Source organism: Bacteroidia bacterium (assembly GCA_041391665.1).
Taxonomy (GTDB): Bacteria; Bacteroidota; Bacteroidia; order J057; family J057; genus JAGQVA01.
The window spans coordinates 1326443-1557128 of sequence record JAWKNO010000003.1 but is presented as its reverse complement, the minus strand read 5'-3'; the positions used below and the strand labels follow the sequence as shown (position 1 = coordinate 1557128).

Here is a 230686-nt window from a genome sequence, read left to right as displayed (position 1 = left end):
CTGTTTCAGCTGCAGGTAGAATATTCTGCCGACAGAACCAAAACAAATCCTGCTCCTTTGAGAAAAATGCAAATATCTGGTATGATGCGGCAGGAACCCGTTATTCCCTTATAAACTCAAGGCATAACTTGTAGATGATTAGAACATAGTACCCATAATTGTTTATTACCATGTCTCAATCAACTACCCCACTCACTGTTCCGGATATTTCCCGTATCCCCTTCCTCAACGAACAGGCCCGGAAAATCTTCCACAAACGGATAGATTCTATCAGGGATTTTTCTCAACTCAAAACCCTCCACCTCGGCGATAACCTGAACAATTATCGCAAGCAGACAGATCGCTTTGACTATCCGGTAAATATCAAACAGCTATGGCAGCATTTTACTCAGCGAAAACCGCATGAGATCTGGTCTGGTTCTCTTACTCCTTACCTCTTTTCCTATTCAAAAATAACCCGGCACTTCTATTACTCCGGCGACCCCCGAACGGTGCCTATCCACACCGGGATGCAGTTTTTTTGTATGATCAATATCTGGACACCTGTTGGTATCGTGGGTATGGAAGTTATGGAGATAGACCCGGAAAAGTACTCGATTGAGTTTGCCTATATTGAAGGGGGGTACTACCGCGGCGTACAGCGGCTGGAGTTTATTGAGCAGTTGAATGGCAGAACCCGGATCATTCACCACAGCTACTTCCAGCCTGAAAATTTATTAGGAAGACTCATTCCCTATAAATTTTTCCATAGAAAGATTATCAATCAATTCCACCTCGGAATGAAAAATATGCTTTTCAACCATTAACCTTCCATGATATGAACGCCCCAAAAAATCAACAAACCGTATTCGTGACAGGCGCCGACGGCATGCTGGGTAGTAATGTAGTGAGAGAATTGCTACAACAGGGATACCTGGTAAAAGCAATGGTCCAGCCCGGTCGCGACCCCCACACAATTTCCGGACTCAAGGGGGTAAAAATTGTATTTGGCGATCTTCTGGAGCCGGAAAGAATGTTTGACCTGATGGAAGGCTGCGAAGCGGTCATTCATATTGCCGCTTACGCTGCTTCATGGCCCTCCCGGTCGCCCCGGTTTTTTGATATAAATGTGACGGGTACACAAAATGTCATCGATGCCGCGCTTCATAATCGGGTCAAGCGTTTTGTCCATATCTCCAGTTCCAACACTCAGGGCTTTTCCGAATCAAAGGAGTCGCCCGGCACTGAAAACAGCCCATGGCGCGGGGATCAGGGGATGGATTATGCGCTCTCAAAAAAAATGGCCCACGAACTGGTCGAAAAAGCAATCGCCGAAAAAAATCTTCCCGCTGTATTTATCTGCCCGGGATTTATGTTTGGCCCTTATGACTCCGGCCCGACTTCCGGTCAACTATTGATCAGCGCGTGGAACGGCGATTTGAAATTTTGTACCTCCGGCGGCAAAAACTTTGTGTCAGCTATTGATGTTGCCAAAGCTACAGTGAATGCATTGTCGATATCCCCGGTTGGAGAATCCTACATCTGCGGCAGCCAGAATCTGGAATTTAAGGAGCTTTTTCAAATGATTGAAGATGTTACCGGTATTCCTCAGCCCCGGCGGGTGATACCCGGTTTTCTGGCAGAAATGGCCGGACTTCTTATGGATCTTTTTGGGAAAATAACGGGTAAAAAACCTCCAATCAGTTTTGCTATGGCCAAAAATGCCAATCTCCGGATGTACTACCGGGCGGATAAAGCTGTGAAAAAACTGAAAATGCCCCAGACTGATCTTTACAAAGCCATAAGAGATACTTATCAGTGGTTTGGTAAAAACGGATACCTCAAAAATTATGACCAACGCGTCGTTCAATAAAAAAGTAGTCCTGATTACAGGCTCCACTCAGGGAATCGGTAAAACTACCGCTTTCCACATGCTCAAAGCCGGAGCCTGTGTGGTAATCAATGGGCGGGACAAACAGCGCCTTCAGGAGGCGTACGAAGAATTAAGCCCTTATGGAGAATTGCTGGCTGTGAGCGGTGATATGAGCCAATGGCAGGATGTTCAGGCGCTTGTCTCAAAAACGCTAAGCAGATTCGGGCAAATAGACGCCCTCATTTGTAATGCAGGGATAAAGTTTGAAGATTCTTTTAGAAGAACCAGCCCTGAAACCCTGCAAAAGATTTTGAATGTAAACTTTCTGGGCAAAATCCTGCCCATTAAGGCGGCACTTGAATCTTTGATCCAAACGAGCGGAAGTGTGATCCTTATCGGTAGTCTGGCAGGACTATATGGCCTTCCCGGAGCGGGAATTTACTCAGCAAGTAAAATGGCACTCACGGCTATCAGCCAGACACTTGGTGCAGAACTCGCCCAACATCATGTACACGTGGGACTGATTTATGTAGGATTAACCGACAATGACAGCAGTTCCAGTATTATGAATGGTGCCGGTGAGAAACTGGATTTCCCTGACAGAAATCTTCCCCGCCAATCACAGGCAGTGGTGGCAAATGCGATTATGCGCATGATCCAAAAACGCATCCGGCGAAAAGTAATGACGCGGCTAGGTATTGCGCTGGATATACTAACCCACATTTCGCCACGACTGCTGCGATGGGTTTTTACAAAACGTGCCAGGGAAATGAAAGAAATTGTATAAATCAAAGGCCGTCAGTTACCAGCGCCAGTTTACTCCGATGACACTGTAGAAGAAGAGCAAATTGGGCCTGCCTGCACTGCTGATTGACGGTCCCATTTTCATATTGATGCCCAGATGCTCAAATTCATATCCACCCTGTAGCCCGATCCGCATATTTCCGCCATTTCCCTTATACCAGCCGTTCTGTACTTCGGGGTAAATCTCCATATAGGCGGGCTGATGGGTCAGCCGGGTGCTTAGCGACTGATCGAAAACCGCTTCTGCCGCGATGTGCCATTTCGGTCGGTAAATGCCGGTAGTAATTTCCACTTCTCCCCCCAGGTTCTGCATATTTACATAGGGGTTTTGGGTTACCCGATGAATCAATCCGATGCCGGTATTGATTCTGTAACTGCCATTTTGAAATACGGTAGTTGCAAGACTGATCTCTTCCAGGTGGTCGTCAAATAAGTCCTTTCCGGAAGGAATTTCAAATCGTGCACCTGCCCATACAGGATGATTTTTTATCAGAAATGACTGGAAATAACCGACTCCCCAGATGGTGCCATACTTCAGGCCGCCATAAACCTGAACCATTTGTGCCTGCTGATTTGCTTCCATGCTGGCAGGGTTGTACGACTGCGCAAAAGCAGAAACGGAAGCAAAAAGGATAATAAGGGCGAATATATTTTTCATGATAATATGAGTTGAAATTGAAGGTGGAGGAAGATTAACGGTGTTTGAGATAATCGGTAACGATAGGCAAAACGGAGTCAAATCCATTGACCATCAGGTCGTGCCCTACGTTGTCAATTCGATGTATGGTTATATTGGGATAGACTTCTGTCATTGTTTTCAGATGTTCCTGGTTATAACCGGGGTTAAGTTCACTGTAGAAAAACAAAACCGGGCTGGTGTATTGATCGAGCCGGGTTGTCCAGTCAAAATATGGGGTATTATTCCTCAAATGATATCCTACCATCGCCCCAAACCGCTGTACAGGGTAACCTCCTGTAGACTCCTTGTCGGAAAAAGATTGCTGAAGGGTGATGCCTGCTCCGATAAGATATTGGTAATCAAACAACTCATGATCCTCGGTACTAAACCACTTTGCAGAAGGAGACATGACTTGTTCCATCCAGACAAGATCGTTGGACCATTCCGGCGTCAGCGATATCGCTTGTGTGCGTTTGACATAATCGAGCATGCTGGTATTGGTGAAGCCGCCCGGCTCCGAAAGAATTAATCCTTTTACCCTTTCCGGATAGGTATTGACAAACATCGTAGCGTACATGGCGCCCCATGAATGCCCCAGAAGGATGACTTTCTCCTCCGGACTTTGAGTATAATAATCAATCAATTGTTTCAGGTCTTCCAGATACATAGATTCTGTCAGCACATCAGGATTGTGGCGGCGCGAAAGTCCGGCTGACCGCTGATCCCAGAACACGACTCTGTAACCGGAATCGGCCAACACCTCAAATTTTTGTAACTCCATATGATCTCCCCCCGGCCCTCCGTGCAGGGTAATAATAACCGGGTTACCGACTTCTCCCAAAGCCCATGCGTGTAACCGGGTTCCGTTAATTTCGATTGCTGGCAAATCCGGATTTTCATCTACTGTAAGCGGTACCAGATGGCCGGGATCAGTAATACTTTCCCGCTGACAGGCGGTCATGATAGTCGCCAGACATAGGAGTAAAAAGAGGAAAAAGGTTGAATGTGATTTTGACATTGCGATTGTTTTTAAGTTTAAATACAACCGCAAGGACTGGAAAAACCTGCCCTGGTGCGCCCAGGCGTACAGGTCTGGACGTCTGAAAGGTGCAGACTTATAAGTCCGGACTCATTTAGTCCTCGGGAGAATCTTTTTTCACCGATTTCAGATATTGCGAAGGTGTCAGTCCTGTGTTTTGTTTAAAAACAGCATTAAAAGTCGATTTGGAATTAAACCCGCATTCCATTGCCAGGCCCAAAAGACTGAGGTGCTGGTATTCAGGCTGGGTAACTCTTTGTTTGAATTCTTCCAGCCGGTAATCATTGATAAACTGATAGAAGTTTTTTCCCTCCTTTTCATTGATAAGCTGTGATAAGTGATTGGGAAGAATCTGAAAGACTTTTGCCAGTTCGGGAAGCGTAAGTCTGGGTTCAAGAAAAGGTTTTTTCTGTCGCATAAAATCATGGAGTCTGGGCAATAATTCACTGGCCTCTTCGGGCTTCAGGCCCGAATTCTGGTACAACGGTGTAGAAGGGGAAACCGGGATCATACTCTCTCGTGGAGCAGAATTCAAGTCTGCCACATTATCTGTGAAAATCGCCTTTTGCCGAATACCAAAAAAACCGGCAAAAAGAATCCATATAATGACGGAAGAAAAGATAACTACCTCTCTCGGTATGGGCATTTGTACATTGAGATATCCTTCAATCCCGATTCCAAGTGCTACTATTACACCGATTCCCAACAAACCCACGATCAGGTAACGCAACCAGTTGAGGCTGATTTGTTCCCGATATGCAAAATGACTTTCGATCTGGTGTTTGTGTTTTCTAAGAAGCCACAGACAATAGGCCGAATAAACCAGACCCGAAAACTGTGTCATAAAAATAAATGGTTGATAATACCAGGGGAAATCCATTTCCTGCACCTGCCGGAGAAAATTCAGCAACTGATCTGCCCCTCCCAGTAAATAGGGAGCCAGTGCCAGATACATGACCAATGCCGGGATAAAATGCAGGAAATGTTTCCATCTGAGCCTGAATCCTGCCTGCGTAAGGCTGCATACATAAAGCAAAAGGAAAGGCCCATGCATAAGGGGAAAAGGCTGATCCCAGCCAAGCAGATAAGGATTTTCCAGATACATACCCGACCAGAAAAAATAAAAAGCAGTCAGGTGAAGTCCGATCATAAAAAACCACCCTGCAAGCAGGTAATCGGAAATCCGCTTACTGCGTTTGGTTATGAGAAGGAAGTCCAGAAAAAAAGTCTGTCCGATTCCAAAAACAAAGAAAAACGCCATAGCTAAATTTATCAGATTAAATTCTCTTTGGGTTGGTCTGAGAATAATTATTTTGCACTCAGCCCCGGAATCTTTAAAAAATTAATTCTGTAGAATAGTACCTTTATCGCTGCTGAGCCACCCTATTCTACTATTTTTGAAATAGCAGACCCCGGAATAGCCCATACCCATAAAGTATTCCGTTAGGGAAGGTGGGATTTTTTTTGTAAATTGAAAAAGTCTTAGGAATCTAATTGGATTTGCATCACTTCCCGGTGATATCTCAAAATCCTTTTTCTTTCTACTCAAAGGTGTTCAAAGATTGACTGGTTTTGCCATCAGTTGCTCTTGTATGCTGTCTCAATTTTACGTGCCCTGTGCGGGGCAATCCGCATATTTCAAACATGATTGATCAATTTACAAAATCCGAAGAACTGCTAAGAAGGCGTAAAAATATTGTCGCCAACGGTGTGGGAGTATTTAATACGATCACGGTCAGGGAAGCCAAAGGTGCCATCATTATAGATGAAGATGGGCGCGAACTCATTGACTTTGCCGGGGGTATAGGCGTAGTCAATGCAGGTCATTGCCCGGAGCCAGTGGTTGAGGCCATTCGCGAACAAGCCTGCAAATTTCTACACACAAGTTTTAATGTGGTGACCTACGAGCCCTATATCAAACTTTGTGAAACATTGGCTGAAATCCTGCCTCATGGCGAAAAAACCAAGGTTATGCTGGTAAGTACTGGTGCAGAGGCAGTAGAAAATGCCATCAAAATTGCCCGCCAGGCTACCAAAAGACAAGCGGTGCTGTGTTATACAGGCGCATTTCACGGTCGTACCTTGATGGCCATGACCCTGACAAGCAAAATCAAATACAAAGAAGGCTGCGGGCCTTTTGCCCCGGAAGTGTATCGTTTGCCATTTCCAAATTTCTATCGATATGGCGAATCGATGTCATTGGAGGAGTTTGCGGATCAGGAATTAAAGCGCCTCAAAGAAAGTGCTTACAATGTGGTAGATCCGGCTAATCTGGCTGCAATAATTATAGAACCTGTACAAGGTGAGGGAGGATTTAATCCGGTACCCAAGAAGTATCTGGAAGGGCTGCGAACCTTTTGTGATGACCATGGCATTATGCTGATCATAGATGAAGTACAAAGTGGCTTTGGACGTACAGGCAGATGGGCATCGTGGCAGCATTACGATGTTGAGCCAGACATTAGTACATATGCTAAGTCGCTGGGATCTGGGATGCCGATCGCAGCGGTGATGGGACGTGCAGAAGTGATGGATGCTGCGGCGCCGGGCACGATAGGAGGTACGTATATTGGAAACCCGGTGAGTTGTGCCGCCGCATTGGCTACGATCCAATATTTTAAAGATTTTCGATTAAACGAGCGATCCATTGAAATTGGGAAAATTATTTCCAATCGATTTGAAAAACTAAAGAATGCACATCATGAGATTGGAGACGTTCGGGGTATTGGTGCGATGATGGGTATAGAACTCGTAAAAGACAATGACCCGAGGAAACCAGATGGGCATTTGTGTGAACAGGTTGTCATGGGTTGCGCAGCGCATGGTTTAGTGCTGCTAAATGCAGGAACATTTAAAAATATAATTCGCATTCTCTGTCCTTTGGTGATCACGGATGAGCAATTGATAAAAGGCCTGGACATTCTGGAAGAAGAAATTAAAAAAGCAATTAATAATAATATATGAAACCATTTGCGATAGCAGGAATTCAAATGAAGGTCTCCGCTATTTATTCCAATGTGGAAATGATGAAACTCAAGCTGGACATTGCCATGAACCTATATCCCTGGGTAGAAATGGTCGTGTTTAGTGAATTGTGTGCTTATGGTCCATTGTTGCACACTGCCCAGGAAGTACCTGGTGCGTTTGAGCAGGAAATGCAGGCTATGGCCCAAAAATACGGCATTTGGCTGCTTCCAGGATCAATTTTTGAGAAAAGTGGCGATAATATCTACAATACCGCTTCTGTCATTAATCCTCAGGGGGAGGTAGTCACCCGTTACCGAAAAATGTTTCCGTTTTATCCTTATGAAGTTGGCGTAACTCCCGGCCTGGAGTTTTGCTTGTTTGATGTACCTGACGTAGGGCGGTTTGGCATTTCCATTTGCTACGATATGTGGTTTCCCGAAACCATCAGAACGCTCGCCGTAATGGGGGCTGAGGTAATCCTTCACCCGACCATGACCGGAACGATTGACCGTGATATCGAGTTATCCATTGCCCGTGCCATGGCTACTGTCAATCAGTGTTTTTTCTTTGATGTCAACGGACTGGAAACTGGTGGCAGCGGTCGTTCTGTCATCTGTGGACCAGATGGTCGGGTGCTTTACCAGGCCGAAGGCAACGAAGAAATCATACCGATTGAACTAAATATCGAGCGGGTGAAGCGAAGCCGGGAACTGGGGGTACTTCGTTTAGGCCAACCATTAAAAAGTTTCCGGGATCATATCGGGCAGTTTAATATCTACCAGCCAGGTACAAAACTTCCCTATCTGGAATCACTGGGGCCGCTTATCAAACCTACCCGACTGGATAAATTGGCTCAGTTGAAAATAAAAGAAGATGAACTCGTGAACCCGGCAGGACCAATAAGCTACAAGGGATTCTAATAAACCGAATCTCGACCTGTATTACCTTCAAATAAATATATAGTGATAGTTAAAAAGACAAAGAGCGCTCCTTTCTACAATATCGGCCAACTTCGTACCCATTACTGGAATCATCTCAAGCGCGAAACCGCCGAATTGGCTCGCTGCCAGAGAGGATCCGCTGATGAAAAAAAACATAGTGATTCTACCGGTGAATTGCTCAATGAATTGCATGGTGTGGAGCGTTTCTTTGCTTTTCCGGGTATTCATCGTCTGGAAATTTTTAAACGGGCACTGCGCAGAAACGAGTATATGTCATTAGCTAATCAGGTTGCGGATACTACCCGCCAACTGATTAGCGACAGCTACCGAAGCCACTCTGAAGTTTCTGAAGACGAACAGAATCAGGAGGAAAGGGATGATCAGGAGTACAAGGATATCACCAGGAAAAGTAATTTCGAGGTTCTGTTTGTTGAGAATATGTCGGAAGACGAGGAAAAAACCTTAAGGGCCAAATTAAAAGAACTTCGAAGCCCAGGTGATAAATTCAGTTACAGTATCATTGTTCAAAAAACTTTTCAGGATGCACTGATCGCATTGTTATTTAACCACAACATACAAGCGGTTGTTGTCAGATATGCACCTGCTTTTTTCTCACAAAAAATTACGGAATTAATCAAACCCTATATCGATAGTGTGCTGAATGTGGATCTTAGCACAAAATCTGACGAAGAACTGGGGCCCCTTCTTGGACAATGGATCAAACAATTCAGACCTGAACTCGACACCTATTATGTAACTGATACTTCGCTTGGAGAGCTGAAAGACAGCACCATAAAAAGTTTCCGGCGCCTGTTTTACAGAAAGGAAGATGTCCAGGAATTGCATTTAATGATTCTCAGAGGCATAGCAGAACGTTATGAGACGCCTTTTTTCTCCGCATTAAAAGAATATAGCCAAAAGCCAACCGGAGTTTTTCATGCGATGCCTATCTCAAGAGGTAATTCTGTATTTAAATCAAGATGGATCAGAGATTTTGGCGATTTCTACGGCAGGAATATGTTTCTGGCAGAAACCTCGGCAACTACCGGCGGGCTCGATTCTTTACTTCAACCAACCGGCCCGTTAAAAAAGGCCCAGGAAATGGCCCGGGATGCCTATGGTTCACAACATACTTTCTTTGTGACTAATGGCACATCAACCGCAAACAAAATTGTGATGCAGTCCCTCATCCAGCCGGGTGATATCGTGCTGATTGACAGAGACTGCCATAAGTCTCACCACTATGGTCTGGTATTGGCAGGTGCCTACCCGGTATATCTGGATTCTTATCCTATCGAAAAATACTCCATGTATGGAGCAGTTCCGCTTAGCGAGATCAAGGAGAAACTTCTGCATTTGAAGGAATCCGGCCAACTGGATAAGGTGAAAATGCTGCTGCTGACCAATTGCACCTTTGATGGAATGGTCTATAATGTAGCCCGCGTAATGGAGGAAATACTGGCAATTAAACCTGATATGATCTTTCTGTGGGATGAGGCCTGGTTTGCTTTTGCAGGTTTTAATTATACCTACAAACAGCGGACGGGAATGTACACGGCACACAATCTCCACCAAAAATATCAGAGCGAAACATACAGAGAAAGTTACAATCAACATATTGCCGGACTTACAGAAGGGCAGATTCCTGCTTTACCAGACCCGGATCTGGTTCGCATTCGTGTCTATTCCACCCAAAGTACTCATAAGACTTTGAGCAGTTTTCGCCAGGGATCCATGATTCATATCTGGGATGAGGATTTCAGAAGAAAAAGCGAAAATACATTTATGGAGGCGTATATGACGCACACCTCTACCTCCACCAACTATCAAATGCTGGCTTCTCTCGATGTGGGAAGAAGACAGGTACAACTCGAAGGGTTTGAACTCGTGGAAAGAAGTATCGAAATGGCAATGGTGTTACGCGCAAAAATCACCAATACGCCACAGCTAAGTAAGTACTTTGATGTACTGACGGTCCATGACTTTATCCCGGATAAATACCGCAAAACCGGTTTGAAAGAATATTACGACAAAAGTAAGGGGTGGAGCAGAATGGAAGATGCCTGGGAAAAAGACGAGTTTGTGCTGGATCCTACCAAAGTAACGCTGCATATAGGCCGGACAGGCCTGGATGGAGATACTTTTAAGAATAAATACCTGATGGATAAATTCTATATCCAAATCAATAAAACCTCCCGCAATACTGTCCTTTTTCTGACCAATATAGGCACCACAAGAGGGAGCGTTACCTACCTGACCAACGCATTGCTCAAAATCGCAGATGAACTGGACGAAGAGGTTAATTCCTTAAGCCTGTTGGAAAGTAAAATTCGGGAAAACCGAATTAAGTCTCTTACCGTGGATGTACCGCCCTTACCTGACTTCAGTCACTTTCATCATTCATTTCAGGTTGTGTCCGGTGTACCCGGTGGCAATCTTCGGGCTGCTTTTTTCCTCGCCTACAATGAAGATAACTACGAATATATTCCTCTTCCGGAATGTTTGCCTGAAATTGAGAAAGGCCGGGAACTGGTGGCCTCGTCGTTTGTCATCCCATATCCCCCCGGCTTTCCCGTACTCGTACCTGGCCAGGTAATAAGTAAAGAAATTATTCAATTCCTGCTGGCACTCGATGTGTCGGAGATTCATGGATACCGGGCCGACCTGGGCGTCAGGGTATTCAAAGAAAAAATTCTGGAAAAGGATAGAAAATCCAGGTTGCCTGAAACTGTATCAAATGGCATACTTAATTAAACCAATCATCCATCAATTTTCAAAAAACCAAATATGACTGTTACTCCAACGATGACCAAAACCCTGAGCGGTGTATCTGATATCAGACGATTTTTCTACAAAAATGAGGTTCCCATCTATTTTATTAGTGCTACTAATTTCAACCTGTTAGGTGCCGACGAATGGATCAAAAATTTCAAGTTTATCACATATATCGAATGTTTTGACGGGCTTCACCCCAATGTGTTCTCTCCAAAAGAAGAAATTGCACATGAAGAATTTCAAAGCATTGAAGACATCAACAACTACTTACTGAAACATCCCGAAGTACATGAGTACCTGAATAAAAAGAAGAAAGGGGGCAAAACCGGGAAAGCCATGTTCCTGATGTTTGACGACGAAACTGAAAAACATGCAAAAAAACTTGGCCTCGAAATCATGTTTCCCACTGCCAAAATGCGGACTTTCATGGACAATAAAGTGAATACCAACCGTATTGCCGAAAAAGCAGGTGTAGCTTGTGTTCCCTATGTGCTTTCCCCGGTCAAAGACTACAAAAACCTGAAAACTGTTTCAAATAAGCTGGGCAATGACCTTGTGATTCAGACTCCCTTTGGCGATTCGGGCCACACAACTTTTTTTATCTCCAATGAAGCCGACTTCAAAAAGCATGAAAAAGAGATTGTAAAGGAAAAGGAAGTCAAAATCATGAAGCGTATCAATTGCCGGGGCTCTGCGGTAGAGGCTTGCGTAACCCGCCATGGTACCATTGTAGCACCACTCATGACTGAACTGGTGGGCTTCAAAGAATTAACTCCTTACAAAGGTGGCTGGTGTGGAAACGAAATATTCCCCGAAGCGTTTACCCCCGAACTTAGACAAAAGGCGCGGGAATATACCCAGCTGTTTGGCGACCAGCTGAGAAAAGAAGGGTACAAAGGGTATTTCGAACTCGACTTCCTGATCGATCAGGACAATGGAGAAATCTATCTTGGTGAACTGAACCCCAGGGTTACAGGAGCAAGCTCTATTACCAATCATGCAGTTTTTGCATTGGCTGACGCGCCCTTATTCATATTTCATATCTTGGAGTGGATGAACGAACCCTACGAACTGGATGTACAGGAAATGAATGACCGCTGGGCGCAACAGGAAAATATTGATGAATGGAGTCAGCTGATTATCAAACATACCCGCAATACCGTCGAATACGTCAATGAAGCTCCGCGTTCGGGTATCTGGAAAATGCTTGACGATGGCCAGATACAGTTTGACCGGATGGATACCCACAGACGTGCAGTTGAAAGTGATAGAGAAGCATTCTTTCTCCGCATTACCCGTAAAGGTGATTATCTTTACGAAGGTGCAGATATGGGCATTCTGGTTACGAGAGGCCGCATGATGACCGACAATTTTCAACTTACCAAACGTGCAAAAAGCTGGATTGACGCGATTCGTTCAAAATATTCTTCCCAAAATGTGGAAAATCAACCAGAACTTCCCGTACTCACAGGTAGTCTGACCAAATAATATTATAAATGGAGTTTCACAGTATCAATCCTTTTGATGGTAAGATTGTCGGTACTTACCAGGCACATACACAGCCGGAAGTCCTGAATATCCTCAATACTTCGGGTGCTGCTGCAAAATCCTGGTCCCGGGTTCCCCTTGATCAAAGGGCAGGGCTGATGATGAAAGCCGCGCAGGTGTTGAAGGAAAATGTTGAGCGATACGCGCAGATGATCACGCTGGAAATGGGAAAACCTGTCTCCGAATCCCGCGCTGAAATCAATAAATGTGCCTGGGTCTGTGAATATTATGCAGAAAATGCCGCCAGCTTTCTTGCCAATGAAATCATTCAGACCGACAGTCAGAAAAGTTTCGTCCGGCATGACCCTATCGGAACTGTGCTTGCCATCATGCCCTGGAATTTTCCCTTTTGGCAGGTGTTCCGGTTTGCTGCACCAACGCTGACCGCAGGCAATACCGGTGTATTAAAACACGCCCCCAATGTCTTTGGCTGCGCTACCCTGATCGGCGAAGTTTTTGAGAAAGCCGGATTTCCGGCAGGAGTTTTTCAGAATCTATTCATTCACCACGACCAGACTGAGTGGGTGATCGCGCACGAGGCTGTGAAAGCAGTGACTCTTACCGGCAGCGAACGGGCCGGAGCCGCAGTAGCAGAAATAGCGGGCCGAAATCTGAAAAAATCACTGCTCGAACTCGGTGGAAATAATGCGTTTATCGTCTGGAAGGATGCCGATATAGAGAAAGCTGTAAAAACTGCCATTACCGCCCGCATGCTCAATTGCGGACAAAGCTGTATTGCAGCCAAAAGGTTTATCCTGGTAGAAGAAATCTATGACGAGTTTGTGTCTGAGTTTACCAAAGCAGTCAGCCAGCTAAAGTCTGGCGACCCCATGGATGAGACAACGCAGGTTGGGCCCCTCGCCCGCAAAGACCTTGCAGACAATTTGTATCTGCAGGTAAAAAAATCTGTTGATCAGGGGGCAGAACTAATACTTGGCGGTGAAAAATCGGGCTGTTTCCATTCTCCCACCATTCTGGGAAATGTACGCCCCGGAATGCCTGCTTTTGATGAAGAAACATTTGGTCCGCTGGCTGCAATGATCAGGGCTAAAGACGAAGTGGAGGCATTTGCCCTCTCAGAAAATTCCAAATTTGGCCTCGGCGTAACCCTCTGTACGACTGACATTGAACGCGCATTATCTTACGCCGGTCAGGTAAGCGACGGCGCTTATTTTATCAACGAGTTGGTGAAATCTGATCCGCGCTTGCCGTTTGGTGGAAGCAAACGCTCCGGATATGGGAGGGAACTCGCCAAAGACGGAATGATGGAGTTTGTAAACCGAAAAACGGTTTATGTGGGAAACTGATTTCTGTAAAAAACTATGAATGGACATTCTCAGTGATGTCCTTTTTTTTCTTAAACAGGGCATTCCACAGGCTTGAAAAAAGCCCGATGATGACAAGCGCCAGTACCAGGCCGATGAAGGCGTAGATAATGCCCTCCCAGGTCAGCGGTACGTTCGGTTCAAATTGAATGGCGGCGTTTACTGATGGATCGTAGTATTTGATCAGGCGGAAAGGTTTATTCCACACCGAACTCTCAAGCAGCGCATTTAATGCCTCCGTATAGTTTCTGTACCGGTTGACCGCACTTTCCGAAGCTTCGGCATTTTCCTTTACAAGTACATCGGGGTTGGCTTTCAGGCGTTCAAGAAATTCGTCGATGGTAAGCTCGTATTTGGAAGCCCGCTCGACCAGATCTTCGTACAATTTCTGCGACTCCATTTGAGCGCCAGACAGCACATCAATATACTGGGCCATATATACAGGTGCCTGCGCAAAGACAATAGCAAACACAATACAGATAATTCTGTCTGTAATCGTACCCAGCGATCGGGTGATAGGAGAAAGAATAGACATATACAGAAGCTAGGAGTATAGGGTAAGGGCAAATGTACGTAGAAAAATGGTTTTTATTTAGGGAAACAATTGCAGGAATGCCTCCGGCTCTTCGAGAATATATCCCGGGCTATGAGATTGCAGTAGTTCGGCAGAATTGAACCCCCATGTCACTGCAATCGCATCAACCCCGGCTTTATGGGCTGCATCCACATCCCTGACCTCATCGCCGATCATCACAACTTCTTTTGCTTCCAGCTGAGTTTTTTTTATCACCCGGCGTATGACCCGCGCTTTTCCAAAAAGAGAGGCCGGAGAATAGACAAACTCGAATAGCTGTAACTCATGGTGGGAAAGAAATGTACTCACACTTTCAGGGGAGTTGGATGTGAGGATGCCCAGGCGGTAGCCGCGATTTTTCAGACTGCGGAGGATTTTCGGCATTCCGGCAATGGGTTGTACCTGATGAATATACTTTTTGAAGCCCAGCCGGGCTTTGTGGATAAACAATGGTACCTGTGTCCAGGAAAGCCCTGAGATTTTGAGTAGTTCGGGAATACTTTTGTGTTTCAGGTGGATAAACTCCTCCCTGCTCACCTTTGGAAGGTTAAATTCTGGTGCCAGTTCGTGCATAATCTGCTCTGCAATCACCAGTGTGTCAGCAATAGTCCCATCAAAATCGAATATGAGTAATTTTTTAGGCATGTGTTTTCCTAAAATAATATTCTCTAACTAAGCACATGACAAAAGCATCAGCCCGGATTTCAAATTAGGTTTATGGGCCATTTTCCCAATTTTGTCACGTACTGAGCAAAATAAGCGAAAATGTTGGCTAAGTGCTTGTTTTTCTCTACTATACTGTAGTTTCCCCCAAATTTCAGACAAAAGATTTAGGTGATAAAAAGTAAAGTATTACCTATGGGCTACAAGCAATTAATGCAGATTCTCCTCGTAAACCCCACCAAAACCTTCTGACTTACTGCACAGGTTTTTTCCGGTTCCTCACCAAACGAAAAATCTGGTAACCCAGTACAATCACCACAAATATTGCAAGGAAGGGGATTCCATAAATCATCACAAAAAACAGCACGCCGATCCACCTACCCGAATTGCCGCTGACATCAAAGGGGCTGCCAAATGAATTTGGAAGAAAGTCGCCCGGTTGCAGGTTTTCGGTGGCAAACTGATCAATAGCCCGGAAAAGTGCGGTCTCCTGAGTCACTACACTGGCGAAGTCAAAATCCTGGATGTTGGGTGTGTAAGCAATCACCAGGTTGTCATCACCGGTTGGAGACAGGTTTTGAAAATGTAACAACATGGTCCTGGCATCGGAGTGAAGCATCACCGCAGAGTCCGGAGAGACACCTTTTAAGTCGCCGGCGGTGAGATTATCCATCAGCCGGAGGCGTATTTCGCCCTGCACAATAGGCTGCTTCCAGGTAGCTCCGGTCTCAAGCAGATAGATAAATCCATTATTATGGTCCCGGTCGTATCCTTTGGAAATGGAGGTCTCATTGGTATTTACGATGAAATACACTTCAACAAGCGTGGTATCGCCGGGAGGAAACAACGTATTCCAGATATACCAGTTGTCATTGTATCCGGAATCGTCTGTACCATTGAGTGGCTGTGCAATGATAGGAGCAGGCTGGCCATTTATATAAGCCTTAAGGGCATACAAAGAATCAAACCGCACTTCTTCCCGATTGCTGGTATTTCCGTCAAATGAGGCATTCAGCGGATATCCCACCCGGAGGCTTACAGGTTCCTCCGTATCATTAAACATAAAATAAGACCCCTTTATGACGGCATATCCGCGATAAAGTTGAATAGAAACCTGCTCCTTAACCATCTGTATTTTTTTGTATGCAGCACTATCTTCCGGAAACAACAGAGAGAATGTTCCGGTCCCTCCCGCATTCCAGAATCCCGGTTGTGCGACATTTGCAAAGCCAGTAAGCGCCAAAAGTAGCAAGGGAAAAATCAGCAGTTTCTTCATAAGGGAAATAATTGGTTTAGAATACTAAACTACAACTTATTGCCAGCTTCTGAAAAATTCAGGAGAACAAAAAAACATCTGTTTTCCCCAAAAAAAGCAGGTAGCAGAGAGAATTTTGAACAAATTTGACCCCCAAAAAATTACGAGACTCCTCTCATCATATATTCCATAAAACATACAATTTTGACAGGTCACCCCTGAATTTTGATAGAAGCAGGCATTCTTTACGCTCCCTCAAAGCCTATAGAGCTATATTGAAAGTCTTTCACTGATAACAACAGCCGTTACCCAAAAATCATAACAAAAAAATGATTATATTTAAAGAATAGATTTCACAGATATAAATATCAGGGAAATCATCCATTTCAGGAAGGTATATATCCCCGGAGTTTTTTTGAGAAAATACGAAAGGCAATGGAATTACGTTATTTATCGTGAGGGAAAAATTACTATAAGACGAAATTTAAGTTGAGACAGAAATAACCCCTAGTATTATGAAGCAGGCTTTACTATCAGCACTTTTTATGTTAACGGTATCCATTTCCCTCGGCCAGGACACTTTTTACAGTGTCAACGACGGAAACTGGAACCTTACAACAACCTGGGCGATGAATGCAGCAGGCACCATTCCGGCAAGCAGTACGCCAACCTCCAATGATACCGTTTATATTCGCGACTCAGTCCATCTGACGGTAGCTAAAAACTATATTTACAGGGGAAATATATATGTTTCCGTTGATGGTATATTTGACATTTTTTCCGGCGCAGGGGTCAGTGATCCCTTTATTTTTGCGGGAGATTCTTTTGTCGTAGAAGGTATACTTCACACCAGCAGCGACCTCCATAACCAAAAAGAGTTTACCACAGGGAGTGATGGGGAAGGTGTAATGGTTTTTGGTATCTTAGCCATTATAAACATTGGCGATGACCTGATTGTCAACTCGAAGAGTTTTACGGTCATGAACAATGCGCTTTGCGGTGATGGCGGTTCTTTTGACGATATGTATTTCAAAGGTACCCAGGCGAAAATCTGTGGCAATGGTAAGTTTGTGATACCGGATGCCCTGAGGGCCTGGAATGACAACAATGTTGAACAAATCCCTCCTACCAACCAGTTGCTGAACCAGATCTGCCTTGGCTTCAACTTTTATGGTACAGTGGGTGATTGTCTGACAGAAACCAATCCGAAATTCACAGGCGGAGGTACTTTTCCTGTCGAACTATTGTCCTTCACCGCCAATTATCTGAATGATGCGGTAGCGCTTGAATGGACGACTGCTTCTGAAAGCAATAACCATTTTTTCACTGTCGAGCGGTCCTATGATGGAAATGAATTCTCTCTGCTCGAAAATATTCCCGGCGCAGGCAATAGCGACCGTGTTCTGACGTATAATACTACAGACCGCAGACCAGGAAGAGGAACCATCTGGTATAGATTGAAACAAACAGATTTTGACGGGCAACACAGCTACGCATCCATTGTGTCTGTTACGATCGATCAGGATGGCCCACAGATGTTTGTATATCCGAATCCGGCCAACGGTGGTCCGTTCTTTATCGAACTACATGGTTTACGCGCCGATACAGATATGGAAATCCGGATACTGGACATTGCCGGTAAAGAGGTTTATTTCTCCAAAGAAAGAGCCGGTCGCAATGGTTCATTTACTTCCGATATCTCACCAGCCCTGAGTTCAGGTGCCTATTTTATTCAGGTAAAACAGGCAGGAAGATCCCTGGTACAAAAACTGATTTTCTAAAAAAGGCCTCTGGCTTTGAATAATTTAGCGTCCTTCAAATCAGAACAACGAGTCAATGTTCTGTGTAGCGGTAGTGCCCGGTAAGTGTGCTACCGCTTTTTTTATACCTCCCGTTCAGACTTACAATTCCACAAGTGAAAGCCATTTCTTCCCCATTCGCTGGAAAGGGTGATCTATTTCCAATTTCATGCGTCATATTAGTATTGTATTTAATAACCCACACTACCTACACCCGAATACCAGACAGAACAAAGACACATGAAAAATCTATTACTGATCACCCTGCTATTTACTTTTTCTCTTTCTGTTATTTCCCAAAATACTTATTACACCACAGGTCTTGGTGAGGGCGAATGGTCTGATCCTCAATCATGGTCAACCGAAGAAAATGGCACAGAGCCTGCCGGTCCCCCCACCGCTTCCGATCACGTGGTCATCAGCCATTACCTTACACACCTGACAGAAGCCGGCTATACACATACAGGCAACGTTACGGTGCGCCCTTCCGGAACCTATGAAATCATCACCGGAATCGAAAATCCCGGCCCCTATGTATTCTCCGGTGAATCATTTGAAGTAGAAGGAACCCTGATTACGATCAGCGATTTCTACCAGTCCAATAATAATGCCGATAAAAACTCTTCCGTACATTTTATCAATGGATCTTTGATCTATATCAACGGAAACCTGGGTCTGTACGGCAATGCAGAAATCCTGTCTGACAATAAAACCTGTGGTTCGACTGAAATATCTGGCGACCTCTGGCTGAAAAGCACTGATGTAAGCGTTTGCGGTGATGGTTCTATTATCGTAAACAAGCGCGTACGTGCATGGGATGCAGAAGGAATGGAAGTAGAGCCAACACCCGCAGGTATCAACTATATCCAATCGCTGATCTGTAAAGGATTTTCTATCTATGCATCTGCCGAAGATTGCGAAAATCAGCTTCCCGCATTCACAGGAAATGGTCTTTTCAAAACTCCCGGAGTGGTTGCAACGCCCGAGCTGGCGCTTTTCCCCAATCCAATCTCCGGCAGCAATGTCTCAATCAAAGCAGATGGTTTCGAAGCTGACGAAAATGCCAGCCTGATCATCCGTAACCTGCTCGGCCAGCCAATCAGCACTTCTACGCTGCGCACAGACGCCGAAGGCAATATCTCCCAGACACTGACCCACAATCTTCAGCCAGGCACTTATGTCATGGTCATCACAACCAATGGCAAAAGCGTAGCCAAACAACTCCGGGTACTCTAAGATTCGGATTCCGCATACTGATAAGCAGCCATCATTCTCCCTGGATTTTTCTCGTATCTGACCATCCAATGCCTTTTTTGTCCTTTGTGCAGGACAGAACCGGTACTGTTTACCCAAAATTAACCCGATGAAAAGTCTGTTATTTTTCCTCTGCTTCTATCTGTTTTCTGCTTCAATTTTTTCTCAAAACACGTACTACTCGCTAAAAGACGGAAACTGGGCCGATCCAAATGTCTGGGCAACTTCCGCAATTGGCAATGGCCCTGCTGGTCCGCCGACCAGTAGTGACCACGTGATTATCAGAGATTCGGTCTGGCATTTTCCAGCGGCGGGATATATTCATACCGGCAATATTACAGTCGCAAAATACGCCTGGTATCAGATCAATAACAGTCCGGGTTCTGTCTACATTTTTGGCGGTGCATTGCTGGATATTTTCGGATGGGTTGTCTCAACAGGAGACCTTGCCAATCAGGTTCCGGGATCGGCAGGCAGCGGGCTGATTGTCGTCAACCCATGGGCAAAACTTCATGCAGGTCATGATATGATACTTAATGCATATGGCAGCCTGATCATAGATAATCCCAATTGCGGGGCTGCGCAGACTTGCGATGGCATTATCTTCAACGGAGATGGCAGCGGTGTCTGCGGCGAAGGTGCATTGCTGGTACCCGGCCTGGTGCACGTATACGACAACAGTGGAAACGAGATTACGCCATACCCCGCAGCGCTTGCGGCGGCAGCAAACCTTGTATGCCAAAACTTCCCATTCTATGGCAGCAAAGCTAATTGCAGCATCCAGTTGCCGATTCTTACCGGCACAAACAACAATTTTCCCGTAGAACTGATTTCTTTTCAGGCAGAACAGATATCCGATCACATCCAGATCAAATGGGAAACCGCTTCCGAGCTAAACAATGATTTTTTTACCGTAGAACGAGCCATAGGAGAATCACTATTTGAAGAAATCGCTACGATAAATGGGGCGGGAAACAGCGAGGAGGTGATGGCTTATGAATATTCAGACCGGAAGGAAATATCAGGCGTCGTGAGTTACCGGTTGCGGCAGACTGATTTTGACGGAAAAAGTACGTATTCGACTACCGTAGAGATTGTTGTAAAAAAATATGTGAGCGGGCTCAGCATTTTCCCAAATCCGGCTCTTTCAGGCCCATTGATCATCCAGTTAAATGAAACCGGGGCCTTACCGGTAAGAATTGAAATCAGAGACTGTCAGGGAAGATTAATCCTTTCAGAGATAAAAGAAACAGATACGGCGGGCAATATGTCCTTCCCGGTAGAATTACAGCTGCCATCGGGATATTATTTTGTTTCGGCTGTCACGCCGAAGCAAAAGTACACCACCCGGTTGCTGAAACGATAGTTTTCGTTCTTTTTCTACATCCTTAACATGCACCATTAACCGGCAAGCCCAAAAAGCTGCCGGTTTTTCGGGTAAATGGCTTTTACATCATTCGCAGATAAGCAACTTCACTCTCCGAGAGAATACGCCAGTTTCCGCGAGGGAGATTTTTTTTAGTCAGCGACCCCAATGCGGTGCGGTCCAGTTTTTCGACTTTATAGCCCATTGCTTCAAACATGCGCCTGACGATGCGATTTTTCCCACTGTGGATTTCCACGCCCACTTCGTTGCGTTCCTGTCCCATCGCGTAGTCGATTTTATCGACTTTTGCCTCACCATCTTCCAGGGTGATTCCATCGAGAAGTCGCTGCATATCTTCTTCCAAAACCGGCTTGTCGAGTGTTACATAATAGATTTTTCGCACCCTGTGGGAGGGGTGTGTCAGTTTTTTTGCGAGGTCTCCATCATTGGTCAGTAAGATCAGACCGGTAGTATTACGGTCGAGTCTTCCTACAGGGAATACACGCTCAGTGGTAGCTCCTTCGACCGCATCGATCACCGTTTTCCGTCCCTGCGGGTCACTGGTGGTGGTGATCATATTTTTCGGTTTATTGAGCAGAATGTAGACAAAATTTTGCGCCTTCAGCAGTTGCCCTTTATACTCAATTTTATCTTTTGCCGGATCGACCTTCAGCCCCAGTTCTGTTGCGATCTTACCATTGACTTTTACGTGGCCTTTGGCGATCAGATCGTCTGCTTCCCTGCGGGAACAGATACCAGCCTGAGCAATAAACCGGTTGAGTCTGATCGGTTCATTGACTTTTACAGACTTAACATTCGCCTTAGCAGCATTGGTTTTCGCAGCGTTGGGATCCTTGTCGCGGGGAGGCCGTGCACTAGGTTGTTTCTTCAGCGGTGTCTTTTCCAGACGCTTCTTCACCACCTTCTTCTTCTCCTCCATCATGTTCTTCCAGAAGGGTTCTTTCTTCGGGTTTCTCTCCGGTTTCTTTGCCATTGGGGTTTTCTATCTTATCGTCCATTTGCTGGCGAAACAATTCCTGATGCTCCTCTGCCAGTTCTTCAAATTCTTTTAGTTTGGGAAGGTCTCCCATATCAGAAAGGCCAAAATACTGCATAAAGAAGGGGCTGGTACTGTAAAGCAGCGGACGGCCCGGGCCTTCTGATCTTCCGGTGATATGCACAAGTTTTTTGTCCAGTAGTTTTTGTACAGCATAATCGCAGTTTACGCCGCGAATAAACTCCATTTCCGCTTTGGATATAGGCTGGCGATAGGCGATGATGGAAAGCGTTTCAAGTGCGGCGCGGGAAAGTCTTTTCTGATTTTTGTTTAGTGAAGCCTTCCGCACATAACGATGGAAAACAGGTTTGGTAAAAAACTGACATCCGCCACCGACTTTTCGCACTTCAAAAGGGTATTTGTCGCCGGCATATTTTTCCTGTAAAGTTTTGACAATTTCTTCCCAAAGATCTTCTGTCAGATCTTGCATAAGCGAAAATTCACCGGCGTCCCAGGGCTCATCCTCTGCGTCCTCTTCCTTACCGGCACCCGTTGCCTGGTGCTCGGATGATTTGGTCAGAAAAGTATCACGGATAAAGTCCAGTGTAACCGGCTGATCAGCGACAAATATAACCGCTTCTATGATCTGCGTGATTGTTGGTTCCATTCTCCTGAAAGATTTCCGTGCAAAGGTAATGAATTCACCGCTTACTTTACTTTTTTCGCTACTTCCTTGCGGTAAAAATCGACCAGGGTGCTGATGATTTTATCATTTTTCAACTCCCGCTTCCACAGCTCTTTGGCATGATGTCCGATAGTTGTAAGCATACTTTCTTTTTCAATCAGTACTGCGATGCAGTTGGCAAACTCTTCGGGCGTGTCTGCGAGCAGGATATCATATCCGTGTTTGACGCTGATTCCCTCTGCGGCAATTCTTGTAGCGACAATTGCTTTTCCATAAGCCAGGCCTTCGGCAATTTTTACCCGCATACCACTACCTGAGAGGATAGGAACTACCATGATGGATTTGGAGCGGATAAACTTGCCGGAGCTTTCCACTTCGCCTGCGATGACAATATTTTCCTCATCCAGTTTGATGTATTTTTCCGGCATACTGCGCCCTGCAAGGTGAAACTTCACTTTAGGATGCATTTTGGTGACCCTTGGCCATACATTTTTCAGAAACCACTCTATGCCTTCCAGGTTCGGTCCCCAGTCAAGTGAGCCGATATAGAAAATAGATTGAGGCGTTGTTTTTACCGGGGAGGTATCGAGATCTTCTTCTTCAATACCAGCCTGAGAAACCATTACAGGCGTTTTTACCCCCATATTTTTGAGTATGCCCGCATCTTTTCCTGTTATCGGTATTACGACGTCAAAAGGATTGGCGGCATAGGTATCTTCTTCATACCGTTTTATCCGGGCAGATGTTTCCCGAAAATAGTACTCTTTGATAGGGTTTTTTTCATTATCGGCCCTTCGGCTCCAGATTTCATACTCAATATTGTGGGTGCGGAGGGAAATAAGGGCCTTGGGTTTCATGGCGCGAATGACGGGAATATAAGGCGCCATGTACAGTGTCTCCAGCTGGACCACGTCATAATCATTTTTTTCCAGCAATCGTTCCAATTGGGCTTTAAATGCCTGGGACGTAAACCGAATGACATGATACGATTCCCGGCTGAAGATCAGATTGGAAAGAGCATCCAGGAATTGTACATCTGTATTTACATCCACCGCATAAAAACTGGCCATTCGCAGAATCTCATCAGGCAGCGAACGCAACAACACGTAATGTTTGCTGGTATTCATGGTCAATACCGTAACCTGATGCCCGGCTTTGGAAAACCCACGAATCATGCTATGCATAGCCATTGTGCCGCCATCTTTGGGCGGATAGGGAAATTTGGTGCAGAGCATGAGGATTTTAAGGGGAGCTTCATTTGCCATATGAGCAAATTAAGCGCACCGCAATCTGACTTCCAACAACCCGCTTAGTATTTTGTGTTGAGAAACCGTTTTCTTCTGCGGTAAGGAAAGACATCCACAATTTCTCCGTTGATCTGCTTCTGTTGCATATCGATCCAAAAACGGGGGTCAAAGAGGTCATCGTGCAGTTCAAAAAATATCGAACGAATCTCCTCTTTTCCAATAAGGAAATATTTAAATTCTTCGGGAAAGACATCATTGGCACCCACGGCAAACCAGGGCGTGGAGGCATATACTTCGTCAAGATCGCTGGGTTCGGGCAACCGACGAAAGGTATAGTCGGTCAGGAAACCAATTTCATCATAGTCATAAAACACCACCCGGCGGTGTCGGGTAACACCAAAATTTTTGAGGAGCATGTCGCCGGGAAAGATATTGGCGGCGGCGAGTTGTTTGATACAGTTGCCATATTCGTCCACGGCAGCGGCAATATCTCCGGCATCTGCATTTTCCAGAAAAATATTGAGTGGGATCATTTTTCGCTCGGTATACAGATGGTCAATGATCACCTGATCGCCCTCCACATGAACAATAGAAGGGGCAACCCTGAGCAGCTCTTCGAGCAACTCTTCCGAAAATCGGTTTTTGGGCAGTACAAAATGCTCAAATTCGTGTGTATCGGCCATTCGCCCTACCCGATCGTGCAGTGATACCAGTTTGTATTTAGACATCACCTGCGCTTTGCTCATGGACTTTGGCGGGTCAAATTTGTCTTTGATCAGTTTAAATACAATGTGATAGGAGGGAAGCGTAAATACAGCCATTACCATACCCCTGATTCCCGGAGCAACCACAAATTTATCCTCAGATTTGTCGAGGTGTACCAAAAAATGCCGGTAAAGCTCGGTTTTCCCATGTTTGTTGAAGCCGATAGAATTGTAGAGATCACTGTAAGGTTTTAGCGGAAGGATGGTTTTGATAAAGTGCACCAACTCCGAGGGAATTTCGACTTCTACCAGGAAATACGATCGTGTAAAACTAAACACAATACTCATATCATCCTGATCTGTAATTACCGTATCTGCAAATATGCCATTCTCTCCATGCAGCAATGGGACCAGGAAGGGAAATACTTTTCCTGCGCAATATATTCTTCCGACCAGATAGGCTCCTTTATTGCGATAAAACACCGAGTTGAGGACATCGAGGCGAGTTTCAACATCAGATTGATGCAGATTCAAAATATCATTTTCAATCTGTGCAGTAATATACTCGACATCCCGTTCAAGGTCTTCATAGGGAATGCTAAACTGACAATCGAGCAACAATTGCCGGATCACCTCATGAGTATCTTGATTGCCGGGGTAGCTACGGTAAATCGGCGCTTCCGAAGCATACTCCCTTTTGGTATGCTCGTCAGCCACAAACATCATATCCAGATCGGCACCGATTTCGCCGAGTACTTTGCGGCAAACGGAATTGAAAAAAGTCTCTGCAATTTCATATTCGAATTTTTTCAGGGAAACCCGGGCATATTCTTTTTTGATTTCTTTCCAGAGATCGATATCAGAAAAACTTTCTCCCAGATGAGTAGTCGTAATCCGGGCGTAGCGGGAAACCTGCCTTTTATAGAGATTCAGCCGGCGGCGGCTGTCTGCCTGAATGCCATGCCAGTCTCTATTTTCAAAACGTATTTTGGCGCGGCTGGTAATTTCTTTAAATTCCCTCAGATATCCATCGAATCCTTCAATGATCATCTGTGCCGTTGAAATTGCGTGCTCATTTTTCATAATCCGGATTTTTCTTTCAAATTTACCATATGACAATATCGGAGATTTTTATTTACCCAATCAAATCCCTTGGAGGAATTTCCCTTCAGAAGGTGAACATCACTGACCGTGGGCCTCAATATGACCGCCGCTGGATGCTGGTGGACAAACAAAATCGTTTCATCACCCAGCGAAAGTATCCGGAAATGGCGCTTTTGCAACCGGAAATCCAGGGTGACCAATTGATTATCAGCCACAAAACCCGAGATATTCCACCCCTGATGATCGGTATGCTGCCGGAGGCGGGTGAGGTCGTGCGTGCCACCGTTTGGGAGTATGAGTGCAATACGCTCGCTGTCAGCCACTATGCCGATGCATGGCTGAGCGAAGTGCTCAAAATCGATTGCCGGCTGGTATATATGCCCGATGCCAGTAAAATCCCCGTAGCGGAAAAACATCAGCGCGCAGGTGAAATCAACAGCCTTTCTGACGGACTTCCATTTTTGCTGGCAGGCCAGGCTTCTCTCGACAATCTCAACAGCCTGATGGAAAAACCGGTCTCTATGGATCGCTTCCGCACCAACTTTGTGTTTACCGGCGGGCAGCCCTACGAAGAAGACAAATGGAAAAAAATTCGTATTGGGGAAGTGATATTTTATCCTGTGACCCGACGTGGGCGGTGTGTAATGACCAACGTCAATCAGGCTACCGGGGAAAAAGAAAAAGAGCCATTTCACACACTCTCTATTTACCGAAATACGGGGGATAAGGTGATTTTTGGTATGGGAATGATTCATGAAGGAGGGGGCACCGTCAACGTGGGGGATACCCTTGAGGTGATTCACTGATTTTCACCTTCCTCTTCCCGCATGCTAATCTATATTACACGTTTATCCTGAATTCCCTTACATCAGGCAACTCCGACCGCACTTTTTTGTCTGTTAATACGTCTAATTCTCATAGACATACCTGTTCAGACAAAATAGTAAATCATATGAACCTCATCGCTAAACAAACAATCAAAAAGCTCTCCCTTTCCCTGATGATGCTTTTTATCCTGGGACTTGGGATTTCTCCATCTGCTTCAGCACAAAAACTGAAATTTGGGCCACGGGTAGGGATTAGTTCTGCCGGAGTAGAACTCAATGACCTGATCATCAAAGATGCCAACGACGTACAGCAGTTGAAGCTCACACTTCAAAACTCTACCCCTGAGTACCAGATGGGTGTATTCGCCCGGGTGCAACTGCTTGGGCTGTATGTGCAGCCAGAGTTGCTTTTCACGACGGCGGCCTCTACCTATGAAGTAACTGATGCTCAGACCGGCGATGTTTCAGAGCGTACCGAAAGGTATTACAATGTAGAAATCCCGGTCATCGGTGGACTGAAACTCGGCCCGCTGCGTGCACAGGGTGGTCCGGTATTCCGTACTCAGCTGGGCAATAAGTCAGACCTGGCAAATATCGACAATTACGGAAGGAAATTCAGTGAGTCAACGGTAGGATTTCAGGCTGGCGTGGGAATTGACCTCGGTAAAAAGATCGTCCTTGACCTCAAATATGAGCCTAACCTGGGCAGGTTCAGAGACGACGTTACCATTATGGGCAATACCTACGCAATCTCAGACCGAAAATCTCAGCTGATTTTTGCAGCCGGTTATTCCTTCTGATAATCAAATCGTAGCTGGATCATCTTCGTAGGCCGTACCGATCTCACAAAGATGATCCAGCACTTCTGTAAATAAATCATACAAATCGTGCAGCCGGACAATATCTTTGATCACTCCGTGAACCTGAAAGTAAAGCTCATTGATGCCTTCCGGGAATTTCGGCTGAAACCAACCCTCATCGTCCTTAAGTTGAAGATGAATCGCGGGCTGATAACTGATCAGTTCGCGAATTTTGGGGTTTGAAAACATCATCTTAAGTTTGCGCTCGTCATTTCCCTGGATGATAAAGGCATCGTCAAATTCCGGATATCCTACCACGACATCTTTTAGTCCAAAAAACTTGCCGATGTTGGTAAAGAAGTTTTCCCGGTAAATGGTAAACAGAAAATCATCCCGGTTGACATAAGGGGCGCGGATACGGGTTAAGGTTTGAGAAGTTTTACCGTTGGAGACAACATACGTGTCAAGTGTGATCACCCAGTTGCGGTGGTAGGCTACAACCTTATCTTTTCGCCGAAACCCTCCTGCCACAAAATCTGCATCCAGTTCCTGTGCAAGTTGTTTCCAGATTTCTTGTTTGCTGGGGCCAAATATGCCAAATTTATCGCTCATTCCTTCTTCTTTAGTTCCTTAAAGATGGGAGATTTTGAGGAAGGTCCAAAAAAAAACCGACCCAAAGGATCGGTTTTTTTATTTTCATGTAAGTTGTTTTTTATTCGAATATCACCTTACGGGTGGTCATTCCTTTGTTTGCGCGAATCTGAAGGATATATACACCTGAAGGAATATTACCACGTGAGATCGTAACTTCAGAGGTACGCAGACCACTATTGTACTGCAAGGTTCTGCCGGAAACATCCATCAATCTCACTTCACTGATCAGGTTGGAAGCATTTTCGTTGCGGATGGTCAGCAGGTTTTGAGCCGGGTTAGGGAATACTGTTAGGGCGCGGTCAAACAGTTCATTTTCAATAGAAGTTGTGTAAAGGCTCATCGCAATGACCATACGGGGAGCGAGATAGCCCATCACGGAGTCAATGTAGGTACGGCCTTTTGCAGCGGACATGTCAGGGTTACCGGCGCGGGCGTTACAGTTCATAACGGCACCGGAGTAGGGATTACCACCGGTAAAAGCATCCCAGTCAGCGATAAATGCTTCCTGATCCCACCAATCCCATGGGCTGCCTTCAGGTACTTTGGGAACCTGCACGCCGCCAAAACCGCAATCATAAGTATCAGGGGTAAACGGTCTGTCAAAAGGCATAAGGCCTTCAAGGTTCATAGCCAGAGTAGAGTCGTAGTTGTGGGAATTAGCTGCCAGGGTAAAGGGATCGGTCAGACCGGCATCGATGAAAAGTTGATGGTTGCCATATTGATTCTGCCGGTGGGCGATGGTATAGCTGCCGGAAAAAAATTGGATAATTGAAGGATGGGGGAAAGGCCAGATTATTCCCTGATTATTGTAAGATATTACAGGATCCTGAGGGGTTTGGAAACAAACTACCGGAACCGCACCAGAATCTATCCAGCTTGAATCCACCAACCCGCCGCCGAGGTTAAATGCAAGTCTGATTTCTGAAGCGTAGCCTGTATGATTGGGCATGTTCTGGGGAGTCTGGTTCGTTCCCCAGACATTGCCATGAATGGTAGTATCAATATAGGGTGCCCCGGTGCTGAGGTCAGTAAACATGGGCAATTTGATTTTTTCATATTTGTCGAGAAAGGCAGTTCCCAGAGAAATAAATCCACCTGTCCCCAGACCGCCAATGGTAATTTTATCGGGATTGATGCCATAGGTATTTCCGTTTTCAGCGACATCTTTGCAGAAAAATCGCACGAGGGTGCGGGCATCCTGTATTCCACGGTAAATAGCCTGAAGCAGAGTTGCATTCTGGACTTCCTGATTGGGGTTGACAAATTCATATCCCTGGCGGTAGAAAAAACATGCCACTACATATCCTCTTTTTGCAAGACGGGTGGCAATCTCCACAACTGCACTGTCTTTGATTGTACCATTAGGGCTACCGTTGATCGGCCTTGGAAGGAAGTAGCCTGTACAGGCAAGCAACACGAGTGCGCGGCTGGTGTCGTTGTCGTTGGCTGGGTAATAGACATCCATAATCAGGTCTTTGAGACCGGCAGGTGGGAAGACTGAGAAATTGGTCGCATAGATTATACTGTCCAGTCTGACCACATCTGTGAAAACCTCATCCAGATACCGATTCTGGGCATTGGCCTGGCAGTAGAAGAGCAGGCAAAATGTGGATAATAGTAATGTATTTGCCTTTTTCACAATCAACAGGTGAAGGGTATGGAGCAGGTTGCGAAGAAAGTACTAATAAGTTATGCAGTAATCGTAGGATTTCCAAGCAAAAACAGATCGACCCTACCATTTTGCTGGCAAAAACCGCCGGAAATTTTCCCCTAAGAGAGCAAAAAAAAAACCGACCCAAAGGATCGGTTTTTTTATTTTCATGTAAGTTGTTTTTTATTCGAATATCACCTTACGGGTGGTCATTCCTTTGTTTGCGCGAATCTGAAGGATATATACACCTGAAGGAATATTACCACGTGAGATCGTAACTTCAGAGGTACGCAGACCACTATTGTACTGCAAGGTTCTGCCGGAAACATCCATCAATCTCACTTCACTGATCAGGTTGGAAGCATTTTCATTGCGGATGGTGAGCAGATTTTGGGCCGGGTTGGGGAACACCGTAACTGCGCGGTCAAACAGCTCATTTTCAATAGAGGTTGTATAGAGGCTCATCGCAATCACCATACGCGGAGCGAGGTATCCCATGACGGAGTCGATATAAGTACGGCCTTTGGTCGCAGACATATCGGGGTTGCTGGCGAGGGAGTTACAGTTCATCACAACACCGGGGAAGGGGTTGCCACCGGTGGCCAAATCCCAGTCACTGATAAAAGCTCCCTGATCCCACCAATCCCATGGGCTGCCTTCAGGCACTTTGGGAACCTGTACACCGCCAAAACCACAATCATACGCACCAGGTGTAAACGGCTTGTCGAAAGGCATCAGGCCTTCAAGGTTCATTGCGAGGTCTGCATCGTAGTTGTTGGTATTTGCAGCAACAGTAAACGGATCGGTAAGACCTGCATCGATAAAAATCTGGTGATTGCCATATTTATTTTGAAGTTTGGCTACGGCATAACTTCCTGCAGCTTCATCAATTACCGTGTTTCCTGTTGTAGGCACAATAACTACCCCAATATCATAAGGTGCATTGGGATCCTGAGGCGTATGGAAGGATACTACAGGTGCATCTCCGGGATCAACCCAGCTGGAGTCTCCCAGCGCACCGCCGAGATTGAAGGCAAACTGTATTTCGGAGGAATAACCCAGGTGGTTGGGTACGTTTTGCTGGGTTTGGTTTGTGCCCCAGATATTGCCGTGAACGGTAGTATCTACAAATGGAATACCGGTAGTAAAATCGGTAAACTTGGGAAGTTTGACTTTTTCATAATCATCGAGGAATACTGCTCCCATAGAGATATATCCACCGGTTCCTACCCCACCGATAGCAATTTTGTCGGGGTTGATTCCATAAGTATTGCCATATTCTGCAACATCTTCACGGAAAAATCTGGCAACCGTACGTGCGTCCTGAATACCGCGATAAGCAGCCTGAAGCAGGGTAGCTGTCTGAATATCCTGACTGGGGTTGGTAAAACTCCATCCCTGACGGTAAAAGAAAGAAGCGACTACGTATCCTCTTTTTGCTAATCTTTGCGCCAGTTCTACGACTGTACTGTCTTTAATCGTTCCATTTGCACCACCGTTGATCGGGCGGGGGAGGAAGTTGCCGGTACAAGCCAGCAGTACAAGTGCACGGTTGGTATCCTGGTCGCCAGCAGGATAGTACACATCCATGATAAGATCTTTCAAACCCGCAGGAGGAAAAACAGATATATTAGAGCCGTAAACGATACTGTCAATTCGCACGACATCTGTAAACATCTCATCCAGATATCGCTGTTGTGCATCAACCTTGCCGGCAAACAGGCAGCAAAAGCCGATTAGGAGTAGCGTAAGTGTTTTTCTCATTTTTAATTGCATTAAAGGTTAAGGTAATTTTTGTTTAATTTTAAATAGTATCCAGTTCGGTAAGAATGGTAAAATACCCCATACGACCGACTCTCGGTCCGCCGTATAGTTGATATACTTTATTGTTGAGTACGTTTGAAGCCCCTAATTTAAACGTAGTTTTGATTTTGGGAACTCTTTTGTTTACCTGTAAGTCCAGCAAATCATAAGTGGGGATTTGTCCGGTAAATTGGGGCGAACCTTCAAATACAAATCCCTGAATCCATTTGTAATTGACGCTAAACCCAACGTCTTTGATCTTCAGGATCGTGGCATTACGGGCAGATACACCGATATTGAACTTATGTTCTGGTGTATTATAAGCCGGAATGATCGGATCATCAGACTGAGAGGAAAGGCGGTTCCAGGAATAATTCCCATTTACAGAGTAGATTGGACTGATAAAATAGCTAAGCCCCAGCGATGCGCCCTGAGTAAAAACCACATCTGTAGCATTGGCCGCAACGCGGTAAGGCTGGGCAGCGATCAGGATATCGGGGAAAGTAGGAGAAAACCGCACATCTACCCCAATATTGTACCCCAGAAAATCTTTGTACCGGCTGAAATAATAACTGGCATCGACATATAATTTATTAAACCACATCGACCGGTAGCCCACCTCAATGGTCTGTACTTTTTCCGGCTGAACAGGTTTGATATTAAAATATTTGACCAGGCTGGCATCCTGTGGGGAAGTTTCGAAATACTGACGCAGCGAGCTGGTATCAGCGAGGTTATTAAATCCATTCAGATTCCCTACCAGAATCGCTCTGCCCACATCGTAATACAGGTACTGGTCAGCCAGCGTTGGGTTTCGAATAGCGGAAGAAAGCGCGATACGAATAACATCTCTTTCATTCAGATTATACACGGCTGATACCGCATAGGAAGGTACAAAGTTGAAGTTCTGATTTTTGTCTACCCGAAGCGTTGCGTTCAGCGTCAGGTTTCCGTCTGCAAATTTTTTCTGAATCCCGGTGTAGGCACCCACTTCCCAGTTGATGATCTGGTTAAATGAGGAGTCAACTTTTACCCGGGTTCCATCGGGTTGTGTCTGCCAGACATAGGAGAGGGTATCACTGAAAATCGAACCTTCTGAAATAGGCGCATAGATTCGAGTATTGGCACCAACGGTGACTTCGGCCCATTTTGGCTGAAATTTATATTCTCCATGGAGGTGATACAGGGAAGATCTGTCCACCAGACGGGTTCCTCCCCTGCTGATAGGTGTGGAAGTGATTTCATCAAATGCCTGCTGAAACTCAGGCGTACCGGGAACCAGCCTGGGAAACTGATAGTTGTCCGCATAATTGCGCGCGAGAGCATGCCATGCCGTGAGAGAATCGATATTTCCCGCCAGCACACTATTGGCTACATCAAATTGATAGGGAATCGACTGTTTGGGGAAATTTTCCAATGCCATCACTCTTCCCCGCATACCTCCTCTGAGGCCGTTGACACCTTGTGTGGGGGGTACGTAAAATTGGTTGGAGGTAGAAAGTCCCGCCCAATAGTTGCGATAGTCCGTACTCCAGGTGATATCATCCTTTACTCTTTCCTGAAGGCGGAAAGCTGTAAATACGGCATCATACGAGTTCCCGGCATTTTCATTGGTTGCATAGGCACGCAGGAAAAATTTATTTTCTTTACGAATCTCCAGGCGGTTCTGGAAAAACAGAATATCTTTCAGACTATACCTGTTGTCGCCCTGCATGACGGTGGTTCCATTACCAAAATTACTGGCCGCAATCAGCTCCACATCTTTTGCTACTTTATAGTGAACCGCTGCTGAAAGTTTGAGGTTTCGTGTATTGTAATCTACCAGATCCAGCTCCTGATAGCCGGTGCGATGCCATCTGCCCAGGCCGGGGTTAATCACCTGATCATTGACGCTGGTGCCATTATTGATACCACCATTCAGGTTTTCGTCGCCATAGCGGTTAACGGCATCATAGTTGCCCGGATTATATGCCTGAACTTTGGAATCGTCCACAGGGTCGAGATTGTCAGCCTCCCAGTCGTCAGCCCTGAGATAATAGATATTCACCTTAAAAGCCAATTTATCTATGCCCTCTTTATTGGCAAAAGCTCGGGCATAGCGCATGGAAAATTCGCCCAGATTCCGTTCTCCTACTCGCGCCATGACCGAAAGCCCTCTGTGCTGAAAAGGGTTTTTGGTACCCATGCTGATCACCCCGTTAAATGCGTTGGGGCCGTAGAATGCAGAACTTGCCCCTACGATCAAATCTACTTTTTCGACATCCAATTCTGAAGCACCCAAAAAATTGCCAAGAGAAAAGTTAAGTCCCGGTGCCTGATTGTCCACACCGTCAATAATCTGAAGGGAACGAACAGGCGCAGAACTATTAAAACCACGGGTGTTGATCACTTTAAAGCCAATACTGGCAGAAGTGAGATCTACGCCTTTAAGAGAGCCCAGCGCATCGTAAAAGTTGGCAGAAGGCGTCTCTTTGATACCATTGATCGAAATAGACTCAATCGAAAGGGGGGATTGTTTTTGTCTTTCGACATACGCACTGGTAAAAATATTTACCTCATCCAGTGTAACTGCGCCACGTTCCAGCGCAACCTTTACTTTCTGCTCCGGACCGGTTACGATATAAGTAAGAGTATCATATCCGATATAGCTTACAAACAGGGGAATGGGAAAAGGCTTATTGGTTTTTAGGGAGAATTTTCCATTTTCATTGGAGTAAGCGCCATTGGTGGTTCCTTTAACCAAAATCGTAGCTCCTACAAGTGCCGAGCCATCGTCAGAACTCATCACCTCTCCTTCTATGGTAACCTGTGCGGAAACCAGAATTATCCCAAAACCAAGAATAAATACCAGCAGGTACCGTTTTAAATCAAAAGATAAAGATCGGACTTTACCGACGGAGTAGTAGTAGTTTTTGGCCATACAAAGCGTGTTTAGCGAGTGCTGATTATAAACCGTTTAGCTAATATATCAAAAATCAACGAATTAGTTTTATTTTTACTTTTCTCAGCTTGTGTAATCCCCAATAATTCCTCTGATGAAGCGTATTTTACTTTTTTTAACTATTGTGGGTCTTCCTTTTGGTCTTTTTAGTCAATTTGCCCTTAACGGCTCGGCTGTACCCAATGGTCCTACGTGTTATACCCTTACCCCTGCGCTCGGCTCACAAGCCGGCTCCGTTTGGTATACAAACTTAATTGACCTGAGTCAAAATTTTGAGTTCTATGCGCAAATTTTTTTAGGATGCAGTGATGGCGGGGCTGATGGGGTGGTTTTTGCTTTTCAATCTGTAAGTACAAGTGTAGGAAGCCTGGGGGGAGGAATGGGTTTTGCTGGTATTAGCCCATCTATTGGAGTAGAGTTTGACACCTACCAGAACAGCAACTGGGGCGACCCGGTGGCCGATCATATGGCGATTATTTCCAACGGAAATGTGAGCCACCTGGCGCCTACCAACCTCGCCGGGCCTGTAAGTATGCTTCCAACCAACGGTAATGTGGAAGACTGCCAGTATCACGACCTGCGCGTAAGCTGGAATCCTTTTACTGACAGCCTGAATATTTATTTTGATTGTAACCTTCGCCTCACTTACGCTGGCAATATTATCAATACCATATTTGGCGGAAACCCTAACGTGTACTGGGGATTTACGGCCGGCACGGGTGCCTTGAGCAATCAGCAGGGGTTTTGTGTCGATTATCTCTCATTTGGGCTCGATACGCTGGTCTGCCAGGGCGATACGCTTCAACTGGGGGTTGGGAGTGGGGTTTCTTACAACTGGACCCCAGCCGCAGGGCTTAGCAATCCCAATATTGCCACCCCTCTTGCTTTCCCCGATAGCACAACCACATATATCGCTGCAATCACCGACAACTGTGGGTTTGTCCGCACCGAGACTTTTACCATTAATATAGAACACGACTCCTCCCTCAATATTGATCTGGGAAATGATACAATTCTCTGTCCGGGGCAATCTATCCTATTGGATGTATTCAGGCCGGGTCCCACTTACCTTTGGCAGGATGGCTCCACGGGTTCCACCTTTAATATTACGACTCCCGGGCTTTACTGGGTAGAACTGGAAAATATCTGTGGCACAAAACGCGACTCCATTGTAGTTACGGCACAAATACCTCCGACTGTGAATCTGGGAAATGATACTACCTTATGCGCAGGCACAACCCTTGCGCTGGATGTAACCTTTCCCAATGCCATTTATGAATGGCAAAATGGATCCGGATCAGCACAACAGACCATTTCAACCCCGGGCACTTACTGGGTTGTTGTCAGCAATCACTGCGGATTTGACAGGGATTCGATTGTCGTTTCATACGAATCGCCTCCCGTACCTGTCAGCCTCGGAAACGATACGATCTTGTGCAACAATAGTATTCTGACACTGAATGTAACCCAACCATCGTCTACCTATCTCTGGCAGAACAACTCGACATCGCCTTCCTTTACCATTACCGGGCCGGGCCTCTATTGGGCGCAGGTAACCAACCTCTGTGGTGTGGATCGCGATTCTATCAATATTGTCTATGACCAAACACCAGTTGTCAATCTGGGAAATGATACGGCATTGTGCCAGGGAAGTATCCTGATCCTCAATGCAGCATGGACGCCGACATCGACTTATTTATGGAATAACGGCTCAACTGCATCCGGCCAGATTGTCAATGCACCAGGGGTTTATTCTGTGACCGTCAGCAACACCTGCGGTTCTGCTCAGGACGACAAACGAATCGAATATCTCACTCCCCCGCCTGCAGTAAATCTCGGAAGAGATACCTTGCTTTGTATGGGGCAAACGCTTCAACTGGCCACCGGCCAAACGGGAGTCAGCCACCTCTGGCAGGATGGTACTACCGGTGCCGGGTTTACGGTAAGAAATCCGGGAACTTACTGGGTGCGGGTTACCAATGAATGTGGCTTTGTGTCGGATACCATTAAAGTAACTTATACCACCGCGCCTATTTTCGATCTGGGTAAGGATACCGTATTGTGTGAGGGCGAAAGTGTCTCCTTTGATGTAACCTGGCCAGGGGCAAATTATCTGTGGGACGATCTGGTCATCAGCCCGACCCGTACCGTTACCACTTCAGGTGTGTACCACGTTACACTTTTCCATCAGTGTGGCGACAGAGAGGATGAAATCGCGGTGGAATTTATCGCAAAACCCTTGCCCGTAAATCTCGGCGATGACCTTACGCTTTGTACAGGGGATACGGTTTTCTTTGATGTAACACAGTCCAATGTGCGCTACCACTGGCAAAACGGATCTATTCTGCCTACCTATACCGTGCGCAGACAAGGAGAATATCAGATCCGCGTCTATAATCAATGTGGGGAGGAGACAGATGATCTGTTGGTGAAATATGTAACCCCGCCCTCCGTAACCTTCGGTCAGGACACCATCCTCTGCGAGGGTGATACCTTCGCGCTTGACGCTTCACAGGGGCAGGCGGTAACTTATCGATGGAACAATGGCAGCAGCGATTCTGTATTTCAGGTAACACAACCTGGTTTATATACAGTAAGCGTGGAAAATATATGCGGAGTGGATGGAGATTCTGTATTGGTCGGCGGACATTCTTGTTTTTGCGCTATTTATGCACCTACCGCTTTTTCGCCCAACAGCGACGGATTCAACGATTTCTTCCAGTTGTATTATGACTGTGATATTCTTGGAGGAACCCTCAAAGTTTTCAACCGGTGGGGGGAAGCCGTATTTGAGACAGACAATCCAGATGGTGTATGGGACGGGTATTTCCGCAGCCATATGGTGCCGGAAGGCGTATTTGTCTGGGTATTTGAATATGAATACCAGGACGCGGACAGAGTTCGCTCGATCTCTGAAACAGGAACGGTAACGGTGATCCGGTAAATTACTCCTTTATCAGTTTCTCTACCACTATACCGGAAGGTGTCTGAATTTTAATAATGCAGATACCTTCCGGCCATTCTTTTGTATTGATCCGCATCAAACCATTTGGCGGGCTATATTTTCCGGAGAAAAACTGCTGTCCGGAAATGGAAAATACATCAACCGTGACAGGCTCATTTACCAGCAACTTTACATGTAGTGATTCCCTGAAAGGATTAGGGTAAAGAAGGGAGACTGTACGAATATCTTCTTCTGTTCCTGTTGTAGCCAATGGCCGGGGATTAGGATGTTTGTGCTTTCGGAAGAAAGCCCAGATTTCCTGACTGGCGTCTATATCCTGATTTGTATTTTCATTGGGAAGCAGGAATACCGCACCCGGCCAGGTATGCCCACCATTATTTACTCTGAAAAGAATTACCTCCGCACTATCTGCGCATCCACCAAAATCAAAGCGAGTGACGGTTGATCCTTCATTGACCTTATCGGGCAGATGGGTGCTGTCAGTTGTCAGGCATTGATTATTTGCCTGCCAGAGACTTAATACACTATCTACTGGCCGGTAAAATAAATTTCCGCCATTGTATGGAACAACCTGATCAGCAGTACCATGAATATGAAGCACCGGCAGGGTCCGCCCCGGGTTACAGGTTCCTTCCACAAAAGCAGTCATTGTACCTGCTACAGAGGCTATGGCCGCAATTCTGTCTGAGAGTTCACAGCCCAGATAATGGCTCAAAAAACCGCCATTGGACATTCCCGTAGCAAACACTCTTGCCGGGTCTATGGCATACAAACTGCCCAGTTTATCAATTAAAGCAGAAACAAACCCGAGGTCATCCGTGCCGCCGATTACAAAACCCGCATTCCATGCATTCAGGATACCGTCAGGATATACAACAATAAAGCCGGCAGTATCAGCAATCAGACTAAATCGCGTGTAAAACTCCTCTTCGAATGCATTAGAGCCCAGTCCGTGAAAGTTGAAAATAAGCGGTACAGGAGATGTCGGAGAATAACCTGGCGGTACATGAAGACGGTAATATCGCCAGGTACTATCGTGAAATATTGAATCAATCTTCGTCTGCGCTTTGCCTGTCACCGAAAAAAAGGAGAACATTACACAGCAAATAAAGGTTATAGAATTATGCATCATTTCTCAAAAACCTTAGCAATGATATTCCTGGTGCTCTCCGGATGTCTAAACGCTAACTTAATTAACGAAAAAAATCCGCCGATAGAAAAAATAAAACTGCCAGCAGGTTTTAAAATTGAAATTTTTGCGGACAGTGTGTCCAATGCACGTTCCCTTGCTTTAGGTGAAAACGGGACCATATTTGTCGGTACACGATCAAAGGGAAATGTATATGCCGTGGTCGATGCCGACAAAGATCATAAAGCTGAAAAAATCTATACCATTGCCACGGGCCTGAATATGCCCAACGGGGTGGCATTTCGCAATGGTTCGCTCTACGTGGCCGAGGTGGACAAAATCTGGCGGTATGACCAGATTGAATCGCAATTGGAAAACCCGCCCGCCCCGGTGCTTGTCTTTGACCAGTTGCCCAATAATGCCTGGCATGGCTGGAAGTATATTGCATTTGGTCCTGACGACAAATTGTACATTCCGGTAGGTGCACCCTGTAATATCTGCCTTTCAGAGGAAGAAATTTACGCTTCGATCTCCCGTATCAACCCCGATGGCAGCGGGCACGAGATTTATGCCCATGGGGTTCGCAACTCGGTGGGCTTTGCCTGGCATCCCGAAAGTGGCGATTTGTGGTTTACCGACAATGGAAGAGACTTTCTGGGCGACGACCAGCCTGCGGACGAACTCGACCACGCCCCAAAGCCCGGAATGCATTTTGGTTATCCATTCTGTCATCAAGGCGATATTCCAGATCCCAAGTATGGCGAAAAAAGATCATGCGATGAATTTACCCCACCTGCACAAAAGCTAAATCCACACGGTGCTGCGCTGGGCATGAAGTTTTATACCGGAAGTATGTTTCCGGAATCCTACCACAACAGAATTTTCATTGCCGAACATGGTTCATGGAACCGTTCGGAGCCTATTGGTTACAGGATTTCTATGGTAACGCTGGAGGGAGACAAAGCCGTAGCTTTTGAGCCTTTTGCCGAAGGGTGGCTGGACAATGGAAAAGCCTGGGGCCGTCCGGTGGATGTACTGATACTGGAGGATGGCTCGATGCTGGTTTCTGACGATCATGCTGATCTGATTTATCGTATTTCCTATCAACAGTAGTGTTTCAGCTTTTCATTTCCATACTTCAGACTTATATTCGGCGTCCAAACAACAAACTATGAAACGAATTGGTGTATATACTTCCGGAGGAGACGCCCCCGGAATGAACGCGGCTATACGCGCAGTGGTCAGGGCTTCGATCTCCAACGGAATTGAACCTTTTGGGATCATGCGCGGATATGAGGGGATGATTGATGGAAATATCTTCGCCATGGATGCAAAGTCTGTAAGTAATATCATCCAGCGGGGTGGTACTATTCTTAAGACCTCCAGAAGCGAAAGATTCCGTACCGTAGAGGGGAGAGAACAAGCTTTTCAAAACCTGAGAAAACATGAAATAGACGGGCTGGTTGCCATTGGCGGAGATGGAACTTTTGCAGGTGCAAAAGCTTTTTCATCAGAGCACAACATTCCTGTTATCGGCGTGCCGGGCACGATAGATAACGACCTTTACGGCACAGATTTCACCATTGGTTATGATACAGCGCTCAATACCGCAATGGATGCGATCGACAAAATCCGTGACACAGCAGACTCCCATAACCGATTGTTTATCATAGAGGTAATGGGACGAGATGCGGGGTTTATTGCCCTGAATACTGGTATTGCAGCTGGTGCAGAGGCCGTACTGATCCCCGAAACCCCCACATTTATTAATGATATTATCTCAAAACTGGAGCAAGGCTGGCTACGAAGTAAGTCGTCCTCTATTATCGTGGTGGCAGAGGGAGACCAGGGCGGAGGGGCTTTTCAGGTAGCGGAGGAAATCAAGCAAAAATTCAACCATTACTCTATCCGGGTAGTGGTGCTGGGGCATATTCAACGTGGCGGTACCCCTAGCTGTGCCGACCGGGTACTGGCCAGCCGTCTGGGTGCAGCTGCTGTTGAAGGGCTGATGGAAGGATTGTCAAATTCTATGGCAGGTATTATTGGAGGCCAGGTGCAATACACGTCATTTATCAAGGCTTGCAAACAACATCAGTCGATCAATCCAAACCTCCTCAAGCTGGTGGAAATCCTTTCGGTCTAGTCACAAAAAAAATAGCGTAACAATTCCTGTCAGCATCAAATACTTCAGATAACGGCTCTGTCTGCCAAATGCGACGGGTTCTGTAGATTTGGAGAGATGAATCATCAGCCAGACGGAAGGAAGCTGGACGAGTACAAATGACAAAATCAGATACAACCAGTTGGTCTCTTCTCTGACCATCAGCAGGTACAAAAAAGGAAGATAACAGGAAATCAAAAATACCACATAAAGGATCATCAGAATCCTTTTCGTAGTAGCAATACCTACCTGAATGGGTAAAGTGCGTAAACCATAGGTTAGATCCCCTTCAATATCCTCCACATCTTTGGTAATTTCTCTGATAAAAGTAACCTCAAAGGCAAAAACAATGGTCCAGATCAACGCCATATTGAGGTCATCATACAAATAAGAAGCAAGAATGAGCACCAGGGCGATAAGGAAAGAGATCACCAGATTGCCTGCTACACTCACCCGCTTGAAATAGCTGGCGTAGAAGAAAAGTAAAAATACAGAAAGGAAATTGATAAATGTGACAACGTATTTCCCGTGGTAAAACCCCAGATAACCAAGCGAAAACAGTAACACAACGCCATTGATAATAAAATAAAAGGTCAATACTTTTTTGACAGAAAGAAAAGCGTTGACAACTGTTTGCCCCGGCTTGTTGATTCTGTCTATACGAAAATCATACACATCATTGATCCAGTATCCGGTAGCGGCAATCACAGCAATGGTGAATGCCGTCGCCCAATACTTTGGATCAGATAGAAAATCCAGATGGCGATGATTGACCAGAAAACAGGATACAGAAAATGCCACCAGGGAGATGAGTACATTTACCGGGCGGGAAATAAGGATGAAATATTTAAAATCCCTCCACATCATGAGACGAATGTAATCAATTTTCTCTCTTTGATGACCTTTCACCCAACAATTCAGGAAAATGTTTGGTTGAATGAGGAAAGACTGATAATTTTAACCGACTTTATATTCAGGCAGCATATTCAGACAGAATGTATGGCAACGAAACAAGGCATTATCAAGGGTAGCAAAAAAGAGCGCAATCTCGATTTTATGGGAAAGTTGTATTTCCCTGAAATTTTCAAAGGCATGTGGTTCTCCTTCAAGCACATGTTTAAACCAACGGTTACGATCGAGTACCCGGAGAAAAAGCCTGTTCTTGGGGCTGAATTTCGGGGAAGACCCGTACTCGTAGCTGAGGAAGGCAAAGAGCGTTGTGTAGCCTGCGGGCTGTGTGCGCGTGCGTGCCCGCCTTTGGCAATCAGTATGCAGGCTGCAGAAATAACCGATGACAAAAAGGAACGATATCCCGAAACCTTTGAGATAGACATGCTCCGCTGCATCTTCTGTGGATATTGTGAAGAAGTATGCCCCGAAGAAGCGATTGTCATGAGCCCTGACTATGAGTTTAATTTCAGCTCCCGGGAGGATGCCGTTTATGGCAAAGACCGGCTGGTCATTGACAAAGAGCAGCTTGCCCCACGCCTGAAATTTCTCGAAGAGCGTCGTAACAAAAACTTTGGCGACGTTTTCAACTTCAAGAAAGACAACAACATCCATACCCTACGCAACCGGGAGTAAACAATAGAAATGCCCACAATTCACGCAACAACTGTTCTTGGCATTATCCACAACGGCCAGGTAGCCCTGGGTGCTGACGGACAGGCAACTATGGGCAATACCATAGCCAAAAGTAACGTCAAAAAAGTGCGTAAGATCGGCGATGGTAATATCATGGTAGGTTTTGCCGGCTCGACTTCTGACGCTTTTACGCTGGTGGAAAAATTTGAGGAAAAACTCAATATGCACCGGAACAATCTTCGCCGCTCGGCAATCGAGCTGGCCAAAGACTGGCGTACCGACCGTTACCTCCGAAAACTGGAAGCAATGCTGGTGGTAATGGATAAAGGAGAGGGGCTGATGATAAGCGGAACCGGAGATGTGATCAGTACAGATGAGGGAATCCTCGCCATCGGCTCGGGTGGAGTATATGCCCGCTCTGCGGCATTAGCCCTAAAAAAACACGCCCCGCATCTCAGTGCGGAAGAAATGGTGCGGGAAAGCCTGACCATTGCTGCGGATATCTGCATCTACACCAACCACAATCTGGAGATTTTGACTTTGTAGGGAAGAATTTCAGCGTACTATTTCTGACCGCTTTGTGTTTGCTCAAATAATACCACAGCCAGTTTTGCAAAAGATGGTAAGCCTCTGCTGATCGTTGCCTCAATAACCTCTCCGTTTCGAAATCGTCCGTATTTTGCAACATCATCATAGGTCCAGCGATTTGCAGCCATCATATTCTTAAAACGGGATGTCCAGTCTTTCCTGATCTTTTCTTCCATCACCGTCTTGTAATGTATCCAATGCGCTTCAGTTATCTCGCCTGGTTGGTAATACATTAGACGGACAAATTCCAATCGTATCTCCAGTTCGCTAAATTCCGGGTGCTGGGAGCGTATCCAGGAAAAGGTTTGATCTATACCCATATTAGCAAAATCAAGCGCTATTTGGAAACGCTTCTCAGGAGAAAAGGTATTGATGATCGCAACCTGACGTCTGGCAGCATCTTCGGTTACATTTATTTTTTTACCCCAGAAGTCCATGTGTAGGAAGCTTTAGTTTGGTTGTCCACAATTGGAGGTATTCCATATTAAGCGTTTCATCCAGCAGTAAAAAACGTAAGTCTTCCATTTGTTTCTCACTGTGGCTTAAATTATACCATTTCAGCTTTGAAATAATTAAATCCTCACGTGAGGACATATAACATGAAATTCCTAAAAAACTGACTTTTTGCCTGCGATTAAAAGCTGACCAATTATACTCAGTATCTTGAAATGTCATAAAATCATATCTGATTCCTGTGTCAAAATCAGTTATATTAAACAGCATTCCACTTTTTACATCTGCTTTAAAGGCATCTTCAAATCCTTGCCATGCTGGAAAGTATTTTAATATTTTATTTACATGATCAGGTAGAATTTGTAAGACCAAGTCAATATCATTGGTTGTCCTGGCACGGTTGTGATAACTTACTGCAAATCCACCTACAATCATGTAGTCTATTTGTTCCGCATCCAGGGCCTCTGATATTTTGCGCAATGCTATAGAAAAAATATTCTCCATACCCAAAATTAACAAATGTTAACCCAAATTCCTAGAACATATCTGCATCTACACCAACCACAATCTGGAGATTTTGACTTTGTAGGGGATACCCTCCACCCAAAATCACCCAAAAGGGTAATTGAGTCGCCAATCCTTTTTCAGGAGCTTGCAGGAGCTTTACAACAAAATCTCCTGACAAATGAAAAATCTTACTGAAATTCTCATCTTATGCCTGCTTTTAGGTGGTTTCGCCGCTTCCGCACAGAGTCCCATTCCTATCCGCGAAACGACCCGCTTCCCCGATAGCCTGCTTTACACGGCTTCAGCCGTACTCCCCGATGGCAAAGTGATCGTATGGGGAGGTCAAAAACAGGAATTCGCACCCAATACTAAAATATGGCTGAGCAAAAAGTCTTACATCTATGATCCTGCAACAGAAACCTGGGCAGAGGGACCAGACCTGAATGCCGAGGTCATAACCCCCACCGTTGTTACGCTTCCCAATGGCAATATCGTTTCAATGGACGGACAAGGTTATAAGTCTATTTTTACCCTTGACAGCATCATGCTGCGCACCCATGGGGTAGAAATGTACGACGTAACTACCCAGACCTGGGTCGAACTGGATACCGTACCTTTTGGAGATTCGCCTTACACCGGTACATCTGCGGTTGTCACGCCTGATAGCAATATATGGCTGACGTCAACCAACGGAGACTACGCCACCTTCAACACAAAAACAATGCTTTGGACTGACCAAAGCGGGCTTTTTGGGCCATTGGATGCCGGTGGCCGACCGATAGTTGTACTTGACAACGGAATTCTTTTTCATACAGGTGCAGGTGGCCAGTATTACAACATTTCAACCCAAAGCATCACTTATGCCGATCCCATTATTCCGATGTATCCCGGCAATGTAGTTAAACTTTCAGACGGAAGAATTCTGACCTGGGATGATGGTTTTTCTTTTAGTCAGGAAGCAATCATAGTGAATGCTACGGGCACAGGATCAACGATCACTGATAGTCTGGTAATTCCGGGACAGGCGACCGCCGGAGTTCTTATGCCTGATGGAAAAGTATGGGTTTTTGGCTTTGGAGAGTTTAATTTTGGCCCACATACCCTTCTTCAAATATTTGATCCTTCCACAGATACCTGGTCCTCTCCCGGTACCTATAGCTTTCATCCGGAAATTCTTGGGGGTTACCATATGCACCTGCTTCACGACTCTAGCCTGGTAGTCATTACCACGCTCAAGACTGCATCCTATCGCATCAATGCGGGCGAGGGCTCCACGGCGATCAAATCCCTGTTATCTCCAATGGAATGGAGGATCTTGTATGAGCCGCAGGCGAAGATGCTTTCGATTGAATCGCTGGAGGGTACGGGCAAAATGACGGTTGATTTCAGCCTGATGGATTTGCAGGGGAAAATCATTTTGCAACAGGCTTATATACCATCAGAAGTTTCTGTTTCCCTATCACATATATCACCGGGCATATATATTGCCCGTCTGTTGCGCGAGGATGGCGCCTGGATGGTGAAGAAAATCAAAGTGGACTAAAAAAATAAGGGTAATTCAATCTGTATTGCACACATTGAATTACCCTTTAAATATCTGTTAGTTATCTGCCTCAGCGGCTGACAATTTTATACTGGCTTCCCTTTTCCTGAACCTTAAAAGCTATATACCTGCTGTAGTCAAAACCCTTTTGTTTGGCCCATGTGCGCAGTTTGGGGGAAGTTCGAAAATAGTCATAAGGAAGGCGGCGCCCCATCGCAGCGCTTACATGCACGAATACCATTTCTCCTTCAGGCGTACTTTTGGCGAGTCTCACATCCTGAACCTGAAGTTTGCTGAAAACATTTTTAAAGAAGAAAAGCGTATCATTGAAAATATTTTTCGGCAGAGGAGCCGTAAGTTCACGGGAAATAAGCTCTCCATTAGCGGACTGTATAGTCTGGAAATGTTTAATGGTAAATGTTTTCATTGGACCTTTTACCCAAAGGAGAGAGTCATTGATCCATCTTTGTGCAGACACTGATGAAAAAGTGATGACAATCAGAATGATAAAAGCGGATAACGATTTCATTGTAAATCTGTGTTTAAGGTGATAAAAAGATTTACTATTTAGTTACGGTACACTTGCAAAACGTAACATTACGGGCAAATATTTCCTCACTTTTTTGTCCCGACCTTATAATCGACCGGCAGATCTACGATAAATGTGCTTCCGTTTCCCTGACTGGAGAAAACGCTGATTTCGCCTCCGTGGAGGTGTACGACTTTCTGGCAGATGGCCAAACCTATGCCTGTGCCGGGATATTCCTCCTGGGTATGGAGGCGCTGAAATGCTTTAAAAATCTTTTCCTGGTATTCCGGAGATATCCCAATGCCATTATCTTTTACCTCGAAACGGTTGTATTCATTTTGGCGGTAAAAGGAAACCATTACTTCCGGAATACGCCCTGAAGGCTGAAACTTCATGCCATTGCTTATCAGGTTTTGAAATAATTGTAAAAGCGCCGAGTAATTTCCCTTGATCGTGGGCATTTCTCCGAAAGAAATCCTGGCTTGCGTCTCTACAATCTGCTGATCGAGGTTTACTTTGACCGAACGCATCAGGTCGTTCATATTTACCTCCTGATCAAACGAATCAGTTTCGCCGACATTGGAGTAAACCAGAAGATCGGACAAGAGCGTATGCAATCTGAACACGCCTCCCCGGATAAATTCCACATATTCTTCGCCTTCTTCCCCCAACAGATTGCCGTATCGTTTTTGCAGAAGACCTGTATAGCTTCCTATTGTGCGAAGAGGTTGTTTCAAATCATGGGAAACCGCATGTGCAAAGTCTTCCAACTCCCGGTTCGACATTTCCAGTTCGTGATTTTTCGATTCAATTTCTTTTTTCTGGGCAGAGAGTTTCAGATTCGTTTGAGTTTGAATTCTGTAACGATAGTAGATCACAACAAGGATTACCAACAAAAAAACCCCGGCAGTAATTCCCAGCATAGAAAAATTACGCAGCCTGTTAATATTCTGGTTTTTTCGAAGTTCTTCAATCTCATGCTCTTTGGTTTCCAGTTCATGTCGCCCCTGAATGGCAGAAATAGACTCCGATTTATTCTGATTAAACAGGCTATCTTTTATCTGTGTGTAAAGGCCCTGGTAATGAAATGCCTGGCGGTAGTCTTTCTTTAGTTGATAATTTTGGGAAAGGCCCAGATAAGCATCCCGTATATTTTCCAGCGTACCGGTTTCCATTGAAAGCTGGAGTCCTTCTTCCAGAAGAGGCTGTGCTTTTTCGAAGTTTTTTTCCTGGATAAAAATTCTGGCAAGCCCAATATCGTTGAGAGAAATATCATATTTGCTTTGAAGCTGCTGGCTAATCGCCAGCCCATCTTCATAATGAGATCGGGAATTTTCAAACATATGCATTCGCCAGAACAGGTTGCCCATTTTTGCGTGAGAAAATGCCTGCCCTTTTTTGTCTTCAATCTTTTTGGCAAGAATCAGGGCATCAGCGAAAGAAGAAATTGCGGCCTCAAAGTCGTCTTGTTTTTCGTAAATCTCGCCTATGCTGATATAAGAATATACCATCCCCACAGAGTCCTTAATATTGGTTCTCAGATCCAGGGATTTTCGATAAAAGTCGAGCGCCTGCGCCAGGTTTCCCTGGATATCTGAAATCTGCCCGATATTGTTATAGGAGCGGGCAAGGCCAATTTCATCATTGATCCTTTTGCGAATCTCCAATGCCTTGAGAAAATGGTCGAGTGCTTCGTCATAATCTCCCTGATAGCGGTTGATAAGACCTATGGTATGATGGGCTTCTGCGCGGCCATGGTCATCGCCAATTTTACCTGACTGGTACAGGGATTCCCGGGCATAGAGCAGTGCCTTTTCCGGGTCATTTGTCTTTAACTCAAACGCGAGTTCTTTAAGCAAATCAATCCGTTCTTCTTGTGTTTCGGCTTCTTTCAGCCGATTTTCCAGGGCATCAATTGTCAATTCCTGTGAATACACAGGAGCACAGATCAGCAGCAAAATAAGCCATGCGAGTGTTTTGGAAACAGGCTTTATCATTAATTAACCTGAATAAAGTTACAATTAAACAAAATTTCGGGTCATTTTCTGAATGATTTTATATTCAATTGAACTTCTGTTTCGTGCTTTTTATGAAATATCCCGGGGGAGGGAAAAATAGAATGTGCTTCCATTGCCAGGAACAGAATCTACCCATATACGGCCTTTATGCCATGCCACGATCTTTTGTGCGATGGCCAGTCCTATGCCTGTGCCGGGAAACTCTTCACTTGTATGTAATCTTAGAAAGGCATGAAAGATTTTTTCCCGGTACTCTGGTGCTATCCCGACGCCATTATCTTTCACCGAAAAAACATGTTCTCCCTGGTCAAACACATATCCGATTTGGATTTCGGGAATGTCCTCAGAAACAAATTTTAAACCATTGGAAACGAGTTGGGTCAACAACTGCGTCAATCCTGAAATATTGCCGGAAACTGTGGGTAAGTCAGCGGCCACAATATGTGCCGATTTTTCTTTTATCTGATTTCGCAATGTATATTTCACCACAGAGACAACTTCGTTCATGTTGACTTGTTCAATCGAAGAAAGCTGCTGATTGATCTGTGAATAATCCAGTAAATCGGAAACCAGTTCATGGAGATTTCGGACGCCGTCAGAGACAAAATGCAGAAAAGACTTGCCATTACTGTCAAGTATATCTGAGAACTTCCGGTCCATCAGGGTAGAATAATTAGAAATCGTGCGCAGTGGCTGTTTCAGGTCGTGGGACACTACATGGGCAAACTGATCGAGTTCTATATTGGAAATAGCTAATTCTTTATTTTTTGCTTCAATCTCCTGCTTTTGCTGGGCGAGCATGACATTGGCCCGGATCTGAATCTGGTATCGGATATAGACCATTGAGAGAATACTCAGTATAATTATTCCCGCCATCCCAATCAGCATCCCATAGCGGGTCAGTTGATTGACTTCGCGCTGAAGATTTAATTCATGAATCTGATTCTCCTTTTCGATTAGTTCATATTCCATCTGGATATCACCTATTGTACGGGACTTTTCTTCCATGAATATGCTGTCCTTTATATGTTCATACTGAACATTATAATTAAATGCTTTTTCAAACTGATTATCATATGCGTAAAATCTGGCCAGGTCGCGATGAGCATCACGGATGATGGTCGCAGCGCCGATTTTACTGGCTATGAGAAGGCCCTGAAGCATGGCCTTTTCAGCGAGGTTTCGTTCGTTGGTAAGAAGATAGAGATTCCCAAGTTCAAGTTCAGAGTTTGCCTGGCCGATTTTGTCGCCGGTATCGATCTGTATTTTCCGGGCTTCCTGATAGTATTTGATTGCCTGTGGATAGTTTTTTATCGCCTTACTCACATGCCCTAAACCGAGAAGGTTGGAAGTAATGGCCTCGGTATTCCCCATATCGCGAAACAAAGCCAGAGACCTTGAGTAATAGTCTATCGCCTCATCATATAACAATTGAAGTTCTTTGATCTGCGCCACAGAATAGTAGGTATCCGCTTCTTCGACCCGGCTTTCGCTCCTGATTTTAATTTTCATTGCCTGCTGATAGTACATCAGCGCGTGGTTTAAGTCGCCTTGTTTCTGAAAAACATCTCCAATATTCCGGTAAGAAGCCATCATCCCTCGCTTATCTCCCAGCTCTTTTCTGATCTTCAGGGCCTTCAAATGATTTTCAAGAGATTTATTGTATTGCCCCTTCTCCATAAAAATAATACCCATATTATTTCGCACACTTGCGATCCCACCCAATTCTCCCAGAGATTCATATAACTGCAGTGCCTGTGTTTTGGCGTAAAGTGCGCTGTCAAACATTCCAAGTTTGCTATAGGTAATGCCTAAACTGGTGAGAGACCAGGCCTCAGACATTTTGTCATCAAGCGATTTCCTTATTTTCAGGGATTTTTTGTGATAATAGAGTGCAGAGTCCATATCTCCTTTCATCTCTGCAATATTGGCGAAGGTCTGATAAGTACTGGCAAGCCCGGATTCATCATCCAGAGACTGGAAAAGTTCATAAGACTCCTGGTTTGCCTGCGTGGCGCCATCGTAATCACCTATATGATACCATAGAAAAAATGCCTTATCGAGCGTAGCCCGGGCAAGCCCGTGGGAATATCCGATTTTTCGGGACAAAGTGATTGCCTCATCAAGATGTATAATCGCCGCGGTGGGGTCATCGGCCTCTACCACCTGCGACAATCGGGTAAGTAACTTCACCTTGTTGCTATCTTCCGGGGTATCTTCAAGTACTATAAGGAGACTGTCCAGTTCTGGCTGCTGGGCATGCGTATGAATGGGCAGACTAATTACCATCCAAAATCCAAACAAAAAACCGATCAGTTCCCGCACTGACATCATATCCCGGATATATTAAGCGATACTCCCCACGAAAACCAGTCATCACTCCATTTGTGCAAGAGCCTCTTCCACAGTGGATACCGGCAACTGGCAAACGCCTTCTTCACACACATACAACCATGTCCCTTCCTGAAATCTCCCTTCAAGCAAAGGCAGGTTTACCTCCTCTGCTGATCCCGCAAAAATCCGGCCGGGATGGTAATATCCTTGCATTTTTCTCCGAAAATCGTGTACTTTTTCTCCGGTAATTGCTATTTCGTAAAAGGGGAAAACCTCTTTCAGGGCCAGAAGCCCCCAATAGGCATGCCATGCAGACGATTCGATGAAGGATTCCTTCATATTTGCCGCCATCTGCTTCAATTGCCGAAGGTATTCCGGCTCGCCATACAACAGCCCCAAAGCATGAAGATTGTGGGCCATCACGGCATTCGAAGAAGGAATCACGTCGTCCTGGGTTTCTTTTTTACGTCTCACCAGCACTTCCTCTTCATCTGAAGTGTAAAAAAACATGGCGGTATGTCTGTCAAAAAAATGGGCGCTGACATAAGCCGTATGCAACTGCGCCTGAGACAGCCATTTCCCATCAAAAGTAACCTGATACAACGCGATATACGCTTCAATCACCAGTGCGTAGTCATCCAGAAAACCTGAAATGGTGCGTTTTCCCTCTTTATAATTTCGGTACAGCTTTCCGCCTTCGGTCATTTTATCAAAAATAAAATTGGCATTGCTTAGCGCAGCCTCAAGAAAACGTTCCTCCCCAAATACCCGGTAGGCATCGACATATCCTTTGAGCATCAGCGCATTCCAGGATGTGAGAATTTTGTCGTCAAGTCCGGGATGAACCCGCTTTTCTCTCACTGCCAATAGTTTTTGCCGGCACTCAGCCATTTTAGCTTTGAAAGCTTTTTCGTCCAACTTCCAACGAAAAGCAAACTGGCTCTCTGTTTCGAGGGTAAATAAAATATTTCGCCCCTCCCAGTTCCCCATAGGATTGGCGTTGTAGTAATCGGCAAACAGTTTGGTATCTTCGTCCAGGGCGTATTCAAATTCTTCGTAATCCCAGAGATAATATTTGCCTTCCACCCCTTCGCTGTCGGCATCAAGCGACGAATAAAATCCACCCTCTGGAGAAGTCAGCTCCCGCTGTACAAAGTCCAGGGTGCGATAGACTACCTCCCGGTACAGATCTTTGGGTTCCAACTGCCAGGCTTCGGCGTACAGCGACACGAGTTGTCCGTTGTCATAGAGCATTTTCTCAAAATGGGGCACTTTCCAGTAGGGGTCCACCGAATAGCGGGCAAAACCTCCCCCAATCTGATCAAAAATACCGCCAAAGGCCATTTTTTCCAGAGTTACGGTTACGGCCTCAGCAACCTTGGGGTGGCCGGTAAAATAAGCCGCGCGCAGTAGGAAGAGATTATTGGCCGGGAGGGGAAATTTATTGGCAGAGACTGCACGTCCACCCCATTTAAAGTCCACCTGAGCCATCCAGTCTTCGAGGACCTGATCGATTTCGTCTTCAGAAAGGCCAGAGGTATCGCGGGAGACCACCACCTGGTCCATTGAGTTCATGGCACCGACGAGGTTGTCGGCGACTTCAATCGCACGTTGTGGCTGGTTTTCATACAACTCCTGTACCTGTTGCAGGACGCTGATCCATTGGTCTTTGGGGAAATAGGTCCCTCCATAGATGGGGCGGCGGTCGGGGAGGGCAATGGCATTGAGGGGCCAGCCACCACGCTGGGTCATCAGCATGACCGCATCCATATAAATTTTATCTACATCGGGTCGCTCTTCGCGATCGACTTTGATGCATACAAAGTGCTCGTTCATCACCCGTGCAACCGCTTCATTTTCGAAGGATTCGCGTTCCATCACATGGCACCAGTGGCAGGCGGCGTAGCCGATGGATACAAGGATTAATTTATTTTCAATTCGGGCCTTCTCAAGCGCCTCCTCTCCCCAGGGATACCAGTTGACGGGGTTGTGGGCATGTTGAAGCAGATATGGTGAAGATTCGTTGATGAGCGCGTTGGGCATAGGAAATGGGGTAAAGATTTACGTTGTAATACTTCACCGCGAAGATAGGCAATTTTGAGGAGGGGAAACCACGAGAATCTTTGCTCTCTTTTTCTGAATACCCAAATCGACGCCAGACTTACAACGATCACTCTCTTCCCGTACGTTTCTTAAACTGCTGAAACCTTGTCTGATATTCTTTTACCTCCACGGTGTCCATATTTTGAATATATCGGGGTGGAAGATCTCCGAAAATGGGCATTCCCGCCGGCGTAAGGTCATAAAAGGTATTGGAACGATTTTTTTCCTTTACCAGGGTAAATGCATCATACAGTTCGCCCGTTACCGTAAACGCCTCATATTTCAGACTATCATTGCTGATATGCACGACCTGATATAGCTGAAGATTCACTGCTGCGTTGTCCATCCAGTCTTCAAATCCGGAGATATACATTTTGGGACCACTTACCGATACCACATATACAGGGCCTGATTTGGCTTTGACTCTTGCACCGTGGGTTTCGTTGCCTCCTCGGCCATAAGTATGATCATGTCCCTGCAGTACGAGGTCAACGCCGTATTTATCATACAACGGCTTAAAGGCCGCCCTCAGTTCCGGATTGTCGCGCCCAAATGCCGGGGAATAGATCGGATGGTGGTGCACTACAACGGTCCAGCGCATCGGGTTGTTTTTCAGTACGGTTTCCAGCCAGTCAATCTGGGACTTTTGGGCTTTCTCATTTTCAAAAAAAGCTTGTGTATCAAGAGAAATAAATCTTGTGCCTTGAAAGTCAGTATAATACACAGAACGCTCCAGCCCTTCAGGCCCGTTCTCAGGCAAAGTAAATAGTTTGTCCCAATGTGGGGTAAGTTCACGTGTGGTGGCTTCAGGGCTTCGTTTGCCGTATTCGTGGTTTCCGGGAACAGGCAGAGAAGGCAGCATCCCATAAATCCAGCCTCCGGCGTAAAACCATTCACCCCACTCGGCATCACTTCTTCCACGGTTGACCAAATCCCCTGCATGGATCATAAAATCGGCACCTGGTGCCTTTGTATAAGCCTCGCGGATGGCCCTTGACCAGAGCGACTTCAGATCATTTTGGGCGTCGCCAAAGTAAATAAAAGAAAATGGTCCGGGCTTTTCGGATGCGGTAGTAAAATGAAACCATTCACTCCAGGCAGAATCGTTGCCTACGCGGTAGGCGTATTTTGTCGAAGGCTGTAAGCCGCTAAAATTTACCGAATGGTAAAGCGCCACAAGCCCTTCTGCATTCAGGAAATCATCAGTCGCCGGAATTGTTATCGCGCTTTTGGGAAAATCAGGTGTCGCACTGGCTACGGCAATCTGCGCAGCAGACCCTGAGGCGTAGATACTCGTTCGCCAGGTAACCGCCTGCGAATGAGCGGGATCGTCTTTCCAGGTGAGGATCACCCTGTCAGGAACTGCCGAAGGCAAATAACGCTGTGCAAAAACAAAATGGGAGATAAAAAACATCCCCATAAGCATAATAAAGATTCCTTTTCGTGAATTCATTTTCCTTGATTAATATGTTTTTTTGCCGGTGGCTGAGATTCCGGTGGCTTCGGGAGCCTCAGCCACCCACCAGTTTTGTCCATCATTTTCTACTTCCTCAATCGCTATTTTTTACGCCTGTTCGCTCGGCCCATGCTGTCCATTTCCCGACTAATTCCTCCACCTTGTCGGGGTATTGATCTGCGAGATTGTGTGTTTCGGTCCGGTCGGTGGAAAGGTCGTAGAGTTCCCATTCTTTTACCAGTTTGTCCCATACGAGTTTCAAATCTCCCTGCTGCATGGCGCGGTTTCCGGTATATTCCCAATAGAGTTCGTCATGTCCTTCCCGTGTTTTGCCTTCGAGTACGGGCATCAGACTTTTGCCTTCTACAGGCAGAATTTCATGGTTGTGGTAGGTTGTGGGATAATTGACGGCTGCGATTTCTGCAAAAGTAGGGAGAATATCAATAATATGACCCGTTTCGCGGGTAATGGTATCAGCCGGAATATGCCCTGGCCACCAGGCGATAAAGGGCGTGGTAATTCCCCCTTCATGCATCCAGACTTTATAGCGGCGGAAAGGTGCATTTTGTGCCCAGCCCCAGGCCGGGCCAACCGCTACATAGTCGCTTCCGGGCCCGGGTGTGCGTTCTTCCGGATTGCGCCCCCCGGGTTCTTCGGCGCAGCCGCCATTGTCAGACAAAAACATAATCATCGTATTGCCGGCTTCGCCTGTCTCTTCCAGTGTTTGCAACAACCGACCGATATTCTGGTCCACCCGGTCTATCATGGCTGCATATACGGCCATTCGCAGATCTTCAAATTCCTGGTCTGCCGATTCCCAGTCATAGGCTTCTGAATCGGTACCTGAAAGGGGAAACGTAGTCGAATCGATCAACCCCATCGCCAACTGACGGGCATAGCGGTCTTTGCGGAGTTGTTCCCATCCCATCCGGTATTTTCCGACATATTTGGCAATATCTTCCGGCCATGCCTGAATGGGGTAATGGGGTGCATTGTAGGTGATATGAACAAAAAAGGGAGCTTCATTCTGACTATACCTTCGTATGGTCTCAATGGCATGATCGGTAAAGGCATCTGTTGTATAAAAATCGTCGGAAAACTCCGTGATCTGCTCCTCATTGTGGGCGAAATAGCGATACTTCGCGCCTTTATAATCAGGGTCCTGTGCAGCAGGGTTAAAAAAGTTACATGCGCCGTCGAGCAGCCCGTAATATTCGTCAAATCCCCGGTAATATGGGTGTTTGACCGAATCTCGTCCCAGATGCCATTTGCCGCTGAGTGAAGTCTGATATCCCGCCTCTTTCAGTAATTCTCCAAAGGTGATCATATTGGTGCGGAGCAACTCCTCGTCTTTCTGATCCCGGCGCGGATATAGTCCTGTGACAAGTGATGCACGGGTGGTGGTGCATTTGGCATTGTTGTAAAAACGGGTAAACCGCATCCCTTCGGCTGCCAGCCGGTTGAGATTGGGGGTATTCACTTCTCCGCCATAAGGCTGTATGTCTGACCAGCCCATATCGTCTACCATAATCAATATGATATTGGGTTTTGAAGGCGTTTTCGCAACCTGACCACTTTGCGTACAGGCGGTCAAAAAAGCTGTCAAAACAAAAATGACAGCCAGTTTCTGATTTTTTTTTTCGTAGTTCATTTGGACGAATGGATGATTTTTTCAAGTTCGGCTTTCATATCGGCGGCTACTTCCTGAACAGAAAATCCACCAGAGCCTGGTCAGGTGATGTACTTCCAGGTCCCTTTATTGTTTTTTCTGCGCATTGTGAACCAATTTTTTCCAGACTTTTCGCTGTTCGATCATGGCGGCGATTCTGTCGTCCGGAGAAGTACGGCATTCCAGCAATATCCATCCTTCGTAATCAATTCCCACAAAAAGATCCATGAGCTTCTGATAGGGATAGTCATTGAGGTTCATTTCCCGCACATGTACGGTATCGCCCAGCCGGTCTTTTACCAGATTAAAATTGTATTCCAGCCCCTGTCCGTTGAGGTCTTCGGGGTTACAATTCCAGCATACTTTTACATTGGGGTTATCGGCAACATCAAAGATGGCTTTCATCACAGGCAATTCCTGGGTTTCATTTCCATGTACTTCCACCCGTATAATCTGGCCCATATCACCGGCGTATTGCCCCACTTCGTTGAGCGACTTTCCGATTTGCTCTATGGTTTTTTCGTGAGAAACACCTGGAGGAAAGGCATTGGGTTTTACCTTTACTCCCGTACTGCCGATATCGTGGCTGAGTTTGATAAAGGCTTTGGTGCCTTCTATTTCGGCGCGGAGTCGTGCCTGATCTGTATAGTGGTAGGCCTGGTTTGTGCCGGGGCCCAGACATTTGATCGGGCTGTCTTCAAACATCCTGCGCACTTCTTCTCTTCTTTGGGCGGAAATGGAAGGTTCTACCCCATGTGCATGTTCTGTCCGGAGTTCTACTGCGCCAATCTTCGATTTGATACAATTGCCAATAAGGGTAGGCACATCCCAGTCCTGCCCCCAAAGGTAGGTTACGAGGCCTATTCGCATCAGACTGCCGGGTTTTGCCGTACCAGCCAGCGAAAATTGAGGTGCAGCCAACGCAAGGGAGGCCATCGTAGTAGATCTGAGGAAATTTCTTCGGGTAATGGTAGTCATAAGTATAGTCAGTAATTAGTTAATCGGAAATTCATCCACGGCTTCCTTTACAATCATTTTTCCATTTATAATCTCATATAAAACAGTACTCCCCGGAATCTGTGGGGTAATTGTTTTTCTTCCGGCCAGGATTGTTTTTTTTCCGAATGAGACAACTGCTGTCTCATCTGCTTTCCGGCATTCCAATGAAGGCATTTTCCCAGCATCCATTTCTGCTTCGATAGACCATTCGCCGATCTTCCACTTGCCTTCACCCTGCTTTACTGGCGAAAAAAAGGCTCTCTCATCATCCGTAGCCCTGACCTGAAAAATGGTAAGATAACGGGTAGCAGGGACTTTTTCTACAGGACGGGCGTAAATATGCCACTGATCTTTAAAATCGACGATATTCCCTTCTTCGTCGGTAATATTCCTGTAGTTTGATGGTTCGGGATCAAACTTTGTACTCAACTCCAGAGAAACCGGACCACTGCCAAAGATATTTACCTGCGCATGGGCAGTTGATGTTGTACAGGTCAGTTGTTGGATTTCTTTATCCATCTCTATTTCATCAGGACTGTGAAGCAACCATGTCCAGGCTGCGGCATGATCGGCATCCAGCTCATCATAAATTACGATGATATCGGGTCGCAACAATACCAAATGCCTGCGAAAACGGTTGAGTCCGGCCTTTTGCTTGATTTCTTTTTCATTGTCATAGGCCCTCGACGCATCGCCCAAACAATAAGTGATCTGTTCGCCGTGTACAAACCGGGGTATCCAGCCATAGGATTCTGCCGAACCCGTGGGTTGTCCTTTTCCATCAATCAATACGGTATTGTGCCCGATACTTGCCTTAAACCACTCTTCATAATGTGGCACACCCATGGAGGGGCGGTGGCCCGAGTTCCAGAACAGCTTCTGTCCGCCAAACTGAATATTCAACGAATTCTGATCTGCGTGTGCATGACTGGTTGAACCAAACGGACTGGCGCGCAGACTTACCATCAAATCTTTTGACGGATCTAAAAGGTTTGTATGAATATTGGCGGTTCCGGTAAGTGGAAATACTTTTGCCTGCGGAAGTTCAGGCGCAGGAATGTTTGACATAGATGCAGGAAGTTTCCACCTTAGTCTGTACCAACGAAACTCATCATCCTCTTCGATTTGCCTGCCCATCGCCGCGAGGTGCTGTTGTGCATACCAACCCGCCCGGGGATTGCCGGTAATCCGGCCAAGGGCATCCGCATACCCAACCATCGCCATCGACTGCCCAAACTGCCGCTCAGTGCCATTGCCAAAACCCTCACTGAATGATTTGGGTGGGAAGGAATAAATCAGCCAGTCGGGGTTATTTTGGTAAAATGCCGACCGAAGGAAATCCTGCCCGGTCAGACTTTGCAAAATGGCAGGTATTTCCAGCAGGGAAAGGGCATTAAGTTCCATGTAGTGGTTGCCATTCCACCAACCTCCGTCAGATGGGCCAAGCACGGGCGAACGAGCCTGCCAGACTTCATAGATAAAGGTCAGCCAGTCAGCCGCTTCAGGTATTTCTCCCACGGTAGCCAGGGCAGTTTTGAAGAGCCTTTCGAGCATATGTTGCCAGACGTGTGCTGAAAAAACTTTGCCTTCCAGCATGCTGATCCATTTCCCATAGAATCTATTCCCACGGGTTGTGATCGATGTTTTTAACAGGTTTTTCTGGGCATCGGTTAGCTGATCATAACACACATCAAACACCCATGCCATCGCCAGCATACAGTTGCTGTCTCCAAAATCGCTGATTGCAGAAACACCGGAAGCATCCCAGCCGGCGATTTCCATGGCCCATCGGATAGCGGCATCCGCATATTTTTGTTCTCCTGTAAGTAAATAAGCCTGACATAAAATTTCTGTCCCGTTCCGGGCATCTGAACCCAGTTTTTTGCTGGCATCTTTTTCAAGCTTTTCCTGTTCGGTTTTATCTGTACTGGTAACCGTTGCGATACCTTCTGACTCCCCGGGTGGATTTTTTGGGAGCAATGATCCGGCTTTTTCCAGAATGATGGTTGCATCCTTCGAGGTGCGGTTTCTATTCCGAAAACCCTGTATTTCGTCCTTATACAAAAAGGCACGGGGATGTAACGGAGAAATGTCAGCAATCAGGGCATCGGGATCGGGGGTGATAAATGGCAGGACATCGTCAGTAATAAAAAAAGACTGTGTCTCAGACCATTCATTCTCCCCGATCCGATATTGCCAGAACCATTTTCCCGTGGCCAGTTTTTCGTGCGGATTAAAAATAGCGAATGGTAAATCAATCGCTGTGCGGGTATTTTTTTCGGGAAAATTGCTGTCGGAAGACAAGCGGAAAGCATAAAGGTTCCGGCCTTTCTCCGGAACAGGGCAAAGCAAAACGGGCGGATTGACAGATGCGATATGACCATCCTGCGGATCGACCCATTCTCTGAACCGGGGGTGAATGACCCGCGTCTGCTGCTGGATAAAATAATTGTTGGCATCGAGGAAAGATGCACGAGACCAGAGCGCATTTTCCCGGGGCATAAAAGCCTGAAGTTCTGCTTTTAGTTTGTGGTAAGATTGATCTCCGGCGAGGTTGGTCCATTCGTTGGGGTCTGTGTGGTGGTCATACAATTCTTCCGAGCCATCTTCAAACCGGATATATCGATAGCGACTATCCCGAATGGCGAGATTATTCCGTCCATAAGCGGTAATAGCGGGAAATGGCCATTTAGCTTTAGGGTTTTTGAGCAGCGGTACCAGACTATGCCCTTCATTGTTGGGATTGGGCGGAAGGCTCAAAAGTTCCAGCAGGGTGGGATACATGTCCAGCAATTGTACCGGCTGACTGCTGGATTGGCTGGGAGGAATACCTGGCCCGGCAAATATCAGCGGTACATGGGTTGCCCTTTCCCAGAGAGAATGTTTGGCAAAACGATTTTTTTCCCCGGCATGATAGCCGTGATCAGACCAAAGGACTACGACGGTATTATTGGCATAGGGGCTGTTTTCCAGCGCATTCAACACTTCGCCTACATAGTGATCGGCAAAAGAAATACTGGCCAGATAAGCCTGAACCATATATTTCCACTGGTTATTTTCAATTGCCCATTCAGTAGTTGGCATGACAGGCATTTGTGCGATCCGACGGGAGATTTCGGGTAAATCGTCCTGATCATTCGGCAGATACGCAGGCGTCTCAATACGCTCAATCGGATACATATCCAGCCACTTTTGCGGCACATACCAGGGTACATGCGGGCGAAGAAATCCCACACCCAGAAAAAATGGCCGGTCATGTTGTTGATGGAGTCGATCGATCGCCCAGTTTGCAGATTGATAATCAGGCATAAGCGAGTCATGCTCGGGAAAGGCGCCCCAGTCGGTGTTAGTGCCCTGGTTTTGCCAGTGAAACCGCTCTTTGGGGTAGGGGCCAAATCCGCTCACTCTTCCACCAGACTCTTCGAATACCCCTTTGGGTGCGTGACCGTGGAAAAGTTTCCCTACACCCATGGTCTTGTAGCCAAGCGAAGCGAGGTACTCCGGCAAAAAGAGATTGCGGGAAAGCAAGGGATGCGCGCCCCGTATATCGGGGTCTTTAATTTGTCCGTAAACCCCGGTAGTGGTAGGCAATAGTCCGCTCATGATACTGACCCGGGACGGGCCGCAAATGGGAGCCTGGCAGTGTGCATTGGAAAAGTAAGTACCTGAAGCAGCGAGCCGGTCGAGATTGGGGGTGATTGCACGGGGAAAACCACCAGCGACGCCCGGCCAGTCGTTCAGGTCGTCGATCGCGATAAATAGAACATTGTATTTGCCTGCGACTTGTTTCCCAGCGGGTTTAAAACCCGAAAAACTGAGTAACAGACTCAGGCAGGACAGGAAAATCCAGTATTTCATTTTTTTACTTTTTTATAAGCACCTCGGAATCCACTTTCGAAAGATAGGCTATCAGGTTTTCATGGAGGCGGGCTACTTTTTCGGGATATTTTTGGGAAAGGTCAGTCAGTTCTCCCGGGTCGTTTTTCAGATCAAACAGCAACAACTCATTGGTTTTCCAGAGTTTGACCAGTTTGTCGTCGCCAATACGGATGGCCGATTGTTTTCGGCCTTCGCCAAACCTGTGAAAAACAAGCCCAAAATCTGTCCGGTGAATAGTTCCCTGATTCCCTTTTTCCAAAAGCGGGCGAATGCTTACCCCGTCGATATCTTCTGGCAACACAGGTGCGTAACCGGCAAGATCAGCCAGAGTCGGCAGAATATCCCAGCCGATGACAGGCTGGTCGCATTGTTGATTGGCCGGGATACCAGGCCCGGCGACCAGAAAAGGTACACGGATTCCCCCTTCGAAGACGGTCCATTTCCCGCCGCGAAGCGGAAAATTGCGCCCTGTTTGGGGATATTCGGAAGGGTGAACGAGATAGTCAGGGCCGGGCGGAACAAAAGGCACACCGCCATTGTCAGACATGAGGATGATATAGGTATTTTTGGAAATGCCGAGTGCTTCGACCTTGTCGAGTATTGCCCCGACACCTGTGTCGAGGTCTTCAAGCATACCGGCATAACCGGGGAGATAGTGAGCCTTTCCCGGAGGTTTATTTTCATATTTTGCCAGCGTTTCTTCGCGGGTTTGCATATCTACATGGGTGGCGTAGTGCGAGAGCTGGAGGTAAAAAGGGGTGCCGGAGCGAACCTGTCTTTCCATAAAATTGAGGCCACGAGCCGTGATGGATTCGATTTTTTTGGGGTCAGAACTGACAAAGACCTCTGTCCATTTTTCATCTTTCCCCTGAAAGATATTTCCGTTGCGGTTGCCGGTATTGCCGTCGCTTTCATCATACCCCAGGTCTTCGGGAAAAACTCCGGAGCGAAGGTCCCATTTGCCATAATGAGCTGTTTGATAAGAAGGATTTGCAGCCTTGAGCATGAGCGGAATGGTCAGTCGGGGAAAATTGACCGGGTTGTGGGTAGCGTTAAAGGCTTTCTCACCCTGCCGTGCAGGCGTTTGGCCAAACTGAATACTACGCCGGGTAGGCGAACAAAGCGGTGCAGGCGCATACCCATTGGAAAAACGCATCCCCATTTCCGCCAGCCTTTTCATTTGAGGGGTTTCAAAAAAATCACTGGCAGAACTGGCAATATTTCTATCCATCAGAAAAGAAGTACTGCTCCAGCCCTGATCGTCGGTCAGGATAAAAATGAAATTGGGGGGAGGAGTTGTTGCGGGCAGGATAGAACCATTGGTAAAGAATATGCCAGATAGTAAAATAAAAATCTGGATGAGGAAAGGTTGGAAAACCATAGCGCTGGGGGTTACAAATGAAGATGCCTTAAAAAGACAAACAAAGCCAGGATTAGCCTCTAATTAATATTCATACAGCATACACTTCCCATTTTGCTCATTATTTTGATTTTCCCCAAACAAAAGTTCGAATGAAGGACAAATTGTTTGCCCGGCAATATTTTTAGTCCACCAACTTCAGCGTAAATTTCCCGTCTTTCTTCTATATTTGCGCGCATGGAATTTCTATCAGTATTTACCACCACCGAAGGTCTTGTCAGTTTATTTACCCTGACCGCCATGGAGATTATCCTTGGTATAGACAATATCATTTTCATCTCTATTGTCGCAGGAAAACTGCCTGAGAGTCAGCAAGGGAGAGCCAGATTTTTAGGGCTTTCACTGGCGCTGGTTTTCCGGATTGCCTTGCTTTTATCCATCAGTTGGATTGTCCAGCTAAAAGATCCTATTGGTGTATTTGCCGGTCTTCCTCAGCCATTTGATCTGAGCTGGCGTGATTTTATTCTGGTAGTGGGCGGGCTTTTCCTGATGTACAAAACCATCACGGAAATGCACCATAAACTGGAAGGAAAAGACGATGATCAGAAAAATCCTGAAGCAAAATCCTTCAGTTCTGTGATTATTCAGATCAGCCTGCTGGATATAGTTTTTTCCTTTGATTCCATTCTTACAGCCGTAGGTCTTGCAGATCATGTGGAGATTATGATTGCCGCAGTTGTCATTTCACTGGGTATTATGTTGCTTTCGGCCAAATCCATCAGTGAATTTATCAACCGCAACCCTACTATGAAAATGCTGGCCCTATCCTTCCTCCTTTTGATCGGATTTATGCTTGTAGCAGAAGGATTTGACCAGCATGTGGACAAAGGTTATATCTATTTCGCGATGGCGTTTGCCTTTATCGTGGAGATTCTCAACAACCGCCTTCGCAAAAAGTCAGAAGGGGAACCTGTTGAACTCCGCGCCCGCATGCGGGAAGAAGATTAGTAGTTGCGGTAATATTCAGATACAAAACCTGTTACCTGATTAAAAATCGGTTTGGTAAACTCGATGAACAGATCTTGTGGCGGAGGATTGGGCGATTCCCGTTTCTTCCGGATGAAGTCTTTATCATCAGCAGCTAAAGCTCTTTCATCCCCGTTGTAAAATCCCCAACGGTCATACCAAATAAATGTGCCGGGAAATTTGCGCTGGGAAAGGATGGCATCTGTGCGTGCATCAATGATTCTGAAGTCTAGCAGCCCCCCGGAAGAAATTTCTTTCTGAAACTGATGCATCTCTGCTTTTACCGTTCCATACACTTTTGCCATTGAATCTTTGGCGATCTCAACTTCGCCCACCACTACGCTATCCCTGACACGCTGCAAAACGGTTTCTTTTACATACGCCTGTCCAACGACAAAGTCGTCAAAAATCATCACGATAACCTGATCTGGTTCGCGTTTGCGCATTTCTGCCTCGCGGGCAGAGAAGAAGCGAACAAAAGGGCTCAGTGGGGCACTGCGGATATATTCGGTCAGTTGATTTTCGAAAAACTCATTGCTGAGTGCGAGGGAGCGGGAATGCATGGGAATGGGCTGGATCTGAATATAAAGCGTAGCGAGATCCTGTGCTTCCAGCATTTTTTGTTCCGCATCGCGGTAGCCGGGTTTAAATTTCATCGCCTGCTGGAAATGCGAATATGCCTGTTTGGCAGCTTCCCGATCGCCGTTTTTGCCAGCTTCAATTCCTTTGATTCCAAGCGCATAGCGAACTTCTGCCGCTTTGAATTTGGCATCATTCAGATCGGTCTGCACATTGACCGGGCGGGAAATCGTACTACGGGCCGCAGGGATACGCTGAATTTCACCATAAGCGCGGTCGAGAATAGCGTAATAATCCACCACCTCTTCCCATCTAAGCGGATCACCACTGGTTTTCTGAGAATTTATCCTGTCCTGATAAAAATCCACCATATCAGGGTATGCCTGAGCAAGTGTCTGGCGAGCCTTTTTATTGTTGGGCGCTTTGCTGAGTTTATCGATTGAGTTAAATACAGCTTTTTCATAATCGCCCCTCACGTAAGCCTTTTTGGTAGCCTTACATGCTCCGAGAAGAAGCAGTACGATGGCCACTGATAATATAGGTAGTGTGTATCTCATAATGTATAGGTCTGAAAGGTAATAATTGCAAAATAGGTACAATAATTATTCACGGAAATTACGGACAGTAGTTTCATTAAAAATATACAAACTTAACAGTCGTGTATTCATTCAGAGTAGCCGTGTAAATATTTGGAAAGAACCTTCCAAACGATATCGGAGGATTTTTCCCATGAAAACTTTTCTGTCTGTATCAGACCCTTTGCGATCAGGTCATTTCGCACCGTTTCATTAAATGCCAGCAGGGTCATGGCATCTGAAATCGCTTCGGCAGAATCAGGCGGAACTTTCAACGCAGCGTCACCCGCAATTTCGGGTAAGGCGGTACGGTTGCTGCAAATGACCGGCGTACCGGCATGCATAGCTTCCACTACCGGAATACCAAATCCCTCCAACCAGGATACCAGGCAAAGACCTTCAGAAGCCGCATAGACAGGGCCGAGTTCTTCATCAGGAACAAAACCCGTAAATATCACATCGTCGCGGTATTCCATTGTTTCATATACCTTCGCCGCCTCGTGATAATTCCATCCTCTTTTACCTACGATCAACAGCTTCATCGGGTGGCCGGTTCGGATTTTAAACAAATCAAAACCCTGCAAGAGGTTTTCAATATTTTTCCGCGGTTGAATGGTGCCCACAAAGTGAAAATAGGGTACCCCTTCCGAATACTTTTTCCGGGTTTCAATCTTCTCGGCTTCGGGAATCGGCACAAACCGGGCATGTGCTGCGTTGTAGGCAATTGTAATTTTTTCCCTGTCTATCCCATACCGAATGGCTATATCTTCCCGGCAAAAATCAGAAACCGTCAGTACATGGGCGGCTCTCCGGGCATAGCGGGGAGTATATTTGAGTAAGTACCGGGACGCCCACCCGCTGACTTCGTCAGGGTTATGCTCAAACCCTATGTCGTGAATCACCGGCACCTGCGGAATCCGCTTGTGGTTGGTGAGATACAATTCCGGAGAAAAAAATACATCTGGCTTCAGCCGGGTGAGCAACTGGGGTACCATGACATGAAACCAAACATGCCACAATAAAGGATGGCGGGCGGGTGGAGGAACTACAATAGGTTTTACATTATCACCAACAATATAACCCGGATCAAATGGGCGATCAAAGATAAATGAAAACCGGACCTCCGGATGCGCGGCAACCATTCGTTTTAATATTTCAAACCCAAAGCGACTGATTCCCTCCAGTTTTCGGGGAAGGAGCAACCGTGTGTTGACCGCGATATGTGGTTTTTGATCTTTCACTGTGTAACCCGTAACACTCCGCGCATAAGTTGTGCATGCCCCGGAACGGTACATACATACATATAATCTCCGGGTTTTTCTGGTGCATAAAAATAAATGCTTTCTGTTGACCCGGGCTGCATCAATTGTGTGTGGAACAATATCTTCGAGCTTACGGGTATGTAGCCCATGTTGATGCCTTTCAACCCCAGTTGAATGGCCAGATCGCCCACAGCATCCACTTCTCCCGGTTTGACAATGACGCAATTGTGGGGCATGTCATCATTGTTGTTGAAGGTCCATTTTATCTTCGAACCCGCTTTCACCGTAATCAGTGTCCGGTCAAATTTCAAACCCGGATTTGTCCCCAACTGTACCGTTTGCTCCGGGCCTTTGGCCCAGTTGGCAGGCATTTTTAGTTGCCGTTTGGCGAGAGTTGCCGGTGTCGCAGCCGCAGTGTTAGGGGCATCAGCGGCAGGCGCAGCCGGCATATGGTTTTCTGCCGAATGATTCATCACAGGAGCGGCTGGTTTTTTCCTTTTGGGAATATTCAGTGCCTGCCCTTCGGGGAGGTTGTTTAGCGTATAGTATGCCGTGGGATGCAGCAGGCTATTTTGATCGTAATAAGATTTTACGCCGGTGAGGGTAATTTCGTGAATATAGTTTTCCCGCAGATTGTCAACGACAATCCGGGCTTTTAAGCCATCGCGTGAAACCTGTACCGCTTCGACAAAACAATCTTTGTCATTTACCACAGGGCTGCCATAGACAGGGTGATATTTGTAAATAAAGCCCGTAACCTTATAGTTGTCGGGATTGGATGCGGTGGTTTTATCAACGGGTTGGGTAAACTCAATCTCAAAGCCGTCGGGCATTGCGCGAACGGCCTTCATTTCGAATGGCATTTTGCCATTCCAGACCAGTCTTTGCAACCCGAAGGGTTTGGGCCCTGTCGATCCCCATCCGCGGTTGGTTTCCCCGACAAACATAGAACCTTCTTTTCCCCAGGTCATTCGCAGTACACCCGATTGAAATCCTTCCCTAAAGGCAAATGCTGCGCCCTGATATTCGCCGTTTACTTTTTCCAGAAATACTCTTACGATTTTACTTTGCCCTTCGTCCCCAATAAATACCTGGCCGTCAAACGGGCCAAAAGCACCACCGGTCTCATCGACAATCATCTGCGAAGTAGAAATCCCAAGCACACTGTGTGGCAGCCATACCGCAGGCGTTTTTATGGCTGGCAGTTTTTCCTCCGCTTCAAACAACGGAATGATCACACTGGAAGAATCGTCCTCGGGCTTGATCGCTTGTCCGGGAGGTGAAAACCGAGGGTCAATCACGGCGTATAGTTCTTCGGTTTTGAGTTTTACCGGGGACTCGGGAAGCTGGGACCAGCGCAGACCCGCAGGGTGGCCGGTAAAATCGCCCTTTTCAATATGTGTCAATCCTCCTGAACCCATCCAGTCTCCCTGATTGTCAGCGTAAAACAGATCCCCATTGATCAGTGCCAGTCCGCAAGGTGATCGCATTCCGGTCGCCCAGGGCTCCATTTTACCGTCGGGGGAGATCCGCATGATCCATCCGCGCCAGGGAACCCGGCTTTCGCCTCTCCACCATTCCTGATCGCCAAAAGCGACATTCCCCGACACAAACATATGCCCGTCGTCGGTGATAACCGGGCCATAAGAGTATTCGTGATAATGTCCTGATACCGGCCATGCATAGACCGATTCGTAAAAATCTGCAACCTGATCGCCATTCTTATCCCACAAACGGGTAAGTTCTCCTCGCTGGGAAAGATAAAAAGTACCATCCTGGAAAGCCAGTCCAAGCGCTTCATGCAGACCAGAGGCAAATTTCCGGAAATACGGACGGGTCTGGTTTTCCATATAAGGATTTTCGACAATCCAGACTTCCCCGTGACGGGTACTTGCGGCAATATTGCCATTGGGCAGAGTCGTAAGTCCGCCTACTTCCAGCACAATATCCTCCGGAATGGGCAGTGTGATAATCGGGTAATAATCATCTTCTGTCTGCGAATAAGCCAGAAAAGAAGAAAAAACCAGAAAGAGAGATATAATGAGGTTTTTCATGAGCCAGTCTGTTTCAGTTTGAACTTTCTAATATTGATTTACCCTTATTACCAGATTACCGAATATTGAATGACCGCACTTTTTCCATTGGCTGAAAAGGGTACAATCAGTTCCTGCATGTCGCCTGCGTAACGCACCATTGGCTTCAGTTGTTTATCTTCTATCCGAATATAAAAAACCTTGTCAATTGCATACAAACCTTCTCCCAGGTTTTCAATTTTACTTCCTCCGGCCAGTTTGAAATTCAGCGCGGTAGTCAGCCCTGATCCCACCGTTACCTCGCGTGTGAGATATTTTCCCTCATCGGCAGAGCTGATATTGTCTGTAATGGCAGCGTTTCCAAGGGTATAGGAGAATACAGGATTTCCATCTGCTCCGATGGCATAACCGCCAAATTTGTAAGGCAGGGCATTTGAAAAATCAGCGGGCCATGGCGCATTATCCTGCACCAACATGGCGATATTTACCTCATCTCCCAATGGCAGCACCGATCCCTTCGGTCTTGAACTTCCGTCTCCCCGGTCATTCCACATAGGTGTGGCGTCGAGAAATCCGCCTTTCCAGACCTGGATCAATGCGCCTTTGTCTGCGTCAAATGTAAAGGCGGGTCCGTCGGGATACCCTACAGAAACTGCATGCACAATGCGGCGGGAGGGTTTTCCATCGTTACCGGAATAATCGATAAAACAACGGGTAATCTCCGGATGATTTCCCGGGGTGATGGTGATCGGGTTGACCGGGCTGGAGATTGGCATAGAGCCCAATGCATGTAGGGGCTGAAACCGAACGCCCGGGCCGGAAATAAACAATCCTAGCCCACTGGCATACCAGGGATCCTGTTTGTGATATAAGATTTCGACAGGAATATCACCGGCAGGCAGATCGATAGAAGCATTTCGGTTGTGCCAGCCATAGGGAAGAATGGTATTTCCATTCACGCTTAGCTTGCCCATATACTGCGCCATGAGGGAAAAATTATATTTCCCCGCTTTACTTACAGGCAGGATACCGTTGATTTTCAGTACAAATTTTTCATTTTCGGCAACTACCTGCTGCGTGAGTTTGTCCATTTTTCCGGAATAAGCAGGTTTGAGCGTTTCGAGCTTCGGTTCGGAATTGGGCAAATTGGTATAAACCGCATAGGTCAGGTTTTTCAGGTTCAGCGAGCCCGGTTCATATAAAGTATAGCGAAAATTTCGGAAAGCTACAGGGCCGTGGTCTCCCTGAATCATAAATGGCGCTTTGGCAGCTTCTCCCGGAAAAGCCTGTCCGGCTGTGGGGCCGGTAAGTTCGAGGTTTTCGTGAATCGTCACCCCGTTGAGGTCTATGCGTATAATGCGCGCATTTTGTGTTTTATTTCCGGCGGCATCAAAGCGGGGAGCCTGAAATTCAATATGTATCTGCTGCCATAAGCCAGGTGCGCGGGCGACATTGATTCTGGGCGCATACCCTTCTACCCCTTTACCATCTACAGCGCGTTGATAAATACCGCCGACATCTCCATAACCGGGTACTTTTACCCCCCAACTGTCGAGCAACTGCACTTCGTACCGCCCCTGAAGGTATATACCCGAATTGGAGTGTTTGGCCATCATAAACTCCACATCCAGATCTATATCACCATGTTCAAGGACAGAGAATATATTGGATTTGTTTTTTTCTTCGGGAAGGTTTACCAGAATGCCCGAACCGGGTGAGATTTTCAGGGCTTCATTTTTTTTCAAATCTGCATTTACCTCGCCTGCAACCTGCCAGTTGGAGGCAGAAGCTTTAAAATTGGAGAGGTCATTCAGCGGAATATCCCCCTGGAAAGGAATATTCTGAGCTTGTGGGGAAAGCGGGAAGATGATTCCGGCCACAAGTAGTAGTAACAGCATTCGCATAACAGGTAGTTTTTAGTCAGAAGGGGAAAATTAAGGCGATAAATTCAAATTATTCGTCCTTAATGTAAAAAATCGCAGATAATTTCCCCCTTTTCTCTCTATTCACCTGTCAGCTACAGCATATTTTCCCTGCTTCGGGTTTATAAAAAGTTTCGCTTTCACCGTAGGTATAAAACATTTCCCACTCCACACCTTCGGGATCTTTGACCCAGCCTTTGGTGGATTGAGCATAACAACAGACGGTTTCGCCCTCTTCCCGCAATTCTCCTTCAGCTTTATCTACCCGCTGGTACAGTTCTTTGAGTTCGTCCACGGACTCTGCCTGAATGCCAAGATGTTCGATACCCGTACTGGCTGGTGCAAGGGTAATGGCAAAATTGATCCGCGGATCTTCGAGCATCCATTTGGCGTAATCAGGTTTTTGTACTGTGGGCGCGGAGTGAAACAGCGCCGAATAAAAGGAAATGGATTTTTCCAGATCGGCTACTTTGAGGTTTACATGAAATCTTTTCATTAATGGTTAATGGTTAATGGTTAATGGTTAATTGGTTATTGATAGTTCCATCTTGGGGCGATGGATACACTAAACAACCCAGGCCGTCAGGTATTTCTCAAAAAAACCTATGGATTTGGGACTTTTCTCCTGCGTGTTGATTTGGGATTGAGAGGACATATAAAAGTAGTTACATGAGTTGTTGGAATACAAAGTCGAGTTCTGCGGCGATCTGCCGGCTTCTTTGGGCATAAGTTTCAGCCTGAGCGGGCGTTCCATCAGATTTTTTGGGATCATCGAAGGGAAGGGAAATGCGAATTTCGGCACCAAATACTGCCGGGCAGGCCTCATCCGCTTCGCTGCAGGTCATGATGGCACAAAACCTACTCTGAGGATTGGCAGGGTCGGAATACACTTTTGACCAGACGGTCAGCGGAGGAATATTTTCTCCATAAGCTACCTCATACTGGGGATTGGGCGAATCGGATATTGCGCTGATCTCAAAGCCTGTCTTCCTGAGGGCAGTGATGGCATTGGGGTTGAATGCGGTAGCCTCGGTACCGCCCGAATAGGTTTTTACGCCTGACACACCGTAATAATCAGCCAGCACCTGGGCCCATATCTGCCCGAAATGGCTGCGGCGCGAGTTGTGTGTACAGATAAATATCAGTGCGGCTTGTTCACCCTGAGCTTTTTTTCTTCGAATGAAATCCGATATTTCTGTGAGGCGGTTTTTTCGGTCTGTTTCCAGCCTTTCGTCTGATTTTTTCAGATCAGAGACAAATTGGCTGACCTTGGGGAGAAAATTTGCTGGCGAGTTTTCCATTGTAAAAATACGATAGTATGGGTTAAATTTTTTTAACAGCAGTTCATATTTGCGGTTTCATCAAATTCGGCCATAAAGTTGCCCAGCAGAGTTTTTGCCTGTTTCCAGCCTTCGGAGTTGATACAATAGCAACTGCGGTTGGGTGCAATTTCGCCCTGGATGAGTCCGGCATCTTTCAACACCTTGAGGTGTTGGGAAATCGTGGCCTGAGCCAGCGGTACCCGATCGACAATGTCGCCACAAATGCAGCTTTTTTCAGCGATCAAAACCTGCAAAATCGCGATCCGTGCCGGATGCCCCAAGGCTTTGGCGAGCGTTGCTATACGGTTTTGCAACTGGTCGAATGGTTCCGTTTTTGTTGTTGCCATAATTAAGTATCGTAAAAATACGATAATACTTTTAAAATAAAAAAAAATCCTTCCACAACACAGGCATTCACCCGGAAGCAGAAGGACTTTCCAAAGAACTATTAATATTTAGGCTGAAACGTTTAACATGTAACATTACCCCGGCTTCCTGCCTGTCAATAGCAGAACAGCGTTGATAAATGTTGAGTGGATTTTCAGGAAAACATGCCTCATTTGATGACACTATTTACCCGATTCCGGAAGAATCAACGATCATGCGGGGTTAGAGGAAAAATCACAAACGATACTGTTCGTGGAGAATGTAAATCGGAAGGTGGGAGTTCCGATTTAAGATAAGCTCTGTGAAAAACGCGAACTTGCGGAGAGCAGCTGCAGAAGAGTTGAGAAAAGGATTATTTCCAGATTGCGGGTCGCCAGCCAAATATTTTTGCTCTGCGGAGATCTCTGTGGTTTCTATTCCTAAAGAAAACACGACGCGCAATGGATGCCCATTACTTATGTGGAGTTGAGGAGAATAATTTCTGCAAGAATCAATTCCGCTTGCCCCTAAACCCAGAAGAACCAAACAAATCTGAAACATTATCAGATTTGTCAGGATGCCGCTCCAGAGTTCGTGCCTTACAATGAATTTATTCAAGAGGTTAAACAGTTGTCAAGTTTTCCAGAAACCGGGACTAATGTAAAGGGTTGAAATGAAAAAGCAAATTCTTTATGCGAATTATTACAAAGGATTATAAAAACTCCTTTCTCTGCCCCGGATTTACCATTTTATGCTAGGATTCTGTAATCCTTTCCAATCCTTTATTAAATTAACCGTCCAAACCGATTTTTATGAAAGAATTACAAAAAATAATTGAAGCAGCCTGGGAAGATCGTTCCCTCTTACATACACCGGAAACACAATCTGCCATTGCCAGTGTCGTCGAATTGCTGGACAAGGGACAACTTCGTTGTGCAGAACCCGGCGCTGACGGCTGGCAGGTCAACGATTGGGTAAAAAAAGCCGTGATTTTATACTTTCCTATTCGCCAGATGGAGGTAATAGAAGTACCACCTTTCGAATACCATGACAAGATGGCCCTGAAAAAAGACTATAAGTCCCAGGGCGTGCGGGTGGTACCTCCGGCTACGGCGCGATATGGTTCATTTATAGCTTCCGGCGTGATTTTGATGCCCTCATACGTCAATATCGGTGCATTTGTGGACAGCGGCACGATGGTGGATACGTGGGCGACGGTAGGATCCTGTGCCCAGATCGGGAAAAACGTACACCTGAGCGGAGGCGTAGGCATTGGCGGAGTATTGGAGCCAGTGCAGGCTGCGCCCGTCATCATCGAAGATGATGCATTTATTGGGAGCAGGTGTATTGTAGTAGAAGGAGTACGGGTAGGGAGAGAAGCGGTGTTGGGTGCCAATGTAGTACTCACAGCGTCCTCACGTATCGTTGACGTTTCGGGGCCAGAACCCGTAGAATACAAAGGCTATATTCCCGAAAGATCTGTGGTGATCCCCGGATCAATTCCCAAAGATTTCCCGGCAGGTACCTATCAGGTTTCCTGCGCTTTGATTATCGGCAAGCGCAAACCCGCTACAGACAAGAAAGTATCCCTCAATGATGCACTGAGAGAGTATGGCATCAGCGTCTGACCAACAATTAACAATTAACAATTAACCATTGACCATTAACAATTGCTACTATGACTAACCGCAGAACTTTCCTCAAAAATTCGGCCCTGGCTACGGCAGGGCTGGCACTTACAGCCCGAAGTTATGGGCGTATTCTGGGTGCCAATGACCGTGTCCAGGTGGGTGTTGTAGGTTTTTCCAACCGGGTACGAGGCTCACTCATCCCGGCTTTCCTCAAGCACAACAAGGAGCTAAACTTTGAATTTGTGGCTGTTTCTGACCTGTGGAATCGCCGCAGAGATGAAGGAGAAGCCTTCCTTTCCGAAAAGACCGGAAATAAAATCAAGACCTACCGAAACAACGAAGAACTCTACGAGAAAGAAAAACATCTCGATGCGGTTTTGATCAGTACCGCCGATTTTCAGCATGCGCTGCATCTTGTGGAGGCCGTACGAGCAGGTTGTGATGTTTACTGCGAAAAGCCCATGGCTGAGACTATGCAGGATGCCCGTGCGGCATTAAATGCAGTAAAAGAAACCGGGAAAATTGTACAAATCGGTTCTCAGCGCCGCAGTGGCCGCAATTATTGGGCAGCATACGACTACATCAAAAGTGGAAAGTTTGGCGATATCACCATGGTAGAAATGACCTGGAATGTCAATCAGCCGGGCCGCTGGCGTCTGCCAGATCTCACCAGTTCGATCAGGAAAGAAGATACAGATTGGGATCGGTATCAGATGAACCGTCCCAAAGCCGAGTGGGATCCACGCAAATACTGCGAATTCCGCTTATTTTGGCCCTACTCCTCGGGGATTCCCGGGCAGTGGATGTCGCACCAGATCGACACGGTGCATTGGTTTAGCGGATACAATCATCCCCGCAGCGTAGCCGCCAACGGCGGCATCTACATGTGGCGCGATGGTCGCAGCAATTTTGACACCATGACAGCGGTGTTTGATTACGGTCCGCTTGACGATATGAGCAAAGGTTTTCAGGTTGTCTATTCTTCCCGCATGCACAACAGTGCGGGTGGGACCAAAGAGATTTATTACTCCAATGGCGGAGAGCTTAACCTCGACACCAACGAAGTAACGCCCAATGGCGGGCTATCGGAGCGATATGCAAAAGCAATGGGTATGAAGGCCAATATGCTGGAAAAATTTTCACTCTCCGAAGCAGCGAAAGCAGAAACTGGTGCCGACACAGGTGTTGATGATATGACCTCTATGCATATGCGCAACTGGATGGAATGTGTGCGCAGCCGAAAAACGCCCAATGCCCCAGTCGAGGCCGGGTTTAACCATTCGACAGCCAATATTATGACTACCGCCGCATTACGAACCGGAAAACGCGTTACGTTTGACGAAAAAACCCAGGAAGTAATGGCCGGGGACCAAATCTTTATTTACTAAACCTCTATTTTCTAAACGCTATGAATACAAAAACTGCACTACTCTTTTTCGCCATCCTGTGGATGGCTATGGGAAGTTTCAAAGCCCAAACCCTTACGAAAGAACAAATCATCTATTATACCCAGGAATGGACAGGTGAGCGGTTCCCCGACGGAAGACCCAAAGTATCAGACGATATTTTGAAGAGGATGAAGGCTGTTTCACTGGAAGAGGCATGGGGGATTCTTCGCAACAAAGGGTATAACAACCAGTTTGAAGGCGGCTGGCAGATGGTACACAATGACGTACCCGTTGTAGGGCGCGCACTTACCGCTGTGTATATGCCCAAACGCCCCGAGTTTGAAAAACGCATGATTGACAAAGGCCATGCAGAAGGGCGGATTGGCGCGGCAAATTCGTGGCCGATTGATATGCTGAGTAAGGGAGATGTATATGTTGCCGATGGATTCGGTAAAATCATTGATGGAACATTGATCGGCGACAATCTGGGCAACTCGATCTATGCAAAATCGGGCAACGGCGTCGTATTTGATGCCGGTGTACGCGATCTTGCCGGGTTGTCACAAATTGAAGGATTTAATGCATTTGTGCGCGGGTTTGATCCATCTTACTTACAGGAATCGATGTTGATGGGGATTAATACCCCTATTCGCATAGGACGTGTAACGGTATTTCCCGGGGATGTGGTGCTGGCAAAACGCGAAGGAGTAGTATTCATCCCCGCCCATTTGGCGGAGGAGGTGTTGATCACCGCCGAATTTATTGCCTTACGGGATGCATTTGGCATTGAAGGTCTGAAGGCCGGCAAATACACCCCCGGTCAGATTGACGGGAAATGGAGTGAAGCCATCAAGTCAGATTTCCTCAAGTGGCTGGACAAAAATCCAGACAGGATCCCGATGAGCCGCAAGGAGCTCGACGAGTACATGAAAAACCGGACGTGGTGATGTCCATAAGGTAGGGCCGGATAATTATCTGGCCCTACCCCCCAAACCTCCTATCAAACGCGCGGCTGATGGCTCCCAGCTCTTCGGGAAGAATTCCATAGGCGAAGTCCAGTATTTCCTGTGGTATCTGACGATAATACGCCGCCGAGATGCCACCAGTGATACAGGCTAAAGTGTCGCTGTCTCCCCCCAACGATACCGCCAGCCGGATCGACTCCTCATAATCTGCGCTCTCCAAAAATGCCTGGATCGCCGGGGGCACCGTCAACTGACAGGTCTCGTCAAAATAATACCCCGGACGGATCTCGTCTATACTCCGGCTCAGGTCGTATCCGAATGTAGTGGTTACATATTCGGCAATTTCTTTTTTGCTGCTCCCCGTCCGCGCCAAAAACATAGCGCCCGCCGTCGCCTGTGCGCCTTTTATTCCCTCCGGGTGACTGTGGGTGGGCCAAGCGGTATGCGCCGCCATTTCCAGTGTTTCTGCAAGCGTGGTACAGGCAAACCCTACTGCACTCACCCGCATGGCAGACCCGTTGCCAAAACTTCCGTATGGCTGCGGATTGTCGGAAGCCAACCAGTGATAGAAATTGCCACCATAACCCCGCCCCGGCCATGCACGCCCGTAGGCGTGCATCAGGGGACCAAAGGGTTTATCCTCCAATATGCCTTCTGCCACGGCAAGGGTCATCACAGAGTCATCCGTAAAATCGCAGGCTGGATGAAGTAACTGAAAATCTGTTGTTTTGATCCGATCCCACTCAAAACGGGAACCGATGATGTCTCCGGCAATAGCGCCAATAATGGTTGGATAAGGCATATTATGTTGGATTAAAGATGTTTCCGAAATTTTGCGCTGCGTCTGATTTTTTTGTCCTTCATTCGCTGTCTTTTACACCTGCAATATTCATCTCCCCAGGGACAATCAGATGACTCATAGTCGCAGAATTCCAGATGGACCTGGCCAAAAGGAAGAACAGGAATGGGAGACTCGGCCCACTTGTGGACAAGCTGCTGATAGATTTTTTCAGCCGGTACGCCTTTGGGAAGATCTGCATAAATATTGAGACTTTCCCACAGCCCGAGAATGGCATCACTGATCTGCCGGATGTGTTCTGCGCTGAGTTTTTCAACCGGAGGGAATGCCTCAGGGCTGATTTCAAAAAGGTCGGCCATCTCATATTTCGGGCCAAATAAAAACATCATTGGCCCCTCCATAAAATCCGGAAAGTCGGAATAGGGGGAAATAGCGCGGATGTTGGGAAGTGTTGGAAACTTGCCGTGGTGACTGCGAAGGTCTTCGCAGAGTTGATTAACGTACGTGTTCATGGTTGAATAAATAAATTGGTACAAAAAATGTGTGAACTAATTTATTATATTTTCTATATATAGCGCAAGTTGTTTTTGATTTTTGAATATTTTTCCTACCCATAACATAAAACCAAGCCTCTATGCACCGGCTGATACCCTTCCTTTGCCTCCTGCTCGTGGCCTGCACTTCTGAGCCTGCCTCGCCTCCCCCGACGGAAGTCTGGGAACCGCTATTTAATGGTTCTAACTTTAAAGGATGGTTTCCCATTCCCGGTGGTACCTGGGAAGTAACCGATGGAATGATCCTGGGCAAAAGTCCTGCTTCAGAAAAACGCCACGGTCTGCTTGTTACCGAAAATCGCTATAAAGATTTCACCGTACGGCTGAAATACAAAGCAGTAAAAGGCAATAGCGGGCTTTATTTTCGGGTAGATACTGTAGCAGAGACTGTAGGTGTACACGGCTTTCAGGCGGAAATAGACCCGGAAAAAGACGCCGGAGGATTGTATGAAACAGGGGGCCGTGCCTGGGTGGTTCAGCCTGATTCCGCTTCCGTAGCTTCATGGTACAAACCCGGTGAATGGAACACAATGTCTGTTTCGGCTCGCGGACAGGACATCACCGTTGTAGTCAACGACTCTGTCACTGCCCGCCTTACCGGTGACTCCGGGCGTACCGAAGGATTTATCGCTCTCCAACTCCACGGGGGAATGGATATGGAGGTATGGTTTAAAGATATTGAAATTATGAAATGACCTTCTCGGTCTCGGTTTTGGTAACTTCTTTAAAAGCCATCCAAAAACCTACAAGCACCATTCCTGCCAAAGCTGCGGGGATATACCATACACTCGCCCAATGGTGCCCGCCTTCTGTCTGAAAACTACTCACCACCTGGGAAGATAGCCAGGTGCCGATGTATAATCCCAACCCGTAAGTAGCAAAAGTCAATAATCCCTGTGCAGAGCTTTTCAACCTGTCAGGTGTTGCCTTGTCGACATAGATCTGCCCCGCAACAAAGAAGAAGTCATAACAGACCCCATGCAGAAGGATACCAATAAATACCATCCAGAATATCATTGGGCTGGCCCCCAGGGCAAAAAATACGTAACGCAGTACCCAGGATCCCATTCCGATCAGCATGACATTTTTCATCCCCAGCCTGATAAATAGCAGCGGCATCAATATCAGAAATATCGTCTCCGAAGCCTGACCGAATGTCTGAAGCCTGGCAGTATTTTCAACGCCGATTTCGATCAGATACACATTCGTCCAGGCATAATAAAAGGCAAGCGGAATACATATCAGAAAAGAGGAAATCAATACAGTGGCAAATGAGCGATCCTTCATCAGTGCCAGGGCATCCAGGCCCAATATTTCCCTAATACCCGTATGTGTATCTTTTCCTTTTGGCGGTGTATGTGGCAGGGTAAAACAATAGATTCCCATCAAAACTGATACAACAGCCGCAATTTGCAAGGGTACGGCCGTAGTTTCTCCGCCCATTCCACTGATCACCCAGCCTGCAACAATCCATCCGATCGTACCGAATACCCGAATCCCGGGAAACTGCTTTTCCCTGTCGTCGATATGATAAAAACTAAGCGAATTGGTAAGCGGAATGGTAGGCATAAACACCAGATTGTATGCCAGCAACAGCATAAAAAACGGGGTAAACTCACGGGTAACAGAAAGTGCATACATTAATACCGCACCTACCAGATGTAATATCCCCAAAAGCCGTTCTGTCGAAAAAAAGCGGTCGGCTACCATCCCTACAAAAAACGGTGAAATCATTGCCGCAATAGCATAGGTACTAAATGCGAGCCCGGCCTGTGCATCTGAAAAGGCCAGCGTTTTTGTCATAAAGGTGATGATCGTAACAAACCAGAATCCCCAGATCAGGTAGTTGAGAAACATCATGGATGACAACTGCGTGCGTAATTTTACATTCATAATCTTTGAATTAGTCAGGGTAGTATGGGTTAAATGATTTTTTCGATAACAGTACCCGTTGATTTTTCGCGTAAGATAAGTTTCTTTCGCCCATCGGGCATTTTTTCTTCCTTCAGATACAGATATTGGGCGTCGTATTCTTTAAAGCCGATTTTTTCTACGGGCTTTTCTCCGCCCCGCCATACGGGCAAATGGACTTTTTCCCACTGCCGGGATTTTGCAGAGCGATAACAGGCATCCATGACACTGTTGACGACATATCCGTCATAAAAACTTTCCATTGGCGTTTTCCCTGCATCGAGTGATTCCAGCATATCCTCAAACATATGATTGTATCCGAGGGCATTCACCTCATCTCCTACCGGAAACATCCATCCTTTATCGCTTTCGACTTTTTCACCTACATAATCCCCCATTCCCACAGCGGTAAATACTTCATACCCGGTATGAGTAAAATGGTCAATACGCAAGGTGCCTTCTGTACCGGCGACTTCGTCGCGGAGATCCATCCCTCCGCGATAGGTCCAGCTCACTTCAAACTGAGCCACTGCCCCGCTTTCGTACTTTATCAGGCCGATGGCATTGTCCTCTGCATCAATGGGTTTGACCAGGGTGTCGGCCCAGCACATGACTTCCATCGGGCGATTATTTTTGCCCATAAAGTTGCGGCCGATTTCTATACAATGGCATCCCACATCGATGATCGCCCCGCCGCCCGATTGTTTGGCGTCCCAAAACCAGTCGCTGTGCGGGCCGGGATGGGCTTCACGCGAGCGGGTCCAGGTGATCTGCCCCAGGGCGCCTTTCCTTACGGCGTCCAGCGCTTTCAGCGTTTTGGGGGTATAGGCGAGGTCTTCGAGATACCCGTGAAAAATGCCTGCTTTTTCCACCGCCTCGAGGATTTCGAGGGCTTCCTGGCCGTTCATAGCCAGCGGCTTAGTGCAGAGAACCGCTTTACCGGCGGCTGCCGCAAGTAGAATGGCTTCTTTGTGCAGATTGTTGGGCAGCCCAATGACCACAACGTCTGTTTCTGGATCATTGATCGCATCGGCCATATTGGTTGACCACCGGGGGATGCCCCATTTTGCGGCAAATTCGCTTGCCCGGTCTTCCCGCCGGGAATATACATGCATAACCCGGTCTTTACCTCTTTGCTGGTGAAGGGAAAGCGTGTAAAACATGCCGATCAGCCCCGAACCCAGCATGGTAATTTTGTGCATAGGAGTAGTCATTAGTTTTAAAACCTGAGGTTTATTTCAGGTTGTCAAACCAATATAGAAAAAATCTTGTGGTTTTCTATCTGTCGCTACTTATGTGCAGTATTCAAACGATTTCAGTCAGGCTGACCATATAAAATCAGCTTGCCATAGCGGTTGACAAATTCGTATACTTCTGCTTTCCTGAAGGGTTTGCTGATGTAATCATCCATACCGGCAGCCAGGCATATTTCCCTGTCGCCCTGCATCGCGTTGGCTGTCATGGCGATGATGACTGGCTGCCGCAAAATTTCGGAACTCCTGCGTATTTCCCGGGTGGCCTGAAGCCCGTCCTTCTCCGGCATTTGCACATCCATAAAAATCAGATCATAAGATTGTTGATGTGCGGCTTCAACAGCGAGTTTTCCATTTTCTACCATATCTGGCTCATAACCTGCCTTTTTCAAAACGGTAAGAATCAACTTCTGATTTACCGGATTGTCTTCTGCTATCAGAATTTTTATCGGGTAAATGGTTTCTATTACTCCTGTCTCAGGAGCAGTGAGTGATTGTTGAATTTGCGGATGGAGGTTGAAAGTTTGTTCTATCACTTTCATCAGTTGGCGTTGCCTGATAGGTTTGGGCAAAATAGCTGCAAAAAGCCCTGTTTTTTTCAAAGTCACCAGGTCGCCGATAGAAGTAAACAGAACCACGGGGGGCATTTCATTACCCAGGCTTTCCCTGATTTTTTGTGTGAGTGCCACCCCATCCATACCGGGCATCTGCATATCTGAAATGATGAGTTCAGGCAGATAACCCTGCGCAATCATTTCCAGTGCGGCACAGCCGGAGTCTGACTCTGTGACCTCACAGCCAAACTTTTTCAGATAATGATGGATAATCCTTCGATTGAGCTCCGTGTCGTCAATGAGGAGAATTTTTCTGCCTTTCAGACATACTTTATCAGATGAGGGAACCGAGGCCATGGTCTGTGAAGCTGCTGCAGTTCGGATCGAGAAAGTAAATGTTGCACCTTTTCCTTCTTCACTTTCTACCTCCAGCTTTCCACCCATCAGATTGGCAAGCCGTGAAGAAATGGCAAGCCCAAGCCCCGTACCGCCATATTTTCGGGTAATGGTCGCATCTACCTGGGTGAAAGCTTCAAAAAGGGTTTCAAGCTTATCCCGGGGAATCCCTATTCCTGTGTCAATGACAGAAAATTTAAGTTCAAACGGGGCGCCTGAATGTATCGCCGGTATTTGCGCCTTGCGGACAAATATTCGAAGAAAAATCTCTCCTTCCAGGGTAAACTTCATCGCATTATTGATCAGGTTAATCAATATCTGTCTCACGCGAATTACATCTCCGGAAATACGTACAGGTACGTCATCCTCAATCAGATACATGAGGTCCAAATGTTTTTCAGCAGCCTTAGGGCTAAACAATTCGAGCACGTCTTCCACACATTCCCCCAGGTCAAACGGAATTTGCTCAATCTCCATTTTACCAGATTCGATTTTTGAGAAGTCAAGGATATCGTTGATAATGCGCAGCAGATTTTCACTACTTGAGCGGATCGTTGAAAGATATTCTGCCTGGTCCTTCTCCAACGGTGTCTCTGAAAGGAGGTCAGTCATACCGATTACGCCGTTCATTGGGGTGCGAATCTCATGACTCATATTTGCCAAAAATTCACTCTTCGCCTTATTTGCCTGAATCAACTCTATGGTACGCGCTTCGACCATCGCCTTCAACAGAACTTTGTCAGCCATAATTTTCCTCGAACGAAGGAAATTTACCAAAAGGATCAGCCCTATGATACCTATTGCCACGATAACCCGAAACCACCAGGTAGCCCAGAATGGCGGGGTGATAATCAGTTTCAGCGAGGCTCCTTCCTCATTCCACAAGCCATCATTATTGCATGCTTTTACCTCAAACGTGTAGGTTCCCGGGTCCAGGTTGGTATAGGTAGCGGTATTTCGTTTGTCTGCGATATTCCATTCTTTTTCAAATCCTTTCAAGCGGTAGGAGAATTGATTTTTGTGGGAAAGCGTGTAATTAAATGCCGCAAACTCAAAAGTGATGACAGAATATTTGTAAGAAAGCTGGATTTGCTGTGTACGCGATATTTCTGTGTCAAGTATCGCCAGCGCATCTTCATTTTGATCACTTTTTATGGTTACCAAATCATTGAAAATGCGAAGTCCAGTGATTTTTACGACGGGTATATGAGGGTTTTGGGCAATTTCTTCGGGAGAAAATACATTCATACCATTTGTTCCACCAAAAAATAAATCTCCAGCCTGGTTCTGAAAAACCGCATGACTATTAAACAGATTTCCCTGCAATCCATCTTCTATATTGTAATTGTTGATATGACCGGTAGCAGGATCAAAACAAGACAACCCCAGCCGGGTACTCAGCCAAATTTTCCCAAAATGATCCTGAGTGATACCCGAAATTTGAATATTGGCAATTCCGGTTTCGCTTCCATAGTTGGTAATGGTTTCTGTGTTGATATCAATGAGGTCAAATCCATTACCTGTTCCGACCCAGAGTCCATCCTTAGACGCGTAGATGCTGTAAATGGTATTATTACTTATCGACCCCTGGCCTGTATGTTGATGCGTATAACGTTTAAAAGAAATAGGCTTTCCCGGCTCTTCAATCAAACGATTTATCCCAAGCCCGTTTGTGCCTATCCAGATATTCCCATTGCGATCCTGGGTGATGTCGTTTACCTGATTGTGGCTAAGACTGGAGGAGTCGGCAGGGTCATGGCGGAAAAGCTGAAATTTACCTGAGGAAGGATCAAATAATGCCAGCCCCCGGTCTGTTCCCAACCAAAACCTTTGGTCTTTATCCTGAAATATGTCCCAGATATCGGTACCTTCCAGAATGGTTTTGTCTTCCGGTAAAAAGTAGTGGGTAAATTTATCCGCGTTCCGGTCATAGAGACTGAGTCCGTCATAAGTGCCTGCCCAGATATTGCCCGCGATATCTTCATAAAGTGACCATACGTAGTTGCTCTGAAGACTGGAGGGATCTTTTGACGAATGGGTAAATGATTGTTTTTCGCCAGTATTAATATTATACCTGATAAGTCCGGAACCATCTGTACCAATCCATATTTTACCAAACTGATCCGATAAGATTGCGCTCACATTATATCCGGGGTCAACTTCCGACATTTGAAGACAGGACGTAAATTTTCTTGCCAGCGGATCATATTTTGAAATACCGTTGAATGTGCTTATCCACATGGTACCCACCCGGTCGCGGTAAATATTGCGGATGTGATTTTGACTCAGACTTTCCGGGTCGGAGAAAACGGAAAAGAAATTGCGAAAGCGGAACCGGCTGCCTGTGATGGTAGATTTTTCCCCGGCAGCAGGTGGTATCAGCGGAAGGTCAGGATCAAGAATGCTCAACCCATTCATCGTACCAACCCATATATGCCCTTCAAGATCTTCATGGATTGACAATACGGTATTATCACAAAGGCTATTGTCCCGTTCCGGCTCATTTACAAACTGAAGAAAGCGGGGAGAAAACAATGGGTCATCTGCCTCATCAGAGTGAAGACTTCCGGGAAGGAGAAGATTTAAGCCACCACCAAAGGTTCCCACCCATAAGCGCCTGTTTTTATCTTCAAATATACTCCACACATTGTCACTGCTTATACTGGTCGGATCACTTATGTCATGGGTGAAATGACGAAAAGTGTACGACGCATTACCCTTTTCATCCTCACATGGCACTGCAAGGTTAAGGCCACCGTCCCAGGTTCCCAGCCACATACGGTGCAGATAGTCTTCAAATATACTCAGCACGGCAATTTCGCTGATAGAGGTGGGGTCTTGCGAATGGTATTTGTAAGTAGTAAATCTTTCGGTGTCGGGATCAAAAAGATTCAAGCCATTTTCTGTGCCTATCCACAAAATGCCCTTGTGGTCTTCAAACATGCACAGTACTTCGTTGTTGCTGATAGAAGCCGGATCGTCCGGATTGTGCATATATCGCTTAAATCGCATGTGTTCTGTGTCCAGACAGTTTACTCCCCCTCCTTGCGTGGCTATCCAGATTCTTCCCCGCCGGTCTTCCAGCATATATTTAATTACGTCGCTGCTAAGTGAGGCAGGGTTTTCTTTATCACTTTTGAATAAAATAAAACGAGCACCATCATACCGGTAGAGGCCTTTTCCCGTTCCGATCCAGATAAATCCGTAACTGTCTTCCAGGGTACAGTAAACCATACTGGCATCAAACCCTTCCCGGCTTCCCAGACGATCAAATTTCAGGCTGGTCATATGACCTGACAACCTTGAAAATACCAGAATACTACATACCAGGGTTACAATTGAGATGTAATTTTTTATCACAATTACAGGTACTCCTATTTCATGTGAAATTGAGTAATTTCTTCCGCAACAAATATTCAAATCCTTTCTATTTCTATCAGGAATGCATATTCTTGAAGTGGAATGTTAGCTTTCCAAAGAAATTAGCGGGCTTTGTGTGTTATTCTTTTTGGAGAACGAGTACCCAGTCATTGCCTCTGCCAGGCTCACCCGGAGGATCAAACCGACCTGTTTCCATCAATTCTCCATTAATCTCCAACCTGTCGGCAGTACGCGGGTCAAACCAATAGCCTTTAAAGGAAGAAGTTACTAAAAGGCTTTTGTCAAACTGGACGTCAGATCCATAAGGTGTATAGGCCATTGCCAAAGACTTATCTGTGGCCCATGCAGCGATCACTTTTCGCCCTCCGTTAGTAGTATCAGCAGCGATCAATTCTGGTGCGGGAACCAATTTGTACCAGGATATTTCCTCCAGTAGCTGTTTCATAAATCCCACCTGAGAAGAACCCGGATGGTGAATGGCTTGCTGCCACGGTGTGCGCGCCGCCGAAATCGGTTCTCTACCTTCCTGCCACATCTGCCAGATATTGTGGTCGCCATAAGTATGCCCGCAAGAGCCGGAAAGACCTCCCCACCAGGCGGCTTGTCGCACATCGGCAGCATCAAACCAGCCGTTTGCCGGTTTCCAGTTGATCGGGTGATCTTCATATCGGGGTTCACCGTCAAGGGTAGGTTTTATGGGAATAAGCGCATAGTTGGCGAGATTGACTTCGTAGTTGGGCTCGTTTACGCGGCCATGTCCTGACTGAAACATATTAAAGTCCAGCCAACTGTCATTGTGAAAAAACTGAGCAGAATTGCTTCCTCCCATGGGGTGATAGGTCATGAGGTGATTGCCATTGTCTCCGGCCTCCAGGCCTTGAGCCATACTGCGAACAATGGCGAGTTGTGTATCATTTTCCGGGTTGCGATCGCCGCCCAGTATCCAGATGATCGGTTTGTCTTTGTACCGGTTGCCCAAAAATTCTCCATAGGTCCGGGCATTTTCTGTTGTGAAAACCTCTGGACCTTTTCCCCATCGGATATTAAACTTATCGCCCCAGGTGGGCAGCATTCCGATAAACATTCCGAGGGATTCGGCCTTATTGACAATATAGTCGACATGGGCAAAATAGTCTTCAACGGGCTGGGTAGGGTCATTGTCAGTAAGGGGAAAATGCCCGTATGCGTTGGGCACGGTCAATCCTTCCAGCTCGGCAAGTACCACTGCCTGTATTACGGTAAAGCCTTTGGCCGCGCGGTCTTCCAGATAGAGATCAGCTTCTTCCCGGTTGAGGCGGTGAAACAATTCCCAGGCGGTATCGCCGAGGTAATAAAAAGGTTTGCCGTCGGCAAACGTCAGGTAACGATGATTATCGCTGACTTTGAGGCTGGGATTTGAAGGTGTGGAGGATTCAGACGAAGGATCGTTATTTTCACAGGCAGCCAGGCCCATTGCCCAAAGCAAAACCAGAAATATGCGGAAATTTTTCATATTGATATCAATAATACCGACCAATCATCGGATGCTCTACGATCGTTTTTTTAAGAATCAGCGGGTCGATAATTCCTTGTTGTGAATAGACAACTTTCCCGCCTGGCTCAACCAGCAAGGTATAGGGAAGTGCGCCATTCCAGTTGGGGTCAACGGCTTCTATCAGCGCATATTTATCGTCTGTGGCAAATGCGTAATTGGTAAGGGCGGACGCCTGTTTTTGGAGAAACTCCAGCGCTTTATCGTGATGTTCGGGGCTATCTGCCGTCAGAGAGATAAATTCAAAGTCTCTGCCTTTAAACATCCGGTGGATTTCCACAAATTCCGGGTATTCAAGGATACAAGGGCCACACCAGGTAGCCCAGATATTAATGAGGCGAAGTTTTTTTGAGTCATTGGCTACCAGATTTTTTACCCCAGCTTCATCAAGGGCAGAAAGAGAAACAGGTGCCGCTTTCCAATCTTTTTCGACTTTGAGGGTATATTCATTTTTCCATGCCCATTTGACTGAGCAACCAAAAGTTTTGGTTTCCGGTGTGGCCACCGGAGAGCCGGCGATGACAGCATCCAGTGCTGCGCGAAGATCTTCGGCATTAGCCGTACCCGGTTTTTCAGAAGCATCCAGGCGGCCTACGTACTGCAGTTTGCGGTTTTGGTCAAATACATAAGCATGGGGCGTTGCAACGGGGCCATATTTGATGGAGACTTCTTCATTATCTCCGTCATAGAGGTAGGGAAATGGAAAAGCCTTATCTGCAGCCCTGATTTTCATCTCTTCATAAGTATCGTGAAGATCGGTATATCCGCATTCCTCATGTAACAAAGCTGGCGGACTATTGGGGCTGATGGCCACCATTTGTACACCTTTATCCTTGTACTCATTGGCAATGGCAATCATGCGGTCTTCATAAGCCTGAGCAGTTGGGCAGTGATTGCAGGTAAAAATAATGGTGAGCACTTTGGCATCATCAAAATCGCTGAGCTGATAATACCGGTCATCGACACCGGGCAATTTAAAATCAGGTGCCTGTGCACCAACGGGAAGAGTTGTGATTTCCTGCGCCGCCACGATTTGCGGATTAGCCACAAAAAAAGGCGCTGCGATGGTTTCTGTTGTTTCTGCGTCGGAATCGCTCTCTCCGCAAGCCGGCAGGAAAAGCAGTATCGGTAGAATAGCAATAAGGGTGAGGAATGATTTCATAGGGGTCAATTTATAGGAAGTGAAAATTAAAAAAAATTACCCTAATGTGCATCATGGTGTTACATGATTGTATGGTTTACAATTGTGAAAGAAATATTACTTTTTTTTTGTAAAACATATATTACATTTACTTTTGTAGAAATAATAAATCTATGGGAAGATCATATCTGGGGGAATTTGAAGAGCTGGTTTTGCTCATGGTAGGCGTGCTGAATGAAGAAGCTTATGGCGTAGCGATTCAGGATGAAATCCAGGCCCGGGCCGACCGCAGTGTCAATATCAGTGCAGTACACACAGCGCTTCACCGGTTGGAAGAAAAAGGTTTTGTCAAATCGCAGATGGGCGGTGCCACCGCTGAAAGAGGCGGTCGCCGTAAGCGACTATTCTCCCTCACTTACAATGGGAAATATGCGCTCGACCAAACGCGGGAAATACGCAACGATCTCTGGCAGCAAATTCCTAACATCGCCTATTCATGAATCCTCAATTTCAACCGCCACGTTGGGCGCAGAAGTTTCTCCGGTGGTATTGTCATCCGGATCTGCTGGAAGAGATTGAAGGTGATCTCTTCGAATTGTTTTACCGTCGTGTAGAAGAGAAAGGCCCTGGCCATGCACGGCGGTTGTTTTCGTGGGAAGTTTTCAGATTTTTCAGACTTCGCATTTTGAGAAAATTTGCATTCATCATCTATACTGCCATGTGGAAAAACCATATCAAAATCGCCCTGCGCAACATGCAGCGGCAAAAAGCTTTTACCGCTATCAATATTCTGGGACTCACCGTCGGCATTACCACTGCGATGTTTATGCTGTTATGGGTTTCTGACGAATGGCGTTTTGACCGGTTTCACACAAACGCCGACAAGATTTACCGGGTTTACTGCAATATGACTTTCAGTGAAGGCGAAATTGTGACCTGGGGAACGGTGCCGCAACCGCTGGAAAAAGTATTGCGGGAAGAATATCCCGAAATTTCCCATGTTGTACTCATGGGAACAAGCCGGGCCGCCAATTTTGGGCTGGACGATAAAGTATTTAAAGAGGAGGGCCTTTATGGAGGGAAGGAAATGTTTGAGGTTTTTTCCTACGAACTGCTGGAAGGAAACCCTGAAGATGTGCTGAGTGACTTAAAGTCGCTGGTCATCTCTGAAGATCTTGCCCGCAAATACTTTGGAGAAAACTGGAAGGGCAACACTTTGGGGAAAACCATTCGAATCAATAATAACCGGGATGTAAAGGTAACCGGCGTTTTTGCTAATGTTCCAGACAATTCTTCCCTGAAGTTTGACTTTGTGCTCTCTGTCGAAGACCTCGTTGAAAATCAGCCATGGCAAAAAGAATGGGGGAATTTCAACTTCTGGATGTATGTCATGCTGAAAGAAAATACAGACGGGAAAGTTGCCAGTGCGAATATACAAGAAGCCATTAACCGGCATTACCCTGATGCTGAAGCGAGTTTGTTTTTACATCCATTGACAAAAGAACACCTGTATTCTCAATTTGAAAACGGGAAATCTTCGGGTGGAAAAATCAGCTATGTGCGCATTTTTTCAGTGGTAGCGTTGTTTTTGATTCTGATTGCCTGTATCAATTTTATGAACCTTGCGACGGCTCGTTCGGTCAAACGCGCCAAAGAAATTGGTGTACGTAAAGTCATTGGCGCAACCCGGTCTTCGCTGATCAGTCAGTTTATGAGCGAATCGATCCTTACTGTAATGATTTCCATGGTTGTGGTTGTTTTGTCAATGGAGTTATTGATGCCATTTTTTAATTCGCTCACAGGGAAAAATCTGTCGATTGACTATGCGAGTCCGCAGTATTGGCTGATATTTTTGGGCATTGCAGGATTTGCAGGAATATTATCAGGGAGTTATCCTTCCTTTTTCCTCTCATCATTTCAGGTAGTACAGATTTTGAAAGGGACGTTAAAATTTGGCAATAGCGCTGTGTGGATACGGATGGGGTTGGTGGTATTTCAGTTTTCACTTTCCATTTTGCTGATCATTGGTGCATTGGTGGTAAATCAGCAGGTAAATTTTCTCAAAAATCAAAATCTGGGTCTGGACAAAGAAAACATGATATTTTTTGGCCATTCGCAAAATATGAACAACAACTTTCCCGCGTTGAAAGAAAAAATGCTGTCGGTACCCGGCGTAACTTCGGTTTCTATTTCAGACCAGAATCCACTTATGGTTCAAAACTCAACCAGCAGCCCCGACTGGGAAGGCAAAGACCCCAATCTGGAAATGTACTTTCACGTACTGAAGGTCAATGAAGACTTTCTCGACAATATGCATATCGGCCTGGCTTCTGGTAGAAATTTCTCTACAGACTATTCCCTTGACTCAGCCAACTACCTGATCAATGAAACCTCGGCAAAGGCGATGGGGTTGACAGAGCCGCTCGACAAAGAGCTCGAAGTCTGGGGGAGAAAAGGCCGAATTATCGGTGTGATTAAAGATTTTCATATTACGTCTATGCACACCCCCATTGAGCCGGTCATTTTGACCCTGCGACCCGAAGACTGTGGGTTTATGTTTGCCCGGACAGCGCCCGGGCAGATCGAAACAGCCCTTGCCGGACTGACAACAATATACAAAGAATACAATGGAAACCTTCCGATGGACTATCGGTTTTTGGATGATACCTATCAACAGTACTACGAATCAGAAACGGTCATGGGCCAGCTGGCGCGTTATTTTGCAGGGATCGCCATATTCATTGCCTGCCTTGGGTTGCTGGGACTGGCTTCGTTTTCTGCTCAACAGCGTACGCGGGAAATAGGCATCAGGAAAGTGTTGGGTGCGTCAGTTCCGAATCTTGTCATGCTCATGTCGCGGTCATTTGTTCTGCTGGTTGGGCTAGCATTTGTTATCTCAACGATTGCCGGGTGGCTGTTGCTTAGCTATTGGTTGTCGGGATATGCGTATCGCACGGACATGGGAATAGGCGTATTTTTAGCAGCGGGAGGCATATCAGTTGCGGTCGCCTGGCTGACGATCCTGTTTCAGGCACTTCGCGCAGCGTCAGCCAATCCGGTGGAGGCGATACGGATGGAGTAAGCGGTAAACGCTTTTTTTCTTACAAAGGAAACCCTATTTTGCAGTAGTAAAACCCTCATTATTATCTCTACTACTATGAAGTTTCCTTTCCTCTTGCTGGCCTGTGTGGTCATACTCACAGCCTGTGATCCGAAGCCCTCTCCGGAAAAGGATGAGCAACCTTACCGCGAGTTGCCTTTCCGCCCGAATATCATCTGGCTGGTAGCTGAAGACCTGGGGCCTTATATTCCGTCATTTGGCGATTCGACGGTAGAAACTCCCACACTTAGCTGGCTTGCGGCTGAAGGCATCCGCTATACGCAGGTATATTCGCCTTCAGGAGTTTGCGCCCCCAGCCGGTCGGCCATTGCTACAGGGATGTATCCCTCGCATATTGGCAGCATGCACATGCGCACGGGCGGAAATCCCGCCTATTTTGCCCCGGGCCTTAAACCTTACGAAGCGGTTATTCCCCCGGAAGTGAGAATGCACGGCGAACACCTCCGAATGGCAGGTTACTACTGTACCAACAATGCAAAGGAAGATTACCAATGGAAAAAGCCAGTAACTGCATGGGACGAAAGCAGTAAAAATGCACATTGGCGCAACCGCGCACCGGGGCAGCCATTTTTTGCTATTTTCAACTTTGAGGTCACCCACGAATCGCGAATCTGGACTAAAGCGGAAGATTCTCTCTGGGTGGATGAAGATCTCGACGTCCCCGTGCCACCGTATCTTCCTGATAATGAGATCGGCAGAAAAGACATTCGCAGAATGTACTCCAACATAAAGGAAATGGATGCACAGGTAGGCGAAATCATCCGGCAACTGAAAGAAGATAATCTGCTGGACAGCACCATTATTTTCTGGTATGCAGACCATGGCGGGCCTTTACCGAGAATGAAAAGATTGTGTTATGATTCAGGATTACATTTACCCCTGATTATTCGATTTCCTGACCAAAGAAATGCAGGAGAAATCGATGATCAGCTCGTCAGTTTTGTAGATTTCAAACCTACCATCCTGTCTCTTGCTGGCATAGAACCGCCGGCTTATGTAGACGGGAGAGCTTTCCTCGGCAGATATGCCACCAGCCCCCAAAGAAAATATATTCATGGAGGCGGTGATCGATTTGACTCCGAATACGATATGATCCGCGCCGTACGCGACCATCAGTTCAAATATCTCCGCAACTATCGCCCCGAACAGGGTTATTACCTGAAAGTACGTTACCGCGAACAAATGCCCATCATGCAGGAATTGCTGCGAATGCGCGACGCGGGCGAACTAAACGAATATCAGGCTCAGTGGTTTAGGGATTCCAAACCCAAAGAAGAGCTATTTGACTGTATCAATGACCCGCACGAATTACACAACCTCGCAGAACTTCCCCAGTATCAGGAAAAACTCCTCGAACTCCGCGAAGAGTGCGACCGCTGGATGACGGCGATTCAGGACAGAGGCCTTTTGCCGGAGCCAGAATTTTTAGAAACCATTTGGCCGGGGCAGATTCAGCCGGAGACCGCAAAACCCGAATTTGTCGCAGCAGAGGGTAAGGTATCGATTACCTGTGCCACAGAAGGCGCATCCATCGGATATCAGATTCTTGGAGGTAATGCTGAACAAGGAGAGCATTGGATGGTTTATCAGGAACCCTTATCCCTGAGACCCGGAGAAAAACTGGTCGTTCAGGCACACAGAATCGGCTATAAACCCAGTGAGAACGTTACATACGAATAAACACAAACTACTTATTATGAAAAGTACTTTATTACTTGTTATACTTGTTGGTATTTCTTTTGGCCTTTGGGCGCAGGATTACGCTTTGGCTCAACTGGAAAAATCTCCCCGTCATCAGGAGTGGGTAGAGGTGAAATACGGAGATCGGATTGTTCAATGTTTTCTGGTATATCCGGAGGTATCTGAAAATGTTCCGGTAATCATTGTCATACATGAAAACCGCGGGTTGAATGAATGGGCAAGAAGTTTTGCAGATCAGATTGCAGAGGCAGGATATATTGCCATTGCTCCCGACATGCTATCAGGAGCAGGACCCGACGGGGGAAAGACCGATGACTTTGCCAATGCAGATGATGCCCGTAAGGCAATCTACGAGTTAAAGCCCGAGCAGGTAACTGCAGATCTTCAGGCAGTTGAACTATATGCGCGTTCGCTTTCGGCGGGGAATGGGAAAACAGCAACTATTGGTTTTTGCTGGGGAGGAAGCCAATGTTTCAGTTTTGCTACAAATAATGAAAACATCAAAGCGGCTCTGGTTTTTTACGGTACAGGCCCGCAGAATGCGGAAGACTACGCGCGGATCAAAGCGCCGGTTTATGGGTTTTATGGCGGCAATGACAACCGGGTAAATAGCACAATCGATCCGTCCAAAGAAAATATGAAAGCCGGATCAAAATTTTATGAGCCGGTGATTTATCCAGGTGCAGGCCACGCCTACATGCGTACAGGGGATGATCCTGCACTTAGCGAGGATGATTACAACAAGCTTGCCAGAAACGCTTCCTGGGAGCGGTTAAAAGCGATTCTGGCGGGGTTGTAACAACGTATGGAAGACACCTGGTTGGGAATCGACCGGGTGTCTACGATATTTTCCGGATGGAATCCCCAACGCGGATGATTCCAGGGGAAACCACCTTTACATAAATGCCCCGGAGATGCAGATGGCGGTTGGAGGGCGTATTGATAAATTTCAATGCTTCGGGTCCAAAGCGCTGGGAGAATTTTACACATCCTTTGTGTGGGACTTCCGTAACTTCCAGCACGACTTCCCCTGCCTGCAATTGTTGTCCAGCAACGAGATTTTCATCGCGCAGGTCAAAATCTGCGACAATATTGTCGCCAGCAAGCGCCATCCGGTCGGGGTCATTGCCCGCAATCAACTCCAGAATGCGGCTGTTCATCAGCGTAAGTTGATCTCCACGCTCCATATCATAGCTGTTTTTTCCTTTTGCCCAACGGTCTCCTTCCATTCCGCCCTCGGGGGAGAAAAAAACTTCCCTACGGATTTCCCTATGGTTGGAGGCTCTTCTGACAACCAGCATTTTGATTTCCCCATTGTCGGAGGGTGAATTCAAAATCTCCGGCAACCGGGATTCGATTTCTGCGGACGAAGTGTAGATAACGGTCATAGGTACAGATTTAAAAAATTATTCACTTTTCCTCACTGAGCGCGTGGTAAGGGTCATCGAGTGAGGTTTTTCATTTGTTTTGGGGGTAAAAGTGACTGTACGAGTTTCTCCGGGTAAAAGATCAAAATAGTTGTCGGAGAAGAAACCTTCCAGTTCTGTTACATCCAGATGAACGCCAAGGGCAAGTGCATTCGAAGTGACGGTTACGGTATAATTACCTTTCTCCCCGGAAACCGTTGTTTTGAGCGATGGTTCTGGCAAATCCAGGGACTTGGGGCGTGCAAAATACAGGATATTGTCTGACAGAACTGATTCATTTTCACGCAGGGTTGTTACCAGCATGAGGCGTTTTTCCATTCCCGGCTGTATCATTGATTCCAGCGGTTTTTCAAAAAAATACCGGCTGGAATTAGCATATACTTCCACGGGGATATTCTGAGAGAATAAAATTTTCCCATAAAAGTCCATCAGTTTAATTTCTATTTGCGCGGTTACGGGCGTCATTCGGTCAGAAACCACATAGACCCGTACCTTTCCATCATCAACTGTGGGAGAAACAATTACTTCTTCATACGATTTTTTTACTGCGTAATGACTGGCTTTCCACCTGCCGAAATAATCCATACTTGCCCAGGACATGGTCGGCCAGCAGTCATCAATCTGCCAATAGAGCGAGCCCATGGTATAAGGTTTATTTCGTCGGTGGGCTTCCGTGCCGGTTTTGAGCGCTTCTTTCTGGGTCAATTGGCTAAAGTAAACCAATTCGGAAAAATCTTTGGGATCGGGAAAATATTCACGCACATAATAGAGGATCATGTCATTTCCACTAAATCCGGGTGCGATGTAGGGCATGAAGGAACGCTGGCGGTGGCGCATCACCTCAGAGTCCATGTCCAGTTCGTCTTCTCTGGCAAATGCCCGGACGGTGCGCATATCAGGATAAGCCTGCAGGCCATATTCACTGACAAATCGCCCGGTTTTTTCTTTATAGGTATCGAAAGGTTTTTGCTGAAACCAAATCCGCCAGTCATGTTCATCGCCGGAGGTATGGTTGGCGAGTTCTTTGAATGCAGAAGAAGGGGAGGAAGGCCAGAAAAATCGGCCGGGGTCATAGGTTTGAATTGCTTCAGGCAGGATTTCATAGAATACACGCTCATAGCCATGCCAAAGTTCTGCCGAATCTTCTGGCGAAAGGTTGTGAGTCGTTTGCCAGTTCCAGTTGTGCCAGGCGGTAAGATTTTCATTATTTCCACAGTACATAGCCAGGCAGGGGTGATTACGGAGGCGTTTGATATTGTCAATGGCCTCCTGCTTCACACTTTCGAGAAAAGCCTCATTTGCGGGGTACATGGCACAGGCAAACATAAAATCTTGCCAGATGAGAATACCGTTTTCATCGCATAGGTTATAAAATTCGTCATTTTCGTAAATGGCGCCTCCCCAAACGCGGAGCATATTCATATGGGCATCCACTGCGGCCTGGATCACGCGTTGGTATTGTTCGGTTGTTACGGTAGGGTTAAGATTGTGAGGGGGAATATAGTTTGCCCCTTTCATAAATACAGGAATGCCATTTACCTCAAAATGAAAACTGGATCCGGCATCATCGGGAGTTTGTACCAACTTAACTTCTCTGACACCGATTCTTTCCTTATGGGAATGGACAACAGCCCCGCCAGTTGAAAGCCGGAAGGAAATATTATACAAAGGATGGTCTCCCAGGCCGTTTGGCCACCAAATCTCCGGGTTAGTAATATCAAAAGGAATTTCTACAGCTGTGGTTCCTGGTTTCGCCGAAATGGTTTTTGTGCTAATGGAAGCCGGATTATCATTAATAAAAACATCCAGTTTTACCTCCACAGAAGATACCGCAGAAATATTTACAAGAGCCAGATACTTTGCTTTTTCCGGAGAAATAGATTGTGTCTGGATACGCACATCTTCTATCCGGGCATGATTCCATGCGATCAGTTCGACCGGCCTCCATATCCCGCTGGTGACGAGACGCTGTCCCCAGTCCCAGCCAAAGTGATAGGGTGCTTTGCGGGTATGTACGCTGGTACGGCGGTCCTGAGGGGCGAGTTCATTGGTCGCGGGAATAAGGTAGGGGGTAGCATTAAACTTCTTCATTCCCTCCGAGATCGGAGAATGGAAATAAACCCGCAATTCGTTGTTTCCCTGCTTCAGAAAGGGTTTGACATCGACTTCCCATGTCCGAAACATATTGTCGGCAGTCAATAGGAGTGAGTCGTTGAGGAAAACATCTGCATAGGTATCCAACCCGTTAAATTTAAGGTGAATGGCGTCCATTGCAAGCAATTCGCTATTTGCGGAGAGTTCGGTTTTATATTCCCAATCCTCATCTTCGATCCACTGCACATCTTTTTCCTGAGTACGGTATTGCGGATCAGGGATTTTTCCATTGTTGAACAGGTCGCTATGAACTGTGCCAGGAACGGTGGCAGGCATCCAGGTATCTTGAGGAAGCTGGCGGAATTCCCAGTTAGAGCCAAGGGTTTGCCGGATAAATTGCATAGAGTTATCGTTACAGGAGGGCAGTAGAAAAAGGAGAAATAGAATCGATAAGGCATTCCAGATATACTTCATAAGCATAGAAATAAATTCGCCCCGAAAAGGAAAGCAATTATCGGCAAAATAATCGTTTTACTCCAATAGTGTTGAAAAAGGGATTTATATGGACGGGAATTAGGGGGGGAATGACAATTTGTTAAGCCTGTGGGAGGCGCTAACCCCCGTTAACGGGGGTTAATTTATGGATATTCTTCCAAATTATCAAACGCTATATTAACCATTTCCCCAACAAAATCCAATTCCCCTTTATCGTGAATGGCCCGCTCCTTTGCATTTTTTCCCTGCTACTTTAATTTATCCCATAAAGCCCGAATGACAGTATCTTTTTTACCGAAAATTTTTAATTTGAGCCTTACCTTTCACTGACCTCTAAATACTGTTTAACTCATGAATCTCAAGCGCCGTACCTTCCTCCAAAAAAGTGCTCTCGCAACCTCTGGATTAATCATCACTCCCTGGCTGCTCGAAAGCTGTCATTCTCCGGCCACTAACCAAACTAATGACACGGTAAAAGAAATGTTTTTTAAAATTTCACTGGCAGAATGGTCTCTCCACAAAACTTTGTTTGATGGCAAATTGACACATATGGAATTCCCGGGCGTAGCCAAAAATGAGTTTGGCGTTGATGGGGTAGAGTATGTCAATCAGTTTTTTAAGGACAAAGCAAAAGATACCGCATATCTCACCGAACTGAAAACCCGCGCCGATGATCTGGGACTTAAAACGCTTCTCATTATGATTGATGGAGAAGGAAGCCTGGGTGCGCCTGATGAAGCTGAACGCAAAATTGCTGTCGAAAACCACTACAAATGGGTGGAAGCTGCCAAATTTCTCGGCTGCCACTCCATCCGGGTAAATGCCCACGGGGTAGGAACTGCCGAAGAAGTGCATGCAGGCGCTGTGCAGGGGTTGGGTAGCCTCGCTACATTTGCCAAAGACTTCGGAATGAATGTAATCGTCGAAAATCATGGTGGTTATTCCTCCGACGGAAGCTGGCTCACTGGCGTAATGGCAGAAATCGCAATGGAAAACTGCGGAACGTTGCCCGACTTTGGTAACTTCTGTCTCAAACGCACTGAAAATGGCTGTGACGAAGAATATGACCGCTATACGGGTGTAACTGAAATGATGAAGTACGCCAAAGCGGTAAGCGCCAAAACCAACGACTTCGATGAGGCTGGCAATGAAATCCACACAGACTATAAACGCATGATGCAAATCGTCAAAGACGCTGGGTATCGCGGTTTTGTAGGAATTGAATATGAAGGCCGGGTTCTGGATGAATATGCAGGTATCCGCGCTTCCAAAGCTCTACTCGAAAAAGTAGGCGCAGAACTGTCCTGATCTTAAAGCCCCTTCATTTTTCCTGCAAATTCGCGGATAACACGGAGGGTGCTTTCATCTTTGTCATAGACAGAATACCAACCCTGATACTCATGTGGGGGATCTCCGATAAAGTCATCTCCCGCTTTCCATATGGCATGCGGTTCTCTCGGACGGCCTTCTCCGCCCCATGCCCAGAAATTTGCCCCAGCTACAGGTGTACCCTTTTCTGCCAGCTCAAATATTTGCTCAAACATAAAGCGGTAATACGCATCTCGTATTGTAGCCGGTGTACTCGCATCGTGGCTGTTGTTGTCACGGGAAATACCAAATTCTTCCAAAACAATCGGCTTATGGAGTTTTTTTGCCTGACTCACGTGTTTGAGTAAATATTTTTTTGCTTTGGCCTCCGCTTCAGGTAAACTCGCCTCTCCTTTTTCAGGATCAAACCAACCCCAGTTTTGCACCCAGATATGGATCGTTGTATAATCGATATTCGCGATCGCATGGTCTTTGTTGAAACGGGTTCCCGCAAATTTGCTGGAAGTTGCTCCTTCACTCCCTATCGTCACTAAATGGTTTTTGTCAAGGGTCTTGATAAAAGCTGCGCTCCGCTCTATCCAGGTGCGGTATGCCGCAATTTTAAGGATGCCACGTGGCTCATTTGCCAGCTGCCAGGCCATGATTGTGGGATCGTCGCGATAAGCCTTTCCCGTATAAGGATTTGTGCGCTGTATGATAAAAGCCATATGTTGTTCAAAGGCTTTCATCGCGGATTCATTGGTGTAAAAATCGGTGGTAAACAACTGATAGCTGCCCCAGTCCCCACCTTCGGCTGGCGGTGGATAGGGAATTCTTCCTCCTTTTTGCCATACAAGGTATTGGGTCATTCCGCCTGACCATGGCCAGAAATTGTTCAGACAAACTACACCAAACATCTTCCTCTTGCCCATTTCCGCCAAAAGAAAATCCAGCCCGTCGAGTACTTCCTGGTTATATTCTCCCTGACTGGGCTGCAATGCCGGCGACATTCGCCAGGGCTCTTCGTCAGGCCCTTCACTACCGGCCATAATTCGGAGGTTGGTAATGCCCATGCTCTCAAGCTGGTCCAACTCGCGAATCAGTCTCGATCGGTCACCGCCCGCACCTTTTGATCCCAGGTTGAGGCCATACCAGAAATTTGTACCCAGAAAATAATACGGCTTCCCCTCATAGTAAAATTGGGTGCCGTCAGTAGTAATAAAGGAGCCTTGGGCATTTACCATAACAAATACAGAAAGCAGGTAACAACAGGTCAGAAAGTGTTTTTTCATACGGCGATGAGTTGATTGAGTAAAAATAGGCATTATCCTACTCAATATACAACCACCTCCGGTCAAAAGTAATTCCGGTAAATATACCCAGCCCTCCAGAAATATTCGACTTAATCGTAGCAGGTTGCCCAAATGGATTATAATTGGCATCTGTAGCTGCGGAAGATGTCTCCAGATAGCGATAATAGTCTTCGGTAATATGGTAAACCGTGCGTATCAGCGTATCTCCTTTTTCGTATTCGAAAGCTGTCCCAAAACTAAATTCCTCGCCATTCGTGATTTCATCATTGACAAAAAAGTCCTGATCAGGATTGTCATTCAGGTTATGCCGCTGAAGTACCACACGATAAAAATTGGCTCTGTCAGGATCATCCTGAAACTTGGTCAGTACAAACGCTTTCTGGTCATCATTGTACTTGTAGGTCATCGTGTCAATTTTTACCGGAGGAAGAATCTGCGTAGTGGCAAACAATTTGTCTCCATTGGCACGGGTAATTTCCAGCGTGAAATCCTGATAATAATTCTCCGGAACCACATCAAAGGCAACATAGGTGTAGATTGTGTCCCCGATAATCGGTTTTAATACGCCCAGTTCATCCAACGAATCGGGTACAGCTACACCAAAACGATTTAAGGTAATAGTTTTGCCATTGTGGGCGATCGTTACCGTCGCATCCGTAACATATTTGATGCGGATATTGTCGTAATAGGGTACACTTTCGATGAGCGAAAGTATATAGGGCTGCCCGGGTTGAAGGTAACACTCAACCGCCATTTGTGATTCATACTCGGGAAGTTTCAGATCTACCTCTTTTTGCATATCGCAAGCGGCGACAACAGCGGCGAGAAGTACGAGGGTATATAAAGTTAACTTGCGCATGGTTGATTAAAACTTAAAGTTGTATGTGATAGAGGGGATGGCCGGAAATAAAGCAACCTGCTTGGCCTGTTGACCAATAATGGTTCCATTGGCATCCCGTACATTGTCAGGGTAAATGAAATAGGGATTGCGGCGGTTGTAAGCATTATAAACACTAAACGTGAGATCCGACTCGCCCCATTTAGGAAAAAATTTGCAGACAATACCAATATCTAGTTTGTGATAAGGTGGCATCCTGAAACTGTTTCGATCCACATAGACCGGGACAATATTGGGATCCGAAAAGTTTCCGTTGAAAAAACCCGGCCCAAAAGAGAAGTATCTGCCTACTGCAAGGGTTGTTGCATTTCCTGTTCGAAATTCCCATGAAGAACTAAAACTCCAACGTTTGGTGAGCTGGTAAATGGCAACTACCGACACATCGTGGCGTTTGTCATTGCGTGGGTGAAATGGCTGACCGCCATTGATAATATCTTCAGGAATGGTCTCTCCGCTTTTGTTTACCCCATCAAACTGACGCCACGCCCACGAAAGGGTATAACCTATCCAGCCCGTGAGTCTTCCGTTTTTCTTTTCAAGGTAAAATTCATTTCCATATCCCCACCCTTTCCCAAAAACAAATTCCCTGTCCAGGTTGTCGTTGACAAACAGGTTGGCCGCATCGCGAAAGTCGATCTGATTGTGCAGCCACTTATAATAAACTTCATTGCTGAGCAGCCAATTTTCACCGATTTGAATGGTAATTCCTGCCGCGATCTGATCAGAGCTTTGTGGCTTTACCCGACTATTGGATGGATACCAGATATCTGTAGGTAAAGATGCGCCACTACTTGCGACAAGATGCAGGTACTGCATCATACGGGCATAACTGGCTTTCAATGAGACCTTTTGGGAAAGGCTGTATTTGGCCGCAATCCTCGGCTCTACTCCGTAATAAAAACTGCTGTCACCGGCAAATCCTGAGATTCGAAGACCTGTATTGATCGTAAGTGCCTCATTCACATCAAAATCATCGGAAATGTAGGCGGCCAATTCGGTGCCATAATAATTATTCCCGGCATTAAACTGGAAACTACTGTCAGCAGCGCCTGCATCCAGGCGTCCTACAATAAAGCGGTGATAAATCCCTTTGGCTCCAAATTTTACAGTATGCTGGTCAGTAGGCAGCCAGGTAAAATCTGTACTCAGACTTCCGTCAGTAATGCGGGATGAAAGCTCAAACGAAAAAATATCAAACTGGTTGCTGATCTTATATTCGTAGTCGGAATAGCTGGCTGATGTATTGAGAAATAACCGGGGAGTAAAAATATGGTTCCACCGGAGGGTTGTATTGCTGTTCCCCCAATCGAAGTTGAAGTCAAAATCTCCATCATCAAACTTGAATCTGTCCCGGCCAAAATATCCGCTCAGAAACAACTGGTCTTTATCGCTGATTTCGTAATTGAGCTTGGCGTTAAAGTCGTAGAAAAAATAATCGGGGATCCGGTTGAAATCTTGATTGTCTTTTTGTGCTTCGTTGATCAGCCTGGTAAAAACATCCACATATGTACGACGACCAGAAATCATAAAAGAAGCTTTGTCCTTTACAATCGGCCCTTCCAGCGTCAAGCGGGAAGCGATAAGTCCAATACCTCCTGCACCGGAAAATTGTTTTTTATTTCCATCATTCATTTTGACATCAATGACGGAAGAAAGGCGACCGCCGTACTGGGCAGGAAAACCGCCTTTATACAGCTTGACGTCTTTCACCGCATCAGAGTTGAATGTGCTGAAAAAACCGAAAAGGTGGGAAGGATTGTAAAGAACGGTATTGTCCAGAAGAATGAGGTTCTGGTCAGGCCCGCCCCCCCGCACATAAATTCCCGAACTTCCTTCACTTCCTGAAGAGACCCCAGGCTTGAGCTGTAGCGTTTTGATAATGTCAACTTCTCCAAAAAGTGCCGGTAAAATTTTGGCTTCTGCCATACTGATCCGGCTTACACTCATTTCGGTGGAGTTGAGCTGTTCGTCAAAACCCTCTGCTTCAATCAGCACTTCGTCAAGGCTTTTCACTTCAAGCTCTATATCAATCCGCTGGTCTGTGTCCATACTGATTCGCTGCACCTGAGTGAGATATCCGGCAAATATATAGCGGATCGATACGGTGTCTTTGGATGCTGGAAGCGTAAGTGAATAAAAGCCGTACTCATTGGTATAAGTACCCTTCTGGAGTTCGGGGGCAACAATCGTAGCACCAATAAGGCTTTCACCTGATTCTGCTATTTTTACATAACCGCTGATCGTGTGTGAGGCAGATTGTGCGAAAATAAAAACCGGGAAAATAATCACTAAAATCCCTGTAGAAAAATATTTCATTGTTTGATGGTCTGAGTGAAACTGTTGGAGATATGTTCTGGTAAAGTTAAATTTCCTTCCAACCTAAAAACGACTTTTCAGGTACTTTGTTAGCCTTGTGTCATTATTTTATCTCACTCATTATTTTAAATGAAATAAAAAGCCCTCAGAGTTGTCAACTTCTGAGGGCTTTTCTTAAGAAAAAGAACTTATTATTCTTTAATAAACTTGCTATTCAGTACTTCTTCTACAGTATTTACGGTAATCAGATAAACACCGGCACTCAGGTTTGATACGTTGAGCCCGTTTTTGAGCTGCGCTGCATCTGCTTTCATGACGAGTTTACCCTCCATCGTATATACAGATACGGACACAATTTCGTCTGCTGCTGCTACATTGAGGTAGTCAGTGGCAGGCATTGGGTACAATTGAAGGTCGCCTTCAAAGTCTGTAGTAGTTGTAAAGCCGGCTGTTTCGTTAAGCCCTCCTACTTCTTCCAGTTCAAACCCAACCCCACTGGCAGAAGCTACGGCAGCAACTGCCGGGCTCGTGCCGGTAATGGTTACCTGGTCAATATAGATAAGGTCACTATTATCACTGGCATCACAACGGAAGCGGAACTGACCGCTGTTGTTGAATGTGTAAGTACCCGCATTGAGGGTGATCGTCGAATGATAGAAGGTATTGTTATTGATATTTACACCTCTTACATACGTGGCTACCGTTTGCCATCCTGACCCATCATTGTATTGTAACCAGAAATCTTCATTATTTTCCATGCTAACCACATAGAAGTAGAAATCCACCTCCACAGAAGCATATCCACTCAGGTTAAATGCATTTGTCGTCATGGAAGAAGCTACACCAGAGTTGTCGCGGATATAGATAGAATAAGTACCTTCATAAGAGCGTGTACCTGCATACCTTGCACAATCACTTCCACCATCATTCCAGTCATCCCATCCGGTTTCGAAGTAGCTGGCTGAAATCGTAGTGGTGCCACCGCCACCTGCGCTTAAAGTAGTGACATTGATGGTATTGCTCTGTCCGGAGGTATTGCCAGCAGCATCTGAAGCTGTCACATAGACGGAGTAAGTCGTAGAAGCGGTAAGACCAGAAAGCGCATAGCTGGTTGTAGCGGAGGTACCGTTGAGTACACCGCCTACATATACGTTATAATGATCCACCCCTACGTTGTCTGTGGAAGCTGTCCAGGACAGATCTGCACTGGTCTGCGTAATGTTTGAAGCTGCCAGGCCAGATGGTGCTGTCGGCGCCTGAGTATCTGCGGCACTTTGTGTTGTGACATTCACAGTATTACTTGCACCTGATTCGTTGGCAGCAGCATCCAAAGCTGTTACATAGAAAGAATAGGTCGTAGAAGCCGTAAGACCGGTAACATTCGCGGCTGTACCTGTAACGGTTCCTATGCTGGTGCCATTAAGATATACTTTGTAGCCTGTTACGCCTACATTGTCTGTAGAGGCATTCCAGGTAAGGCTGGTAGTCGTTTGGGTAGTTCCTGAAGCAGAAAGACCGGTCGGTGCTGTAGGGGCCTGTGTGTCAGCGCCACCGCCATTGCCGATATTTACGGTATAATCCTCTACTTCACCATAGGTGAAACTTTCACACGATGTCGGTATACCATTGTATTTCATAGAGACCCGCATCCGGGTAGGGCCGTCTGTTGCTGTGGAAGGCACAGTAAATGATTTGCTGATTGGTGTTGCCGTTGTCGCAGCTTGTGAAGCTACCTGCTCACCTGCATCAGCAAAGTCTCCATCCTGGTTGTAGTCAATCCATACGCTGTATCCTTCGGGATAGACAGTTGCAGTCCAGCGTGGAGTGATGGTGATCGTATAGCTGGTATTTTTTGTCAGGTCTGTAGAAATATTGGTGTGGTTTGAATATCCTCCGCCAGAACCTGAAGCATTGTCAATAGTATTCAGTTGAACTCGCTGGATATATTCGTCATTGACGTTGGTTCCATTGGAAGTACAATAGCTGACAGAAGTGTTGCCATATTCATTTCCAACACCTACCGCATACCATGCATTGGTAGTCGCAATTTCTTCTGCACTTCCTGCTCCATAGAGGTCAATGGCAGCCTGGATCGAACCGGCACGTGCGTTGGCAAAGGTTGATGATGAACTCAGATAAACGGTCAGGTTGCGATAAGCAATAGCCGCTGCTTTGGTACGGCCAATGCCTGTTACACTATAAACACTTCCTATATCATTTGTACCGGATTCTCCCATAGCAAGTACATAAAACCATTTGTTTTGTACTCCGGAATTGGAGTGTACATAACAATAGTCATTGCTTTGGGTAGGAGTACCGCAGTTGGGGGTACCCCAGTTTGCGCCGCCATAAGTATCTGGATCACCATACAGGCCCGGATTGCTCATAGAGCGCAATGCGCCAGAACCTCCAATGCCAATATCATCCCCCATCAGCCAGTCGTTGGTACCACCGTTGAGTGCCTGCAGCGCGGTGTACTCTACCATTTCTCCAAAAATATCAGAGAAAGACTCATTCAATGCACCGGATTCACGCTGATATACCAGGTTCGCAGAATATTCGGTTACCCCATGTGAAATCTCATGGCCTGTGATATCCAGCGAAACCAACGGTCCATAGCTGGTGCCGTTTCCGTCACCGTAAGTCATACGGGTACCATCCCAATAAGCATTCACATAGTTGTTGCTATAGCTTACATAAGAGCGAAGCACACCGCCTGTACCGTTGTAAGAGTTGCGGCCATGTGCATTGAGGTAATAGAGATAGGTTTGCTCTGCCCCGTAATGTGCCTGTACCCCGGTAGCCTTACCTGTAAAAGTACTGGAGGTACTGGTAATGTCTGTAGCAGCAGTATAATTAGTTCCATTATTCAGCGAATAAGTTTCAATCCCGCTACCCATAGCTGTCTGCCTTAAGCGGAAAGAGGTAGCCGCAGTCTGGTCGGCAGTAAATGTAACTGTACCGTTGTAGAGACTTGCTCCCGATGCAGCTACATTGGTATGGTGAATACGGGCGTGTTCGGTGATAAACTGACCATTGGTTGCATCAATAAACACATAAGCTCTATACAAAGGCTCTACCGCATAGATGTCAAACTTCCATGCCAGGCGCGCAGGCGCACGGCCATCCATATCAGGCAATAAAACCAGTTCGCCCTGTGGCATCTCCCCGGTAGATTGCCCGGTCTGTGCAGACTCCTGCCACATGTAGCGGGTTGCGCCCACATATCCCAAAGCTGTACTCAGTGCGGTTGACTCAGAAATACCGGGAGTTACACTCACATCTTTTATGTCTGCAAAATAACCAGACAAAAGTTTGATACTGCCATTCTTCATATGCGCAGTATAAGTAGCTCCTTCAACTTTGATTCCTTGATAATACTGCTGAAATTTTTCGTGGGTAAAGCCTAACTGATCCTGAAATACTTCCATAGATCTAAGCTCATCTCCTTCCGAAAAATCAAGGTTCTGTTCAAATGCCGTCTGTCTCTGACTAGCAGGGAGTGCTTGCTCTAGTGTAACTAAACCGGGAAACTTTTTAGGCGCTTCAGGTCGAATGCCCTGTGCCCTGGTCAAACCGAAACTCAAGAGCAATAAGAAGCTTAATGAGGCAATTTTCTGCATAATAAAGCCTGTTAGTTGTTGTGGTGAATGAATGAGAAAAATAGCAACAACTGCTATCAAGATTCATAATATGAATTTTTTTTTCACTATTCAATAGCCTTATTATTTTGTATGCTTCAGTAAAGGAATAAACCGTTCGTAATCGTGGAAAATCCCTGCAGGGTCCTTTCAATATTAAACAGATAGTCTATTTTTCAGAAACATTTGATACTAAAGTAGTTTGAGGTTCGAACTAAATATATAGTCAAAGGATTTACAGGAAAATGCATAGGTTTTAAGTTGCTTATTTAGATTGATTCCAAATTATTTGGCGAACATTTTTTTTTCTTTCTACAAAATTCTAAAGGGTAGTTTAACTTTACCAACCTAAATCTTTCAGGTATGTGGAAAAGGGCTTGGGCTAGCGGATTTTGGCTTTTGGCTTTTTGGCTTCAGGCACAGGGACAGGGAGAATTGATTCTTTCAGACCCGCTGATTCTCTCGGGTATTGAGGTAATGGTTCAACCAATGCTGGCTGACAGTGCGCAAAATGATCATCTGAATACCCAGTTCCTGCCAATGACAGAGCACGCGTTCCCATTAGGCATAGAAGCTAAATCTGCAAAATGGATTACCGGTAAACTTTACAATCACGCAGATACCAGCGTAGAATTATTTTTTCTAAGTTACCGGTTTAACATCCAATGCTGGCAAAAGGATACCGGGGATTCCTTATCCGGCTTCGCTCTTGCAGGCCCTGACGCGCCCCTGCCGAGAGGATTCCCTTTGGAAGAAAGACATACGTTTCGCTCTGTAATCCCTCCTGGCGGGGAATACGATTTCAGACTTGCCGTCCCGGGTGAATCGCTAGACTCCAACGAATTTCATTTGTTTGCCTATGATCGTGAAAGTTTATATACAAAGGCTTATCAGAACTATTTTAATCGAAAATCATACCTCCACATCTATCTGGTTTCTATGTCAATCCTGGGTTTCCAGATATTATTTGCCTTGCTATTATGGGGGATCATCAGGCAGGTTATGTATCTTTTATATGCTTTGTATATTATTCCGCTGGCGCTTTCTCTTCACCTGCAATATGCGGACTTTATATACATGCCGCTCCCCTTCTTTTTTTCGCAGATTACGCTTGACCCGATTGCCCATAATATGTATTTCGTTGCTTTTGGGTTCTATTTTTTGTTTTCAGACAGGTTTTTGCAAATCTCTCGAAATGATGCAACAGGTAAAAAACTGATTCGGGTGGCGCTTACCAGTATTGCCTTCTATATCCCTGTAAATTTTATCTTATTCCTCACCTACCAAAAGATAGCTTCATTTGTTTGGTTTATGTCTTTTTCCATGATCTTATTAGTGCTGAGCATTTGGTTGATAAAAAGAGTTTTTTTTAAGAAAGATACTTCTGCCAGGTTGTTGATTATTGGCAGCTTGTTTTTTATCCTCGGCGCACTGTCAAATATTATTTCGTCCTTAAGCTTAAGGATATTGGGACATGCACTAATAGAAAATTTTTCAATCAATTTCTTCTTCTTTGCTGTTCCTGTCGAACTATTGTTCTTCTCTTCGGCTATTGCCTATAAATTCCGGCAAGACGAAATCCAAAAAACGCTCTCCAGTGAGGCATTGGTGGAGAAAATGAAAGAAAACGAATTGCTGAATGCACAGATTCAGGATATACGTGATCGTATTGCCCGCGATCTTCACGATGATATTGGGGCTACCTTAAGCAGTATCGCTCTCTACTCAGAAGTAGCCCGGCGGGAAGGTTCGGCCAATAACTCCATAAAAGGCATTCTCGAAAAAATCTCTGCTCAGGCAAGGGAAATGGTGGGAAGAATGAGCGATGTCGTTTGGGCGATTCAACCAAGAAATGAGGGAATGAACGCACTGGTAAGAAAATTGGATGATGCGGTGGCGACGCTTTTAGTACCTGCAGAAATTGGCTGGAAAATGATGCTTTCCGATGATATCGTATCGGTTTCACTGACGATTGACCAAAAGAAAAATATCATCCTGATTTTCCGGGAAGCCATCAACAATATTGCAAAACATTCGCATGCTGGTTTTGTCACAATCTCCATCTATTTATCGGACGGCTATTTTAATCTGGACATTGCGGATAACGGAAAGGGTTTTGATCAAAAAACCATCAGGCAGGGCAACGGATTGCTGAGTATGAAAAAACGGGCGGAAGAATGTAGCGGGATTCTTAAAATAGATTCTGTAGAAAAACAGGGAACAACTTTTTCTTTTCGCATGCCTATAAATAACTATGGGAATCCCGTTTAAGATTCCGTAACAGAAAAAAAAAGTAAATACAAGTTACGTTTTCGGTTTGGTCAGATACCAATAGGTGTATTTCAGTTATCACCAACAAACAGAGCTTAAAAATTATGAAAAATCTCATTGTTCTGACCTTCGTTATTCTTTCTGCTTTCATGTCCCTGCACGCACAAAATATCGCCGGTACCTATACCATGAAGTTTAAGGGAAAAGAAGTTTTCCTTGATCGCACACCGGTAGAAAATGCAATAGCAGGCAGCACAACCTTTACCATTGCCCAGACAGGTGACGAAATCACCGTAACCATGTCAGGCTTTCAATCAGAGTGGTCGGCGCACATTATGAAAGGCCGTGTAGGCAACAATCGTTTTGTCGCAGTTTTGGCCAATAGCAACAAATCTGTTTATATGATTCAGGGCACGGTCAATGGCAATACACTGAGTGGCAACTATGCGTATGTAAGATATGGAGACAGCAGCAGTGGCATTGTCCCCGGCTGGCACAATATCGACTACATCGCTACAAAGTAGGCATTGGAAAGAGCATTATTACAGCCGGAGATCCCCAAAGATCTCCGGCTTTTTTATGGCTGACCAGTTGGGCATACTACGCCCTACACTTCCCAATGACGCCTCAACTCTGGGTCGATCTCAAATTTCCGTCCTTTATAATGATCAAAATAACCGACCATTTTTTCCAGCAAATGGGCTGCTACCCGCTCCATCACCCACGCTACCGGTTCCTGACGGTCTTCCATTCGCTCGGTATAGCTAAACAATGACTTCAAACTATGCGGAACCAGCCAGCCCAAACAGCCTTTACGCGATTCGACCCCCATCATATCCGCCAAATGGTCTCCAATAAGGTATCGCATCAAAATCTGTGGCGCAGGATCCAGGATCTTCCCCGGCGCAGCCTGTGCGACAAATGAAATAAGCGCTTGTGTCAATATAAGCCCGTCTTCCGACGTCCCAGACTGCCTCGAAAGGATCTTGTCGTGCAGATAACGCCCAGCTTCTACCGAGTCGGGCAATAATTCGGCCTCCAACCCCATCAGATGCCCGGCAACCTTCCACGCATGTAAAAAGGCTTCAGATTCTTTTTCGCCAAGATCCAACCCAAACTTCGGCATCGAATCTATCATACTAATCGAAAAAGTCATCAGCGTAATCGCCATATCTTCCTGATTGATCGGCTTTCCCCGCGTGGCTGTGTCCCATTCACCTAAAAGGATAAAACTGCGAATCGCTGCATGGATCAGCCTGACCTTCAGAATCGCATTTACGCCTTTCCCTTCATCAGTGAGCCCGCCCTTTGTCATGACATCGAGCAGAAACTGACCTGTTTCGGCTATACGGCGTGTAAATTTTTCCAGCCCTTCTCTGTCCAACGCCAACCTGCCGGTTTGCGTCAACACCGGTGCTCCATTCTTACAGGAGTACACCGTAGGAAGAGATTTGTAATATAAAAACACCAGAAACTTGGGGCCATGATCGAGGAAAACCTTTTCTGCCAGGCGGATCTTCTCCTTGTCTGCCCATACTGGCAATCGATGGTGTGCTGTGAAAAAATCCTGGGTTTGCTCAGGAAGTTGTTCGTATGGAATGCCTACATTCCGGATCAGAACCTCAAAGATTTCCTGCGCTTTCCTGGGACCATACGTATCAACGATTGACGCAACCACGGCATCAGCCGCGGGATCTGTGCGGAAGCGGGCTTTATCGAGCCACGCGTCTGTCCACTGCTCTTGGTAAGAAGGTGTTTCTTTCATGTTGTCAATATTCCGGTCTCAAATTACTCGAAATCGCGGATTTTGACCACTGCTGCTGAAAGAAGGTAAAAAATTATACTGGTGGGAAGTTGCGTAAGCGCCTGTTGCGGATAGTTGGCCAGCGCAATCGCAAAGATTGCAGACAAAAATACTCCCTGATACCGTTTGAGATGAGGATCCTGTATTCTGAAATAATTTTTGGTTCCTACAGCCAATATCGTAAAGATCAGCCCCAGGTACAAAAAAAGCCCAATCCAGCCGGTTTCCACTGCAATACGCACGTAGCCACTATCGGGGGGAAACTGAGAAAGCATCGTGTCAGGGGAAAACTTTTGCCCCCACACACCTGTACTGCCAATACCAATACCGATAGGCCTTGAGCGGATATAGGGTTGAATAAATTCGTGATTCTGCATCCGCGTCTGAAATGACGTAGTTTCTGTCGGATGGAATGTGCTTCGAAAACGCACGAGATTATAACTTTGAGAGGGAATCAAGACCAATACAACCACTATTATCAGCCCGGCACCTCCGAGTATAAACAGGCGTTTGTCCAGTGTCAGAAAGGTGAGAAACGCAAACCCAGCCGGCAAAATCACGAAGGCTGTGCGTGTACCAGAGGTGAACATCCCGACCAACATAATGATCGCGGCTAATGCGAGCAGGGTAATTTTCCGTTTAGGAACTCCTGAACCGAAAATAAGCCCCATACAAACCAAACTACTCAGCCCCATGATCAGCCCAAAACTGCCCGGGTCAGCAAAAAATGCAAATTTTCGGATTCTGCCCAGCGTGGAAAAATCTTCAAAACGGCTATAGTCGTCCATCAGCCACCGCCATTCAAAGCCCTGCAACCCATATAACTCCTGATAGATGCCGTACAATCCTCCCAACGCAGCAAAAATCATCCACAAAATCACAAATGACCGGATGGACTTCATATCGCGAAAGGCATACAACGCGACAAAAAACAAAAACATTATACCCGTCTGGCTCCGCATCGCAAAGTACCAGGCAGCATTCGAACGCGCCCAGGGATTTGTCAGTTCAAAAACACTGTAAACGATCCATACGATAATCATACCACTCACCGGGTTCCACGCAAAACGCCAGTCCCGCTCTCTGGACTGCTTAATAAACAAACCAAAAAGCATAATAACCAGCGTGCTGTCCAAAAACGCTTCCAGATTGATTTCCGGCAAAAGTCGCTGGAAAGCCATTACGCAAAAACCCGTGATCAACATCACGGAAATACCAAACCGAAGGTCAAACAACGCCCCCAGCAATATGGGAACGAGCACTACGACCGCAAAAAGCATAACGGAAAATTCCAGACCATTTCTGCCGATCAACAGCGCAACTATCCATGCCAGCACGGATAAGAAAATATAACCAAACGTGGAGTCGAGTTTGTAGAGGGTAATTTCCTCTTTCAGCCATTGTCTTACCATAGCGAACACAGCAGCGCCGCCAGACTTTTGTCCTAACTGAAAAAGGGAAGGTTTCATATATCACTCAAATCTACAGAAAGACGATTTTAATAAAAAAGCCTACGCAAAATAGCAGGACAATTTTTTCATGTATTTGTTCTGGTCTGGACAGAACCGACTGTCTCCCTTTTTTTTGCATTTCTTTCATATACCTGTACCTATTATCACTGCCCTTAGTTACTAAGAATCAGGCTTTAATAAAAAGCATTTGTACCCGGTTGTTAATATTACGGTGTGATTTGTCTTTTTGGGCGGGTAAATGATTTTCGCAAATGGTCAGGAGATTCGCCCGCGATTTAAAATCGCGCTCATCTCCTCCACTCTCGAAGCCCAGTCATTTTTCGACGCAATCGCCTGCCTTTTCTTCACAACTTCCGGAGAATGGTCCTTCAAGGCGTCTCCTATCGCCGCCACAAATTGCTCATGATCTCCGGCCAGTCGGATATACTCGCCAAAGGCTTCTATATCAGGGGAAAATGGGGTAGAAACCACCGCCTTTCCCGCTGCCAGGTATTCATGGAGCTTCAAAGGGTAAATGCTTCGTGTCAGGGCATTGCAGCGAAACGGTATGATCGCACAATCTGCATATTGCAGGTAAGCCGGAAGTGCTTCCAGTGGTTTGGAACCGGTAAAACGCACATTTTCCATTCTACCCAAACCGACTTCTTCGTAAGTGGATGTCACCGGCCCTACCAGCAGCAACAGTTTGTCACTATGAATTTCCGCTATTTTTTTCATCAGTTCAAAATCGTTCCGCAACCCGATCGCTCCGGTGTAAATGATCACTTTTCGCGTTTCTCTCTCCAACTCCACTGGGCGGGGCAATTTTTCTTCTACCGCCCGTCGAAACAATTTCACGTCTGCGCCATTGGGCAGAAGGTAAACCGGTCTGTCAGTTTTTGCCGCACAGCTTTTTTGCAGTTCGGTGGAAGTGGTAAGGCAAATATCGGCTTCGCGAAGCATACGATTTTCCAGCGCAGGCCCGTGTTTTTGTACATACACCGACTCGCCGATCGCATCCACACAATAATATGCAAAAAGCGCAGGGCGGATATCTTCGGGAATGTCAAACCCTGAAAAAGGATTAAAAACGTTGAGGAGAATGTATTTTTTTATATGATTCTCCCTAAGAATGCGACGAAGTGTGCGAATGATTTTTCGGTTGTTGACCCTGGCAAAAAAATCATAGACTTTCCCATGTGGAAGCCAGTTGATGGGCCATACCGGGGGCGGCGTAACTATAGTCAGATGTGTTGACTGTTCGGGAAGTGGGAAATAAATATCCTTTCCATACAACAACGCATTTTTTCTGCGGCGGATTTGCTCCCTTTTGAAACCTGTCAGTACATCTTTCCAGGTAAAAGGGTTGTCGATATAAAAAACTGGCTGGGAACGGGCAAACGCTTTCGCCAGGGAAAAGGCAGTGGAGGAATACAGCCCGTCCCAACGCGCCAAAGCCAGGCAGATTATCGGCAGTTCAGTCATATTCAGGAATTATTTCCACTCCAACTAAAGAGTTTTTGCCGGAGAAGGATAAATCCGTTGCGATATACATCCTTTGCATAGACAAATGTCTGGAAGGTCCGCACTTTGATCTCCCGGTAAAGGATAATCTGATTGAGGATAAATACAATCAAATAGGTAATGAGCGTGGCATAGGCCGCTCCGATTACTCCCCAGAAATTGATGAAAATATAGTTAAAAACTATATTCAGTACGGCGCTGATCATCACGATGAAAAAATTGATATGCGGTTTTCCCATCGCGTCTAGCATAGTTCCAAACTGCCGGGCGAAAGGCACAAATAATCCGTAAAGCATAGTCACCTGAAGTAATTGTGCGGCTTCAAGATATTCATCCCCAGCGATGATTTTTAGTATCCATTCGGGAAACAGCAGGACAAAAATTACCCCCGGTATAATCAGGGCAAGGATGACCCCCACTGATTTTTCATACAGCTGCTTGACTGATTCTTTTCCTTCCTTTTCGATTTTCTGTGCACTTTTAGGAAATACAATTGCGGCGATAGACTGCGTGGGAACCTCCACAAGATTTGCAACCTTGATTGCTGTACCGTAAATAGCCACTGCTACAGGAGACATCATAATCCCCAGCATCAGCTGATCGATACTTTTGATAAACATAGAACCAAGGTTGGTACCGACAACAAATTTGCCGTAACCAAACAACCATTTCAACCATCGGATATCGAGACGGGCAGAGAATATCAGGTATTTACGTGCCGTAAACCACGCAACAATTGACCCGAAAAAAGCGGAAACCACCTGAAACGCCGCCAGATGCAACAGCCGAAAAGGGTAGTCAGGATCCAGGTAACAAAATAGCACATAGAAAAAAAACAATCCCTGTCTGACAACATTGCTGTATAAAATCCCTCTGAAATCGTAGTTCGCCTGAAGAATGAATGTAAACTGGAAAAAAGGAATCAGCACAATCGTCGTGAGAATATAGATGTAGATCAGTTCGTCGAGCAGCGTAACATTCCAGAATACATGCTGTAGCTGAGCCATGACAAAAAGAATGATCGTGCTGATCAGCGTAATGAAGATATTCAACATTAATGAGGCCGTATTAATACGGCCTTTAATCTTCTGGTTGTCAGTGGATGTGAGAAATTTTACCAGGCCATTCTGGATCAGTCCCATACGGGTAACTTCGATCAGGGCACTAAGAATCAGGAAAATTGTCCATATTCCGAAATGTTCTTTTGTCATTCCTCTTACGAGAAAATAAAAACTACCAAAACGGAAAACCTGGAGTGAAAAACGCTCCAGAAAGGTATAAACACCCGATTGTAGCCAATATGAGCCCTTAAATAATCTCATCTTGTATCCCTGCCGATCCCCTGAAATTAGCGGTGATTCCGGGAAAACACGAAAAGCTACTGATTTTTAACCGGTTTTTAAAATCGGTATCTCACAAAGATTTGATTATTTGAGAAATCATACGGATTTCCGTTGAAATATGGCAGGAATAGTCATTATCAGAATTTTCATATCGCTCAGGAAGCTGGCATTGTCAACATAAGCGACATCCAGTTGCTTGCGCTGTTCTTCCGACATCTCGGCCCTTCCTCGTTGGGTTACCTGCCATAGTCCGGTAATACCGGCTGGCGCCAGAAACCGCTTCGACCACAGGTCTGTGGTGAGTTGTTCGGCTTCATATAGCGGCAATGGCCTGTTGCCGACAATCGACATATCGCCAATCAGTACGTTGATCAATTGAGGCATTTCGTCCAGGCTGGTATTTCTCAAAAACCGACCAAATGTGGTGATCCGCGGGTCATTGTCGATTTTGACAAATGATTTACCGTTGTTTCCGTTGTGTTTTAACAGTGCCTGTTTTTCACAAACGCTAACACCAGCCTCCATGGTCTGGGAGGTACATGCTGTACCGTTTACAATACAATCGATACATAGCTCTTTGGCTACCATAGTAGACTCTTCCACCGTAGCGGTATACTGATTGAGGTGAATGAGCTTTTCCAGCTCCCTGTCTGCGCCGGTGCGCATAGAGCGGAATTTGTAAAAATCAAATATCCGGTAACCGGTTCCGGCTCTTTTCGCGACATACAAAACCGGCCCTTTGGATTCCAGCTTGATAATCAGCGCAATCAGCAACAGCAATGGACTGAGCAAAAGCAATAGTGTGAATGAGAACACAATATCAAACAGCCGTTTCAACAGCGGAACCCGAAATTCAGGCATTGGCCTGGCCTCTTCATTCAACCGGATTGTCTCCCGCTTAAATTCTTTGAGAAAGCTGATACGGTTGTGTACATGCTCAGGGTTGACACTGACCGAATAATAATCGTCAACGCCTGCTTTGAGCGCTTTGAGTTTGGCTGTCCGGTCAGCAGTATCAGAAATGACGATAAAAGGGAGAAGCCGAAGGTGTTCGTCTTTTCTGATCTGTTCGAAAAGAGAAAATGCATCTCCATCGGGCAAATCCTGGTCACAAATGACTGCATCGGGGAGATCATCACAGGGCTGGCCCAGTTTCAGCGACCATGAATAAGAAAGACTCATCTTTTCGAGCCAGCAGTAAGCCTTAAATGAAGTGCTCAGCGAAAGCCCGAGATAATCGAGCTCAATCATATTTTTACATATTCGCCGGCTGTTTTCCCCTACATACAATAGCTTTTTGATCGGAACCTTTGGACGGGGTTCGATGATCAGCTCGTAAGCTTTGTCTTTGGGGATTTCTCCCTTTTTTGCCCGGAGATCAGTCACACGGGATTGTATGTTATCTTTTGTGGCTTTCATGTATACTATACCTGGCGTTGATTTTCGGCCAGTTGTAGCGCCTTTTCAATCGTCTGAAAAATAGTGTCTGGGTTAAATGGTTTAACTAAATAATCGGTTGCTCCCTGTTCAAAACACTTGTCTTTTATCTCTTCACTTTCAAAACCTGACAACATAATCACCGGAATATCTTCGAATAAACCGCTCTCACGAATATTTTTGAGAAAATGATATCCGTTTAACCGGGGCATATCGATGTCTGCGACAATCAGATCAGGCATATTGCCGGAAGCCAGCCACGACATTCCACTCAAACCATCTTCCCTTGTCACTACTTTATAATATTTCCGCAACAGAAACTCCAGCAGCATCCGGATGTTTTCATCATCGTCCACTACTAATATAAGTTTTTTTCTGTTGCTCATTATGTTGTTTGGTGAATGAAATTGCATGTTTTATACAACATAATTAAATACTAAAATAAAATTTCCCTACATCGTTCACCCGAAATCTACGAACGATGTTTTCCTTGTGTAACAACTCCTGCTTTATTGTTGATTATCAGCCCCCGAATGGCCTGTTTTTTTATTTGAACGGCTTCCTGGTACGTCATTGGTCAATTATTTTTATCTGGTCTTTGGTTGCCACAATCTTTAGTTTTGCTTATGTGACGATAAAAAGATTCGATTATGACTTTGACTAAAAAAAATAGACAACCTTTTCGTTTTTTCATGTGGACAATTATTCTGGGAATGAGTTTATTTTCTGCCGGGTGTAAAGAAGATCCCTGCGAAACACTGACCTGCGACAACGGAGGTACATGCCTCGACGGGAAATGTGATTGTCCGGAGGGATATGTTGGCCCTACATGCAGCATTAAACTGGATCCTTGTCTCCAAAAGCCCTGCAGCGAAGCCGGAACACAGGCGTGTATTGCAGGAAATGACGGGACGGCTATTTGTGAATGTAAGCCCGGCTATGAAGGGGCCCTCTGCGAAACCAAATGGGAAAAGAAGTTTACCGGTAATTTTATCAGTTCGGAAGCGTGTAACGGGGAAAATATCAACTACACCCTCATGATTACAGAAGGCCCGAATCCACGGCAGATCACCATGGCCAATTTCAACAACCGGGCAACAGATTCGACCACGGCCAAGGTCGTGGCCAATATTCTCAATGGAACCGTGCTGGATATCTATGAGCAGTATATGCCTTTTGGAAGAGTCTCGGGGGCGGGAAGTATTGATGCAGACAGACATATTAGCCTTACCTTCCAGATTATTACGCCCACTGATACTTTGTTATGCAGTGGAATAATGTTTCCAAATTAATTGTCAAATAATCTTTGAACCCAATTCCTCATTTTCTACATTTGAGAGGAATCGAAAGATTAATTTGTTGAATTTTATGAAAAAGAAAATTTTACTGGGTTTGGTCGCTGTATTTGTGATTATCCAGTTTTTCCGTCCCGCAAAAAATATCTCTGGCGAAAGTACCCACGATATCTCAACCAAATATCCTGTGCCGGAAGAAGTCGCATCTTTGCTGAAGGTGGCCTGTAACGACTGCCATAGCAATACCACCGTTTACCCATGGTACTCCAATATTCAGCCTCTGGGCTGGTGGTTGAGTAGCCATATCAACGACGGAAAAAGACACCTGAATTTCTCTGAATTTACTTCCCGCCGTATCGCTTTCCAAAATCACAAGCTGGAAGAAACGGTTGAAATGATCAAAGAAGGGGAAATGCCGCTGGAATCCTACACCATGATGGGCCTTCACCCTGGATCCAAACTTAGCGAAGACCAGCGACAAACACTTATCACCTGGGCAGAAGGCATCATGGATACGCTGAAAGCACATTACCCGCCCGACAGCCTAAAAATGCCTCGGAGGACACCCCCTCCTGCTGAAAAATAGCCTGTTAACCAGAAAGATTACCCATATGAAAAATACGCACCACACGCAACTGGATCAGTTGGCGGCAGGAAAAAAGCCCCGCAACCTGATATTCTGTTTTGACGGAACATGGAATGATCCTTCTGACAAATTTGAAAAAGGCTCTGACATCACCAATGTCCTGAAAACCTACAATGCCGCTGTTCAGGATAACGAACAAATGGCTTTTTATTATTCAGGGGTAGGTACCCAGGGTGGCAAACTCGACGAAATTGTCGGCGGTGCTACCGGGGCAGGAGCTAATAAAATCCGCAATCAGGGATATGTGGATCTTGTTCAGAATTACCGTCCGGGTGATCGTATTTTTGTATTTGGGTTTAGCCGGGGCGCAGCCATTGCCCGGCTTTTCGCCAACCAGATCAATGAAGAGGGGATTCCTCAAACCATACATTTCACCGATAAGAAAAAAAAATACAAAGCCGAAGGAGCGCGCTCTGCCATAGAAATTACCATGATGGGAATTTATGACACGGTTGCCTCCTTCGGGATTCCGGTAAATATTGCAGGTATTCCCTTTCAGCAAATCGACCTGGGAAGAGAATTGTCTATTCCTGCCAATGTGGGCAAAGTTTTCCATCTGGTAGCTTTTCATGAAGACCGGAATACCTTCCGTCCCACGCTGGTAAACTATGCCGAAAATGTGGAGGAAATATGGTTTCCCGGTGTGCATTCCAATGTGGGCGGCGGATATGCGGACAATGGCATGTCTGACATTGCCCTCAAATATATGGTCGAGCGCGCAAAAGAAAATGGGATGCGATTTAAAGAAACGGAGCTTGCCAAAATCCGCCCCAACTTCACCGGTATGATCTATGACCGCCTGAAAGAGGACTATCCGCTGGGACTGAGTCCCCGCGATCTGGTCGTGATTACAGACGGAGAAGCATCAGATCTTCCGCCCAAAATTCATTACACGGTTTTTGAATGGGTCAAAAGGTTTGCAAATCGCACCCCTCCCCACCTCGAAAAACTTAATGGTAATTATATCATTTCGGACCAGGCACTGGCCTGATATTTTAATTTGGAATGAGTCTGCCTATGCAGATAGTTTCAGCTTCGCTTCGGAAAGATTACTTTCTCCCAATTACTTTACGGAATTATAAACTTATTGGGACAAAGGATATAAACCACAAGGAACACAAAGGCAGTCACGAAGATCACAAAGAAAAAGCCTCTTAGTGCGTCTGCCTTAGCAGATGAGGCCTTTGTGTTCTTCGTGGTTACTCCTTTTCATTCAAAAAGTCTCTGCATCCCAATTACTTTATACTTCCGGTTTATTTTACTACAATACTACATTGAGGTAGTGCGGCCTGGAGTTTCTGAATTTCTCCTGCCGGGAAATTTTTGCCGGTAATTTCCACGTGATGAAGATGTGGCAGATTGTGAAGTGGCTTTAACTGCGTTACCGGTGTGTTGAGAAGCGAAAGCTCCTGGAGCTTTACCATATCTTTCAATGGCCCAAGGTCGGCGACCTGAGTTTGGTCGATATGTAGTTTCCCGATGGGTGCGCCGGCCAGCGGAGAAAGGTCAGAAAGCGAAGTGCGCCTTGCAGAAAGGGAATGTAACATCGGAAAAGAAGCCAGCACCTCAAAGTCCTCCACCGGGCTGGAATCACAATTCATACTGCGAATATCGGCAAGATCTTTTAATGGTTTCAGTGAAGGAATCTGTGTAAAATGAATGCTCAAGTCCTGCAAACGGGTCATCGTGCGCAGGGGACTGAGATTATTTATTTTCGAATAGCCGCAGGAGAGAATACGAATTTCTGTGAGCTCGCGGAGTGGACTAAGCGCAGAAACCTGGGTATTATTGAATATGAGCGTGTGAAGATTTCGAAGTTTGCGCACAGGGTTGAGATCCTTGACCCTGGTATGGTGAAAATTGGCTTTTTCCAGATCATACATGTGGTAAAGCGGACTAATATCTTCCACATACGTATTGGAAAAACTCAGTGTCTTCATCCGTTGCATACCTTGCAAAGGGCTGATATCCGCGACGCGGGTATCGTCGAGATTGAGCATGCGGAGACTCGTCAGTTGCTGGATAGGCCGAAGGTCTTCCACGGGTGTATTGCGGAGAAATAGCTCTTCAAGTTCACTCATCGCCTGAAGCGCTGCGATATCTTTGATTTGCGTATCTTCCAGGTGAAGGGTACGAAGGCTTTTCAGCGGGCGGAGCGCGTCCAGCTCGCGGATTTCGGTAAACCGGAGGGAAGTGATTTTTTTTAGTTCCTGCGGAATGACGGAGGCCGGATCGCGATTTTCGCTGTCACCAATGCGAAACTCGCCCTTGTTTTTACTTCGGTGAAAAAGCGGAAGTGTATTGCGGGAAAGGCAGATTTCATCAAAAAACGATCTCGCCTGGTCCATTCCCTCATAGCTGATACTGGCTGCAAAGGAGGCATCTTCAGTAGCTTCTGCTGCGAGAAAATATTCGAGAATAGACTTATGGGCAAATTTGTACTGGCCCAGGGCATTGCGGTTGAGCAACGACCGGCTTTTCATTTCGATTTCCTCCAGCTCGATCCTGTGCCTTTCAGCCAGTTGTTTTATGTCGCTTTCTCCGATAAATAGCCCGTTTCGGTGTTTCCGGTTGCGGTAAATATTAAGTGCCACTTCACGTGAGAAGCGATACAACTCTTCACGAAATTTAACTCTCCGCTCTTCGGGTACCCTTCCTGCTTCCCTGTCAATCCATTTCCCTATCAGTTCCTGATACAGATGAGACGTATATTCATATTTTTTTCCATCCTGTATGAGGTCGTCCATATAGCTAAGAATCATGGGCCTGACCATCAGGTTGGGAGATTGGCGGATAATGGTTTTGGCTTTCTGTTTTTTGTTGTAGTCAAACCAGCCATATTTTTTGTTGAGATATTTTTCTATATCTCTTTCACTAAATGGAGAAAGGTAGAGTTTGGCAAAAGTCTGATAGCCTTGCCTGATGCCAAATTTTACCACACCGGTTTCTCTCGGCTCTTCTTCTTCAGAAGGGAAAAATTGTGTCCGGCAGGTAAACACCACCACTCTAAAGTCCTGAACTTTGGAGAGAATTTTTCCCAGTCTTTGTTTGTAATCTTTCACGGCACGCGGGTCTTCATCCAATCCGTCTAACAGCAGGATCGTATTTTCCTGATCTTTAATACCCTCGATGCGTTTGATCACGTTGGGATAGCCGAGCGGCAAAAGATGAATATTGAAACGGGGGCCACGCACAAACCACTGCGTGATATACTTCATATACAGATTGATCAGGAAGGTAGTTTTTCCCATTCCTGACCCTGCAAGCACCATGTAAAATCGCTGCTCCGAATGACTGGGACTAAAGGCAAAGTTCAGGAAAAAAGGAATCAGCTTCTGCCTGGCCGTGACCTTATTGGCCTGAATCAGTTCGTTGTGATGACTGGGTGTATTGCTTTGGAAATGGGTGGGTACGTAATACTGGGTAGCATTACGGATGTCTGACTGAAGAAAATAGGGGTGAAGGTCTTTTTTGAGGCGCTGCTGGCGGTGTCTTCTGATACCCCATACCACCAGTCGCCATATAGTAGTAGATATACTCCCAAGAAGCGTAATGGCAAGAATCACCAACAGCGAATCAACTTCCTCACTTTCATTGGTCAGGGAGCCAAAACCCACATCAGCAAGCCATTTTCTCGTTAGGTCAATTAAATCTTTAAACATAGGTTTGGAGCCACCCACCGGACTCGAACCGGCGACCTGCTGATTACGAATCAGCTGCTCTACCAGCTGAGCTAGAGTGGCTGGTATTTGAGGCAAATATACAAGATTTCTCTCTAATATATCTGTCTTTTCATGAGGATTTTTCAGGCAAATTGTTCCCGCGAAACGAGGTTTCCAGTGGGCAGGCTGATAATGACTTCGGTTCCTTTCCCTTCCTGGCTTTCGACATTGATGCTTCCGTTGTGCTGCTGGATAATGCCATGACTGATAGACAGCCCGAGCCCGGTTCCCTCTCCGACATCTTTAGTTGTAAAAAATGGCTCGAATATTCTGTTTTGAATCTCCTTTGGAATGCCTGTGCCTGTGTCTTTGATTCGGATTTCAACGTTTTGGCCTTTTTTGAGGGTAGTAAGGGTAATGGTGCCTCCGTTGGGCATGGCCTGAATCGCATTGTCGAGCACATTCATCAGCACCTGATTGATTTTGCCGGGAAATCCATCTATTTCTGGCAGGAAATCAAAGTTTTTGACGATACGGATATTATCCATTTTGTGATGAAGCAGCGACACGGTAGAATTGATATTCTCCTCCAGACTGAATGTCTTCCGATCCTGCTCATCGAGACGGGCAAATGTGCGCAAGCCCCGTACGATCTCTGCCGTGCGGTTGGCACCTTCGTCAATGCCTGCCACCAGATCCTGGATTTCGGTGGTTACATAGTCAATGTCCAGTTCCTGCCGGAGTTTTTCCACGTGGGCAAACCGGCTTTCAAGGTTAGAATCTTTTACGGCAGATTCGTAGGCAGCCAGTATTTTCAACAGGTCGTTGACATCGTTTTTCAGCGGTTCGATATTCCCGCTGATAAAGTTGACGGGATTATTGATTTCATGCGCAACCCCTGCCGTCAATTGGCCGAGTGAAGCCATTTTTTCGGCGGCGACCAGTTGGGTCTGCGTATTTTGCAACTGGCGGTGTGTGTTTTCGAGGTCGTTGTAGGTGTGGGTCAACTGGGAATGCGCTTTCCGCTTATTGAAAAACAGAATGGAGAGAAGTGCTGCAGCAACCAAAAAGCCCAATGCAAGGATGCGGTTGCGCTGGGTTCGCAATTCGGCCTCGCGGATATTATACTCCTGAATTTCCTGCTCTTGCCGGAGAAGCTGTATCTGTCCCAATTGGTCTTCCAGCACAAAATTCAACTCCTGCGCCTCCAGTTCGCGCTCTTTTTCCATTCGCAGCAGTTTTTCCTGGAGGTCTGCATATTTTTTAAAGTAGTCGAATGATTCTTCAAATTTTCCGTCACGGGCAAGTTGTTCGGCCTTGCCCAGCGCATTCTCCTTTTCCTCGATGGTGCGCAATTCTTCCGGAGAAACCTCTCCTGTCGGGCTTGATTCAGCAAAAATATCGCGAAAGTCTTTATATACGCGCACCATGTCTTCTTTTCCTTTTGGGGCAGTATTGCGACTCATGGGCGGAAATTTCTGGGCGGCAAGTGCAAAATATTTTCCGGCTTCCTCCTTATTTCCCATCGAATCATACAGCCTTGCGATATTCCGATAGGAAATCCGTAGCTGTGCAGTATCTCCCGCAGATTCGTAATATTTGAGGTTCTTTTTATATAATTCAATAGCTTTTTCCGGATCGCCATTTTTTTCGGCATTTTTACCCAACGATTCATTAGTCCCGACAACCACTTCTTCTATGGTATTTTTTACCTTGTTGCTGGTAGAATCTTCTTTTACCCAACCATCTACTTTGGAGGCCTGATTTTTGATCCAGCGTGAGGCTTTTACTTCAAAACCTTCATCTTTTCCATTGGCAGCCAGACGATCCTCTGCGAGTTCTGCGGCTTCTTTATAATCCACCCATTCGGCCATACGGCGGGCCTGGCGATAGTAGCGAACAGCTTTCCGGGGATCTCCCAGCTTTTCAAGGGCAAGTCCGCTGTTGTTGTTTGCATCCACTTCACAAATATATATCTGGGTAAGTGTGTCTTCGCCCGGGTTTTTGGACTTCATCTCCTCCGCAATCTGCAATACCTGTGCACTATGGCCCAGTGAAGCACCGGCAGAAGAATTTAAATACGTCGCAGCCGCCTGGTTGAGGAGTTGCATTTTTTCGATGCCGGAAACAGCATTCGCCCGCGCCACCAGCTTTTGGGGGTCCTGCGCAAAAAATTGCCCACCAAAAAGCAGAACAAATATCACAGGTATAAAAACGAGTCGAAACATTTCGGTTCTCTTTAAAGATGCTTTCCGATAAAATACGGAAAATCTGCTCTAATAGTCTATTTTCATAGACAACCGTTTTTACGAAAGGTTTCGTCGAAGAGTGATTTAAACATGGCGCGATAAAAAAAATCGCCGGAACATCCCCTTTATTGTGAATACAGTGGGAACCGAAAGGGGCGTCCGGCGTCGTACCCCAAATGATCGCAGGATCGTTTGGGACAATTTCCTATATTAGACGAGGCTTTTTTCCGGAACTGACTTTTTGTACAACTTTCTATATCATACCATGCGATTTTCCCGACTTTTGCCCTTCTTCCTGATCATTTGTATGATCCCGGTTCTCTGGAGTTGTAAATCTCCACGCCAGGGACCCCCCAATGTCATTCTCATTCTCACCGATGATCAGGGATATGGCGACTTGTCCATTCACGGAAATGACTCTGTAGAAACCCCCATCCTGGATCAGTTTGCCCGTGAAGGCGCAAGACTGGAAAGATTTTATGTAAGCCCGCTTTGTGCTCCCTCACGCGCAAGCATTCTCACCGGGCGAATTCATCTCCGCACAGGCACATATTGGGTTACCAAAGGCACGGAAACCATGCGCAGCGAAGAAGTAACGCTGGCAGAAGTTTTTAAAGCCAACGACTATGCCACCGGATGTTTTGGCAAATGGCACAATGGCGCGCATTATCCCTACAACCCCACCGGCCAGGGATTTGATGAGTTTACAGGGTTTTGCGGCGGCCACTGGTCCAACTATTTCGACCCCCAACTCCAGTCGCAGGACTCGATGATTTCCACAAAAGGATTTATTACCGATGTGCTGACAGACTTTGCCATCAGTTTTATCCACCGCAATCAGGACAAACCTTTTTTCTGTTATGTCCCCTACAACGCACCCCATGCACCTTTTCAGGTTCCGGATAAGTATTTCGACAAATACAAGGCCCGGGGTATTTCCGACAAAAATGCGGCCATCTACGGGATGTGCGAAAATATCGACGACAATGTAGGTCGCCTGCTCAACACGCTCGACGAGCTTGGACTGGATGAAAATACCATCGTCATCTACATGACCGACAACGGTCCCAATGGCGACCGGTACAATGGCGGAATGCGCGGACGCAAAGCCCAGGTACACGAAGGCGGGGTGCGGGTACCCTGTTTTATCCGCTGGCCGGAGGTCATTCCCGCAGGTACGATCATTGAGGAGCTCACCGCCCATATCGACATTTTGCCTACACTCGTTGACCTTTGTGGGATCAAGGCCCCGCGTATGCCTCCGTCAGATGGCGTAAGTCTGGACAAAATCCTGCGGGGGAAAAAGGAAAAACTCCGCGAAAGAGAAATCTTCACTCACGTAAGTCTGAGTACGGAAATAAAACCTGTCCCCGGAGCCATTCGCAGTTCACAGTACAGATTTGTACTGGAAAAAGAAAATGAACCTCAGCTGTACGATATGACTGCCGATCCGGCGGAGACGAATAACCTTGCGGCGGCGGAGCCAGCTGTAACCCAAAAATTTCAGGAGACATTTTTGACCACTTTTGGCGAAGCCATCACTTATATGGCGCCCGTACCCCCGGCACCACTGGGATATGAAGCCGCAAAAACCGTTACGCTGCCTGCACATGAGGCCAATATTACCGGCGATCTGGCGTTCAAATTTGCCCCGCAGGGCTGGGCGCATGACTGGCTGATTAACTGGAAGTCAAGTAAAAACGAAGCATCGTGGGACATCGAAGTGATTCGCCCCGGCAACTACCGCGTGTCGGTACTTTACACCTGCAAAGCCGAAGGTGTCGGCACACAGTTGGAAGTTCAGGTTGGCGGGCAAAAAGTGTCGGGAAAGATTGCCGAAGCCTTTACGCCAGAGATTTCGGAAAACAGAGACCGCGTGCCACATCGTGTCGAAGCATTGGACCAGAGCTGGGCAGAAATTTCACTGGGAACCGTCGCCCTCGAACCCTGGTCAGGCAAGTTAATCCTGCGAAGCCCCGCCATCGTCGGCGAAGGCGTCGGAGAGATTAAGGGAGTAGTGGTGAGGTATGAGTGAGATTGATGAGGCTCCGCTCCTCGCTAATGCCAATGGTATGAGTCGTGTAGCCCATGTTTTGCATCTTATTTTTCCTCTTCATGAATTAAACCGCTTAATTCAATTCGTTTTAATATTTCAAGGTATTTTCCTTTGAATGAAAGAATATTTCGATTCTTTAGATTTTGATAATCCACTAATAATTGGAGGCAAACATCAATCCCTTCCATTTGATAATACCATCCCTTCCTGTTTGCCTTCGCTTTTTTATCTTCTAAGTGAACTTGGGTTTTTTCGATAAAACTATAAGATTCTGAATTGCTATTCCCATGCCAAGAGATAAAACCTACAATATTCCAGATCAAAGCAAATTCATTGTCTTTTGATTCTTTCCATTTCATTTCTAAACGATGACCATGCAAAAGTAAATCTTCTAGAATACCTTCTACAGGTTGAGTGAGTTCTATTTTGGATGGGAAATATTGTTTCTCTTTATGAGGCAGATCGGGGTTATGAAATTCTTTTATTGCTTTATTCCCTGCAGCACGTATTTTAGCGAATGCTTCTTTATGTGCGAAACTGCGATTTGATATTGATTCACAATAATCCAGGATTAGATCCTTCTCTTCCAATACTATCCCATTGACTTCTTGCAATACCCTTAAGCTGGGTTTAACATGATTTATTCCAATCCTAGCTATCAGTTTCGAATTCTCTTCAAAGTTCCTCAAGATTTTATTGAACTGCTTTTTGACTAAACTTCTTTCTGCCTGAATACTAGCAATTAAATTATTGATCTCAGGAATTAAATCAATAATTGCAAAAATCTCTTTTTCTAGATTTTTGATTCCCGTTTCTTGATTCATCCACTTATCCCAAAGATTCATTTTTTATAGATTTTTGCCACTGCAATCATCCGCCTCGGCGGATATGCGGAGCACGAAACCCCGCCTATTGTAAATGTGCTGTTATAGCGAGTTTTCATAAATCAGCATAGGAGAGTATAGAATCGCAAACATCTCTCAGTGGTCCTGGTTCTGGTGACCATCTGCAGATCAAATGATAAGTTCTTTTATTACATTGTAAGGCCTCTGGTCTGTATCCTTCAAGTAGGAATATTCGACCATCAAGTCCCCTTTCGCGAATTGGCTGAGATAAAGTCCAAAAATTGGAACCATAAATTAGATTCTCGAATTCTTTCCACTTTTCAATTGAAAATTCTTTGATTATCGTGTCAATCGCTACGGTTGTCCAAGCACTATCTATATAGACTTCATTCATTGATATGCATTTCAAAACACATCCTGTATTCGATTTCGAGATATGAATAATTTTCTGATAGTCCTCAAATGCGGCGCGATAAAACATCCGATAAGATTCTCGTCCCAATTCATCCAAATCGGGTTCGTTCAAATCATCATAATACTTCTTTAAATTTGATAAGGAATGAGAATTCAAAGTCAATGTGTCCGACTCGGAATAGATTTCGTTTTCAAATTTGCTGCATTTGTGACAGGCCACGAATGCTAAACTCGAGCTTAGAATAAAAACGATATGTTTCAGTTTGATCATTTCAAAAATACGCTATAACGTTTTGGAGCTTGGCAAAGAAGCGGTTTTCGAAGCCCTAAATCAGCCGATGCGGACACTGAACTAGATACGAAGCACAAAGCTTCATTTAAGCACTTCAACCGCCATATTGCCACGCCAATATTGTTCGTTATTTGCTTTTGTAATTTTCGATTTTTTCCAACAATCTGTTCGCCAAATATTCATTCCCTTCTCTTAAATAGTCATAAATAATTCTGGCTTCGTCTCTGTATTTTTCTTTTTTGGTTTTGTCCCAATAATAAGGTGGTGCATACAAATTACAGATTCGGTCTGCCAGCTTAACAGCCCAGATTTCTTTGGGCTGCAATTTTATCCTTTCCAGGCTATCTTTCATTTGTATCTCTTTGTCCAGTTTGACATTTTTTGTCAATGCAGAAACCCCATCTGAAACCTGTTTTCCAAACTCTTTTTCAAGGTCATTGATATTTAAATCGGTATCCTCCAATGTGTCGTGTAGCAGCGCACATTTTACTGCAAGTTCAAGATCAAAGTCTAAAGTGTATTGAGATGCATGGATGATCTCAAATACAACACTTCCGATGTGATTGATATATTCTATTTTTTCGCCTTGATTTTGTCCGCCATAAGTTTGCCCGTTATGTAAAATACTGACCTTTTGCCATAAGTTTTGGAAATCGTCGATTGTAAAGTTATCATTCATTGTAATTATTTTATGTGTCGGTTGTTATAATGAAACACAACGGTTTGGGTATTGCACATTGCCTGAATCTAATATCCTCCCTTTTCCCCGATATCACAAGCGCTTGCTTCAGGAATAGTCAGCCTGCCCGGCGACGAGCTAAGCAGGACTCTCCAAACATTATTTTTCGAAGGCAAACAAATATCACTGCGAATTTTCTAAATTCATCGCCGTGAGGCCTGTGCCTGTACACTCAGGTCTGATTCACTTAACCCAATGAATAAATTCATATGAAAAACGTCCTTTTTAAAATAGCATTTGCATTATTCGTAGTAGCTGCATACTCCTGCAATACATCTACCAAAGCGCAAAATCATACTAAGTTCAACTACAACGACTTATACAAAGTCTGGGTCGTCGATACCATCCTTGTCTTAAATACGAAGGATGTTTCTACCCCCGATATAGAAATGGACCAAAATGAGTACAGGTTTACCAAAGAAGGTACAAATCTTAATCAGGGAACCAGAACAAGCATTACTTCAGGTGCCAGTTTTGATGTAGCATATACGATTGTGAAAGGAACCATCAATTTTGGCCCGGAAATGACATTCCCCATATCAAAGTTTGATGAAAATGGGAATCTTATCAGTATTAATACCTATGGGGTGAGCCTGCCGCCATACAAAATCATCGAATTGAGCCCCACGAATCTGACACTGCAAAACAAGGACATTATGATGAAGCTGAAGGCTAAATAATACTGAGCAGCACTGATATTTCGTGGCGTGCCTATGAATTTCTGTTGTTTCTAATTGAAATGCGTGGCGGGTGGGCTATGAGTAGTTGTGTGGCTGAGCCCCTAACTCTGCAAGTACGCACCAAACAGAAAATCCGCAAGGATTTTCAGAATTAGGCGAGAACCAGCAATTATTTATCGCCATTGTTGTGCGTTTGGCTTTTATTTTCCCATCATTAATTCAAACTCTTTCGGTATTTCCACTCCACTAAACCCGTCTGTCAGTCCATAGAATATTATTAACGCTGAGATTATTCCGATAACCAGGATGATGTAGGATTGGTTAATCGGTTCAACTCCGAAAATGTTACTTTTCATTTTCTTGTTGTGAACCGAAGCTATATGACCGAAAAATGAAATAATTGCAAGTCCATAGTACGGAACGAAAAACAAGGTTAAGGGGAATGTATTCAGCCCGGCAACTCCAAAATAGAAATTTGTGTCAAGGTTCATAAAAATCCGCCCGCTCAAAACAGAACTGACGTGTATAACCAGAAAAAAAGCCAGGTAAAGTCCTGTCCAGATTTGTAATTTTTCGAAGAATCCCGAGGTCGATTTTCGTACTTTTAAGAATAGTGTAACCCCGGAAATTATTTGAGTTCCAACGACAAAAAGTAGAATGGTTTCAATAATCACATTTCTATAAACAACTCTTAAATCGTTCATTAGTTCAATATGGGCTTTTGCACCCCAAAGGCTATAAAAGTGGTTGAACAGGTGTATCCCTACGAAAATGGAAATCACAATTCCAGAGAAATAATGTAGTTTTTTTATATCCAAGCGCTTCAATTTTGAGTTTGTTGGTCAAATTACGCCCAAAATTTTGCAAACAGGCAAAGGCGCATAGAAAATAGACAAGGTCATTAAGTTAGGAAAAAAACGCAACCTGAAGCAACAAAAACGCAAGTGTTGTGGATCGGCGTTTACGAAGGGTAATAGGCGATTTCCGAAAATTTTGTCAGCTGGATACTACCCAACGGGCGCTGTATACGTAATTCCCTGAATAGTTTTTCTCACTCATTATGTCTTCAAAGTCTGCATTCCCATATTTTTCTCCCATAGATGACATATTGTAAACCCTTGAATGGTTGCCATTGTCAAGAAGTGGAAATAGATGATTGGTGAGTAAAAATGGTGTTAACACATTTACAGCTAAATTCATTTCAGTATTGTTGGTAGTCTTTATGTGGATGGTCGGTCATAGGGTAACGCCTAACGGTCAAGCATAAGAGCAGTAGCGGATTTCAAGGCACTTACTTGTCTGTGTAACAGTTGGTCTATTTTTTGTAATCACTTTTATATTAGCACTTTAGCCCGCATTTGCTATAGCCAATGTGGGGTTTAGTATTCTCATTTCATAATTTATTAATCATTAGAAACCCTAATAACATAGTGCTTAATATCAAATAAAGCGAATAGGTCATTAACGAACGTAAGATATTCATCGCTCGATTACCTGGTGAGAAAAATTGCCAAAACACCCAGAATGTATAAGAGACTGCAACAAAAGCTGGTAACATCTCAAATATAGGGCTGCCAGTAACAGTTCCAATAACCGCAAAAAAAGAATAAAGTAATGCTTGATGTCCTGTTATATAGGCATTTAAGACAACGTGTTCGAGATAGGTTTTTTGGAATGTTAAAAAGGCAATATAAGACGCTAATGAAAATATCGGAAGAAGAAGTAAAGCTGTATATGCATAGTTCGCCAAAAACCAGGAAGCAATGTTCGGTATTTCTACATTTGAATGTAACTCAGATGCCCCATTCATCCACCCCTGAACCAGGTCGCCTATCAGGGTGTTTTGATCTGTCACTTTTGTAATAAAAAAGTATACGGTTGATAAAGTGAGTAAATAAGCAATTGGCTTAAAATGGCTTATCCTTTTTCCGTCGAGATATTCTTTTAGCGTATTCCCTGGTCTTACTGATAATTCTTTCAATGTATAGAAGAAACCTTTGTCTATTTGAAGCAAACTCTGGGAAACTTCATCAATAAAATTGGTAAAGTTAATTCTACTGACATTTGACTTTTGACCACATTTACTACAGAATTGATCGTTAACAGTATGGCCACAGTTTCTGCAATTCATATTTCTATATTAAATACAACGGTTTGTCGCTTTGCGAAGGCGGGGTTTTTCAGCACTAAACTTTATTAGATGCACACAAAGTTTGAATTTAGCACTTCACTGTCATAGAAGCACGAAACCCCCGCTTTTGCAAAACGGCTGTTGGCTTTAGTGCTTATTTTACGCCCGTGTTAATTTCTGCAAAATATCTAATTGTTCCTTTTCTATAAATCAGCATAATTGAAATATTCATTCAGTTTCTTATCACATTCTTTACTTTCTTTAATCCTTCAGTTTAATTTGCGGTCTTTCAAGATATCTTCTAAATCCTTGTTCTGATTTGGAGTTTTAAGCATTCTATAAATGAAAACTACAGGAATCAACATTGGAATCAGGAATCCCAAATGTTTTTCGGAATTCAGGCTCCAAGCAACCACTCCGAATATGAGTATTCCTGCAAGAAAACCAATAGCGGTTGCATAGAAGATTTTAGATTTCATCAGCTTTTTTTTCTCGACTAATAGTTCTTCATCGGTCATTTTGAAAAGGTCTTTTTTTTCCATAATTCTATTGTTTTGCGATTTTTTAGCATTGAAGCCAACGACACGTCTACGCGCTGAGAGGCGTTCAGCCGAAGTAGCGCCGTAGACGATGTTACCTGAGTATCTATTTTTTCATTACTAGAATTTATAATGGCCTTGTACTTGATGGATATTTGAAAAAATACCAGATAACTACACTTATTTATTCGATAATTTCAAATAATCATATAGCGTTTCTCCATATCCTAGGATGAAATCACATTTTGCATAATAGGAACTCTTGATCTCCAAAATGGGGATCATCTCTAGTCCATGTTTAGGATGTTCATTTAATGATAATCTGACATTATCTCCTTCACGATATCCGTAGATCTTTACATTTGTTGATGAATAGCTGTTTAACTTTTTCACATCAGGAATAGAACTTCCATCGGAGGCAGGAATTTCTTTAAGTACAAATCCAATACCATCACTACCCTCACTTATTGTATCATTAGCTTCACCAAGATCCAGGTCCAATGTTAATAGTAAATCTCCATCTCTTTTTATTTTAATATGGCAGCTATTTCCTTCCATTTTGAATTCAAAGGAAGCATCTAATTTCGGAAATCCCCAAACTTCTCTTCCCGCTGCTATAGGTTCAGTCTGATCTAGATAGAGTAAGTACATATAAGACCCAACTTTTTCGTTATATTTTGAGGGAATACTCAGAACCATTTCGTGATAAGTCCACTCAGTTGGAGGCAAAGTCCGTTGGATATATAGGTCCAGGTTAATCAAGCCTTCTGTGTTTGCTTCTAATGGCTTAGGTACCAATTTATTAATCGTTTCCTGAGAGGTTTTAAAGGAAATGGATATTAATTCAGATCCGACATAATGATATGGAGGCAGATCATATAATTTCGAGAAGGTTTGACCAATTAAGTTTTGGCTTATGAAAAGAAAACATAAAGCGAAAGAATTGGTTATTATCTGTGCCATAATTAGGTAAAATTGGAGGTTGTTTATGGTCTTGTTCAGCTTTTTACAGCCAACGCTTAGAACAAAGAAGTTTCATTTATTGCTGTCTATGCTCATAACTAAGAAACTCAATTCAAGAATTATTTTAGATTAAGATAATAATACTTCTCAGGTAATACAGGAATTATTTTTGGTATAGAAATATTTCTCAGGTAACGTTTTGCGGCTTGGCGAAGGTGGCGATTTTACCTCAAATGTTCATACGAAGCACACACTTCAAATTTACAAAAAACTGTCATACGAAGCACTGAACCGCCACTTTTGCCAAACCGCTGTTATAAGCTGGCCTTCTGTCTGTCGAGGTTGTAAAGTCCTTGTCTGCTGTAAGTTTCGCTGTCATTGTCCGGTTGCGAATGGGGCTCTTTGTGTCGGCTGTGGGTAGCGGTTTTAAAAATTTTAGAAGGGAGGGGAATTTTAAAAAAATAATTTTTCTTTGTCCTTGGGTGGGAAAGGTGTAAGCTCTTTTGCAAGCTTTGGTCTGTGCTTAGGCTTGTGCGGCTTGCAAATGTGCTTACACCTGTGGGTTGGCTTCTTTGTTGTCATTCCAATAATAGCTGTCTGGAAAAGGTCGTTTGCCGAATATTGCAGTTCCAACACGAATTATCGTTGAGCCTTCTTCAATGGCTGTTTCTAAATCGTTGCTCATTCCCATTGATAACTCGTAAACAGGGAAGTCTTTGTCTAACATTTGTAATTGAATTTTTTTGAGCAATTGAAAGCATTTGCGAACTTTTTCTTGTTCAGTAGAAAAAAGTCCGATTGTCATTAATCCTTTAATGTTTAATCGGTCAAGTTGTTTTATTTGTTGAGCAAAATTCAAAGCATTTTCGGGTGAAACACCAAACTTACTTGCTTCATAAGAGGTGTTAACTTGGATAAAAACATCTAGGGTTCTATTTTCAAATTCTAATCTCTTTTGCAATTTTTCGGCTGATTCCAACCTGTCAACCGATTGTATGCAGTCGGCATATTTGATAACTTCCTTGATTTTGTTGGTTTGAAGATGTCCTATGAAATGGGTTTGGTGTGGCGTGTTTTTCAGTTCTTCATATTTGTCTTTCAGCTCTTGTACTTTATTCTCTCCAATCAGTGTTTCTCCTAATTCAATTGCAGTAATAATATTTTGAGCCGAAACTGTTTTAGTTGCTAATAGAAGTTTAATTTCATTGAAGTTTCTGCCTGAAAATTCGGCTGCATTTTTTATTCGTAGTTTAATTTTGGCTAAATTTTCAACAATTAAACTCATAGCTGCAATTCGTGTTCAGGGCAATCTATTCTTAATTGGTTGTTGGCAAGTTGACTTTTAAGGAGTTTGCAGAAGTGAGCACCTTGTTCAAGTTGGTAATTGGAACAAGTAAAACACATTCTTTGAATGGTAATGATTCCTGATTGGTTCAAGTCATAAATCAATTTCAGCAATCCATTAAGCATTATTGTTTTTTGTTCTTGTGTCAGTTTTTCAATGGGTTGTTTTATTGATGAAGCAAATAATGATGACTTTTTGGCTATTTTTTTTCCTTCGTTTGTGAGTGATAGCGAAAAACTTCTCGTATCAATGGGGTCAGTCTCCTTGGTTACTAATTCTTTTGAAAGTAACACTTTTACGCTGTCGCTAATGGTGGCTTTTGTCATATTGAACTCATCAGCCAAATAACCCACCTTACATTTTTCCAATGAATGAAAATAGATAAAAATTAAAATTTGAATTTGTATCGGACTTAATGAGTTTTCTTTGCTTTCATTCCATAGTAATACTCTGAATGCTTCTGAAATTCGTTCCAAAGCCACTACAATTCGACTTTCAATTTTTTGGTTTTGTTCGTTTAGGTTAAAAGAGGAATAGTTCATTTATTTACAATTTTCCATTTCAATAATAAAGTATCCTTTTTGTTTGATTTCTGCTTCCCATTGCGGTCTTACGGTTTCAATGTGACAAAAACTACATTCTTTTGAAGTTAATGGTTGTTCTTCTTGCCCTTTTGCTTTTAAATATTCTCTACCATAAGCGTATATTATGGTTGTCTCTTTTATTTCTTCGGGTGCGATAATGTCGAAGTGCATTATGCTACCATCTTTTTTTGTTACGTAGGTGTCCCAAACTGCTACTTTCATTGTTTTTGTTTTATTGTTTTGTGCGTTTGCAGAAAATGCAAACAACATTATTACTATACTACTTAAAATTCTCATTTGACCGTGATTCTTTAAAAGTAAAGCCCTGCAAAGATAGGAATCCTAACAATGCAGGGCAATTTTTTTAGCCTTTTACATCAGCCATAGATGCACCAAAATTAAGGTGAAGCACATTTCCAGTTGGGGTCAACAATGCTGGAACAGATTTTACACCTGCTTTTTCTGCTTCTGCAATTCTTGATTTGTCATTACCGAAGTGAACTACTTCTACATTGTCTTGACCTAAGAGGTTAATGATGTCGTGTTCTGCACTTACGCAAACAGGACATCCTGCGTGATAGAAAATTGATTTTGCCATTTTTTATGAATTTAAATTGTTGTTTGGCATTATTGCCGATACAAATATAGTAAGGAATCCTAACAATACAAATTATTTTTAAAGTTTTTGGTGCGTTCAGCTAGGAGTGTATTTTTATTTTAGAAATAGGATTCAATTTTCTTCCAAAACCGAAACTCTTGCCCCGTCCAAATCTGCTGAAATTAACAATTGGCAAGAAAGGCGAATGCTTGGATTATCTTCAAAACCAAATTTTGCAAGTGTTACAGGTTCATTCCTGTCTTTTATTACCGTACTTCCTTTCAATCCGGCTATATTCACAATGCAAGTAGCACATCTTCCCATTCCACCACATTCACCAAAGTCATCAAGATACATTTTGTCTTTTAGCAATTCCATTAAATTTCGATACTCACCTTTGTAGGTTTCAATGGTTTGTTCTGCCTCATTTTCAAGAACAGTAATTTTTATGTTACTTCTCTTCATTCCCAAAACGGATCTGATAAGTTTTCGTAAAAACTCTTGTCCGAACTATCCATTTCTATTTGAAGTAGTTGTTCGCTACTGGCTACTTTTTCTATTTCATTAAACAGCACCCGTTCTTCAAATCTGATATGCTTTTCCAATTCTTCTTCAATTAAACTAATGGTTTTGGAATGGTCATCTTCATTTTCAAAAAGGCGTTTTAATCTTCTATGTTCACTTATAGCTTGTTTTACCAAAGGATTATCTTTGCCTAAAATTGGAAACACATATTGCTCTTCAATTTCAAAATGTGGTTTTAAATAGCTTATCCAAAACCAATCCAAATATTTTATTATCCTTTCAGGTTCCACTTTTAGTTTAATACCTTGGCGTATTTTCCAACAGAGCAATAAGCCGTGATGATGGTCACGGCTTAAAGGTTTGAGTGCTTCGTTTCTTTTAATGGGTTTAGGCATTACATAATTGTTTTTCAAGCTCAATTGCCTTCGGAAACAAAATATTGTTCTCTAAATGGATGTGCAAGTGCAAATCGGTCTCAAACTCTTTAAGCAAAGCAAATGTTACTCGGTATGTATTGCAGGCATCCGTTGGAGGTGTGTAGTTGTCGCTCAATGCTTCTATTTTTCTGAACCGTTCGCCTTCGGCAGTGTGTTCGTGCATCATCATTTGAATAGGATTTTCTACTGTGCCAAAATGTGGTGCATCTAACTTCGTGTTTTCTTGTTTTGCTTTAGCCATTTTGCGAATGAAAGGAAACAAAATCAATTCTTCTTTTTTCATATGTGCTGCTAATTCACCGGCAGTCGCATTAAAGTGTTCATTGATTTCTAATAGTTCAGGATGGCGGTCACCGTGCACTCGGCAAATTTTGTCGAGATAGGGTTTTATTTCTTGCGTTTTGTCTTCCACATATCTGTGGTGTTTCTTTTCGATATAATCTGCCATAAGGTCTATTGGCCAAGATTGATAGTCGATGGCGCTTTCCGAGGTTGCTTTGTTTGCTTCGTTTAAATCTGTTACTACTGAAGTAGCGTCAATTTGTTTCGCTTCGCACGCATCTTGTATGGTACGATTGCCTTGACAACAAAAATCAATGCCATATTTTTTAAAAACGGAAGCAGCACGGTAATCCTGTGCTACCAATTCTCCGATGATGTTATTTTCTTGAATGTTCATATTGTTATGTTTTAAATGTTATTTATTATTTCCCCAATTGGTTATTTCGTCATTGTTCCAAAGCGTTGGGAAAAATTTACGCTGTTGAAATTTAGGATGCAGATACTTTTTCCATTCACTTCCACCTGTTGCTGCTTTGTTTTCGCCTTTAAGGTCGAGGTAATGTTGAGCGGTTTCAAGGTGCACCAATGGCCAAGCCACATTGTACAAATGGTCAAACTCTTTCAATTTAGTTTTCAGTGCTTCCGAACAATTTTGCATATTCAACACTTTATCTTCGAGCGTAGAGCCTTTCGTTTTGTTTGCCATTGCAATTAATCGGTCTAAATACTTCTCTTCAAACTGTATAAGTGTAAGTGACTTTTTACCTGTTTTTCTATTCAAACCTGCATCTTTCCAATAGATGTGTTCAAAAAAGTCGGCTGTTGAAGGATTGTTTGGCAATCTGGTTTTACCGTCTTCGTTGATTAGGTTTTCCAAACGGGTACAATAAATCTCAATCAAACGAAATGTTACCGATTGAAAACCACTTGCAGGCGTTAAACTGCTTCTAAAAGTGTTGTAATCGTCATAGTTCATTCCGTATTTCATTACATCAAAAGAACCAATAAGCATATTGGTGTAGCGGTTCAATCGGTCTAATTTTTCCAACCAAATGGTTTCATTAAAAGGCTCATACACCAATTGTTTTATTTCGTGAACCATCATTTTCAGGAAGAGTTCAGTTACCTGATGATACATTATAAAAATTTCTTCATCCTTAAAATTGGTTCTAGGTTTTTGAAGAGAAAGGAGTGTATCGGCTTCCACATAATCCCAATAATTAATGGGTTTTGCGTGAAGTAATCCTTTTAGGTACGTTTCGGGATTTTCGCCCAATTGCTGATATTTTGTTTCAATATCATTGATGATTTGTTCTTTGCTCATATTGTTGTGTTTTTAAAAAGTGTTAAACCAAAAATTGTAAGTCCTACTACTTTAACTACTTCCATTCCTACATAATAAAAATGAAGGTTAGAAGACGGAACGAACTGCCTTTGAATATGCAATTCAGCTCTAGCATCCAAAGCTGGTAAAAGCCAAAAAGTTTGTATTAGTAGAAGAATAAGAGGTATGACAAAAGATAGATTTTGCCATTTAAGAATTTCAGAACTATTCCAAAAAATGTTGATGATGATAACCAAAGCAAACACCCATTCAACTTTGTTGAGTGCATTGAAAACAATTCTACCTATCCCTAAACCTAAAGGAAGATTTATGCCCGGAGCACGGAATTTGAGCCAAGCTTCCATAAAACTAATGGCACACACAAAACCAATCCAAAGGAATGTGCAGATAAGAGCTATGGGCATTTTTACAACGGTCATAGGATCGGAATTGACGGATTGTTTTTGTAATACTCAATTTTTGAATGGAACATTTCTGCCATTCGTTGCCCTTGCCATTTCATACGTTCTGCTTTTTCCCCTTCAAAATTTTCATCTACCGTTTCGTAAAAGAGTTTTAGCCATTGGTTGAAATGCTCAACGCCAACTGGTAGTTTTGCGTGGGGTACAAACGGACTGCCGTGATAGGTGTGTTCATCCAACAAAACAGTTTGCCAAAAGCGGTACATTTTTTCTAAATGTGCAGGCCAACGGTCTTGAATAACATTATTAAAAACATCTTTCAATTGTTCGTCTTGTCTAACTTTACCGTAGAAACAATCCACTACCAATTTTACATCATCAAGATTTAGTATGTCGTTCATTTTAGAATATAGTTAATAATAAAATGGCTAAGTTGGTTATTACACTTGTGTAGAAAATTCCTAGACACCACTTTGCAGGGCTTTGTGCAATGAATGCGGAATTTGATGCCATAGTTACTGCTGCACAAATTGCAAGCAAAAAAATGTTGTCTGCCTGTAATGCATACATTGCCGCAATAGAACCCCAGCAACTTTGGGCAGTCATCATTATTGTCATGGCACCAAATCTGTTTACTTCAAAAGATTGAGCCTGTTTGTCGAACCAATTATTGGTTAATGTTTCTGATTTTGTTTCCATTCTTTCTGTTTTTAAAGCTATTTTTTTACTTTTTCATTATTTTTTCCAATAATTATTTGCTCCTGCCACAGTTTGAAATTCGATGGCAATTACATTCGCAGAAGCAATAAGCTGTGTGGTATCATTGGCATAATCGCTTCTTAATTTTTTTCTTGTTTCGGCATCCGTTTGTATGGCTGCTATAGACTTCCTTGCCATTTTTACAGCTAATTCTCTACCTTCTTGAGGCGTAGTGGTGATTAATGATTCTAACCAAATTTCTTTATTATCCATTTCTATTTTTTTTGAATTACAGACTAAAATTTGTGATGGTATAAAATGCTGCCCAACCTAAAAAAGCAATGAGCAAAATCCAAAGCCAACTCGGAATACTTTGAGGGGTTTCGCTTCCTTCAATAAGGAATTTCTTTTGATTTCCTTTGTCATAAGCATTAATCATAAGCGGAATAACTCCATCTACCACTCCATTGTCACTTAACCCTTCTACCGAAATTGCAGGGCCATTTTTGACAATAAATTTTATCTTCCGAATACCTTCTCTTCCTGTTGGCGATTTGCTAATGAGTTTCAACGTGTGCTCGCCATCAGTTAATTTACTGGTGTCCAAATCAAATTGTACAGGTGGAATTAGTTCAGCTATTGGATGCTGTTCGTCATCCACAAAAAGTTTTATTTTGCTTTTATATTCTTCCATCTTATTTAATTGCTTAAGATTGATTGTTTGATATGGTTTTCATTTTTCTCACCGGGTTTTATCAGATATTTTACGGAGTAAATGAGTGTTAAAATGGTGATAACAGAAATGATGGCGATAATTACCCAATCCCAATTGCTTTGAGGCCCTGCTCCGTGAGTTAACCCTTGCGTTATTTTTGGCTGTTGTTTTTCACAAACAGGACAAGCGGTTGCTATTTGAACTGTTAAAAAGATAAGAATTGATAAGAGATATTTTAATTTCATCGTGTTATTTGTTTGATGTTAATTTTATAAAATCCATTATCTTTTTCACTTCTTCAGGAGTTACCGTTTTGGCATTGTTTCCCCAACTTGTTTTTTCGTGATTGATAATGGCAGTTACTTCTTCGGGAGTTAGGTTATTATCCGTACCTACTGCATTCATCACGGCATATTCTGGTCTTGCATCATAACCAAGCATTATAATATTGACGAATAATTCAAGGTCATCACCCAAAACTATCGAGCTTCCTTTTAATGAAGGAAATGCTCCTTTAAGTCCTTCGCCATTGGCTTGGTGGCAACTCATACAGTTATTGTTGTACAATAATTTTCCGTCAGGTAGGTTGGCAGTGTTCCCACTTACCACCACAGGAATTTCACTTTTCTTGTATAAAAATTCCATCGGTACTTTTCCGTCAGGCAAAGGCACTTGCTTTAGACTTTGCAAATAGGCTACTAAATTGAGGGCTTCTTGTGTGGCTACAATTCTACCTGTTATGCCTTTTCTGTATGCATCAGGCACAACTACTTCTACATCTTTTTCACCCAATTCACTTTTTATTTCAAATAGCCAAGGGTAAGCAGGCATTATTGATTTATCCACTAATGCTCTGGGTTGATAGAGGTGTAATAAATTCCAAGCCAAACTAGGTTGTCGAGTTCCTATATTGGTCAAATCTGGACCAGTTCTTTCTGTACCCATTAGGGTAGCTGTGTTTGTCCAAAAATCTGTTCTCGAAATTCCTGCATAATCGGCAGGTATTCCTGGTCTGCTGCCCCAAACATTGTCCATATCTACATTTCTAACTTGTTGGGTGTGGCAAGCCACACAGCCGTTGGCGATAAAACTTTTTTTACCGAGATAGGCTTCTTGACTTAATGGCTCATAGCCGGGCAATGGTTCATTGTTATCTTGATTGTTGATGGCAGGCATTATTGCAACAACTATTGTAAGACCAACAAATAGTCCCAGTGCCGTTCTGAATAGTTTTTTATGATTGTCGAAAAATTCCATTTCGTATATATTAATTTGTTACTTCTTGATTGTCTATTGCCACCTTAGCATTTAAAATGTCTTTTGGCGAAGAGGGTATTTCTATCTCTTCTTTCTTTTTTACCATTACATAAAAGTTGTAGGCAAACAAAATATGAGAAAGCCACATCAATGAGCCACCAATGGCACGCCAAAGCCAAAACGGAGCCATCAATTCTACACTTTCAATAAATGATTTATTACCTTCCATCCACATCAATCCCCTGAGCGTAGAACCGTACATTAGTGGGAATGTATAGAAAAGCAATCCTATGAGTGCTAACCAAAAATGAGCACCAACGGTAATTTGAGGTGGTTCTTTTCCTGTTAATCTTGGTACAACAGTATAAATAAAGCCCCAAAGCATAAAGCAGATGATACCATACATTGTGAGGTGCGAATGAGCTACGGTAAAATCGGTAAAATGCCACACCAAATTGGTAAACTTGAATGCTTCGGCAGTTCCCTGTAGTGAACCCGTGAAGTAGAATATGATGCCAATCAAATAAAACGGTAGGGTATAACTGCCTGAAAGCTTGTGCCAAGATCCTTTGAAAGTCATCAAGAAATTTGTAGTCCCAGCAACAACTGGTATTATCATACCTGCACTACCTACAATGGCAACAGTTTGCAACCACCAAGGAATCGCACTAAAAATGAAATGATGCGTTCCAATTAAAGTATAAAAAAGGATTTGAACCCAAAACGCCAAAATACCTAAGCTATAAGAGTATATAGGTTTATTTAATTGTTGAGGAAGAAAATAATACATCAATCCGAGATTGAAAAGCATAAACCACATTCCAACGCCCTGATGCATATAGTAGCCTTGAACAATGGTTTCGCCCAATCCATTTTGCCAACCTGGCCAATAGGCAATTACGGCAATCACCAATAGAAACATCATTGCAGAAATGATGTACCAATTAGATACATAAATTTCTTTGGTCGTTCTTTTCGCTATGGTTTTGTAAAAGTTTTTAAGCGAAATGATAACGCCAACACCAAACAACGCCATCACAGGCCAGATGTATTCTCTGTATTCGCCACCACCATTGTTGATACCAGCCATTAAAAACAAACTACCAAGTACAACCGAAGCGTTTATAAGTATTAGAGTACGGTAGCCTGTTTTTACACTTGCAATTGGTACGTTGCTAACTCTCGGAATTACATAATAAGCTAAGCCCAACATTGCCAAAGATGCCCAACCCCAAAATACAGCGTTTGTGTGTACAGGCCGTAATCTTCCAAAGCTCAACCAACTGTAATGATCAACATCTGGAGCAACAAATTTAATCCCAACATATTCACCAACCGTAGTTCCAAACAACAACCAAAAAGTGGCACAACCTAAATACCATAGAATGAGTTTGGTCAAATCAGGTTCAATATAAGGTCTTGCCTGACTTTTTTTCTTTTGTTCAATAAATCGCAACGAACTTGCTTCGCTCACATTGTCAATCAAACCTTTTTCGTCTATAGGTGTCGTATCGCCAGCTAATTCATTATTAGTAAGAGAAAATTCAAGTTCCTTTTTTCGTTGCTCTAATTTTTGCACTTCTTCGGCACTCAAACCTTTCAAGTATTCATTAAATTTTTCGAGTTCTTTTTTCTTCAAGAAATTTTTTAGAACATTTTTCGCTTTTATGATTACTAATATCGAAGCAACAATTATTGGTATGGCAATGAGCAATAGCGTGATTATGATGCCTGATTCGCTGAATATATTTTTTGTTTCCATTTCTTATTTGTATTGGATAAAATTGTCCACTATTTATTCAAATTTTTTTAACGTTTTAAAAAGGTCAAACCTTTTTCATAATCCATTGCCAATGTTTTTACGGTAGTATTTTCAAGCATTTTCTTAAGTTCATCTCGTATCACTTTAAATTGATTGTGTACAGGACAAGGTTTATCAGCATTGCATTTTTTTAATCCCAAGCCACAACCATTATAAACCGTATCGCCATCAATTGCATAAACAATTGAATTTAACTTCACCTTTTCCAATTCACTTTTGTCCATTGAAAAGCCACCAGTTGGTCCTTTGTCGGAATTGATAATGTTGCTTTTTGACAATCTTTGTAATATTTTTGAGGTATATGCAGAGGGTGATTCAATAGCTTCTGCCACATCCTTTAAGCTCACTTTTCTGTCGAGCAGGGATTGCTCTGCAATGAAAATTGAAGCCCTAATACCGTATTCACAAGCTTTTGAAAACATCTTTTACTTTTTATCGGTGCAAAGATAAGTACTTTTTTTGAATAGTGGATATATTTGTCCAGTATTTTTTCTGGGCGAGGAAAATTGGCTCTTTTGGGGTTTGCCTGTGTGTCGGGTTGTGTGAGGGGGCAAACCCCAAATGTGCCAATGTGGGCAGGCATAAAATTATTTTTTAAAATGTGCGGTGGGAAAAATTTTTAAAACCATTTGGGTCGGATTGAGTGTCGGAAAAGTCAGGTCGGTTTGTGTCAAGTTACAGCGAAATTGTCTGCTGAATTAAGGTCGTCCGAGAATTTATTTGGAAGTCAAAGTCTGGTCGTTTTGGTGTTCGTTCGATGGTTGCACGGTCGTCTTTTAGGCTTGCTTATAACATCCATATATACGCCACCCATTGCGTTTATTTCCTTATTGACTGAGTCTAATATATCCCCTTTTACCCCCCGCTCCTCGCCATTGCCACAAGTTTGCCTTCCTGATTTTCGATTTTATGGAGAAAATGGCTGTCTCCTTCGGGCTGGCTCTGGCAACGCAGAATTTCCCCCGACAGGGCTTCGGCTTTAAAAATAATGTCTATTTCTTTTATCACTTTCCCCGCAACCACTTCATCGGGCAGGGCGTCGCATATCCACTGAAAATACCGCATATTGGTGACATGGCCGTTGAGGTCGAGGTCGTGGCGGCGAATGGTGAAAGTGGTTTCATAAAGAAAGTTTTCGCCCGGCGCCAGCTTGCGCTCCGCTCTGGGAAGATGCGCCACGCCTTCCGGCGGTCTTATGTCGCGTGCCAGTTCGGGCCTGATGCTGAGTTTGCGGGTCTGGATGTCAAACATCAGCCAGGTGCTGGTAGCCTGGGCAATTACTTCGCCTTTTTCGTCTAATGCGCGGTAATCTCTGTAAAAGTAAAACTTCTCCCAGCCCGACGGCCAGGTCTGAATCTGCACTTTCTCGCCAAGAGAAGGGTAACGAAAAACTTCCAGTTTCATCCGGTATAGTACCCAGGCCACGCCTTTGGCGTGGAGTTGCTCCATCGAGGCTCCCAGTGCAGCTGCGTGCCAGGCCGCCGCTTCCTGCATATACCCCACCAAAAAGGGCAATGTCAGCTGACCGTCAGCGCCCGTCTCGTACGTGCGCACAAAAAAATCTGCCTGATGTATGAAAGTCATAGGAGAAAGTTACTAATTCTTCACCACCCCATCAGGCGCCAGAGGCAAGGTCGTCAGACGTATGCCCGCCGCATCACGGATCGCATTGCCCAATGCGGGGGCAATACCTACAATTGGTGTCTCTCCTGCACCAGCCGCTGGCAGATCTCTTCGATCCAGCAATATGGTTTCGATCGGCGGAATGTCGCTAAACCGTGGAAGGCGATAGCCTGAGAAAAATGGATTCAGAATCCGGTCTCCTTCAAATTCTATGGCTTCAAATAAAGCGCCTCCCAACCCCTGCACAATCGCTCCCTCTACCTGATTTTTGAGATGGTCGGGATTGATAATGGCACCGCATTCAAAGGCCTGCACGATGCGCAGGACAGATAACTGCCCGCTGACAGGGTTGACGGCCACTTCGGCGCATGTGGCGACATAACCGCCTTTGTCATAGCCGCAGGCAATGCCTTTCCCGTGGTTTTCGGGTAGTTCTTTATCCTCCCATCCGTAAGTATCGGCAACGGCTTTCAGCACTGCGAGGAGGCGCTCGTCGGTAATATTTTTCTGCCTGAATTTCAGCGGATCCATGAATATGCTGCGTGCAAGTTCATCTATCTGGGACTCCCGGGCAAAATGGTTGGCGACGGAAGCCAGTGAGCGGTAAGAACCCTGGCGCAATGGGGATTCCACGGGGTGATATTCCGTAAGCTGATGGGCGATGTTGTATGCCGGGCGAATCCCCGACCCTCCGGAGTTGTAGTTGTGAAATTCCCATGCCGTGAGGGTTCCGTCTTTTTTGATTCCTGCCGAAACTTCCATTACACCCGCAGGACGAAAATAAGCCCAGGTAAATTCTTCCTCCCGTGTCCAGACGATTTTCACAGGTTTTCCCACAACTTTGGCGAGACGAGCAGCTTCGAGGGCGGCTTCTCCTGTGTGTTTTCCTCCGTAACCCGAACCGGTATCCGGCATGATCACTCTGACCTTTTCTTCGGGCATCTGGAAAAGTTGCGCAAGTTCGGTGCGCACGCCAAATGGCCGCTGGGTACCCACCCAGGCCGTGAGTTTATCACCTTCCCATTGGGCAATAGCGGCTCGTGGTTCGAGCGGGGCATGGGCGATATAATTGAGGCGATAGGTTTGTTTTTGACGAATGTCTGCCTCCGTCATCCCCTGGATGACGCTGCCGCTTTCATTTTGGGTGCGACCACCACCGGATCTGGCATTTTCTGTGAGATAGGTAAATATCTCCCGCTGGGAAGGTTGTGCGGTTGTGCTCCATTCGGCTTTGATCGTGCTGAGCGCGCGGTTTGCCAGCCCGGGGTCGGGCGCCGCCACGCCAACGAAGTTGCCGTCTTTGACGACTACCACGCCGGGCATTGCCTCTGCCTCATGGGTATCTGCTGACACGAGGTTTGCATGCCAGGCTGAAGGGCGCAATATTTTGCCATAGTACATATCCGGCATATACATGTCGGAGGTATAAACGTGTTTTCCGGTGACAAAGTCTCTGCCATTTACCTTGGGAATATGTTTTCCGATGGTCTGCCAGCTTTCCGCAGGTGTCAGGGGCTCGTCTTCGCGGATGGTGCGCAGCAGTTGTTTTCCTTTTACCAGCGAGGCGTAATCTTCAGATTTTCCTGATTTTTTGTACAGGATTTTTCCGCCTTCCACGGTGAGGAGATGTTTAGAAGTTTTCCATTTTGCCGCGGCCAGTTCGAGCAACATTTCCCTTGTTGCTGCTGCGGCTTTTCGCAACACCGGACTCATCGTCGGGGTTGTCAGGCTCCCAAAGGTGCCCCGGTCATAGGGCGTCAGATCGGTGTCGCCCATGACCATGTGAATGGCTTCTACGGGGACGCGAAGTTCTTCTGCTACTACCTGCGCCAGCGAAGTGCGTATATTCTGCCCTACTTCCACCTTTCCGGTGAATATGGTGATGATTCCATTTTCCCCGATATGAACCCATGAGGCCAGGTCGGTCGGGTTGTCCAACAGGGTTTCTGCGCCGGTCTCAGCAGACGACCACATCCATCCGGGCAAAATCACGGCTACCGCTGCGCCTCCGCCGAGGAGTTTGAAAAAGCGGCGCCGGTTGAGGGTATTTGTATTATTCATTGTTTTGGCCGTTGAGTTTGGAGGAAGCGAGGGAAATGGCGTCCACGATGCGATTGTAGGTGCCGCAGCGGCATACATTGCCATTCATAAAAGTGATAATCTCCTGCCGGGTAGGCGCAGGATTTTTTTTCAGCAGGGCGACGGCAGACATGATCATGCCGGAGGTGCAATACCCGCATTGCAGGGCTTCTTTTTCGAGGAAGGCTTCCTGTACAGGGTGAAGATTCCCGTCTGCTGCCAGACCTTCTATCGTGGTGATTTTTCTCCCTGCGGCATTCATGGCCGGGTATATACACGAACGCATGGGAATGCCATCGAGCAGCACCGTACAAGCGCCGCATTGTCCTTCTCCGCAGCCGTATTTACTTCCGGTAAGTTGTAATTCGTCGCGAAGAACAGAAAGCAGCGATTGCCCCGCTTTCAAATCTGTTTCGTAGGTTTTATTATTGATATGCAGTTCCATCAGACGCAGGATTGGAGTAAATGGAAATTTACAGAGAGGCAAAATTTACAAAAATATTCTGAAGGAAATTTGATAGTGGCCATTCTTCAGACAGAAAAACATGGCGCGGCAGAGAGCATACTCTTCCGGGAACAACTTGCTGAGGTTGAACTGGCAGCATCAAAAATTGAAGTGATGGGCACACGTTATACAGAACAAATGGAGAAAATGACAGGTCGCTGATCGATCGGGATGTAATATCCCGGCTTGTTTCAATTTTTATTTCTTTTCGGGTTGTCCTACTTTTCGGACAGGCTAAACTTCATACATTGGACTTTCCTTTTCAGTTTTTGGACACTTATCACCAACGAAATGTTGCAATCGGATATGGAACCTGTAAAAGCGAATGAACAAGGATTGGCGCTTCACCGGAAACTCGAAACCATTGATAAGGGGTTTAAGGAATTTGTCTATGCAGTATCTCATGACCTGCAGGCGCCTGTCAGGCATATGGGCAGTTATGCAAACTGGCTGGCAGAAGATGAAATGAAAAACTTGTCAGTAGAGGGACAAAATCATTTGAATAGAATTATTCAAACTTCAAAACGCCTTCAGAGTATGATTGATGAGTTGGTTGTGTATTCCCGAAACTATCACCTTACTCCCCAAAAGTCTCTGATTGATTTAAATATTCTGGTTGAGAGCATTTATACGTCTATCGGGATTAACACCAATGTAAAATGGGAAATAGCCACTTTGCCGACTGTCTATGCAGACAAGGCGATGATCCATATGGTATTCAAAAATCTCCTTTCCAATTCCCTGAAATTCACCACTTACACTGAAAATCCATCCATATCCATTCAGGTTCAGGAGCAGGAAGAGGAATACATATTTTCTATAGCTGACAACGGAATCGGGTTTGACATGGCGTATTCGGAAAAATTGTTTGTAGTTTTCCAGCGACTGCACAGGAGGACTGAATTTGAGGGAAATGGTATGGGGTTAGCCCAGGTCAGGCAAGTGATCGATATTCATGGCGGACAGGTGTGGGCAGAAGGTGTGGTCAATGCAGGGGCGACATTCTACTTTACCCTGCCCAAAGATATGTGATATGAAATAAGCAAAATTGTCAGGGAATATTTGATTGACCCAAACCTGAATCATCTTTTCTTAACTTTTTCAGCTTTCGGTTGACCATATCCAAAACCTCCTGGTTGGCTTTGATTTGTTGTTTTATTCGCAGGGTAGTCGTATCCAATAAATGAATATGCTCAATTTTTGGCGTTTCCCGGGACCTCAGCAGACAGGTATAAATGACTTCGTTGAGCTTGTCGAGATTGGATTTCAGTACGAAGCCATTGGCACCGCTCAGTATAGCAGCCGCAGCGAGTTCTTCTCCGATTGTGCCTGTGACAAATATGAAGGGTTGGGTTATATTCAGCGTTAAGGTAGCTTGAAGTGCTTCCATACCGGAAAACTGAGGTAGTCTGTAATCGGCAAGTATAACATCCGGTGCAAAGGTTTTCAGCAGATCGCAAAAATCTTTACGGTTATCTGCAACCCGAATATCCACAGCAATAACAGTAGATCGTTTAAGTATCCTTGTAACCATTACTACATCATCCAAATCGTCTTCCAAATATAGTATTTTCACCGATTCCATAACCCATCTTATTACGACTGATATAATATACGAATTTTATATTTTTCATAAAAAAATATTTATCCGGAATAGATTGCAGAATGTAATAAAACTTGCTGTTTGGATCCAAAGCAGGCCCTGAAGAACCTGCCTGCAATTTCATCAATTCGGTGTAAGAACAGAGCCCATATGGCTGGAAAATTTCCCGGTCTGTTTCATCCGCCCTAAATTTTGAAAAAATTCTTACATCTGAATAGTTGAAGAAGAGATCGTTAGTTCAACTACAACCGTCTGTAAATCTCAAGTTTGAGCACACAATCCATATTACCCCCAAATTATTTTCATCATTTCATCATATATTACACAATTAATTTATTACTAAATAATGTTTTATTCTAATATGGAATTACTTCTATATTAACCTGTTGCTCAGTCTTATTATTAATGGTAAAATCAGCTCATCATGACTCTTCCCAAAACTGAATTATACAGTCGCCCCATAAGCCCAGACTGGAGCATGATAAAATCGATCATTGATGTGAGTCTGGATTCGATTCTGGTGATTGATAAAAATTTAAACATTGCGCTTTTCAATCAGGCATTTCAGGCTTACTACAAATATTTTGACAATCAGATACTTGAAGTTGGGCAGGCTTTCGCCAAACTCTATCCCAACCATCATGCTTTGTCTCATCAGTTGGTTAGCGCTTTTGAAAGCGTGTTTTGTGGAAAATCTCTTACAGTGGAAACAGAGATAAAAGAAAAAGAGCAAGTCCGCTCTGAGTCTTTTCGGCTTAGCCCTGTTTGGGATGAATCGGGCAAAATCAGTGGCGGCACTTGTTCCATACCTCATCATACCCTTCAGCAAAACACCAGTGTACAGGTCCAGGATCAGACGGAGTACAATCAGGAAATCGAAAACCTCAACCTGATTTTATCGACCAACCTGAAAGATAGTCTGGTCGCGCTCGAAGAGGCGGAAAGGGTACTCAAGTACTCCGATCGACGGTTTAAGAGTATTTACGAATACGTCCCAACCGGGATTGGATTATTTGACAGCTCAGGCAAAATTGTAGAGGCCAATCCGGCCCTTCAGCAGATTTTGGGATATTCCATGAATGAACTTGCCCGGGTTCCACTCGCAACGCTGATTCATACCAACGGTATAAATAACGACTTTAGCCTATTTGACGAACTCCTTTCGGGCAAAATGCCTTCCTATCAAATAGAAAAGCAGTTTATCCGGTCTGATGGCAAAATGGTATGGGCACTGCTGAATGTATCTTTGCTGCATGATATGGGAGAAGAAGAAATTTATATCATCGGCACCATTCAGGATATTACAAGCCTTAAATCGCTGGAACAGACACTCCAGCAGAAAAATATGGAACTGGTAAAAGCCAATAGCTATCTCGACAATTTTGTCTATGCAATCGCCCATGATTTGCGCGCACCGATTGCAAACCTCAAACAAATCTCGCAGCTGATTATTATGAATTGCCATTCAAAAGATCCGCTGTTTGAAAAACTCCAGTTTTCTGTAGAGTATCTGGATCGGATCGCCAGTGGGCTCATTCATATCATTGATGCGCAAAAGGTAGAAGGAAGTCAGATAAACCGGATTTCTTTTTCAGATAAAATTGCTATGATCAGGGAAGACATGTCAGCCCAAATCAAAGATTTACAGGCAATGATCGAGCAGGATATTGAGGTCGGAGAGATCATTTATATCGAACCTTATCTGGATAGTATTTTGCGAAACCTGATTCAGAATTCTTTGAAATATGCACATCGAAAAAGAAAACCCCGCATCAGGATACATATATATCAACAGGCAGAATATATTGTCTTCTCCATTCAGGACAATGGCATCGGTATCAACCTCAAAGAAGCGGGAGAACTCCTATTCAGGCCTTTCAAACGATTTACCGCAGTGGCTTCAGGTCATGGGATCGGCTTACATCTGGTCAAAAATATGGTCGAAAAAAACGACGGGAAAATTGAAGTAACCAGTACTCCGGGAAAAGGAACGACCTTCACCTTGTTTCTCAGACCCTATAATCTTCAAAATGCCTTCCCCCAGGACTTATACTATTGACGCAAGCGATAACTTAAAGTCAGATTAATCTGGCGTCGCTGATATTGAGAAGTACGCTCCGTATAAAACGTTTCACCTTCGATCACCGTTCGCATTTTCCGGCTATTGAGAATGTCCATAACGTTGAGCGTCAGCCGCCCCTTCTTGTTCCACAGATCTTTCTGAATGGCAAAATCGAAATAATACAATGCTTTACGCCTTCCCTGTGGCATCAGCTCCGGCGCTTCGTAATTGCCTCTGAACTGTATTGAAATCTGCTTTGAAAGTGTAAATTTGGAAGTCTGCCGCACAAACCAACTGTAGGTGTCGCTGCTGAAAGTTGCGTCGATATTGGTTCCGTCTGTAATTGCCCGGAAAAAATTGCCGTTGGCGTCTAATTTCCACCAGGGAAAAAGGGTGTAAGCAAACGCCACATCTGCTCCAAATACCTGCTGTCCTGCCAGGTTTTCAGGCAGACTCGTTGAAAGGCCCTCTTCATTTACCCTGCGGATGCCCTGAATGGTTCCCGCTGAATTTCGGTAATACAGCGAAGAAGAAATAGAGCCATTCTCAAAGTACTTCAGATGCCCCACTTCCAGCGAGTGGGTAAATTCAGGATTCAGGTCGGGATTGCCACTGAAAAAATTGCGCCGGTCTGACAAAGTTATAAACGGACTTAAATCGCGGTACTCTGGTCGCCTTACCCGGCGGCTATAACTGATCTGTATGTCGCTGTTACCAGGCAGATGATACGCCAAATGTGCACTGGGAAACAGATTGGCATAGTTGCGCGGATTTACCTCATTGGTTTTTTCGAGTGTCGTCTTTACATCAGTAGCTTCTGCGCGAAGACCTGCCTGGTAGGAAATTTTATTCATCTTATTTCCTATGATCCCGTAGGCTGCGTGAATATTTTCGTTGTACACAAATACATTATCCAGCTCCGGCAATACGACCCATTCCTCAGGGTTTGATTCCTGCGTCACCACATAGTCATTGGTCATTTCCCGAAAGCTGCTGCGAATACCGGTTTCGATTTTCCCTTCTTTGCCGATTGGCTGCACATAATCCATCTGGATTAAATATTGGTTTTCATACTCATCATTGACTGCTCTTTGCCGGCTGATCGTACCTTGTTCTTTGGTTTGTGAAGGAAGGAAAGTATTTTCTGTAAACAATTGATCCGAATTTTCCCAATAATTCAGGTAGCGCGCGTCTGCATTGAACTCGTGGTTTTTTTTGGTAAATAGTTTTTTGTAGCTCAATACGTACTCGGAGTAGGGCTCTTTTTCCAGTTCATACTGATCCCGCAAACTTGTACTAACCTGATTTGCAGTGGTATTAAGATAGTCAAGATAACTGATGTCGGTGATTCGTTTGCCGTCATCCCGCTGAAAACGATAGGAAGCAGTGAGAATATTTTTATCATTAAAATAATAGTCCAGTCCGCCGCGGATATTGTTATTGATTCCCTCTCTTCTTCCTGCCGAGGATTGTTCCGTTATAAAAGTAGTATCATTTCTATATACTTCCTGATACAGGATATTTCTGTTAGGCAGCACACGGTAACTGACGCCGTAGTTGATGAAGAAGTTAAATTTTTTGACACGGTAGTTGATATTGAGCGATACACCATAATTGGCGGGCTCTCCTGTGATTAGCTCAAAAGAACCATTCAACCCCTTCTGTTTCTCTTTTTTGAGCACGATATTGATAATCCCCGAATTGCCTTCCGCCTCATACCGTGCTGACGGATTAGTGATGATCTCGATTGACTCTACAAGACTTCCCTGTAACTGCTGAAGACCTTTGGCGCTGGCCATTCCCGAGGGTTTACCATCAATCAGAATACGTACATCTGCACTTCCCCGCAGCTTGACCTGGCCCTCAGCATCAACAGAGACAGAAGGTATATTTCCCAAAATCTCGCTTGCATTGGCCCCGGAAGTGGAAAGATCCTGCCCCACGCGAAAGATTTTTTTGTCCATAGACATTTCCACCATACTTTTCTCACTGGTGATCTCTACCTCATCGAGGGTAGTCGGTTGGGGCGAAAGGCTGATAGGAGGAAGTACTACGGAAGCATGTTGTTCGTCCAGTACAAAAGGGGCCGAAAAATATATCTGATAGCCCAGAAAGGAGGATTTAATTAAATAATTGCCCTTCCCAGCCTGAATGGAAAATGCCCCATTATGATCTGTAACCGTACCCGAAACGGTCACAGAATCATCAGATTTGATCAGCGTGATCGTCGCAAATTCAAGTGGCAGGCTGGCGTCTTCAGAAATGATCGTACCTTCAACTTTGTACTGTGCGCTGAGAGGACAAAATAAAAAAATAGCCAGGGGGAGGGCTATAAAGTAAGGGAAAAGTCTGCGCATAGAAGATTTTTTGTATGATTTGCGCAAAGTAAAAACAGATTCTGATAGAAATCTGATGGAATGGATTGCCTGGGAAAAATCTCCGTACAGCATCTGGCTGCCAATATATTTTCTTGCAAATTAGAAGTTCAATTTCTAATTTGCAGATAATGATAGCACGAATTTTAAGTAAAAAAATAACTGAAGCTGCGAAAAAAATGCCAGTCGTAGCAGTAACCGGCCCCAGGCAGAGCGGGAAATCTACGCTGATCCAGCAACTTTTTCCCAATTATACTTATGTCAACCTGGAAGAAATCGAAAAACGCAGATTTGCAAAAGATGATCCACGTGGTTTTCTAAAAAATGTAGGAGAGTATGCCATTTTGGATGAAATCCAGCACATACCAGATCTACTTTCTTATATTCAGGTAATTGTTGACAGGGAAAAAGAAAATGGGAAATATATCATCTCCGGTTCTCAAAACCTTTTACTGATGGAGAGTGTTTCCCAAAGTCTTGCAGGCCGCGTAGCGATTTTTAATTTATTACCTTTTTCCCTTGAAGAGATACAAAATACACCTTTTGCCCTGCCTGACTACGAGCATTATATTTTAAAAGGGTTTTATCCGCGGATTTACGATTATGACCTCAATCCTTCTGAGTGGTTGCTTGATTATATTCAAACTTACGTTGAGCGTGACTTGAGGCAGGTAATAAACGTAAGCGATTTGGGTGCATTCAGGCAATTTCTTGAAATTGCTGCCGGGCGAATTGGCCAATTGGTCAATTTTTCTGACATGGCAAATGTTGTAGGCGTTTCGTACCAAACTATTAAAAAATGGCTGAGCGTATTACAGACCAGTTTTATTATTCATTTGGTACGCCCCTATCATCGCAATTTTAATAAACGAATCGTCAAATCATCAAAGTTATACTTTTACGACACAGGGTTAGCCTGTGCGCTGATGAACCTTCGGCAGGTGGACGATATTAACCGTCATTTTGCTAAGGGCGCGTTATTTGAAAATTTTATTATCAATGAAATTCTGAAATATAACTTCAACCGAAATCTGCACCCTGGCCATTACTTCTGGAATGCTGCGGGTGTTAATGAAATTGACCTTGTCCTAGATAAAGGTGGTCAGCTATTTCCAATAGAAATTAAATCCGGAAGAACCATCAATCCTCAGTTTTTCGACAGCCTCGTTTACTTTCAGCAGGTTTCCGGCGCAATTCCTGAGAATAGTTTTTTGGTCTATGGTGGCGATGAAGTACAGGAGCGTAGCCTTGCACAGGTTTTAGGCTGGCAGCACCTAGAAAAAATATTTAACTAACCCTACAACTTCCCGTCCTTGATTCTTTCGTAAATGTCGATCTGGGCGCGTACGGGCGGTTCGTTTTCTGCCCGCACGATGGGAACATTTTCGATATTCTCATTCAACCGCACGGCTTTGGTATTGTCACTCCACTGCAGGCGCAATATCTCCATGATCTCGCGTTTGATCTCGGGATCCCACACCGGGAACGCCAGCTCGATCCGCCGGTTGAGGTTCCGCCGCATCCAGTCGGCACTGGTGAGGTAGATGTCCATATCGCCATCGTTGTAAAATACCAGCACCCGCGCATGCTCCAGAAACTGATCTACCAGACGTATGACGGATATGTTTTCACTTATGCCGGGAAGCCCGGGACGCAAACAGCAAATCCCCCTTACAATGATTCTGATCTGTACACCGGCCTGACTCGCTTCGTAGAGTTTATCCACCATCACCCGATCTTCAAGGTTGTTGAGTTTGATCAGAATTTCGGCTTTCCTTCCTGCCTTTGCATTTGAGATCTCTCTGTCTATGAGAGAAATAAAATTGCCTTTCAGGTTAAACTGCCCCACCATCAGCTTGCGAAATTGCGGCGGCTGGTAGGTCTGATCTTCGAGATGGCGAAATACTTCTTTCAGTTCATTGGTGATTTCTTCATCCTTGGTAAAAAACCCGTGGTCTGCATAGATACGAGCCGTTTTCTCGTTGAAATTCCCCGTACTGAGGAACGCATAACGCACTTTTTCCCGTCCTTCCATCCGGGTTACCATCGCTACTTTTGCATGTACTTTGAGTCCCGGAATACTGTAAATAATATTGGCTCCGGCTTCTTTCATTTCTTTGGCAGAAGCGAGATTGGCGGCTTCGTCAAAACGGGCTTTTAACTCTACAAAGACAGTCACCCGTTTGCCGTTTTGGGCGGCACGCACCAGTGCATTGACAATGGCGGAGTTGGAAGCGACTCTGTACTGAGTTACACGTATGCTTTCCACCAGCGGATCGATCGCTGCCTGGTTGAGAAAACGCACCACGTAGTCGTAGGTGTGATAAGGGAAATGTAGTATCCAGTTTTTTTGTTTGATGGCCTCAATCAGGAAAGGGTAACTTTCCAATTCGCGGTGAGGGGCAGGTGGTGTAGGTTTGCGTTCCAGTCTCGCACCTGCCGGGTTGGGGAAGTTGAAAAAATCTTTAAAACTGTGGTGTTTGCCGCCTGGCATAAGCTCTCTCCTTGTGATAGAGAATGTGTCGCGCAAGTACTGAAGCATATTGCTTCCCATTTGCCGGTCGTAGAGAAACCGCGCCGGCAGCCCCGTTTTTCTTTTTTTCAGGCTTCGCTGGATCTTGTCCACAAGGTCGCCACTGGATTCATCCTCAATCACCAGGTCCGCATTTCGGGTGAGTTTGATATTGTGAGAACCGAGGATATCATAACCGGGAAATATTTTGCTCAGGTTGCAGTTGATGACATCATCGAGCAGCATGTAGTAATGCTCTTCCCCGATTCGGGGCAATTCCACAAACCGGGAAAAATAATGAGTGGGCACCTGTATCAGTGCATACCGGATCCGCTTTCGGTACAGTGCTGCCGGGTCCTTTACTTTGTCGGGGTTACGGGGCTGGTTTCGAAGTTTTACGGCCAGATATAAGGCGTCGTCCCGAAGGAAGTGCACAATTTTGTTTTTGCGCAAAAGCTCAGGATGCAGATAGGCCCGCACATCATCGAGAAAAAAGGTCTCCAGAAACTCTTTATGAATCGCTTCTTTCGGTGGTTTAAGCAGAAGATTGATTTTATTTTTCTGAAGTTCGACAAGGATATCATCGCTGAATACTTTGCCAAATACCTCTTGTTGGCGGTTGACTTCTGCATGGATTTTTTCCAGGAGCTTTTCAGCATCAAAGTCAAGCATTACTTCGCCTTGTTTTTGCAGTCTGACCAGACTTAGGGTATAGGCAACCCTTACATGGAAAAACTCATCAAGGTTAGAGGCGTAGATCGCCAGAAATTTTATTCGCTCATACAATGGCAACTTCCGGTTGGTTGCTTCAAGCAACACACGGTAGTTGAAAGAGAGCCAGCTTAGATCGCGTTCAAAATATATATTTTCAGCCATAGCGGATGTTCGGGAGAATTGTACATAAATAAAACAGAATTTCCCGAACCGCGAAAAATTAACTGAAAATCCTTACTGTTTCTGACTAATTGTCCTGATTTCAGCAGAAAACTCGGCAGCAATATCCATTTTGCGCTTTGCTGAACGGCTATACTCAATGGCTTTGGCAGCCCCAAACCCGGCATCATCGAGGAGATTCCATGCCCGCGAAAACCATGCGTAATAATACCAGAGTTCGCCATTTGCATCATTGTTGTTGATCGCAGTAGTGATCAGCAAATTTCCCCTTTCGTATTCTCTCTGAGCTGCATAAATGGAGGCAAGCGTAATAATCCATTCTGTATTCAGAGGTTCCATGCGGTGAAGGGAATCCAGCAGTACCTGTGCGGTGGATGTATCTTTTTGCATCAGCGCCTGTTGAGCTTGCAGGAAAAGGATTTCGGTTGAGTACGAGGAATCGTCCGCATATTTATTCACAATCTCTGCGCTTTTTTCGGCATTCCCTGCCAGTTGCCAGGCGCGTGCGAGCGCTAGCTGAAGCGGTATGCTTTCGGGGTTGACATCCAGACCAAATTTGATAGTTTCTATAGCAAGGGTGTCTGCATATTTATTGTAAATACGCCCCAGTTCGAGGTAAGGCACGATACTGGAAGAGTCCAGTCCCTGAACCTTCCGAAAACTTTCCAGCGCATTGATATACTGATTCATACTATCGGCGTACAGACCGATGCGCACATTTTCATCAAATGTAAGGGTCGAAAGATTCCATTCTGTTTGTGCGTAAAGGTCTTGTCCGTATGCTTTCAGCAACATGGCGAGTTCTCTCCCGCATGGCTCCCACAAAGACTGATCTTTGGCGCGGAGCATGCTGAGTTGCAAACTGGCAGAGTCCGCATTTCCCAGATCAATATCCATCTGTGCGGCATAGAGGTCACCGCGAAGATCTCCGGCTTCCGCCTGTGCGAGGAAATATTTTCTCGCCATCTCCGGAACCCCTTTTCGAAAATAGCCCACCCCGATCAGATAATTGCTTTGTGCAGCATATGCGGGATAACTGTGTTGCAGATACTTCATCCGGCTGATCGCAAATTCGGTAGAATCTTCCTCAAACATCAGATATCCATCCAGCAACAAAGCGTCGGGAGACTGATCCTGATCGGCCAGCTCCTTGAGTTTTTTCCGGTCAATATTGTATCCTTTTTTGCGCATCTGCCAGAGCAAATGATTATAGGCAAGGAAATAGTTTTCTGATGAGGTTGCTTCCGGCAGCGATATCCCCGGCAGTTCCTTTGTGTTCATTGCCAGCATCAGCGCATTGACCGCTGCCACATCGCTGCTTTTGCTGACTTCACCTGCTGCTTTGAGGAAAGAGGCAGCTTCCTCCGGACGTCGGTTGTCATGATATATCAGGCCCAGATTGCTGTACAACCCGGAAAGAGTTAAATCTGTCAGCAACCCCTGTTTTAGCACGAGAATAGCCGAATCAGGCATATTTTCCTTTACAAATATCATCGCCAGATTATTGGCGACATAAGGGCTGATTGATTGAGCCCCCATTCCTTTTTTCAGAATATTTTTCGCATCGGCAATCTGATTGTTGAGATAAAAAAGGTTGGCGGCGTTGATCCTGGCCGGAGGAAACTCAAAATTTCGCGTGGCGGCCTGATAATAATTTACCGCAGTGGCCAGTTTTTTTCTGTCAGAGAGATATAAAGAAGCCAGATTGTAATTTGCTTTGGGACTATACATGCTCTGTGTGGTTGCGACCTCATAAGCATGAATTGCGTCCCCGATCTGCCCTTTCATCACAGCCTGGTCACCTGTGTGATTGGCTAGTGTGTGGTAGGCCAGATGAATGCTTCCCCAATTTTCTTTTCCTTCCGCCGAAATGATTCCCACAATTCCTACAAGCCATACCGTGTATAAACTCAGATTACTTCCCTGAGTCATCAGGTAGTAGAGATTAATTTTCGCTTTCAGCAACTCGCGATGGTTGACAAATATGAAGAGGGTATGGGCGGCTCCGATGGAGAAGAAAAAAACCGCAGCGATCTGCTCAATGGCAAGGACAAATATGCTGTCGCCGGAGGCAAAATTCACAAACAGGAAACTCAGGATCATCAGCGTCCACCCCAGAAGAAAATAGGTAAACCCGGCAAGTGAGCCAAATATATTTTTCACCTGGTGGTACTGGTTCTGCGAAGTGAATACTGTAAATACAGCAGAAAGAAAGACCAGATGCCCCGGTCGTACAAGTGTATCAATCACCGGCAGACCAAATCGCAAAAACTCATTCATCCAAAGAAAACCAATCAGCAAATACAGAGAAATAATTCCGGCTATCCACCATATTCCCAACCTTGCCGCAGGTGCAGGGCGGTTGGTAGCAAGGAGAATGATAAGATTGGTAGGTTCTTTTCCAATAAAAAACAAAAAAATCACGCTCATCAAAAACATAAACACAAATACGTCTATGCTCATCTGATGAAGGGTTGTCCAGCCATGCAGAAACAGCGGAAGGGAGAATAAAATCAGCATCAGCCCCTGAAAAATCGCCCATCTGACCGGCAGCGACCAGCGCAGCGTACGGGTCATAAACAAATATCCCAGTCCAAGAAATGCAATAATCACCCCAAATTCGAGACTGGAAGTGGCAAACCCTCCTTCCGGTAAAATCGCCTGCACAACCCCTGAGAAGTGGATAAACAAAGCCGCAATAAAAAACAGGGCAAATGGCCACCGGCCTTTGAGACTGCTGGCTACAGTCAGCAAAAGCGACCACGCAACAGTCTGAAAAAACCAGAAGAGAATGACGGGAAATGCCTCAGGCATCAACGGAGACGCAGAGTAATTTACCCATTGCCGGAATGCATTCAGGCTTATGTCAAAGCTCCGGTAGTTTTCATGGATCGTAGTGACAAGTACTTTTTCCGTACTGGTTTCCGCTACTTCCGAGATTTGAAGTGCCCAGTACTCAGGGTAAATATAGGCAAACAGAAAAAAACCTGCACCGGTCAACAGAATTCCCATCAGGATGAGAAACATCCGGCGGTTGTCTGTAGACAACTGATGGTAAAAAAAGTGAAGGGGAAGATAAGGCAGTCGCTTGAGATCCATATCGGGTTGGGACAAAACGGGTTTATTTTTTCACAACCTTGGGTACAAGGAAATAATTTTCGTTCCGGGAAGGAGCATTTTTCAAAACCTCTTCCTGTGAAAGGGGCGGTTCTGGTTCATCAGGACGCAGCCTGTTAACCTCTTCCGTAATATGAATCAACGGAGCAACCTCGTCGGTATTTACCTCCTGAAGTTTGTCTATAAAATCCAGCATCCCCTGAAAATCACCGCGCAATTGCGCCATTTCAGTGTCTGGTATTTCGAGTTTGCTCAAAGTAGCGAGCTTTTGAAGGAGTTCATCAGTGATTTGCATGATGTAAAAATACACCAGTGGGCAAAAAGATACAACTTGCGGGAAGAAAGTAGGATTTTATCACCCAAATAATCCCTTCAAAAGGGCTTTGATCAGTGCCGGGTATCCGATCAGTCCGAAGATCAGCCCAAATCCGCCCAACACTGCCGGTAAAAGCCAATAATTTGTACCGGGAATAGAGACCTTTTCCGGATCTTCTTCCAGATACCAGACTTTTACCTGTTCCCCCACCTGAAACTCCGCCGGGTTGGTAAATGTGGTAGAAGTGTATTTTTTCATCTCGCCGTTTTTGTCGAGATACTGCACTACGGGTGCATACAGATACCTTTTTTTCCAGTTGGGATGGGGGTAGTTTTCCACTACCCAGCCGTTGACCTCTACGCCATTGCGTATGATAAAGGAAACATTGCGATAGTTGTACCATCCGATAACGGCGCAAACAGTGCCGACAGTAGCGAATACACCGCAGAAAATAAGCCAGGATTTGTCCTGCATGATGGGTCTGTTTTCGGGTTTACAACCCGAATTTACCGCATTAGCGTGACATTTCCACTATAGGATTTTGCCCCTATTTTTACCACATAATAGTACACCCCTTCACTGGCTTCGGCGCCTGTGGCGGTAAGGCCATTCCATGCGTTTTCGAACAGGCCTGTTCCTGAAAATATCGGTCTTCCCCACCGGTCAAATATTTCCGTATATACTGTTTCCTTTCCATTGTATTTGACCCAAAACAGGTCATTGATCCCGTCCTGATTGGGGCTAAATACATTGGGGATGAGTACATCCGGAGGGAATACCACCAGCGGTCCGTATGTCGTGGAGTCCACACATCCCTGCCCATCTGTAGCCACGAGGAGAACATAATAAGTACCCGCCTCCCTGTAACTGTGTACGGGATGTTCGGCTGTGGAAAATGCGCCGTCACCAAAGTCCCAATACCATGAAACCGCACCCGTAGAAAGGTTGCTGAACTGTACTTTTGCTTCGGGTAATGGGAGCGATGATCCGATTCGTGGGTCAGCGGCAAAATCTGCATTCGGACCACTGCCAACAGTGATTTCACCCAGACTTCCCGACACCTCACATCCTCCGGCACCTGTAGCGGTAAGGGTTACCACATAGGTTCCCGGGATTGAATAAGTATGTTGGGCAAATCCTTCATTGCTGATCGGCGAACCATCTCCAAAGTCCCAGATAAAGGCTACGCCTGACTGCGTGTTTTCGTAAAAATTGACCGTAAGATCTTCACAGCCATTTTCTTTTGAAGTGATATAGTCGAGAGCGGGTGTCGGGAAAACCCGTATGGTAACGCCTTCTGCGCCTTTACATGCGCCCTCGCTAACTTCTACATAATAGGTCGTTGTTGTGTCGGGCCTCGCCACCGGTGTCGGGCTGGAAGGATCATCTAACCCTGTCGCCGGTGTCCATAGATACGTCGCGCTGCCCGAACCGCCCTGAGCAAAGAGCTGTACCGGCTCTCCGGAACATATTGCGCTTGTATCTGCCGATACAGAAACGTCCACAGCACTGAAAACATCTATTTTCACCTCATCACTGGTCGAACACGCTCCCGAGGAAACCGTCAGCGTATATAACGTTGTCTGAGACGGGCTGGTGGTTGGTTGCGGCACATACAGTCCCGACATGCCGTTTGCAGGTGTCCATGCATAAAAAACAGGCCCGGCAGGCGGTCCGCCGATCATGGTGTGGCTACCCTGCAATACAATGGAATCTCCCAGACAAATCAGTCCGTCAGGCCCGGCACTGGCAATCGGTGCAGGGAGCACGTTGAGACCAATCTGGTAAGCAGGACTCTTACATCCGTAGTTGGAAGTAGCCACCAGCGAATACACGGTAGAACTGCCCGGACTAGCATACGGTGTGGCCGAAGATGGGTCATCAAGGCCGGTTGACGGAGACCAGAGATACGTATAGGTCGCAGTAGAATCTCCACCAGCGATACCGTTGAGCCTGATGCTGTCTCCGCCGCATATTTCGTAGTTACTGCCCGGATTTGCCGTCGGCAGCGTATGTACAGTGATCGTTACTGAATCTGCCACACTTGGGCAGGTATTGGACCAGGCAACGAGGAAATAGGTCGTCGTAATCGGCGGACTGGCAATGGGTGCCTGATTTGAAGAGTCTGTCAGACCCGTAGCCGGCGTCCATATAAAATCATAGGCAGGGCCGGCTTCCGTGGCATGGCCAAACAGTTGTGTCGTATCACCCAGACAAATCGAACGGTCGGGCCCGGCTTCGACAACAGGTCGTGCTCTTACTGTAACTACTACAGTGCTCAGGGTATCGAGGTTCGTATTATCGCTGGTACAGCCATTCGCAGAACCGACAATCACGGTGTATATCGTCGTGGAATCAGGCGTAGCATGCGGGTTCACAACATTGGGGTTATTGAGTCCCGCAGAAGGAATCCATGTATAGGTATAAGGTCCCGGTGCTTCCAGCGGATTTAAGACGGTACAATGCAGGCCAACGCCGGGGCCACCTTCGCATATAAAGGTATCCGGCCCGGCATCCACGATCGGCAGACGTTTGACATTGACGATAATGTTGTCAAATTCGCTGGTACAGCCGTTTTTATCCGAAATTTGCACAAAGTAAGTCGTCGTATCTGTGGGGTTTACCACAGGATTGGAGATATAGGGATTGCTGAAACCACAATTGCCAGGATCACTGCATCCCCAGTTGAAAAAGTAAGGAGCAACACCGCCAATTGGGACAACATTCAACTGAACGCCGCCCGTACCCTGGCAGAAAGAAGTATCTTTTCCTGCAAAGGCCAGAAAATTTGTATTCACCTTAATATAAACGGTATCGCTGGCAGTTTTAAATGGCGGACAGGTTTCTTTGTCAATACCTGTGATGATACTGCGATAAAGGCTTCCCCCATTGGAACAATCCGCTTTGAAACATATACTCCCGATAATAGAATCTCCGGAGAATATCACATTCGCAGAGGAAAGACCGAGGTTAGTTCCTCCCAGATTCTGGAATTCGTAGTTGTAATTGATACCGTTATTGACCGTCTGATCGACGATAAAAAAGTCATAACAGAGGCTGTCATTAATTTCAATATAAATCGTATCCCCGGCCACATATTGATTGCCGGAAAGATCGTGTCCGACAACCGGTGCAATGGTAAGCGGATCGCTGATTTTTACATATACCGTGTCAAATGCTTCCAGCGAATTATCGCAGTCTCCATTGTCTTCCACCCGGAGAATCATTTCTATCAATTGCCCCTCATTGTCGCAGGAGGGCGTCCAGCAAACCTGTCCCTGCAGAGGATTGATACCCGTATAGGTGAAAGTAGCAGGGTTTGCTCCCGTAAATACCGGACTGATCGCAAATGCAGTAAGCGTATCGATGGAATTGATATCCGTAAAATTTACCGTAAAACAGAAAGCTACAGAAGCGTCTGCAAAAATGGTATCACCCGAAAAGTTGAGCCCATTCAGAATATGGTTAATTTCCGGAGGGTCATTGGGTGGGGTAGAAATGACCACAAACACGGTATCCGTAACGGTTTTTTTGCTCGAACAAATACCATTGTCTTCAGCCTGCACAACTAATGGTACAACCTGCCCTACAAAATCACAGGAAGGATTCCAGCAGATCTGGCCGATTACAGGATTGGTTCCGGCAGAAGAAAATGTAGGCCCGTTGGGCAAACTGAATATCGGACTGATGGCAGCCGCAGTCAGAAGGTCTCCCGCATTGGGGTCGGTAACCAGATAATTAAAACACAGCCCCTCATTGGCACTTACAAAAATCGTATCGTTGCTGAAGGTATTTCCACTAAGGTTAAAATTGATTTGGGGCGGCGCATTGGGCGGAACAGAAACTTTGACATAAATCGTATCCCTCGCTTTCCCGATATTGGAGCAAACGCCCTGATCCTGAACACCAAATATCATTCTGATCACCTGATTTTCGTACTGGCAGCCCGGTGTCCAGCAGATTTGACCCTGAAGCGGATTGGTTCCCGTGGTAGTTACAACCGGGCCTCCGGGCCCGTTAAATATTGGGCTGAATGTCTGAAAAGAAAGCACATCACCCGGATCAGCATCATTGCCGGTAAAACTAAAACATAGGTTGCTCAGGGCATTGACGAATATGGTGTCATTGCTGAAGGTATTACCAGAAAGGTTGGTCGTGACTGATGGCGGATTATTGGGTGGAACCAGCACCTTGATATAGACAGTGGAAGTAACCGTCTTTGGCGCATTACACAGGCTCATATCAGAAGCCGCCATGGTAAACACAAACAATTGGTTTTCTTTATCACAGGACGGTACCCAGCAGATTTCCGCCTGCTTGGGGTTTGTACCCGAAACCGTTACCGTTGGCGCGTTGGTTGCTGCGGTAAATATCGGACTGATGCCTGTAAGAGTCAGAATGTCGCCGATATTTGGATCAGATGCCGTAACAGTATAACAAACCGTATCTGTCGCATTGACAAATATGGTGTCTCCGACCACTGTAAGCCCGGTATAGTCCGGGGTAATGACCGGTGGTTGGTTGGGCGGCTGGGAGATCACAACCCAGACGGTATCAAATGTATGCGCTACATTTTCGCAGTCCCCCACATCGTATCCGCCGATAATCAAGGGGACAATCTGTCCATTGTAGATACAGGCGGGCGTCCAGCAGATCTGTCCCTGTATGGGGTTAATCCCTGAGAAGTTGAAAGTAGCCAAAGGCGGAACAAAGTTGCCATTTCCAAATGCGGCGCTCACAGTATAGGCAGTCACAGTATCAGTTGCAACGGGGTCCTGTACCGTCACATCATAGCAAAACGGCACGCCGGCATTGACAAATATCGTATCATTGCTGAAGTTAAGACCCGTAAGGTCGTGAGTAATGGTTGGCGGTGCGCCCTGAGAGAGACAATTGATCACATGGATCTGAAAATCGCGGCGGTTTTCACTCAGGAGGATACCATTTCGGTATTCAAATACAGAAATCGAAAACACAAAAATCCCCACCTGATTGGGGGTAACATCAATAAAACCCGTCTGGGGATCAATCGTAAAGTTGCCTGAGCCAAAAGGGTCGAGGAAGTTGAATCCACCTGAAAAAACCACGTGGTTGTAGGGGGGCGGCCCCATAGGGTTGGAGAAAGGATCCACCGTAGGAGGATTGCCGCCCGGCAGCATGGGGTTTCCTGTACCGAGCCCGGCAAAGTTTGTTCCTGTATAGGGATTCGTAAGTGCATAAACGAGCGAGTCCCCATCGGGGTCCGTGGCGGAGTGGTCAAAGCTAAAAAGCTGGTTTGCACATAAAAACACCGGAGGAACCTGATCAAACTGCGGCATGGAATTGCAGGTGGCACTACCAGAGCCAGGGATATGCGCCAGAAAAGTGATGCCTTCACCCAACGGGTTGGAAAGATTGGTGATCGCAGCATTGCGGCAGCAGCGGGACCAGCCGAGGTTGTAGCCATTGACACTGGGAGGCAGCGAAATCGTGGTAAAATAAATTCCCTCTTCCACACATATGGATGGTGGCGTCGCCACACAGGCATCCCAGTCTTCCGGCTGTATTTCAGGTGTATTTGCAGGAACCGGAATTGTCAGCGTCTGCACGGTGGCTCCTGTAACTCCGTTAAAAATGAATAAAGTGATGGTGGGATCGTAGGGTGCCTGTCCATTTTCACAGTCACGATACATTTTTAGCGTAAGGTCATATACGTGATTGACAGAGTCAACACACTCATAATAGAGTTCCGCACCAACGATATGAGTTGCCTGGAGCCTGTGTATCCCAGTAATAGCCCATATTACCAAGGAGGTAATTAGTATTCGCTTCATTCGCAGAAGATTGTGCCCGTTAGGTCTTGGTTAATGAAAGTCTTTGGGTAAGTGTTTTGTCATAGGCAACACGTATAAAGATATATTTTCGTTGGTTACAATTTTTTTATGAAGATAAGACGAAGTCAGAACAACTTATGCTGCCTGCGATTTGTTCATAGAAAACCAAGGTACATATTTTCCGGTTAAATGTTGAAACAAAAATCAGTTTTGGTGACTTAATAAAGTGAATTCCGAGTGTCGGGGAAAAAGTATATTTTTGCACTCACTATGAGCAATGCTTTAGAAACTATACAGGCTCCGATTGCGCAGGAACTGATTTACTTTGACAAGTATTTCCAGGCTGCCATGACCCGGACAGATGTAGCCCTCCTTGACCGGATTACCCGCTACCTGATCAAGCAAAAAGGAAAACAAATCCGCCCCATGATGGTGCTCCTTAGTGCGAACTTGTGCGGGGGAATTACACCTTCTACCTATCGGGGTGCCGCATTGGTAGAACTTCTCCATACTGCCACCCTGATTCACGATGATGTCGTTGATGATTCCGATAAAAGAAGAGGCCTGTTCTCACTCAATGCGCTCTGGAAAAATAAAATATCAGTACTCGTGGGAGATTTTCTTTTGTCTCGCGGATTTCTGCTTGCGTTGGAATACGATGACTTCAAACTCCTCAAAATCCTTTCCAATGCAGTCAAAATGATGAGCGAAGGAGAATTGCTTCAAATGGAGAAGGCCCGGAAGCTGAATATCGACGAAGCCATCTATCTCGATATCATTCGCCAGAAAACCGCATCCCTTTTTGCCTCTTGCTGTGAGACAGGGGCAGCCAGTGCGACAGAAGATGAAGACAAGATCGCCAAGATGCGGATGTTTGGTGAAAAAGTGGGTATCGCCTTCCAGATCAAAGATGATTTATTTGACTATGGAGATGAAGATGTGGGAAAACCGCTTGCCATCGATATCAAAGAAAAGAAAATGACGTTGCCGCTGATCCATGTGCTCAATAAAGCCAGTTGGGGCGAAAGGCGGAAGCTCATCAACATCGTCCGCAACCACAATACTGACCCCGAAAAAGTCCGCTATGTGATCGATTATGTGGTTGCCAACGGCGGGATTTCCTACTCCCGCGAGGTCATGAATCAGTATATCAGTGAGGCCGAAAAAATTCTTTCCGGGTTTGATGCAACTCCGGCACGGAATTCGCTCATAGATCTCATGCACTACGCAGTAAAAAGAAAAAAATAAACTGAAAGTTTGCAATTTTAGAAAAAAACAGTAAATATTTTTTACATATTCGAAAAATTGCAATCTTTGTGCTATCAGATTTCACCTAAAGACAAATTTTGAATCAAATGAAAATGAAATCATCAAACTGGTTAGTAATGTTGGCAATCGTAGGTATGGTTGCTTTCGGTTGTAATTCCGCTGCTGAAGCTGAAGCTGCTGCTAAAGCTAAAGCTGACAGTATCGCTCAGGTTGTTGCTGACAGCATCAGCGCTGCTGAAGCTGCTGCTGCTGAAGCTGCTGCTGCGCTTGAAGCTGCTGCTGACACCGCAGCTACTGAAGTTGAAACTGCTATCGAAGACGCTAAGAAATAATCGTCTCACAGTTTTCAGCTAACTGAAAAAATGAAGAGGCTTCTCCGAAAGGAAAAGCCTCTTTTTTTTGTTTCCAATAAACTGCTATTTGTTCATTTTTCGGCCCTGTAATCAAATTTAAGCACATTTCCTTTCCCATCCCGACCTTCATTGCTGATAAACATATTGCCCGCAGGGTCAAAACAAATACCCTCTGGCTGCTTAAAAATATCTCTGGAAAGGTATCTCGCATGGGTCACCTGCAAGGCAGAATCCAGCACAACCAGCAGCTTTCCGACGGATGCTGTAATATAAATCTCGCCGGTAAGAGGGTGTACGGCTATGCCTGAGGGCTTAAAACTTCCTCCCTTCCGTGGATCAAATTCGGCCTTCCACTTCTGGGTTTGATCTGTAGTTTCCTCTGCATCCATGGCACGACTGATATCTCCAAAATCTATCGTTGCAAATGGTTTCTCCCCCATTTTCTTTTTGTCTATATCAAAATAATAAATCGTCCGGATTTTTGCCTCCTGTGGACTTTTTACGTCGGGCTCCTCTTTACAGGCAATCAAAAGATAATTTGTTCCTGGCAACCATGTGAGTCCTTCTGGTTCATAATTCCCGGTCAAAAAGGTCTGGAATTTTTCCAATTTGGGAATTTTTGTCTCAAATTGAGAAACTTTTGTCAGTATGCCATCGGTGGAAAGGGTAAAAATATTTTTTTCTACCATTTCTATTCCCTCGAAATCTCCGGCATCGCCAAAGGGATATACACCCGTCACAGAGTCTGCCGCTACATCAAATATATAAATAGTTGCCTCTTCATCCTGCACCATACATATTTGCCCGTTTTCCATAAAACCCAATCCCGAAACCTCCACCAGTTCATCCGGAAGTTTGGTTTTTCGATCAGGGTTATTCAAGTCATAGGGGAATGGTGTGCGGGCTACCCCAACACTATCCGCTGCAGATTCGGTGTTTACCGCTGTATCAGTACTACCGGGCTGATTACCGGGACATCCACTTAATACAAACGGTAAGATGATCGTAAATATAAATGCTGATGGTAGAGGCATGGCGGGTAATATTTCTGTGAAAACCAAAGGTATAAAAAGCTTACGAAGAATGGCGGGTTCAGATGTCTTCTCTTACATAAATTCTTCTCACCCGTGGGCTAATCCTGACCAGAATTTCATAAGGAATGGTTCCAGCAGATTTTGCCAGTTCACTTACAGATATAAATCTGTTGCCCTGACGACCAAATATCACCACTTCATCTCCGGCGGCTGCTCCTGGAATATCTGTTACATCCAGCATCAGCATATCCATACATACCCGCCCAAATATCGGAGCGGGTTTCCCTCTTACCATAAATTCAGCCTTCCCATTGCTGAGACTACGCGGGATTCCGTCTGCATACCCGATAGGAACCGTAGCGATTCGTGATTGCCGCAGGGTGCGTTGGGCACGACCATAACCAATACTCGTATCTGCCGGCCAGGTATGTATCTGGGAAATGACCGAATGGAGGCTGCCGATTTCATAAAAGGGCAGTTTTTTTTCGGCAAATGGATTCACGCCATACAAGCCAATGCCCAGTCGTACCATTTCCATAGAATATTGGCCAAAACGAAGCATGCCTGCGGTATTGAGGATATGACGCAGTGGGAAAATACCCAATTCTTCGCGCAGCCGTCGATCCATACGCAAAAAGGTATCTATCTGCCGCCGGGTAAAGGGATCCTCTTCGGGCTCATCTGCTGCGGCCAGATGAGACATGACAGAAACAATGGTCAGATCTGGATACTGTCGGATAAATGCAATCAGTTCGTCGAGTTCATCTTCGGTGAAGCCTAGTCTTCCCATGCCCGTTTCAAGCTTCAGATGTAGTTTGCTTCCCGATACTCCCGCAAGGCGGGATGCTCTGACGTATCGTTCCAAAAAATCGATATTGCTCACCTCCGGTTCAATATCGAAATTGATCAGTGCGTCTATCGAAGATAGATCGGGATTCATTACCATAATGGGTAAATCAATCCGGGCATTTCGAAGTTCAATCCCTTCTGAGGCATAGGCAACCGTAAGATAATCAGCGCCTTCACTGGCCAGCGCCTGCGCGATTTCCCAGGTTCCGCTCCCATAAGAAGCCGCTTTGACCATGCACATGGTTTTTGTTCCTTCGGGCACAAGGGATTTCAGCAGCCGGAAGTTGTGCGACAATGCCTGGAGATTGATTTTAAAATAGGTTGCATTCAGTTTTCGGTTGAGTATCGGAATGATTTTTTCCAGGGCAAATCCTCTGGCTCCCTTTAGCAATACGGTGCAATTGCGGAAATCGTCGTATCTCAGATTTTCCATCAGCGCTTCTGTCGTCTCGTAACTCAGGGGGTGCCCGAGCCGGGCAAATACAGGCCCTACCGTTCGTACATGATCTTTGCCCACCAATGATATCGCTTCTTCCAAAATCTGGCGCTGTACTTCTTCCTGCCATTCGCCCTGATGAGGAATATCAGAGATAATGATCTGATTGCCCGGTTTCGCCCGTGTATGAATCAACCGCCGGAAAGCACTTCGCACCGAATCAATATCTGAATTATAACTATCATTGATAATGGTGATCTCCGGATTGTCGGTAATCATCTCCAATCGCATGGACACCGGGTGAAGCAGTGGTAGTCTGCGGGAAATTTCTTCGGTTGAAAGTCCCAGAAACCGGGCTGCATGAATGGCCAATTGTGCGTTTTCTCTTTCTTCATCGCCATTGCCGGGAAGCGTAAATTCACCCTGAAGAGAATCAGCAACAGGAATTGCCGGCACATGATTTTCCCGCAGGAATGCCAGCACATCGGGTTGATCTGCACCGCAAAGCACCGTTTCTGTATGGCGAAACAGCCGGATTTTTTCTGAAAGTTTATGGGTAAAAGAGTCAAATCCTTCAGCATGGGCTATGCCCATATGCGTAAGTATGCCAATCGTAGGCTGAATAATCGCTTCCAGTATTTCCATTTCACCTGCGCAGGAAATTCCCGCTTCAATCAGCGCAAGATCTGCCTCGGGGCGTAGTTGGAGTACCGATAGGGGGACCCCCAGCTGGCTGTTGTAACTCATCGGGCTTTTGACGAGCTGGAAGCGCATTTCCACCAGGGTAGCCAGCCATTCTTTTACTGTCGTTTTCCCATTGCTTCCGGTAATTGCAATGACCGGATAGTGGAATTTCTGGCGGTGAGCCCGTGCCCACTGCTGGAGCGCAAGAAGAGTATTATCACAAATCAAATAATTTACGCCGCTTAAAGAGACAGGCTTCTCGACAATAAAATTTCTCACACCTTTTTCCCATGCATCTCTGATAAAATCATGCCCATCGCGATTTTCAGTGCGAATAGCGACAAATATTGTCTGGCTTCCGTGGCTGATAAAGCGGGAATCAAATGCCACATAGTTTACAGGCATGACAGGATATAAGCCCTGAAATAAGTCTTTGGCGAGGGCCATCTCCGCAATTGTCTTTATGGTATAAGGAATCCCCAGCATGAATTGAAATTAGTAAGCCACCGCACAATTTACAGTGCTTGCCGCTTATTAAAAAAGGAGAGATCAGAAGATGTTATTTTTCCAAAATATGCAGATACCGCAAAGATTGCGGTATATTGGTTGCGTCAATGAAAGATACAAGGATAAAAGTCAGTACAAAACCGACAAAAGTCATCTCCAAATGAAGAGACCGAAGTTGTGCAAAGTATAAAATCCTTTTATCTTCGGCGACAAAGGGAATATCCCGATACCCATTATATTCACTCACCATGATCATTGGTATTCTCAAAGAAACAAACGATGCAAGGGTAGCACTTACCCCTGAAACGGTAGCAAAGCTTATCGGCATCGGCCACGAAGTAAAAGTTGAAGATGGCGCAGGGACTGCGGCATCCTATATCAACAGCGGATATGCAGATGCAGGTGCAACGGTTGTCAGCAGAGAGGTTATCTTAAAGCAGGCAGACCTCATTGCTACAATTTCACCTCCGGGTGATAGCGAAATATCGGCGATGAAAGCGGGTACAGTATTATTGTCGCTCTTTAATCCGCTGGTAGAAAAAGAGAAAACAGAGAAGCTGAAGCAAACAGCCATATTGCCTTTCAGTCTGGACCGGATTCCCCGCACCACGATTGCGCAATCGATGGATGTATTGTCGTCTATGGCATCTCTTGCCGGATATAAAGCCGTTGTTATGGCTGCGGATCTCTTGCCCGGTTATTTTCCGATGATGATGACCGCTGCGGGTACCATTCCGCCGGCACGTGTGCTGATTCTCGGAGCCGGCGTAGCCGGTCTTCAGGCTATCGCCACAGCAAAACGCCTCGGCGCTACGGTCGAAGCATTCGACGTGCGTACCGCAGCGCGGGAGGAAGTGGAAAGTCTCGGGGCAAAATTTGTCGAAGTCGAAGGCGCCCGGGAAGATAAATCGGCAGGAGGATATGCCGTCGAGCAGACTGAAGAGTATTTGCGCAAACAAAAAGAACTGATCCATGAGCGTGCCGCTCGCGCACATGTCATCATCAGTACCGCAAATATCCCCGGCCGGAAAGCGCCATTGCTGATCGAACAACGCACCGTCGAGGCTATGCAGCCCGGAAGTGTCATCATCGACCTCGCCGCGGCATCCGGAGGCAACTGTGCCGTTACTGAAAATGGAAAAGTTATTGAGTTTAATGGCGTGACGGTCGTAGGGAAGTCAGACCTGCCTTCAGGAATGCCCCGCGATGCCAGTAAATTGTATAGCAATAACCTGTTCAATTTCTTCAAATACGTATTTAAAGAAGGGATCGAAGGACTTGATTTCAGCAATGATATTGTTTCTTCCACCTACCTGGGCGCGCCCAAACAGGTCTAAAACCCCAATTTTGATAAACTTCCTAATCTATTTCTGATGGAATCAATTATTCAGTTTATCGCAGAAAACCTCACAATGCTCTATGTATTGGTGTTGGCAGGATTTCTCGGTTTCGAACTTATCGCTAACGTGCCGACCGTGTTACATACGCCGCTGATGTCAGGATCGAATGCAATCAGCGGGGTTGTCGTGATTGGTGCAATCATTTTGGTCAGGCAGGCCGATTCCAGCGACTATTTAGCGCTGGCGCTAGGTTTTTTGGGAGTGATCCTTGGCATGATCAACGTAGTCGGTGGCCACGCAGTGACCAACCGCATGCTCGAAATGTTTAAAAAGAAAAAATAAAATATAACCGATATGATTTTGGATCAGATCGTAAACCTGGGATATTTGGCCGGGGTGATATTTTTTATCATCGGTCTGCGGCAACTTAGTAGTCCGCGTACAGCCCGAACCGGCAATTTATGGGCAGCTCTTGGTATGGCAATCGCCATTGTCGTGACGTTTGTCCTCCCTCTGGAAAAAGGGGATAATAATTTTCTCATCATATTGCTCGCAATGGCAATTGGGTCGGCAATTGGCTGGATCTCTTCCAAAAGAGTAGCCATGACCGCCATGCCTCAGATGGTTTCTATTTTCAACGGACTGGGCGGCGCCTGTTCTGTTGCAATTTCTATGGTAGAATTGTCTGAACATCAGGAACTCTATGCAGCCGGCGGCCCGGGAGCAGTAGGTGCAGGGAGCCATTTGGTCGGGCTGATGGCCATGTTTGTTGGCGCAATTGCCTTTACGGGTAGTCTCGTTGCTTATGCTAAGCTTGAAGACCTCATTGATGACCGCAAGGTGCGCATTCCGCAATCTACCATCGTAAACCTCGTCATTCTGGGACTCATTTTGGGTGGCGTTGTGTATAATATGATTACTCCTGCCGCAGACTCAGCATTTACGCTGGTGATCGTTGTTATGGTTATTGCGCTGATCTATGGAGTTACATTTGTTATTCCGATTGGGGGGGCAGATATGCCTGTGGTTATTGCGTTATTAAATGCTTTTTCTGGTGTTGCCGGAGCATTGGCCGGATTGGTTTACAACAATCAGGTGATGATTGTAGGCGGTATCCTCGTAGGTGCTTCAGGCGTTATTCTGACCGTTTTGATGTGTACTGCCATGAACCGCTCTCTCTGGAATGTGATCATCGGAGGATTCGGTTCTACAGGCCCGGCAAAAGTTCAAAGCGGTGACCGCATCGTCAGGGAAATCAGCCTTAATGATACCGCTATTCTACTTACTTACTCCAGCTCTGTAGTCATTGTCCCAGGTTATGGTATGGCCGTAGCTCAGGCGCAAAAATCTTGTCATGAGTTGGAAAGTCTGTTGGAAAAAAATGGCGTATCCGTATCCTATGCGATCCACCCGGTAGCAGGTCGTATGCCCGGCCACATGAATGTGCTGCTCGCTGAAGCCGATGTGGCTTATACAAAACTGCTTGACCTCGACGATGCCAACAGAGTCCTTTCTGATACCGATGTTGTCATTGTAGTAGGGGCGAATGACGTCGTAAACCCTGCCGCACTTGATGATCCTTCAAGCCCGATTTATGGTATGCCGATTCTGGAGATTCTTAAGGCAAAAAATACGATCGTAATGAAAAGGAGTATGAGCCCGGGTTATGCGGGAATTGATAATCCGCTGTTTTTCCATGAAAAAAATCGTATGCTGTTTGGCGACGCGAAATCAACCCTGGAGAAACTTGCCGCAGAGGTAAAAGCTGTAATTTAACCCAGTCATACACAAAAATTGATAAGTTTACGCACAGACATATTACGAAAAGGAAATATTTTGTAATTTGAGCATGTGAGATTGTTTATCCGGATTTTGTCCGCTATTGTCCTTACTTGCTCTATCTTCTATACACGTGCTGCCCATCCGGGAGATGGGCCAGGTGTGGATAGCCTTCAACAGGTTATAGAAGATTTGAAATCTGCCGGAAAATATGCACTGGTTGCCAGGATGTATATTCAACAGGGTAATTATTATGTTGAAAATGGCACATATCTAAAATCTAAAGAGCCTTATATGCATGCGCTGGAAGCTGCTGAAAAAGCTTCTTCAGACTCACTTATCATAGAACTACACTATCAACTGGGTTATATATCCTATCTCACCGGTGATTTCCCTACGGCACTATCTCATTTTAAGAATTGCCTGACTATAAATCAAGGCAATATTATACCTGGAAAAAACGCTAAAACCAATGCTCAGATATCCAGCATTTATCTGAGCATTGGCGATATCAAGAAATCACTTGAGTTCCAACAAATGGTCATGGAAGAGTTGGAGTCCACCAAAGATTCTGTTGGAATGGTCTACAATCTCTACCTCCTTTCGGTCACTTTTTTTGATCAGAAAGCATACGATCAGGCTTTGTTATATAGCGATTCCTCTTTTCATATCGCCCGAAGCATCAAATGGGAGCAAATGATCTATACCTGCCTGGCAGAGAAGGGAAATATTCTCCTGAAACAGATGAAAATTGATGAGGCTTTCCGTTATGCCCGATGGTCATATACTTATGCAGATTCCATTCAATATCCATACGGCGAGGCCTATTCTATCGGCCTGATTGGGGAAATATTCTCCTATACCGATGATACAGATTCTGCTGAATATTATCTGAGTGAGGGAATAAAACTGAATCAGGAACTGGGCTATAAAGCAGGGGAAATCTCCAATCTGGTGAGTATGGGGCGGATGTATGCCCAAGCCAAAAACTACCCGCTCGCACTGGAATCTGTGGAAAAAGCGCTGGAATACACCGATAGTATGGGACTCAGCCGTCACGGTGACAATATCCTGGGAATGCTGGCTGAAATTCACTTTAAGGCAGGAAACCTGCGCCAGGCATTTGACTTTCAGACCATGGATAAAAAACTCCATGATTCTATCTTTAATGAAAATGTAAGCAAACAAATCGCCGCTCTCACGGTCTCTCAGCAAATCAGGGACATGGAAAGCCGGCAGGAACTGGCCATTCAAAAAGAAAAAGCACGGCTATACCTTTTCGGTGGGTTGATTGCCTTTGTCTTAATCTCCTTACTCGCGCTTGTATTATTTAGCCGAAATCGTATTCAGGCCCGGGCAAATGCGCTTCTGAATGCCAAAAACTTCGAACTGGCTCGCACCAATAAAGAACTCGAACAGTTTGCTTACGTCGCTTCCCATGACCTGAAAGAACCGCTGCGAATGATTGCTTCCTACACGGGGCTGCTCAAACGCCGGTATAGTCATCTCTTTGACAAAGATGCACATGAATATATGGGGTTTGTAGCCGAAGGTGTAAGTCGTATGGATACCTTATTAAAGGATCTCATGATCTATGCCTGTATCGATGATGGCGATCAGCATTTTGAGCTGTCGGATGTGGAACAAATCGTCCACTCATCCATCAACCTCCTCCGACCTACCATTGAAGAAACCGGCGCACAAATTGAAGTATCCTGGCTTCCCAGAATCCATGCGAATGCATCTCAACTTAGTCAGTTGTTTCTCAACATGATCTCAAATGCCCTAAAATATAAAAGCTCAGACCCACCCAAAATCAGAATTGAAAGTAAAGAAACCGAAAAAGAAGTGGTATTCTCCGTTGCCGACAATGGAATCGGTATAGAAGAGGCGTATAAGGAAAAAATATTCTCCATTTTTCAGCGCCTTCACCAACGGGAACAATACGAGGGTACAGGTATAGGGCTGGCTATTTGTAAAAAAATAACCGAAAACCACGGCGGTCGTATATGGGTGGAATCACAACCCGGCAAAGGATCTACATTTTTTGTGGCGATCCCAAGAAATTTATAAATTGCTGGTTTATTGTCCCCCGACGAAATGAAAAAATGACAGCTGACACAAAAAATAAACGTATCCTGGTAATTGGTGCGCTGGGCCAGATCGGCAGCGAACTTACAGCAGCACTAACGGAAAAATATGGCAATGACGCCGTGGTCGCTACCGATATCCGTATTCCCGATCATAAGACAGATTTCCTTTTCCTGAAACTGGATATACTCGATAAGGATGCGCTTTTCCAGGTAATCTCTCAATATCGTATCGGCACCGTTTACAACCTTGCGGCGATTTTATCAGCCAAAGGAGAACAGCAGCCGCAGCTCGCCTGGGAAATCAATATGAAAAGCCTGCTCAATACCCTTGAAGCTGCGCGCGAACTGTCGCTGGAAAAAGTATTCTGGCCAAGTTCTATCGCCGTTTTCGGTCCGTCAACCCCACGGGTTCATACGCCCCAAAACTGCGAAATGGACCCATCTACGGTCTATGGTATCAGCAAACTCGCAGGAGAGCGCTGGTGCGCCTACTACGCCAAAAAGTACGGCATTGATGTACGCAGCCTGCGGTATCCCGGGCTTATCAGTTACAAAACATTGCCAGGCGGTGGTACAACAGATTACGCAGTGGAAATTTTTCACGAAGCTGTTAAAAAAGGGCGATATACAAGTTTTCTGCGGGAAGATACCGCGCTTCCAATGATGTACATGCCTGACGCAATTCGCGCGACATTGTCGATTATGGACGCCCCGGGCGAATCCATCAAAATTCGTTCTTCCTATAACCTGGCGGGAATCAGTTTTACTCCCGGGATGCTTTCCGCCGAAATCGCCAGCCATATTCCCTCTTTTCAATGCGATTTTCAACCAGATTTCCGGCAGGAAATTGCAGACAGCTGGCCTCAAAGTATCGACGACTCAGAAGCAACCAAAGACTGGGGCTGGAAACCCGGGTTTGATCTTTCCGGCATGACACGGGAGATGATTATGCATATCCGCGAATACTATACAGAAAAGGTTTAAAGTACGGCGACCATTCCGTCATACGCACATTCGAATACCGACGTCTCTTTTTTTGACAACATTTCTTCGCTCATGTGAGTAAGGATCATGCGGCGGCAGTTGAGCTGCTCACGCTTGGACAACAGTGTCTGGTAATCGAGATGAAAGCGAAGCTGTTGATCGTATTTATAACATTCGCAGACAAAAAGATCCGCTCCTTCAGAAAGCGGGATCAGGGTATCGGTCCACTCAGTATCTCCGGAATAAGCAAGAACTTTACCCTCGGCTTCGATCCGCAAGCCAAAAGACTGGCTGCCGCTGGGGTGTACCACCGGAAAAGGAGTAACCCTGATTCCCGGCAGAATACTTGTATTGCCTTCAGCCATTTCTTCAAATTCAAGGTCAAAGCCGCGATCTGACTGCCAGGAATTGGGGTAAAGTGCTTCACTGACAATGGCCGTTCTGCTGGCAATATTTTGCGGGCCGGCAATAATCAGATTTTTGGTGCGGTTTGATACATGTTTGCAATCAATCAGAAAAAATGGGATACCGCCAAAATGATCCCCATGGAGATGGGAAATGACAATTGCATCAATCTCTCCCGGAGAGATACCCATTTTCTTCATAGAAATCACAGCAGATGCGCCACAATCGACCAGTATTTTTTTCCCCGAGGTTTCGAGTAAAAAGCAGGTATAGAAGCGGCCACCACTACCAAAAGCATCGCCACAGCCCAGAAAAGTCAGCTTTACCATTGCGGTTGTTTGAGTAAAAACGTGTTTTTAGAAGATTGTTTTCTCAGGTAAAATAGCAGTTTTTTTTGAATAAGAGATTCAATTCCGACACATATAGAGGTAAGAGAATGATTAAAAAGTTTCTCAAACTCATGGGTACCCCCTTTTGGGGGCGAAAAAGCAGAGTTTTTGAGTAAAAAATGTGTGCAAGAGCCGCCTAAGAAAGTGGTCGGTTTACTTTTTTTTTGAAAGTGGGAAAGCGTTAGGTTTATGTTTCAGTTTATGAGCACCCGCCGCAACTAAAACAGATCAATAACTCCTATGAAGACTGCATCGGGCACCGGATATCTTTGCTCCTCCATATTACCGCAAGACCTGAGGTATGTCGGCCGGGATTCATCCTGCATGCTGGAGATTGAAATTATAGAAGATAAAATCTTGGTTCTGAGCTTTATCGGAGTAATGGATGCCGAAGATCAGACTGCCTCAGAAACACTGATCAGGAGCGTCTTTACCAAATACGTTCAGGCAGGTTTACCAACAGGTTTTTTTGTAATCGCGGATGTATCCAGACTCAACTGGGTCAATGTTGCTGCGCGAAAATCTTCTCAAATGTCGGTTGCGGATATGTTCTCTATCGGCCATGTCAAATATCTGCTAATCGTTTCGCCTAATTATATTATCCGAAACCTCTTTAATCTTTTGAGAAGGTTTGACAGGCAGGTATCCTTCACAACATGTAAAACCAAAGAAGAAGCATTTACGGGTATCAACCGGTATCGCATCCAAAATCAACTGGCTAAGATTCCCAAAACTCGTGTATCGGCTGACAAAATCCACCTTCCCGGGAAGATATATCCGGAAATGTCTCAGCCAAATACAAAAACGCCCCCGCAAAACTTTTGGCAAAAATTATCCCGCAGACTCGGTTTCAATGCTGCAAGAAAACAGTACACTCAATCCCTTCAGATAAAGTTCCTCAAAGAAGAGATTGAGAGTATCAGGCAAAATCAAAAAAAGCGAATTGATCAACTTTTCAGGATGATGAGCAGTATCACCTGGGACGAAAGTTTTACCCCCGGTAATTTTGAAGGCAATATCGAGAATGATCCGTTCAGCCTTCTTATTGATGCCGCAGAGATGCTTCAGCGCGATGTGAAGGAGATGATTGAGCAATCCCGTGAGATGCATGGAATACTGGAAGCACAGATTTCAGAAAGAACACGTGAAATTGCCATGAAAGAATCCAACCTCTCGGCGCTGATAGAAAATACTCCCGACCTGATACTTCTGGCAGATAGTAACTACAATGTGCTGATTGCCAATTCCTCCGTACAAAAAATCACGGAAAATGTCTTAGGATCTGCCCTCGTCCCCGGGATGAATCTTACCGAAGTTATAAAACCAGAAATCTTTGGATATTGGAAATCCTTAGTCGATAATGTGCTTGCAGGCGCTTCACATAAAGCGATAGGTAAACTTCCGATCAGAGGGAAAGACCATTATTTTGAATACTCTATCAACCCGGTTGTGGATATAGAAGGAGATATTTCCCGATTTTCTTTTTTTGCAAAGGATATTACAAGCAAACAACTGGCGGAACAGGAGGTACGCAAACAACAACAACTCCTTTCATCCATCAATAAAAGCATCAAAGAAGGTATTTTCAGAAGTACCCCACACAACGGGATTTTGTATGTAAATGAAGCCTTTGCCGAGATGTTTGGCTATGATTCCGTAGAGGAGGTATTGCCACTCGATCCGGATGCTTTATATGTCAATACGGCCCGCCGCCAGGATTTTCGGCAATTGATGCAGGAAAATACATATTTCACTAATGAAGAAGCTGAATTCAAACGAAAAGATGGAACGATTTTCTGGGGACTGATGAGCAGCATAAAAACAGAAGGTGAAAACGGGGAGATTTATTTTGACGGCGCTATCAGGGATGTGACGAAAATGCGGGAAGACGAAAGGCAAATCAAAGAGCAAAACCAAAAACTCATAAAAGTCAATCACGAATTAGACAAGTTTGTGTACAGCGTCTCGCATGACCTTCGCGCACCATTGGTGTCTGTAAAAGGGCTGATCAATATCGCCAGAATAGAACCCAAAGAAGATTTACGCAATCAATACTACGACCTGATGGACAATAGTATCAACAAACTTGATGCGTTTATCAAAGAAATTATGGGTTATTCGAGAAATAGTCGTACCCAGCTGATGAGTCAAAAAATCGACTTTCAGAGCGTGATCAGCGATGTGTTTGAAGTACTTCGGTTTGCTCCTGACAATGATAAAATTGATAAAAAAGTAACGATTGATATTTCGGGTGATTTCCACTCTGACCTGATGCGAATGAAAATGGTATTCAACAATATTATTTCCAACAGCTTCCGCTACAGCGACCTGAGCAAAAAACACCCTTACGTTTCGATCCAGGTAACCGGAAATGCAGACCTCGCCGAAATCAAAATCTGCGACAACGGAATTGGGATTGCGCCAGAGAGCATAAACAAAATTTTTGACATGTTTTACAGAGGGACCAAAAACAGCCAGGGCTCCGGAATCGGACTATACATCGTAAGTGAAGCACTCGACAAACTTGGCGGCACCATATCTGTAGACTCAGAACTGGGCATAGGCACCTGTTTTACAATAAAAATACCCGCAATTACAAATTGACTCATACATCCACCTGAAAATTAGCTTTTCTCTATCAAGGCTGTCTGAAATATAGACGGCCTTTTTTGTAATTGGTGCATTCCATTCAAAAATATTATCTTCACTATACAACTCCGGACGTGGATACCGGCACTTTAAGACAAAAGCAGATGGGTACAAGATGAACAGCGAAGGCTACAGGATCAGCGAAAAAGAGCAAAACCTGGTCGAAGGTTGCCTTGCGGGAGACAGACTGGCGCAAAAGGCCTTGTATGACAAATACAAGGATGCTATGTACACCCTGTCTTACCGGATCACCAATGACTTTGACCTTGCACAAGACGTGTTACAGGAGGCTTTTATCGGTGTTTTTAAGGGAATCGGAGGATTTCGGCAGGCGTCCAGTCTCGGTGCATGGATCAAAACCATCGTGGTGAGGACCGCCTACCGCCGCATTAAACGCGAGGTCGTACATCTTCCCCTGGAAGATGAAAAACACCAGGAAGTCGTGGACTGGAATACGCCTATTGATATTGGATATCTGGAGCAGGCGATTCAGTCTCTGCCCAATGGTTACCGGTCTGTATTTGTACTCATAGAAGTAGAAGGCTATTCTCATAAAGAAGTGGCAGAAACAATGGGCATTTCCGTTGGCACTTCCAAATCGCAGCTTTACTACGCAAAAAAACAACTTCAACAAAAACTTAAAGGGTTGGGTGTAAGATGATGAACGAAAAAAATCAATCAAATCTTCGGGATGCCCTGCAAAAATTGCCAGTGTATAAACCCGACAACCAGGTCTGGAACCAGATCGAAAAAAGTTTGGCAGAAGAAGACGCCGGCAGGAAACCTGTGATCCGGCGGTTTATCCCGGTACCATTCAAAATGGCGCATCTGGCAGCCGCAGCCACCGTCCTGCTACTGCTGACCGCAGGCGCTTTATGGTTATTCCGACCGCAATCCTCTATACCTGCAAACGCCGCTACGTTTTCAGAAAAAGAACTCGATCGGGCACTTCCGCTTTCAAAAGCAGAAATCACTGAGTATGAACACCAACTTGCCTCGCAGGAAGAGGAATTGAAAAATTGTATTGAAAAATTGCCGGACCAGGAATCTGAAAAAATTCAACCGGTGATGGAAATGCTTCAGTCTATCACAAAAGTACGCGACAGTATGATCCGCCTGCTCGATGAACAAGGCGACAACCCCGGCACCGTAAAACGTCTCCAAAGCCTTGAAAAAAAGCGGAAAGCACTGATCCTCGAATTGCGTGAAAAGGCCTGTGGAATCCGTGAATAAGTAAAACAGGGTTGTGAACCAACGTCGGGATAAAAATTATAAGAAAATATTAATCCACAATGTGAATTAATATTTTCTTATCTTTAAGCACTCCTGCTATTTAATTCTGGCGATATGAAGCATCTGTTACCCTTATGGATTGTTACGCTATTATTCTTTTACAGCTACTCTTCAGGCCAAAATCGCATTGCTCCTGAAGACTCTTTCCCTCCTTCAGAGTCCCGGCTGTTTTCACTTCGCGTGCCCGAAAAACAGATGATCAAGCTGGATCTGACAAATCTCATCCGGATCAGCAGAAACGGATATGTCCACGGAATCTTTCGCGCGGGGTATGAACGGAAGATTTTTACCACATGGTCGCTGACCGGAGAAATATCTACCTCATGGTACACGGCGATAGGCATAGGAAATCTCCGTAAACTGTATTACGCAGAGGAACAAGTTATCGGCGTGGCAGTGGGGCCGAGATATTATTACGGGATGCAAAAAAGGATCAGGGAGGGAAGAAGTGCAGATAACCTTTCAGCCAATTACCTTGGCCTCGTACTCAGCACGAGATTACAGCCCGAACAGAAAGGATGGACTGCTACCGATGATACCGGAATTCTTTACTCTGACAATGTTGCTATAACCCCTATGCTGGGGTTTCAGCGACGTATTCTCCGGTACGGGTTTCTCGACTTTAGCTTTGGGGCAAAATTTTCCTACGGAGACCCGGTTCGCTCAAAAGTATTTCACCCCAAAGGAGGCGAAATGGGCTGGCAGTTTCTTCCCATGACGAGTTTTCGTATGGGACTGGCGCTTTAGTACTTTCCTTTTTGCTTCCGGATGAGTACCTTCATGCAGACTACTACTTCTATGGCTACTATCTGGTATATTCTTGGTGGAATTGTATTGTTTTATCCGGTTATCATGGTGATCATTTACCTGATACAGGAATTGTTTTTATTCCATCCCGAAAAACTGCCGCTCTACTTCAAATTTGATTATCCTTATCCTTTTGAGGAACTAACTTTCGACACAGAACCAGGAGCCGTGATCAGCGGACTGTTGTTTCGTGTGCCCAATTCGCGCGGGGTGGTGTACTATTTTCACGGAAATACCCGCAGCATCAAAGGCTGGGCAAAATTTTCGAGAGACTTCACCAGCAAAGGATATGATGTCATGATGATTGACTACAGAGGCTTTGGCAAAAGCCGGGGCAAAAGAACCGAAGCCGGGTTGTTTCACGACGCATTGTATGGATACGACTGGCTGACTGAGCGTTATGGCGAAAATAATATCATCGTATATGGCCGCTCTATGGGCTCAGGTTTCGCTGCAAAAGTTGCCTCCGAAAATCACCCCCGTATGCTGATCCTGGATGCGCCCTATTACAGCCTTTTGCATTTATTCCAGCGATATCTGCCTTTTGTACCGGTCAAACGTATATCGAGGTTTAAGGTGAGAACCGACAAATTTCTGGAAAACGTCTCGTTCCCGGTTTATATCTACCACGGAACCAGAGATCTGACGATTCCCTACTCGATGAGCCGCCGGCTTGTGCGTCTGCTGGGCGAAAGAAGTACCCTGATTACCATCAAAGGCGGCGGGCACAACAACCTCCGCGACTATCCACAATATCACGAGTACATGTACCATATTCTCGGCGCCATTCCTGAAACAGAACTAACGCCCGAGCAGGCATATTTTCCCGGCACAGAAGAAACCGGAAGCGACTTGCTGGGATCATGGGCGGGACTACACCTCGATGTGTTTACCCGCCCTGAATTTCGGTAATGTTGTTTACCCGCAATGGGGATCCTAAAATTCAAACGTCGATTCATTGAACCCGGCGACGATGCCAAAACCGCCCTCGACATTGCTGTAAATAATAATGGCTTCCACCGGAACAATGCCAAAGTCATCGGTATCGCGATTTAGCTGCTGAAGGTCAAATTTGCTTTTAAAACGGTAATAATCCTCGTTTACCGCGATAGCCTTCACATAGATTTTTTTGATTTCCAGCGGTTGCCTTTCTGAAAGCAACTGATAATTATTGGGAAGGTCGGTCGCCATTTCAAGGGTTTTGATCGTACCGTCAAATGAGTCATCGACAAACGGCTTTTTATCTCCGGTATAGCCTTCACCCGGATTTCTGTACACGTTATTGGTAGTATAAAGATCTCCATAAAAAGGAACGCCCGGATAGCTGGGTAATTCAAAATCTATTCCCACCTCAAAATTGTAAAAGTTTTTTTCCCCGGCGGGATCTTCCACTTTTACCTTTATCAGTGACTGACTATAAACATACACCTGCCCATCAAAGTCGGTATTTTGAGACACATATACATCCTGCTCGATTTTTGTATCCAATACGCTGATCTGTCGGGGAATTACCGTTGTAGCTGTTGCAGTGCCATATGTAGGATGAGAAACTCGTACTGTGTAGGATTTTCCGGCCTCAGGTTTTACGGTTTCGGAATAATATTTCCCCAGCTTTATTGTTTTCGCAACTCCAAACGGGTCCTGAATAGTTGTATCCCGATAGGCCAGTGTATCCAGCACTTTGTCACCCTCCAGTATTTCCACACGGGCGTTTTCGACAAGGATGTCCTTTATCTCCACGTTTTCAATGATGCCATAACTGCGGGTCACATAAATGTCCACAGGCATCCCGGCATACAGGTATGCGTTGATCACAAGTTTGGACTGATGCTCCGGCAGCGGAATTTCGAGATCGCGCTCGCAGGAAACAACGGCAGATGCAACTGCCAGTATCAGAAATATATATATTAATTTTTTCATTACTTGGCGATTTATATATTCAATCAGAATTTAAAGCTATAGCTCACAGAAGGGATGATAGGAAACAGCGAAAGTTTTTTCAGTTTGGGGGTAGAAGTCTGATTATTGGAGTCGTAATCGTTGCGGATATAATAAGCAAACGGATTCAGACGATTGTATGCATTATACACCCCAAAGTTCCAGGTTCGTTCTCCCCAGCGGGTTTTTTTGGTAAGATTTACCCCAAGGTCGAGCCTGTGGTAAGCTTCCATACGGAAGCCGTTTCTCCCGTTTTCATAAAGCCTGCCGGAAAAATCTCCCCACAGCGATTGAGAAATACTCATAGGCACAAAGCTGCCGGTAGTATTATTGCCAAAGAAGTCCCAGTGTTCGATGGTCGCAAAACTACCACTGGGAAGCGTAATGGCATTGCCCGTGCCATATACCCATGTTCCCGATACGCTGATTCTTTCATTGAATGCATGACTGACAACCACGCTCAGATCATGGCGTCGATCATACCGGTCAGGGAATTTCACCCCGCCGTTTAATGCATCAAACTTGCGGTAATTCCATGAAAGCGTATAACCTACCCAGCCCGTCGTTTTTCCTTTTTTCTTTTGAACAAGAAACTCCGCCCCATAGGCTTCTCCCTCTCCGCCGGTTTCTACAATATTCTCCCATGTTCCTTCATTTATGCCACCCAGGAAAAAGTTTGTTCCTTCTTTAAAAGCGATAAGACCATCCATTTTCTTATAGTACCCTTCCACGCTCAGTTCCAGCTGGTCATCCCACAACGAAGTGGCAATTCCACCTGCTGCCTGCCACGAATGTTGTGAAGGCACTTTATCTGTTGCCGGTACCCAAAGGTCAATAGGAAGGCCAATGGTAGAGTTGGTCAGGAGGTGAATAAATTGGGTCATTTGCACATAAGAACCTTTCAAAGAAACTCTATCTGTCAGTTGAAGCCGAGCAGAAGCCCGGGGTTGAATGGAAAACATAGATTCCTCATTGACCAGATAGTTGACCGCGTGCACGCCGATATTTGCACTAAATCTGCGTCCGATCTGAAAATTGTCTTCGACGTAAACAGAGGTTTCAATCGTATTGTGAATTTTGGTTTTCAGGGTTGTGTCGATTCGGTTATTCCCGGAGTTTTCACGGTAACCGAGTGAACCGGGGGTAAATTTGTGCAGGGTAGAATTTATCCCAAATTTAATATCATGAGAAGGTGCCGGGTAGTAATCAAAATCCAGTTTTAACCCCCAGTCGCGGATGCCAGAGACATATTCGAAGAAACTGGAATAGCTGCGAAGGGTATCATTTTGGAAAAACTCATTCTCCTCATCATACCGTATTCCCAATTTGTATTTGGAGTAAGTGGCCGTAAGATTACTGAAAAGTCGCGGGCTCCAGATATGATTCCAGCGAAGTGCTGCCAGGTCATTTCCCCAGCCAATTCCACTTTTAAAAAAACTGTTGCTGTAATTATTGGTTCCAGGCTGGCCGTTGGTGTATTTTTCTTTTATGTCCAGATTGTCATCGCCGAAATAGAAGCTGAGATACAGCCGGTCTTTGTCCGAAATAATATGGTTCACCTTGGCATTCAAATCGTAAAAAGCATAACCAAAAGAGGAATTGCCTTTTGTAGCCAGTTTTGATATCGGTCTGGAAAAAAGATCAAAATAAGTTCGTCTTCCGGAAACAATAAAGGAGGTTTTCCCTTTAATAATCGGGCCCTGAAATGAAAGTTTGGAAGAAATGAGGCCGATATTTCCTTCTCCTTCAAATTTGTTGAGGTTACCTTCTTTCATTCGGATATCCAGCACAGAAGAAAGCCTTCCTCCATAACGGGCGGGGAAGCCACCTTTTACGAGTTTTACACTGCTCAGGGCATCCGCATTAAATACGGAGAAAAATCCGCCCAGGTGGCTGACATAATACAGGGGAACGCCATCGAGCAAAATCAGGTTCTGATCAGGTCCGCCACCTCTGACATAAAGACCGGTGGTGCCTTCACTGCCCGATTGTACGCCCGGCAGAAGCTGAATAGCTTTGATTACATCTACTTCTCCTAGCAGAGCGGGTAGTTTTCTAATTTGTTGGATAGGCACATCAATCGTGCTCATTTCTGTTTTCTGCTCGATCCGCTCTTCCTCTTCGGCGACAATTTCGACCGTTTCGAGGGCAAAAATTTCGAGGGAAATGGTGATCGAAGTATCACGGGTAAGGGTAAAAGTGGATTGAAAGGACTTGTAACCGGGGAAAGCAGAGATAAGATTTATCTGGCCGGCTTTTAAGGTAAGGCTAAAGAATCCATAGTCATTGGTTACTGCACCCTGTTTGGTAAGGTTGTCATAGACATTGGCGGAGATAATTTTCTCGCCGCTTTCGGCATCGGTAACGTAGCCGCTGATGGTAACTTTTTGTTGGGTTTGCGCCATCAGGTGCTGGGAAAATGCCATAAGTATCATGGCCATTCCCAGGCAAAATAAATGTTGTGTTTGTTGCATGTGAAAGGGTTAATTCGAATTGAGGTTAAATGGCGAGTGTAAAACCAAACTGGTTTCTCCATTGGTAAGGATACCCGCTAAATTCATCCAAAAAGTCTGTCTGGGTGCGTTTTAAGGGAAGGTTTCCGTAGATCACGGACTGATATTGAAAACTAAGTCTTCGGTAAAGACGGATATCGACGCCGAGTCCGCCTCCTCCTGTGAGGTACGTGTAGCGGAAGGGAGATGTAAATACTTGCGCGCCGGGTTCGGGGATCGTGGATTCCTGCTTACGGGCGCTCCAGCTATTGGGCTCCCAGTCAGGAAGATAAATGGTACTAAAGCGGGATTGTACCATATTCATATTATAGATCAGGCCAACCGCAAACGGACGAAAGCGTCGTTCGCGATTTTTGAAAAAATACCTGCGGTAAAAACCACTCCATTCGGTTGCAACACCGTAGAGATCGGTAAACTCATCAGGATTATCAGGAGATATCCCCAATGGTACCCAGATTGCGTCTATGCCTGCATGCAGACCAAATTCCCGATAACTGTTGGGGCGATACGAAATTTCAGCTCCTGCTCCCGGCATCACCGGTGAGGAATAAAGATATCTCACACTACCAACGGCCAGGCTCACAGGTTTTACCGGAACACGGCTAATGCTGCTGTTAATGCTAATAGCAAATTTGCTGCGCGCCCATTTCATTTTTTCGCCGGGGCCAACGGCCAGCGCTACCCGATGTGCTGCCAGAGATGCGTATCTTCTCACTTCGCTGCCAGGTCGGCTACCGGGAAGTGTGGCAAGTTCGGGTAATGTATTTTCAACGGATACCGCGGAAAGCAAGTTTGCCGGAGCGGGTTGCAACCCGGTAATTTTGGGCAAAGTCTGAAAAGTCGAAGCGGTCTGTAGAGATTGTGGTTGGGCGTCAAAAGTGGGCGCTTCCGGTTTTTCGTTCAATTTTGGCATTGCCATACCGGAAAATTTTCTTTCAGGCAAGGACTTTTCCTGCAATATAATCTCCGGACAGGGTTCTGTCTGTATTTCAATGACCATCGGACTTTGAGCCAAACCAGGGGCAGGAACAGACGCTGCTTGTACTGCCCTGCCTGCCTGATCCGGAGAAAGCAACGTCAGGGTTGCAATAAGTCCTATGACCACACAACCCGCCATCAACCAGAATATCGGAAAAAGATATTTGGCCTTTTTACCCTCCTGCGGAAGCGCTTTGTCAAGCATCCCCGACATCTTTTCCCAGGAAGGCGTAGGCTCATAGGCCCGGGCGGCCATCGCTTTTCCTTTGATTATATCTTCCCACTTATCCATGATACAACCTCCTTTCGGTTTGGTTTACTACTTTTTTCAGTGATTCCCTGAGCAATTGTTTGGCTTCTGTCAGATATGCCCGTGAAGTGGATTCCTTTATTTTCATCATCTGTGCGATATCCTTGTGCGGATACCCCTCGATGACATTAAGGTTAAAAACCGTGCGGGGAATGGTAGGCAATTCTTGTATTTTTTCGAGAATATATTCGGCCTGTAAGTCTGCCAGTGCGTCGTGCTCGTCTGATTGCGGTTCGGCTACACCTTCTACAGAAATCTCATCCGGTCGTCGTTTTCCTTTTCTTAAATGGTCGAGGCAGCAATTGATCATAATCCGCTTTACCCAACCTTCAAAGGAGCCCTCATTTTTAAAGGAATCGATCCGGCGAAATACTTTGACAAAACCCTCATGCACCAGATCATCTGCGACTTCCCGATCCCGGACATACCGGTAGCATATCCAGGCCATGGGACGAAAATACTTCTCGTACAACTGTCGCTGACAATTGCGGTCATTTTTACGACAGCCTTCGAGCATGTATTCGTCATTCATGCAGATAATCTTTGCTTCCATTTCATGACGTTTTTCCCATAGACGAGGGTTGCATGAAATTCGCTGGTTTTTTTTTCAGAATAAAAAAATCAGCGTGCCGGAACTTTTATAACGACAATTTCATAGCTTTTGTCACGCAGGGAGCTATAGGCAATTTTACGCCCGTCTGGCGACCAACGGGCATCATTGTCGTTGAGGGGATAATCTGTCAATCGAATCTGGTCGGATCCATCGGCATTCATCAGAAATAGTTCGGGTTTATCGCCGGTTCGCATGGTAGAGAACACAAATCGTTTTCCATCAGGAGACCAGTCCGGGCAAAAATCATGTCCGGGCATTTCGGTAATCCGCACGACATCCGTACCGTCGGCTTTCATGGTGTAGATTTCATCATTATCATTGCGGGTATCGCGGCGGGAGAAAAAAGCAATTCGCTGCCCGTCGGGAGACCAGGTTGGCCATAGTGCACGGGTCGAATCCTCGGTAATTACCTGTTTGCCTGTACCGTCTGGATTCATCAGCCAGATTTCCCACTCAGGGCCTTTCGGTGAGCTGCACCATGCGATTTTTTTCCCATCCGGCGACCAGGCGGGAAAATTGTCCATGGTAGAATCGCTGGTAAGCTGGATCAGTTCAGATCCGTCGGCGCGCATCCGGTAAATGTCTCCATTGCCGGAACGGAGCGAAAAGAAGGCAATATATTCTCCATCGGGAGACCATGCCGGCAATTGGTCAGTGGCTTCATGGTCGGTAAGGCGCCGCACATCTGAGCCATCGGCATTCATACGGTACAGGTCAATATTCCCGTCACGGTTGGAGGCAAATACCAGCTCCGAGCCGTCGGGAGACCAGTCCGGATACCGGTCATAAAATTCATTATCCGTCAGTTGAACCTGATCCGGCGTTTGCTTACAGGAAGCCAGCCAGCAGACAACCACACACAATACACAAGCAAGGTAACGCATTGGTTAGTTTTGGTAAGTCTCCAACAATTTCTGGAATCGCTCTTGTTCTTTATAGACCTTATAAGCAGGGTCTTTAGAAAGTTCGATGATAGGGTAATTGTTTTTGAGTGCCAGTTCTATATTCTGATAGAAGAGATCATCTTTGTGTTGACGGGCATAAATTTTGGCCAGAAAACCGTAGCGAAGGCCATCGTTGGGTTTTAATTCCAGTGAACGCTGGATATCGGGAATGGCCTTGTCGTAGTTTTCCTGCAAAGCGTAGAGAAATCCGCGGTTGTAAAATGCATCAGCCTGATAGGGATCAAAGCGAATAGCTTTGGAGTAATCGTCCAGCGCGCGGGGATAATCCCCGGCTTTTCGTGCGAGATTGCCGCGATTGGTATGGGCATCCGCATTGGTCGGGTCAAGCTTAATCGCTTCGTTAAAGTCGAGAATGGCCTTATCGTAGGATTCGAGAATGAAGTAGATTTCCCCGCGTTTGTTATAAGCATTGGAGTAAGCAGGCGCCATTTCAATCGCACGGTTGTACTCATCGAGGGCTTTCTGATACCCTTCCTGGCCACGTGCCTGATACATCATGCCCTGGCTCAATGCAACTTCTGGATCTTTGGGGGCAATTCTTGCAGCCATTTCAAAGTCTGTTTCCGCCTGGCGAGATTTCCCCATTTGAATATAGAGCAACCCCCGGTTGATATATCCACTGACTGAGTCTGGATATGCGCGAATCACCTTGCCAAAATCAATCAGCGCGTCATTGTAGTTTTTCAGTCTTGCATATACAATTCCCCGATTAAGGAAAACATGCGCGTCGTTTGGAGGACTGAGCTGAATAGCCTGATTGTAGTCGGCCAGTGCATGTTCATAGTCGCGAAACCGGAAATAATATTCAGCCCGCAGATAAAAGGCATCTGCGCGGGTAGGGTCAAGTTCTATTGCCCGGGTATACAGTTCAAGCGCATTGCTAAGATCTTTCTCCTGGGTGTAAATTTCTGCGCGCCGCAGATAAGCATTGACTTCATTGGTACCGTAACGGATAGCTTTGTCGAGGTCAGTTTTTGCAAGAATCAGCCGGTTGCCCTTCAGGTGATCCAACGCCCGGTGGTAGTAGGCATTCGCAAAATCGGGGTTGATGAAAATCGCTTTGTCAAAATCACGGGCAGCTTTGCGGCTATCACCCAAATCTGCATAGATAATTCCCCGGTTCATATAGGCTTCGGAGCTGTTGGGATCAATATTAATTGCTTCCGTGACATCAGCCAGGGCCTGGTCAAAGTTTTTCAACTGAAGATATAACAAGGCACGGTGAGCGTAGGCGTCCGGATTTCGCGGGTTAAGCGTAATAGCCTGGTTGAAATCAGCCATTGCCTCTTCAGATTTATTTAAGGCCATATAGATTTCGGCTCGCTGGAGATATGCTTCCGGGTAAGAAGGTTTTTGTTCAAGGACAAAATTCATATCCTTCAGCGCATTGGCATAGTCTCTGGTCTTGAAATAGGTAACTGAGCGATCAAAACTTGCAGGAATAAAATTCTCCTGAATCTGAATAGCCCGGGAAAAGTCTGCAATTGCTTCACTGTATTTTTGGAGTGTCAGCAGCACTTTCCCGCGTTTATAATAAGCATTGGCGGATTTTTGCTGTTCGAGTAATCGGGTAAATGCAGCAATCGCTTTGTCGTACTCTTTTTTGCTGACGTGTACATCTCCCCTGAAAAGATTCGCTTCAATATAATCAGGATTGATCTCCAGGGCATGGTCAACGTCTGCCAGTGCTTCCTTTTCTTTCCCCATTTTTTGAAGGAGGATCCCCCGACCGTAAAAAGCTTCAGCGTAATCAGGCGTAATTTCAATGGCTTTATCATAATCGCGCATGGCGTCATTGTATCGCTCCATACGCGTATATACGCTTGCCCGGCTGGCATAAACCGGCGAAAAATCGGGGTTCATCGCCAATACCGCGTCAAAATCTTCCAGTGCTTTCTGGTAATTTTTCATGTCGGAGAAAAGAATTCCCCTGCTGATCAGCGCTTTCATATTATTGGGTTCTTCCAACAGCACCTGAGTATAGTCTTCCATCGCTTTTTCATAGCTACCCAATTGCTGCAAAATACCGGCACGCTCATAATGCGCTTTGGTATCGCCCGGATTCATTGAAATCAGGGCATCGTAATGAGAAACAGCTTTTTCCAGCTGACCACTGCGGCTGTAACATTGGGTGAGCATAAGCGAAACCGCAGACTGTGCATCACTGTCGCGGGGGGTCATCCGGCTAAAACCGGCAATTGCGGCCGGATAATTTTCCGAATTCATATTGCGGATGCTCAGTGCCCAGAGAATGATATTTTCTACATTTGCAATAAACTTCCCATCTGCTTTTTCGGCATCTTCGAGCCGGATTTTCCCTTGCGAATTTTCACTGCCCAGGAAGATATTTTCTCCGTACTTATTGGCACTGTAGTACTTCATCCCCATCATAATTTCCCCGCTGACACTGTCTACCCCGTAATTTCCCCAAATGATCAAGTCAGCATTGCAGGAACCTGCGATAGATTTGCTCATCGCCGGGATTTCCTGACAATTGGATACATACAGGTATCGGGCAGAAACTTTGACATTTTCTTTAGCCAAAGACTCAATCCGACTCATTATTGCGTCTTTTACGGCCACCTGATCGCTGCCGCAATCGGGATAGCTATGAAATGGAAGTACTAATACATGATAATAATCATCTCCATCAGGAAAAGGGCAACCGACATTCTGATCTGATTTCCCAAATGGTAATCCCAGCTTTTGAGGTATAGAAGGGAAAATAAAGGACAGAATGACCAGCAATACGACCAGCCCACCGATTCCGCCGCCTACACGAAACAGGTTCTTTTTCAACCGGGAAGGCTCTTCAATCTGCTCACGGTTTTTTTCAGCCTGGCGTTGTTTAATTGGCTGCTTCTGTGGCGGTCGCTGGCGATTGGTTCTATTTCCACTTTCCGGACGCCGGGTAGCAGGTTTTCCTATTTGCCGTGGTTCGCGATTTTTTTCTTCAGGAATTTCTACCTGGTTTTTGTCCTCAACCGGCTCCTTTACAGGTTCTTCGGCGATCGGTTTCTCGACGACTGGCTTTTCTTCAACTACAGGTTCATCTATTACCGGCTTTTCTACTGCCACAGGTTCCTCCACAACCGGTTCTTCTATTACCGGTTCTTCGATCACCGGCTCATCTTCTACGAGTGGCTCATCTACTACCACTGGCTCATCTACTACCGGCTCATCTACTACCCGATCTTCCTCTATGATTGGTGTTTGTACTATTTCTGGCTCATTCTCTCCTGTAGGTTTTATTGGAGGTTCTTCTACGACTACTGTTTCAACCACTACGGGCTTTTCCTCCACCAATGGTTGTACAACCGGTTCCGGTTCTACTACTGGCAGGGGATCTTTAACCACCGGCTGTTTTGTTACGGTTACAGGTTCCGGCTCAATACGTGCGGTAGGAATCTGTTTTTTATTTTCAAGCAGGGGCGATTTTTTCTGGCTGTTTTGCTCACTGAGCGGAATCAGCAGGGGGTTTCGCAGCCGCCATTTAAGATCTCTGGATTTATTTTTTAGGGAAATGAGGCCATTGGTGATATCCGGTTTTCCTCCGCCGGGCCATAAGAGCTGTCCGGAATCGAGAAAAGCTTCCAGAATATTTAGCGGGCTATAGGCTTCAGCTGCGACCAGGTCAAACGCCTGACCTACATTTTTACCCTGAAGGAGATAAAAATAGAAAGCCTGAGCCATCAGGCCCAGATCCGGTTGGTTTTTGAGTGCGATCACGACCGGGAGCCCCTGCCGGAGCAAAGCCTGAACAAAATTTTCTGAAGCGGGACCGTGCAGGAATACAAGCTGAAGGTTGGGGAAAGTGCCCAAAATACCAGCCAGGTCTTCTTCTGAATACTGGCCGACTCCCGAACGGGAGCGAAAATAGAAGTTGCCATCAAGGATGGCTTCTCCAATTAAATGGACAACGGCAACCTGTGCCTTGGCCGATTTTTGGGAGAAAATATCCTCCACGTATGTCTGGGATCCCGGGACATCCAGTAAAATCCCGCATCCATCCTGTTGGATGTAGGCGTGCAGAGTCTTCAGAATGTCTTCACAATCTTTCAGCGACTCCTTCGACTGATCCCCTTCTTTTTGATTAGACGGACAGGCAAGGAAAATGAAGGGTTTGTTTGAAGCAGCTGGCATAGATACTTATGCGGAAAATCAATACCTCAACAAAGGTACATAAAATTTACAAATGGTTCAGAACCATTACCTAAGCTGTAAATAAGAACGTTAGTTTGGGTAATTATTCTATTTTTGCTACGAATTTAAACTTTATCAATCCCGAAATCCAGACAAATTCTGTCTTTATTGAAAACCAGGCAAACGTCAATTATGCCTGCAAAGACGCGCTCTTTGAATAACAATGGGGAGGGGGCGCGCTGGTTAGCTAAAATAATTTCACCCCTTTGGCGGTAGGCTTTCGGCCAGAAAAACCCCGATCGTTGATCGAACCCCGAAGGGCACGCCATTGCGCGTAAATCAGCAATTAAGACATTTACCTAACCAACATGACTACACAAAACCAATACCCGTGGTTTTCGTACATATTTAATGTTTAAACATTGATAATCAAATTATGGCAATCAAAATTATCCCCAAACCCCTTCAGGCCAAAGGCCAGTTCAACGGCGGTGCGATTCTTGAAAACAAACCTATCGGTTTTCCCCGTGAAGGCGGGGTCGGAATGCCTTATTCAAACCTCTTTTACTGGGCGCATGCCTGGTCTGATCAGGGTAGTACCATTGGTGAACACCCCCACCAGGGATTTGAGATTATGTCTTTTGTTCTTAAAGGAGATATCGAACACTATGACAGCAAATATCAACGCTGGCTGCCACTCAAGGCGGGTGACGTACAGATTATCCGCGCCGGAAGCGGCATTTCCCATGCAGAAAAAATGAATGCTGGTTCGCATATTTTCCAGATTTGGCTGGATCCCAACCTCCGGAATACCATCAGTCAGCCTGCTTCCTATGACGACTATCGAAGCGAAGATTTCCCGGTTACGACAACAGCCGGTACAACAACTACATGGTACGCAGGAAAACAGGGGCCCATGCGAATTGAAACCCCCGGCGTGGAAATAAGAAAAATATCCTTCGAGCCAGGTACCTACACCCTGCCAGCTCTTCAGGATAAAATATATTCTTTTTATCTTATTGAAGGACAAGGCGCGCTTTCAGGCGAAACCATGAATCAGGATGATTTTGCCATTATCAGCGATTCGGATACAATAAATTTTGAGGCAAATACGTCAACGGAAGTGTTTGTCATATCCTCACCAGCGGTACTGGAATATTCCAGTTACGCAAAATTGAGGGGGATAAGGCAATGATCTTGCAAAGGGACTTCAAACACTCCAAAACATTTACTAATTTCATCCCGGAGGTTTTCCCCCGCAATCATTTTAGCCTAAATTATTTATGTCCACCGAAACACAAGATAAACCCAAAGTAATTGTTCCTGAATGGGTTCAGGAGATCAAAAGAAAGTACCTTTCTCAAAACGTCTCGCAGTTTATCGTACATGGAAATACCAATGACTACGTCAGGGTAAATCGCGATTCGCAGGATAAGTATTACCGCATCCGCGATTTTCTCAATGAAGAGATGTTTAAATATAAGGACGTAGTGATCTACTATGACCGCGCTGCCGGTATTCGCTTCAAAGATGACCGTACCTTTGGCGGAGATAGTGCGACGCGCAAAGAGTTTATTTCTACGCTACAATTGTTTGACGAACTGACGGACAACAATTTCAGCGAACTGACGCGAAACCCTGCCCGGTCGTTTTTTACGCTTGATACATACTTCAATCTCATGGTCAACCGCGATTTTATCGACTCGTGGTTCAAGGAGGTAGAAGCTAATCTTTCAAACCCTTCGGCTGCCATCAAATCAGTCAAAAGTGAAGGACAGCCCAAAGATGATGATCTCATCGATAAGTTTATGCGCATGACGCTGCCCGACTTCGATGAGGATGAAAAGAAAAATAAAAGTAATCTCAAGACCTTAAAAGAACGGCTGGACAAACTGAAGCAAAAACTGGCTAAACCCAAGTCCATAGCCTTCGTTATCGATTATGCAGAAACGTTGATTCCGATGACGGACAACTCCAGCTACCGTCCGGATGATCATATGCTGCTGGTCTTTATGCAGAAATGGGCAAAAGAGGAAAAGTTTCTTTCCGCAGACCTTACCATTCTTGTACTCACAGAAAATATCGCCGACATCAATGCGCAGTATGTCCGCAACCCGTTCACTCATGACGTTCAGATTCCTTATCCTGTAGAAGCCGACCGCCTGGCATTTATCGAGTACTTCTTCAATAAAGACAAAGGGAGCAAGGAATATTTCGAAATGAGCGCGCAGATTCTGGCAAAAAATACTGCGGGTCTGGGGTTGGTTCACCTCGATATCATCATGTCGGAAGCTGCACGCAACAAGTCGCCCTTCACCAATGAGATGCTCACCAAGCAGAAGAAGGAGATGATTGAGGCTGAGGCTGGCGGTTTGCTCGAATTTGTAGAAACCAAATTCTCCCTCAAAGATGTGGCAGGGCACGCGCAAGCCAAAAAACACCTCCTCGACGCTGCAAATGCATTAAAGAATGGCCGTCCCGACGTCATGCCCATGGGGTATCTCGTATCCGGCCCGGTAGGTACCGGTAAAACTTTTATGATTACCGTATTTGCCAATGATGTAGGGGTTCCTATGGTCATTCTTAAAAATTTCCGGGGAATGTATGTCGGGCAATCTGAAGGAAACCTGCAAAAGGTGCTTAAAATCCTCAAAGCCATGTCCCCGGTTGCCGTAATGATTGACGAGGCAGATGCTTATCTCGGCTCACGCAACGATGGGGGCGGCAGCGGGGTCAATAGCCGGATTTTCTCTATGCTCGCCAGTTTTATGAGTGATACAGAAAACCGTGGAAGAATAGTATGGTTTCTCGTTACTGCCCGCCCTGATCTTATGCCTGTGGACTTTAAGCGGCAGGGACGAGCAGAAGAGCATATCGCGCTCTTTTACCCTGACACAATGGAGGAGAAAAAAGAGTTGCTGGAAGTAATGCTCAAAAAAACCGGGCTGAAATACCTGGATATCAACGAGTTTGATGACGAATTTTTTGAGGATATTCCGATACGTTCAGGCGCCGACATGGAGGCCGCGCTTACCCGCGCCAAGTTTAAGGCTGCAAGTCTTGGTATTGAGAAAGTGGATATCGATATGATCGCCAAAGTTTTCAACGACTTTCTCCCGCCGACTTATCCGGAGGAAATCGAACTGATGACTTATTCGGCAGTCCTCGAATGTACTTCCAAGGAATTGCTGCCCGAAAAGTACCGGAAACTCACCCGACAGGAAGTACTCGATACGGTCGAAGACCTAAAGAGCAGAGTAAGATAAATAGCGGAGCGGAAAGAATTTCTTTCCGCTCCTTTTTTTTATCGCCCGTTTAGCTCCCTTTCAAATAGTTTGAGTATCCGCTTGTATTCATCGGTCCAGCTGGAAGCCTCCACAAAACCATGACTTTCCATAGGGTAAGCGGCGAGTTCCCAGTTTTCTTTGCCAAGTTCGATCAGACGCTGCGATAAACGCACCGCATCCTGAAAATGAACATTGGTATCGATCATACCGTGACAAATCAGCAAAGCACCCTTCAGCCCTTCAGCATGGTAGATGGGAGAACTGCGTACATAGGCGATGCTGTCATCCTGCGGCGAATTCAGAATACCGGCAGTGTATTGGTGATGATAATGAGACCAGTCTGTTACCGGACGAAGCGCAGCTCCGGCAGCAAAAACATCAGGCTCTGTAAACATGGCCATCAGGGTAATAAAACCACCGTAAGAACCACCGTAAATACCCATTCTTTTGGCGTCTACACCATATTTGTCAACAAGCAGTTTTGCTCCGTCGATCTGATCCGATAAGTCTTTGCCGCCCATGTGACGGTAAATGGCCGTTCGCCAGTCTCTGCCATAACCCGCGCTTGCGCGGTAATCGATATCAAGTACAGTATATCCCTTGTCAGCCAGCAGGTTGTGGAACATATATTCGCGAAAATAGCTGCTCCACCATTTGTGGGCATTCTGCAGATACCCGGCACCGTGAACAAAAATAACCGCAGCACCATTTTTTACCGAAGCTTTTGGCTGGTACAACCTTGCGTGAACGACAGCTCCATCACGTGCTTCAAAAGTGATGTATTCAGGTTCGCGCCATGGGTATGCCTTAAACTCTTCCGTCAGGGAAGAAGTAATTTGCCGCGCTTTAGCGCCGGGTTTGTTGGGCTGTAGAAACAATTCCCATGGCCGGTTTCCGGTTGAATGACGGATGGCCAGATATTTTTCGTCGGGAGAAAGGAAAACCTCGTTATTTCCCGCCATGGACGTCAGCTTTACGGCTTCCCCGCCTGCGACCGGCATTTTATAATAATGCCTTTCCCCCGGGTCAACGGCGCTACTGGTGAAATACCAGTATTTTTCATCGAGGGAAAGTTTCGGGTCAAATACTTCATAATTGCCTGCGGTCAGTTGTTTTTTTGCTCCGGTGCGCACATTTACCGAATACAAATGCGCATACCCGGTAACTTCAGACATAAACCAATAGGTCTGATTGTCGGCAAACCAGCCCGCACGTGATGGTGCCCCCATAAACCATGGGATTCCGGGCCCTCCAATCCATGCTTCGTCGTGCTGGTGGTCAACATTCACAAGTCTGCCAGTTTCGAGGTCAACACGCGCAACCCAGCGATCCTTAAAGTCGAGCGAACGCACTTCTGCAATAGCGACAGAAGCATCGGGGGACCAGTTGATACTTACGATCTGGGTTTCCTTGGGAGTTTTTGATGTTACGGGCTTGTCATATTCGGCCAGAAAAGCAGCAAGGTCATAGATGCCGGGTAAGCTATCAGTTGCCAGTGCTATAGCCGTGTCTTTTGTCAGGTCGTAAATAAAACTCTGATACGTAGTAAGCGGACTACCTACTTTGGGGTAGGCGCGAAGTTCTTCCGTATATCCGGATTCGCGGACATAGGCAGGAACCTGCGTATTTTCCACACCAGATGGCGCATTGGCGAGGCGAAAAGAGACATATCTCCCATCAGGAGAAATCTGCAGCCCCTGGAGGTTTTTTTTGCCGTAGTAGTAGGGTTCCGGGCGATCGGGGGAAAGCATTTCCCGTTGTTCGGTAGCTGCCTCATTCTGGCTTTTCCGCTGGCGGAGCACTTCCATCATAGAAAGCTCCTGTTTACTGATCCATTGTTGCTGAGGATCTTTTTTCTCGTCGGTATTTTTGGCGGAGCCTGAGCGAAAGTCAGTAAGCTGGGAAATGGCTCCAGAGCTGATATTCCAGGAAAACAGGTTATCGCTACTTTGAAAAAATAAGTGTTTGCCCGAAAGGTCAAATACAGGTCGGGACTCCCGGTCAACGGTATTGGTGATCTGCTGTATTTCGCCCGTAGCAACAGTGAGGAGAAAGATATCGCCGTTTTTTTCGTACACCATCTGGGTTCGGTCGGCATTCATACTGCCGTCGGGGTCTGGCATTTTACGGCGGGTAGCGAGATCAACTTTGCCGGGTTTGGGGTCAGAGACAGCGATTGCATAGAGTGAGTCTGAGGGTTCTTTTTCAGGATTCCAGTCAAAATAAACCATGCGGCTATCGGTGGACCATTGAATATTATCAGGCGAAGTGCCGATCCATTTGGGATCGCGCATGATAGATTCGACGGAGAGTACGGGCTGTGCAACGGCCTGGGAAAGTCCGGTTGCGAGGAAAAGGAAAACAAAAATTTCCAGAATCAGGTGTTTTTTTGCAAGGGTCATGGAGACTGTTTTTTTTAGATAAAAAATGCTTCCGGTGTAATAATAATGATAAGTTCGTAAATGATTGGGGAATTTACACAGAAGGTTATTTTATCGGGGTGAGTATTCGCTGGCTTTTCAAGTTACATCTTGGCTCCACCGGTGAAAGAAATTTTGTAACAACCCCATTGGAAATACCTGTGCATGGCGGATCTGATTGCCAATGGCAGCCAACCGCAACCCGTATGGTCAGGAGCGTACAGATCAGACTTTTTTAGACAGGGTACGATTTAAGGGAAAAGAAAACGCCCACTTGCATATCTTTACTTTGGGTTCATAGCGAATTAAATGACCTGATAATCAGTCATGTAATGTAAAATCGAAAATAAAACTAAAGATTTAGTTGTAATAACTAAGGATTTAGTTTAAAATTGTATGTAAATTTATTTAACACTAAAAAAACGCGTATGAAAACTTCACTTGTTTCACTGTTGTTTGCTTTTGTTTTAATGGCTTCCCTTTCTGCCCAGACCATGTTTAATGCAGAGCCTGTATTGGCACTTGAGTCTGTCGGTCGGGAAGCTGCAATCTCTTTTGATGAAACCGAATACGATATGGGGCAGGTTCTTCAGGGAAAACCCGTATCCCACACATTTACCTTCACCAACACCGGTAACGCCGACCTGAAAATCGAAAGCGTAAAACCCGGCTGCGGTTGTACCGTGGCTGAGTATACCAAAGAATCCATTGCGCCCGGAGAAACAGGTTTTATCACAGCTACCTACAATGCTGCCGGGATGGGGGTTTTCACCAAGACTATTTCTGTAAAAACCAATGCATCTGAAACCAGTATGATCCTTCGGTTTAAGGGGGAAGTGTACCAGTAGCAATTTTCTTAGATTGAAATTTAAGAAGTCTCGTTGTCAAACTTACCGTCAGATTTCTTTAGCTTAGCCTTATGATCGATTGGCTATCGTTTATATTGGGCATTGCCGCCGGGATACTTGCCGGCGGTTTTGCCGTATACGTCCTGCTCAATGGAAAAACCATGCGGCAAAAGGCCGAGAATATCCGTTTACAGGCTACCCTGGATGCAAAAGAAAATGTGGGCGGACAGTTTCGCGCAGAATTTGAAAATCTGGCGGGCAAGGTACTGGAAGCCAGCACGCAACGTCTTTCCCATGACAACCAGACCAGTCTCAACCATTTGCTTCAACCCCTGAAGGAAAAAATATCCGACTTTGAAAAAAAAGTAGAACATACCTATCAACAGGAGGCCCGTGAGCGCTTTAGTCTTCAAAAGGAGATCGAAAAACTCGCATTGCTCAATACCCAGATGGGCGCCGAAGCCCGCAATCTGACCAAAGCACTTCAGGGCGACAGCAAAGTACAGGGCAACTGGGGAGAACTTGTTTTGGCACGTGTCCTTGAGAGCAGCGGATTGCGCGAAGGGGAAGAGTTTATCGTACAGGGGAAAGACATTCAGCTTACTTCTGCCGATGGAAAAAGACTACAACCTGATGTCATTATCCAGTTGCCCGATGACAAACATATCATAATCGACGCCAAAGTATCTCTCACAGCCTGGGACCGGTTTGTCGGTGAAGAAGATACCGCCCGCAGAGCGCTGGCGCTGAAACAACACCTGGAGTCGGTCAACAATCATATTCACCAGCTCAGCAGCAAACACTATCCGGCCATAGAAGGACTGAAAGCGCCAGACTTTGTCCTTATGTTTATGCCGGTCGAACCGGCATTTGCACAGGCCATCCAAAACCGGCAGGATCTGTTTTCCTATGCCTGGGAAAAGAAAATCGTACTGGTCAGCCCGACCACTTTATTAGCCACCCTCAAGACCGTCGCTTCTATCTGGAAACTCGAACATCAAAACAAAAATGCCCAGGAAATTGCCCGGCAGGGAGGGGCATTGTACGATAAGTTTGTGGGCTTTGTGGAAGAGATGCAAAAACTGGGAAAAAGTATTGACAGAACCTCCCAAACCTATAGTGAAGCCATGAATAAGCTGGTTTCCGGCCACGGAAATCTGGCCACAAGGGCCGAAAAACTAAGGGAACTTGGCGCAAAAACCGCCAAAAAGTTATAACCTAACGGAGAATTTGCCTGATAAACAGCTACTTAATTTTTCCGCTTGTACAGGTAGCAAGTATTTGCAAAAGCCGAAATATTGGTGGTTCTTTGTGTAAGCAGACTACTGAAAGATTAACTTAGGATAAAGGATGAAAATGAGAGCAGCAATCACTGCGGTTGGCGGATATGTACCGGAAAGGGTGCTGACCAACGCCGAACTGGAAAAGATGGTTGATACCAATGACCAGTGGATCAGAGAGCGTACCGGAATAGAAGAACGGCGAATTCTGGATAAAGACAGAGCTACTTCTGATATGGCTGTAGAAGCCTTAAAGGATCTTTTCCGCAAAACTGACTGTAAGCCGGAAGAAATTGAACTGATTATTGTATCGACAATTTCCCCAGACTATGTATACCCTGCCACTTCCAACATCCTCAGCGAAAGGATTGGGGCGGTCAATTCCTGGGGATTTGATATGAATGCCGCCTGTTCGGGTTTTCTGTATGCCCTTCGTACCGGGTCTCAGTTTATCGAATCGGGTATGCACAAAAAAGTGCTCGTCGTAGGTGCTGACAAAATGAGTATGCGCGTGGATTATGAAGACCGCAATACCTGTATTTTGTTTGGCGACGGGGCCGGTGCTGTTTTACTGGAACCTTCTCAGGATGAAAATGGCATAATTGATTCAGCATTCAGGGTAGATGGTACGGGGGAACAGCATCTCCTTCAAAAAGCAGGAGGAAGCAAATATCCCACTACCGTGGAGAATGTGCTTAACAAGGAGCAATTTATCCGTCAGGATGGCAAGAATGTGTATAAAGCAGCGGTTCAGGGGATGGCAGACATCACCGAGGAGGTCATGAAGCGAAATAACCTCACGGGCGATGATGTAACGTTTCTCGTACCTCATCAGGCCAACAAACGAATCATTGACGCGACAGCCAAGCGTGCAGGTCTTCCTCCTGAAAAAGTAATGGTCAATATTCAGCGTTATGGCAATACGACCAATGCAACCATTCCGCTCTGTCTGTGGGATTGGGAAGATAAATTGAAAAAAGGAGATACCCTGATGCTGGCTGCCTTTGGCGGTGGGTTTGCATGGGGATCTATCTATCTGAAATGGGCATATTAATGCGTATTTCAGCCTATGCGGTTATTCGGAATCATATTAGCAGGTTTGCTGCTCACAGGCTGCGTCTTTGACGAAGACGTGCGGTTTATTCCGGAAACCCAGACAGGATTTATTCTCAATCGACAGGCCGCTACAAAGTCTGTGATAAAAATAACCGGGGATATAGCGGAAACGCATTGGCTCGCTTATCCGGGAATGGGCGAAATTTCAGATTTTTCAGGATCTGAAAAAACGATATGGTTTGCAGAAGCCATGGCTCACAAGATCTTTGAATATGACCCGGGAAGTCAGGGCGTTGTACAGTCATTAGAAACGCAATCACTGACCCCGCATTTTATATGCGCGGGAGAAAAAGTGATTCTTCTCAGTGATTCTGCGGCTGATCAAATCGGCTTTTTCCGGCTGAAAAACCAACAACTTACCATTGTCGGTACCGAATATAAGCCCGGGCAGGCAGTATACAGAAGCGGGAAGTTTTATGTTCAGGCAGGCGATAAGACGGTGGATATCTATGATGAACTGGCCTATGCCAGCATAGGAACAGCTATCTTTGACCATGCGATAAAATCAATTGAAGCAGATGCCCGAAGCAGAATATTTGTTCATACGACAGAAGGGAATAATGCCTGGCAGGGACTTATTGACTATAATTCGAATAGTATATCAAAACCAGAAGCAGCCGTAAATTACGAAAAAGTGCGTTACACCCCTTACGTAGAAAGGCCTCTGGGAAAAGAATATTTGCGGGATGTGCAAAAAATAAACGGAAAATTAAACACAGCAGTGACACAAGCATGCAGTGATTTTGAAGTCGATTTTTTTGAATCTATTATTTATTTTCTAAGACAGGATTCGCTGTATTCACTTAAAATTGCTGACAATTTGGTACGCCCCCTGGCACCCCTGGACGGCGAATTTCAGAAAGCCTGGTACTTCATTGAAGAGATTCCCTGAATTTTTCGCCAGAATTATTAAATTTGCGTCCTGATTTTGATAAAAGAACATTATAAATTCTATATGGCAAACATTTCAGACATTCGGAACGGGCTTACTTTCAGGTATAACAGCGATATTTACTCTGTCATTGAGTTTCAACATGTGAAAGTAGGGCGGGGAGCAGCTTTTGTCCGGGTAAAGATGAGAAGCCTTACAACAGGCAAAGTAATTGAGAACTCTTTCAACAACAGCGCAAGAATCGACGATATACGGGTAGAACGACTTCAGTTCCAGTTTCTGTACGCAGAAGGCGATTCTCTGGTATTTATGAATACGGATACCTATGAGCAGGTATATATTGGAAAAATGATGATCGGAAACCTGGATTTGCTGAAAGAAGGCGAACTCTGTGAAGTTCTTTTTAACGCTTCCGATGATACTCCTCTTACCGTAGAGCTTGCGCCCAGCGTAATCAGAGAAGTTACCTACACAGAGCCCGGCCTGAAAGGCGATACCGCAACGAATACATTGAAACCTGCCACAGTAGAAGGTGGTGCAGAAATTCGCGTGCCGCTTTTTATTAACATCGGCGACAAAGTGAAAATTGATACAGCTACAAAGGCTTACGTAGAGCGTGTAAAATCCTGAATAAACTAACCCTGTTCAACTCACTCCTATGGATTTTAAAGAAATACAGGACCTGCTAAAACTGGTCAACAAAACCGACCTCACAGAGGTCGAGATTGAAAGAGAAGATTTCCGGATTCTTATCCGTCGCGAACCTGCTGAAAGAAATGTTGTGTACACAACTGCTCAGCCTATGGTGACTTCGGGTATGCCGTCTTCGGTTCAGACTCCCCTGTCTGCTGAGTATCACGAAACCAGCAATGACAATTCCGTACAGGAAAAAAAGCCGGCAGTTCCCGCCAGCAATCTTTTTGAGTTTAAGTCGCCCATGATTGGCACATTCTACCGGTCTTCTTCTCCTGATTCTGATCCCTTCGTGAAAGTAGGCGATTATATCGAAAAAGGACAGGTCGTCTGTATCATTGAGGCAATGAAGCTTTTCAATGAGATAGAATCTGAAGTGGAAGGGAAAGTGGTGAAAATCCTGAATGAAGATGCACAGCCGGTTGAATATGACCAGGTTCTGTTTCTGATAGATGTAAATGGTTAACGGTCCTGATCTGTAGTTATGCTAAATAAAGTACTTATTGCCAATCGGGGTGAAATCGCCCTGAGAATCCAGCGTACGTGCCGTGAAATGGGTATTAAAACGGTAGCCGTTTATTCTACTGCTGATAAAAACAGCCTGCATGTCAGGTTCGCCGATGAAGCGGTCTGCATTGGCCCTCCCTCCAGCCGGGAAAGTTATCTCAATATGGCCAATATTATCTCCGCTGCTGAAATATGCGGTGTTGATGCCATCCACCCGGGCTATGGATTCCTCTCCGAAAATGCTGAGTTCTCTCAGCTTTGCGAAGATCACGGGATAAAATTTATCGGTCCCAGCGCGGCAGTCATTAACGCTATGGGGGATAAATCTACCGCCAAAGAGTTTATGATTAAAGCGGGTGTACCTGTAGTTCCCGGTTCTGATGGTCTGCTCGAATCTCTGGAACAGGCATATGAAATTGCCGAAGTCTGTGGCTACCCTGTCTTGCTGAAAGCTACTGCCGGTGGTGGTGGAAAAGGTATGCGTAAGGTGCACAAGCCGGAAGAAATGGAAGATGCATGGAATAGTGCCCGTACAGAAGCCGGAGCCGCTTTTGGCAATGATGGTCTCTACCTCGAAAAATTTGTGGAGGAACCCCGCCACATTGAAATCCAGATCATGGCCGACCAACATGGCAATGTGTACCATTTAGGGGAAAGGGATTGTACGATCCAACGCCGCCATCAAAAACTGGTAGAAGAAACCCCCAGCCCGGTTCTCTCCGCCGAGACCCGCGAGAAAATGGGCGACGCAGCAGTTAAAGCTGCCAAATTTGTCAACTACGAAGGGGCCGGTACCGTAGAGTTTCTCTATGATAAACACGGGGATTTCTACTTTATGGAAATGAATACCCGAATACAGGTCGAACACCCTGTAACCGAAGAGTTGTTTGATGTGGATCTGGTGGGTGAACAAATCCGTGTAGCCGCCGGTGAAGAGATCAAAGAACCCTACAAAATGATCGAAAACCGCTGCGCCATGGAAGTTCGTATCAATGCAGAGGATATCCTCCACGATTTCCGCCCTTCCCCCGGCTCGATCAAATACTTCCACAAACCTGGTGGCCTGAAGGTCAGGGTCGATACTCATGCTTTCTCCGGTTATGTGATTCCGCCATATTACGACTCCATGATTGGCAAACTGATCGTTTCCGGACCGACCCGGGAAGCTGTGATTGCCAAAATGGAAAGAGCACTGGAAGAATTTATCGTCGAAGGTGTGAAAACTACCATTCCCTTCCACCGCCAACTGATGCGGGACGAAAGATTCCGCTCAGGTATCTACTCTACCAATTTCCTGGAAGGATTTAAAATCGATCCCGACGACGCGTACTAATCCTGTAGCTGATCGATGATGCGATAAAATCGCAATTCATCAGACATAGAAATTGAAAAACCAACCCGGATTACCTATATTCGTATAATCGGAAAGTTAAGATTTCATTGCCTATGTCTCAAAATCTGAATAACCCTGTCTCCGGATCCGCAAAACCTCAAAGCAGAGTGATCAATGTCCGCATTATGGACGGCGACGAACTGCCCGAGTTTCCCATACCGGTTTCTTTCGAAATTGGCCTTAATGCAGTCGCTTCTGCTGTCATCGCCGGTATCAATGGCATGGCTAAAGAAGGCGCAAAAAGCTATGAGGACTTTAAAGCAGGGAAAATTGATCAGACGCAGATGACTTTCCGTGTGGTCAGCAAAGGTACCGAGCAGGCGCTTAAAGGTGGCGCGCGTACCGCTTCCGGCCTGGCTATTTCTGAAGGTGCGAAGCGTGTCCTTAAAAAAAGATTTGGAGAGGCGGTCCTAAAACGCCTGAGCCGCCACAACGCATTGACCGCTTTTGCTTTTTTTATTGTCGATCAGTCGGCAGATACCTATAAACTCTATCAGGGGCAGATTCAGTCTGACCAATATAAAATAAATACACTCTCCAATCTGGGTACTACCGGCGGTTCTATCGGTGGTGCTGCTGCAGGTGCAGTGCTGGGTTCGGTGGTACCCGGACTAGGTACGGCCGTAGGTGCTATGCTGGGCGGGATGCTGGGCGCGATGAGCGGAAGCGCTGGCGGCCAGTCACTGGGAGAAGTATTATTTAAGCTTCCTGAAAAGGAAGAAAAGGCATAGGTTCTGAGTAGGAATATATGCTATTTCCATGAATCAGCTATTAAAACAAGCATTGGTGCTTAATGCTCTTCAATTTCAGGCTCATGATTCTGATTTCATGAGCGCTCATCAAAAAAAAATCCTATACGATTTTTTATAAAGCCTATAAATCTGAAGATATAGTTAAAGTTGTTTCAGTATGGCATCAGGGTAGGTTAACAAGTAGTTGGAAACCCTATATTGACGATCTGATTATCCTCTCTTTTTGTTCTGAATTATTCAGAACGCTTTTCCAAGTCCGCATTTTTCATACAGACAGGTCTTCCGTCTAAAATAATTCCCTACATTTGTTTTACACTGGAAGATGTTGACAAATGAATCCCGGAGTTAGCGGATGGTTGAAACGTTTTGTTACGCATAAAGCAAAGGCCTTCCTTGAAGCGCCTGATGCCTCCTATACACGCTCTCAGCTGGAACTGGATTTCAGCAGTTATGAATACCTCTATCATATTATTCAGCCTACCGGATTGATGTACGGGTATCCCATTCGATTTATTGAGGCGCCTCACCCCAAAGCCAGTGAATGGACAGAAAAAGATAAAGTAAAAGTTCTACTCGCCGAAAGTTATATCAGCAGTGGATTGTACTTTCGCTATGACGAAAACCAGGATATGGCTGTAACTGTGCAACAGGTACTCGAAGATATCCGCAACTACTACGCAGAAAACTATCACCTATACAGCGAAAATCGCAATAGCCTTTTTGGCAGAAAACGTGAAACCATTTCCCAAATCGAATATATCCTCGATCAACGGATCAGCATAAAATACGACTGGCGAAATTTCTGGACCAGTTTTTTTCACAACAGCTTCCTGTTTTTTGATCTGATCAACTTTGTGCAATGGATGGAAACACAGGGTGATCCGCCCCTGCCTGAAAGCGAACAACAAAATATTAAAATTCAGCGGCAAAATCTCCGGCTTCTGATCCTCCAGGTCATCGCTGCCGCCGCTCATGCCGATGAGGGAGTAAAACGCGAAGCCCGCGAACTCTTTAATTACTTCCTGCAGTCGGCTAATTTACCCGCCCACAAAAAAAAACAGGCTGAATCCGCTTTTAATAAAGGAATCAACCTTGAAACCCTTAACCTCTCCGAGGTAAAAAGCTGGGCGATGAAAAAGTATTTCCTCGAACTGGCGATTCTCACCACCTGGGCAAACCGACATATCTCTGATTCGGAAAAGGCTTTCCTCTCTAACCTCGCCAATCAACTGAAACTTACCCCCGAGGAACTTACCCATAGTATGTCCGCCGTAGAAAATTTTGTCTTCGAATACTGGGATCAGGTTCATTATCTTCAGATTAAACAAAACTATCGTATTGTGAGCGAGCGGCTCATCCAGCGGATGGGACAAACTGCCCGGAAAAATCAAAAACGCATTTCTCTGGAAATCGCTGAAAGCCGCGAGCTGGTCATGTTGTTGCGAAAAGGTACCACCCAAACGCTCACTGCCGAAGAGAAAGAAAAGGTCAGAGAACAACTCCTCGATATTCTCAGGGCGATCCCGGCATTTACCTTTCTCCTGCTGCCAGGTGCTTTTATTACGCTGCCGATTCTGTTCAGAATTATTCCCAAAAATATACTCTATCCCAGCTCATTCCGAGATGAAGAATAAAACCTGCAGCCTGTAATTGAGTTATACTGCCAAAATCGAATCATTGTCATGCCTAAGGCTTATATTCTTACTATTTCAGATATTGTCAGGGAAACGCCGGACGCAGTAACCATCCGGTTTGAGCAGCCGTCTTTTGGCCGAATCTGGTACTACCCCGGCCAATTTATTACCCTTAGGGTTGAAATAGATGGCGTAAATCATTACCGGTCTTATTCCATCTCAAGCGTACCTCAACTGGATAAGTTTTTGTCTGTGACCGTAAAACGAGTGGCCGGCGGATTGATTTCCAACTATATTATCGACCATTTCGCGCCCGGAAAAAAGGTGGTTGTGCTCGAACCCCGCGGAAAGTTTTACCTGGAGACCGGGTCAAAAAATAAACGGCATATTGTACTTTTTGGTGCAGGAAGCGGCATTACCCCGCTGATATCCATTCTTCGGGCTGTATTGTATCAGGAACCTGCCAGCAGCGTGTCGCTGTTTTACGCCAATCGTGATGAGGCGCAGGTGATCTTTGGCGAATGGCTGACAAGGTTGGAAAAACAGTTTCCGCAAAGATTAAAAATATGGTACGGATTTTCACGGCCTGATAACCCCTTAGCCGGGAATTTTTATCAGGGAAGAATTACGCCTGAAAAAATGCCGCAGTTGCTTGCTGCGATTGCTCCCGGGGAGAAGTCGATATTTTTTCTTTGCGGGCCTTCTGGCTATATGGATGCCGTAAGCCAGGGTCTTGCAGCAGCAGGGATAGATAAGGAAAATATTCACCGCGAACTTTTCTTTGCAGATAAAGACGAAAAAAAGCTGACCGCAGCATTTGGCCCTTCCCGGGAAGTTACGGTTATGACAGCGGGACAAACCTATCACCTGACCGTACCGCCGGGCACTACGATATTGGATGCTGCACTCAGTCAGAAAGTATATTTGCCTTATTCCTGCCGCCGGGGAGTGTGTTCTACCTGTATGGGAACCTTAAAAAGCGGGAAAGTTTCGATGGATCAGGAGGATGCTTTGCTCGATTTTGAGAAAGCGATGGGATATGTTTTAGTATGTCAGGCACATCCGGAATCAGATGATGTATGCATTGATATTGGGGAAAGCTGAAAAAACGACTACTTTTGCGGGCCAATATTCACCAGAAAAGAGAATCCTGATTTATGATTAGTATCCATATCGAAGACAGAGACGGAACAAAACGTACACTGGAAATAGAAGAAAATCCCTCAGGCAGCCTGATGGAAATACTTACTGCCGAAAATTTTGATGTACCCGCGATCTGTGGCGGCATTGCGGGTTGTGGCACCTGCCATATAGCGATTTTGAAAGGTGGTGAAACACTCGAATCTCCCGAAGAAGATGAGGTGTTTATGCTGGATTCATTGTCCAACTATACGCCTCAGAGTCGTCTTTCGTGTCAGCTTCCGCTTACACGCTCACTGGATGGAGCAGAAATCAAGGTGCTGGGAGACGGCGACTAAAAAAAAGGGGACAATCCTTGTGTGGATTGTCCCGGCCTTCAATGAAGATTGTACTTACTAAAAAGAGTCTGGAGTTGTGTTCAATGGTATTAGTCTGTTACAACGACCAGGTACTTGCTGTTTTTCCAAAACTTATCAGGATTGGTAATTTCTAGTACCTCGGTGTTATTCTCACTGGCAATCACGTAAGAGTCTGCCGGATGGTTGGTAACCAGTTTAGCTTTTTTGCTTTCAAGCGGAATGCTGAATACTTCGGTGATATCAATTTTTGTAAAGTCATTTTCAGAAATATCACTTCCCAGCTTTTTTGTTCCACCGATTCCGAGGAAGCCACCGTCTTTTTCAAGGATATTTTTTTCCTTCAACATTTTCGCCGAACCTTTTACGAAGTAGGCAGTGTGCAAAGCCATGGTTTTGGCGTCGATTTCTTCAGTCTGGACTTTGATCTTCTGATCCTGCTCTGTGATGCGCATGGATTGAGATTCGGTCTGACGGGTAAGGTTTTGGGTGATATGATTTAATGTATCAACCCGCATATTTAATTCTTCAATGCTGAAGTTTTTCTGAACGAGATCTTCTTTTAACATAGCGATTTCACCGTCTCTTTCAGTGAGCTGACGATTCAGACGGGCAATCATATTTCTAAACTGTGCGAGTTTGTTGTCAGAGTTTTTGATTTTTTCCTCAAGCTCGGCAATCATCGATTTGTTTTGAGCCATCAGTTCATCGATCATCTGGATATCTCCGAGGATTTTATCTTTGCCGGTTTTTCTCAGTTCCGGATCATCAGATTCCACTGATACGAGGTTTTCTCTTTCCTTAATCTGGTCGAGGTTTTCGCCAAATGTGTTGAAGGTGGAAAGAAAGTCATTGAGCACAGAGTCCTGCTGCTGACTTTGCGTGAGGAGGATCTTGTTTTGTTCTTCCAGTTGCTTCAGTTTATCTTTATTACAGCTAAACAGAACCATCGAGAGAAGCATTACAGCAAAGAGAGAGGTTTTTGGGAATATCATAACTTTTGAATTTTTCAGTTTTGGCTAAAAGAACCTTTCCCCTATAATGGCAATCGGAGTGCCAGTATGAGAATCGGTGTTAATTTGCTGATAGTCAGTATTTTGTTGTTTTTTGACTGGTGTATTTACTTATCGAATTGAGAAAACGAGTATCAGATTGAGAAGAAAAACACCCTGTTTGGCATAAATCGTCAAGTCCATTCGCGTAAAAAAAACCACAGGTTGAGAGAATGATTGTAGATTTGGAATAATTTATGAGGATAATAAATCCTATGATGTTATTTACAGAGCAGCTATGAGAGGCGAAAAAATTCAGTTTCTTTTATTGTGGTTGGTCCCTGTTCTGTTCTTACTTAGCTGTAACCTGGGTGATCGGAAGGTATATCCTGCATTCTATCACTGGAAAAGTCAGTTTGCACTGGAGGCCGCTCAGCAATCCTATCTGGAATCGCTGAAGGCAGAAACGCTATACATCCGGTTTTTTGATGTGGACTGGAATATTCCTAAAAATGAACCCGTACCGATTTCCAGTGTCTCCATAGATACTACCGGGCTTCGGGGCAGGCAAGTCATTCCCACTGTGTATATCACCAACCGGGCAATGGCTAATATCAGCTATGAAGATGTGCCCGCACTCGGCGAGAAAATCCTCCACAGAATAGAAAAAATAGCGGGAAGTCTTCCCTTTCAGGAAATACAGATGGACTGCGACTGGTCGGAAAAGAGCCGCGACAATTATTTTCGTTTACTTGACCACCTTCGGACCAGGCTTGTATCGAGGCAGATTCAGCTTTCCGCTACCATTCGTCTCCACCAGATCAAATACTACAATATCACGGGCGTACCGCCGGTTGACAGAGGGATGCTTATGTTTTATAATATGGGCGACATTCGCGATATGGCAGAGGAAAACTCGATACTGAACCTGAAAACTGCCGAAAAATATCTGGAAAACTTTGATGAATACCCGGTGCATCTCGATATCGCATTGCCCGTCTTTTCATGGGGCGTGGTCATGCGAAATGATGAAACCATTCACCTGATCAATAGCTTGCGGGCAGAACAACTAAAAGATGAAACCAGGTTTAAATTCCTTCAGCCACAGATCGTAAAGGTGATTAAAAGCACCTATATCAACGGATATTATCTTTATCAGGACGATTTTATCAGGCTCGAAGGCGTCTCAATGGGCGCGCTGGAAGAGTCCGCAGAAATGCTTGCAGAGCTGATTGAAGATGACAGCCTGCGGGTTTGTTTTTATCATTTAGATACTCCCACAATGGAAAGATATACATTTGAAGATCTTGAAGGAATCTGTAAGGTATTTTATTGATTTACATCCCTGTTTTTCCCAACTTCATCCCCGGAAAGCATAACCCGCCAACCCAAACCCATGAAAAAAGTATTTTCTCTCTTTCCTTTTGCTCTGGCTATTTTTTTTACCGTAAAACCCATTGAAACCTCACGGGCCTGTGGTTTTGATCCTGAAGATTTTTTCTTTGGTTATTCCTTCTTCGATCCGGCCCTTACAGCCCAACCCGATTATAGCGCCCTTTTCCTGAGTTTTGACCGGTTTTATGATTATAACTGGAACTCCAATGAATTCCGGCAAAACTACAATCTCCTCGAATGGCAGGACTTCTATCAAAACAAGCCTTCTGTAGAAGATATATCTTATGTCGTGTACAAAGCTACCGACGATGCCTTGATCGAGACCAAAAAATATGTAGATGGTAAAACTCAATCTCTCCCGGCTGACCTTCAAAATAACTCACTGGTAGAATATTGGGTAAAGAAGAATATGACCAGCCCGATCTGTTATCTGGTTTTTGCCAAACAGTGTGAGCCTCATGTCAACTGGGATCCTTATGCCTGGGAAGAAGACGCGCAGACGCGCGATGAGTCACAAATGGAACAACTGCTGGGTTCAGGCATTGAACAATATGAGGCTGCCAAAAATCAGTTTATCAAAATGCGGTTTGGTTATCAGGTAGTAAGGCTTGCCCATTACCTCGGTAAGTATGAAGATTGTATCCGCTTCCACGATGAAATGGTAGAGCCACTCAAAGGTCAGGTCAAAAGCGAAATCTACTATTGGTCGCTGGGACATAAAGCAGGTGCATTGCAGGCAATGGGCGACAGCAATCAATCTGCCTACTTGTTTTCTCTCGTTTTTGACCATAGTCCGACCAAACGAGTACCCGCATGGCTGAGTTTTCATATTGAAGATGATGCGCAATGGGAGGCTGTCATGAACCTTTGTCAGAGTAAAGAAGAGAAAGCCAATCTTCTGTTTATGCGTGCCATTGACTTCAACAGCAGATCTGTGGATGAAATGGCGGCAATATATGCTATCGATCCGGGGTCTGAAAAACTGGATATACTACTTGCCAGAGAGATCAACAAACTGGAATACGATTACTTTGGCTGGGACTTTGACTTTGCTTTTCCGCTGAAGCAGGAATACAACGGCGTATCAAAGGAAAATGCCCATGAATATCTGGAAAACCTGAGCGATTTTGTGCAGAAAGCCAATTCGGATAAAAAAATCCATTCTCCCCAGCTATGGCGGTTGGCGGAAGGATATCTGGCGTTTATGAATAGCAGCTTCGACCGGGCAGATCAACTGTTTGCGGTGGAAGCAAGAAATACAAAAGATGCCCGTATCCAACAATCGGCGCAACTTTTCCGCTGGGTAATCGCTGTGAGCAGGCTAAAATCGGTGGATCTTCGCACGGAGGATAAATTATTCAGCGAATGGGAGCAACTGACCTTTGAACCGGATGCCCACGAGCTGAAAGAAAAATCAGGTAAATATCTCCTGAACACCCTGGCCCGGTTGTACACCCTTCAAAATGAACCGGGGAAAGCTTTCCTGTGTAAGGGAGATGTCTATTCGCTCTTATATCAACCAACAGAATCGGTCGTGGATAATCTGTTGGGATGGACAAAAACGCTGGAAAGCCGCCCGGCAAATTCCCTCGAAAAACACCTGCTAAGCAAACTCGCAGTGGATCATCAACGGGAATTTTTACAGATGATGAAAGCGACATTTTATCTGCAGGCTCATAAAGAGGAAGAGGCCGCAGCACTGATCCGCTCAATACCTGCCAGCGTAAGAGAGGGGATCACCGGCTATTATATACCCAGTGATCCGTTTGTGGCCCAGACCAAAGACTGCCTGGACTGTATGGAAGATCAGGAAAAAGGGCCTTACAATAAGCTGACTTTTGCCGAAAAACTCATCGCTCTCAAAAAAGAGGCCCAAAGCAATTCCTTCAAAGCTGCGGAAAATTACTTTTTGCTGGGAAATGCTGCGTACAACATTACCTACTTTGGTCATGCGTGGCAGGCTACAACCTATTTCCGTAGCAGCATCGACTGGTATGGGTTTGGGCAGTCCGAAGATGACCCATATTATCAGGATCAGCAAAGTATTTTCACAGATATGGACACCCCTGAGGCGTATTATGAGAAGGCCATCGAAGCCGCTGAAGCTTCAGGAAGTCGCGAACTGGCCGCCAAAGCTACTTTTATGGCTGCCAAATGTGAGCAAAACAGGTTTTACCTCGCCGGACTTACGGACTACGATAATCTTGATCAGAAGCCGCAATATCGCACGCGGTTTGATCAGCTTATTTCTGATTATTCGGATACAGATTATTACAAAGAAGTTTTGGAGGAATGTTCGTACCTCAATTTTTATGTCTGGCTGAAAGGCAACTAAAATCCATACTGTAGTCCAAAACTGTGCTTCAGGTAATAGTTATAGCCCCAGTACTGGTCCGGATTGTTGAGCCGGTCTTTATTGATGAGCATATTGGCGTATAAGACCGAGCACATAGTAAAACTTACCCTGCGGTATATCCGGAGCTCTGCGCCAATACCGCCGGAAGAAGTCATGTGTATATATGTCTCAAAGGGATAAAAATTGATGGATTCCTCTTCCAGTCGGGATTTGCGTAAAATCCACTGGGTTTTGGGATCATCATACGGGTTGTCAATCCTGCTGATATTGTAGGCATTCATGCCCATCACATTATAACCCAGCCCCGCCTGCCAATAGGGCCTGAAACGCTTTGCCAGATCGTCATTCATATACTGACGCATAAAAAATCCCAGGTCCCAGCCTCCCCCCCACATTCGGGAGTAGGCAAAAGGGTCGTCAGGAGAAGTATCCACCGGATAAGAAGGTACATCAAGGTCAAGCCGCAACCCCCAGGTGTAGCGATTACTTCTCCGTCGGAGAAAGCTGATGCCAATCCCGGGGTTGTTGTAGTTGCTGAAAAACCTTTTCACAGAGTCCTTTCCCCAATACACTGGCGCATGTACATTGTTGAGGTGAACTTCCAGCGCCCACCGGCTTCGCATCCATCGGGGCTGTAGAGGATCTGCGAGTGCATAAGCAGAGGGTTTGAGTGGCTGATGTTTGAAAAAAACCTTTCGGGAAATTTCTCCCCCCGGGATCAATCGGATATGTTGTAAAGGCAGCCCAGAAACCGCAGCGGAATCGCGTTTAGCCAAAGAGGCTTTTCCGTCGTCCTGTTTATGGGGAGCAACTACGAAATCAGGCGTTATATCCGCAGAAATCTCCTTTGCAATTGAATCTTCCGGGGAATGGAGAGATATCCTCCGGCTTATTGAGATAACAGCGCCATTATTTTTCGAAGCAGAAACAGGCTGCGAATAATTTACTTCCGCCGGAGGTGTGAGTTCCGGGGCCACAGTTTCTGGCGGCAGGGCAGCGGTAGAGTGGTCGTGATGATCATGGGGGATACCGGGTATGTTTACCTCGCAGAAAATCACCCATACCAATAGAAGAATCAACCCGGCATCAGCAAAAAACAGCCATCCACCCCGTCTTTTTCTGCTTTGTGCTCCTGACAGCATAGCCTCCATTTCCTGCCAGTTTGCCCCTTTTATCGGGGGGCGCGCATCGAGGACCTTCTTTTTAATAATTGAATCCAGTTTAGCCATTATTCACCCTCCTTTCCCGTTGGTCAATCACATCTGCCAGCAAGCGCCTTATCTGCTTTTTGGCAGATGTAAGATATGCGCGGGACGTCGATTCCCTGATTTTTAACATTTTACTGATCTCTTTGTGTGCGTAGCCTTCGATCACACAAAGGTTAAATACGGTCCTGTACATAGGACCCAGTTGTTGTAAAAGCGCCAGAATATATTCAGCCTCCATATCTGCGACGACATCTTCGGCGACTTCCAGATCATAGATTTCCTCAATCGGCACATCAGGCAGACGCCGGTTGATTTTCCGAAGGTAATCCAGACACAGGTTGATCATGATCCGTTTCATCCATCCTTCGAGAGACCCCTTTCCCTCAAATTTTCGGATGTTCTGAAAAATTTTGATAAACCCTTCCTGCACCAGATCGTACACCTGGTCCTTGTCTTTGAGGTATCGCATGCAGATATAAGACATCGCCCCGAAATATTTTTCGTAGAGTTGTCGCTGGCTGTCGCGATCCTGTTTGCGACAGCCCTCCAGCATTTTTTCCTCAGTAATGTCTATCACTCTGGCCTCCATTGCGGCGCTTTGAAAAGAGACGCCGGGTAAAACATAATCGCTGTAGTCAGCCAAAAATAATTGTCACATTTTCTTTTGGACGGGTGTTTTGTAAGAAACGAATTTATGCAAACATTCATTTATTCAGACCAAAACCTTTCGGAAGGGCAGTCCCACAATAGCGGGGAGAGGCCTTCTGACGGAGCTTTGCTGGATGCTTATTCGCAGGCAGTGGTATCCGCTTCGAGAAAAGTAAGCCCGGCAGTTGTCCATATTGAGGTGAAAGGAGAAAATAACAAGTCTGCCCGCAACCGCCGGGGTCAGGGCTCCGGAACCGGGTCAGGTTTTATGATTACACCTGACGGATTTTTAGTGACAAACAGTCATGTCGTAGAGAAAGCAAAAGAGATAAAAATTTCTTTAGCAGACGGGCAGACATTCCTTGGCGAAAAAGTAGGTGACGACCCTGCAACAGATCTGGCAGTAGTAAAGGTATCGGGGAATGGATTGCCAGCAGCGAGTTTTGGTGATTCGACCCTGCTTCAGGTGGGGCAGCTGGCGATTGCGATTGGCAATCCTTACGGATTTGAATATACGGTAACCGCAGGGGTGGTCAGCGCACTTGGGCGGTCGCTTCGGTCGCAGTCTGGGAGACTGATCGACAATGTGATTCAGACGGATGCAGCCCTCAACCCCGGAAACTCCGGCGGGCCGCTAGTCAGTAGCAGCGGGGAAGTCATTGGGGTGAATACGGCGGTGATTTTACCGGCACAGGGAATTTGTTTTGCCATCGCTGCGGAGACAGCTTCCTTTATCGTAAGTCGCCTCATTACTCAGGGGTATATCCGCCGGGCATGGCTGGGTATATCGGGGCAGACCATTCGATTACCCGAACGCACAAGAAATCTCCTGGGCCTTACCGGAAGAGGCGGCGTATTGATCAGGGGGATAGAGGCTGATGGCCCGGCCAACCAGTCTGCATTGCGGGAAGGTGATGTGATTATTGGGTACGATGACCGCGAGGTGAGTAGTATCGATAGCCTCCACAAATGTCTGGATGAAAATGCTATTGGAAAAGCGGCGGTTCTCACATTGATTCGTGAAAGCCGGAAGGTGACCGAAATCGTTTTGCCGGGAGAAATCAAGTAAATTATACTCATCATATTAAGAGAGAACAGCTGCGAATGGATCGTGGCTGTTTTTTTGTGGCATCTTTTCACTCAAATTCGAAAATATCACAATATTTAGCTTATATTAAATGTTGGATAATATGAACTTTCTGCAAAAGCGATATATGCTATCAGATGTTCTACCCTGTCTATAGCTTTTCCCGTAGCTTCCTGTACAACTAAACAAATTACATTATGAAGATGCCTTTTAACGTACCGGCTGGTTTTCACGAAAGAAGTGCGGTAAAGTCCCGAACAATTTCCCGGAGTGGATTCGCTGACCAGGGCGTAATCTTTACCACCAGTGATAGCCCTTCTGAAAATGATTTCCCGAATCCATCCCAACTTATCGGTATGGAACTCGAAAACACAAAAAAGGGAGAAAGCGATCCCGATCGTTTTTTTAAGATTCTGGGTGGCTATTTTTATTCATTTGTCAATGGAACCCATACCACGCGCAAGGTTTTTGGAATTTGCCTGAGCCCAGCTGACGGTTTTGATATGACAGAAGGCGGGTCTGTTTTTATAAAGGAACATTGGGAAACCCCTTCCCATACAGATAAAGGGCTCGATGAAACCCTGCCTTATGAAGGTAGTTTTATTCAGGGCTGGACCTTTATTGTCGTACCCAAAACAGGGGACAAAGTGTATCCCCTTAGCGGAGATCCACTGCGTATTTTTTCTGATTGTGGTAAGGTTACCGGATTGGCGGTTGAAAAAATAGAAACTTCGTCTTCGGAGCAGGTCGTGAAGGCTACGGCTACGGTTTCGGGTACACAACCCGAACGCTATATATGGAATTGGGGCGATGGCAGTCCTGAGACGGAAACTTCTTCCCCCGAAGCAACCCATACTTACAATAAACCCGATGGCCGTGCGGCTACTTATACGATTGTCTTAAAAACAGAGGGCCCGGGTAGTTGCGGAAGTGAAGGTGAAACCTCTGTAACAATTGAACCAGCACAGCTTATAACCGTACCATGCCCTGAGCTTGAAAGTTTGAAAGTCGCTGTCACCGGCGAAACAAATATTTCCGTAACGGTATTGGTCAAAGCCTCCTTTACCGGAGGTATGCCTGCCGAATTTATATGGGAATGGGGCGATGGATCTGCCCCGGAAACCAGCCGGACTGCGGAAGCCACTCATTCCTATCAACGGACGACCACCGCCAAAACCTATAAAATCGGACTCGCCGCCAACGGCCCCGAAAAATGTACTTCGGGAGGAAAAGCTACCGTGGAGGTAGGCGCTATCATTGAAGAGCCGCAGGAGTGCCCGGTGCTTACAGGCGTAACAGCAGCCATAACAGCTCAGGATGAGACAACCGTAACCGTCGTGGCTACGGCAGCCACATCGGGCCCTGCCCCCGAAAAATACGAATGGAACTGGGGGGATGGTTCGCCAAAAGAAACAACCACCGGCCCGGAGGCTACCCATCATTATTTGAAACCATCTGGATCGTCGACAAATAAAACCATTTCACTGGAGATCTCCGGCCCCAAAGATTGTAAATCTTCGGGAGAGACATCTGTGGTGATTCCTCCAAAAACAGTCGTTACGACCACCTGTCCCGATATTACCGGTGTGGTTGTCCGTTCCGCCAAAGCGCTGGACGAAAAAACCTGGCAGGTCGAACTGGAAGTTACTTATACCGGTCCCAAGCCTGATAAATTTGAATGGACATGGGGCCAGGGAGGAAGTCCGGAAACAACTACGGGTGCCAAGGCGTCTCATAAATTTCCGCGAAAGGCCAACGACTACACAGCAAGTGTTACCGTGAAAACTACAGGCCCGGGCTCATGCAGCGGTATAGCGAGCAAAGAGGTAACGATCTCCAAAGAAGAAGTCAAAGAAGTTTCCCTTTGGTGTAAACTTATGTCTTACCTGGTCGCTTTTCTGGCTTCGCTGGCATTGGGAACCCTGTTGGTGTGTATTGTCGCCGAAACGGTCGAACAAACTACCGACCCCGCCATACTGATTGTAACAGCGCTCACGCTGGCTATGTTTATGGTTGCAGTTGTGATATGGATGATACAGGGCAAAAAACGCGGCTGCCCTCCCGGAAAATGTGACTGGCTGGCTATCGGATGGAGTTCTATGCTTGCAGGACTGGGTACAAGCTTTTTCATGCTCAATTGTATGGATTCATGGATACCTATGGCCATCGGTTTTCTGGTTGCAGGTGGAATTTTCGGCTTTTTCTGGTTTAGAGACTGTGCTGCAAAAGTCGGGGCAAATACCTTTTTTGTCTACTTTTTCCTGTCAGTAATCGCGACACTGATCGTTATGTTTGGGATTGCCGCGCCGATTTTAAATTGCGCATAATACACCAGGTTTTATACGTGAGAAAAAGCTCCTGATATTCAGGAGCTTTTTCGTTTTCTCTTGTCAGGGTTTAACACTATATTTGCACAGTAAATACTCAGGTCTATGAAGATGCCGGAAATGATAACTGGGGGTATTGTAAATGAAAAAAACCTGATATGTCGCAGACAAAAGTAATGATTGTTGATGACGAGGTCGATATTCTCGATCTGTTGGAGTATAACCTTGAGAAGGAAGGTTATAAGGTGATCAAAGCAATGGATGGTGAGGAGGCAGTAAAGCAGGCACGAGAGCATAAACCTGATCTGATTTTACTTGATATTATGATGCCCCGGATGGACGGTATTGAAACCTGCCGCCAGATTCGTGAAATCAAGGGGATGAAAGGCGTTTTTATCGTATTTCTGACGGCAAGATCGGAAGAGTATTCAGAGTTGGCCGGGTTTGATGCAGGTGCAGATGACTATATTCCCAAACCTGTGAAGCCCCGTGTACTGCTCAGCCGTATCAGAGCAATCCTCCGGCGGGATATGGAAGAAGGCGATACCGATAAACTGATCGTTCACGATCTCGAAATCATTCGGGATGAGTATATCGTAAAAAAAGGCGAAGAGATCATTTCCTTACCCCGGAAAGAATTTGAGCTGTTGCAGTTTCTGGCTTCACATCCCGGAAAAGTATTCAAACGGGAAAAACTGCTGGAAAAAGTCTGGGGAGATGTATTTGTCGTTGATCGTACCGTTGATGTGCACGTGCGAAAGCTGAGGGAAAAGATCGGCGAGACTTATATTCAGACGGTCAAAGGGGTAGGATATAAATTTATGAAGGAAGAGTAATCATCTGTCCATATACTGGTTGCTGAGGTTTCTGCATTTATCGTCATCCTTTAAATATGACTCAAAAAATACCCTCCTCGATTTTTGTTTCGCTATATCTGGCAATTGGATTGTCTGGCCTCTATATCGTACTGAGGGAGGTTCTGGAGCCGGTTCCGGATACGTTGGTTTACGAGGCACTGATTTTTTTCTTCGTGAGTTTTATCGTGCTCGTGGTAACCCTGGAATGGGTCGTTTTTCGCCGGTTAAAGAATCTTCATCTTGTCAATCAGCGGGAAATTAAAAAACTCAAGGATCTGGAAGCCTATCGTCGCGAATTTTTGGGGGAGGTATCACACGAATTAAAAACTCCCATATTTGCCGTCCAGGGTTTTATCCATACCCTGATAGATGGTGCGATGAATGATGAGAAAGTGCGGGTGAAGTTTTTGAAAAAAGCCATGAAAAATGCCGATCGCCTATCCAATCTGGTAGAAGATCTGTTGATCATTACCCAGGCAGAGTCAGGCGAAATGGATATGAAAATCCGGAAATTCCCGATATACGAACTGGTGCGGGATGTCATGGACTCACTCGAATATAAATTCAACAAAAAAGGTCGTACAATCACCTATCACATTATTTCTAATAATAATGAAGAGGTAATGGTGCTTGCTGACAGAGAACGCATTCATCAGGTATTGTCAAATCTCGTCGACAATGCTGTAAAATATGGAGATGCAGGAGGCACAGGAAATGGAGAGGTCCGGATCATTCTTACAAATTCTGGTGATAAGATGTATATCAGCGTGGCCGACGATGGCCCGGGTATTGAGGCAGAACATCTGGAGAAGATTTTCAGAAGATTTTACCGGGTAGATAAAAGCCGGTCAAGAGAAAAAGGCGGTACCGGGCTTGGACTGGCCATTTGCAAACACCTGATCAAAATGCATGGCGAACAGCTCACCGTAGAAAGCGAAGTAAATAAAGGAACTACTTTCCGCTTTAGCCTGAAAAAGGCAGCATAATCAGATTAAAACTTTTTTAGTATAGGGTTAATCATCCAGCCCTAAATAGTTCATTTTTCGATAATTCTGCATCGTGAAACAGGCGCGCTTTTTATTTGAAAAGTTTGTTTTTCGATGTACGAGTAGTAATTTTAAGTCCTTACTAACCAAAAAACCCAGCATGAAGCATTTATTTACTCTCATCTTCACGTGTCTGTTGAGTGTGAGTGTGTATGCACAGTATTGCATACCTGCCTACTCAGTAGGTACAACAGCGGGAGACTCGTTGACAAACGTCCAGTTGGGGACGATTAATGCGAGCTTTCCCAACCCGCCGTCCGGCTATGGAAACTATACGGCACTTGCCAGTACAAACCTTTACACAGGAGCGTTTTACAACCTCAGTGTAACCGGCAACCCGGTATTTTCCATCACAGTTGAAGCCTGGATTGACTACGACATTAACAGTGCATTTGCGTTAACTGAAAAATTGGGTCACCTCAACCTGACAGCAGGTGCTACGGGGGTGATTACTTTTCAGGTGCCAACCACTGCGACTGTCGGAACCACCCGTTTGCGTGTAATGGGCGTATATCCTTCCGGGATTGCAACGCTTGACCCATGTGGAACAACCTTTACCTTTGGAGAGACAGAGGACTATGGAATCGTGATTTTACCTCAGCCTCCCGAAGATGCGGGTGTACTTGGCATTGTGCCTTTTGCATCCTCATGTAACTTTGGTTTGCAGACCATTGAAGCTTCTGTTTACAACTTCGGATCACAAACACAGGATACCATTCCTATGGCTTATTCTGTAAATGGTGGTACACCAGTTATCGATACATTGTTTGCGCCTGTGGCAGGCGGTACTGGTTCTACCTTTGCCTTTAGCCAGCCAGCCAACCTCTCTACTCCCAATACTACCTATACTATTCAGGTATGGAGTCAACTGGATGGAGACTTTGATGCCGCCAATGACACTTCTACACTGGTATATAATAGCCAGCTTCTTTTCCCTCTGGCCTATGCAGAAGACTTTGAATCAGGTTTTATCAAAAACCCGAACTTTGGTCAGGCAGATGTATTGGGTGCGGGATGGGCTGCTACTACTCCCAATCCAAACGCCGGATGGAATGTAGAGCTGGATGGCGTACAAAACAATACACTCACCGGCCCGATCGATGACCATACAGCAGGTGGAGTAACTTATCTGTTTACAGAAACTTCCTCTGGTGTCGCAGGTGATACCTATGTGCTTACTTCGCCATGTATCGACCTGACAGGTTCTACTGCTCCCCGGTTGTCATACTGGTACCATATGTATGGAGCAAGTATGGGTACGTTAGCAGCTTTTGTAACTACTTCCGGTGGTTTTGACTCACTGGTTTACGGTTTGTCAGGTCCTCAGCAGTTTGCTGAAACAGACCCATGGCTTGAAGCCATCGTGGATCTGGCCTGGGCAAAAGACTCTGTCATCCAACTTCGGTTTGTGGGTATACGCGGTACATCTTTTACGGGCGATATGGCCATTGACGATATCTCTCTCTATAACGCTTCACCGATTGACGTTGCTGCCGTTTCTATCGTTTCTCCTACTGACCCTGCCTGTTACAGTACTTCTGAAGCCGTAACCGTAAGGATTCAGAACGTAGGTACTCAGCCGCTGAACTTTGCGACTGACAACGTTACCATTACCCTGAATATCTCAGGAGCAAGTTCACAGACTTTCTCTCCTACACTTACTTCAGGTACATTGGCGGTACTCGCAACCCAGGACATTTTAGTTACTTCGAATGCTGACCTCTCCAATGGTGGTACACACGTGTTTGAAGCCATTGCTTCTACCCCCAATGACCCGAATGCATTTAACGATACGACCAATGGCTCAGCCGTAGCGCTTCCCGTTACAACCGGCCTTCAGGAAAGTTTTGAAACCTTCCTCGTTGGAAACCCCGGTACGCTGGATAATGGCTGGACAATGGCTTCCAACAACCCCAGTACCTTCCTCGGCTGGACGGTAGAGCAGGACGGCGTTGCCAACTCCTTCGGTACAGGTCCGATCGATGACCATACCCCGGGTGGCAGCATCTACATGTACACAGAAACATCCGGTTCATTGACCTCCGATGTTTATAGCCTGTTTAGCCCTTGCGTGGACCTCGGCGGTGCCCCAAGCCCAATTCTTACCTGGTGGTACCATATGTTTGGTGCTACTATGGGTACATTGGAAGTACACGTACTGTGGAATGGCCAGGACTCACTGGTATGGACCAAATCCGGTCAGCAACAAACCGCAGAAAATGCTCCGTGGCTGACTGATACAGTAGATATGGCCTTCTGGATTGGAAATACCGTTCAAATTGAGTTCAGAAGTACCAATAACGTCAGCTTTACATCTGACATGGCGATTGACGACATTCTGTTGTTTAGCCCATCACCGGTAGATGCAGGTGCAACTGCCCTGACTTATCCGACAGATGTGAAATGTTATAGCACTTCAGATTCACTGAAAGTAGAAATCACCAATTACGGTATTGCACCCCTGGACTTCAGCGTAAACCCTGCAACGGTTACTGTGGATGTAACAGGTGCAAGTACTGCGACCTACTCCACTACGATTAACAGTGGTACACTGGCTTTGGGCGCTACTACAGAAGTCATGGTTTCAACTACTGCTGACTTCTCTGCACCTGGATTCCATAACCTGAAAATCTATACCTCGATAGGGGCAGATCCTAACGTTTTCAACGACTCTACAGATGCAGTGGTTGAATCCGTACCTACGGTTTCTCTCCCGCTTCTGGAAGATTTTGAGACATTTACCCCAGGCGTATTGTTTGCAGATCCCGGTACCGTAACCAACGGCTGGACCCGCTACTCCAACAATACCAATACCGGTATCGGATGGTTTGTCGAAACTGATGGCGTTCAGAACAACTTTGGCACCGGCCCGCTGGATGACCATACCTCAGGCGGAAGTATCTATATGTATACACATAGTGCCTTCCCTGCTGTTACAGGCGATACCTTCAACCTGGTTTCTCCATGTATTGACCTTACCACCATCAGTGTACCAAAAATGAGCTTCTGGTACCATATGTTTGGCCCGAATATGGGTACGCTTCAGGTTGTGGTGAAAACGGATGTGGGTGAAACTACCATCTGGTCACTCTCCGGTCAGCAGCAAACAAGTGAAAATGACCCCTGGCTGGAAGCGATTGTTGACCTTTCGGCTTTCAATACGGTCTCCAATGCTCAGATCATTTTCCGCGGTATATTTAATGTCAACTCCTTCCAGTCAGATATGGCAATCGATGATATTAATATCTTCGAACCACCCGCATTTGATGTGAGAGCGGGCGACGTACTGGCTCCTGCCAATGGTTGTGGTCTGACTTCGGGCGAAACAGTAACCGTCGAAGTGGTAAACTTCGGTCTCGATACACTGGACAATGTAATCGCTTCCTTCTCTGTTGACGGTGGCGCATATACTACTCCGGAATCAGTTCCTGGTATTATCCTTCCCGGCGATACTGTTGCGTATACATTTACAGCGACTGCAAACCTGTCAGTACCTGGTGTTCATACGGTTTCTATCGTTACTACCCAGCTTACACCGGCAGATGGTAATCCGCTGAACGATACAGCAACCGTAAGCATTACCCACTACAATGCTTACACAGGTGCATACCCCTACTTCGAAAACTTCGATGGTGCGGGATGGGTACCTAACAACACTGCATTCAATCCAGGTAACCCGATTATCAACCTTGCCAACGGCTGGCTGAACCTTCAGACAGACGCTCCATGGGATTGGGCGGTAAGAAGCGCACCAGTAGGTACCTCTAACGCTGGTCCTCAGTTTGACCATACTACAGGAAGTACCAACTACGTATTTGTGGATGATGATAACGACTACGATTCTGTCATCATGATTACGCCATGTTTTGACATCAGCGGCTTTAATCAGGCGCAGATGGAGTTCTGGTATTATTCCAATAATGGCAATGACCCGAACAACGAAAACACCCTCCACATTGACGTGATCGATGGTACGGATCTGATTCTTGACATCATTCCTCCGCTGGGACACAAAGATCCAAACTGGAACTTTATCAGCCTGAATATGTCTGCTTATGGTCCAAGTTTCAGCGTGAGATTCCGTGTAAATACCAACAACCAGTGGTTCCAGCACGATATCGGTATCGACGACTTCGGTTTGTTTGATGTGATTCCTCAGGATGCCGGTATTACGAATGTATTCACGCCAACTGATGCCTGCGGTCTGACAGCAAGTGAAGACGTTACGCTTGGACTTTCCAACCTGGGTACTGACTCGATCCTGACAAATGTGACGATCAACTACCAGATCAGCCTCAACGGCGTACCTGGAGCAGTCAACACACTGCCTAGCCCACAGGATACCATCGCACCAGGTGTGACAATTCCGGTAATCATCGCTGCACAAAACTTCAGCGTACCCGGTACTTACACCGTAACAGCATGGACTTCCGGTCTGGCCGGTGATAGCAACCAGTTCAACGATAGCGTTTCCGTTGATATCAAAAATATTCCGGTTGTTACCAACTATCCATATGTACAGAACTTCGAAAACGGTGATGGTGGATGGACAGTAGAAGGAACCACTACCTTTGAACTGGCTACTCCTGCTGGTGCGGTAATCAACTCTGCAGCTTCCGGTGTGAATGCATGGGTTACCAACGCTACGGGTATTTACAACTCCAGTGAAGATGGTTGGGTCATGGGGCCATGTTTTGACTTCTCCAACCTCTCTGCACCCAAAATCGAAATGTCGGTTTGGTGGAACTCCGAATTTAGCTGGGATGGTGGTGTGCTTCAGTCCTCTATCGACAATGGCACTACCTGGCAGAATGTAGGTGCATTTGGTGATCCTGACAACTGGTACACAGACAATACTGTCAATGGCGCTCCCGGTGGATCTCAGGAAGCCTGGACAGGCCGTAACAGCAGTAATAACGGCTCCGGTGGATGGGTAATTGCCAAACACGCACTTGACGGCCTTGGCGGACAATCTGATGTGAAACTTCGGGTTGCATTTGGATCAGATACGTCTGTTGAGGATGACGGATTTGCATTTGACGATATCTTCATCTACGATACACCTGATGATGACATGGGGGTAGTGGCCTTTACACAACCTTCTGGTATAGATTGTAGCTCTGATTCTACCGTAGTAGAAGTGATGCTGGTCAACTTCGGTCTCCTGACTCAGCAAAACATACCCGTAACGGTCAATGTCACAGGTGCGGTCAATACGACACTTACAAATGTGTATACAGACTCGATTGTATCGGGTGATACAGCACTGTTTGTTGTGGGAACTTTCAACTCCAATATTGGTGGAACCTTCAACTTTGCAGGTTATACCGTACTGGGTGGTGACACATTGTTCTTCAATGACAGCACGCTGTTTATTTCCGATATCACGACATCAGCGCTTTCGCCTTCAGTAACTCCTGATTCTATTTGCTCCAGCGATTCCGCATCCTTCATGCTGGTTGCCAATACTTCCGCTACGACCATTCTTTGGTATGACGCGCAGGGCGGCCAGGTTATCCATACAGGAGATACGCTGATTACGCCTTTCCTGACAAGTACGACTACGTATTATGCACAGGCTACAGATCAGATTACCTACTCCGGATTTACGCCTGCTGATAATACATTTGGGGCAGGTGCCGCTTATACATTCTTCCCTGACGGTCTGACCTTTGATGTCGGACAGGATATAACGATTAGCTCTGTGAAAGTATATCCGGGCAGTGCAGGTACGATTGTGGTGAATGTACTGGACAATACGGGATTTGTTGTAGAAACAGCTTCCTTCCCATTTGGTGGTACGGTTACTGATACGGTTCTGAACCTGAATTTTGATATTCCGGTCGGCACAGGCTATCAGATGAATGCCAATGGTTCTACGGTTACTTCCCTTTTCCGTAACTCCGGTGGTGCAGTATTCCCATACGAAATACCAGGTGTAGTCTCCGTTACAGGTACGATCAATGGCCTCGGTACTTCAGGGTTCTACTATTTCTTCTATGACTGGAACGTTGTTTCCTTCGGATGCCCCAGCCCGCTGGTGCCTGTACAGGCAGTATTCCTCCCGGATGTACCTGTCAACCTCGGTCCTGACGGAACCGCTTGCGAAGGCACTACGCTGAACGCATTCCTTCCACAAATCGTCAGCTACCAGTGGAGCACAGGTGATACCATTCCAAGTATCTCCGTCGCTACTTCAGGTACTTACTATGTAGATGTTACTGACGTAAATGGTTGTGTGGGTACTGACTCCGTTATTCTGTTGGTGAACCCAAGTCCTACCGTTGACCTTGGTCCAAACGACACGGTAGCGTGTGATCAGATCGTACTCGATGCAGGTAACCCTGGCGCTACTTATGTATGGTCTGTACCGGGTACCTTTACCCAGACGCTGACCGTTACCGACAGTGGTACCTACTATGTGGAAGTAACCGCACTGGGCTGTTCCGCAAGTGATACGATCACCATAGATGTGAAAGATGCACCGGTTGTAAGCCTTGGCGGCGACCTGACTTCTTGTAACCCTGTTCCGCTCGACGCCGGCAACCCTGGTCTGAGCTTTAACTGGAGCACCGGTGACAACAGCCAGACGATTGTGGCGCTTCCTCCTGTAAGTGGTTCTGATACCGTTTCCGTAACGGTTACCGATCCAGCCAGTGGTTGTGCAACAACAGATGCGATTGTGATTACCGCGGGTACACCGCCTTCAGTAGACCTCGGTGGCGATCAGGCAGGTTGCGATGTTATCATCCTTGATGCAGGCAACCCGGGAGCCAGCTACCTGTGGAGCAATGGCGCAACAACTCAGAGCATCACAGTTACCTCAGCGGGTGTTTACTCCGTAGCAGTAACAGATGCCGGTGGTTGCGAAGGTGCAGACACCGTAACGCTGAGCCTCGAACTGAGTCCTGTGGCAGGCTTTAACTACAACTGGGTGAACTTCGGCTTTACCTTCCAGTTCAACGATGCGTCAGCCAATGGCTCATCCATCAGCTGGGATTTTGGAGACGGAAACACCAGTACAGATCCAAGCCCCACCCATACGTATCAGTTTACCGGTTCATTCCAGGTAACACAAATCGTAACCAATGACTGCGGTAGCGACACACTGGTACAGGTGGTAGGTCCGACAAGCATTGGCGACGAACTCTTTGGCAGTGCAATCAGCGTCTATCCGAACCCGACCGTCGATCAGTTCTGGATCGAAGGGCTGGATATTCAGGCTGAGACATTGACCATAGAAGTGAGCGACGCACGTGGACGTACGATCATGAAGCAGGTGGAAAACCACGTCTTCGGCGGATTTAAATACAGATTCGACCTTACCCAGCATGCGGAAGGTGTGTATGTAGTGAAAATTTCCGATGGCGAACGCACCGCTTACAAGCGTATTGTGAGAAAATAACCGAAAGGTAATTCTGAAAATAAAAAACCGGAGAGGAGGGTAAAACTTCCTCTCCGGTTTTTGCATTTTGTATATTTGGCAGGTGTTATCGTTGAAAATTCCAATAATTCTTTTTAAGTTGAACGAGCTAAATCGAAGAGGGCTACTGTTACCTTACAATTTCACCTAACTAAACGAGCTTGTGTATGGCGCATAATTCCTTTTCCCTATATTTTCCTCCCACCTCTTTATTTTCAAGGTAATCTCAATTGGAAACGAAATCCAGCAACAACTGGGGGTTTTCCTTTTGTGTATTGGAAATAAAGCCAATGTTCTGGTCTGTGCAATATTTGCATGGATGGTACATATTATTTTTTCCCTAAAAATTTCCACCAAAATCTCACTAATGAAATGAAACGATTACTTCTGACCTTTTTCTTAACCCTTACAACAACGTTTCTTCTGTTTGGACAGTCCGTCCCGGAGTTGTTGTATTTAAAATTTAACGGAACGGGGACTACGGCAGTCCCCAACCTGGCCTCATCGCCCGTAGGCACCAATCCTGCACCCTTTGTGGGTACCGGGGTATCTCAGGGACCTACCGGGCAGTTTGGCAATGCACTTGTAGGTACGGGTGTGGCATCTTCTTATGTGAATACAGGCTGGGTTACCAGTTTGTCGGGAAGCTGGACCATTTCCTTCTGGTGTAACAACATACAGCCCAGCTCTACTTTGTACTATATTTTCGGAGATGCGTCTGCCGGAGGATTCCGTTGTTTTACCAATGGAGTTGCAGGGGCAAACAACTGGATTCTCCGTGGTACAGGTATTACGGATGTACTGGTAACCGGCGGTGCAGTAGTTACACCGAATGTGATTCACTTTGTGTATGACAGCCCAGCAAACCAGATCAAAGCGTATCTGAACGGAGCATTGGTAAACACTGTAAATCAGGCCGGACCGATTACAATTACCGCCGGTACAGGTACCTTTACGGTAGGAGGCTATGGCGCCAATGTTGGTCTTAGCCCTGCCGGATTGATGGATGAATTTCGTATTTACAACCGTGCGCTGACAGCTGCTGAAATTACAGCAACGTGGAACCAGACTCTGCCCTTGGTGGTTGGTCCGAAAGATGTGTCAGTTACCAATCTGATATCACCGGTTTCTTCGAATACAGCATGTTATACAGACAATGAGACCATTGCTTTGAATCTTTACAGCTTTGGTTCTGATACACTGAACTTTGCTACAGATAACGTCAAAGTTACCTGTACAACATCAGGGCCCAATCCACAGACGTATTCTACTACCCTTACATCGGGAACGATGCTTCCCGGTAGTTCGATGGCAGTAGTGGTAACTACAGCATATGATATGAGCGCACCAGGTACACATGTATTTGATGCGTATGCAGAGTTTGTCACCGGTGGACCTGATGCAAATCTGGCGAATGACACCATGTCTTCCGCCAATATTGTCAACAGCAGCGCAGTCCTTGGTTCAGGGGGAGCCCTTTCCGAAGATTTTGAAACATGGGTTGCCGGATCTCCGGGCACATTTGGTCCCGGTTGGTCTGCCACTTCTCCCAACGCTAATGCTGGCTGGTGGGTAGAAAATAACGGTATCCAGAATACCACACTTACCGGGCCACTTAACAATCACACGCCAGGCGGGAATACTTATATTTACACAGAAACATCGTCAGGTGTAGCAGGAGATATCTATACACTTACCTCGCCATGTATCGATCTGACTGGGGCAAGTGCACCCCGTCTATCTTTCTGGTATCATATGTATGGAACAACTATCAACACATTGGCTGTTCATGTGATTACTTCCGGCGGGTTTGATTCACTCGTATACGGGCTGCTTGGGTCGCAGCAATTTGCCGAAACAGATCCATGGCTGGAAGCAATTGCCGATTTGGGCTGGGCAACAGATTCTGTTGTCCGGATTCAATTTATCGGAGTAAGAGGCGCCGGAGGTACAGGAGATATTGGTCTGGATGATGTCCTGCTATACAATGCGGTACCTATAGATATTGCGGCTGTACAGGTGGTGTCTCCAACAGAAGCCGCTTGTTATGACGCGTCTGAATCTGTAACTGTGCGAATTCAGAATATTGGCACGCAGCCACTGAACTTTGCGACAGATAATGTGACACTGACATTAAACATAACCGGAGCAAGCACACAAACCTTTTCTCCAACGCTTACTTCGGGGACGCTGGCTGTTTTGGCTACTCAGGATGTGGTGGTGACTACTAATGCAGACTTCTCCAACAGTGGTATTCACAATATGGAAGTTATTGCCAGCACCCCCAATGATCCCAATGCATTTAATGATACGGTTCAGGCTTCGGTGGAAACCCTTCCGGTAAGTTCGGGTATTCAGGAAGATTTTGAAACTTTTATAATAGGAAATCCCGGTACCTTCCAGAATGGGTGGTCAACAAATTCGACCAGTACAAGTACCACGATTGGCTGGACAGTAGAGGCAGACGGTATTCAAAACTCTACGGGTACTGGCCCAATTGATGACCATACTCCGGGGGGAAATATTTATGTGTATCTGGAATCTTCAGGTATTATTCCCGTGGATACCTTCGGGCTGATCAGTTCTTGTATCGATTTAAGCTCAGCCACCAATCCTATACTGACCTGGTGGTACCACATGTTTGGTTCTACGATGGGAACCATGGCTGTAAGAGTACTATGGAATGGTCAGGATTCGACAGTCTGGACACTCAGTGGTCAGCAGCAAACCGCGCAGAATGACCCCTGGCTTTCCGATACAGTGGACATGTCTTTCTGGGCAGGGAACACAATTCAGATCGAATTCCGAAGCTATGGCAACAGTAGCTTTACTGCCGATATGGCGATTGATGATATTCTTCTCTTTCAGCCTTCTCCGACAGACTTAGGCGCTTCTGCATTGCTGGATCCGGATCCGCTGGGAGTTAAATGTTTTGCCGGTGCAGACAGTCTCAGCGTGGAGATATCCAACTATGGTACTTCAGCGGTGGACTTTTCTACAAATAACCTTACTGT

At 45.5% G+C, this 230686-nt stretch carries 175 protein-coding genes and 1 tRNA gene (1 of these 176 only partly in view); 73 read left to right on the top strand and 103 right to left on the bottom strand.

The window, feature by feature from the left end; translation table 11 throughout:
* The first annotated feature begins 170 nt into the window (after window positions 1-170).
* From R3D00_29060 to R3D00_29050, 3 genes are read left to right on the top strand one after another with little or no spacing between them, the layout of a single operon-like run.
* Window positions 171-806 carry a hypothetical protein gene (locus R3D00_29060; protein MEZ4777262.1) on the top strand — a complete coding sequence of 212 codons (636 nt, stop codon included), beginning with the start codon at window positions 171-173 and terminating at the stop codon, window positions 804-806.
* Window positions 807-817: 11 nt separating this feature from the next.
* Window positions 818-1852 (top strand): NAD-dependent epimerase/dehydratase family protein, encoded by a 1035-nt coding sequence (locus R3D00_29055; protein MEZ4777261.1) that lies wholly within the window; start codon window positions 818-820, stop codon window positions 1850-1852.
* Entirely contained in the window at window positions 1830-2639 is an 810-nt protein-coding gene (locus R3D00_29050) for an SDR family NAD(P)-dependent oxidoreductase (GenBank protein ID MEZ4777260.1), read from the top strand. Before R3D00_29055 ends, R3D00_29050 begins: the two co-directional genes overlap by 23 nt.
* Window positions 2640-2654: 15 nt before the next feature.
* Here R3D00_29050 and R3D00_29045 read toward each other — a convergent pair whose 3' ends face one another.
* From R3D00_29045 to R3D00_29035, 3 genes are all read right to left on the bottom strand, one after another.
* Window positions 2655-3314: a hypothetical protein gene (locus tag R3D00_29045; GenBank protein ID MEZ4777259.1), complete on the bottom strand. Its 660-nt coding sequence runs from the start codon at window positions 3312-3314 to the stop codon at window positions 2655-2657.
* A gap of 34 nt (window positions 3315-3348) precedes the next feature.
* Window positions 3349-4353, bottom strand: a complete 1005-nt coding sequence (locus tag R3D00_29040) for an alpha/beta hydrolase (protein ID MEZ4777258.1) — start codon at window positions 4351-4353, stop codon at window positions 3349-3351.
* A 115-nt stretch (window positions 4354-4468) separates the two neighbouring features.
* The gene (locus tag R3D00_29035) at window positions 4469-5635 is read right to left on the bottom strand and encodes a helix-turn-helix domain-containing protein (protein ID MEZ4777257.1); all 1167 of its coding nucleotides are present in this window, start codon (window positions 5633-5635) and stop codon (window positions 4469-4471) included.
* 383 nt (window positions 5636-6018) lie between these two features.
* On the opposite strand from R3D00_29035, the gene R3D00_29030 reads away from it, so the two are divergent.
* Genes R3D00_29030 through R3D00_29010 form a run of 5 tightly spaced genes read left to right on the top strand, consistent with a single transcriptional unit; the run spans window position 6019 to window position 13912 of the window.
* On the top strand, window positions 6019-7338 hold the full coding sequence (locus R3D00_29030) for an aminotransferase class III-fold pyridoxal phosphate-dependent enzyme (protein MEZ4777256.1): 1320 nt from the start codon (window positions 6019-6021) through the stop codon (window positions 7336-7338).
* Window positions 7335-8261 (top strand): carbon-nitrogen hydrolase family protein, encoded by a 927-nt coding sequence (locus tag R3D00_29025; GenBank protein ID MEZ4777255.1) that lies wholly within the window; start codon window positions 7335-7337, stop codon window positions 8259-8261. Before R3D00_29030 ends, R3D00_29025 begins: the two co-directional genes overlap by 4 nt.
* Before the next feature lie 42 nt (window positions 8262-8303).
* Entirely contained in the window at window positions 8304-11036 is a 2733-nt protein-coding gene (locus R3D00_29020) for an aminotransferase class I/II-fold pyridoxal phosphate-dependent enzyme (protein ID MEZ4777254.1), read from the top strand.
* Window positions 11037-11069: 33 nt separating this feature from the next.
* A complete protein-coding gene (locus tag R3D00_29015; protein MEZ4777253.1) occupies window positions 11070-12545 on the top strand; it encodes a biotin carboxylase in 1476 nt (491 codons plus the stop codon).
* Between the two features lie 8 nt (window positions 12546-12553).
* Window positions 12554-13912 carry an NAD-dependent succinate-semialdehyde dehydrogenase gene (locus R3D00_29010; GenBank protein MEZ4777252.1) on the top strand — a complete coding sequence of 453 codons (1359 nt, stop codon included), beginning with the start codon at window positions 12554-12556 and terminating at the stop codon, window positions 13910-13912.
* A gap of 13 nt (window positions 13913-13925) precedes the next feature.
* Here R3D00_29010 and R3D00_29005 read toward each other — a convergent pair whose 3' ends face one another.
* The 3 genes from R3D00_29005 to R3D00_28995 form a co-directional block, all read right to left on the bottom strand.
* Entirely contained in the window at window positions 13926-14465 is a 540-nt protein-coding gene (locus R3D00_29005; protein MEZ4777251.1) for a DUF2937 family protein, read from the bottom strand.
* A 57-nt stretch (window positions 14466-14522) separates the two neighbouring features.
* Window positions 14523-15149: an HAD-IA family hydrolase gene (locus R3D00_29000; protein ID MEZ4777250.1), complete on the bottom strand. Its 627-nt coding sequence runs from the start codon at window positions 15147-15149 to the stop codon at window positions 14523-14525.
* A gap of 271 nt (window positions 15150-15420) precedes the next feature.
* Window positions 15421-16443, bottom strand: coding sequence for a hypothetical protein (locus R3D00_28995; GenBank protein ID MEZ4777249.1), 1023 nt, complete (start codon window positions 16441-16443; stop codon window positions 15421-15423).
* Between the two features lie 494 nt (window positions 16444-16937).
* Between R3D00_28995 and R3D00_28990 the strand changes: the two genes are divergently transcribed.
* The 3 genes from R3D00_28990 to R3D00_28980 all read left to right on the top strand — a co-directional run bounded on the left by R3D00_28990 (window position 16938) and on the right by R3D00_28980 (window position 20841).
* Window positions 16938-18203, top strand: coding sequence for a T9SS type A sorting domain-containing protein (locus R3D00_28990; GenBank protein ID MEZ4777248.1), 1266 nt, complete (start codon window positions 16938-16940; stop codon window positions 18201-18203).
* Window positions 18204-18461: 258 nt separating this feature from the next.
* A complete protein-coding gene (locus tag R3D00_28985; protein MEZ4777247.1) occupies window positions 18462-19457 on the top strand; it encodes a T9SS type A sorting domain-containing protein in 996 nt (331 codons plus the stop codon).
* Window positions 19458-19584: 127 nt separating this feature from the next.
* On the top strand, window positions 19585-20841 hold the full coding sequence (locus R3D00_28980) for a T9SS type A sorting domain-containing protein (protein MEZ4777246.1): 1257 nt from the start codon (window positions 19585-19587) through the stop codon (window positions 20839-20841).
* Window positions 20842-20923: 82 nt separating this feature from the next.
* Here R3D00_28980 and R3D00_28975 read toward each other — a convergent pair whose 3' ends face one another.
* The 4 genes from R3D00_28975 to aceK are packed head-to-tail and all read right to left on the bottom strand — an operon-like array spanning window position 20924 to window position 25557.
* Window positions 20924-21835: a pseudouridine synthase gene (locus R3D00_28975; protein ID MEZ4777245.1), complete on the bottom strand. Its 912-nt coding sequence runs from the start codon at window positions 21833-21835 to the stop codon at window positions 20924-20926.
* Entirely contained in the window at window positions 21717-22505 is a 789-nt protein-coding gene (gene scpB, locus R3D00_28970) for an SMC-Scp complex subunit ScpB (protein MEZ4777244.1), read from the bottom strand. Before scpB ends, R3D00_28975 begins: the two co-directional genes overlap by 119 nt.
* A 41-nt stretch (window positions 22506-22546) precedes the next feature.
* On the bottom strand, window positions 22547-23788 hold the full coding sequence (locus R3D00_28965) for a glycosyltransferase family 4 protein (protein ID MEZ4777243.1): 1242 nt from the start codon (window positions 23786-23788) through the stop codon (window positions 22547-22549).
* A 44-nt stretch (window positions 23789-23832) separates the two neighbouring features.
* Window positions 23833-25557 carry a bifunctional isocitrate dehydrogenase kinase/phosphatase gene (gene aceK, locus R3D00_28960; GenBank protein ID MEZ4777242.1) on the bottom strand — a complete coding sequence of 575 codons (1725 nt, stop codon included), beginning with the start codon at window positions 25555-25557 and terminating at the stop codon, window positions 23833-23835.
* Between the two features lie 29 nt (window positions 25558-25586).
* Here aceK and R3D00_28955 point away from each other — a divergent pair, with 29 nt between their 5' ends.
* Window positions 25587-26384, top strand: coding sequence for an MOSC domain-containing protein (locus R3D00_28955; GenBank protein MEZ4777241.1), 798 nt, complete (start codon window positions 25587-25589; stop codon window positions 26382-26384).
* A 146-nt stretch (window positions 26385-26530) separates the two neighbouring features.
* The gene (locus R3D00_28950) at window positions 26531-27205 is read left to right on the top strand and encodes an outer membrane beta-barrel protein (GenBank protein MEZ4777240.1); all 675 of its coding nucleotides are present in this window, start codon (window positions 26531-26533) and stop codon (window positions 27203-27205) included.
* Between the two features lie 3 nt (window positions 27206-27208).
* Here R3D00_28950 and R3D00_28945 read toward each other — a convergent pair whose 3' ends face one another.
* The 4 genes from R3D00_28945 to R3D00_28930 all read right to left on the bottom strand — a co-directional run bounded on the left by R3D00_28945 (window position 27209) and on the right by R3D00_28930 (window position 34233).
* A complete protein-coding gene (locus R3D00_28945) occupies window positions 27209-27817 on the bottom strand; it encodes a DUF3137 domain-containing protein (protein MEZ4777239.1) in 609 nt (202 codons plus the stop codon).
* 100 nt (window positions 27818-27917) lie between these two features.
* Window positions 27918-29498, bottom strand: coding sequence for a T9SS type A sorting domain-containing protein (locus R3D00_28940; protein MEZ4777238.1), 1581 nt, complete (start codon window positions 29496-29498; stop codon window positions 27918-27920).
* A 195-nt stretch (window positions 29499-29693) separates the two neighbouring features.
* A complete protein-coding gene (locus R3D00_28935) occupies window positions 29694-31274 on the bottom strand; it encodes a T9SS type A sorting domain-containing protein (protein ID MEZ4777237.1) in 1581 nt (526 codons plus the stop codon).
* Between the two features lie 40 nt (window positions 31275-31314).
* The gene (locus tag R3D00_28930) at window positions 31315-34233 is read right to left on the bottom strand and encodes a carboxypeptidase-like regulatory domain-containing protein (protein ID MEZ4777236.1); all 2919 of its coding nucleotides are present in this window, start codon (window positions 34231-34233) and stop codon (window positions 31315-31317) included.
* Window positions 34234-34348: 115 nt separating this feature from the next.
* On the opposite strand from R3D00_28930, the gene R3D00_28925 reads away from it, so the two are divergent.
* The gene (locus R3D00_28925) at window positions 34349-37198 is read left to right on the top strand and encodes a gliding motility-associated C-terminal domain-containing protein (protein MEZ4777235.1); all 2850 of its coding nucleotides are present in this window, start codon (window positions 34349-34351) and stop codon (window positions 37196-37198) included.
* 1 nt (window position 37199) lies between these two features.
* Here R3D00_28925 and R3D00_28920 read toward each other — a convergent pair whose 3' ends face one another.
* Window positions 37200-38315: a PHB depolymerase family esterase gene (locus R3D00_28920; GenBank protein ID MEZ4777234.1), complete on the bottom strand. Its 1116-nt coding sequence runs from the start codon at window positions 38313-38315 to the stop codon at window positions 37200-37202.
* 54 nt (window positions 38316-38369) lie between these two features.
* Between R3D00_28920 and R3D00_28915 the strand changes: the two genes are divergently transcribed.
* Together R3D00_28915 and pfkA are read left to right on the top strand one after the other, a co-directional pair.
* Complete coding sequence (locus R3D00_28915) at window positions 38370-39461, top strand: sorbosone dehydrogenase family protein (protein ID MEZ4777233.1); 1092 nt, start codon at window positions 38370-38372, stop codon at window positions 39459-39461.
* 58 nt (window positions 39462-39519) lie between these two features.
* Window positions 39520-40491, top strand: a complete 972-nt coding sequence (pfkA, locus tag R3D00_28910) for a 6-phosphofructokinase (protein ID MEZ4777232.1) — start codon at window positions 39520-39522, stop codon at window positions 40489-40491.
* Here the strand turns inward: pfkA and R3D00_28905 are convergent, their stop codons facing one another.
* A complete protein-coding gene (locus R3D00_28905) occupies window positions 40492-41376 on the bottom strand; it encodes a geranylgeranylglycerol-phosphate geranylgeranyltransferase (protein ID MEZ4777231.1) in 885 nt (294 codons plus the stop codon).
* A 132-nt stretch (window positions 41377-41508) separates the two neighbouring features.
* Here R3D00_28905 and R3D00_28900 point away from each other — a divergent pair, with 132 nt between their 5' ends.
* Window positions 41509-42093 (top strand): NADH-quinone oxidoreductase subunit I, encoded by a 585-nt coding sequence (locus R3D00_28900; GenBank protein ID MEZ4777230.1) that lies wholly within the window; start codon window positions 41509-41511, stop codon window positions 42091-42093.
* Between the two features lie 9 nt (window positions 42094-42102).
* Window positions 42103-42639, top strand: a complete 537-nt coding sequence (gene hslV, locus R3D00_28895; GenBank protein ID MEZ4777229.1) for an ATP-dependent protease subunit HslV — start codon at window positions 42103-42105, stop codon at window positions 42637-42639.
* A gap of 17 nt (window positions 42640-42656) precedes the next feature.
* Here the strand turns inward: hslV and R3D00_28890 are convergent, their stop codons facing one another.
* Together R3D00_28890 and R3D00_28885 are read right to left on the bottom strand one after the other, a co-directional pair.
* Window positions 42657-43118 carry a hypothetical protein gene (locus tag R3D00_28890; protein MEZ4777228.1) on the bottom strand — a complete coding sequence of 154 codons (462 nt, stop codon included), beginning with the start codon at window positions 43116-43118 and terminating at the stop codon, window positions 42657-42659.
* Window positions 43102-43638, bottom strand: coding sequence for a DUF6036 family nucleotidyltransferase (locus tag R3D00_28885; protein ID MEZ4777227.1), 537 nt, complete (start codon window positions 43636-43638; stop codon window positions 43102-43104). Before R3D00_28885 ends, R3D00_28890 begins: the two co-directional genes overlap by 17 nt.
* 181 nt (window positions 43639-43819) lie before the next feature.
* On the opposite strand from R3D00_28885, the gene R3D00_28880 reads away from it, so the two are divergent.
* On the top strand, window positions 43820-45184 hold the full coding sequence (locus R3D00_28880; GenBank protein MEZ4777226.1) for a T9SS type A sorting domain-containing protein: 1365 nt from the start codon (window positions 43820-43822) through the stop codon (window positions 45182-45184).
* Between the two features lie 70 nt (window positions 45185-45254).
* Here the strand turns inward: R3D00_28880 and R3D00_28875 are convergent, their stop codons facing one another.
* From R3D00_28875 to R3D00_28835, 9 genes are all read right to left on the bottom strand, one after another.
* Window positions 45255-45713 carry a hypothetical protein gene (locus R3D00_28875; GenBank protein MEZ4777225.1) on the bottom strand — a complete coding sequence of 153 codons (459 nt, stop codon included), beginning with the start codon at window positions 45711-45713 and terminating at the stop codon, window positions 45255-45257.
* Window positions 45714-45799: 86 nt separating this feature from the next.
* Window positions 45800-47710 (bottom strand): tetratricopeptide repeat protein, encoded by a 1911-nt coding sequence (locus R3D00_28870; GenBank protein ID MEZ4777224.1) that lies wholly within the window; start codon window positions 47708-47710, stop codon window positions 45800-45802.
* A 90-nt stretch (window positions 47711-47800) separates the two neighbouring features.
* Window positions 47801-50065 carry a tetratricopeptide repeat protein gene (locus R3D00_28865; GenBank protein ID MEZ4777223.1) on the bottom strand — a complete coding sequence of 755 codons (2265 nt, stop codon included), beginning with the start codon at window positions 50063-50065 and terminating at the stop codon, window positions 47801-47803.
* Between the two features lie 42 nt (window positions 50066-50107).
* On the bottom strand, window positions 50108-52108 hold the full coding sequence (locus R3D00_28860; GenBank protein MEZ4777222.1) for a thioredoxin domain-containing protein: 2001 nt from the start codon (window positions 52106-52108) through the stop codon (window positions 50108-50110).
* A 127-nt stretch (window positions 52109-52235) separates the two neighbouring features.
* On the bottom strand, window positions 52236-53621 hold the full coding sequence (locus R3D00_28855; protein MEZ4777221.1) for a metallophosphoesterase family protein: 1386 nt from the start codon (window positions 53619-53621) through the stop codon (window positions 52236-52238).
* Window positions 53622-53718: 97 nt separating this feature from the next.
* Window positions 53719-55275 (bottom strand): arylsulfatase, encoded by a 1557-nt coding sequence (locus R3D00_28850; protein ID MEZ4777220.1) that lies wholly within the window; start codon window positions 55273-55275, stop codon window positions 53719-53721.
* A gap of 105 nt (window positions 55276-55380) precedes the next feature.
* Window positions 55381-56271: a TIM barrel protein gene (locus R3D00_28845; protein MEZ4777219.1), complete on the bottom strand. Its 891-nt coding sequence runs from the start codon at window positions 56269-56271 to the stop codon at window positions 55381-55383.
* Window positions 56272-56286: 15 nt separating this feature from the next.
* Window positions 56287-60150 carry a DUF4962 domain-containing protein gene (locus tag R3D00_28840; GenBank protein ID MEZ4777218.1) on the bottom strand — a complete coding sequence of 1288 codons (3864 nt, stop codon included), beginning with the start codon at window positions 60148-60150 and terminating at the stop codon, window positions 56287-56289.
* 4 nt (window positions 60151-60154) lie between these two features.
* On the bottom strand, window positions 60155-61552 hold the full coding sequence (locus tag R3D00_28835; GenBank protein ID MEZ4777217.1) for a sulfatase: 1398 nt from the start codon (window positions 61550-61552) through the stop codon (window positions 60155-60157).
* Window positions 61553-61768: 216 nt separating this feature from the next.
* Between R3D00_28835 and R3D00_28830 the strand changes: the two genes are divergently transcribed.
* Window positions 61769-62539: a TerC family protein gene (locus R3D00_28830; protein ID MEZ4777216.1), complete on the top strand. Its 771-nt coding sequence runs from the start codon at window positions 61769-61771 to the stop codon at window positions 62537-62539.
* On the opposite strand, the gene R3D00_28825 is transcribed toward R3D00_28830, so the two are convergent.
* The 7 genes from R3D00_28825 to R3D00_28795 form a co-directional block, all read right to left on the bottom strand.
* A complete protein-coding gene (locus tag R3D00_28825; protein ID MEZ4777215.1) occupies window positions 62536-63693 on the bottom strand; it encodes a hypothetical protein in 1158 nt (385 codons plus the stop codon). The genes R3D00_28830 and R3D00_28825 overlap by 4 nt on opposite strands.
* Before the next feature lie 107 nt (window positions 63694-63800).
* On the bottom strand, window positions 63801-65006 hold the full coding sequence (locus tag R3D00_28820) for a glycosyltransferase family 1 protein (protein MEZ4777214.1): 1206 nt from the start codon (window positions 65004-65006) through the stop codon (window positions 63801-63803).
* Entirely contained in the window at window positions 64949-67027 is a 2079-nt protein-coding gene (locus R3D00_28815) for a plastocyanin/azurin family copper-binding protein (GenBank protein MEZ4777213.1), read from the bottom strand. The genes R3D00_28820 and R3D00_28815 overlap by 58 nt, the downstream gene beginning before the upstream one ends.
* A 47-nt stretch (window positions 67028-67074) precedes the next feature.
* Complete coding sequence (locus R3D00_28810; GenBank protein MEZ4777212.1) at window positions 67075-68910, bottom strand: DUF1080 domain-containing protein; 1836 nt, start codon at window positions 68908-68910, stop codon at window positions 67075-67077.
* A gap of 109 nt (window positions 68911-69019) precedes the next feature.
* Window positions 69020-69424: an ArsI/CadI family heavy metal resistance metalloenzyme gene (locus R3D00_28805; GenBank protein MEZ4777211.1), complete on the bottom strand. Its 405-nt coding sequence runs from the start codon at window positions 69422-69424 to the stop codon at window positions 69020-69022.
* Window positions 69425-69593: 169 nt separating this feature from the next.
* Window positions 69594-70229, bottom strand: coding sequence for a protein-tyrosine-phosphatase (locus R3D00_28800; GenBank protein ID MEZ4777210.1), 636 nt, complete (start codon window positions 70227-70229; stop codon window positions 69594-69596).
* 32 nt (window positions 70230-70261) lie between these two features.
* Window positions 70262-70597, bottom strand: a complete 336-nt coding sequence (locus R3D00_28795) for a metalloregulator ArsR/SmtB family transcription factor (GenBank protein MEZ4777209.1) — start codon at window positions 70595-70597, stop codon at window positions 70262-70264.
* Between the two features lie 831 nt (window positions 70598-71428).
* Between R3D00_28795 and R3D00_28790 the strand changes: the two genes are divergently transcribed.
* The 3 genes from R3D00_28790 to R3D00_28780 are packed head-to-tail and all read left to right on the top strand — an operon-like array spanning window position 71429 to window position 74582.
* Entirely contained in the window at window positions 71429-72244 is an 816-nt protein-coding gene (locus R3D00_28790; protein MEZ4777208.1) for a 2,3,4,5-tetrahydropyridine-2,6-dicarboxylate N-succinyltransferase, read from the top strand.
* A gap of 50 nt (window positions 72245-72294) precedes the next feature.
* Window positions 72295-73635 carry a Gfo/Idh/MocA family oxidoreductase gene (locus R3D00_28785; GenBank protein MEZ4777207.1) on the top strand — a complete coding sequence of 447 codons (1341 nt, stop codon included), beginning with the start codon at window positions 72295-72297 and terminating at the stop codon, window positions 73633-73635.
* Between the two features lie 20 nt (window positions 73636-73655).
* On the top strand, window positions 73656-74582 hold the full coding sequence (locus tag R3D00_28780; GenBank protein MEZ4777206.1) for an RraA family protein: 927 nt from the start codon (window positions 73656-73658) through the stop codon (window positions 74580-74582).
* A gap of 34 nt (window positions 74583-74616) precedes the next feature.
* Here the strand turns inward: R3D00_28780 and R3D00_28775 are convergent, their stop codons facing one another.
* Both R3D00_28775 and R3D00_28770 read right to left on the bottom strand, forming a co-directional pair.
* Window positions 74617-75402: an ADP-ribosylglycohydrolase family protein gene (locus tag R3D00_28775; protein ID MEZ4777205.1), complete on the bottom strand. Its 786-nt coding sequence runs from the start codon at window positions 75400-75402 to the stop codon at window positions 74617-74619.
* An 11-nt stretch (window positions 75403-75413) separates the two neighbouring features.
* Complete coding sequence (locus R3D00_28770; GenBank protein ID MEZ4777204.1) at window positions 75414-75911, bottom strand: hypothetical protein; 498 nt, start codon at window positions 75909-75911, stop codon at window positions 75414-75416.
* A gap of 122 nt (window positions 75912-76033) precedes the next feature.
* On the opposite strand from R3D00_28770, the gene R3D00_28765 reads away from it, so the two are divergent.
* On the top strand, window positions 76034-76648 hold the full coding sequence (locus R3D00_28765) for a DUF1080 domain-containing protein (protein ID MEZ4777203.1): 615 nt from the start codon (window positions 76034-76036) through the stop codon (window positions 76646-76648).
* On the opposite strand, the gene R3D00_28760 is transcribed toward R3D00_28765, so the two are convergent.
* From R3D00_28760 to R3D00_28740, 5 genes are all read right to left on the bottom strand, one after another.
* Complete coding sequence (locus R3D00_28760) at window positions 76638-77846, bottom strand: nucleoside permease (GenBank protein ID MEZ4777202.1); 1209 nt, start codon at window positions 77844-77846, stop codon at window positions 76638-76640. The two genes, R3D00_28765 and R3D00_28760, sit on opposite strands and share 11 nt — an antisense overlap.
* 29 nt (window positions 77847-77875) lie before the next feature.
* Window positions 77876-79066: a Gfo/Idh/MocA family oxidoreductase gene (locus R3D00_28755; protein ID MEZ4777201.1), complete on the bottom strand. Its 1191-nt coding sequence runs from the start codon at window positions 79064-79066 to the stop codon at window positions 77876-77878.
* A 113-nt stretch (window positions 79067-79179) separates the two neighbouring features.
* Window positions 79180-83427: a two-component regulator propeller domain-containing protein gene (locus R3D00_28750; GenBank protein ID MEZ4777200.1), complete on the bottom strand. Its 4248-nt coding sequence runs from the start codon at window positions 83425-83427 to the stop codon at window positions 79180-79182.
* Between the two features lie 139 nt (window positions 83428-83566).
* Window positions 83567-84940: a glycoside hydrolase family 140 protein gene (locus R3D00_28745; GenBank protein ID MEZ4777199.1), complete on the bottom strand. Its 1374-nt coding sequence runs from the start codon at window positions 84938-84940 to the stop codon at window positions 83567-83569.
* A 7-nt stretch (window positions 84941-84947) separates the two neighbouring features.
* A complete protein-coding gene (locus tag R3D00_28740) occupies window positions 84948-86141 on the bottom strand; it encodes a redoxin domain-containing protein (protein MEZ4777198.1) in 1194 nt (397 codons plus the stop codon).
* A gap of 152 nt (window positions 86142-86293) precedes the next feature.
* Here R3D00_28740 and R3D00_28735 point away from each other — a divergent pair, with 152 nt between their 5' ends.
* From R3D00_28735 to R3D00_28720, 4 genes are all read left to right on the top strand, one after another.
* Window positions 86294-86620 (top strand): PadR family transcriptional regulator, encoded by a 327-nt coding sequence (locus R3D00_28735; protein ID MEZ4777197.1) that lies wholly within the window; start codon window positions 86294-86296, stop codon window positions 86618-86620.
* Complete coding sequence (locus tag R3D00_28730) at window positions 86617-89202, top strand: ABC transporter permease (GenBank protein MEZ4777196.1); 2586 nt, start codon at window positions 86617-86619, stop codon at window positions 89200-89202. The genes R3D00_28735 and R3D00_28730 overlap by 4 nt, the downstream gene beginning before the upstream one ends.
* A gap of 75 nt (window positions 89203-89277) precedes the next feature.
* Window positions 89278-90921 carry a sulfatase gene (locus R3D00_28725; protein MEZ4777195.1) on the top strand — a complete coding sequence of 548 codons (1644 nt, stop codon included), beginning with the start codon at window positions 89278-89280 and terminating at the stop codon, window positions 90919-90921.
* Between the two features lie 16 nt (window positions 90922-90937).
* Window positions 90938-91741 carry a dienelactone hydrolase family protein gene (locus R3D00_28720; protein ID MEZ4777194.1) on the top strand — a complete coding sequence of 268 codons (804 nt, stop codon included), beginning with the start codon at window positions 90938-90940 and terminating at the stop codon, window positions 91739-91741.
* 40 nt (window positions 91742-91781) lie between these two features.
* On the opposite strand, the gene R3D00_28715 is transcribed toward R3D00_28720, so the two are convergent.
* Window positions 91782-92330: an MOSC domain-containing protein gene (locus R3D00_28715; protein ID MEZ4777193.1), complete on the bottom strand. Its 549-nt coding sequence runs from the start codon at window positions 92328-92330 to the stop codon at window positions 91782-91784.
* A gap of 18 nt (window positions 92331-92348) precedes the next feature.
* Window positions 92349-94937 (bottom strand): glycoside hydrolase family 2 protein, encoded by a 2589-nt coding sequence (locus R3D00_28710; protein ID MEZ4777192.1) that lies wholly within the window; start codon window positions 94935-94937, stop codon window positions 92349-92351.
* Between the two features lie 372 nt (window positions 94938-95309).
* Here R3D00_28710 and R3D00_28705 point away from each other — a divergent pair, with 372 nt between their 5' ends.
* Window positions 95310-96266 carry a sugar phosphate isomerase/epimerase family protein gene (locus R3D00_28705; GenBank protein MEZ4777191.1) on the top strand — a complete coding sequence of 319 codons (957 nt, stop codon included), beginning with the start codon at window positions 95310-95312 and terminating at the stop codon, window positions 96264-96266.
* Between the two features lie 2 nt (window positions 96267-96268).
* On the opposite strand, the gene R3D00_28700 is transcribed toward R3D00_28705, so the two are convergent.
* From R3D00_28700 to R3D00_28685, 4 genes are all read right to left on the bottom strand, one after another.
* Complete coding sequence (locus tag R3D00_28700; GenBank protein MEZ4777190.1) at window positions 96269-97558, bottom strand: cellulase family glycosylhydrolase; 1290 nt, start codon at window positions 97556-97558, stop codon at window positions 96269-96271.
* Between the two features lie 37 nt (window positions 97559-97595).
* Window positions 97596-98438, bottom strand: a complete 843-nt coding sequence (locus R3D00_28695) for a DUF4249 domain-containing protein (protein MEZ4777189.1) — start codon at window positions 98436-98438, stop codon at window positions 97596-97598.
* Between the two features lie 6 nt (window positions 98439-98444).
* Entirely contained in the window at window positions 98445-100793 is a 2349-nt protein-coding gene (locus R3D00_28690) for a TonB-dependent receptor (GenBank protein ID MEZ4777188.1), read from the bottom strand.
* 191 nt (window positions 100794-100984) lie between these two features.
* The gene (locus R3D00_28685; GenBank protein MEZ4777187.1) at window positions 100985-104416 is read right to left on the bottom strand and encodes a M4 family metallopeptidase; all 3432 of its coding nucleotides are present in this window, start codon (window positions 104414-104416) and stop codon (window positions 100985-100987) included.
* 381 nt (window positions 104417-104797) lie between these two features.
* On the opposite strand from R3D00_28685, the gene R3D00_28680 reads away from it, so the two are divergent.
* Together R3D00_28680 and R3D00_28675 are read left to right on the top strand one after the other, a co-directional pair.
* The gene (locus tag R3D00_28680; protein MEZ4777186.1) at window positions 104798-106705 is read left to right on the top strand and encodes a sensor histidine kinase; all 1908 of its coding nucleotides are present in this window, start codon (window positions 104798-104800) and stop codon (window positions 106703-106705) included.
* A 104-nt stretch (window positions 106706-106809) separates the two neighbouring features.
* Window positions 106810-107229 (top strand): hypothetical protein, encoded by a 420-nt coding sequence (locus R3D00_28675; GenBank protein MEZ4777185.1) that lies wholly within the window; start codon window positions 106810-106812, stop codon window positions 107227-107229.
* Window positions 107230-107312: 83 nt separating this feature from the next.
* On the opposite strand, the gene R3D00_28670 is transcribed toward R3D00_28675, so the two are convergent.
* The 6 genes from R3D00_28670 to R3D00_28645 all read right to left on the bottom strand — a co-directional run bounded on the left by R3D00_28670 (window position 107313) and on the right by R3D00_28645 (window position 114650).
* Complete coding sequence (locus R3D00_28670) at window positions 107313-108470, bottom strand: oxygenase MpaB family protein (protein MEZ4777184.1); 1158 nt, start codon at window positions 108468-108470, stop codon at window positions 107313-107315.
* A 23-nt stretch (window positions 108471-108493) separates the two neighbouring features.
* Window positions 108494-109978 carry an O-antigen ligase family protein gene (locus tag R3D00_28665; GenBank protein ID MEZ4777183.1) on the bottom strand — a complete coding sequence of 495 codons (1485 nt, stop codon included), beginning with the start codon at window positions 109976-109978 and terminating at the stop codon, window positions 108494-108496.
* A gap of 258 nt (window positions 109979-110236) precedes the next feature.
* Window positions 110237-111445 (bottom strand): glycosyltransferase, encoded by a 1209-nt coding sequence (locus R3D00_28660; protein ID MEZ4777182.1) that lies wholly within the window; start codon window positions 111443-111445, stop codon window positions 110237-110239.
* A gap of 2 nt (window positions 111446-111447) precedes the next feature.
* Window positions 111448-112806 (bottom strand): flippase, encoded by a 1359-nt coding sequence (locus tag R3D00_28655; GenBank protein ID MEZ4777181.1) that lies wholly within the window; start codon window positions 112804-112806, stop codon window positions 111448-111450.
* 117 nt (window positions 112807-112923) lie between these two features.
* Window positions 112924-114246 carry a sugar transferase gene (locus R3D00_28650; protein ID MEZ4777180.1) on the bottom strand — a complete coding sequence of 441 codons (1323 nt, stop codon included), beginning with the start codon at window positions 114244-114246 and terminating at the stop codon, window positions 112924-112926.
* Between the two features lie 5 nt (window positions 114247-114251).
* Window positions 114252-114650: a response regulator gene (locus R3D00_28645; protein MEZ4777179.1), complete on the bottom strand. Its 399-nt coding sequence runs from the start codon at window positions 114648-114650 to the stop codon at window positions 114252-114254.
* 327 nt (window positions 114651-114977) lie between these two features.
* On the opposite strand from R3D00_28645, the gene R3D00_28640 reads away from it, so the two are divergent.
* From R3D00_28640 to R3D00_28630, 3 genes are all read left to right on the top strand, one after another.
* Complete coding sequence (locus R3D00_28640) at window positions 114978-115556, top strand: calcium-binding EGF-like domain-containing protein (protein ID MEZ4777178.1); 579 nt, start codon at window positions 114978-114980, stop codon at window positions 115554-115556.
* Window positions 115557-115632: 76 nt separating this feature from the next.
* Window positions 115633-116145 carry a heme-binding domain-containing protein gene (locus tag R3D00_28635; protein MEZ4777177.1) on the top strand — a complete coding sequence of 171 codons (513 nt, stop codon included), beginning with the start codon at window positions 115633-115635 and terminating at the stop codon, window positions 116143-116145.
* 25 nt (window positions 116146-116170) lie between these two features.
* On the top strand, window positions 116171-117196 hold the full coding sequence (locus R3D00_28630; protein ID MEZ4777176.1) for a DUF2235 domain-containing protein: 1026 nt from the start codon (window positions 116171-116173) through the stop codon (window positions 117194-117196).
* Between the two features lie 262 nt (window positions 117197-117458).
* On the opposite strand, the gene R3D00_28625 is transcribed toward R3D00_28630, so the two are convergent.
* The 3 genes from R3D00_28625 to R3D00_28615 form a co-directional block, all read right to left on the bottom strand.
* The gene (locus tag R3D00_28625; protein ID MEZ4777175.1) at window positions 117459-119867 is read right to left on the bottom strand and encodes a hypothetical protein; all 2409 of its coding nucleotides are present in this window, start codon (window positions 119865-119867) and stop codon (window positions 117459-117461) included.
* A 5-nt stretch (window positions 119868-119872) separates the two neighbouring features.
* Window positions 119873-119948 (bottom strand) — tRNA-Thr (locus R3D00_28620).
* Window positions 119949-120010: 62 nt separating this feature from the next.
* On the bottom strand, window positions 120011-122095 hold the full coding sequence (locus R3D00_28615; GenBank protein MEZ4777174.1) for an ATP-binding protein: 2085 nt from the start codon (window positions 122093-122095) through the stop codon (window positions 120011-120013).
* 286 nt (window positions 122096-122381) lie between these two features.
* Between R3D00_28615 and R3D00_28610 the strand changes: the two genes are divergently transcribed.
* Window positions 122382-124151, top strand: a complete 1770-nt coding sequence (locus R3D00_28610; GenBank protein ID MEZ4777173.1) for an arylsulfatase — start codon at window positions 122382-122384, stop codon at window positions 124149-124151.
* Window positions 124152-124216: 65 nt separating this feature from the next.
* Here R3D00_28610 and R3D00_28605 read toward each other — a convergent pair whose 3' ends face one another.
* Together R3D00_28605 and R3D00_28600 are read right to left on the bottom strand one after the other, a co-directional pair.
* A complete protein-coding gene (locus tag R3D00_28605; GenBank protein MEZ4777172.1) occupies window positions 124217-125017 on the bottom strand; it encodes a hypothetical protein in 801 nt (266 codons plus the stop codon).
* An 833-nt stretch (window positions 125018-125850) separates the two neighbouring features.
* Window positions 125851-126402, bottom strand: coding sequence for an HD domain-containing protein (locus R3D00_28600; GenBank protein MEZ4777171.1), 552 nt, complete (start codon window positions 126400-126402; stop codon window positions 125851-125853).
* A gap of 269 nt (window positions 126403-126671) precedes the next feature.
* Between R3D00_28600 and R3D00_28595 the strand changes: the two genes are divergently transcribed.
* Window positions 126672-127142, top strand: a complete 471-nt coding sequence (locus tag R3D00_28595; GenBank protein ID MEZ4777170.1) for a hypothetical protein — start codon at window positions 126672-126674, stop codon at window positions 127140-127142.
* A 200-nt stretch (window positions 127143-127342) separates the two neighbouring features.
* Here the strand turns inward: R3D00_28595 and R3D00_28590 are convergent, their stop codons facing one another.
* The 24 genes from R3D00_28590 to R3D00_28475 all read right to left on the bottom strand — a co-directional run bounded on the left by R3D00_28590 (window position 127343) and on the right by R3D00_28475 (window position 144932).
* Entirely contained in the window at window positions 127343-127960 is a 618-nt protein-coding gene (locus R3D00_28590) for a hypothetical protein (GenBank protein ID MEZ4777169.1), read from the bottom strand.
* Window positions 127961-128535: 575 nt separating this feature from the next.
* Complete coding sequence (locus R3D00_28585; GenBank protein MEZ4777168.1) at window positions 128536-129273, bottom strand: DUF3667 domain-containing protein; 738 nt, start codon at window positions 129271-129273, stop codon at window positions 128536-128538.
* 269 nt (window positions 129274-129542) lie between these two features.
* Window positions 129543-129815 (bottom strand): hypothetical protein, encoded by a 273-nt coding sequence (locus tag R3D00_28580; protein MEZ4777167.1) that lies wholly within the window; start codon window positions 129813-129815, stop codon window positions 129543-129545.
* A gap of 177 nt (window positions 129816-129992) precedes the next feature.
* A complete protein-coding gene (locus tag R3D00_28575) occupies window positions 129993-130775 on the bottom strand; it encodes an acetoacetate decarboxylase family protein (GenBank protein MEZ4777166.1) in 783 nt (260 codons plus the stop codon).
* A 550-nt stretch (window positions 130776-131325) separates the two neighbouring features.
* The gene (locus R3D00_28570) at window positions 131326-132060 is read right to left on the bottom strand and encodes a YggS family pyridoxal phosphate-dependent enzyme (GenBank protein ID MEZ4777165.1); all 735 of its coding nucleotides are present in this window, start codon (window positions 132058-132060) and stop codon (window positions 131326-131328) included.
* Window positions 132057-132662, bottom strand: a complete 606-nt coding sequence (locus R3D00_28565) for a MarR family winged helix-turn-helix transcriptional regulator (GenBank protein MEZ4777164.1) — start codon at window positions 132660-132662, stop codon at window positions 132057-132059. The genes R3D00_28570 and R3D00_28565 overlap by 4 nt, the downstream gene beginning before the upstream one ends.
* The gene (locus R3D00_28560) at window positions 132663-133001 is read right to left on the bottom strand and encodes a DUF2024 family protein (GenBank protein ID MEZ4777163.1); all 339 of its coding nucleotides are present in this window, start codon (window positions 132999-133001) and stop codon (window positions 132663-132665) included. It abuts the gene before it with no gap.
* Window positions 133002-133068: 67 nt separating this feature from the next.
* Window positions 133069-133302, bottom strand: coding sequence for a thioredoxin family protein (locus R3D00_28555; protein MEZ4777162.1), 234 nt, complete (start codon window positions 133300-133302; stop codon window positions 133069-133071).
* 132 nt (window positions 133303-133434) lie between these two features.
* Complete coding sequence (locus tag R3D00_28550; GenBank protein MEZ4777161.1) at window positions 133435-133767, bottom strand: 2Fe-2S iron-sulfur cluster-binding protein; 333 nt, start codon at window positions 133765-133767, stop codon at window positions 133435-133437.
* Window positions 133764-134222 carry a hemerythrin domain-containing protein gene (locus tag R3D00_28545; protein ID MEZ4777160.1) on the bottom strand — a complete coding sequence of 153 codons (459 nt, stop codon included), beginning with the start codon at window positions 134220-134222 and terminating at the stop codon, window positions 133764-133766. The genes R3D00_28550 and R3D00_28545 overlap by 4 nt, the downstream gene beginning before the upstream one ends.
* Window positions 134215-134943 carry an iron-sulfur cluster repair di-iron protein gene (gene ric / locus R3D00_28540; protein MEZ4777159.1) on the bottom strand — a complete coding sequence of 243 codons (729 nt, stop codon included), beginning with the start codon at window positions 134941-134943 and terminating at the stop codon, window positions 134215-134217. The genes R3D00_28545 and ric overlap by 8 nt, the downstream gene beginning before the upstream one ends.
* An 18-nt stretch (window positions 134944-134961) precedes the next feature.
* The gene (locus tag R3D00_28535) at window positions 134962-135870 is read right to left on the bottom strand and encodes a tryptophan 2,3-dioxygenase family protein (protein ID MEZ4777158.1); all 909 of its coding nucleotides are present in this window, start codon (window positions 135868-135870) and stop codon (window positions 134962-134964) included.
* Window positions 135867-136310 (bottom strand): hypothetical protein, encoded by a 444-nt coding sequence (locus R3D00_28530; GenBank protein MEZ4777157.1) that lies wholly within the window; start codon window positions 136308-136310, stop codon window positions 135867-135869. Before R3D00_28530 ends, R3D00_28535 begins: the two co-directional genes overlap by 4 nt.
* Window positions 136307-136693 carry a group III truncated hemoglobin gene (locus R3D00_28525; GenBank protein ID MEZ4777156.1) on the bottom strand — a complete coding sequence of 129 codons (387 nt, stop codon included), beginning with the start codon at window positions 136691-136693 and terminating at the stop codon, window positions 136307-136309. Before R3D00_28525 ends, R3D00_28530 begins: the two co-directional genes overlap by 4 nt.
* 1 nt (window position 136694) lies before the next feature.
* Window positions 136695-136991 carry a hypothetical protein gene (locus tag R3D00_28520; protein MEZ4777155.1) on the bottom strand — a complete coding sequence of 99 codons (297 nt, stop codon included), beginning with the start codon at window positions 136989-136991 and terminating at the stop codon, window positions 136695-136697.
* Window positions 136992-137027: 36 nt separating this feature from the next.
* Window positions 137028-137264: a hexameric tyrosine-coordinated heme protein gene (locus tag R3D00_28515; protein MEZ4777154.1), complete on the bottom strand. Its 237-nt coding sequence runs from the start codon at window positions 137262-137264 to the stop codon at window positions 137028-137030.
* A 16-nt stretch (window positions 137265-137280) separates the two neighbouring features.
* The gene (locus R3D00_28510; GenBank protein ID MEZ4777153.1) at window positions 137281-137685 is read right to left on the bottom strand and encodes a cytochrome C; all 405 of its coding nucleotides are present in this window, start codon (window positions 137683-137685) and stop codon (window positions 137281-137283) included.
* Window positions 137686-137690: 5 nt separating this feature from the next.
* A complete protein-coding gene (locus R3D00_28505) occupies window positions 137691-137951 on the bottom strand; it encodes a hypothetical protein (GenBank protein ID MEZ4777152.1) in 261 nt (86 codons plus the stop codon).
* Window positions 137952-137955: 4 nt separating this feature from the next.
* On the bottom strand, window positions 137956-138963 hold the full coding sequence (locus R3D00_28500) for a cbb3-type cytochrome c oxidase subunit II (GenBank protein MEZ4777151.1): 1008 nt from the start codon (window positions 138961-138963) through the stop codon (window positions 137956-137958).
* Between the two features lie 10 nt (window positions 138964-138973).
* Window positions 138974-140725, bottom strand: coding sequence for a cbb3-type cytochrome c oxidase subunit I (locus R3D00_28495; protein MEZ4777150.1), 1752 nt, complete (start codon window positions 140723-140725; stop codon window positions 138974-138976).
* Between the two features lie 47 nt (window positions 140726-140772).
* Window positions 140773-141207 (bottom strand): Rrf2 family transcriptional regulator, encoded by a 435-nt coding sequence (locus R3D00_28490; protein MEZ4777149.1) that lies wholly within the window; start codon window positions 141205-141207, stop codon window positions 140773-140775.
* A gap of 433 nt (window positions 141208-141640) precedes the next feature.
* Window positions 141641-142369: a thioesterase gene (locus tag R3D00_28485; GenBank protein MEZ4777148.1), complete on the bottom strand. Its 729-nt coding sequence runs from the start codon at window positions 142367-142369 to the stop codon at window positions 141641-141643.
* 12 nt (window positions 142370-142381) lie between these two features.
* Window positions 142382-144469, bottom strand: a complete 2088-nt coding sequence (locus tag R3D00_28480) for a molybdopterin cofactor-binding domain-containing protein (protein ID MEZ4777147.1) — start codon at window positions 144467-144469, stop codon at window positions 142382-142384.
* Window positions 144462-144932: a (2Fe-2S)-binding protein gene (locus R3D00_28475; GenBank protein MEZ4777146.1), complete on the bottom strand. Its 471-nt coding sequence runs from the start codon at window positions 144930-144932 to the stop codon at window positions 144462-144464. The genes R3D00_28480 and R3D00_28475 overlap by 8 nt, the downstream gene beginning before the upstream one ends.
* On the opposite strand from R3D00_28475, the gene R3D00_28470 reads away from it, so the two are divergent.
* Together R3D00_28470 and R3D00_28465 are read left to right on the top strand one after the other, a co-directional pair.
* The gene (locus R3D00_28470) at window positions 144921-145154 is read left to right on the top strand and encodes a hypothetical protein (GenBank protein MEZ4777145.1); all 234 of its coding nucleotides are present in this window, start codon (window positions 144921-144923) and stop codon (window positions 145152-145154) included. The two genes, R3D00_28475 and R3D00_28470, sit on opposite strands and share 12 nt — an antisense overlap.
* Window positions 145155-145298: 144 nt before the next feature.
* Window positions 145299-146024, top strand: a complete 726-nt coding sequence (locus R3D00_28465; GenBank protein ID MEZ4777144.1) for an ATP-binding protein — start codon at window positions 145299-145301, stop codon at window positions 146022-146024.
* Between the two features lie 19 nt (window positions 146025-146043).
* Here R3D00_28465 and R3D00_28460 read toward each other — a convergent pair whose 3' ends face one another.
* Window positions 146044-146553 carry a response regulator gene (locus R3D00_28460; GenBank protein MEZ4777143.1) on the bottom strand — a complete coding sequence of 170 codons (510 nt, stop codon included), beginning with the start codon at window positions 146551-146553 and terminating at the stop codon, window positions 146044-146046.
* A 466-nt stretch (window positions 146554-147019) separates the two neighbouring features.
* On the opposite strand from R3D00_28460, the gene R3D00_28455 reads away from it, so the two are divergent.
* On the top strand, window positions 147020-148654 hold the full coding sequence (locus R3D00_28455; GenBank protein ID MEZ4777142.1) for a PAS domain S-box protein: 1635 nt from the start codon (window positions 147020-147022) through the stop codon (window positions 148652-148654).
* On the opposite strand, the gene R3D00_28450 is transcribed toward R3D00_28455, so the two are convergent.
* Window positions 148648-151014 (bottom strand): TonB-dependent receptor, encoded by a 2367-nt coding sequence (locus R3D00_28450; protein MEZ4777141.1) that lies wholly within the window; start codon window positions 151012-151014, stop codon window positions 148648-148650. The genes R3D00_28455 and R3D00_28450 overlap by 7 nt on opposite strands.
* 65 nt (window positions 151015-151079) lie before the next feature.
* Here R3D00_28450 and R3D00_28445 point away from each other — a divergent pair, with 65 nt between their 5' ends.
* A complete protein-coding gene (locus tag R3D00_28445) occupies window positions 151080-152327 on the top strand; it encodes an ATP-binding protein (protein ID MEZ4777140.1) in 1248 nt (415 codons plus the stop codon).
* Between the two features lie 2 nt (window positions 152328-152329).
* On the opposite strand, the gene ppk1 is transcribed toward R3D00_28445, so the two are convergent.
* From ppk1 to R3D00_28420, 5 genes are all read right to left on the bottom strand, one after another.
* Window positions 152330-154420, bottom strand: coding sequence for a polyphosphate kinase 1 (ppk1, locus tag R3D00_28440; protein MEZ4777139.1), 2091 nt, complete (start codon window positions 154418-154420; stop codon window positions 152330-152332).
* A gap of 72 nt (window positions 154421-154492) precedes the next feature.
* Window positions 154493-157537 (bottom strand): hypothetical protein, encoded by a 3045-nt coding sequence (locus R3D00_28435; protein MEZ4777138.1) that lies wholly within the window; start codon window positions 157535-157537, stop codon window positions 154493-154495.
* A gap of 22 nt (window positions 157538-157559) precedes the next feature.
* Window positions 157560-157850 (bottom strand): Asp-tRNA(Asn)/Glu-tRNA(Gln) amidotransferase subunit GatC, encoded by a 291-nt coding sequence (gene gatC / locus R3D00_28430; GenBank protein MEZ4777137.1) that lies wholly within the window; start codon window positions 157848-157850, stop codon window positions 157560-157562.
* A 60-nt stretch (window positions 157851-157910) separates the two neighbouring features.
* Window positions 157911-158345, bottom strand: coding sequence for a DUF3592 domain-containing protein (locus R3D00_28425; GenBank protein ID MEZ4777136.1), 435 nt, complete (start codon window positions 158343-158345; stop codon window positions 157911-157913).
* Window positions 158346-158377: 32 nt separating this feature from the next.
* A complete protein-coding gene (locus R3D00_28420) occupies window positions 158378-163684 on the bottom strand; it encodes a PKD domain-containing protein (protein ID MEZ4777135.1) in 5307 nt (1768 codons plus the stop codon).
* 270 nt (window positions 163685-163954) lie between these two features.
* Here R3D00_28420 and R3D00_28415 point away from each other — a divergent pair, with 270 nt between their 5' ends.
* Both R3D00_28415 and R3D00_28410 read left to right on the top strand, forming a co-directional pair.
* Window positions 163955-164932: a polyprenyl synthetase family protein gene (locus tag R3D00_28415; protein ID MEZ4777134.1), complete on the top strand. Its 978-nt coding sequence runs from the start codon at window positions 163955-163957 to the stop codon at window positions 164930-164932.
* Between the two features lie 107 nt (window positions 164933-165039).
* On the top strand, window positions 165040-165285 hold the full coding sequence (locus tag R3D00_28410) for a hypothetical protein (protein MEZ4777133.1): 246 nt from the start codon (window positions 165040-165042) through the stop codon (window positions 165283-165285).
* A gap of 92 nt (window positions 165286-165377) precedes the next feature.
* On the opposite strand, the gene R3D00_28405 is transcribed toward R3D00_28410, so the two are convergent.
* The 3 genes from R3D00_28405 to R3D00_28395 all read right to left on the bottom strand — a co-directional run bounded on the left by R3D00_28405 (window position 165378) and on the right by R3D00_28395 (window position 169066).
* Window positions 165378-166340 (bottom strand): SdiA-regulated domain-containing protein, encoded by a 963-nt coding sequence (locus R3D00_28405; protein MEZ4777132.1) that lies wholly within the window; start codon window positions 166338-166340, stop codon window positions 165378-165380.
* A 58-nt stretch (window positions 166341-166398) separates the two neighbouring features.
* A complete protein-coding gene (alr, locus tag R3D00_28400; protein MEZ4777131.1) occupies window positions 166399-168795 on the bottom strand; it encodes an alanine racemase in 2397 nt (798 codons plus the stop codon).
* Window positions 168796-168868: 73 nt separating this feature from the next.
* Complete coding sequence (locus R3D00_28395; protein ID MEZ4777130.1) at window positions 168869-169066, bottom strand: hypothetical protein; 198 nt, start codon at window positions 169064-169066, stop codon at window positions 168869-168871.
* Here R3D00_28395 and R3D00_28390 point away from each other — a divergent pair.
* The 5 genes from R3D00_28390 to R3D00_28370 all read left to right on the top strand — a co-directional run bounded on the left by R3D00_28390 (window position 169065) and on the right by R3D00_28370 (window position 175012).
* Complete coding sequence (locus R3D00_28390) at window positions 169065-170153, top strand: Re/Si-specific NAD(P)(+) transhydrogenase subunit alpha (protein MEZ4777129.1); 1089 nt, start codon at window positions 169065-169067, stop codon at window positions 170151-170153. The genes R3D00_28395 and R3D00_28390 overlap by 2 nt on opposite strands.
* Window positions 170154-170189: 36 nt before the next feature.
* Window positions 170190-170498 carry an NAD(P) transhydrogenase subunit alpha gene (locus tag R3D00_28385; protein ID MEZ4777128.1) on the top strand — a complete coding sequence of 103 codons (309 nt, stop codon included), beginning with the start codon at window positions 170190-170192 and terminating at the stop codon, window positions 170496-170498.
* Window positions 170499-170510: 12 nt separating this feature from the next.
* The gene (locus R3D00_28380) at window positions 170511-171932 is read left to right on the top strand and encodes an NAD(P)(+) transhydrogenase (Re/Si-specific) subunit beta (GenBank protein ID MEZ4777127.1); all 1422 of its coding nucleotides are present in this window, start codon (window positions 170511-170513) and stop codon (window positions 171930-171932) included.
* Window positions 171933-172007: 75 nt separating this feature from the next.
* Complete coding sequence (locus tag R3D00_28375; GenBank protein ID MEZ4777126.1) at window positions 172008-174008, top strand: ATP-binding protein; 2001 nt, start codon at window positions 172008-172010, stop codon at window positions 174006-174008.
* A 35-nt stretch (window positions 174009-174043) separates the two neighbouring features.
* Window positions 174044-175012 carry an NAD-dependent epimerase/dehydratase family protein gene (locus R3D00_28370; protein ID MEZ4777125.1) on the top strand — a complete coding sequence of 323 codons (969 nt, stop codon included), beginning with the start codon at window positions 174044-174046 and terminating at the stop codon, window positions 175010-175012.
* Here R3D00_28370 and R3D00_28365 read toward each other — a convergent pair.
* Window positions 175009-175746 carry an MBL fold metallo-hydrolase gene (locus R3D00_28365; GenBank protein ID MEZ4777124.1) on the bottom strand — a complete coding sequence of 246 codons (738 nt, stop codon included), beginning with the start codon at window positions 175744-175746 and terminating at the stop codon, window positions 175009-175011. The two genes, R3D00_28370 and R3D00_28365, sit on opposite strands and share 4 nt — an antisense overlap.
* A gap of 300 nt (window positions 175747-176046) precedes the next feature.
* On the opposite strand from R3D00_28365, the gene R3D00_28360 reads away from it, so the two are divergent.
* The 5 genes from R3D00_28360 (at window position 176047) to R3D00_28340 (ending at window position 181467) form a co-directional block, all read left to right on the top strand.
* A complete protein-coding gene (locus tag R3D00_28360; protein ID MEZ4777123.1) occupies window positions 176047-178410 on the top strand; it encodes a PAS domain-containing sensor histidine kinase in 2364 nt (787 codons plus the stop codon).
* 160 nt (window positions 178411-178570) lie between these two features.
* Entirely contained in the window at window positions 178571-179116 is a 546-nt protein-coding gene (locus tag R3D00_28355) for an RNA polymerase sigma factor (protein ID MEZ4777122.1), read from the top strand.
* Window positions 179113-179688, top strand: a complete 576-nt coding sequence (locus R3D00_28350) for a hypothetical protein (GenBank protein ID MEZ4777121.1) — start codon at window positions 179113-179115, stop codon at window positions 179686-179688. The genes R3D00_28355 and R3D00_28350 overlap by 4 nt, the downstream gene beginning before the upstream one ends.
* A gap of 114 nt (window positions 179689-179802) precedes the next feature.
* Entirely contained in the window at window positions 179803-180495 is a 693-nt protein-coding gene (locus R3D00_28345; protein MEZ4777120.1) for a hypothetical protein, read from the top strand.
* 21 nt (window positions 180496-180516) lie between these two features.
* Entirely contained in the window at window positions 180517-181467 is a 951-nt protein-coding gene (locus R3D00_28340) for an alpha/beta fold hydrolase (GenBank protein ID MEZ4777119.1), read from the top strand.
* A 24-nt stretch (window positions 181468-181491) separates the two neighbouring features.
* On the opposite strand, the gene R3D00_28335 is transcribed toward R3D00_28340, so the two are convergent.
* From R3D00_28335 to R3D00_28310, 6 genes are all read right to left on the bottom strand, one after another.
* Entirely contained in the window at window positions 181492-182475 is a 984-nt protein-coding gene (locus R3D00_28335; GenBank protein ID MEZ4777118.1) for a DUF4249 domain-containing protein, read from the bottom strand.
* Window positions 182476-182498: 23 nt separating this feature from the next.
* A complete protein-coding gene (locus R3D00_28330; GenBank protein MEZ4777117.1) occupies window positions 182499-184967 on the bottom strand; it encodes a TonB-dependent receptor plug domain-containing protein in 2469 nt (822 codons plus the stop codon).
* 25 nt (window positions 184968-184992) lie between these two features.
* Window positions 184993-186276, bottom strand: coding sequence for a hypothetical protein (locus R3D00_28325; protein MEZ4777116.1), 1284 nt, complete (start codon window positions 186274-186276; stop codon window positions 184993-184995).
* Window positions 186269-186847, bottom strand: a complete 579-nt coding sequence (locus tag R3D00_28320; GenBank protein MEZ4777115.1) for an RNA polymerase sigma factor — start codon at window positions 186845-186847, stop codon at window positions 186269-186271. The genes R3D00_28325 and R3D00_28320 overlap by 8 nt, the downstream gene beginning before the upstream one ends.
* Before the next feature lie 68 nt (window positions 186848-186915).
* Window positions 186916-187791: a DPP IV N-terminal domain-containing protein gene (locus R3D00_28315; GenBank protein MEZ4777114.1), complete on the bottom strand. Its 876-nt coding sequence runs from the start codon at window positions 187789-187791 to the stop codon at window positions 186916-186918.
* A gap of 3 nt (window positions 187792-187794) precedes the next feature.
* Window positions 187795-192015, bottom strand: coding sequence for a tetratricopeptide repeat protein (locus R3D00_28310; protein MEZ4777113.1), 4221 nt, complete (start codon window positions 192013-192015; stop codon window positions 187795-187797).
* Between the two features lie 436 nt (window positions 192016-192451).
* Here R3D00_28310 and R3D00_28305 point away from each other — a divergent pair, with 436 nt between their 5' ends.
* Window positions 192452-193210: a pirin family protein gene (locus tag R3D00_28305; protein ID MEZ4777112.1), complete on the top strand. Its 759-nt coding sequence runs from the start codon at window positions 192452-192454 to the stop codon at window positions 193208-193210.
* Window positions 193211-193298: 88 nt separating this feature from the next.
* Entirely contained in the window at window positions 193299-195281 is a 1983-nt protein-coding gene (locus R3D00_28300; protein ID MEZ4777111.1) for an AAA family ATPase, read from the top strand.
* A gap of 38 nt (window positions 195282-195319) precedes the next feature.
* Here the strand turns inward: R3D00_28300 and R3D00_28295 are convergent, their stop codons facing one another.
* Window positions 195320-197704 carry a S9 family peptidase gene (locus R3D00_28295; protein ID MEZ4777110.1) on the bottom strand — a complete coding sequence of 795 codons (2385 nt, stop codon included), beginning with the start codon at window positions 197702-197704 and terminating at the stop codon, window positions 195320-195322.
* Window positions 197705-198150: 446 nt separating this feature from the next.
* On the opposite strand from R3D00_28295, the gene R3D00_28290 reads away from it, so the two are divergent.
* The 11 genes from R3D00_28290 (at window position 198151) to R3D00_28240 (ending at window position 208315) form a co-directional block, all read left to right on the top strand.
* The gene (locus tag R3D00_28290) at window positions 198151-198570 is read left to right on the top strand and encodes a DUF1573 domain-containing protein (protein ID MEZ4777109.1); all 420 of its coding nucleotides are present in this window, start codon (window positions 198151-198153) and stop codon (window positions 198568-198570) included.
* Between the two features lie 71 nt (window positions 198571-198641).
* Window positions 198642-199787 carry a DNA recombination protein RmuC gene (locus tag R3D00_28285; GenBank protein ID MEZ4777108.1) on the top strand — a complete coding sequence of 382 codons (1146 nt, stop codon included), beginning with the start codon at window positions 198642-198644 and terminating at the stop codon, window positions 199785-199787.
* Between the two features lie 133 nt (window positions 199788-199920).
* On the top strand, window positions 199921-200904 hold the full coding sequence (locus R3D00_28280; GenBank protein ID MEZ4777107.1) for a beta-ketoacyl-ACP synthase III: 984 nt from the start codon (window positions 199921-199923) through the stop codon (window positions 200902-200904).
* A gap of 15 nt (window positions 200905-200919) precedes the next feature.
* Window positions 200920-201858, top strand: coding sequence for a hypothetical protein (locus tag R3D00_28275; GenBank protein MEZ4777106.1), 939 nt, complete (start codon window positions 200920-200922; stop codon window positions 201856-201858).
* A 63-nt stretch (window positions 201859-201921) separates the two neighbouring features.
* A complete protein-coding gene (efp, locus tag R3D00_28270; GenBank protein MEZ4777105.1) occupies window positions 201922-202488 on the top strand; it encodes an elongation factor P in 567 nt (188 codons plus the stop codon).
* Between the two features lie 28 nt (window positions 202489-202516).
* On the top strand, window positions 202517-203017 hold the full coding sequence (gene accB, locus R3D00_28265) for an acetyl-CoA carboxylase biotin carboxyl carrier protein (GenBank protein ID MEZ4777104.1): 501 nt from the start codon (window positions 202517-202519) through the stop codon (window positions 203015-203017).
* Window positions 203018-203035: 18 nt separating this feature from the next.
* Window positions 203036-204391, top strand: coding sequence for an acetyl-CoA carboxylase biotin carboxylase subunit (accC, locus tag R3D00_28260; GenBank protein MEZ4777103.1), 1356 nt, complete (start codon window positions 203036-203038; stop codon window positions 204389-204391).
* Window positions 204392-204504: 113 nt separating this feature from the next.
* Entirely contained in the window at window positions 204505-205182 is a 678-nt protein-coding gene (locus tag R3D00_28255) for a hypothetical protein (GenBank protein ID MEZ4777102.1), read from the top strand.
* Between the two features lie 353 nt (window positions 205183-205535).
* Complete coding sequence (locus tag R3D00_28250) at window positions 205536-206837, top strand: hypothetical protein (GenBank protein ID MEZ4777101.1); 1302 nt, start codon at window positions 205536-205538, stop codon at window positions 206835-206837.
* Between the two features lie 48 nt (window positions 206838-206885).
* Window positions 206886-207941, top strand: a complete 1056-nt coding sequence (locus tag R3D00_28245) for a ferredoxin--NADP reductase (protein MEZ4777100.1) — start codon at window positions 206886-206888, stop codon at window positions 207939-207941.
* A 53-nt stretch (window positions 207942-207994) separates the two neighbouring features.
* Complete coding sequence (locus tag R3D00_28240; protein ID MEZ4777099.1) at window positions 207995-208315, top strand: 2Fe-2S iron-sulfur cluster-binding protein; 321 nt, start codon at window positions 207995-207997, stop codon at window positions 208313-208315.
* 89 nt (window positions 208316-208404) lie between these two features.
* Here R3D00_28240 and R3D00_28235 read toward each other — a convergent pair whose 3' ends face one another.
* Entirely contained in the window at window positions 208405-209328 is a 924-nt protein-coding gene (locus R3D00_28235) for a hypothetical protein (GenBank protein MEZ4777098.1), read from the bottom strand.
* Between the two features lie 295 nt (window positions 209329-209623).
* On the opposite strand from R3D00_28235, the gene R3D00_28230 reads away from it, so the two are divergent.
* A complete protein-coding gene (locus R3D00_28230) occupies window positions 209624-210661 on the top strand; it encodes a hypothetical protein (GenBank protein MEZ4777097.1) in 1038 nt (345 codons plus the stop codon).
* Window positions 210662-210721: 60 nt separating this feature from the next.
* Entirely contained in the window at window positions 210722-213055 is a 2334-nt protein-coding gene (locus R3D00_28225) for a hypothetical protein (GenBank protein ID MEZ4777096.1), read from the top strand.
* Here R3D00_28225 and R3D00_28220 read toward each other — a convergent pair.
* Window positions 213052-214305, bottom strand: coding sequence for a hypothetical protein (locus tag R3D00_28220; protein ID MEZ4777095.1), 1254 nt, complete (start codon window positions 214303-214305; stop codon window positions 213052-213054). The genes R3D00_28225 and R3D00_28220 overlap by 4 nt on opposite strands.
* Window positions 214298-214927, bottom strand: a complete 630-nt coding sequence (locus R3D00_28215) for an RNA polymerase sigma factor (GenBank protein ID MEZ4777094.1) — start codon at window positions 214925-214927, stop codon at window positions 214298-214300. Before R3D00_28215 ends, R3D00_28220 begins: the two co-directional genes overlap by 8 nt.
* A 51-nt stretch (window positions 214928-214978) precedes the next feature.
* Here R3D00_28215 and R3D00_28210 point away from each other — a divergent pair, with 51 nt between their 5' ends.
* From R3D00_28210 to R3D00_28185, 6 genes are all read left to right on the top strand, one after another.
* Entirely contained in the window at window positions 214979-216001 is a 1023-nt protein-coding gene (locus tag R3D00_28210) for a trypsin-like peptidase domain-containing protein (protein ID MEZ4777093.1), read from the top strand.
* Between the two features lie 215 nt (window positions 216002-216216).
* Window positions 216217-218346, top strand: a complete 2130-nt coding sequence (locus R3D00_28205) for a PKD domain-containing protein (protein ID MEZ4777092.1) — start codon at window positions 216217-216219, stop codon at window positions 218344-218346.
* 158 nt (window positions 218347-218504) lie between these two features.
* Window positions 218505-219182 (top strand): response regulator transcription factor, encoded by a 678-nt coding sequence (locus R3D00_28200; GenBank protein MEZ4777091.1) that lies wholly within the window; start codon window positions 218505-218507, stop codon window positions 219180-219182.
* Between the two features lie 56 nt (window positions 219183-219238).
* On the top strand, window positions 219239-220189 hold the full coding sequence (locus R3D00_28195; GenBank protein MEZ4777090.1) for a HAMP domain-containing sensor histidine kinase: 951 nt from the start codon (window positions 219239-219241) through the stop codon (window positions 220187-220189).
* Between the two features lie 160 nt (window positions 220190-220349).
* Window positions 220350-227654, top strand: coding sequence for a GEVED domain-containing protein (locus tag R3D00_28190; protein MEZ4777089.1), 7305 nt, complete (start codon window positions 220350-220352; stop codon window positions 227652-227654).
* A gap of 390 nt (window positions 227655-228044) precedes the next feature.
* A protein-coding gene (locus R3D00_28185; GenBank protein MEZ4777088.1) for a S41 family peptidase crosses the window boundary here: on the top strand, window positions 228045-230686 show its 5' portion. It continues 2605 nt past the right edge of the window; 2642 of the gene's 5247 nt are visible here — the first part of the coding sequence; it begins with the start codon at window positions 228045-228047; the stop codon falls past the right edge of the window.

What these genes read in the sequence shown, in the direction of transcription:
- R3D00_29060 (MEZ4777262.1), top strand. Translation starts at nt 171, where the DNA reads ATGTCTCAATCAACTACCCCACTCACTGTTCCGGATATTTCCCGTATC.
- R3D00_29055 (MEZ4777261.1), top strand. Translation starts at nt 818, where the DNA reads ATGAACGCCCCAAAAAATCAACAAACCGTATTCGTGACAGGCGCCGAC.
- R3D00_29050 (MEZ4777260.1), top strand. Translation starts at nt 1,830, where the DNA reads ATGACCAACGCGTCGTTCAATAAAAAAGTAGTCCTGATTACAGGCTCC.
- R3D00_29045 (MEZ4777259.1), bottom strand. Translation starts at nt 3,314, where the DNA reads ATGAAAAATATATTCGCCCTTATTATCCTTTTTGCTTCCGTTTCTGCT.
- R3D00_29040 (MEZ4777258.1), bottom strand. Translation starts at nt 4,353, where the DNA reads ATGTCAAAATCACATTCAACCTTTTTCCTCTTTTTACTCCTATGTCTG.
- R3D00_29035 (MEZ4777257.1), bottom strand. Translation starts at nt 5,635, where the DNA reads ATGGCGTTTTTCTTTGTTTTTGGAATCGGACAGACTTTTTTTCTGGAC.
- R3D00_29030 (MEZ4777256.1), top strand. Translation starts at nt 6,019, where the DNA reads ATGATTGATCAATTTACAAAATCCGAAGAACTGCTAAGAAGGCGTAAA.
- R3D00_29025 (MEZ4777255.1), top strand. Translation starts at nt 7,335, where the DNA reads ATGAAACCATTTGCGATAGCAGGAATTCAAATGAAGGTCTCCGCTATT.
- R3D00_29015 (MEZ4777253.1), top strand. Translation starts at nt 11,070, where the DNA reads ATGACTGTTACTCCAACGATGACCAAAACCCTGAGCGGTGTATCTGAT.
- R3D00_29010 (MEZ4777252.1), top strand. Translation starts at nt 12,554, where the DNA reads ATGGAGTTTCACAGTATCAATCCTTTTGATGGTAAGATTGTCGGTACT.
- R3D00_29005 (MEZ4777251.1), bottom strand. Translation starts at nt 14,465, where the DNA reads ATGTCTATTCTTTCTCCTATCACCCGATCGCTGGGTACGATTACAGAC.
- R3D00_29000 (MEZ4777250.1), bottom strand. Translation starts at nt 15,149, where the DNA reads ATGCCTAAAAAATTACTCATATTCGATTTTGATGGGACTATTGCTGAC.
- R3D00_28995 (MEZ4777249.1), bottom strand. Translation starts at nt 16,443, where the DNA reads ATGAAGAAACTGCTGATTTTTCCCTTGCTACTTTTGGCGCTTACTGGC.
- R3D00_28990 (MEZ4777248.1), top strand. Translation starts at nt 16,938, where the DNA reads ATGAAGCAGGCTTTACTATCAGCACTTTTTATGTTAACGGTATCCATT.
- R3D00_28985 (MEZ4777247.1), top strand. Translation starts at nt 18,462, where the DNA reads ATGAAAAATCTATTACTGATCACCCTGCTATTTACTTTTTCTCTTTCT.
- R3D00_28980 (MEZ4777246.1), top strand. Translation starts at nt 19,585, where the DNA reads ATGAAAAGTCTGTTATTTTTCCTCTGCTTCTATCTGTTTTCTGCTTCA.
- R3D00_28975 (MEZ4777245.1), bottom strand. Translation starts at nt 21,835, where the DNA reads ATGGCAAAGAAACCGGAGAGAAACCCGAAGAAAGAACCCTTCTGGAAG.
- scpB (MEZ4777244.1), bottom strand. Translation starts at nt 22,505, where the DNA reads ATGGAACCAACAATCACGCAGATCATAGAAGCGGTTATATTTGTCGCT.
- R3D00_28965 (MEZ4777243.1), bottom strand. Translation starts at nt 23,788, where the DNA reads ATGGCAAATGAAGCTCCCCTTAAAATCCTCATGCTCTGCACCAAATTT.
- aceK (MEZ4777242.1), bottom strand. Translation starts at nt 25,557, where the DNA reads ATGAAAAATGAGCACGCAATTTCAACGGCACAGATGATCATTGAAGGA.
- R3D00_28955 (MEZ4777241.1), top strand. Translation starts at nt 25,587, where the DNA reads ATGACAATATCGGAGATTTTTATTTACCCAATCAAATCCCTTGGAGGA.
- R3D00_28950 (MEZ4777240.1), top strand. Translation starts at nt 26,531, where the DNA reads ATGAACCTCATCGCTAAACAAACAATCAAAAAGCTCTCCCTTTCCCTG.
- R3D00_28945 (MEZ4777239.1), bottom strand. Translation starts at nt 27,817, where the DNA reads ATGAGCGATAAATTTGGCATATTTGGCCCCAGCAAACAAGAAATCTGG.
- R3D00_28935 (MEZ4777237.1), bottom strand. Translation starts at nt 31,274, where the DNA reads ATGAGAAAAACACTTACGCTACTCCTAATCGGCTTTTGCTGCCTGTTT.
- R3D00_28930 (MEZ4777236.1), bottom strand. Translation starts at nt 34,233, where the DNA reads ATGGCCAAAAACTACTACTACTCCGTCGGTAAAGTCCGATCTTTATCT.
- R3D00_28925 (MEZ4777235.1), top strand. Translation starts at nt 34,349, where the DNA reads ATGAAGCGTATTTTACTTTTTTTAACTATTGTGGGTCTTCCTTTTGGT.
- R3D00_28920 (MEZ4777234.1), bottom strand. Translation starts at nt 38,315, where the DNA reads ATGTTCTCCTTTTTTTCGGTGACAGGCAAAGCGCAGACGAAGATTGAT.
- R3D00_28915 (MEZ4777233.1), top strand. Translation starts at nt 38,370, where the DNA reads ATGATATTCCTGGTGCTCTCCGGATGTCTAAACGCTAACTTAATTAAC.
- pfkA (MEZ4777232.1), top strand. Translation starts at nt 39,520, where the DNA reads ATGAAACGAATTGGTGTATATACTTCCGGAGGAGACGCCCCCGGAATG.
- R3D00_28905 (MEZ4777231.1), bottom strand. Translation starts at nt 41,376, where the DNA reads ATGATGTGGAGGGATTTTAAATATTTCATCCTTATTTCCCGCCCGGTA.
- R3D00_28900 (MEZ4777230.1), top strand. Translation starts at nt 41,509, where the DNA reads ATGGCAACGAAACAAGGCATTATCAAGGGTAGCAAAAAAGAGCGCAAT.
- hslV (MEZ4777229.1), top strand. Translation starts at nt 42,103, where the DNA reads ATGCCCACAATTCACGCAACAACTGTTCTTGGCATTATCCACAACGGC.
- R3D00_28890 (MEZ4777228.1), bottom strand. Translation starts at nt 43,118, where the DNA reads ATGGACTTCTGGGGTAAAAAAATAAATGTAACCGAAGATGCTGCCAGA.
- R3D00_28885 (MEZ4777227.1), bottom strand. Translation starts at nt 43,638, where the DNA reads ATGGAGAATATTTTTTCTATAGCATTGCGCAAAATATCAGAGGCCCTG.
- R3D00_28880 (MEZ4777226.1), top strand. Translation starts at nt 43,820, where the DNA reads ATGAAAAATCTTACTGAAATTCTCATCTTATGCCTGCTTTTAGGTGGT.
- R3D00_28875 (MEZ4777225.1), bottom strand. Translation starts at nt 45,713, where the DNA reads ATGAAATCGTTATCCGCTTTTATCATTCTGATTGTCATCACTTTTTCA.
- R3D00_28870 (MEZ4777224.1), bottom strand. Translation starts at nt 47,710, where the DNA reads ATGATAAAGCCTGTTTCCAAAACACTCGCATGGCTTATTTTGCTGCTG.
- R3D00_28865 (MEZ4777223.1), bottom strand. Translation starts at nt 50,065, where the DNA reads ATGATGTCAGTGCGGGAACTGATCGGTTTTTTGTTTGGATTTTGGATG.
- R3D00_28860 (MEZ4777222.1), bottom strand. Translation starts at nt 52,108, where the DNA reads ATGCCCAACGCGCTCATCAACGAATCTTCACCATATCTGCTTCAACAT.
- R3D00_28855 (MEZ4777221.1), bottom strand. Translation starts at nt 53,621, where the DNA reads ATGAATTCACGAAAAGGAATCTTTATTATGCTTATGGGGATGTTTTTT.
- R3D00_28850 (MEZ4777220.1), bottom strand. Translation starts at nt 55,275, where the DNA reads ATGAACTACGAAAAAAAAAATCAGAAACTGGCTGTCATTTTTGTTTTG.
- R3D00_28845 (MEZ4777219.1), bottom strand. Translation starts at nt 56,271, where the DNA reads ATGACTACCATTACCCGAAGAAATTTCCTCAGATCTACTACGATGGCC.
- R3D00_28840 (MEZ4777218.1), bottom strand. Translation starts at nt 60,150, where the DNA reads ATGAAATACTGGATTTTCCTGTCCTGCCTGAGTCTGTTACTCAGTTTT.
- R3D00_28835 (MEZ4777217.1), bottom strand. Translation starts at nt 61,552, where the DNA reads ATGGTTTTCCAACCTTTCCTCATCCAGATTTTTATTTTACTATCTGGC.
- R3D00_28830 (MEZ4777216.1), top strand. Translation starts at nt 61,769, where the DNA reads ATGGAATTTCTATCAGTATTTACCACCACCGAAGGTCTTGTCAGTTTA.
- R3D00_28825 (MEZ4777215.1), bottom strand. Translation starts at nt 63,693, where the DNA reads ATGAGATACACACTACCTATATTATCAGTGGCCATCGTACTGCTTCTT.
- R3D00_28820 (MEZ4777214.1), bottom strand. Translation starts at nt 65,006, where the DNA reads ATGTACCGTTCCGGGGCATGCACAACTTATGCGCGGAGTGTTACGGGT.
- R3D00_28815 (MEZ4777213.1), bottom strand. Translation starts at nt 67,027, where the DNA reads ATGAAAAACCTCATTATATCTCTCTTTCTGGTTTTTTCTTCTTTTCTG.
- R3D00_28810 (MEZ4777212.1), bottom strand. Translation starts at nt 68,910, where the DNA reads ATGCGAATGCTGTTACTACTACTTGTGGCCGGAATCATCTTCCCGCTT.
- R3D00_28805 (MEZ4777211.1), bottom strand. Translation starts at nt 69,424, where the DNA reads ATGAAAAGATTTCATGTAAACCTCAAAGTAGCCGATCTGGAAAAATCC.
- R3D00_28800 (MEZ4777210.1), bottom strand. Translation starts at nt 70,229, where the DNA reads ATGGAAAACTCGCCAGCAAATTTTCTCCCCAAGGTCAGCCAATTTGTC.
- R3D00_28795 (MEZ4777209.1), bottom strand. Translation starts at nt 70,597, where the DNA reads ATGGCAACAACAAAAACGGAACCATTCGACCAGTTGCAAAACCGTATA.
- R3D00_28790 (MEZ4777208.1), top strand. Translation starts at nt 71,429, where the DNA reads ATGAAAGAATTACAAAAAATAATTGAAGCAGCCTGGGAAGATCGTTCC.
- R3D00_28785 (MEZ4777207.1), top strand. Translation starts at nt 72,295, where the DNA reads ATGACTAACCGCAGAACTTTCCTCAAAAATTCGGCCCTGGCTACGGCA.
- R3D00_28780 (MEZ4777206.1), top strand. Translation starts at nt 73,656, where the DNA reads ATGAATACAAAAACTGCACTACTCTTTTTCGCCATCCTGTGGATGGCT.
- R3D00_28775 (MEZ4777205.1), bottom strand. Translation starts at nt 75,402, where the DNA reads ATGCCTTATCCAACCATTATTGGCGCTATTGCCGGAGACATCATCGGT.
- R3D00_28770 (MEZ4777204.1), bottom strand. Translation starts at nt 75,911, where the DNA reads ATGAACACGTACGTTAATCAACTCTGCGAAGACCTTCGCAGTCACCAC.
- R3D00_28765 (MEZ4777203.1), top strand. Translation starts at nt 76,034, where the DNA reads ATGCACCGGCTGATACCCTTCCTTTGCCTCCTGCTCGTGGCCTGCACT.
- R3D00_28760 (MEZ4777202.1), bottom strand. Translation starts at nt 77,846, where the DNA reads ATGAATGTAAAATTACGCACGCAGTTGTCATCCATGATGTTTCTCAAC.
- R3D00_28755 (MEZ4777201.1), bottom strand. Translation starts at nt 79,066, where the DNA reads ATGCACAAAATTACCATGCTGGGTTCGGGGCTGATCGGCATGTTTTAC.
- R3D00_28745 (MEZ4777199.1), bottom strand. Translation starts at nt 84,940, where the DNA reads ATGAAAAATTTCCGCATATTTCTGGTTTTGCTTTGGGCAATGGGCCTG.
- R3D00_28740 (MEZ4777198.1), bottom strand. Translation starts at nt 86,141, where the DNA reads ATGAAATCATTCCTCACCCTTATTGCTATTCTACCGATACTGCTTTTC.
- R3D00_28735 (MEZ4777197.1), top strand. Translation starts at nt 86,294, where the DNA reads ATGGGAAGATCATATCTGGGGGAATTTGAAGAGCTGGTTTTGCTCATG.
- R3D00_28730 (MEZ4777196.1), top strand. Translation starts at nt 86,617, where the DNA reads ATGAATCCTCAATTTCAACCGCCACGTTGGGCGCAGAAGTTTCTCCGG.
- R3D00_28725 (MEZ4777195.1), top strand. Translation starts at nt 89,278, where the DNA reads ATGAAGTTTCCTTTCCTCTTGCTGGCCTGTGTGGTCATACTCACAGCC.
- R3D00_28720 (MEZ4777194.1), top strand. Translation starts at nt 90,938, where the DNA reads ATGAAAAGTACTTTATTACTTGTTATACTTGTTGGTATTTCTTTTGGC.
- R3D00_28715 (MEZ4777193.1), bottom strand. Translation starts at nt 92,330, where the DNA reads ATGACCGTTATCTACACTTCGTCCGCAGAAATCGAATCCCGGTTGCCG.
- R3D00_28710 (MEZ4777192.1), bottom strand. Translation starts at nt 94,937, where the DNA reads ATGAAGTATATCTGGAATGCCTTATCGATTCTATTTCTCCTTTTTCTA.
- R3D00_28705 (MEZ4777191.1), top strand. Translation starts at nt 95,310, where the DNA reads ATGAATCTCAAGCGCCGTACCTTCCTCCAAAAAAGTGCTCTCGCAACC.
- R3D00_28700 (MEZ4777190.1), bottom strand. Translation starts at nt 97,558, where the DNA reads ATGAAAAAACACTTTCTGACCTGTTGTTACCTGCTTTCTGTATTTGTT.
- R3D00_28695 (MEZ4777189.1), bottom strand. Translation starts at nt 98,438, where the DNA reads ATGCGCAAGTTAACTTTATATACCCTCGTACTTCTCGCCGCTGTTGTC.
- R3D00_28690 (MEZ4777188.1), bottom strand. Translation starts at nt 100,793, where the DNA reads ATGAAATATTTTTCTACAGGGATTTTAGTGATTATTTTCCCGGTTTTT.
- R3D00_28685 (MEZ4777187.1), bottom strand. Translation starts at nt 104,416, where the DNA reads ATGCAGAAAATTGCCTCATTAAGCTTCTTATTGCTCTTGAGTTTCGGT.
- R3D00_28680 (MEZ4777186.1), top strand. Translation starts at nt 104,798, where the DNA reads ATGTGGAAAAGGGCTTGGGCTAGCGGATTTTGGCTTTTGGCTTTTTGG.
- R3D00_28675 (MEZ4777185.1), top strand. Translation starts at nt 106,810, where the DNA reads ATGAAAAATCTCATTGTTCTGACCTTCGTTATTCTTTCTGCTTTCATG.
- R3D00_28670 (MEZ4777184.1), bottom strand. Translation starts at nt 108,470, where the DNA reads ATGAAAGAAACACCTTCTTACCAAGAGCAGTGGACAGACGCGTGGCTC.
- R3D00_28665 (MEZ4777183.1), bottom strand. Translation starts at nt 109,978, where the DNA reads ATGAAACCTTCCCTTTTTCAGTTAGGACAAAAGTCTGGCGGCGCTGCT.
- R3D00_28660 (MEZ4777182.1), bottom strand. Translation starts at nt 111,445, where the DNA reads ATGACTGAACTGCCGATAATCTGCCTGGCTTTGGCGCGTTGGGACGGG.
- R3D00_28655 (MEZ4777181.1), bottom strand. Translation starts at nt 112,806, where the DNA reads ATGAGATTATTTAAGGGCTCATATTGGCTACAATCGGGTGTTTATACC.
- R3D00_28650 (MEZ4777180.1), bottom strand. Translation starts at nt 114,246, where the DNA reads ATGAAAGCCACAAAAGATAACATACAATCCCGTGTGACTGATCTCCGG.
- R3D00_28645 (MEZ4777179.1), bottom strand. Translation starts at nt 114,650, where the DNA reads ATGAGCAACAGAAAAAAACTTATATTAGTAGTGGACGATGATGAAAAC.
- R3D00_28640 (MEZ4777178.1), top strand. Translation starts at nt 114,978, where the DNA reads ATGAGTTTATTTTCTGCCGGGTGTAAAGAAGATCCCTGCGAAACACTG.
- R3D00_28635 (MEZ4777177.1), top strand. Translation starts at nt 115,633, where the DNA reads ATGAAAAAGAAAATTTTACTGGGTTTGGTCGCTGTATTTGTGATTATC.
- R3D00_28630 (MEZ4777176.1), top strand. Translation starts at nt 116,171, where the DNA reads ATGAAAAATACGCACCACACGCAACTGGATCAGTTGGCGGCAGGAAAA.
- R3D00_28625 (MEZ4777175.1), bottom strand. Translation starts at nt 119,867, where the DNA reads ATGTTTAAAGATTTAATTGACCTAACGAGAAAATGGCTTGCTGATGTG.
- R3D00_28615 (MEZ4777174.1), bottom strand. Translation starts at nt 122,095, where the DNA reads ATGTTTCGACTCGTTTTTATACCTGTGATATTTGTTCTGCTTTTTGGT.
- R3D00_28610 (MEZ4777173.1), top strand. Translation starts at nt 122,382, where the DNA reads ATGCGATTTTCCCGACTTTTGCCCTTCTTCCTGATCATTTGTATGATC.
- R3D00_28605 (MEZ4777172.1), bottom strand. Translation starts at nt 125,017, where the DNA reads ATGAATCTTTGGGATAAGTGGATGAATCAAGAAACGGGAATCAAAAAT.
- R3D00_28600 (MEZ4777171.1), bottom strand. Translation starts at nt 126,402, where the DNA reads ATGAATGATAACTTTACAATCGACGATTTCCAAAACTTATGGCAAAAG.
- R3D00_28595 (MEZ4777170.1), top strand. Translation starts at nt 126,672, where the DNA reads ATGAAAAACGTCCTTTTTAAAATAGCATTTGCATTATTCGTAGTAGCT.
- R3D00_28585 (MEZ4777168.1), bottom strand. Translation starts at nt 129,273, where the DNA reads ATGAATTGCAGAAACTGTGGCCATACTGTTAACGATCAATTCTGTAGT.
- R3D00_28580 (MEZ4777167.1), bottom strand. Translation starts at nt 129,815, where the DNA reads ATGGAAAAAAAAGACCTTTTCAAAATGACCGATGAAGAACTATTAGTC.
- R3D00_28575 (MEZ4777166.1), bottom strand. Translation starts at nt 130,775, where the DNA reads ATGGCACAGATAATAACCAATTCTTTCGCTTTATGTTTTCTTTTCATA.
- R3D00_28570 (MEZ4777165.1), bottom strand. Translation starts at nt 132,060, where the DNA reads ATGAGTTTAATTGTTGAAAATTTAGCCAAAATTAAACTACGAATAAAA.
- R3D00_28565 (MEZ4777164.1), bottom strand. Translation starts at nt 132,662, where the DNA reads ATGAACTATTCCTCTTTTAACCTAAACGAACAAAACCAAAAAATTGAA.
- R3D00_28560 (MEZ4777163.1), bottom strand. Translation starts at nt 133,001, where the DNA reads ATGAGAATTTTAAGTAGTATAGTAATAATGTTGTTTGCATTTTCTGCA.
- R3D00_28555 (MEZ4777162.1), bottom strand. Translation starts at nt 133,302, where the DNA reads ATGGCAAAATCAATTTTCTATCACGCAGGATGTCCTGTTTGCGTAAGT.
- R3D00_28550 (MEZ4777161.1), bottom strand. Translation starts at nt 133,767, where the DNA reads ATGAAGAGAAGTAACATAAAAATTACTGTTCTTGAAAATGAGGCAGAA.
- R3D00_28545 (MEZ4777160.1), bottom strand. Translation starts at nt 134,222, where the DNA reads ATGCCTAAACCCATTAAAAGAAACGAAGCACTCAAACCTTTAAGCCGT.
- ric (MEZ4777159.1), bottom strand. Translation starts at nt 134,943, where the DNA reads ATGAACATTCAAGAAAATAACATCATCGGAGAATTGGTAGCACAGGAT.
- R3D00_28535 (MEZ4777158.1), bottom strand. Translation starts at nt 135,870, where the DNA reads ATGAGCAAAGAACAAATCATCAATGATATTGAAACAAAATATCAGCAA.
- R3D00_28530 (MEZ4777157.1), bottom strand. Translation starts at nt 136,310, where the DNA reads ATGACCGTTGTAAAAATGCCCATAGCTCTTATCTGCACATTCCTTTGG.
- R3D00_28525 (MEZ4777156.1), bottom strand. Translation starts at nt 136,693, where the DNA reads ATGAACGACATACTAAATCTTGATGATGTAAAATTGGTAGTGGATTGT.
- R3D00_28520 (MEZ4777155.1), bottom strand. Translation starts at nt 136,991, where the DNA reads ATGGAAACAAAATCAGAAACATTAACCAATAATTGGTTCGACAAACAG.
- R3D00_28515 (MEZ4777154.1), bottom strand. Translation starts at nt 137,264, where the DNA reads ATGGATAATAAAGAAATTTGGTTAGAATCATTAATCACCACTACGCCT.
- R3D00_28510 (MEZ4777153.1), bottom strand. Translation starts at nt 137,685, where the DNA reads ATGGAAGAATATAAAAGCAAAATAAAACTTTTTGTGGATGACGAACAG.
- R3D00_28505 (MEZ4777152.1), bottom strand. Translation starts at nt 137,951, where the DNA reads ATGAAATTAAAATATCTCTTATCAATTCTTATCTTTTTAACAGTTCAA.
- R3D00_28500 (MEZ4777151.1), bottom strand. Translation starts at nt 138,963, where the DNA reads ATGGAATTTTTCGACAATCATAAAAAACTATTCAGAACGGCACTGGGA.
- R3D00_28495 (MEZ4777150.1), bottom strand. Translation starts at nt 140,725, where the DNA reads ATGGAAACAAAAAATATATTCAGCGAATCAGGCATCATAATCACGCTA.
- R3D00_28490 (MEZ4777149.1), bottom strand. Translation starts at nt 141,207, where the DNA reads ATGTTTTCAAAAGCTTGTGAATACGGTATTAGGGCTTCAATTTTCATT.
- R3D00_28485 (MEZ4777148.1), bottom strand. Translation starts at nt 142,369, where the DNA reads ATGACTTTCATACATCAGGCAGATTTTTTTGTGCGCACGTACGAGACG.
- R3D00_28480 (MEZ4777147.1), bottom strand. Translation starts at nt 144,469, where the DNA reads ATGAATAATACAAATACCCTCAACCGGCGCCGCTTTTTCAAACTCCTC.
- R3D00_28470 (MEZ4777145.1), top strand. Translation starts at nt 144,921, where the DNA reads ATGCAGTTCCATCAGACGCAGGATTGGAGTAAATGGAAATTTACAGAG.
- R3D00_28475 (MEZ4777146.1), bottom strand. Translation starts at nt 144,932, where the DNA reads ATGGAACTGCATATCAATAATAAAACCTACGAAACAGATTTGAAAGCG.
- R3D00_28465 (MEZ4777144.1), top strand. Translation starts at nt 145,299, where the DNA reads ATGGAACCTGTAAAAGCGAATGAACAAGGATTGGCGCTTCACCGGAAA.
- R3D00_28455 (MEZ4777142.1), top strand. Translation starts at nt 147,020, where the DNA reads ATGACTCTTCCCAAAACTGAATTATACAGTCGCCCCATAAGCCCAGAC.
- R3D00_28450 (MEZ4777141.1), bottom strand. Translation starts at nt 151,014, where the DNA reads ATGCGCAGACTTTTCCCTTACTTTATAGCCCTCCCCCTGGCTATTTTT.
- ppk1 (MEZ4777139.1), bottom strand. Translation starts at nt 154,420, where the DNA reads ATGGCTGAAAATATATATTTTGAACGCGATCTAAGCTGGCTCTCTTTC.
- R3D00_28435 (MEZ4777138.1), bottom strand. Translation starts at nt 157,537, where the DNA reads ATGGATCTCAAGCGACTGCCTTATCTTCCCCTTCACTTTTTTTACCAT.
- gatC (MEZ4777137.1), bottom strand. Translation starts at nt 157,850, where the DNA reads ATGCAAATCACTGATGAACTCCTTCAAAAGCTCGCTACTTTGAGCAAA.
- R3D00_28425 (MEZ4777136.1), bottom strand. Translation starts at nt 158,345, where the DNA reads ATGCAGGACAAATCCTGGCTTATTTTCTGCGGTGTATTCGCTACTGTC.
- R3D00_28420 (MEZ4777135.1), bottom strand. Translation starts at nt 163,684, where the DNA reads ATGAAGCGAATACTAATTACCTCCTTGGTAATATGGGCTATTACTGGG.
- R3D00_28415 (MEZ4777134.1), top strand. Translation starts at nt 163,955, where the DNA reads ATGAGCAATGCTTTAGAAACTATACAGGCTCCGATTGCGCAGGAACTG.
- R3D00_28410 (MEZ4777133.1), top strand. Translation starts at nt 165,040, where the DNA reads ATGAAAATGAAATCATCAAACTGGTTAGTAATGTTGGCAATCGTAGGT.
- R3D00_28405 (MEZ4777132.1), bottom strand. Translation starts at nt 166,340, where the DNA reads ATGCCTCTACCATCAGCATTTATATTTACGATCATCTTACCGTTTGTA.
- alr (MEZ4777131.1), bottom strand. Translation starts at nt 168,795, where the DNA reads ATGCTGGGGATTCCTTATACCATAAAGACAATTGCGGAGATGGCCCTC.
- R3D00_28390 (MEZ4777129.1), top strand. Translation starts at nt 169,065, where the DNA reads ATGATCATTGGTATTCTCAAAGAAACAAACGATGCAAGGGTAGCACTT.
- R3D00_28395 (MEZ4777130.1), bottom strand. Translation starts at nt 169,066, where the DNA reads ATGGTGAGTGAATATAATGGGTATCGGGATATTCCCTTTGTCGCCGAA.
- R3D00_28385 (MEZ4777128.1), top strand. Translation starts at nt 170,190, where the DNA reads ATGGAATCAATTATTCAGTTTATCGCAGAAAACCTCACAATGCTCTAT.
- R3D00_28380 (MEZ4777127.1), top strand. Translation starts at nt 170,511, where the DNA reads ATGATTTTGGATCAGATCGTAAACCTGGGATATTTGGCCGGGGTGATA.
- R3D00_28370 (MEZ4777125.1), top strand. Translation starts at nt 174,044, where the DNA reads ATGACAGCTGACACAAAAAATAAACGTATCCTGGTAATTGGTGCGCTG.
- R3D00_28365 (MEZ4777124.1), bottom strand. Translation starts at nt 175,746, where the DNA reads ATGGTAAAGCTGACTTTTCTGGGCTGTGGCGATGCTTTTGGTAGTGGT.
- R3D00_28360 (MEZ4777123.1), top strand. Translation starts at nt 176,047, where the DNA reads ATGAAGACTGCATCGGGCACCGGATATCTTTGCTCCTCCATATTACCG.
- R3D00_28355 (MEZ4777122.1), top strand. Translation starts at nt 178,571, where the DNA reads ATGAACAGCGAAGGCTACAGGATCAGCGAAAAAGAGCAAAACCTGGTC.
- R3D00_28350 (MEZ4777121.1), top strand. Translation starts at nt 179,113, where the DNA reads ATGATGAACGAAAAAAATCAATCAAATCTTCGGGATGCCCTGCAAAAA.
- R3D00_28345 (MEZ4777120.1), top strand. Translation starts at nt 179,803, where the DNA reads ATGAAGCATCTGTTACCCTTATGGATTGTTACGCTATTATTCTTTTAC.
- R3D00_28340 (MEZ4777119.1), top strand. Translation starts at nt 180,517, where the DNA reads ATGAGTACCTTCATGCAGACTACTACTTCTATGGCTACTATCTGGTAT.
- R3D00_28335 (MEZ4777118.1), bottom strand. Translation starts at nt 182,475, where the DNA reads ATGAAAAAATTAATATATATATTTCTGATACTGGCAGTTGCATCTGCC.
- R3D00_28330 (MEZ4777117.1), bottom strand. Translation starts at nt 184,967, where the DNA reads ATGCAACAAACACAACATTTATTTTGCCTGGGAATGGCCATGATACTT.
- R3D00_28325 (MEZ4777116.1), bottom strand. Translation starts at nt 186,276, where the DNA reads ATGGATAAGTGGGAAGATATAATCAAAGGAAAAGCGATGGCCGCCCGG.
- R3D00_28320 (MEZ4777115.1), bottom strand. Translation starts at nt 186,847, where the DNA reads ATGGAAGCAAAGATTATCTGCATGAATGACGAATACATGCTCGAAGGC.
- R3D00_28315 (MEZ4777114.1), bottom strand. Translation starts at nt 187,791, where the DNA reads ATGCGTTACCTTGCTTGTGTATTGTGTGTGGTTGTCTGCTGGCTGGCT.
- R3D00_28310 (MEZ4777113.1), bottom strand. Translation starts at nt 192,015, where the DNA reads ATGCCAGCTGCTTCAAACAAACCCTTCATTTTCCTTGCCTGTCCGTCT.
- R3D00_28305 (MEZ4777112.1), top strand. Translation starts at nt 192,452, where the DNA reads ATGGCAATCAAAATTATCCCCAAACCCCTTCAGGCCAAAGGCCAGTTC.
- R3D00_28300 (MEZ4777111.1), top strand. Translation starts at nt 193,299, where the DNA reads ATGTCCACCGAAACACAAGATAAACCCAAAGTAATTGTTCCTGAATGG.
- R3D00_28295 (MEZ4777110.1), bottom strand. Translation starts at nt 197,704, where the DNA reads ATGACCCTTGCAAAAAAACACCTGATTCTGGAAATTTTTGTTTTCCTT.
- R3D00_28290 (MEZ4777109.1), top strand. Translation starts at nt 198,151, where the DNA reads ATGAAAACTTCACTTGTTTCACTGTTGTTTGCTTTTGTTTTAATGGCT.
- R3D00_28285 (MEZ4777108.1), top strand. Translation starts at nt 198,642, where the DNA reads ATGATCGATTGGCTATCGTTTATATTGGGCATTGCCGCCGGGATACTT.
- R3D00_28280 (MEZ4777107.1), top strand. Translation starts at nt 199,921, where the DNA reads ATGAAAATGAGAGCAGCAATCACTGCGGTTGGCGGATATGTACCGGAA.
- R3D00_28275 (MEZ4777106.1), top strand. Translation starts at nt 200,920, where the DNA reads ATGCGGTTATTCGGAATCATATTAGCAGGTTTGCTGCTCACAGGCTGC.
- efp (MEZ4777105.1), top strand. Translation starts at nt 201,922, where the DNA reads ATGGCAAACATTTCAGACATTCGGAACGGGCTTACTTTCAGGTATAAC.
- accB (MEZ4777104.1), top strand. Translation starts at nt 202,517, where the DNA reads ATGGATTTTAAAGAAATACAGGACCTGCTAAAACTGGTCAACAAAACC.
- accC (MEZ4777103.1), top strand. Translation starts at nt 203,036, where the DNA reads ATGCTAAATAAAGTACTTATTGCCAATCGGGGTGAAATCGCCCTGAGA.
- R3D00_28255 (MEZ4777102.1), top strand. Translation starts at nt 204,505, where the DNA reads ATGTCTCAAAATCTGAATAACCCTGTCTCCGGATCCGCAAAACCTCAA.
- R3D00_28250 (MEZ4777101.1), top strand. Translation starts at nt 205,536, where the DNA reads ATGAATCCCGGAGTTAGCGGATGGTTGAAACGTTTTGTTACGCATAAA.
- R3D00_28245 (MEZ4777100.1), top strand. Translation starts at nt 206,886, where the DNA reads ATGCCTAAGGCTTATATTCTTACTATTTCAGATATTGTCAGGGAAACG.
- R3D00_28240 (MEZ4777099.1), top strand. Translation starts at nt 207,995, where the DNA reads ATGATTAGTATCCATATCGAAGACAGAGACGGAACAAAACGTACACTG.
- R3D00_28235 (MEZ4777098.1), bottom strand. Translation starts at nt 209,328, where the DNA reads ATGATATTCCCAAAAACCTCTCTCTTTGCTGTAATGCTTCTCTCGATG.
- R3D00_28230 (MEZ4777097.1), top strand. Translation starts at nt 209,624, where the DNA reads ATGAGAGGCGAAAAAATTCAGTTTCTTTTATTGTGGTTGGTCCCTGTT.
- R3D00_28225 (MEZ4777096.1), top strand. Translation starts at nt 210,722, where the DNA reads ATGAAAAAAGTATTTTCTCTCTTTCCTTTTGCTCTGGCTATTTTTTTT.
- R3D00_28220 (MEZ4777095.1), bottom strand. Translation starts at nt 214,305, where the DNA reads ATGGCTAAACTGGATTCAATTATTAAAAAGAAGGTCCTCGATGCGCGC.
- R3D00_28210 (MEZ4777093.1), top strand. Translation starts at nt 214,979, where the DNA reads ATGCAAACATTCATTTATTCAGACCAAAACCTTTCGGAAGGGCAGTCC.
- R3D00_28205 (MEZ4777092.1), top strand. Translation starts at nt 216,217, where the DNA reads ATGAAGATGCCTTTTAACGTACCGGCTGGTTTTCACGAAAGAAGTGCG.
- R3D00_28200 (MEZ4777091.1), top strand. Translation starts at nt 218,505, where the DNA reads ATGTCGCAGACAAAAGTAATGATTGTTGATGACGAGGTCGATATTCTC.
- R3D00_28195 (MEZ4777090.1), top strand. Translation starts at nt 219,239, where the DNA reads ATGACTCAAAAAATACCCTCCTCGATTTTTGTTTCGCTATATCTGGCA.
- R3D00_28190 (MEZ4777089.1), top strand. Translation starts at nt 220,350, where the DNA reads ATGAAGCATTTATTTACTCTCATCTTCACGTGTCTGTTGAGTGTGAGT.